Annotated in this window: 184 protein-coding genes, 1 tRNA gene and 14 pseudogenes (1 of these 199 cut by a window edge); 104 read left to right on the top strand and 95 right to left on the bottom strand. The window is 70.6% G+C overall.

Annotated elements, in window-relative coordinates; all coding sequences use genetic code 11:
- Nucleotides 1–678: 678 nt before the first annotated feature.
- The 9 genes from ACY0MR_RS36365 to ACY0MR_RS36325 form a co-directional block, all read right to left on the bottom strand.
- A complete protein-coding gene (locus ACY0MR_RS36365) occupies nucleotides 679–1,125 on the bottom strand; it encodes a hypothetical protein (RefSeq protein ID WP_473558059.1) in 447 nt (148 codons plus the stop codon).
- A gap of 894 nt (nucleotides 1,126–2,019) precedes the next feature.
- Nucleotides 2,020–2,889: an ATP/GTP-binding protein gene (locus tag ACY0MR_RS36360; RefSeq protein ID WP_473558058.1), complete on the bottom strand. Its 870-nt coding sequence runs from the start codon at nucleotides 2,887–2,889 to the stop codon at nucleotides 2,020–2,022.
- A complete protein-coding gene (locus tag ACY0MR_RS36355; protein WP_473558056.1) occupies nucleotides 2,883–3,476 on the bottom strand; it encodes a hypothetical protein in 594 nt (197 codons plus the stop codon). The genes ACY0MR_RS36360 and ACY0MR_RS36355 overlap by 7 nt, the downstream gene beginning before the upstream one ends.
- A gap of 502 nt (nucleotides 3,477–3,978) precedes the next feature.
- Nucleotides 3,979–4,167 carry a hypothetical protein gene (locus ACY0MR_RS36350; RefSeq protein ID WP_473558053.1) on the bottom strand — a complete coding sequence of 63 codons (189 nt, stop codon included), beginning with the start codon at nucleotides 4,165–4,167 and terminating at the stop codon, nucleotides 3,979–3,981.
- Nucleotides 4,168–4,470: 303 nt separating this feature from the next.
- The gene (locus ACY0MR_RS36345) at nucleotides 4,471–4,599 is read right to left on the bottom strand and encodes a hypothetical protein (RefSeq protein ID WP_473558050.1); all 129 of its coding nucleotides are present in this window, start codon (nucleotides 4,597–4,599) and stop codon (nucleotides 4,471–4,473) included.
- A gap of 523 nt (nucleotides 4,600–5,122) precedes the next feature.
- Complete coding sequence (locus ACY0MR_RS36340; protein WP_473558048.1) at nucleotides 5,123–5,722, bottom strand: hypothetical protein; 600 nt, start codon at nucleotides 5,720–5,722, stop codon at nucleotides 5,123–5,125.
- Nucleotides 5,722–7,443 (bottom strand): acyltransferase, encoded by a 1,722-nt coding sequence (locus tag ACY0MR_RS36335; RefSeq protein ID WP_473558045.1) that lies wholly within the window; start codon nucleotides 7,441–7,443, stop codon nucleotides 5,722–5,724. The genes ACY0MR_RS36340 and ACY0MR_RS36335 overlap by 1 nt, the downstream gene beginning before the upstream one ends.
- A 492-nt stretch (nucleotides 7,444–7,935) precedes the next feature.
- Nucleotides 7,936–8,601, bottom strand: coding sequence for a hypothetical protein (locus tag ACY0MR_RS36330; protein ID WP_451059959.1), 666 nt, complete (start codon nucleotides 8,599–8,601; stop codon nucleotides 7,936–7,938).
- A 146-nt stretch (nucleotides 8,602–8,747) separates the two neighbouring features.
- Nucleotides 8,748–9,128 carry a hypothetical protein gene (locus ACY0MR_RS36325; protein ID WP_473558042.1) on the bottom strand — a complete coding sequence of 127 codons (381 nt, stop codon included), beginning with the start codon at nucleotides 9,126–9,128 and terminating at the stop codon, nucleotides 8,748–8,750.
- Between the two features lie 197 nt (nucleotides 9,129–9,325).
- Here ACY0MR_RS36325 and ACY0MR_RS36320 point away from each other — a divergent pair, with 197 nt between their 5' ends.
- Together ACY0MR_RS36320 and ACY0MR_RS36315 are read left to right on the top strand one after the other, a co-directional pair.
- Nucleotides 9,326–9,478, top strand: coding sequence for a hypothetical protein (locus tag ACY0MR_RS36320; RefSeq protein ID WP_473558039.1), 153 nt, complete (start codon nucleotides 9,326–9,328; stop codon nucleotides 9,476–9,478).
- Complete coding sequence (locus ACY0MR_RS36315) at nucleotides 9,465–9,929, top strand: hypothetical protein (RefSeq protein ID WP_473558037.1); 465 nt, start codon at nucleotides 9,465–9,467, stop codon at nucleotides 9,927–9,929. Before ACY0MR_RS36320 ends, ACY0MR_RS36315 begins: the two co-directional genes overlap by 14 nt.
- 51 nt (nucleotides 9,930–9,980) lie before the next feature.
- On the opposite strand, the gene ACY0MR_RS36310 is transcribed toward ACY0MR_RS36315, so the two are convergent.
- The gene (locus ACY0MR_RS36310) at nucleotides 9,981–10,307 is read right to left on the bottom strand and encodes a hypothetical protein (protein WP_392864217.1); all 327 of its coding nucleotides are present in this window, start codon (nucleotides 10,305–10,307) and stop codon (nucleotides 9,981–9,983) included.
- A gap of 72 nt (nucleotides 10,308–10,379) precedes the next feature.
- Nucleotides 10,380–10,551: pseudogene (locus ACY0MR_RS36305) on the bottom strand (IS5 family transposase); the annotation flags it as partial.
- A 486-nt stretch (nucleotides 10,552–11,037) separates the two neighbouring features.
- Here ACY0MR_RS36305 and ACY0MR_RS36300 point away from each other — a divergent pair.
- The 4 genes and pseudogenes from ACY0MR_RS36300 to ACY0MR_RS36285 form a co-directional block, all read left to right on the top strand.
- Nucleotides 11,038–11,732: pseudogene (locus ACY0MR_RS36300) on the top strand (transposase); the annotation flags it as partial.
- 94 nt (nucleotides 11,733–11,826) lie between these two features.
- Nucleotides 11,827–12,033, top strand: coding sequence for a hypothetical protein (locus ACY0MR_RS36295; RefSeq protein ID WP_473562001.1), 207 nt, complete (start codon nucleotides 11,827–11,829; stop codon nucleotides 12,031–12,033).
- 51 nt (nucleotides 12,034–12,084) lie between these two features.
- Nucleotides 12,085–12,705, top strand: coding sequence for a hypothetical protein (locus tag ACY0MR_RS36290; RefSeq protein ID WP_473561991.1), 621 nt, complete (start codon nucleotides 12,085–12,087; stop codon nucleotides 12,703–12,705).
- Nucleotides 12,702–13,406 (top strand): hypothetical protein, encoded by a 705-nt coding sequence (locus ACY0MR_RS36285; RefSeq protein WP_473558034.1) that lies wholly within the window; start codon nucleotides 12,702–12,704, stop codon nucleotides 13,404–13,406. Before ACY0MR_RS36290 ends, ACY0MR_RS36285 begins: the two co-directional genes overlap by 4 nt.
- A gap of 526 nt (nucleotides 13,407–13,932) precedes the next feature.
- Here the strand turns inward: ACY0MR_RS36285 and ACY0MR_RS36280 are convergent.
- Nucleotides 13,933–15,012, bottom strand: coding sequence for a Fic family protein (locus ACY0MR_RS36280; RefSeq protein ID WP_473558031.1), 1,080 nt, complete (start codon nucleotides 15,010–15,012; stop codon nucleotides 13,933–13,935).
- Nucleotides 15,006–15,764, bottom strand: coding sequence for a DUF6426 family protein (locus tag ACY0MR_RS36275; protein WP_403319658.1), 759 nt, complete (start codon nucleotides 15,762–15,764; stop codon nucleotides 15,006–15,008). Before ACY0MR_RS36275 ends, ACY0MR_RS36280 begins: the two co-directional genes overlap by 7 nt.
- A 422-nt stretch (nucleotides 15,765–16,186) precedes the next feature.
- Between ACY0MR_RS36275 and ACY0MR_RS36270 the strand changes: the two genes are divergently transcribed.
- Both ACY0MR_RS36270 and ACY0MR_RS36265 read left to right on the top strand, forming a co-directional pair.
- Complete coding sequence (locus tag ACY0MR_RS36270; RefSeq protein WP_473558028.1) at nucleotides 16,187–16,585, top strand: hypothetical protein; 399 nt, start codon at nucleotides 16,187–16,189, stop codon at nucleotides 16,583–16,585.
- Nucleotides 16,586–17,130: 545 nt separating this feature from the next.
- Nucleotides 17,131–17,622, top strand: coding sequence for an NUDIX hydrolase (locus ACY0MR_RS36265; protein ID WP_473558026.1), 492 nt, complete (start codon nucleotides 17,131–17,133; stop codon nucleotides 17,620–17,622).
- Here the strand turns inward: ACY0MR_RS36265 and ACY0MR_RS36260 are convergent.
- From ACY0MR_RS36260 to ACY0MR_RS36240, 5 genes and pseudogenes are all read right to left on the bottom strand, one after another.
- On the bottom strand, nucleotides 17,605–18,105 hold the full coding sequence (locus ACY0MR_RS36260; RefSeq protein ID WP_473558023.1) for a hypothetical protein: 501 nt from the start codon (nucleotides 18,103–18,105) through the stop codon (nucleotides 17,605–17,607). The two genes, ACY0MR_RS36265 and ACY0MR_RS36260, sit on opposite strands and share 18 nt — an antisense overlap.
- 119 nt (nucleotides 18,106–18,224) lie before the next feature.
- On the bottom strand, nucleotides 18,225–18,533 hold the full coding sequence (locus ACY0MR_RS36255; protein WP_473561989.1) for an FG-GAP repeat domain-containing protein: 309 nt from the start codon (nucleotides 18,531–18,533) through the stop codon (nucleotides 18,225–18,227).
- Between the two features lie 1,068 nt (nucleotides 18,534–19,601).
- Nucleotides 19,602–20,050, bottom strand: a pseudogene (locus tag ACY0MR_RS36250) (zeta toxin family protein).
- Between the two features lie 67 nt (nucleotides 20,051–20,117).
- Complete coding sequence (locus ACY0MR_RS36245; RefSeq protein WP_451061770.1) at nucleotides 20,118–20,408, bottom strand: hypothetical protein; 291 nt, start codon at nucleotides 20,406–20,408, stop codon at nucleotides 20,118–20,120.
- Nucleotides 20,409–21,230: 822 nt separating this feature from the next.
- Entirely contained in the window at nucleotides 21,231–21,995 is a 765-nt protein-coding gene (locus ACY0MR_RS36240) for a transposase family protein (protein WP_473558021.1), read from the bottom strand.
- A gap of 235 nt (nucleotides 21,996–22,230) precedes the next feature.
- Between ACY0MR_RS36240 and ACY0MR_RS36235 the strand changes: the two genes are divergently transcribed.
- Nucleotides 22,231–23,037, top strand: coding sequence for a hypothetical protein (locus ACY0MR_RS36235; protein ID WP_473558019.1), 807 nt, complete (start codon nucleotides 22,231–22,233; stop codon nucleotides 23,035–23,037).
- A gap of 117 nt (nucleotides 23,038–23,154) precedes the next feature.
- Here ACY0MR_RS36235 and ACY0MR_RS36230 read toward each other — a convergent pair whose 3' ends face one another.
- Nucleotides 23,155–23,964: a hypothetical protein gene (locus tag ACY0MR_RS36230; RefSeq protein ID WP_473558017.1), complete on the bottom strand. Its 810-nt coding sequence runs from the start codon at nucleotides 23,962–23,964 to the stop codon at nucleotides 23,155–23,157.
- A 198-nt stretch (nucleotides 23,965–24,162) separates the two neighbouring features.
- Between ACY0MR_RS36230 and ACY0MR_RS36225 the strand changes: the two genes are divergently transcribed.
- The gene (locus ACY0MR_RS36225) at nucleotides 24,163–25,548 is read left to right on the top strand and encodes an FG-GAP repeat domain-containing protein (protein WP_473558014.1); all 1,386 of its coding nucleotides are present in this window, start codon (nucleotides 24,163–24,165) and stop codon (nucleotides 25,546–25,548) included.
- A 1,287-nt stretch (nucleotides 25,549–26,835) separates the two neighbouring features.
- Here the strand turns inward: ACY0MR_RS36225 and ACY0MR_RS36220 are convergent.
- The 6 genes and pseudogenes from ACY0MR_RS36220 to ACY0MR_RS36195 all read right to left on the bottom strand — a co-directional run bounded on the left by ACY0MR_RS36220 (nucleotide 26,836) and on the right by ACY0MR_RS36195 (nucleotide 31,844).
- Nucleotides 26,836–26,991: a hypothetical protein gene (locus tag ACY0MR_RS36220; protein WP_473558012.1), complete on the bottom strand. Its 156-nt coding sequence runs from the start codon at nucleotides 26,989–26,991 to the stop codon at nucleotides 26,836–26,838.
- Between the two features lie 297 nt (nucleotides 26,992–27,288).
- A pseudogene (locus tag ACY0MR_RS36215) lies at nucleotides 27,289–27,637 on the bottom strand (PadR family transcriptional regulator); the annotation flags it as partial.
- A gap of 80 nt (nucleotides 27,638–27,717) precedes the next feature.
- On the bottom strand, nucleotides 27,718–29,319 hold the full coding sequence (locus ACY0MR_RS36210; RefSeq protein WP_473558010.1) for a hypothetical protein: 1,602 nt from the start codon (nucleotides 29,317–29,319) through the stop codon (nucleotides 27,718–27,720).
- A 47-nt stretch (nucleotides 29,320–29,366) separates the two neighbouring features.
- Nucleotides 29,367–30,002, bottom strand: coding sequence for a hypothetical protein (locus ACY0MR_RS36205; RefSeq protein WP_473558007.1), 636 nt, complete (start codon nucleotides 30,000–30,002; stop codon nucleotides 29,367–29,369).
- On the bottom strand, nucleotides 29,999–30,370 hold the full coding sequence (locus tag ACY0MR_RS36200) for a hypothetical protein (protein ID WP_473558005.1): 372 nt from the start codon (nucleotides 30,368–30,370) through the stop codon (nucleotides 29,999–30,001). Before ACY0MR_RS36200 ends, ACY0MR_RS36205 begins: the two co-directional genes overlap by 4 nt.
- 49 nt (nucleotides 30,371–30,419) lie before the next feature.
- Nucleotides 30,420–31,844 (bottom strand): CHAT domain-containing protein, encoded by a 1,425-nt coding sequence (locus tag ACY0MR_RS36195; RefSeq protein ID WP_473558003.1) that lies wholly within the window; start codon nucleotides 31,842–31,844, stop codon nucleotides 30,420–30,422.
- A 237-nt stretch (nucleotides 31,845–32,081) separates the two neighbouring features.
- On the opposite strand from ACY0MR_RS36195, the gene ACY0MR_RS36190 reads away from it, so the two are divergent.
- Both ACY0MR_RS36190 and ACY0MR_RS36185 read left to right on the top strand, forming a co-directional pair.
- Nucleotides 32,082–32,321 carry a hypothetical protein gene (locus ACY0MR_RS36190; RefSeq protein WP_473558000.1) on the top strand — a complete coding sequence of 80 codons (240 nt, stop codon included), beginning with the start codon at nucleotides 32,082–32,084 and terminating at the stop codon, nucleotides 32,319–32,321.
- 475 nt (nucleotides 32,322–32,796) lie between these two features.
- Complete coding sequence (locus tag ACY0MR_RS36185; RefSeq protein WP_473557999.1) at nucleotides 32,797–33,090, top strand: hypothetical protein; 294 nt, start codon at nucleotides 32,797–32,799, stop codon at nucleotides 33,088–33,090.
- A gap of 816 nt (nucleotides 33,091–33,906) precedes the next feature.
- Here ACY0MR_RS36185 and ACY0MR_RS36180 read toward each other — a convergent pair.
- The gene (locus ACY0MR_RS36180) at nucleotides 33,907–34,518 is read right to left on the bottom strand and encodes an SMI1/KNR4 family protein (protein ID WP_473557996.1); all 612 of its coding nucleotides are present in this window, start codon (nucleotides 34,516–34,518) and stop codon (nucleotides 33,907–33,909) included.
- A gap of 531 nt (nucleotides 34,519–35,049) precedes the next feature.
- Nucleotides 35,050–38,538: an NB-ARC domain-containing protein gene (locus tag ACY0MR_RS36175; protein WP_473557994.1), complete on the bottom strand. Its 3,489-nt coding sequence runs from the start codon at nucleotides 38,536–38,538 to the stop codon at nucleotides 35,050–35,052.
- A gap of 212 nt (nucleotides 38,539–38,750) precedes the next feature.
- On the opposite strand from ACY0MR_RS36175, the pseudogene ACY0MR_RS36170 reads away from it, so the two are divergent.
- A pseudogene (locus tag ACY0MR_RS36170) lies at nucleotides 38,751–38,885 on the top strand (IS5 family transposase); the annotation flags it as partial.
- A 194-nt stretch (nucleotides 38,886–39,079) separates the two neighbouring features.
- Here the strand turns inward: ACY0MR_RS36170 and ACY0MR_RS36165 are convergent.
- Nucleotides 39,080–39,400: a hypothetical protein gene (locus ACY0MR_RS36165; RefSeq protein WP_473557991.1), complete on the bottom strand. Its 321-nt coding sequence runs from the start codon at nucleotides 39,398–39,400 to the stop codon at nucleotides 39,080–39,082.
- A gap of 712 nt (nucleotides 39,401–40,112) precedes the next feature.
- Here ACY0MR_RS36165 and ACY0MR_RS36160 point away from each other — a divergent pair.
- The 5 genes and pseudogenes from ACY0MR_RS36160 (at nucleotide 40,113) to ACY0MR_RS36140 (ending at nucleotide 44,154) form a co-directional block, all read left to right on the top strand.
- On the top strand, nucleotides 40,113–40,586 hold the full coding sequence (locus tag ACY0MR_RS36160; RefSeq protein ID WP_473557989.1) for a hypothetical protein: 474 nt from the start codon (nucleotides 40,113–40,115) through the stop codon (nucleotides 40,584–40,586).
- 322 nt (nucleotides 40,587–40,908) lie between these two features.
- Nucleotides 40,909–41,169 (top strand): annotated as a pseudogene (locus ACY0MR_RS36155) (IS5/IS1182 family transposase); the annotation flags it as partial.
- A 204-nt stretch (nucleotides 41,170–41,373) separates the two neighbouring features.
- Nucleotides 41,374–42,195, top strand: a complete 822-nt coding sequence (locus ACY0MR_RS36150) for a S8 family serine peptidase (protein WP_473557987.1) — start codon at nucleotides 41,374–41,376, stop codon at nucleotides 42,193–42,195.
- A gap of 186 nt (nucleotides 42,196–42,381) precedes the next feature.
- Nucleotides 42,382–43,227, top strand: a complete 846-nt coding sequence (locus ACY0MR_RS36145; protein ID WP_473557984.1) for a cyanobactin maturation protease PatG family protein — start codon at nucleotides 42,382–42,384, stop codon at nucleotides 43,225–43,227.
- Between the two features lie 777 nt (nucleotides 43,228–44,004).
- The gene (locus ACY0MR_RS36140) at nucleotides 44,005–44,154 is read left to right on the top strand and encodes a hypothetical protein (protein ID WP_473557982.1); all 150 of its coding nucleotides are present in this window, start codon (nucleotides 44,005–44,007) and stop codon (nucleotides 44,152–44,154) included.
- A 59-nt stretch (nucleotides 44,155–44,213) separates the two neighbouring features.
- On the opposite strand, the gene ACY0MR_RS36135 is transcribed toward ACY0MR_RS36140, so the two are convergent.
- Nucleotides 44,214–44,531, bottom strand: a complete 318-nt coding sequence (locus ACY0MR_RS36135) for a hypothetical protein (protein WP_473557980.1) — start codon at nucleotides 44,529–44,531, stop codon at nucleotides 44,214–44,216.
- 164 nt (nucleotides 44,532–44,695) lie between these two features.
- Between ACY0MR_RS36135 and ACY0MR_RS36130 the strand changes: the two genes are divergently transcribed.
- Both ACY0MR_RS36130 and ACY0MR_RS36125 read left to right on the top strand, forming a co-directional pair.
- Entirely contained in the window at nucleotides 44,696–44,908 is a 213-nt protein-coding gene (locus ACY0MR_RS36130) for a hypothetical protein (protein WP_473557978.1), read from the top strand.
- Nucleotides 44,909–45,933: 1,025 nt separating this feature from the next.
- Nucleotides 45,934–46,572, top strand: a complete 639-nt coding sequence (locus tag ACY0MR_RS36125) for a GNAT family N-acetyltransferase (RefSeq protein WP_473557976.1) — start codon at nucleotides 45,934–45,936, stop codon at nucleotides 46,570–46,572.
- A 214-nt stretch (nucleotides 46,573–46,786) separates the two neighbouring features.
- Here the strand turns inward: ACY0MR_RS36125 and ACY0MR_RS36120 are convergent, their stop codons facing one another.
- Nucleotides 46,787–47,377, bottom strand: coding sequence for a TetR/AcrR family transcriptional regulator (locus ACY0MR_RS36120; protein ID WP_473557974.1), 591 nt, complete (start codon nucleotides 47,375–47,377; stop codon nucleotides 46,787–46,789).
- Between the two features lie 85 nt (nucleotides 47,378–47,462).
- On the opposite strand from ACY0MR_RS36120, the gene ACY0MR_RS36115 reads away from it, so the two are divergent.
- Nucleotides 47,463–47,921, top strand: coding sequence for a DUF1707 SHOCT-like domain-containing protein (locus ACY0MR_RS36115; RefSeq protein WP_473557972.1), 459 nt, complete (start codon nucleotides 47,463–47,465; stop codon nucleotides 47,919–47,921).
- 629 nt (nucleotides 47,922–48,550) lie between these two features.
- Here ACY0MR_RS36115 and ACY0MR_RS36110 read toward each other — a convergent pair.
- Nucleotides 48,551–48,748: a hypothetical protein gene (locus ACY0MR_RS36110; protein ID WP_473557969.1), complete on the bottom strand. Its 198-nt coding sequence runs from the start codon at nucleotides 48,746–48,748 to the stop codon at nucleotides 48,551–48,553.
- A gap of 231 nt (nucleotides 48,749–48,979) precedes the next feature.
- On the bottom strand, nucleotides 48,980–49,561 hold the full coding sequence (locus ACY0MR_RS36105; RefSeq protein ID WP_403311654.1) for a Dps family protein: 582 nt from the start codon (nucleotides 49,559–49,561) through the stop codon (nucleotides 48,980–48,982).
- 404 nt (nucleotides 49,562–49,965) lie between these two features.
- On the opposite strand from ACY0MR_RS36105, the gene ACY0MR_RS36100 reads away from it, so the two are divergent.
- Nucleotides 49,966–50,565, top strand: coding sequence for a DUF6058 family natural product biosynthesis protein (locus ACY0MR_RS36100; protein WP_473557967.1), 600 nt, complete (start codon nucleotides 49,966–49,968; stop codon nucleotides 50,563–50,565).
- Here the strand turns inward: ACY0MR_RS36100 and ACY0MR_RS36095 are convergent.
- Nucleotides 50,484–50,930: pseudogene (locus tag ACY0MR_RS36095) on the bottom strand (DUF5954 family protein); the annotation flags it as partial. The gene ACY0MR_RS36100 and the pseudogene ACY0MR_RS36095 overlap by 82 nt on opposite strands.
- Nucleotides 50,931–51,225: 295 nt before the next feature.
- Between ACY0MR_RS36095 and ACY0MR_RS36090 the strand changes: the two are divergent.
- From ACY0MR_RS36090 to ACY0MR_RS36080, 3 genes and pseudogenes are all read left to right on the top strand, one after another.
- Nucleotides 51,226–51,849 carry a hypothetical protein gene (locus ACY0MR_RS36090; protein ID WP_473557965.1) on the top strand — a complete coding sequence of 208 codons (624 nt, stop codon included), beginning with the start codon at nucleotides 51,226–51,228 and terminating at the stop codon, nucleotides 51,847–51,849.
- A 42-nt stretch (nucleotides 51,850–51,891) separates the two neighbouring features.
- Nucleotides 51,892–52,009, top strand: a pseudogene (locus ACY0MR_RS36085) (IS5/IS1182 family transposase); the annotation flags it as partial.
- 705 nt (nucleotides 52,010–52,714) lie between these two features.
- Nucleotides 52,715–53,837 (top strand): annotated as a pseudogene (locus ACY0MR_RS36080) (IS630 family transposase).
- 28 nt (nucleotides 53,838–53,865) lie between these two features.
- Here ACY0MR_RS36080 and ACY0MR_RS36075 read toward each other — a convergent pair.
- Complete coding sequence (locus ACY0MR_RS36075; protein WP_473557963.1) at nucleotides 53,866–54,510, bottom strand: hypothetical protein; 645 nt, start codon at nucleotides 54,508–54,510, stop codon at nucleotides 53,866–53,868.
- Between the two features lie 299 nt (nucleotides 54,511–54,809).
- On the opposite strand from ACY0MR_RS36075, the gene ACY0MR_RS36070 reads away from it, so the two are divergent.
- Nucleotides 54,810–55,668 (top strand): IS5 family transposase gene (locus ACY0MR_RS36070; protein WP_473557961.1). Its coding sequence is split into 2 segments (ribosomal slippage): nucleotides 54,810–55,060 and nucleotides 55,059–55,668, totalling 861 coding nucleotides; the frame shifts between segments, so codons are not numbered across the junction.
- Nucleotides 55,669–55,740: 72 nt separating this feature from the next.
- Nucleotides 55,741–56,094, top strand: a complete 354-nt coding sequence (locus ACY0MR_RS36065) for a ribosomal protein L7/L12 (protein ID WP_473557959.1) — start codon at nucleotides 55,741–55,743, stop codon at nucleotides 56,092–56,094.
- A 432-nt stretch (nucleotides 56,095–56,526) separates the two neighbouring features.
- Here ACY0MR_RS36065 and ACY0MR_RS36060 read toward each other — a convergent pair whose 3' ends face one another.
- A complete protein-coding gene (locus tag ACY0MR_RS36060) occupies nucleotides 56,527–56,904 on the bottom strand; it encodes a VOC family protein (RefSeq protein WP_473557956.1) in 378 nt (125 codons plus the stop codon).
- Between the two features lie 274 nt (nucleotides 56,905–57,178).
- Here ACY0MR_RS36060 and ACY0MR_RS36055 point away from each other — a divergent pair, with 274 nt between their 5' ends.
- Nucleotides 57,179–58,057, top strand: a complete 879-nt coding sequence (locus tag ACY0MR_RS36055) for a sporulation protein (protein ID WP_473557954.1) — start codon at nucleotides 57,179–57,181, stop codon at nucleotides 58,055–58,057.
- 245 nt (nucleotides 58,058–58,302) lie between these two features.
- Here ACY0MR_RS36055 and ACY0MR_RS36050 read toward each other — a convergent pair whose 3' ends face one another.
- Nucleotides 58,303–58,800, bottom strand: coding sequence for a YfbM family protein (locus tag ACY0MR_RS36050; protein WP_473557951.1), 498 nt, complete (start codon nucleotides 58,798–58,800; stop codon nucleotides 58,303–58,305).
- Nucleotides 58,801–59,248: 448 nt separating this feature from the next.
- On the opposite strand from ACY0MR_RS36050, the gene ACY0MR_RS36045 reads away from it, so the two are divergent.
- Together ACY0MR_RS36045 and ACY0MR_RS36040 are read left to right on the top strand one after the other, a co-directional pair.
- Nucleotides 59,249–60,658: a hypothetical protein gene (locus ACY0MR_RS36045; protein WP_473557950.1), complete on the top strand. Its 1,410-nt coding sequence runs from the start codon at nucleotides 59,249–59,251 to the stop codon at nucleotides 60,656–60,658.
- A gap of 57 nt (nucleotides 60,659–60,715) precedes the next feature.
- On the top strand, nucleotides 60,716–61,204 hold the full coding sequence (locus ACY0MR_RS36040; protein ID WP_473557948.1) for a hypothetical protein: 489 nt from the start codon (nucleotides 60,716–60,718) through the stop codon (nucleotides 61,202–61,204).
- A gap of 63 nt (nucleotides 61,205–61,267) precedes the next feature.
- On the opposite strand, the gene ACY0MR_RS36035 is transcribed toward ACY0MR_RS36040, so the two are convergent.
- Both ACY0MR_RS36035 and ACY0MR_RS36030 read right to left on the bottom strand, forming a co-directional pair.
- Nucleotides 61,268–61,687 (bottom strand): VOC family protein, encoded by a 420-nt coding sequence (locus ACY0MR_RS36035; protein ID WP_473557946.1) that lies wholly within the window; start codon nucleotides 61,685–61,687, stop codon nucleotides 61,268–61,270.
- Nucleotides 61,684–62,058, bottom strand: coding sequence for a transposase (locus ACY0MR_RS36030; RefSeq protein ID WP_473557943.1), 375 nt, complete (start codon nucleotides 62,056–62,058; stop codon nucleotides 61,684–61,686). The genes ACY0MR_RS36035 and ACY0MR_RS36030 overlap by 4 nt, the downstream gene beginning before the upstream one ends.
- 414 nt (nucleotides 62,059–62,472) lie before the next feature.
- Here ACY0MR_RS36030 and ACY0MR_RS36025 point away from each other — a divergent pair, with 414 nt between their 5' ends.
- Complete coding sequence (locus ACY0MR_RS36025; protein ID WP_473557941.1) at nucleotides 62,473–63,180, top strand: hypothetical protein; 708 nt, start codon at nucleotides 62,473–62,475, stop codon at nucleotides 63,178–63,180.
- Nucleotides 63,181–63,309: 129 nt separating this feature from the next.
- On the opposite strand, the gene ACY0MR_RS36020 is transcribed toward ACY0MR_RS36025, so the two are convergent.
- Nucleotides 63,310–63,600, bottom strand: a complete 291-nt coding sequence (locus ACY0MR_RS36020; protein WP_473557939.1) for a DUF6191 domain-containing protein — start codon at nucleotides 63,598–63,600, stop codon at nucleotides 63,310–63,312.
- A gap of 241 nt (nucleotides 63,601–63,841) precedes the next feature.
- On the opposite strand from ACY0MR_RS36020, the gene ACY0MR_RS36015 reads away from it, so the two are divergent.
- On the top strand, nucleotides 63,842–64,405 hold the full coding sequence (locus ACY0MR_RS36015) for a CchlQ (protein ID WP_404086840.1): 564 nt from the start codon (nucleotides 63,842–63,844) through the stop codon (nucleotides 64,403–64,405).
- Between the two features lie 155 nt (nucleotides 64,406–64,560).
- Here ACY0MR_RS36015 and ACY0MR_RS36010 read toward each other — a convergent pair.
- The 4 genes and pseudogenes from ACY0MR_RS36010 to tal all read right to left on the bottom strand — a co-directional run.
- Nucleotides 64,561–64,761, bottom strand: a pseudogene (locus ACY0MR_RS36010) (cold-shock protein).
- 169 nt (nucleotides 64,762–64,930) lie between these two features.
- Nucleotides 64,931–65,212, bottom strand: a complete 282-nt coding sequence (locus ACY0MR_RS36005) for an HU family DNA-binding protein (RefSeq protein WP_473557936.1) — start codon at nucleotides 65,210–65,212, stop codon at nucleotides 64,931–64,933.
- A 392-nt stretch (nucleotides 65,213–65,604) separates the two neighbouring features.
- Nucleotides 65,605–67,818: a transketolase gene (tkt, locus tag ACY0MR_RS36000; protein ID WP_473557934.1), complete on the bottom strand. Its 2,214-nt coding sequence runs from the start codon at nucleotides 67,816–67,818 to the stop codon at nucleotides 65,605–65,607.
- A 637-nt stretch (nucleotides 67,819–68,455) separates the two neighbouring features.
- A pseudogene (tal, locus tag ACY0MR_RS35995) lies at nucleotides 68,456–69,574 on the bottom strand (transaldolase); the annotation flags it as partial.
- 814 nt (nucleotides 69,575–70,388) lie between these two features.
- On the opposite strand from tal, the gene ACY0MR_RS35990 reads away from it, so the two are divergent.
- Nucleotides 70,389–70,769 carry an STAS domain-containing protein gene (locus ACY0MR_RS35990; RefSeq protein ID WP_473557932.1) on the top strand — a complete coding sequence of 127 codons (381 nt, stop codon included), beginning with the start codon at nucleotides 70,389–70,391 and terminating at the stop codon, nucleotides 70,767–70,769.
- 344 nt (nucleotides 70,770–71,113) lie between these two features.
- Here ACY0MR_RS35990 and ACY0MR_RS35985 read toward each other — a convergent pair whose 3' ends face one another.
- Nucleotides 71,114–71,443, bottom strand: coding sequence for an STAS domain-containing protein (locus ACY0MR_RS35985; RefSeq protein ID WP_404086833.1), 330 nt, complete (start codon nucleotides 71,441–71,443; stop codon nucleotides 71,114–71,116).
- A 299-nt stretch (nucleotides 71,444–71,742) separates the two neighbouring features.
- A complete protein-coding gene (locus ACY0MR_RS35980; RefSeq protein WP_473557929.1) occupies nucleotides 71,743–72,870 on the bottom strand; it encodes an aromatic acid exporter family protein in 1,128 nt (375 codons plus the stop codon).
- 599 nt (nucleotides 72,871–73,469) lie between these two features.
- On the opposite strand from ACY0MR_RS35980, the gene ACY0MR_RS35975 reads away from it, so the two are divergent.
- From ACY0MR_RS35975 to ACY0MR_RS35965, 3 genes and pseudogenes are all read left to right on the top strand, one after another.
- Entirely contained in the window at nucleotides 73,470–73,808 is a 339-nt protein-coding gene (locus tag ACY0MR_RS35975) for a DUF3140 domain-containing protein (protein ID WP_473557927.1), read from the top strand.
- A gap of 274 nt (nucleotides 73,809–74,082) precedes the next feature.
- Nucleotides 74,083–75,550: pseudogene (locus ACY0MR_RS35970) on the top strand (aminotransferase class I/II-fold pyridoxal phosphate-dependent enzyme).
- A gap of 330 nt (nucleotides 75,551–75,880) precedes the next feature.
- Nucleotides 75,881–76,282, top strand: coding sequence for a cofilin family protein (locus ACY0MR_RS35965; protein WP_473557925.1), 402 nt, complete (start codon nucleotides 75,881–75,883; stop codon nucleotides 76,280–76,282).
- A gap of 288 nt (nucleotides 76,283–76,570) precedes the next feature.
- Here the strand turns inward: ACY0MR_RS35965 and ACY0MR_RS35960 are convergent, their stop codons facing one another.
- A complete protein-coding gene (locus ACY0MR_RS35960; protein WP_473557922.1) occupies nucleotides 76,571–77,020 on the bottom strand; it encodes an SRPBCC family protein in 450 nt (149 codons plus the stop codon).
- 680 nt (nucleotides 77,021–77,700) lie between these two features.
- Here ACY0MR_RS35960 and ACY0MR_RS35955 point away from each other — a divergent pair.
- The 6 genes from ACY0MR_RS35955 (at nucleotide 77,701) to ACY0MR_RS35930 (ending at nucleotide 83,555) form a co-directional block, all read left to right on the top strand.
- Complete coding sequence (locus ACY0MR_RS35955; RefSeq protein ID WP_473557920.1) at nucleotides 77,701–78,723, top strand: DNA topoisomerase IB; 1,023 nt, start codon at nucleotides 77,701–77,703, stop codon at nucleotides 78,721–78,723.
- 395 nt (nucleotides 78,724–79,118) lie between these two features.
- Nucleotides 79,119–80,018, top strand: a complete 900-nt coding sequence (locus ACY0MR_RS35950; RefSeq protein ID WP_473557917.1) for an SDR family oxidoreductase — start codon at nucleotides 79,119–79,121, stop codon at nucleotides 80,016–80,018.
- The gene (locus ACY0MR_RS35945; protein ID WP_473557916.1) at nucleotides 80,015–81,016 is read left to right on the top strand and encodes a PHP domain-containing protein; all 1,002 of its coding nucleotides are present in this window, start codon (nucleotides 80,015–80,017) and stop codon (nucleotides 81,014–81,016) included. The genes ACY0MR_RS35950 and ACY0MR_RS35945 overlap by 4 nt, the downstream gene beginning before the upstream one ends.
- A 116-nt stretch (nucleotides 81,017–81,132) precedes the next feature.
- A complete protein-coding gene (locus tag ACY0MR_RS35940; protein WP_473557913.1) occupies nucleotides 81,133–81,492 on the top strand; it encodes a plasmid stabilization protein in 360 nt (119 codons plus the stop codon).
- A 28-nt stretch (nucleotides 81,493–81,520) separates the two neighbouring features.
- Nucleotides 81,521–81,973 carry an SRPBCC family protein gene (locus ACY0MR_RS35935; RefSeq protein WP_473557911.1) on the top strand — a complete coding sequence of 151 codons (453 nt, stop codon included), beginning with the start codon at nucleotides 81,521–81,523 and terminating at the stop codon, nucleotides 81,971–81,973.
- A complete protein-coding gene (locus ACY0MR_RS35930) occupies nucleotides 81,966–83,555 on the top strand; it encodes a phytoene desaturase family protein (protein WP_473557909.1) in 1,590 nt (529 codons plus the stop codon). The genes ACY0MR_RS35935 and ACY0MR_RS35930 overlap by 8 nt, the downstream gene beginning before the upstream one ends.
- A 164-nt stretch (nucleotides 83,556–83,719) precedes the next feature.
- On the opposite strand, the gene ACY0MR_RS35925 is transcribed toward ACY0MR_RS35930, so the two are convergent.
- Complete coding sequence (locus tag ACY0MR_RS35925; protein ID WP_473557906.1) at nucleotides 83,720–84,130, bottom strand: RidA family protein; 411 nt, start codon at nucleotides 84,128–84,130, stop codon at nucleotides 83,720–83,722.
- Between the two features lie 80 nt (nucleotides 84,131–84,210).
- Between ACY0MR_RS35925 and ACY0MR_RS35920 the strand changes: the two genes are divergently transcribed.
- From ACY0MR_RS35920 to ACY0MR_RS35895, 6 genes are all read left to right on the top strand, one after another.
- Nucleotides 84,211–84,582, top strand: coding sequence for a winged helix-turn-helix transcriptional regulator (locus ACY0MR_RS35920; protein ID WP_473557904.1), 372 nt, complete (start codon nucleotides 84,211–84,213; stop codon nucleotides 84,580–84,582).
- A gap of 238 nt (nucleotides 84,583–84,820) precedes the next feature.
- Nucleotides 84,821–84,955 (top strand): hypothetical protein, encoded by a 135-nt coding sequence (locus tag ACY0MR_RS35915; RefSeq protein ID WP_473561999.1) that lies wholly within the window; start codon nucleotides 84,821–84,823, stop codon nucleotides 84,953–84,955.
- A 552-nt stretch (nucleotides 84,956–85,507) separates the two neighbouring features.
- A complete protein-coding gene (locus ACY0MR_RS35910; protein WP_473557902.1) occupies nucleotides 85,508–86,623 on the top strand; it encodes an LLM class flavin-dependent oxidoreductase in 1,116 nt (371 codons plus the stop codon).
- On the top strand, nucleotides 86,620–87,513 hold the full coding sequence (locus ACY0MR_RS35905; RefSeq protein ID WP_473557900.1) for an ABC transporter permease: 894 nt from the start codon (nucleotides 86,620–86,622) through the stop codon (nucleotides 87,511–87,513). The genes ACY0MR_RS35910 and ACY0MR_RS35905 overlap by 4 nt, the downstream gene beginning before the upstream one ends.
- Before the next feature lie 74 nt (nucleotides 87,514–87,587).
- Nucleotides 87,588–88,631, top strand: a complete 1,044-nt coding sequence (locus tag ACY0MR_RS35900; protein ID WP_473557898.1) for a taurine ABC transporter substrate-binding protein — start codon at nucleotides 87,588–87,590, stop codon at nucleotides 88,629–88,631.
- A complete protein-coding gene (locus ACY0MR_RS35895) occupies nucleotides 88,618–89,427 on the top strand; it encodes an ABC transporter ATP-binding protein (RefSeq protein ID WP_473557895.1) in 810 nt (269 codons plus the stop codon). The genes ACY0MR_RS35900 and ACY0MR_RS35895 overlap by 14 nt, the downstream gene beginning before the upstream one ends.
- A 265-nt stretch (nucleotides 89,428–89,692) precedes the next feature.
- Here ACY0MR_RS35895 and ACY0MR_RS35890 read toward each other — a convergent pair whose 3' ends face one another.
- The 3 genes from ACY0MR_RS35890 to ACY0MR_RS35880 all read right to left on the bottom strand — a co-directional run bounded on the left by ACY0MR_RS35890 (nucleotide 89,693) and on the right by ACY0MR_RS35880 (nucleotide 93,455).
- On the bottom strand, nucleotides 89,693–90,880 hold the full coding sequence (locus ACY0MR_RS35890) for a PP2C family protein-serine/threonine phosphatase (RefSeq protein WP_473557893.1): 1,188 nt from the start codon (nucleotides 90,878–90,880) through the stop codon (nucleotides 89,693–89,695).
- 625 nt (nucleotides 90,881–91,505) lie between these two features.
- Nucleotides 91,506–92,492 carry an alpha/beta fold hydrolase gene (locus ACY0MR_RS35885; RefSeq protein WP_473557891.1) on the bottom strand — a complete coding sequence of 329 codons (987 nt, stop codon included), beginning with the start codon at nucleotides 92,490–92,492 and terminating at the stop codon, nucleotides 91,506–91,508.
- A 615-nt stretch (nucleotides 92,493–93,107) separates the two neighbouring features.
- Entirely contained in the window at nucleotides 93,108–93,455 is a 348-nt protein-coding gene (locus ACY0MR_RS35880; RefSeq protein WP_451059529.1) for an STAS domain-containing protein, read from the bottom strand.
- 752 nt (nucleotides 93,456–94,207) lie between these two features.
- Here ACY0MR_RS35880 and ACY0MR_RS35875 point away from each other — a divergent pair.
- On the top strand, nucleotides 94,208–95,353 hold the full coding sequence (locus ACY0MR_RS35875) for an SMI1/KNR4 family protein (RefSeq protein ID WP_473557887.1): 1,146 nt from the start codon (nucleotides 94,208–94,210) through the stop codon (nucleotides 95,351–95,353).
- Between the two features lie 1,164 nt (nucleotides 95,354–96,517).
- Here the strand turns inward: ACY0MR_RS35875 and ACY0MR_RS35870 are convergent.
- Entirely contained in the window at nucleotides 96,518–97,306 is a 789-nt protein-coding gene (locus ACY0MR_RS35870) for a ribosome-inactivating family protein (RefSeq protein ID WP_392867311.1), read from the bottom strand.
- A gap of 610 nt (nucleotides 97,307–97,916) precedes the next feature.
- On the opposite strand from ACY0MR_RS35870, the gene ACY0MR_RS35865 reads away from it, so the two are divergent.
- A complete protein-coding gene (locus tag ACY0MR_RS35865; protein ID WP_473557884.1) occupies nucleotides 97,917–98,408 on the top strand; it encodes an RICIN domain-containing protein in 492 nt (163 codons plus the stop codon).
- 310 nt (nucleotides 98,409–98,718) lie between these two features.
- Nucleotides 98,719–99,455: pseudogene (locus tag ACY0MR_RS35860) on the top strand (IS5 family transposase); the annotation flags it as partial.
- Between the two features lie 14 nt (nucleotides 99,456–99,469).
- On the opposite strand, the gene ACY0MR_RS35855 reads toward ACY0MR_RS35860, so the two are convergent.
- Together ACY0MR_RS35855 and ACY0MR_RS35850 are read right to left on the bottom strand one after the other, a co-directional pair.
- On the bottom strand, nucleotides 99,470–99,826 hold the full coding sequence (locus ACY0MR_RS35855) for a hypothetical protein (protein WP_473557882.1): 357 nt from the start codon (nucleotides 99,824–99,826) through the stop codon (nucleotides 99,470–99,472).
- Between the two features lie 71 nt (nucleotides 99,827–99,897).
- On the bottom strand, nucleotides 99,898–100,275 hold the full coding sequence (locus ACY0MR_RS35850; RefSeq protein ID WP_473557881.1) for a hypothetical protein: 378 nt from the start codon (nucleotides 100,273–100,275) through the stop codon (nucleotides 99,898–99,900).
- Between the two features lie 139 nt (nucleotides 100,276–100,414).
- Between ACY0MR_RS35850 and ACY0MR_RS35845 the strand changes: the two genes are divergently transcribed.
- The 8 genes from ACY0MR_RS35845 (at nucleotide 100,415) to ACY0MR_RS35810 (ending at nucleotide 109,843) form a co-directional block, all read left to right on the top strand.
- The gene (locus ACY0MR_RS35845; protein WP_473557878.1) at nucleotides 100,415–100,864 is read left to right on the top strand and encodes a MarR family winged helix-turn-helix transcriptional regulator; all 450 of its coding nucleotides are present in this window, start codon (nucleotides 100,415–100,417) and stop codon (nucleotides 100,862–100,864) included.
- 341 nt (nucleotides 100,865–101,205) lie between these two features.
- A complete protein-coding gene (locus tag ACY0MR_RS35840) occupies nucleotides 101,206–102,357 on the top strand; it encodes a HEAT repeat domain-containing protein (protein WP_473557876.1) in 1,152 nt (383 codons plus the stop codon).
- 421 nt (nucleotides 102,358–102,778) lie between these two features.
- Nucleotides 102,779–103,774: a GNAT family N-acetyltransferase gene (locus ACY0MR_RS35835; protein WP_473561987.1), complete on the top strand. Its 996-nt coding sequence runs from the start codon at nucleotides 102,779–102,781 to the stop codon at nucleotides 103,772–103,774.
- A gap of 599 nt (nucleotides 103,775–104,373) precedes the next feature.
- The gene (locus ACY0MR_RS35830; RefSeq protein WP_473557873.1) at nucleotides 104,374–105,354 is read left to right on the top strand and encodes a 3-oxoacyl-ACP synthase III family protein; all 981 of its coding nucleotides are present in this window, start codon (nucleotides 104,374–104,376) and stop codon (nucleotides 105,352–105,354) included.
- Nucleotides 105,355–105,450: 96 nt separating this feature from the next.
- Nucleotides 105,451–106,731, top strand: a complete 1,281-nt coding sequence (locus ACY0MR_RS35825) for an aminotransferase class III-fold pyridoxal phosphate-dependent enzyme (RefSeq protein WP_473557870.1) — start codon at nucleotides 105,451–105,453, stop codon at nucleotides 106,729–106,731.
- A 51-nt stretch (nucleotides 106,732–106,782) separates the two neighbouring features.
- A complete protein-coding gene (locus tag ACY0MR_RS35820; RefSeq protein ID WP_392867291.1) occupies nucleotides 106,783–107,931 on the top strand; it encodes an acyl-CoA dehydrogenase family protein in 1,149 nt (382 codons plus the stop codon).
- Between the two features lie 65 nt (nucleotides 107,932–107,996).
- Nucleotides 107,997–108,413 (top strand): thioesterase family protein, encoded by a 417-nt coding sequence (locus ACY0MR_RS35815; RefSeq protein ID WP_361846301.1) that lies wholly within the window; start codon nucleotides 107,997–107,999, stop codon nucleotides 108,411–108,413.
- A 26-nt stretch (nucleotides 108,414–108,439) separates the two neighbouring features.
- Complete coding sequence (locus ACY0MR_RS35810; protein WP_473557868.1) at nucleotides 108,440–109,843, top strand: preATP grasp domain-containing protein; 1,404 nt, start codon at nucleotides 108,440–108,442, stop codon at nucleotides 109,841–109,843.
- 48 nt (nucleotides 109,844–109,891) lie between these two features.
- On the opposite strand, the gene ACY0MR_RS35805 is transcribed toward ACY0MR_RS35810, so the two are convergent.
- On the bottom strand, nucleotides 109,892–110,326 hold the full coding sequence (locus ACY0MR_RS35805) for a CGNR zinc finger domain-containing protein (protein WP_473557866.1): 435 nt from the start codon (nucleotides 110,324–110,326) through the stop codon (nucleotides 109,892–109,894).
- Nucleotides 110,327–110,504: 178 nt separating this feature from the next.
- Here ACY0MR_RS35805 and ACY0MR_RS35800 point away from each other — a divergent pair, with 178 nt between their 5' ends.
- A complete protein-coding gene (locus ACY0MR_RS35800) occupies nucleotides 110,505–111,701 on the top strand; it encodes an MFS transporter (protein ID WP_473557864.1) in 1,197 nt (398 codons plus the stop codon).
- A 239-nt stretch (nucleotides 111,702–111,940) separates the two neighbouring features.
- Here the strand turns inward: ACY0MR_RS35800 and ACY0MR_RS35795 are convergent, their stop codons facing one another.
- Entirely contained in the window at nucleotides 111,941–112,426 is a 486-nt protein-coding gene (locus ACY0MR_RS35795; protein ID WP_388803683.1) for a hypothetical protein, read from the bottom strand.
- A gap of 470 nt (nucleotides 112,427–112,896) precedes the next feature.
- Here ACY0MR_RS35795 and ACY0MR_RS35790 point away from each other — a divergent pair, with 470 nt between their 5' ends.
- Both ACY0MR_RS35790 and ACY0MR_RS35785 read left to right on the top strand, forming a co-directional pair.
- Nucleotides 112,897–114,087, top strand: a complete 1,191-nt coding sequence (locus ACY0MR_RS35790; RefSeq protein ID WP_473561985.1) for a M20 family metallopeptidase — start codon at nucleotides 112,897–112,899, stop codon at nucleotides 114,085–114,087.
- A gap of 504 nt (nucleotides 114,088–114,591) precedes the next feature.
- The gene (locus ACY0MR_RS35785; protein WP_388803689.1) at nucleotides 114,592–115,140 is read left to right on the top strand and encodes an EF-hand domain-containing protein; all 549 of its coding nucleotides are present in this window, start codon (nucleotides 114,592–114,594) and stop codon (nucleotides 115,138–115,140) included.
- Nucleotides 115,141–115,301: 161 nt separating this feature from the next.
- On the opposite strand, the gene ACY0MR_RS35780 is transcribed toward ACY0MR_RS35785, so the two are convergent.
- The 4 genes from ACY0MR_RS35780 to ACY0MR_RS35765 form a co-directional block, all read right to left on the bottom strand.
- Entirely contained in the window at nucleotides 115,302–115,655 is a 354-nt protein-coding gene (locus ACY0MR_RS35780) for a hypothetical protein (RefSeq protein WP_473557861.1), read from the bottom strand.
- Between the two features lie 261 nt (nucleotides 115,656–115,916).
- Nucleotides 115,917–116,198 (bottom strand): hypothetical protein, encoded by a 282-nt coding sequence (locus tag ACY0MR_RS35775; protein ID WP_473557860.1) that lies wholly within the window; start codon nucleotides 116,196–116,198, stop codon nucleotides 115,917–115,919.
- Nucleotides 116,199–116,444: 246 nt separating this feature from the next.
- Nucleotides 116,445–116,521, bottom strand: a tRNA-Met gene (locus ACY0MR_RS35770).
- Between the two features lie 470 nt (nucleotides 116,522–116,991).
- On the bottom strand, nucleotides 116,992–118,365 hold the full coding sequence (locus ACY0MR_RS35765) for a HEAT repeat domain-containing protein (protein ID WP_473557857.1): 1,374 nt from the start codon (nucleotides 118,363–118,365) through the stop codon (nucleotides 116,992–116,994).
- Nucleotides 118,366–119,117: 752 nt separating this feature from the next.
- Here ACY0MR_RS35765 and ACY0MR_RS35760 point away from each other — a divergent pair.
- The 8 genes from ACY0MR_RS35760 to ACY0MR_RS35725 all read left to right on the top strand — a co-directional run bounded on the left by ACY0MR_RS35760 (nucleotide 119,118) and on the right by ACY0MR_RS35725 (nucleotide 130,672).
- The gene (locus tag ACY0MR_RS35760) at nucleotides 119,118–119,414 is read left to right on the top strand and encodes an STAS domain-containing protein (RefSeq protein ID WP_473557855.1); all 297 of its coding nucleotides are present in this window, start codon (nucleotides 119,118–119,120) and stop codon (nucleotides 119,412–119,414) included.
- A 522-nt stretch (nucleotides 119,415–119,936) separates the two neighbouring features.
- Nucleotides 119,937–122,216: a PA14 domain-containing protein gene (locus tag ACY0MR_RS35755; protein ID WP_473557852.1), complete on the top strand. Its 2,280-nt coding sequence runs from the start codon at nucleotides 119,937–119,939 to the stop codon at nucleotides 122,214–122,216.
- 596 nt (nucleotides 122,217–122,812) lie between these two features.
- A complete protein-coding gene (locus ACY0MR_RS35750; RefSeq protein WP_473557850.1) occupies nucleotides 122,813–125,017 on the top strand; it encodes an FG-GAP repeat domain-containing protein in 2,205 nt (734 codons plus the stop codon).
- A 274-nt stretch (nucleotides 125,018–125,291) separates the two neighbouring features.
- Entirely contained in the window at nucleotides 125,292–125,747 is a 456-nt protein-coding gene (locus ACY0MR_RS35745) for a hypothetical protein (RefSeq protein ID WP_376308726.1), read from the top strand.
- A gap of 251 nt (nucleotides 125,748–125,998) precedes the next feature.
- Complete coding sequence (locus ACY0MR_RS35740) at nucleotides 125,999–126,574, top strand: RNA polymerase sigma factor (RefSeq protein ID WP_473557847.1); 576 nt, start codon at nucleotides 125,999–126,001, stop codon at nucleotides 126,572–126,574.
- Nucleotides 126,571–127,644: a CU044_5270 family protein gene (locus ACY0MR_RS35735; protein WP_473557845.1), complete on the top strand. Its 1,074-nt coding sequence runs from the start codon at nucleotides 126,571–126,573 to the stop codon at nucleotides 127,642–127,644. The genes ACY0MR_RS35740 and ACY0MR_RS35735 overlap by 4 nt, the downstream gene beginning before the upstream one ends.
- A gap of 300 nt (nucleotides 127,645–127,944) precedes the next feature.
- On the top strand, nucleotides 127,945–128,463 hold the full coding sequence (locus ACY0MR_RS35730) for a pyridoxamine 5'-phosphate oxidase family protein (protein ID WP_473557843.1): 519 nt from the start codon (nucleotides 127,945–127,947) through the stop codon (nucleotides 128,461–128,463).
- 919 nt (nucleotides 128,464–129,382) lie between these two features.
- Nucleotides 129,383–130,672, top strand: coding sequence for a hypothetical protein (locus tag ACY0MR_RS35725; protein ID WP_473557840.1), 1,290 nt, complete (start codon nucleotides 129,383–129,385; stop codon nucleotides 130,670–130,672).
- A 378-nt stretch (nucleotides 130,673–131,050) separates the two neighbouring features.
- Here the strand turns inward: ACY0MR_RS35725 and ACY0MR_RS35720 are convergent, their stop codons facing one another.
- Together ACY0MR_RS35720 and ACY0MR_RS35715 are read right to left on the bottom strand one after the other, a co-directional pair.
- Nucleotides 131,051–131,239, bottom strand: coding sequence for a hypothetical protein (locus ACY0MR_RS35720; RefSeq protein ID WP_388803732.1), 189 nt, complete (start codon nucleotides 131,237–131,239; stop codon nucleotides 131,051–131,053).
- Nucleotides 131,240–132,019: 780 nt separating this feature from the next.
- Nucleotides 132,020–132,475, bottom strand: coding sequence for a MarR family winged helix-turn-helix transcriptional regulator (locus ACY0MR_RS35715; RefSeq protein ID WP_473557838.1), 456 nt, complete (start codon nucleotides 132,473–132,475; stop codon nucleotides 132,020–132,022).
- Between the two features lie 77 nt (nucleotides 132,476–132,552).
- On the opposite strand from ACY0MR_RS35715, the gene ACY0MR_RS35710 reads away from it, so the two are divergent.
- The 4 genes from ACY0MR_RS35710 to ACY0MR_RS35695 all read left to right on the top strand — a co-directional run bounded on the left by ACY0MR_RS35710 (nucleotide 132,553) and on the right by ACY0MR_RS35695 (nucleotide 135,053).
- Nucleotides 132,553–133,380 carry an alpha/beta fold hydrolase gene (locus ACY0MR_RS35710; protein WP_403311569.1) on the top strand — a complete coding sequence of 276 codons (828 nt, stop codon included), beginning with the start codon at nucleotides 132,553–132,555 and terminating at the stop codon, nucleotides 133,378–133,380.
- Nucleotides 133,381–133,534: 154 nt separating this feature from the next.
- On the top strand, nucleotides 133,535–133,891 hold the full coding sequence (locus ACY0MR_RS35705) for a hypothetical protein (RefSeq protein ID WP_473557835.1): 357 nt from the start codon (nucleotides 133,535–133,537) through the stop codon (nucleotides 133,889–133,891).
- A gap of 142 nt (nucleotides 133,892–134,033) precedes the next feature.
- Nucleotides 134,034–134,396 carry an antibiotic biosynthesis monooxygenase family protein gene (locus ACY0MR_RS35700; RefSeq protein WP_473557833.1) on the top strand — a complete coding sequence of 121 codons (363 nt, stop codon included), beginning with the start codon at nucleotides 134,034–134,036 and terminating at the stop codon, nucleotides 134,394–134,396.
- Between the two features lie 87 nt (nucleotides 134,397–134,483).
- Nucleotides 134,484–135,053: a DUF3885 domain-containing protein gene (locus ACY0MR_RS35695; RefSeq protein WP_473557830.1), complete on the top strand. Its 570-nt coding sequence runs from the start codon at nucleotides 134,484–134,486 to the stop codon at nucleotides 135,051–135,053.
- Between the two features lie 273 nt (nucleotides 135,054–135,326).
- On the opposite strand, the gene ACY0MR_RS35690 is transcribed toward ACY0MR_RS35695, so the two are convergent.
- The 4 genes from ACY0MR_RS35690 to ACY0MR_RS35675 form a co-directional block, all read right to left on the bottom strand.
- Nucleotides 135,327–135,845 carry a HEAT repeat domain-containing protein gene (locus ACY0MR_RS35690; protein ID WP_473557828.1) on the bottom strand — a complete coding sequence of 173 codons (519 nt, stop codon included), beginning with the start codon at nucleotides 135,843–135,845 and terminating at the stop codon, nucleotides 135,327–135,329.
- A gap of 242 nt (nucleotides 135,846–136,087) precedes the next feature.
- Nucleotides 136,088–136,540, bottom strand: coding sequence for a hypothetical protein (locus tag ACY0MR_RS35685; RefSeq protein ID WP_473557826.1), 453 nt, complete (start codon nucleotides 136,538–136,540; stop codon nucleotides 136,088–136,090).
- 404 nt (nucleotides 136,541–136,944) lie between these two features.
- Entirely contained in the window at nucleotides 136,945–137,904 is a 960-nt protein-coding gene (locus ACY0MR_RS35680) for an NAD-dependent epimerase/dehydratase family protein (RefSeq protein ID WP_473557823.1), read from the bottom strand.
- A gap of 50 nt (nucleotides 137,905–137,954) precedes the next feature.
- Nucleotides 137,955–138,917 carry an alpha/beta hydrolase family protein gene (locus tag ACY0MR_RS35675; protein ID WP_473557821.1) on the bottom strand — a complete coding sequence of 321 codons (963 nt, stop codon included), beginning with the start codon at nucleotides 138,915–138,917 and terminating at the stop codon, nucleotides 137,955–137,957.
- 252 nt (nucleotides 138,918–139,169) lie between these two features.
- Here ACY0MR_RS35675 and ACY0MR_RS35670 point away from each other — a divergent pair, with 252 nt between their 5' ends.
- On the top strand, nucleotides 139,170–139,760 hold the full coding sequence (locus tag ACY0MR_RS35670) for a TetR/AcrR family transcriptional regulator (RefSeq protein WP_473557820.1): 591 nt from the start codon (nucleotides 139,170–139,172) through the stop codon (nucleotides 139,758–139,760).
- 139 nt (nucleotides 139,761–139,899) lie between these two features.
- On the opposite strand, the gene ACY0MR_RS35665 is transcribed toward ACY0MR_RS35670, so the two are convergent.
- Nucleotides 139,900–140,496 (bottom strand): NADPH-dependent F420 reductase, encoded by a 597-nt coding sequence (locus ACY0MR_RS35665; RefSeq protein ID WP_473557817.1) that lies wholly within the window; start codon nucleotides 140,494–140,496, stop codon nucleotides 139,900–139,902.
- Between the two features lie 45 nt (nucleotides 140,497–140,541).
- Complete coding sequence (locus tag ACY0MR_RS35660; protein WP_473557815.1) at nucleotides 140,542–141,390, bottom strand: inositol monophosphatase family protein; 849 nt, start codon at nucleotides 141,388–141,390, stop codon at nucleotides 140,542–140,544.
- 140 nt (nucleotides 141,391–141,530) lie between these two features.
- On the opposite strand from ACY0MR_RS35660, the gene ACY0MR_RS35655 reads away from it, so the two are divergent.
- Nucleotides 141,531–142,436, top strand: coding sequence for a LysR family transcriptional regulator (locus ACY0MR_RS35655; RefSeq protein WP_473557813.1), 906 nt, complete (start codon nucleotides 141,531–141,533; stop codon nucleotides 142,434–142,436).
- A 95-nt stretch (nucleotides 142,437–142,531) separates the two neighbouring features.
- Here ACY0MR_RS35655 and ACY0MR_RS35650 read toward each other — a convergent pair whose 3' ends face one another.
- Nucleotides 142,532–143,533: a TIGR00341 family protein gene (locus ACY0MR_RS35650; protein WP_473557811.1), complete on the bottom strand. Its 1,002-nt coding sequence runs from the start codon at nucleotides 143,531–143,533 to the stop codon at nucleotides 142,532–142,534.
- 407 nt (nucleotides 143,534–143,940) lie between these two features.
- On the bottom strand, nucleotides 143,941–145,803 hold the full coding sequence (locus tag ACY0MR_RS35645) for a glycosyl hydrolase family 18 protein (RefSeq protein WP_473557809.1): 1,863 nt from the start codon (nucleotides 145,801–145,803) through the stop codon (nucleotides 143,941–143,943).
- A gap of 418 nt (nucleotides 145,804–146,221) precedes the next feature.
- Between ACY0MR_RS35645 and ACY0MR_RS35640 the strand changes: the two genes are divergently transcribed.
- The 3 genes from ACY0MR_RS35640 (at nucleotide 146,222) to ACY0MR_RS35630 (ending at nucleotide 149,384) form a co-directional block, all read left to right on the top strand.
- A complete protein-coding gene (locus tag ACY0MR_RS35640) occupies nucleotides 146,222–147,388 on the top strand; it encodes a ThiF family adenylyltransferase (protein WP_473557807.1) in 1,167 nt (388 codons plus the stop codon).
- Nucleotides 147,385–147,990: a GNAT family N-acetyltransferase gene (locus ACY0MR_RS35635; protein WP_473557804.1), complete on the top strand. Its 606-nt coding sequence runs from the start codon at nucleotides 147,385–147,387 to the stop codon at nucleotides 147,988–147,990. The genes ACY0MR_RS35640 and ACY0MR_RS35635 overlap by 4 nt, the downstream gene beginning before the upstream one ends.
- Nucleotides 147,991–148,148: 158 nt before the next feature.
- Nucleotides 148,149–149,384 carry an outer membrane protein assembly factor BamB family protein gene (locus tag ACY0MR_RS35630; protein WP_392867201.1) on the top strand — a complete coding sequence of 412 codons (1,236 nt, stop codon included), beginning with the start codon at nucleotides 148,149–148,151 and terminating at the stop codon, nucleotides 149,382–149,384.
- A gap of 95 nt (nucleotides 149,385–149,479) precedes the next feature.
- On the opposite strand, the gene ACY0MR_RS35625 is transcribed toward ACY0MR_RS35630, so the two are convergent.
- The 5 genes from ACY0MR_RS35625 to ACY0MR_RS35605 all read right to left on the bottom strand — a co-directional run bounded on the left by ACY0MR_RS35625 (nucleotide 149,480) and on the right by ACY0MR_RS35605 (nucleotide 157,271).
- Entirely contained in the window at nucleotides 149,480–150,787 is a 1,308-nt protein-coding gene (locus tag ACY0MR_RS35625) for a PP2C family protein-serine/threonine phosphatase (RefSeq protein WP_473557801.1), read from the bottom strand.
- Between the two features lie 167 nt (nucleotides 150,788–150,954).
- Nucleotides 150,955–151,767 (bottom strand): xanthine dehydrogenase accessory protein XdhC, encoded by an 813-nt coding sequence (gene xdhC, locus ACY0MR_RS35620; protein WP_388804176.1) that lies wholly within the window; start codon nucleotides 151,765–151,767, stop codon nucleotides 150,955–150,957.
- A 1-nt stretch (nucleotide 151,768) separates the two neighbouring features.
- A complete protein-coding gene (gene xdhB, locus ACY0MR_RS35615; RefSeq protein WP_473557798.1) occupies nucleotides 151,769–154,306 on the bottom strand; it encodes a xanthine dehydrogenase molybdopterin binding subunit in 2,538 nt (845 codons plus the stop codon).
- Nucleotides 154,303–155,832, bottom strand: a complete 1,530-nt coding sequence (locus ACY0MR_RS35610) for a xanthine dehydrogenase small subunit (protein ID WP_392867193.1) — start codon at nucleotides 155,830–155,832, stop codon at nucleotides 154,303–154,305. The genes xdhB and ACY0MR_RS35610 overlap by 4 nt, the downstream gene beginning before the upstream one ends.
- A 572-nt stretch (nucleotides 155,833–156,404) precedes the next feature.
- Complete coding sequence (locus tag ACY0MR_RS35605; RefSeq protein WP_473557795.1) at nucleotides 156,405–157,271, bottom strand: class I SAM-dependent methyltransferase; 867 nt, start codon at nucleotides 157,269–157,271, stop codon at nucleotides 156,405–156,407.
- A gap of 163 nt (nucleotides 157,272–157,434) precedes the next feature.
- Here ACY0MR_RS35605 and ACY0MR_RS35600 point away from each other — a divergent pair, with 163 nt between their 5' ends.
- The 4 genes from ACY0MR_RS35600 to rpmF all read left to right on the top strand — a co-directional run bounded on the left by ACY0MR_RS35600 (nucleotide 157,435) and on the right by rpmF (nucleotide 160,627).
- Nucleotides 157,435–158,025, top strand: coding sequence for a TetR/AcrR family transcriptional regulator (locus tag ACY0MR_RS35600; RefSeq protein ID WP_473557792.1), 591 nt, complete (start codon nucleotides 157,435–157,437; stop codon nucleotides 158,023–158,025).
- A 182-nt stretch (nucleotides 158,026–158,207) separates the two neighbouring features.
- Nucleotides 158,208–158,489 carry a hypothetical protein gene (locus ACY0MR_RS35595; protein ID WP_473557790.1) on the top strand — a complete coding sequence of 94 codons (282 nt, stop codon included), beginning with the start codon at nucleotides 158,208–158,210 and terminating at the stop codon, nucleotides 158,487–158,489.
- A gap of 224 nt (nucleotides 158,490–158,713) precedes the next feature.
- Nucleotides 158,714–160,339 carry an alpha/beta fold hydrolase gene (locus tag ACY0MR_RS35590; RefSeq protein ID WP_473557788.1) on the top strand — a complete coding sequence of 542 codons (1,626 nt, stop codon included), beginning with the start codon at nucleotides 158,714–158,716 and terminating at the stop codon, nucleotides 160,337–160,339.
- A 117-nt stretch (nucleotides 160,340–160,456) separates the two neighbouring features.
- Nucleotides 160,457–160,627 carry a 50S ribosomal protein L32 gene (rpmF, locus tag ACY0MR_RS35585; protein ID WP_392867180.1) on the top strand — a complete coding sequence of 57 codons (171 nt, stop codon included), beginning with the start codon at nucleotides 160,457–160,459 and terminating at the stop codon, nucleotides 160,625–160,627.
- A 162-nt stretch (nucleotides 160,628–160,789) separates the two neighbouring features.
- Here the strand turns inward: rpmF and ACY0MR_RS35580 are convergent, their stop codons facing one another.
- Nucleotides 160,790–161,422, bottom strand: a complete 633-nt coding sequence (locus tag ACY0MR_RS35580) for a helix-turn-helix domain-containing protein (RefSeq protein WP_392867177.1) — start codon at nucleotides 161,420–161,422, stop codon at nucleotides 160,790–160,792.
- A gap of 97 nt (nucleotides 161,423–161,519) precedes the next feature.
- Here ACY0MR_RS35580 and ACY0MR_RS35575 point away from each other — a divergent pair, with 97 nt between their 5' ends.
- The 4 genes from ACY0MR_RS35575 (at nucleotide 161,520) to ACY0MR_RS35560 (ending at nucleotide 165,313) form a co-directional block, all read left to right on the top strand.
- Nucleotides 161,520–162,938: an MFS transporter gene (locus ACY0MR_RS35575; protein WP_473557783.1), complete on the top strand. Its 1,419-nt coding sequence runs from the start codon at nucleotides 161,520–161,522 to the stop codon at nucleotides 162,936–162,938.
- Between the two features lie 248 nt (nucleotides 162,939–163,186).
- Nucleotides 163,187–164,011: a helix-turn-helix domain-containing protein gene (locus ACY0MR_RS35570; RefSeq protein ID WP_473557780.1), complete on the top strand. Its 825-nt coding sequence runs from the start codon at nucleotides 163,187–163,189 to the stop codon at nucleotides 164,009–164,011.
- A 121-nt stretch (nucleotides 164,012–164,132) separates the two neighbouring features.
- Nucleotides 164,133–164,597: a cupin domain-containing protein gene (locus ACY0MR_RS35565; RefSeq protein ID WP_392867168.1), complete on the top strand. Its 465-nt coding sequence runs from the start codon at nucleotides 164,133–164,135 to the stop codon at nucleotides 164,595–164,597.
- Complete coding sequence (locus ACY0MR_RS35560; RefSeq protein WP_473557778.1) at nucleotides 164,594–165,313, top strand: SGNH/GDSL hydrolase family protein; 720 nt, start codon at nucleotides 164,594–164,596, stop codon at nucleotides 165,311–165,313. The genes ACY0MR_RS35565 and ACY0MR_RS35560 overlap by 4 nt, the downstream gene beginning before the upstream one ends.
- Nucleotides 165,314–165,526: 213 nt before the next feature.
- Here the strand turns inward: ACY0MR_RS35560 and ACY0MR_RS35555 are convergent, their stop codons facing one another.
- Together ACY0MR_RS35555 and ACY0MR_RS35550 are read right to left on the bottom strand one after the other, a co-directional pair.
- Nucleotides 165,527–166,318, bottom strand: a complete 792-nt coding sequence (locus ACY0MR_RS35555; RefSeq protein ID WP_473557776.1) for a hypothetical protein — start codon at nucleotides 166,316–166,318, stop codon at nucleotides 165,527–165,529.
- Between the two features lie 119 nt (nucleotides 166,319–166,437).
- A pseudogene (locus ACY0MR_RS35550) lies at nucleotides 166,438–166,629 on the bottom strand (TipAS antibiotic-recognition domain-containing protein); the annotation flags it as partial.
- A 108-nt stretch (nucleotides 166,630–166,737) separates the two neighbouring features.
- Here ACY0MR_RS35550 and ACY0MR_RS35545 point away from each other — a divergent pair.
- Entirely contained in the window at nucleotides 166,738–167,235 is a 498-nt protein-coding gene (locus ACY0MR_RS35545) for a GNAT family N-acetyltransferase (RefSeq protein ID WP_473557773.1), read from the top strand.
- Nucleotides 167,236–167,350: 115 nt separating this feature from the next.
- Here the strand turns inward: ACY0MR_RS35545 and ACY0MR_RS35540 are convergent, their stop codons facing one another.
- The gene (locus tag ACY0MR_RS35540) at nucleotides 167,351–167,716 is read right to left on the bottom strand and encodes a YybH family protein (protein ID WP_473557771.1); all 366 of its coding nucleotides are present in this window, start codon (nucleotides 167,714–167,716) and stop codon (nucleotides 167,351–167,353) included.
- 114 nt (nucleotides 167,717–167,830) lie between these two features.
- On the opposite strand from ACY0MR_RS35540, the gene ACY0MR_RS35535 reads away from it, so the two are divergent.
- Entirely contained in the window at nucleotides 167,831–168,721 is an 891-nt protein-coding gene (locus ACY0MR_RS35535; RefSeq protein WP_392867156.1) for a LysR family transcriptional regulator, read from the top strand.
- A 99-nt stretch (nucleotides 168,722–168,820) separates the two neighbouring features.
- On the opposite strand, the gene ACY0MR_RS35530 is transcribed toward ACY0MR_RS35535, so the two are convergent.
- Nucleotides 168,821–169,246, bottom strand: coding sequence for a VOC family protein (locus ACY0MR_RS35530; protein WP_473557769.1), 426 nt, complete (start codon nucleotides 169,244–169,246; stop codon nucleotides 168,821–168,823).
- Between the two features lie 160 nt (nucleotides 169,247–169,406).
- On the opposite strand from ACY0MR_RS35530, the gene ACY0MR_RS35525 reads away from it, so the two are divergent.
- On the top strand, nucleotides 169,407–169,769 hold the full coding sequence (locus ACY0MR_RS35525; protein ID WP_403311505.1) for a hypothetical protein: 363 nt from the start codon (nucleotides 169,407–169,409) through the stop codon (nucleotides 169,767–169,769).
- A gap of 51 nt (nucleotides 169,770–169,820) precedes the next feature.
- Here ACY0MR_RS35525 and ACY0MR_RS35520 read toward each other — a convergent pair whose 3' ends face one another.
- The 8 genes from ACY0MR_RS35520 to ACY0MR_RS35485 form a co-directional block, all read right to left on the bottom strand.
- Entirely contained in the window at nucleotides 169,821–170,114 is a 294-nt protein-coding gene (locus ACY0MR_RS35520; RefSeq protein ID WP_473561983.1) for a CocE/NonD family hydrolase, read from the bottom strand.
- Between the two features lie 57 nt (nucleotides 170,115–170,171).
- Entirely contained in the window at nucleotides 170,172–170,633 is a 462-nt protein-coding gene (locus ACY0MR_RS35515; RefSeq protein ID WP_473557766.1) for an ATP-binding protein, read from the bottom strand.
- 218 nt (nucleotides 170,634–170,851) lie between these two features.
- Nucleotides 170,852–171,367, bottom strand: coding sequence for a hypothetical protein (locus ACY0MR_RS35510; protein WP_473557764.1), 516 nt, complete (start codon nucleotides 171,365–171,367; stop codon nucleotides 170,852–170,854).
- Nucleotides 171,364–172,725: a molybdopterin-dependent oxidoreductase gene (locus ACY0MR_RS35505; RefSeq protein WP_392867146.1), complete on the bottom strand. Its 1,362-nt coding sequence runs from the start codon at nucleotides 172,723–172,725 to the stop codon at nucleotides 171,364–171,366. The genes ACY0MR_RS35510 and ACY0MR_RS35505 overlap by 4 nt, the downstream gene beginning before the upstream one ends.
- Nucleotides 172,722–174,173 carry a glycosyltransferase 87 family protein gene (locus ACY0MR_RS35500; RefSeq protein WP_473557762.1) on the bottom strand — a complete coding sequence of 484 codons (1,452 nt, stop codon included), beginning with the start codon at nucleotides 174,171–174,173 and terminating at the stop codon, nucleotides 172,722–172,724. The genes ACY0MR_RS35505 and ACY0MR_RS35500 overlap by 4 nt, the downstream gene beginning before the upstream one ends.
- Nucleotides 174,170–174,898, bottom strand: coding sequence for a methyltransferase domain-containing protein (locus tag ACY0MR_RS35495; RefSeq protein WP_473557760.1), 729 nt, complete (start codon nucleotides 174,896–174,898; stop codon nucleotides 174,170–174,172). Before ACY0MR_RS35495 ends, ACY0MR_RS35500 begins: the two co-directional genes overlap by 4 nt.
- Nucleotides 174,895–175,515: a TIGR04282 family arsenosugar biosynthesis glycosyltransferase gene (locus tag ACY0MR_RS35490; RefSeq protein WP_473561981.1), complete on the bottom strand. Its 621-nt coding sequence runs from the start codon at nucleotides 175,513–175,515 to the stop codon at nucleotides 174,895–174,897. The genes ACY0MR_RS35495 and ACY0MR_RS35490 overlap by 4 nt, the downstream gene beginning before the upstream one ends.
- Before the next feature lie 191 nt (nucleotides 175,516–175,706).
- Complete coding sequence (locus ACY0MR_RS35485; protein WP_473557759.1) at nucleotides 175,707–176,456, bottom strand: glycosyltransferase family 2 protein; 750 nt, start codon at nucleotides 176,454–176,456, stop codon at nucleotides 175,707–175,709.
- 125 nt (nucleotides 176,457–176,581) lie between these two features.
- Here ACY0MR_RS35485 and ACY0MR_RS35480 point away from each other — a divergent pair, with 125 nt between their 5' ends.
- Nucleotides 176,582–177,319 (top strand): response regulator transcription factor, encoded by a 738-nt coding sequence (locus tag ACY0MR_RS35480; RefSeq protein WP_473557757.1) that lies wholly within the window; start codon nucleotides 176,582–176,584, stop codon nucleotides 177,317–177,319.
- A complete protein-coding gene (locus tag ACY0MR_RS35475) occupies nucleotides 177,316–178,434 on the top strand; it encodes a sensor histidine kinase (protein WP_392867131.1) in 1,119 nt (372 codons plus the stop codon). Before ACY0MR_RS35480 ends, ACY0MR_RS35475 begins: the two co-directional genes overlap by 4 nt.
- Nucleotides 178,435–178,638: 204 nt before the next feature.
- Here ACY0MR_RS35475 and ACY0MR_RS35470 read toward each other — a convergent pair whose 3' ends face one another.
- Entirely contained in the window at nucleotides 178,639–179,700 is a 1,062-nt protein-coding gene (locus tag ACY0MR_RS35470) for an NAD-dependent epimerase/dehydratase family protein (protein WP_473557753.1), read from the bottom strand.
- A 327-nt stretch (nucleotides 179,701–180,027) separates the two neighbouring features.
- On the opposite strand from ACY0MR_RS35470, the gene ACY0MR_RS35465 reads away from it, so the two are divergent.
- Nucleotides 180,028–181,014 (top strand): sigma-70 family RNA polymerase sigma factor, encoded by a 987-nt coding sequence (locus tag ACY0MR_RS35465; protein ID WP_473557751.1) that lies wholly within the window; start codon nucleotides 180,028–180,030, stop codon nucleotides 181,012–181,014.
- A 166-nt stretch (nucleotides 181,015–181,180) separates the two neighbouring features.
- Here ACY0MR_RS35465 and ACY0MR_RS35460 read toward each other — a convergent pair whose 3' ends face one another.
- Nucleotides 181,181–181,849 (bottom strand): DUF998 domain-containing protein, encoded by a 669-nt coding sequence (locus ACY0MR_RS35460; RefSeq protein WP_473557749.1) that lies wholly within the window; start codon nucleotides 181,847–181,849, stop codon nucleotides 181,181–181,183.
- A 324-nt stretch (nucleotides 181,850–182,173) separates the two neighbouring features.
- On the opposite strand from ACY0MR_RS35460, the gene ACY0MR_RS35455 reads away from it, so the two are divergent.
- The 5 genes from ACY0MR_RS35455 (at nucleotide 182,174) to ACY0MR_RS35435 (ending at nucleotide 187,926) form a co-directional block, all read left to right on the top strand.
- Nucleotides 182,174–184,426: an ATP-binding protein gene (locus ACY0MR_RS35455; RefSeq protein ID WP_473557746.1), complete on the top strand. Its 2,253-nt coding sequence runs from the start codon at nucleotides 182,174–182,176 to the stop codon at nucleotides 184,424–184,426.
- Nucleotides 184,427–184,658: 232 nt separating this feature from the next.
- Nucleotides 184,659–185,321, top strand: a complete 663-nt coding sequence (locus tag ACY0MR_RS35450; protein ID WP_473557744.1) for a hydrolase — start codon at nucleotides 184,659–184,661, stop codon at nucleotides 185,319–185,321.
- A gap of 5 nt (nucleotides 185,322–185,326) precedes the next feature.
- Nucleotides 185,327–185,833, top strand: a complete 507-nt coding sequence (locus tag ACY0MR_RS35445; protein ID WP_361846696.1) for a DoxX family protein — start codon at nucleotides 185,327–185,329, stop codon at nucleotides 185,831–185,833.
- A 102-nt stretch (nucleotides 185,834–185,935) separates the two neighbouring features.
- The gene (locus tag ACY0MR_RS35440) at nucleotides 185,936–186,517 is read left to right on the top strand and encodes a Dps family protein (protein ID WP_473557741.1); all 582 of its coding nucleotides are present in this window, start codon (nucleotides 185,936–185,938) and stop codon (nucleotides 186,515–186,517) included.
- Nucleotides 186,518–187,161: 644 nt separating this feature from the next.
- Nucleotides 187,162–187,926, top strand: coding sequence for a nucleoside deaminase (locus ACY0MR_RS35435; protein ID WP_473557739.1), 765 nt, complete (start codon nucleotides 187,162–187,164; stop codon nucleotides 187,924–187,926).
- Nucleotides 187,927–187,940: 14 nt separating this feature from the next.
- On the opposite strand, the gene ACY0MR_RS35430 is transcribed toward ACY0MR_RS35435, so the two are convergent.
- Nucleotides 187,941–188,927, bottom strand: coding sequence for an AraC-like ligand-binding domain-containing protein (locus ACY0MR_RS35430; protein ID WP_473557737.1), 987 nt, complete (start codon nucleotides 188,925–188,927; stop codon nucleotides 187,941–187,943).
- A 330-nt stretch (nucleotides 188,928–189,257) separates the two neighbouring features.
- Here ACY0MR_RS35430 and ACY0MR_RS35425 point away from each other — a divergent pair, with 330 nt between their 5' ends.
- The 6 genes from ACY0MR_RS35425 (at nucleotide 189,258) to ACY0MR_RS35400 (ending at nucleotide 195,581) form a co-directional block, all read left to right on the top strand.
- Nucleotides 189,258–190,094 (top strand): alpha/beta fold hydrolase, encoded by an 837-nt coding sequence (locus ACY0MR_RS35425; protein WP_473557735.1) that lies wholly within the window; start codon nucleotides 189,258–189,260, stop codon nucleotides 190,092–190,094.
- A gap of 102 nt (nucleotides 190,095–190,196) precedes the next feature.
- Nucleotides 190,197–191,282 (top strand): LLM class flavin-dependent oxidoreductase, encoded by a 1,086-nt coding sequence (locus ACY0MR_RS35420; protein ID WP_388803902.1) that lies wholly within the window; start codon nucleotides 190,197–190,199, stop codon nucleotides 191,280–191,282.
- Entirely contained in the window at nucleotides 191,279–191,893 is a 615-nt protein-coding gene (locus tag ACY0MR_RS35415; protein ID WP_473557733.1) for an FMN reductase, read from the top strand. The genes ACY0MR_RS35420 and ACY0MR_RS35415 overlap by 4 nt, the downstream gene beginning before the upstream one ends.
- Nucleotides 191,894–191,960: 67 nt before the next feature.
- Nucleotides 191,961–192,914 (top strand): alpha/beta hydrolase, encoded by a 954-nt coding sequence (locus ACY0MR_RS35410; RefSeq protein WP_473557730.1) that lies wholly within the window; start codon nucleotides 191,961–191,963, stop codon nucleotides 192,912–192,914.
- Nucleotides 192,911–194,800 carry an amidohydrolase gene (locus ACY0MR_RS35405; protein WP_473557728.1) on the top strand — a complete coding sequence of 630 codons (1,890 nt, stop codon included), beginning with the start codon at nucleotides 192,911–192,913 and terminating at the stop codon, nucleotides 194,798–194,800. The genes ACY0MR_RS35410 and ACY0MR_RS35405 overlap by 4 nt, the downstream gene beginning before the upstream one ends.
- Nucleotides 194,801–194,819: 19 nt before the next feature.
- A complete protein-coding gene (locus tag ACY0MR_RS35400; protein ID WP_473557726.1) occupies nucleotides 194,820–195,581 on the top strand; it encodes a GPR1/FUN34/YaaH family transporter in 762 nt (253 codons plus the stop codon).
- Between the two features lie 20 nt (nucleotides 195,582–195,601).
- Here the strand turns inward: ACY0MR_RS35400 and ACY0MR_RS35395 are convergent, their stop codons facing one another.
- From ACY0MR_RS35395 to ACY0MR_RS35375, 5 genes are all read right to left on the bottom strand, one after another.
- Entirely contained in the window at nucleotides 195,602–196,429 is an 828-nt protein-coding gene (locus ACY0MR_RS35395; protein WP_473557723.1) for a carbohydrate ABC transporter permease, read from the bottom strand.
- Nucleotides 196,430–196,442: 13 nt separating this feature from the next.
- Complete coding sequence (locus ACY0MR_RS35390) at nucleotides 196,443–197,456, bottom strand: carbohydrate ABC transporter permease (protein WP_473557722.1); 1,014 nt, start codon at nucleotides 197,454–197,456, stop codon at nucleotides 196,443–196,445.
- Nucleotides 197,428–198,732 (bottom strand): sugar ABC transporter substrate-binding protein, encoded by a 1,305-nt coding sequence (locus tag ACY0MR_RS35385; protein WP_473557720.1) that lies wholly within the window; start codon nucleotides 198,730–198,732, stop codon nucleotides 197,428–197,430. Before ACY0MR_RS35385 ends, ACY0MR_RS35390 begins: the two co-directional genes overlap by 29 nt.
- Nucleotides 198,733–198,891: 159 nt before the next feature.
- Entirely contained in the window at nucleotides 198,892–201,780 is a 2,889-nt protein-coding gene (locus tag ACY0MR_RS35380) for a helix-turn-helix transcriptional regulator (protein WP_473557716.1), read from the bottom strand.
- Nucleotides 201,781–201,924: 144 nt separating this feature from the next.
- On the bottom strand, nucleotides 201,925–201,974 hold the 3' end of the coding sequence (locus ACY0MR_RS35375) for an AraC-like ligand-binding domain-containing protein (protein ID WP_473557714.1). The gene runs 997 nt beyond the window's last position; only the last 50 of its 1,047 coding nucleotides appear in the window; the start codon falls outside the window, past its right edge; its stop codon occupies nucleotides 201,925–201,927.

The following is a 201,974-nucleotide window of genomic DNA, read 5'->3' as shown; positions in this document are numbered from 1 at the left end:
CGGAGTGACTGCGTCACTCCCAAGGGGACTGCGCCGCTGCGCGACGCCGGGCGGAGTGAGCCCGGAGGCAGTCACCTTCGGTGACTACTGCGGGACGGTCCCGGCCGGACCGGGACTGTGGGCCCGCTGCGCGGGCCCGGGTGGTGCTCCATCCGCCTTCGGCGGATGTTTTGGCTGTTCAGAACCCTGACGGTGGGCGGTGGTTGAGGTGGGCGAGGGGTGGATCCTACCGGCCCCTGCGGGGCCGGCCGTTCCCTGCCCCGCTCCCGGGACCCTGCCTGCCGTCACAGTATGCATGTACCGGAGGGGCACTGTCCACCCTGGCAGAGGCTCAGGAAACGGTCACCCTGAGTGCCGCAACAGGAACATACCCGGCTCTAGGTGGTCTACACCTAAGGACAAGCCGCAGCAAGAGGGGTGGGGGTGCGGCGCCGTCCGGAAAGGCAACCCGGGACAGTGGCGACATGCGTAAAACGCAATACCAGAAACGCAACTGAGAACACATCAGGAAGTCATCGGAGGCCGGTCGGTGAGGGTGTTTCATAACAGGGGCCCGGCTACATTCTGGGAAACCACCACACACCCACCCCGCATACCAAAACCGAATACCACCAACCCCCCATACACAAAACGCATACGGCCCCGGAGACAACCCCCGAGGCCATATGCGAAATCCGACTAGCCGAGGAGAGAGTAGGCGGTCAGGTGCTCATCGGGCTGGTCCTGGAGAGCGGCTCCCAGGGCGCCTACGGAGACCGGGACGCGGTAGGCCGCTCGCGTGTCGGAGGCGGCCATGGGGACGGGGATGCCGTGGTCGAATCGCCATGCGCGGATCTGGTCTCCCCCGGCGGCCGTGGAGCGCATCACCATTCCTGCGGTCGGGTAGATCCCGGACACGGCGATCTTGAGCAGGTCGATGAAGTCCAGGGCTTCCTCGGTGTCGGAGCAGTACGGCCCGTCTCCGAAGATGAGGGTGCGGGTTGCTGCTCCGGAGGGGGCGGTGACCTGGAGGGTGACGCGGTGCTCGCCTGCTCCGGCGCGTGCGGCGAGGAGGTCGAGCATGGCGTAGGCGCGGGCCTCGTCGCGGTGCGTGGGCATGTGGGCGCGCATGGAGTTGTCTTCCACGGAGCTTTTCCTTTCGAGTGTTTCTCTTTCGGCTGCCGGTCGGGGTACCACGCCCTTCCGGCAAGAGAAACATTATCAAGGAATAGCCCTGGATTCCGAGATAAAGGCTCGTTTCGGGGAATATATTTTGTTGTTTCTTTTCCGCGCTGAATTAGTGGCGGAATGTCTTTTCGCGGGGTAAGCGGGGCGGGGAGACACCGGGCGCCGTGCGGCACGCGTCGGACGTGGGGCGCCCGGTCCTTGGGGGCCGCGCAGCGAGGGGGCCGCGCAGCGGTCTCCCGGGCCCCTGAGGGCCGGGGGGGCACGAGGGAGACCGCGCAGCGGGCTCCCGGTCCGAGGGGCCGTGGCGCGCCCGCAGGGCGCGGCGCGAGGGAGGCCCCGCAGGGGTCTCCCGTGCCCCGGGCGCGTGGCGGGCGGTGGCCGGTGTCTCCCCGCCCCGCCTACCCCGCGAAAGAAGGAGCTTGGCTGCGCCCTGCCGCACGCTGCGCCCGAGCTGCGCCCTGTTCTGGCCCTAGGGCGCGCCCACGGGTTGTGGTGGCTGTGGGAGCGCCCGTGCGGGGTGGCGCGGGGCTACGATGGAGGGGAAATCCTTTCGAGGCTTTCGGCTGGCCGGCACCCGTACCACCCGCTTCGGCGGCAAGGTGCCGGCCTCTTGCATGCCCGGATCCGCCGGTGAGCTGCGCCCGCCGAGGGCGCGGTGTGTCGGGGCGGGGCGGGGCATGATCGTTCTTGCCCAATTGGGCAAGAGGGCTGCTGCCCGTGCAGGGGTTGGGGGCGGCCCGACGGTACTGCTCCCAGAGCGCGTCTGGGCGCCGGGCCTCACCTGTGCACGCCATATCGGCACGGGCTAGGCCCGACCTTATGGGACAGGGCCCCCGCTGGGGCCGGGGGTGGTCAGTTGAGGACCTGGACCTCGACGACGTGGACGGTGAAGGTCGTCTCGCGGGTCTCGGTGAGGGTGCCGGCGTCGCCGAGAGCGGGCGCGGTCCATTCCACGGTCCATGTGGCGGTGGCGGTCCCGGCGTACTTCCCGCCCTTCTGAGCGGTCGAGGGGGCCTTGTAGCGGTGGCCGCAGTCCGGTGAGGGTGTCTTGCCCTGGGCTGGGTCATAGGGGGTGCCGGGCCCGGCGCAGGTGACGGTGGTGCCGTCGCCCATGTCCCACCGGATCGAGGACACCTTGGCGGTCGCGGTGACCGTGACGCCGCCCGCGGCCGCCGAAGCGCTGACGGGCCCGTACGTCGTCGGAGACTGGCTGACCCACACCCACATCGGCAGACCGACGACGTACCGCCCAGCGGCCCGCGGAGAGGCCACAGACGGGCCCTCCAGGCGCATCGAGTCGACCGCCCGGCGCGCCAGGACTTCCGGATCGATCCGGGGCGCAGGGGCGGCACCGCCGGATGGGATGAACAGCACGCCGATGCGCCCGGTGTCGGGGCAGTTCACTCGGTAGACCGCTCCGTCTGCGGCGGTCTTCCCCTCCCATGCCAGGTTCTCCGGCGGGGGTTGGGGGTCAAGCTTCTCGTACGTGCACGGCGGCGCGGAGCCGGCCGACGAGCCGGTGCCAGTGCCGGCCGGAGTGGTCGGGCCCGAAGGGCCCGACGAGCCGCCGCCGGAGCCACTGGAGAGCGTCCCGTCCTCGGCGCAGACGGTCACCTCCATGTCGCCGCCTTCGCAGACGCCGCCGTCGGGTCCGCTGGCGTGCGCGGCCGGGGCGAGCACGGCGGCCAGGAGCACTCCTGCGGCTGCCGCGTGGCTCAGCACGTGCGGGCCCCTTCCGGGGTGTAGTCGGTGACCATCCAGCCGGACGGCCACTTCTCCAGCGTGGTCGTTGCCAGGTAGCGCACGGGCTGGGACGAGGGCAGCGGAATCACGCGCTTCTCCTTCGTCTTGTAGCGCTCGTAGGTGGACAGGTCCACGCAGGTGGTCACGGTGGCCTTCGGGGTCTTGGGGGTCAGGTCGAGCGTCGCCACCTCAGTACCGCTGTGCCCCAGCTCGCCTCGGATGACGATTCCGGACTGCCGCATGCGGGCCAAGTTGTTCTCGATCTTCGACAGCGCGTCGAGGGTCGTGTACTTCCGCAGCGCCGTTCCCTTCGAGTCCGCCTTGGCAGTCGCCTTCGTCCTCTCGGCCCACATCCCCTCGAAGGCGGTCAGCACCGCGCGCTTCTCCGCCTCCTGCGGGCCGGCCGATGTCGTGGCAGGAGCGGGCGCGGCCGTGGTCGTCGTGGTGGCGGAGGTGGCCGGCCCTTTCGCCCCGTCGTCCCCGCCGGCGCATCCGGCAAGGGTGAGGGCGAGCGCCAGGGCGCCGCCGCCGAGTGCTGCAGCGCGGGTCTGTCGGGCCGTCACCATCAGTGGCTCCTGGGGCTGGTCGTGAGTGGATCACCAGCAACGTAACGGGGCGCGGCGGGGTTGGTCACAGTCGATTGGGTGAGTCCGTCATCAGCACGGGTCTGCCGCCCGGCTAGAACGACGGGACCTCTTCGTACGGCTATCGCGTACAAAGAGGTGTCGTCGTGGCGAGGGGGCTTGCCCACGGGCCCTGACCAGGCATAACGCTCAAGATCGTGAAAGTGGGGGTCCCACTCACGGTCCCACCTCCGGTGCAACTCCTAGTGCACCTCTGCAAGCAACCCTCCAGCCCCCCTCCGGTGCAACTCTCCGAGGCCTCCGCCCGGCAGGCTTGCCCGCCGACTGGTCTGTCACACAGACCCCCGCTCCGGTGTCCCGGGGCGGGGGTCTGGAGGGTGCCGCCCTGGTCGGCGCTCGGCGCGGATGTGACGGGCGGGTCTGTGTGACAGGCCGTGTGACGGGTCGTGTGACCCGGCAGGCGCCCGTGGCCCCGGGCCGGGGTTCAGGTACGGAGTGCGGCAACGCCGATGACCGCGGTGACGGTGGTGACGGCCAAGGCGCCGAACGCGGCGGCGACGGTCAGAGGGGTGCCGAGGCGGGGGTGGCGCCAGGCGAGGTAGCCGGGCACGGCCACCACGCACAGGCCGGTGACGACGAGGAGCAGCAGGACGAGGAGCGTGGTCGTGGACATGGGAGTCCCCCTGGGTGTGTGTGGGTTGCCGGTCGGGTGACGCGGCGGTCCGGACTCTGTGGGAGCGGTGGGTTAGCCGTGCAACTGCTGAGGACACTCACGCCTGGGCAAGCCGCATTCAAGGGAACTGGGTTGGTCTGACCTGGCCTTTCGCCTGTGTGGGCAAGCCTCGGGTGTCCTGGGCAAGCCTTGAATCCGGCGGCAGGCATAGGTATGGGCAAGCCCCGCAACCGGCACGGCGCGACCGGAAACGGCCCTGCTCCGCCCCGGGGTATCGGGGCGGAGCAGGGGGTGGCTGGCGTCTTACCGGCCGATGACCGTGCGCAGCACGGCGAACGAGGCGCCGCAGGCGGTGAGTCCCGCGAGGACGGCGCCGGGGAGGTTGAGTGTCGTCGCGTGGCTGAGGAAGCCGGCGATGCCGCCGAAGACCATCGCGTAGAGGAGGACCAGGGCACTTTGCGTGCTCAGGATGGGGCCGGGGTGCGCGGCCTGGAGGTGGAGGGGTCGGTCGTGGTGTGGGCGGGGTCGGGGTCGGGGGTGGGGTCGGGGGTGGGTATCGGGGTCGGGGTCGGGGTGGACATGGACGTCTCCTTGCGGTCTGGGCACCAGGGAGGTGCGGTCGGGGCGTACGAGAGCACCGCCTCAGCCCTTACGTCGCGCGCTGGGCGGCAGACAGGGAGAACCGGCAAAGAATCTGGGTGAGGACCTGTCGCCGGTCCGGAGGATGAGGAATGCGGGGGCTAGGTGCGCAACCCCCTCCCCCGGGCCCCAGGGGAGGCCTCGCCTGCCCTCCCCTGGATCCCGCCGATCGCGCTCTCCCCTTAGTTATGGGGAGGGGTAGAGCCGAAATGTTCGCCGGAAGTGCGCCGTGGACGCCCGAGGCCGTCTCCTCTGCGGGATCAGCTGCTCCGGCCGCGGGGCCAGTGGCGGCTACGGGTCGGGGCGGGAAGCTGGGTCAGGCGCCGATGCCGATCGAGGAGACGTGGGCGTAGGCGTTGTAGTCGGAGTCGAGGTCGCTGATGACGTCGTCCCAGATCTCGTCGACGGTGTCGGAGTCCTGGCTCGCCCAGGCGTCGACGAGGTCGCCCCAGATGTACCGGACCGTGATGGAGCGCTGCTGAAGGGTGGGGCGGAGCCGTTCGGCGGGTACGTGGCTTTGGTCGACGGGGTAGATCTCCATGCGGCGGCCGTGGCCGTCGTTGTCCAGGTGGCGCTTGAGCCAGCCGGAGCGGATCAGGTTCTCCCGGCGGCGGTGCCAGTAGGCGCTGTCGATGCGCTCGCGGTTTGCCGGGGTGGGGGTGGACTTGCCGCGCATCCAGGAGCGGATCGTGCGGGCGGTGACACCTTGCTCCCTCAGCGCCTCGCGGCCGGCCGGACTGTCGAGGTAGCGCAGACGGGCGTTGAGGCCTCGCTTGGAGGTGACGGGCGAGGCGATACCGGAGGAGTAGACGATCCGGTTCAGCTCCAGGATCAGAGCCTCTCCGCCCTTCATGCCCCGGGTGTTGAACTTGCCGAATTCTCCCCATCGGGACCACAGGTCGGGCGACCCTGCCATCAGCGCTTACCTCCCAGAACATAGGTGTTCTTTTCCTTGACCTGGTTCAGCTCTCGGCCCTCGGGAAATACAGGGCGCCAGTCTCCCACGACGTGGAGTTCGTCGGTGCCGGAAATCTCAACAACCTGAAGTCCCGCCTTGTGGGCCTTGTGGGCCTTCATCCACAGATTTGCGAAGGCCTTCGCTCGGATGATGTGCATCCAGTCCGGGCGGCGCAGTTCCCGGTTCGCACTGGACTCCCCGATGGTGGAGACGAATTTGGAGTACATGGCCTTCACGTAGGCGACGGTCAGATCGTCACCCGCGGCCAGAGCGGTCTTCCGGGACTCGGCCAGAGCCCGGCGGAGCTTTTCCAGCAATGCCTCCGAGGCGCCGGAGACGAGGGAGCGGTGGATCACCGGGGCGTCCGCGAGGCCCTGGCGGGCGCAGTCGAGGAGCAGGCGGAGCGTGGACTCGCTGACCCACAGCTCCCCGGGCTCCATGCGGTTGCCCAGCGGGTTGGGAAGGTCGGCGTGGTCCCAGTCGGCGGGGGTGATGAGGTGGACGCCGGCCTTCTTCGGGTCGTGGACGCCGCTGGTGTCCTCGCGCAGCTGGCCGATCGGCAGCCACGCCTTCATCGCGGACAGGTAGGCGGCGTTCATGTCGAGGGCGGTCACCTCGATCTCCTCGCCGCGCTTGGCCGCCGCGAAGAGCTCGGGGTTGCGCCACTTCGGACGGCCCTCCCAGATCTCGTCCGCGCCTTTCTGCGATTTCTTCTTCAGGATTTCCTGCGTCGGCGGGAATTCCGAATGCTCGTACCGGCCGCCGACCCGGGACGCTTTCAGGAGCGTCATCACGTCAGGAATGGCCATCTTGATCAGCTCGGCCCGCGCGGCCTCCATGTCACCGGAGCACGACGCCAGCACGTCGTGCACGCGGCCGGTGATCTGCTCCACCAGCGACCCGGAGGCATACCCAGGGGCACTCCGCCGCGGCGCCGACGACGCTGCCACCGCGGGCTCGGCGGGCGCGCCCGGGGCCGGTACGACGGGCTCGGCCGCAGCAACCGGAGCGGCCGGGGTCTCGACGACCGCCGGCGGCGGGCCGAAGGGAGCAGCGGGAGCCGGGACCTCCTCCGCGGCCGGGACCGCGGCCGGGACCGCGGCCGGGGCGGAGGTCTGCGGGGTGCTGGCGGCGGCGACGGCCGCCGCGCACTCCTCCGCGGTCAAGTGCTGTGGAAACCCGTCGAGTTCGTGCTGTGCGGGCTGCCCGCACAGCACGCACGGCCCGGCCGCCAGCACAGCGGCAGGGCGCTCCGGCGGCACGGGGGCGGAGGGCGTGCGGCCGGTGGTGCGGACGAGGGTGTCGGCCGATCCCGCGCGCTCGCGCTCCACGGCGGCAGCGGTGGAGGCGTCCTCGTCGAGGACGTTGGTCGCCGGCGGGGACGGGCGCTCGGCGGCCGCGGGGGGCGAAGGGGCCCCTGCCGGCTGGAGGCTGGAGAGCGAGCCGTGCAGCACGCCGGCCGCATGCGTGGGACCGGCCAACACATCGAGCGGATGCAGCCGGTAGTGCGCAGCGAGGAGGTCGACATCCTCCAGCGACCAGTGCGCCCGGCCCGACTGCTTCCGGGACACCTGCGCCTGCGACTGCCCAAGGCCGGCAGCCAAGTCATTCTGTCGCTCGCCCGTCCGCGCCATGAGCGCCGCGATCGTGAGCCTGAGGACTTCCTCGGTACCCATCATGATTGCGATCCTAGTATCCCGTATGCGATATCTGCATGGATTGGCGTCACGCGGCGGGCAGCTCGGCCCTTCGCCCGCCAGGCTGGCTGCCCCCGCGGCACAGCCCCGCGGACCCGACCCGATGCGGACCAAGAGCGGTCGGTGAGTATCCGCGCTCCACGCACCTGACGGATGTACACGCCGGGGCGAGCCACTCCCACCAGAGGAGGCCGGGCAGGCGACCGGCACGCTCAAAACCGGCAGCGCGAACTCCTCACCGACAAGCCCTTCGCCTGCCGCATCCGGGTCGGCACCGGTAGAACGTCTACGGCCGCATTGATGACGCCCAAGACCGATGCGTCGGCCTCCTCGCACAGAACATCGGCGACATGGCCGTCCCGTTCACCGGCCAGTCCCGAATCGGACCCGGGCTGGGCCCGCGGCCAATCCGGCGTCCTGTGGGCGACGGCACCAGCCCCACGCCACGCAGACCCGCAGGTACGGGCTGCGGGCTCACCAGTCGACGTGGGCGGTGATCCACCGGTTCAGTGTGTCGGTGTCGTCCGCTGCCGGCAGGTCCGGTGCACATGCCAGCGGTGTCAGTGACAGCTGAAGGTGAGTGAGGTAACCGTAGGGGCCGTTGTCGGCGTGTGGTCCAAGGACAAGGGCATGGGAGGGGGTACGCCACACGCGGTGGGTCAGGGCCGGGCCCACCACGGTGGCCGCGTCCGACACGATGGTGCGCTCCGGGGCGGAGCCCATGCATCGCGTCACAGACTGGGCCGCGCGCGTCAGGACGCTCTCGCAGTCCTCAACCGTGGCCGGTTGTTTCCCGGTCCAGCCCGGCTGCTTGCGCCAGTCCTCCAGCAGGGGGAACAGCCACGGGCCGTTGCACATCTCGTCATCGTGTTCGTCGACGGGGTAGACCTCACCGAAGACCAGCAGGTGGCGGGTGTCGGGCTGCCCGAAGGGCACGTAGCTCTCGCTGCACAGCACATGTCCATGATCGGTGACCATGGAATCGCAGACGAGGGAGTGTTCCCAGCTCCATCCCCGCCGTCGCACCACCTCCTCGACAACGTCCTCAGAAACCGGCGGTTCGGACGGGTAGCCGATGAAGTCAGCAACAGCTGCGACCGTCAGCGGTTTGTGGGCCAGGGCGTGGACACGAGCAGACACCCTCACACCCTAGACCTGCACGCAAGGCCCCCCGCACAGAGCGCCGTGCCGTCGCGCAGCCCCCGCTGTTCGTCACGACCGCAGCTTGCTGTGCCCAGGTTGCGCAGTCTCCGACGCCGGACTCGTCATCGCCGTCAAGGAACAGATCAGGCGATCTGGGTGGTGAGGTAGCGGGCGGCGGTGTCCACGAACTCGTCGTGCGCGGCCTCCGCCTCCTGCCGGGCGGCGGCCAGGGCTTGGGCGTTGTCGAGCGGCTCGCGGATCGCGTAGGTCAATGTGATCATGCGGCCGGCCGCCTCCCGTACGGCCGGGTCGGTGATCAGCACGCGCATCGTCACCAGCGGGCGAGCCACCGCATCCCGGGTTGCCTGGCTCTCGGCGTGCAGCGCCTGGACCAGGTCGACGTCGCCGCCTTCGAGGATGGCCTCGCCGCACTTCCACAGGGTCCGGCGGTGACCGCTGACGGCCACGGCCAGCGCGGTGACGGCCTCCAGGCGGTCACGCCGGGTCGCCTCACTGTGCCCCACCCGCACCGCCCGTTCGGCGGCCCACTCCTGAAACCGGCCGGCACCCGCTGGCCGAACACGGCGAACCTCCACCTGCTGATCAACAACCAGACCACGAACCGGACCATCCGGGCCAGCAACCACTGGATCAGCGCCTCAACGCGTAGCCGGGCCGCAGGCTGGAGCGGCTCCGCGTCGACCGACAACTCGAAGAAGCCATGGTCCACGGCCCCGACCCGCTCCACCTCGCCGAGGTCTTCGGGCTCGACGAGAAGACCGCCATGCGGTATGCGGACTCGGCCCGGCGCCTCCTGGAAACCAATGCCGAATCGTGGAGCGCCGTGACAGCATCGGCGGATGATCAACGCTGAGGACCTGGTCGACCGGCACCAGCTGAAGGTGACGACGTCCTGGCACCACTACCAGGAGACTGAGCCCTCCCTCCTGCACATGTGGCTGCACATGGACGGCCTGGGCCCCGTCCGGTTCCACACCCCGGGCGACGGGGTGGCCCTGGAGATTGATCAGCCCCACGGCCCATACAACATGAACGAATACGGCCACACCACGGTCGAGGACGACCTGCCCGACTTCCCGATGGCCCGGTTCGTCGGCCAGCGAGCCCTCGCCGTCCGGGAGATCCGCTACCAGCACGGCAACTACGACTTCGTCATCGGCATCACCGTCCAGTTTCCCGGTGGCGCCATCCGCGTCCTCAACCTCGCGGACGAGATCGTCCTGGCCTATGACAGGCATCTGGGTCCGGTTGAGGCGCATCTCCACGAGGCGACGACGCCCACGATCCAGGACGTCTCGCCCTGAGTCAGCGCGAACCCTGGGGTCGATCCCCCAAGGACGCGGCTAGGCGGTGTTCTAGAACGCGCTGACCTGCCTGTTTGGTCGTCCGGGGAAGTCTCGGGCGGCCATCCAGATGGTGAGGTCACGGGCGAGGTCGTTGATGCCGGTCGCCGTGGTGACCTCGTGCTCGTTGCGGGTGGTGTCACGGCGGACGATTTCGTAGCCGCCCTCGTCCAGGACGGCCACTGAAACGAACCAGAGGGGGTCGTCCTCGTCGGGCTGGACGACGACGAAGGTGTTGTCGGAGTTGAGGTCGCTGATCAGCATGAACAGCGCGTCCTCGGAGGGGTCGTCGATGCGGTCGCCGTTCTCGCTGTCGGCGCCGTAGTACTGAGCCCCCATCGCGGTCTCTCCCTCACCCTGTCGGCCCTGGTCTCGGTCAGCATGGCATGAGAACCCGACAGCGCAGGCCGGTCATAACCACTCGCCGATCGCGGCGATCAGGACGGTGGCCTCGAAGCGGACGGCGAGTTCGTCGAACCGGGTGGCGACCGCCCGGTTGCGCTTCAGCCGGTTGATCCCCGCACTCGACCGCGTGCCGGGCTTTGCAGTCCTCGCGGTCGAAGACCGGAGGCCGCCCGCCCGCGATGCGGGACGAGGCACAGAGCCGATTTCCAGAACACGGCCTAGCTTGATCTTTAACGTCTGGGCGGTAGGCCAGCCGCTGAAAGGGGGGCGAGGCGACCTCATACTGCGTGGGACCATTTCGGTATGCGCCTGGTAGCTGACGGAGCCACACCGACCCCACGGTTGGTACTGGTGAAGGACCTCGAGACTGACGACGGGTACGCCTTCGAGCTGGCGAGCCCGCTCTTCCTTGCTGCCGGGGACCGAATCGCTGTTGAAGACGACAGGCTTGTCGTCGTCCAGGCCAGTGGGGAGCGGCTGTCACCGGCCGGCGACTGGTCTACTCGTTGCGGGCCCGGGTCCTTGCAGCGCCGGTAGAAGCCCTCCTCGAACGGCGCGTCGTACTTGATCAGTCGGTTCGGTATCCGCCGGACGTAGAAGCGGCCTTCGTTTGAACATGTGCTCCGACCAAGGAACACACACGTCCAGCGCGAAGGCCGTGAGGATGAGTCTGCAGCATCACCATGCCCGGCGAGATCCGCTGGCGGAACTGTCACGCCTCCGAGGCGAGTTCTACTCCTGTCTGACCGATCATTCGGATGCCCTGTTCGAGCTGGCGGACCCGGTTTCGTGCGGTGACGGTCCGGTGAGGTCGCTGGCCGAGCTGTCGCTCGTGGGCGCATGCCGCCGCGGGCATGGCGGGCTCTACGCAGCCCTCACCCAGGGCCGGGTCGACGCCGACCGGATGCGGCGGGCCCCAGGCCTCGGTGCCGCTGCCACGAGCCGTCGACGGCCGGCTGGTCCTGGCCGTCGACGTCACATGCTGGCTACGGCCCGACGCCACCGCCACCGCCACCGCACGGCAGCTGCGCGACCTGGTCGAGCGGCTGGTCTCCGCAAGTCAGCGGCAGACCGGCGACCCCAATGTCCTCGTCATCGCGGACGCCGGATACGACGCGCCCCGCCTCGCCTTCCCACTGAGGGACCTGCCGGTGCAGATGCCGGCCCGGGTGCGCTCGGACCGCGTCCAGCGCCGGCCGACACCTCTGCGGGAGCCTCACACCAGGGGCCGCCCGCCCAGCACGGCGGCGAGGTCGTCTTCGCACAGCCCGACACCTGGGGCACCCTGGACACCGAAACCGTCGCAGGCACCCGCCTCTACGGCACCCCCTCGCACGCTCCCGGGAACGGCTCCACCCCAGCAACGTGGTCGTGCAGGACCAGGGCATCACGGTGTGGGTGAACGGAGGCCATGACGCCGAGGTCTTCGACAAGAACGGCGGACTGGTGCCGTGTGGGCACCAGCGGCGGACCGAAGACGTGCGCCCTGGACGGCGGTGACGGCCTGAGCCACCTGCTCCCCGCCGCCGCTTCTTTGCGACAGGAGATCCTGCCGATGTGGCAGTGGACCAACGAATCCGACATCGCCGGCGGCGACCGCACGGGCGAGATCCGCCTCGGCCAGCAGCACCTCCCCCTCGCCCAGGCCGATGCCGGCTGAAAGCCCGTGGCGGTGCAGCAGTGGGTCCGGCATCATCCTCACGTGATCGTGATGCAAGCCGTTCTGGAGATCTCCGCCGCCGCCGACTTCGCACTCTGGCCGGTTGGCGAGCACGGTTCATACGGCTACCTTGTGCTGAACGGGGAGCTCACTCCGGAAGAGGTCGGCACAGCGGTCAGGCAGATAGCAGCCTGCAACGACTTCGAGCCGGAGGAAGAACACGGACCGTGCCCGACCGACCCGCTCGGCACCTTCCTGCACGGGCTGCTCACCATGCCTGACTTGTTCGCCGCCGGCGGCTTCCGGGTGACCGACAGCGCCACCGGCATCGTCTTCGTCGACCCGGGCTGCTGCAACGGCCTGGAGACCTGGCGGGACTGGCTGGAGGTGCTCGACGGCACCGGCTGCTCCTCCTTCGGCCACGATCCGTCGTCGATGGCCGAACGCGTTGGCACCATGGTCCGGCTGACGTTCGACGCTTACGGCACGGACCACAGCCCGGTGATCGAGCTGCCGGTCGACCAGGCACGCAGGCTTGTCGCGGGCGTCCAGCAGGATCTGCAGGCCTTCCTCGCTCGTGCCGGGAACTGGGCTGAGCAACACCTGCCCGCACACGCCGCCGGCGTCACTGCCGCCCTGGCACGGGCACTGGACCTGGCGCCCGCACAATGACCAGCTTCCTGACCCACCGGGCGCACGTGCACGACGCCCGTCTCCCGCTCCGCCGCCGGCACAGCGCGCTGCGGACCTGCATCACCCTTTTCGCTCCGTACGGCTTCCGGGCGACGTACCACCACCTCACGCTCAGCGCTGCGATCCCCCGGCGGCTGGAAGCGGACCCGGCCGCGCTGGTGCGGGCGGTCGAGGAACTGCATGAGGCGCGGGTGCTGTGGCTCGCGCGAGTGCAGGAGTACGCCGCGCAACGCCGGGCGGAGAAGCGGGCGGGGCGGCGGGCTGTAGTGAACCCGCGACCGTGGTGGCTGCGGAGCCGGTGGGAGGGACCGAACCGCGCCTGGTACGAAGACCCGTTTCGCCATCCGCCGCTGCTGCTGCCTGAGTACGTCCGGCGACAGAATGCGATTCTGGACGGCGCCGACCTCCCGGGCTGCCCCGCCTGCGGGGACGAGAGACCGCCGGAGTCGAACTCGACAGGGCACGGCCGGGTGGAGCTGTGCCGTGGGTGCGCGTGGGTGCTGGCGCCATGCCCGTGCGGGCAGCGGCATCGGTTGGTCCCGGAGACCCCGTACAACTGGAACGGGATCTGGCAGCGGGCGCACATGAGCGATGACGGCACGCCGAACCCGCATTGGCCTGCGGGCCGGCCAGTCGGATACGGCGCGGCCAGCGCTCGCAACTCAGGTCCCGCCAGCTGAGCCGGAACCCGTGCGCGGGAACGCCGCAGCCACCACCTGGCACACAAGTTCCGGCCCAGCAACGTTCCGGAATCTAGGAACCTGCGCGCGCTTCCGGCCCGACCACTGCAGAGGGCTGAGCGACACCCACAGGCACGCCGCCGGCGACGCCGCGCTTGCCGCGACCAACGAGCCAACCCTCGCCCACTGGGGCCGGACACCACGGAGTCGTCGGCCGCCTGGGCACAGACGAGCTCGCCGTCCCTGCGCGCCGGGTCCGCTCGCTCCACCCTGCCGCCGCTGCCCCTGCAGGAACCCGAACCCGGCAACATCACCGGCACCCTGTCCGCCCCTGCCTTCGCCGAAGCCGTCGCCCAGGACGCCTTCGCCGTCAGCCGCTAGAAGGCGCTGCCGGCCCAGACCGGCGTCAGGCTCCGCCACGACCACGAGGCCGACAACCTGTCTGCCCCCGACCTTCTACCGCTACGCCGTCCGCACCCTGCCGCGAAAGGACACTCACCTCCTCGACTCCGGCAAGGCCGCCGTCCTAGGAGACAAGGGTCCAGGGCTCGTCGAGGACTGTGAGGGACGGGGGGTGTATCAGCGCTCCGGGGAGGCGGGGGTGAGGGCTGAGGATGCCCTTCGCCGTCAGCCGGGCCAGCGCCGGCTCCGGGGCGTGCGTGATCCGGTCGCGCAGCCAGCCGGCGGAGACGGCGGGCGTCGAGCGCAGATGGGTGAGGACGGCCGCAGTAACCGGGTCGTCGGGGAGAAGTGCGGCCGCCTCGGTGAGGAGGGTGCTGTAGCGGGTGATGGTGGCGGTGCGATGCCGGGCGGTCTCGGTGACCGCACGAGCGAAGAGGGAGCCCCACTGCGCCCACCATCCTTCGGCAGCCGCGGCGAGGGCCTCGTCGTGTGCACGGCGGTGGGTGTGGACCCAGCCGTCCAGGTCCAGCAGCAGCCCGGGCAGCAGTCGGGCCGCCAGCAAGTCGCACTGGGCGAGAAGGCGCGCGGTCCGGCCGTTGCCGTCGGCGAAGGGGTGGACGGTCAACAGCCGTGCCATGGACAGGGCGGCCGCGTCCAGGCTGGGGGCCGTGGTGTGTACGTTCCAGCGGTACCAGCGTTCTACGTGGTCTCGGAGTTCCCTGCCGGGTGCGACCGCGAGTGCGAAGACCTGGCCGTCGGCCCACGTGATCCTGGCCGTGGAGCGGCGCAGGCCGCCGGGGCCCGGGATGCTGGGGTCGCCGGCGACGATCAGGGTATGGAGTTCGCTCAGGGCGGCCGGGGTGAAGCAGGGCCTGCAGTCGGGCCGTTCCGCGATCTCGGCGCGGGTGGAGGCGGCGGCCAGCAGGCCGGCCTCGGCCCGTCGTTCGGCCGCCGCGGCGATGCGGCCGGTGACGAGAGGCTCGGGAGTGCGGGCCAGATGCCGGCTGTGCACGGCCGTGCGGAACCGGGGCCGGTGGAAGAGGTCCGGGTTGTCCAGGTGACGGCCGGTGGTGTCGGAGAGCTCGGCCAGCGCGGCGATCGCCTCCCGCCGTTCCGCCGGGGAGATCGCCTCCGCGTCCAGCGGTGGTACGACGGGGGCGATCCGTCGTACCGCCGTGCCCGAGGGGCGTGGGGCCTTCAGCACCACCGGCTGGTCACCTTCCCGGTGGGCCGCACCACGTCCACGTACTCGGTGGTGGTGTATCCCAGCCAGTTCGAGGAGGTGACGGAGTACCTGAAGGTCTGGTATTCGACGAACAAGGCCCAGGACTGGCCCGGTTGCAGCGTGACATCGACCGAGTACGACTGCTCGATCTGGGTGTTGAGCTGCGCACCGAGCGCGGAGGACAGCACCGTGGCCGCGTTGGCCGTGATGTTGGCGCTGACCTGGTAGGAAACCTGGTACTTGACGGTCCTGTTGACCCGTATGGGCATGGAGTTGGCGTTGCGGTGGCAGTCGGTCGGCACCTCGGTCTTGGCTCCGGCCTGGATCGGGCCCGCGCCATTGGCCGGCGCGCCGCTGTCCCAGCCCCAGGACATGGGCGGAAGCGCCGGGTCCATCGGGGTGGGCGGTCGGGTGGCGGTGCCGTCGACGACGACCTGGGGCAGTGTGCCGTTGACCGGCTGGCCGACGACGCCGTTGAACATGTCGATCTCGCCCCACGAGCCGCCGGTGCCGCCGCCGTCCCCTCCGCCGCCCCAGCCTCCGTCACCGGGGTCACCGCCGGGGAAGCCGCCCGGGTTGTCGTCCGGCCAGGGGTTCTCCTCGTCCTCGTGGTCACAGCTGGTCTGGTTGTCCTCGCAGGCGTATGCGGTGTACGAGGCGGTCACCGCCGGTACGGCGGTGAGCACGGTCGCGCCGAGGGTGGCGGCGACCATCATCCGTCGAAGTCTCACGGTTCCTCCGGTCTGCAGCGGATCGGATGGGGCGGACCACAGCCTCGCCGCCCGGCAGACCCGGTCACCTCCGTAGAAGTACGCAAGTCACTACCCAAACAGTGAGTGGTGATGGGTGGTGACAACCGGTCGGTCCATAACCTGGCGCCCCCGGCCACCGCACAAGCTGTTGCCCGGCCCAGGTTGAGGGAGCTTCCTCGGGCGTCTGGGACGGACCCGGCAGAGCCCGTAGACGTGGTCCGCGTTCTGTGTCTGGAGCATCCTGCGCCGCAACTCCGCGACGTCGGGTAGATGGTGCTCGGTTGTTGACGAAGGCTGGTCCGGCCCGGAACGCGGACGTGTGCGCCGGAAGCCGGGGCCGGATACCGTGACCATCCAGCGCGATGGCTCGACCAGAAGTTGGTGAGCTGAGAGGGGGCAAAGTGGCTGCCGTGAATCGTTTAGTCACATATGTCGATCTGGATGAGGCTGTCATCGGCGCTCAGCACACGTCGGTGACCGCGCGGCTTGCGGCTGTACTCGTAGATGACCGCCGCGTGGTGCTGCTGAACGACCGGGGGTGGAGCTGGACCTCATCGGCTCCCACAGCCACCCGGCCACAGATCTCGGCCGAGGACGTCGAGAAGGAGGCCCGGATGGTGGTTGGGCCGGACGAGCCGACCGGTAGCGAAACCCACGAGCAGATGGCCGCCGGCCACTGGAGCTTCCTGGCCCGCATCCTGGCCCGTCAGGGCGTGGATGCGGAAGCGCAGGAGCTGGCGGGGCTACCGCATGATGTTGTGCTGAGCGAAGACCTGAGAGCACGGATTCGGGGTCAGTAAGTATCGGCACTTCACTTCCGCGCCTGACAGCGACCATGAGTCATAGCCTCATGTAGACGGGTGATGGGTCGCGGCAGCAGTGCAGCAGAGCGAGCGGCTGGGACTTCCCAGCCGAACGTTTCGCGGGCGTCCGCTAAGTTCGGAAGCGACAGCGTTCAGGGGTTCTCCGCTGAACCGACAGGCCAGCACCCTTCGAGGGCACCACCCCAGCAGACCGTCTGTGTTCGTGAAAGCCCACCATGGCAGCCGGGCGAACCCCAAGGCCCCCGCAGAAAGCACCCCTACGAGAACGACCCCCGCCTCGAAACCGCCCGCGAAGCACTGACCACAGCCGACAGCACACCCAAAGGCCGGATCGCCGCCAACCTCGCCGAACAGCACGGAGGCACACCCCGCACCTGGGAACGCATCCTCTCACCACAGCAGCAACACTCCAGCACACCAGCGACGACGATCCGAGCTGACTGAAGTGTTCTGAAGCTTGGTGATCAACCAGCTTGGAGGGTGGGCAGCACGCCTAAGCGCCGGGTCGTTATCGTGACTTGATGGGAACACCAGATTTCATCCTCGCGCTGCGCAGGAAAGTTGGAAACGATCCGCTGTGGCTCTCAAGCGTCACCGCGGTCGTCGTCAGGGATGAACAGGTCCTTTTGGCGAAGCGCGCAGATAACGGCGAATGGACGCCAGTGACTGGAATCATCGATCCGGGGGAAGAACCGGCGGATGCCGCAGCCCGGGAGATCCTTGAGGAGACCGGCATCCTGGCAGTTCCGCAGCGGCTGGTGATGGTTCACGTCACGGACCTTGTCACCTATGACAACGGGGACCAGACGCAGTATCTCGACCTGGTGTTCCGCTGTGGCTGGCAGTCCGGGGTTCCGCATCCCGCCGACGGCGAGAACACAGCTGTCGATTGGTTCCCGCTGAACGCCCTGCCTCCGATGTCAGACGACATCCGCAAGCGAATCGCAGCCGCCCTGTCCAGCGAGCAGGCAGCCCAGTACGTCTTCTCTCCGCCGTCACCCGGCGGCACCTGAGAACCCCAGCTCCACCGGTGGCAGACGTCGTGAGAGCCCGCCGGAGACGGCGGGCTCTCCGCGTCTCCAGCACCTCGCCCCGGGACTCGACAGCCGACACGGGCACGGAACGCCGTCGGCAAGGAACTTGGTGGCGTCGTGGGTGACGCCCCCCCGGGCCGCGGCGGTCAGGCGAAGTGGTGGGCTGCGGCAGCCACGAAGGCTTTGGTGGCCGTCGGCGTCCTGCCGGAGTGCGGCGAGGGTGTCGGCGTCCGGAGCGCCGCGCAGGGCGTAGGAGGCCTGCGCGGCCGCGTCGGCGGCCGGGGCGAGGACGGGGACGAGGATCGCGACCAGGACGCGGGGGGTCTCGATCGCGGAGCGGGTGGCGTGCAGCTCGGCACGGGCCGCCTCGACGCGTGCCTCGTCTGCGCCGGCCAGGCGCAGCTCCTCGCGAACGAACCGGGCCCGACGGTGGGTGGCCAGCGCGGAGGCGAGCGCGGTCACCGCCTCCAGGGCCTGGTCCCGGCGCCGGTCGACGCGCTCGGCCCCCCGTGCTGGAGGCCGAGGGATCAGCTGGTGCCCCGGACGTCGGGGGAGCCGGCCGGGGCATCTGGGGGCAGGTCTCAGGCGACAATGCTGTGGCTGCTGCCCTTGTACTTGTACAGGTCCGTCATCCGGCGGGTAAACGGAGAGTTGACGACGCCCGTGGAGCGGTAGACGTACGCGCCGTAGGGGTTGCCGGGCCCGTATGCGATCAGGTCGGGGCGTCCGTCGTTGTCGAGGTCGCCTCCACCGACGAGCTGCCGGAAGCCGCCCCAGCCGCCCCCGATCTGCACGTGTCCGGAGAAGCCGCCGTCGCCGCGGCCCTGGTAGAGCCACAGGATGCCCGAGGCGTCGCGGGCGACGAGGTCGCCGTGCTTGGAGCCGGCGATGTTGCCGACGGCTTCGATTTACTTGTACACCCCCCAGCCCTAGCCGATCCGGGTGGTCTTGGCGATGCGGAACTCGTTGCAGTACGGGCGGTCCTGCATGTCGGTGCGCCACAGCACACCTGCGCTGTCGCGGGACAGGACGTCGGGTGGAACCGTTGTCGTTGAAATCGTGCGGGTTGAACGCGCGGACGATGCTCATCGGCGAGCTCTTCGAGGCAAAGGCGCCGACGCCGTCGTCCGGCGTCGCCTTCACCGCGATGGTGTAGGCGCCGTTCGGCGCGTCCACCTCCACCAGCTCGTCGGGGGTCTCTTCGTCGAACCTCGGTTTCCAGGTGAGGGAGAACACTGTGCCAGAGCTCGCGGCGGCCAGTCGCTGAGTGGCCTTCTTGCCGGTGGCGACGTGGGTGATCGTGACCTCCAGGTCCGCGGTGGCGCGCGACAGCGTCCACTCCATCGTCACCCGGCCGTTGGTCTTGTCGAGTTCCGCGACGGCGGGGACCTCGACCTGGTCTTTCGTGAGCGGGACCGCCGCGGTGGCCGCGAGCGCGCGGGAGGAGCGGTGGCCAGAGTGCCGGCGCCGAGAGCCGTGACGGAGGCGACGGCCGCGGCGGCCAGGGCGAGACGCCGGCCGGTGGCGCGGTGCTGCAGGGTGGAACCCCACGAGGAAGAGCGGACACGGGTGTGCCGCGGCAGGCCAGACTCACGACCTAGCCGAATGGTTGTACGAGATTTTCGGCTCGTCGCGCCGCTGCCCACGAGGGCGTGCGGCGGGCCCGGGTGGCGGCGTGCGCGGGGGCGGCCCTGCAGCACCAGCTCCTCGCCCGCTGCTAGCCGCTCGACGGCGGCCAGGGCGGCCCGGCTATTCCGGCCCAGTGCAAGGCCCGCCGCGAGTACGAGAACCGCGTCAGCACCCTCACCTCCCGAACCATGATCGTTCTCACCGATCACCGCTGTACCGATGTTCCCCGAGGCCGGTGGCAGGCCCCGGACCGATGTCCCGGGGCCCTGTTCCGTCAGGCCTCGCAGGCAGGCTCACAATGCCCGTTCCACTCGTGGAGGGTCAGCGGTTCAAGCCGCGCTTCCGCTGGGGTTGGGGACTGCTCGTCCGCGGCGCGTCCTCGCCCTGGACTCGTTGCACCGCGACCACAGGCACTTCCACCCGGAACCGGCCGCGCGCTGTCTCTCGGCCGGTTCCTCGAAGTCGCGGGGGTTGCGTATCGCGGACTCCAGGACGATGTCGAAGCTCTGCTCGATGGCGTAAGCCTCGGCCTTCTCCAACCACTTGTGGCCGTCGATCTGGTGTAGGAGCCGACGGTGGTGTCGTCCGCCGCCATGAGCTTGCCGAACTTCGGGTGGTACGGCTTGCAGGTGTCGGGGTTGATGTTGACCGGCTCGCCGCGGGCCGTCAGCGCCGCGGTGGCCAGCGAGGTGACCGCCGTCTTGCCCGCGCCGGTCTGCCCCGAGACGATGACCGCGATCGGCTGCTCCTGCGCTGTGCCGGCCAGTGTCCGCGGCACGATCCGCTCGCGGAAGATCCGCTCGTTCTCCGTCTCCGGCAGGGCCTCCGGGTCCGGTCGACCTCGGTCATGCCTCGGCCCGCAGTCGGTTCAGGGTTGCCGTGCATTCGGCAGTGAGCGTGTCGACGCCGGCGCGGTCCGCCGGGGTCAGCCCCTTCCTCATCGCCGCCCAGTCGCCCTGCTCGTCGAGAAGGGTCCGGGCACGCTCGGTGTCACCGGCTGCCTCGGCCTGAGCGATCAGGCCGGAGTAGGCGCCGACGACGTGGTTGATGCCTTCCAGAGCCACTTCGTAAGCGGTGCCGTCCTCCGCCGACCAGTTGGCCGCCCCCATGTTCCCCAGCACGGTGTTCTGCTCCATCGCGATGCTCCCCTGTCCCTGTCGGTCACGCACGATGCCGCGACAGCGGGGCCGCCGCGGGACGTGTACGCACGACTCTGCCAGAACCCGCCGACCGTGACCTCCACCGCCTCACGCAGGAGTCGGCCAGCATTCCCAGAAGCATGGGTCTGAGCGCGGTGCTGCTGTGCGTCGTGCCAGCGTCGGGCCGCTTCGACCGCTTGAACCAAAGCCAAGAGGAAGCCGAGCGCTGCGGCCGCATCCTGGCGTCCACGGGCCGCGGCACACTGGTCGAGGAGCTGGTTCGACTCGCAGTAGAGCCTGCGTGCCTGGCTCTCCAGTGCTCGATCTCCAGGCATCCGGGATGCCCGCTCGAACTCGAACGCCGCATCCTTGATCTGGCTGCGAACGATCCGAGGGGAAACGACGGCGTCGACCACGATGAGGTCCCCCAGGGCAGCCACCGAGTAATTGTCAAGACCTGTGGATCAGTGCGGCACCGAAGAAGTGGGCCTTACCGAGTGACGAAACGCAGGCAGGGGCCGGTCGGGCACCGTCAGGATGTGCCTACGTTCGTGTCCTACCGACCTTCGTGGAAAGGCATGCTGGCCCACCTGCGCGGGAACTCCATGCGTCAAAAGTCACGTTCCTCCAGGTCAACGGACTCCGTCGGTTGCTCGAAACCCTGCGCCTCGTGGCCACCGGGCGTCACGGCATGTCTGCACCGTGATGCCCCGGCTGCACACTGCGGACGGGCTACGTCATCAACTCGATGTGCGGATGCTCGGGCTCGGCTGGGCAGACGAACAGGTGCTGCCGGTAGCCACTGAGCCTTTTCCAACCTCAGTTTGAGCTTGTCAGATGAAGCGTGAGGACGGCTTGGACGAGGCGGGTGATGCGCGTGGTCGAGCAGCGGAGCTTGCGCAGGAGTCTCCAGGACTTGAGGGTGGCGACGGCGGGTTCGACCAAGGCCCGGATCTTCGCGTGCGACCGGTTCGCAGCCTTCTGGCCTGCTGAGAGGTTCTCCCACCGCCCCCAGCACGGGATGCGGACCGTTCCGCCGGCACCTCGGTAGCCCTTGTCGGCCCAGTACCGCATGCCGGCTTCGGCGAGCGCGTCGAGGATGCCGTGTTCGCGGGCCGCGCGGAGGTCGTGGACGGCTCCGGGCAGGGCCGGTGAGGCCCATAGCAGCCGGCCGAAGGGATCGGCGATGACCTGCACGTTCACCCCGTGCTTCTTGTGTTTCCCGGAGTAGAACGGCCGGTCCGCAGCAATGCGGTCGATGGGCAGGAGTGTGCCGTCCAGGATCAGATACGCCTTCACCGAAGCGGTCCGCACCGCCTCGGCCAGGCTCGGGGCGAGAGCGGCCAGGAGCTCGACCGCTTCGGAGACATAGCGGAAGGCCGTCGTGATGCCGACACCGAATCCGGCCGCGAGCTGGGCGTACGTGTGTCCCACCCGCAGATGGGCGAGGGTGAGCAGGGCCTGGCGGCCGGCGCTCAGGCGCCGCCACCGGGAGCCGATCGTGCGGCGGTGGCGCCGCAACTGCTGAGTGAGGAAGCGGAGGGCGGAACTGGACACGTCGACGCCCGATGGGTAGACAAGCACGTAAAGCCTTTGGTGGAGCCGGTTCTCTTGGTTGGAAAACCCATCTAGCAGGGGTTTTGCCCTGCTGTCAGCCCAACGGGGTACTGCTGATACAGGTCGAGAAGGCTCAATGTCATTGCTGTGCTGTTCACTTGGCCACATGGACGCCCCAGCTCTGCGCACCCGTCTGAACGACGCCTGGCGCGCGCCCGAATTGCGCTGCCCACTGCCCGCTCATGGGGCAGGGCATGTCTGTGTGCCCAGCGACGCGGAGGATCTGGCCGAGCTGGAGCGCGTCGCTGCGGACGTGATCGACGGGGCGGGTCTGCCCGTACGCGCGTGGGTCGTCGGGGGTAGGGCGGCAGGGGTGCCCGACGGTCCGCCGGTGGGCGGGCAGGGCGGACTCCCCATAGGCGGGGAGGGTGGGCTGCTGGAGCTGCGCGGGTGGGTGCTGGCCGAGCACTGGTTCGGATACGGCGTGACGGCCACCGCCGATGGCCCGCGCCGCATCGTGGTCCTCGCCCGGCGCGCGTTCACCCCTCCGTCCGGGGTCGGGTGGGTGGCGTTGCTGCGGGAGACCACCGGGTGGACGGAGCCCGATCGGCGCGGTGTCGACTGGGCCACGGCGGAGGCCGCGCTGGGCACCGCGCTGCCCGGTGACTACAAGGACATCGTCGACGCCTTCGGCCGGGGCAGCTTCGACGAGTACCTGGACCTGCTGGTGCCGGGTGCGCTGGGCACGGATCTGGTCTCCTGGGGCCAGAACATGGCGCGGTACGCCGACCTGTACCGACCGTACCCGGTCCACCCCGCGCCCGGCGGCGTGCTCACATGGGGGATCTCCGAGCAGGAGCTGACCTTCCACTGGCTGACCGGACCGGCCGATCCCGACGACTGGCCGGTTCTCGTGCAGTACGTGGGCGGTGAGTGGCAGCGCTTCGACTGCGGCACCGGTGAATTCGTGCTGCGCCTGCTCACCGACCGCACCCCGCCGTTCGGCTTCCCGCCCTCCGCCGGACCGTTCCCCCACTGGTTTGCCTCGTGGGAGCTGCCGGAGCGCTGAACCCTTTCTAACCCGGCTCTCAGCGCCGCTGACCATGCTCGGCGAACTGTCTGGGCCCCGAGGACCGGCTGCGGATCTGCTCGTCATGGCCTTGCTACACATCGGTGCGTTCAGTCGTCAGCAGGCCGATGAACAGCACAGACATGAGGTTGGAAAAGGCTCACTACCTATCTGGACGCCGGTCGCGTTGTAGCCGCGGTGGCCAGGGTACGGTCCAGCGCCTGGGTGGGGGTGCGGTGACCAGCTGTTCGCAACGTCGTCCCCTTCCTCGAACGTGGCGACGGTCATCAGAATCTCCATGCCGGTGCCGCACTCGGAGCAGTGCTGCGGGCTGGGGTCGGTAGAGCTCCAGCCGGCCCAGCCGCCCACCTTCCAGCCGGGCGCGTTGGACAGCACAAGGTCGTAGTACGTATCCGGGGTCAGGTCTTCCTCTGCTGCCTGCGGCACACTCCACTGCTCGATCTGCTTCCGCAGTTCTTCGCTCAGCTCCAGATGGTCGGGGTACTCGGTGATCTGCTCCGGTTCGAGTACGCACGGATCCGGTAGATAGCCGTCGAACTGCACTGCGGGCGGCTCGGGGGGCGCGTCGAGGACGTCGGTGACGGCGGCTGCCGAACGCCAGAAGAGCAGGGTCCTGGGCATGATCGGATGATCGAAAGGGCACCACAGAACCTGCAGCAGGTCCTTGCCCTCCGGCGGGCTCAGATCGGGCACATCCCGTACATACAGCTGCGCGACGGGCAGCATCGCTATGGGGCCCTCGTACGGCTGGATCGCCACCTTTACCGGATACGTTTGAGGGGGCCGGATCCGCGCCAGAGTCTCCCGCTCCTCCGAAGTCATTTCCCGGCCGTGGGAGGCGGCGAAGGTCCGTCGTTCCAGCCTCAGATCCGCCGGGGACAGAGCTGGGTTGACGCCATCCACCACATGCGGTTCCTCGCAGTGCGGCCACGGCTCCTCGGTGGGCCACAGCAGCGGCCCGCCGATCGAGCTGTCGTGCCACGTCGGCGCCCCGGGGCGGGGGTGCAGGCGGGTCGCCGTGCGGACCAGCGGGGCCAGTTGGGGAAAGACCGCGACAACGACCTGTGCGGGAACGGTGGCCTGTTCCCGCAGGTCACTTCACCTGTGAACGCTCCGAACCTGACTACCGTCCACTGGGGTTTCGCGTACGTCCCCCGGGGCGGGAGCCTGGCGGCGGGCATCGAGGCCGCGCGCACGGCGGGCGCGCGCCCCGCGGACGCGACTCACGGCACGGGCAAGGTGGTCGTCAAGACGGCCGCGCACGCTGCGCTCAACACCGTCGGCTACGAGCTGCCGGACCTCTCCCCGGGCAGAACGGTTCACCATCGGCTGCGGATTCACTCCAACGATGCCGGACGATTGCGTCTGGGATTCAGGTCGGCCGAAGGGCAGGAGTCAGGTCCCCTTGCGATCGGCGGTCCCGCGAACTTCGCCACCAGCTCAGGTCTGTCGTGCAGGCTGGACCACAACGACGTGGCCAAGAGCCTGCTGGGGACGTTCGTGTGGTGCGACGCGGAGGCGGGCGACCACACGATCGACTACGACGTGACAGCCCACGCGGACCTGCGAGCCCGGAAGGTCGATGTGTGGACCGCGTACGGCATCTACGACTGGGGCGGCTTGGAGTACGACGTGACCCGGACGGGGACGTTCGCGACCCTGGGACCCGCGGTGCGGCCCAGGCATTTCCTCCTCGCGCGTAACTCCTCCGGCAGCCTGTTCCGCTACTCCGGCACGGGCGTGGCCACCACCCCCTTCGTCTCGCGGGCCGAGACGGGCAACGGCTGGCAGGGCTACACCGCGATCACCGCCCTCTCCCCGCTCAAGAACGACCCCGTCTACCGTGACGTGAAGCCGTCCGCGGTCACGCGGGGCCGTGGCGACACCGTCGCCCGCGACTCGTCGGGAACCCTCTGGTACTACGACCGCCAGTTCGTATCCGACCAGTTCAACTACCCCTTCGCGTCTCGCGTCCGCGTCGGCACGGGCTGGAACGTCTACGACCGCATCGACGGTGCCGGTGACATCGACCAGGACGGGTACGTCGACCTCCTCGCCCGTGACAAGGCTGGTGTCCTGTGGCTGTACAAGGGCACGGGCCGGCTCGTCGACGGCAACCGGTTCCAGACCCGGGTGAGGATCGGGGCGGGCTGGGGCGCGTACGACCGCCTCGCCGGCGGCGCCGACCTGACCGGCGACGGCCGGGCCGACCTCCTCGCCCGCGACAAGGCCGGGGTTCTGTGGCTGTACAAGGGCACCGGCGGCGGCACGACCCCGTACACCACCCGCATCCGGATCGGCGCGGGATGGAACGGCTACGACCAGCTCGTCGTCGTCGGCGACCTCACCGACGACAGCCGCGCCGACGCGGTCGCCCGCGACCGGGCGGGCGTCCTGTGGCTGTACAACGGCACCGGCAAGACGACCGGTCCGTTCACCGGCCGGACCCGGATCGGTGCCGGCTGGGGCGCGTACGACCGCCTGTTCTGACCCCGCTCCAGCAACCACCAGGTAGTCATCGCTGCTGATAGCCGCCTGGTCGATTCCCCGGCCCGGGACGACAGGAAAGCCAGGAAACCTGAGGAACACCCCGGGATGGCAGGGCTCGATCGTGCGTGCGGAGCTGGCTGGGGTCGGCACGATGCCCCCGCGGGAGCGTGGGTGCCGGTTGAGCCACCAGGAGGCCGTCAGCATCTGGTGCATGTCCGCGGACCCGAACCGGCTCCAGTCCTGCGCAAGGTGGTCGAGTGTGCCGGCCACTGCCATGAGGTCGAACAGCCCGGCCGTGACCAGGGGACTGACAGTGAGGAGGTCGTCGCCCAGTCGTGCGTGGTTCCGCTGAAAGGCCATGACCCGCTGAGCGGTGAAAAAGCCCTTCGAGCGGCGTCCCGGCAACCAGGCGGGCAGCTTGGGCAAGGCCGCCGAGAGCGGCGGCTTGAAGGTGTACAGGCCGCGGCGCGCCGCAGGGGGCACGGCGAACTCGTCGCGGACCACGAAGTTGTCGAGTTATGGGTAGACGGGCGGCCGAGTGCGGCGGTCTGCCGAAGCCCCTTCCAGAACGGGCCGGGCGCTGCGTTCCGCGTGCTCGTGCGTAGCCGATGACCTGGCGGTGCGCGGCGCGGCGTTCACCCTCCTGAAGGTGCCGGAGCCACACCGAGGAGGTCGCGTCCAGGATGATGTCGCCGCCGTGGCCGGTCAGGTGGAGCGGCAGGCCGGCCACCGGGGCGAGGTAGACGCGGTCCATCTCGAACAGGGCTGCGCCCATGGCCGGTTCCAGGCCGGCGGGGAAGGAGAACGGCAAGTCCTGGGGGCGTCCTCGGCGCTGGTGTAGCCGTCGGTGTAGGTACTGCGTGCGCCAGGCCGACCCGGGAGGCGAGAACGACGGCCGCGGAAGAGTCGAGACCACCCGCAAGTCGGCGCCCACTGTCGTACCGGCGGCGCTGACCCGGTACTGAACGGGCTCGGTGAGAGTGGACCCGAACCGGCTTGCTCCGGACGGGAGGTCTTCGACCGGCCGGATCGCGGTAACGTCGACGAGCTGCGATGCATGCCCAGCTCGGAGCAGCAGGCCGTAGCCGCCCGGCACGACGCTGGTCCCCTCGTACGGGCTGCGGCCGATCCACCGCGTCGTCTCCCTCAGCGATGCGCGCGGCCGCCAGCCTCAGGTCGGCCCCGAGCGGCTTCCCGAGGCGGCGAAGGTCAGTCGCCCATGTTCCGTCGGCGGGGTAGTAGACCGGCCGGAGCCCGGCCAGGTCCCGGCAGACGAACCGCTCCCGCTCATTCCCGGCGAGCACCCAGTACGAGCCCGGCCAGCCCGTCAGCCTCCCACCGCCCCGCCCGTACGGCCGCGAGCGCGCCGTACAGCTCCTTCTCCCTCACCGGGCAGTCGCCGGCGACCACCACGGCGGCGCTGCCGTCGACCGCGTTGCGCACGCGGCTTCCAGCAGTGGTGCGCGCGCCGTCAACTCCGATGTCCGCTGTCGCCCGGTCTACCGGTCCGCCGGTCCGCCGGCAAGCCATTGCTCTGCTCGTCTCCGGAAGCGGGCCCGGGGGCCGCCGCAGTGCGACGAGCCCCGGGTTCGTGTCGTGCGAAGTGCCAACCTCGTCAGGGGGTGCGCCTCGGCTGCGCACACTGGTCAAGGAGTGCCGCACCGGTGCGATGCAAGCCGACGGTCTCGGGATTGGAGTCGCCCGGGTGCGGTGCCAGACAGCATGGTGTCCACCTCACCACTCGACCTCATGGACGAGCGCGGCCTGGTCGTCGAAGGCCAGGCCGCGGATCTTCACGGCAAGGTCGTGGTGCAGGCTCTCCGGTTCGATCGGCTCGTGCAGCCGGCCGGCGAGAAGGGCGCGGCCGAGCGCGGCCACTGAGTACTCCTTCTTGCCCGGCTGGCCCTGCTGCGGGACCTCGCGGGCGGCGCGCAGCCCGTCGCCCTCCCTGCGTCCCAGGACGCGGGGAGATCTCCTGGTAGATGGCGATCCAGAAGTAGCCGATAGACTGGTCAGAGCGCCGGGCCGGCTCATAGCTGGAGCCCGGCTTCTCCAGCAGGGAGACGAGGATCGCGTGGTCGAGCGCCATACCCCGATCCTTCTCTGCAACGAGTTGCAGAGAAGGATCGGGAGCGATCAGGTGAGACGCGGCTCACCCGCTCCGCCCGGTCACCGTGGCGGCAGCAGGCTCTGGCGTCCGGTGTGCGCCGACGGGTCCCGCGCCTCCTCTAGGAGGATCCGGACCCGTGTCAGGCTTTCGGCCAGCTCGGGCGAGACGTCCGAAAGCAGCTTCAGGTCGGTGCGGCCGTCCAGCTTCTGGGACCAGAGGACGCCGCGTCCCAGCTCCAGCAGTTCCAGGGCCTGCTCCGGGTCCCCCTGCTCGAGCTGGTCGGCGGCCGCGCCCGTGGCCAGACCGGAGCCGACCGCCTTCAGCTGGCTCTCCTGGCTGATGCGGTCCAGCCCGCGCCAGGCCGCGAGCGGCAGCAGCCGCACGGCCAGCGAACTCGCCTCCGCGACCTCGCCCGAACGGGGATCGAGCTGGATGGCCTGCGCGCACCAATAGCACGCCGCGTTCAGTCTGCTGAAGGCGGGGGCCGTTTCCCGGCTCGCGGCGAGCCGCCATGTGTCGGTGGACCTGCGCCAGAGCGAGGCTGCATCGCACTCCGCATCCGCCGTACCGGGCGCCGGCGGGTTGTCACTGATGTGGACGGCCCATTGACGGAGCGTCGACGCCAGCCAGATCAGTGCCCGGTGAGTGCCGGTTTCCCCCTGTACGGCGGCCTCCAGGATGTGTACGGCTTCCTCGAGGCCGTCGGTGGAGCCCTCGACCCCCGCCCGCCCGGTCAGGATCTGCACCTGCGGGAGCCAGTGCGGATCGTGCGGTGCGCGCCGCCGAAGCACGGAGGCCGCCTCGGTGAAGTCCTCGACCTGGTTCAGGGCGAGGCCCTGCGTGGTCAGGGCATGGACCCGGTTCAGGGCGAGCATGGGGCCCTCGTCGTCGCGGCGGGGCAGTAGCCTGTCGGCTTCCTTGAGCAACCCCACGGCCCGCACGATGTCCTCGGCCGCGCCGAAGAGTTCGTAGCGCTCGACCAGGAGGCTGGCGTACTGGCTCAGCGCGATCCCGCGTCCGTGACCGTAGCTCCCCTGCCCACTGGAGACCACCCAACCCCACGTACGGGTGTATGCCTCCGCTTCCTCGCTCACCCGCACGGCTGCATCGAAGTCGTCCAGAATGCGCAGGTACGTGAAGCGCGTGTGGAGCGCTTCCCCGAAACTCATCAGGGTGGAAACCTTCGCTCCCCTGTTCAGCGGCGGCCAGGGCCGGGCCCCCTCAGTGGTCCACAATTCCCGCCACGAACGCCACAGCCTTCGGCGCCACGGCATCCTGGGGGCCGCGTCTGCGGCCCTGCACAGGTCCCACGCCTGCCGGTAGGCGGTGATCGCATCGTCCACGTCCTGCTCGTCGCCGCGCTGCTCGAAGCGCGCCACGAGCGCCTCACCGAGCAGGCTGCGGTCCCAGGACTCTGCTTCCCAGGTGGTGGACGGTTCGCCGAGCGCGGCCCGGGCGAGGTCGATGGCCCGGTCCAGCACCGCGGGATCGTTGAGCACCTTGGCACACTCGATGAGGGCGATGACCCGCGTTCGCCCCATCACGTCACGCCCCCAACGCGGCAGGCGGCTGTCCCGCTCGGCAACGCCGTTCATCTCGCGGATCAGCTCCGGCAGTGCCTTCGCGTCGCGTCGAGCCGTAGCCCGGAACAGACGCACCATCAGGGGCCGCCACCTGAAATGGAACACGACCGCGTAGCGGAGATCGCTTACGAACACGCTTCCACCGTCCGGAGCTGGGTCAGGGCCGCCGTAGCCACCTCGACGGTCGTACCACCGGTCTTCAGCAGGATCTTCCCCTCGCCCACGCGGGTGACGGTGCCGCACAGCCGACCCGTGGCGGGCGTGGTGAGCTCCACCGCGGGAGGTTTGGCGCTCGGCCCGTACCAGGTAGCGGCGAGGGCGCCCACGAGGAACAGCGTGCAGGTCAGGGTCGCCGCGACGCCGAGCCTCAGGGCGCGCAGGGCGGCCCCGACCTCTAGGTGCTCCACCGCCGCACGGGTGGCCCGGGGTCCCAGCGGTTCCGACTTCAGCGGTCCGTGGGCCGCGCGGTTCAGCAGGTACGCGCCCCAGGCCCCGCACAGAAGGGCCACGAGCAGCAGGCACCCCACCGCGACGGCCCAGGTCTTGTCGAGCTGTCCCACGTCGGAACGGCCCTTGATCAGGCCGAAGCCGACGAGCCCGGCCATGAGGGCGCCGGCCGCGTTGCGCCAGCCCAGGGCGGCCGCCCGCAGTCTGGGCAGTGCCTCCCTGGCCTGTCGGTTGCGCTCTTGGGCGGCCAGGAGATCCAGGGCGCGGGCCGGCGGGCCGGCGCCGATCCGCGGGGGAACCCGGGGAGTGGTCATGACAGTGTCAGGGTCCAGAAGGCCCCGCAGCCCGTACGGTCCTCGGGACGGCCGTCGTGCGCGCCCAGGCAGTCGCAGCTGATCGGGAACGGCGGGGCCGCGGAGGTGGAGGCGGGCGCCTGGGCCGGGCCAGGCGCGGGCTGTGCTGCGGCGTGGCGGACGTTCTGCAGGGCGCGGTAGTCCGGTTCGAACAGCGGGACCGACAATGCCGCCCCGCAGCGCGGGCAGAGGCACGTGAGGGTGAAGTCGTTCTCCTTTACGTGCGCGAGGTCGTGGTTGGCTACCACTTCCTGTGCGTAGCGGGCGTCCGTCGTCTCCTCGTACGGAACGGACTGGTGGCCCTGCGGTGTCAACTGCGGTGTCGTCATGCCGCTTCCTCGCTGCCTCGTTGGTGCTCGGTCGGTCCGGTCGGTCGGGTCAGGGGCCGATGTGGACGAAGTGGACCCATCTGGTCAGGGTCGAAGGGTCGCGGTCGCGCATCGCGCGCACCGCACGGTGCAGGCGACGGGCCGCGTCGGCGGGGTCGAAGTCCGCAGGCCCGGCTTGAGGCACCGGCCCGTCCGCAGATGCGGGCTCGCCGTCCGGGGTGGCGCCGCACGCGTAGAAGTCCCGGGTGATGTCCGCGGTGGCCCCGTCGTGGACGGACCAGAGGGTGCCGATCACGTGCCGGAAGCCCGCGACGTGCAGGGCACTGGCCAGAGTGATCGCCTCGTCGATCAGGTCGATGCCCCCGACGGCCGTCTGGCAGGCCGACAGGAACGCGAACTCCCCGCTGTAACTGCGCTGCGCGAGGTCGTGCACGGAGAGGCCGTCCTCCCGCAGGGAGATCGTGCCCATCCCAGGATCGTTCATGTCCTGTCCGGCATGGCTGCTGAAGTGCACCCACGGATGACGCTCCAGTTCCGCGAGGACCGCCTCGGAGGTCGCGTCGGGTCCCTCCAGGCGGGTCAGTCGGGGACCGAAGCACCCGGCCAGCGCTTCGCGGTCCGCCGCGATCGACGGCAGGGCCGGCAGGCCGACCGGTTCCGGTGCGACGAACAGCATCCGGCCGGATCCGGCTCCATGTAGCGCCCCGGCCGCGGTTCCGGTCGTGGCAGGCGGGGCGGGCCGGGTGCGTGCCGTGAGCAGGGCGCGGACGGTCGGCGTGTAGGAGGACACGACCCGGTCGAGGACGGTGCTCGGCGGGCCGTCCGTGACCCGGCCGTGGTGCCCGGCGGCATGCAGGGGCAGCAGGTTGAGGAGGCCGGTCGGGCACCACCACAGTCTCGGGAGCGGAGCTCCGGCGGCCGGCGGCCCGGTGTGCCCCAGGGCGTCTAGCACGGGACCGGCGATCTCGTCCCAGAGCCACCCGGTGACGGCGCCCAGCTCGTTCTCCGCCGCCGCCCGCGCGGCCGCCAGCGCCACCCGTGCGGCGGAGATCCGGTAGAACACCTGCGGGGAGCGGCCGCCGAGGCCGAAGTCCCGCTGCGCCTCCTGGAGTTCCCAGCCCGCGGCCTCCATCGTGCGCAGAGCAGCCAGGTACGCGACGGCTCGTTCCTCCACCACGTCGGCGCTCGCCCCCGGCAGCGGCAGGCTCCGTACTCCGGTCTCCGTGACCAGCAGGGCGTCGCAGCGCAGGCCGCTGATGTTCACCACCACCACGGCACCCTCGCGGCCGGCGGCCGTCAGGGAGGCCGCACAAGGGGGTTGCAGGAAGTCGGCCAGTTCGGGGAGGCCCTGGGCCCGGCCCAGTTCGCGGACCTTGCCAACGAGCCCGTCCCACTGCCGGGACAGTGCCACCCGCCGATCCACCGGGTGCGCGTCCTGCCGGTCGTCGCCGTCCTCCACGTGTCCCTCCCCCACCCCAGAGCGAGGGTAGACAATCCGCCCGCCCGTGTCCCCCCCCTTCACAGGAATGGCAGGGGCGGTGAGGCAGGCACTCGGCGCCCCCTTCGGAAGACCCTGTTGGGGGTAGGGGCATGTGGTGGTCCTGCTTCACCTTTCATACGGCAGATCTCATTCCATACGCCGATTCTCTTTGCACATAGGCTCTCGCGATCTGGCTTCGACGGACGGCTGCTCCCCTCGCTGGAGAAGCGCATGACGCAGGACGAGAACCGCCGGATATCCGGCGTCCGGGCAGCGCGCCACGCAGCGTACGCATGTGCCGAAGCCCCCACCGCGCTGCTCATCACCTCCTGCGGCGCGGCCGACGATCCGAAGCGCGCGGCCGCACCGTCCCTGGCGGCATCGGCGCCCGCCTCCGCGCCGGCCTTCCCCAAGGCTTCCGCGGCCCCGATCCCGCCAGGCGAAACCAGCCATCTGTCTCACACCGCTTAGTCGGCGATTCTCGGGAACTTGGGCACCATCGGCTGACGGGCCCTCGCTTTACCCCGCCGCACGTGATGAAGCGTGCCGGGGGGAGTCCTTGCGGTCGCCGGGACCAGGCTTTAGGACGTCCTCAGCCCGGAGCGCGAGCTGATCGGCGGACTGTCTCTACTCACCGACGGTCAGTGGTTCTGCTACTCGGACCTTGCCCACTACGTCCAGCGGTACCACCTTGTACTAGAGCAGCGATTCGTCCAGCACGCCCGAAGCAGGAACTGGAGTTCCCCGCAGCTGACCGACGATGAACTCGTCGAAATCGGAGACGCCCTGTTCGACGAAGACGAGGCTTGTCCTCACCCCTCGGGCGGCCTGACTTGACGGCATAGCAGCGTGAGGTCTGCACGACGAAACCTTCTACGAACCCCAAGCCATCCGAGCGACTTGAGACCGGTTCGCCCTCCGCCCGAACTCATGCTCTGCTACAGCCATGGTGGACAAGAACACCGAGCAGTTGGCACTCATCCGTCGCTGGCTCGCGGGCGAAACCGTCCACAACACCGTCGGCATCAACGCCGTCAGTGGCCCCTTCCAGGGACGGACCAAAGTCGTCGAGCTCGACCAGCAAGGACTGCCGCCCGCCGGCTTCCAAGGTCGGTCCGGCCGAACGCCAGGCCCCTGGAATCCCGCCACCAAGCACATCCACCTCGCATTTCGGGCCCCCGGCACCCCTGCGGGCTGGATCTACGAGTACGCAGGCATCGACACAGCAACGGACGGCTGAACCACTCTCCGCCCCCACCACCGACACCCCAACAGCTTGACCGAAGAGAAGGGGCCGCCGCCCCCGGGCCCGCAATGTGTGGGGGCGACGGGGGCTACCGCCAACACCTCGTCGAACACGCCGCCACCCTAAGGGTCGTCCCGTAACTGCGATCGGGGGTCCGGGCGACGGTCTACGGACCGAGGCACCGCGCCAGCTCGCCGTACTTCATGCCGCCGGAGTAGAGAATCCCGTCGTGATTGCGACCCATTAACTTGATGCCCTGGGTACGCGCTCCACGTGAGTCAACCGGAGGACTTGGATGCCCGACGTGGTGGCGAACTCCAGGAGGTCGCCGGGCTAGAGGCCCTGGGCGAGGGCATCGACTGTCATGGCTGGGATGGTACGGCTTGACCGCGAGATGGATCAGCGAAGCATGCCTCCGAGGTGCCTGAGTAGACCGGTCGCAGTGACATGATCTCGCTGCGGCTGCTGTGATCATCATGGCGGCCGCACTGACTCCGAGCCGCATCCGGGAATTCGACGGCGGATGCGGCCTGGCCGAGGAGTTGACCTGAGGCCCACTGGGGCGGCGCTGCCGTCGAGCATGATCTGTGACGGCGACGGTGCCCGGTCCAATCAGCTGCCCGCGGTAGATGCGCTCGGCCGCGACGCTGCGAGCAAGCAGGCGCGCCTGTCTGATACAGAGCGGTGACCAGGGCGACAACGGGGAGGTAGACGTGGAGGCGGAGAGCGGAGGCAGCATGCTGGCCACCGAGTCCAGCACGGTGGCCGTGGCTGAGATCCCCTAAGAAGTCGTCTCACTTGGTGCGAACCTCACATGCCGCGCTCGGGCCCGTACGCCTCGCGGGTGCGCTCTCCCGTTCCCGTGGGCAGGTACTCGAGCCGGACGGGTCCGGGGCAGAACGTCGCGCTGTCCCAGCCGGCCATCTCCTCGCCGATCAGATAGCGGTACAGCCACTCGGCGAAGGCCATAGGGTGGCCGGTCCATTCGCCTTCTTCCCCCCGCACCACGACCCCGTCTGGAAATCCGTGGACCTCTGGTGCAAGGAAGATGGCGGCTCCTTGGTCCGTGCCGGCGAGTGGGATGAGTCCGTCGGGGGTGCCGAAGGCGATGTGTGGGCGGTTGCAGATCACACGGGGATCCTCGTCGGGCTCCAGGTCGTAGGACTCCCACAGGCTCTCCGTCCAGACTTTCGACGTCGACCGGATCTCCTCGCCCAGCTCCCGCCATGCGCAAGCCGGATGAGATGAGAGGTAGAGGTGGCCGTTGAGTTGGACGGGTGCGTAGGCGTCGACGATCGCCTTGTAGTCGGTGGGGAGCTTTCTCCCCAGTTCCTGCTCCAGACGAAGCCACGCGGCAGGATCGGCATATCGGCTCTCCGCCGGGCCGAGCATGTCGAAAACGGCCTGCAGGTAGTCGGTCATGGTTCCTCAAAGATGCTGTCGGGCAACGTCTCCGACAGCATCGACCACATCTCATGGCCCCGGTCAGCCGGGCCCTCGTTCTGGTGGCATGGAGATGGTGCAGCGGCTGGTGCCGGACAAGTTGTGCAACTCTTCCTGCGAGGGGTGCCTGAGGTACCGACCGTCCCAAAGGGGCGGACGTCGCGAAGCTGACGACGCGACGCAGCATCACGCGGACGGCGTCAGGGTTGTGGCGGAGGAGCGCACAGCCGACGATCAGCGAGCCGATGCGCTGTCGGAGGCCGCCTGGTGCGGGGCACGCCAGCTGCCGCGCGACTGTCTATCGCGCCCACGAGAGGCGGCGGCCGATTGCGGATACCTGGCAGAACTGCATTCGGGTAAAGCCATTGGAAGCCGGCCGGCCCGTGGCTCGTGAGCGGCTACTGACGCAGTTGTGTTCGTCGGGCGCCCATGTCGTTCTCGAGAGGGCGGGAGCTGGGAGCCGGATGGGGCCCAAGGAGTGAGGGCTGCCCCGGAACGGAGGAAGGAAGGTCAGGCGTGGAACGCGAAGGCGAACAGGCCGCCCGTACCCACAGCCGTCACACCCGTTCCGTCGGAGTGCCATCCGCAGGCACGCAAGGGCGCCTCCACACGGACGCAGGCGGCGCAGTCGCCGGTCGAGGCCTCCCAGATGCGGAGGGTGGCGTCACGGCCGGTGGTGGCGAGATGGCGGCCGTCCGGGGACGCGGCGAGGGAGGTCACGCCCCCGTCCGGGGGGAGGTCGAGGGAGTGGAGGCCGAGGCCCGATTCCGGGTCCCACAGGCGTACGGCGCCGTCGGCCGTGACGGAGGCGAGCCACCTGCCGTCGCCGCCGACGGCGACGGCCTCCACGGCCGGTCCGCGGCTGGAGAGGGTGCGGATGCGGGCGCCGGAGACCGGGTCCCAGAGGGTGAGGGCGCCGCGGTCCGTTCCGGTGATCACGCGCGGTGGAGCGGTGTGGCGTCCGTGGAGGACGGCGACGGCCGTCACTGTGCCCGGGGCGCCCGTGAAGGTCTGGGTGCGCCTGCCCGTGCAGACCTCCCAGAGTCCGGCGGTGCCGTCGTCGGCAGCGGCCGCGACGCAGAGGCCGTCCGGGGTCACGGCGGCGGGTCCACGGGAGCCGTAGAGGGTGCGGAGGTCGGCTCCGCTCCTCGTGTCCCACAGCCGCAGGGAGCCGCTCGCGCCCGAGGCGGCCCAGGCGCCGTCGTGGGCGACGACGAGAGAGGTGACAGGAGCGGTGTGTCCGGTCCGCATGCGCACAGGAGTGCCGGAGGCCGGGTCCCACACGATGGCGTCGGGTCCCGCCGCGGAGACCAGGAGGCTGTCGTCCCCGGCGATCGCCAGGACGGTGATATCCCGGGCGGCGTGTCCCGCGTCGGTGGCGTCGGCGCGCGGCGGCTCCCAGAGCCGCACAGCGTGTTCGCCGGCTACGGCGATCCACGCGCCGTCCGGGGCGATGGCGACAGACGTGGCCCGTCCGTCCAGGGCGCCGAGGAGAGTTCGGGACTCCACGTCCCACACCTCGGTCCGCCGGCCTGCGGTGACGATCCAGCGGCCGTCCGGGTCGGCGGCAAGCTGGGCGTCCATGCCCGCGGTGGATCCGATGGCCTGCGGAACGGCGCCGGGGCCGGTGCCCCAGATCCGCGGGCCGTCGCTGTGCTGCGTCACCAGCCAGGCGCCGGACGGGCCGACGACCACCGAGCCGTGCGCGCCGGTGTAGGCGGCGGAGAGCGTCCGTAGTCCCCGGCCGGTCGCGGTCTCGAACAGGCGGGTCGTGTCGCCGCTGCACGTGGCGAACCAGGAGCTGTCCGGGGCTATCGCCAGCGCCTCGACGGGGTAGGCGTGGGGCACCTCGCGCAGGCGGTGGCCCGAGGCGGTCTCCCACACGGCGACGACGTGGTCGACGGATGCCGTCACCACAAGGGTTCCGTCGGGCGAGAGCGCGAGGGCCGCGACGGTGTCCCTCAGCCAGGTGTCCGCCTCCACAGGGAACACGCGGAGTTCCGCGCCGGTGGCGGTGGCCCACATCCGTATCCGTCGCGCATCGGCCGCGAGGACCCAGGCTCCGTCGGGCGCCACGGCCACGCGCCCGACGACGGTGCCATCGACGGGGAGCACCAGAACGCAGGCACCGTCGTCGGGGTTCCAGAGGCGGACGGCGCCGGGCTCGGCCGTCGCCAGGACTCTCCCGCCGGTGGCGACGGCGGTGACAGGCCTCGCAAAGCCGGTGAGGCTGCGGAGGACGCGGTCGTCGGGGAGGTCGGGCAGGCGATGACGGTTGGCCAGGTACGGACGCAGGCCGGGGTCCCGTCGACGGGCGGCGATCTGGCCCTGCCAGTGCGGCAGGTCCTCCAGGCGGCTGTGGAGCACGTTCCGCACCAGGCGAGGGGCGTCCGCGGATCCCAGCAGGTGCGCGGCGCGGGTCAGGTCGCGGGCCAGGGCGGCGGGCGCGGGACCGGGGAGGCGGGCCAGGTCGCTCCAGGGCGCCGAGGGCCCACGTTGCAGCAGCCGGGTCTCGACCCAGCGGATGTCTCCGGCCAGCCGTTCAGCCTTGCCGGTCCGGTCTGCGGCGTGCAGGTGCTCGACCAGGTGGTCCAGGAGGTACCCGTCTACGAGCTCCCACCAGGACGGGTCCGCGGCCCCGCCGGGCACGGTGGCCGCCGCCGCGTCCACCAGCGCCCCGTGGAGGGCGGTGAGGCGGGTCGGTCCGAGTTCGCCGCGCAGGTAGTCGCGGAGGACGTCGTGGAGGGTGACGCGGCCGCCGTACGCGGCGGAGAGGCTGACGAGCGACAGGCTGCCGAGCCGTCCGCAGAGGGTCCGGGTCTCCGCCTCCGACAGCCCTGCGGTGGATTGCCAGAGGCGGGCGATCAGCTCGATCGGGACGGCCTCGTCCTCGACGAACACGCCCAGCTCGGCCAGTCGTTCCGCACCGCTGGGTGGCAGCAGCGTCGTCGCGGCCTCGACGGTGGCCCGCACGGCGCGGGCACGGCGCTGCGGATCGTCGAGGTTCAGTGGGGCGGCGGACGGGTCCGCCGCCGCAGGCCCTCGTGCCCTGAGGTTCGCGAGCACGTTCTCCGCGGCGTCGAGTACGGCCGACGGGTCGTCGGTGGAGGCGATCTGGTCGGCCATGAGGCGGTTGGCCAGACGGAGCAGGAGGGCCCACCGCCCGGTGGCCGCAAGCAGCTCCCGGACCGTCGCGGGAGGCAGCGGCGGAAGCTGCCAAGTGAGGACGCGGCGGGCCTGCTCGACGGTCATCTCGTCCACGGTGACTCGGGCGGTTCCCGGCGGCAGGAGTCTGGGCACGCGGGTCGTCACGAGCCGGACGCAGCGCGTGCCGCCCTGCAGGAACGGTGCCAGCTGGGCCGCCTCCCACACGTCGTCCAGGACCAGGAGCGTCCGGGGCCGCTGGTCGAGCAGCCGGCCTAGGTGCGCGCCGGCGAGGGCGGGGTCGTCGAACGCCGTCGTGTCGCCGGTGATGAACCGCGTGGCCTCGGCGACCTTGGCCGCGATCGCAGCCCTGCCCCGTACATCCCGCCCGACGGTGATGGTGAAGACCCGGCGCCGGAAGTGCCGGCGGACCTTTGGGTGCGCGCACACGACGCCGGCCAGCGTCGTCTTGCCGAATCCGCCGGCCCCTTCCAGCGAAGTCGTGATCGCGACGGCCCGACCGTTGGCCTTCGCCCGCACCGCGGCCACGGCGCGGTCGCCCTCTCCCCGGTCGACCACCCAGTCGGGCACCCGCGTCGCCGGCGGCGGGGGCGGATCGGCGATCGCGCCCCGAACGGTGGCCCAGCTCGCCACGAAGGCGAGAACGAAGGCTGCGCCGCCGAGGTACCCGACGGACTGCCAGGAGTGGGTCCGGATCCAGTCCAGGGGCCCGGGCCATCGCTCGTCCGACGTGGCGGCGTTGGCCGCCAGCGACGCGAGGACGCCGACAGCCACCGTCGCCAGCGATACGGCCGCAGCCCTCAGCAGGGCTACTACGAATCGGTGCGTCGGCATGCGTCCACCCCCCGGTCGAACGTCCGTCAGGGCTCCCGGGCCGGCGACCCGCGCCCGATTGCCTGCGGCGGTCCCCGACGGGAATCCCCTCCGATGCTTCCCGGAGATCGCCGCGGGACACCTCCCGGGCACCGGCGACGTGGACGAGGTAGGGGCACAGGGCGGGCATCTGCCGCGCGTACCTGTTCCGCCGGTGACAGCGGACCGGAACCTGGCACCGGGTGCTCACCCGGCTGCGGTCCCAGGCCGAGGCCGATGCCAAGGGTGCGATCGTGTGGGACCTGAGCGCCGACTCCACTGTGGGCCGCGCCCATCAGCATGCGGCCGGGGCCCGCAAGCATCAAGCGGAACCAAGCGGTCCCCACCCGATTCGACAAGCTAGACGGCCCGCCGCCGGATGGCCCGCTGACACCGGGCCGACAGTCGGTTCCGGCCCCGGCGCCGTTCGCTTCGAAGCCACCGTCCTTGTCGCCGCGATCTGAGAACGGCTGTGACGAACGGAGCTGTCGGTACTGCCTGTTCGCGTATACCCTCGAAGCGATCACAGCCAGCCGGCCCAGCCGAAAGTCAAGAGGTACGCGCGCTTGACTGCGGCCCACCCGCGGCGACCGCCACCGGCAACCGCGATAACGGCGGCGCCGAACCAGAGTGCAACCGCTCCACCGACAATCAGTGCCCACGCGGTGCCGCCAGTGGTAGCGAACAAGACCACGATGAAGACCGTTATGACGAACCCGGCATGGGCACCACCGATGCTCACGCGGAGCATCTCGCGCGCGACGCGGCGGTCCTCTGCGAGGACCCTCTCGTAAGCGTTCAGCTCTCGCCCCGGACCGTCCTGCTTCCCCTTGTCCTGCTCCACACGCCCCCCTCACCACCCAGGACCAAGCCGAGTCCGGCAATCCCATGGACGCTCCAGCCCGCCACAACGTTGCCTCTCAGCAACTTTCGACACAGGGCCTAGGGCAGTTGCGGACCGAGTCGCCCAGCGCCTCCACCCGGCTGCGCGTCTCGTCAGATCTCGGCATGCCGGATCCCGGCAACGTACGCGCTCACCGGATGCCGGTATGACGCCCACGCACCGAAGGGTTCAGCACTACCACCGACCACTCCCTCGACGACCAGTTACGCGGCGCGACCTGCCCCACGCGACGACATCGCGGGGCATGTGGTGGTCGCGGCGCAGCTTCACCGTCCGCGCAGTAAGCCACAGCACTCACGCAGGGGAAACCGAAAGGCCGACCGTCGAAGGGCGGCGCGCCGCCGCCGAGCCGGCCATACCGCCAGCGGTTCGCAGCCTGGTCGGCGGGCGACGCGCAACGGGCAACGGGCTCGACTGACGATCAGCTCATCTCATCTGAGAGAAACGCTCTAGACCGCGGGCGCGCGGCGGGGGCTCGACCGGATTTCCCGCGTAGGCGAGGTCGGAGAGCGCTTGTCGGCGGCCTCGTAGAGCGGTCCGGGTCTCCAACCGTCTGGAACGTTGCTGAGACCCGGCAGCGGGTAGCTGGGTCGGAATCTGAGTGACGTCAAACAACTGTTGACCGTAGGCTCTCCCCGAAAGGGCAGGTGCAGTGGACATCACAGTGCAGTGGATCAAGACGTCCTGGACGAAGCAGTCGCGGGGCGGGGAGGCAGCTGCCCACAGGAACGCGGCACCAGTCGGCTTCTCGCTGCCTCAGATTCCCTCCGATTCCGCCCACTTCGTCGCGATGTCCGAGCGTGACGGCTTCGAGCCGCGTTCGAGCCAGAAGGACCTTCGCCACATCGACGTCAGCCTGAGGGACGAAGGTGAGCGGCTCCGAGTGCTCGCTCGCGTGGAGCCGCTCTTCGGCTTGCCTCCTCGGCCGCGCAGGCCGCCGGCAATTCGACTGCTCCCCGGTCAGTGGGTCCGCTGGCAGTTGAACTACCGATTCACCAGCGCCATGGGCATCCGCGGCTGGTCGTACTGGCTCGACACATTCAACATCGCCTATGGCCCCGTCGACCGGGATGTCTTCCTGTCGGAGCCGACCATGATCGTCGATGAATGCGGGCCCGTTCGATAGAGCAGGCCGACTGCGCTCAGACGGCAGTTGGTGCGGACCGGCTACTACGAGATCTCGTCCGCACCATGCTCATCCAGCAGCCGCTCGAAGACTCCGGTTCGAATCCGGCCAGCCCCATCCGTCTCTGGTTCGCGGCAGCAGGACGCGCTTCCGTAGGAGCCGGAAGCCCGCGCGCCCGAACATCTGGCGCTTGAACATCTCGATCCTGTTGACGTGTCCCTCGACGGCGCCCGGCAGGGGCGAATCGCTGGAAGGCGCGATAGGTCATGCCGAGCTGCCGCTGGATCGAGCGCCGGCTGTGCCCGACCTCGATCACGGCACCGGCATCGCCTGCTGGGCCGACAAGGGCCACCAAGGCGCCGGGGACATGGTCCGTGTCCCCTGCCGCAATCGGTGGGAGAGGCTGTCCGCAGACCAGCAAGCCGTCAAGCGGTCCCACGCGAAGATCGGGGCCACGGTCGAGCAGCCAGTCGCCATCCTCGAGTCCTGCGGCTTCTCCGCAAGCTCCGCTGCTCGACCTACCGCATCATGGGCCTTTCCCAGGCTGCCCTCACCCCTGCATCAGGCCGACTCAGACCGATGATGGAAAAGGATCAGTGAATTCCCACCTATCAATTCCCCCGCCATCGCAGCTCTTTCTACGCCGCGCGGGCGATCTCCCTGCGGAGTAGTCTGAGGAGAGAGTCAGGCACGTGAGCGGGTGGTGAACCCTGTGATTCCTGACGCGCGCCCCTCCTCGCATTCTCCCTCGTCCTCCCCCCTTCTTCCGACGGGTCTTCCCGCCCTGATGGACCGGACTGCCGGAGCACCCGACCTCAGGGTCGGGCTGATCGACGGGCCGGTCATCGTGACGCACCGAGAGTTCTCCGGTGCGCGCATCGAGCCCCTCCGAGCGCGGGACGTGGCAGACGAGGCCGCGCGGGACGCGGTCGCGCTGCACGCCACCTCCACGGCCGGAGTCCTCGTCGCCCGCCGCGCCTCGCGCGCGCCGGGTATCTGTCCCGGCGTCATCCTCGTGACACGTTCGGTCTTCACCGCCCCCAAGGCCCGCAAATCCGGAACCGCGACCCAGGAGGAGCTGGCGGAGGCCCTCGTGGACGTCACGGACGCAGGCGCGCGCCTGGTGAACTTGAGCCTGTCCCTCGCGCCGGGCGGACGTGAGGGGCACCGGGCTGTGGAGCAGGCCCTGGACCACGCCGCCCGCAGGGGCGCGCTCGTGGTCGCCGCGGCCGGCAACGACCGGGCCGTGGGTGGCAGCCCCGTGACCCGTCACCCCGCGGTCGTCCCGGTGATCGCCTACGGCCGGAACGGGCGGCCCGGGCGGCTCTCCACCGTCGGCCCGTCGATCGGCAGACGAGGCGTGGGCGCCGTGACGGACGGCCTGGTCAGCCTGGGAGCCCACGGCGGGCTGCGGCCGTTCGGCGGTACCAGCGCCGCGGCGGCGGTCGTCACGGGAGCGGTCGCGCTCCTCTGGTCCGCGTTCCCGGACGCCACCCCCGGCGAACTGGCTCGCGCGGTGACGGGCTCCGCGCACCGCAGGACCTCCGTACTGCCCCCGGTGATGGACGCATCGCGGGCTCTCGACGCGCTATGGGCGGCGCGTCGCTGACGACGCGCGGCGCATGGTCAGGAAGGGAACAGTCATCTCATGGAAGATCACACGGTCTCCCCGCAGTCGCCGGACGGCGTCGCCGCCCGGGCACGGGACGGTGTCGCGGCCGCACCACCGGATGAGCCTCCCGCGCGCGGCGAGGTGGCCATGGCTTCGGCCCCTCCCCGGCAGTCGCCTCCCGAGGTGAAACCTTCCTGCGGCTGCGGCGGTGGCTGCGGGCAGGCCGTCTCCCCGGCCGACGGGGCCACGGGCCGCGGTCTCGCCTCGTACGTCTACGCGGTGGGCAGGATCGAACCCCGGCTGCCGAGCCTCGGCGTCGAGAAGGAGTTCGCCCAGGCGACGGGCCGCGCCGAGACGGCCAACCTGACCGACAGGCAGGCCCTGCACGCCGTGCTGTCGGAACCCCAGAACCGCTACCTGGCCCGCCACCTGTGCTTCGTGCTCGTGATCCAGGGGATCGAGACCTACATCCTGCGGCCGCGCGACCCGGTGGACTACGCCCTGATCGTGGACGCGCTGGGCGCCGCGCCACGGGCGAGTGACCTCCACGCGGTGATCGGCCTGCGCGGCGCCTTCGCCCCGCCCGACCTCTGCAACGGACTGATGCTCCCGGTGGTGGCCTTCGACCAGATCTACGCCTTCGACGAGGAGTCGCTGATCGCCGGGCTGCCCAAGCCGGACACCGTCGAGGACGAAGCGTTCAGCTCTGCGTCCCGGGAGCTCTTCGAGAGCGTCCTACAGATCGCCGACAACGCCGGCGCGTCCGACGAGCACCGCGCCCTCAACTACGTGGCCGTGCGGTATGCGGCGATCTACGCGAAGACCGCCGCCGCGTTCGCCTCGGGCCTGTCGCTCTCCGGCATCGAGACGCGCACTTCACGGCTCAGCGGCAGCCGGAACATCCAGGACGTGCTGTTCTCCTACACCAGCCGGACCACCGATGTGACGGAGAAGTACTTCGTGCGGGTCGACGTCACGGAGGAGTTCCCGTTCCTGGTGACCAAGCTTTCCCCGTACTACGACCGGTGACGAGCCCCGGGAGGAGTGGGCGTGATGTCAGCGCCGAGTGTCACGGCAGCGGCTTCGCTGTACCGGTCGAGCAGGTCCTACCGCACGGTCGTGCGCGGTGTGGGTCCGGCCGGGGACCTGGCCGTCGGCTTGGCCGACGACTGCGTCGACGGATGCGTGCGCGACTGTCTCGCGGAGGCGGAGGGCGGCTTCCCGGACGAGCGTGAGTGCACGACCATGTGCCGCAACGACTGCCACGGACCGGACCCGTGCGTGGGCGGGCAGGTCTGTCTCTTCGGGGCGCAACGCCGCTGCTGCCCATGGGACCACACCTGTTGCAAGGGCTACTCCTATCCGTCGTACAGCCAGATCCTCACCTGCTGTCCGCCCGGACTCGCGTGCTGCAATGGTCAGTGCTGCCCGGCTGGACAGGCCTGCTGCGACGGCGTCTGCTATACGCCCGTGGCGGGCGTGGAGTGCACCAGCGACGGCACCTGCCCCGCGGCCCGGGTTTGTGACGGCCGGTGCTGCCCGGCGGGGCAGGAGTGCGTCGGCGGCACGTGCTGCACTCCGGGAGCGATGTGCGGAGACCGGCGGTGCTGCGAGGGCCAGGTGTGTGTGCCGGGCATCGGCTGCTGCCCCGAGGGCCGTGCCACGACGACCGGTTGCTGCCCGCCGAACCAGACTGCCTGCCAGGTACGGACCGAGGGACCGTCGCTGGGCGAACCGGGTGGTGAGGGAGGAGGGGAGCCGACGTACGTTCTGGTCGAGAAGTGCTGCCCGCCGGGCTGGCTGTGCGTGGACGAGACGTGCTGCCCGCCGGGAGAGTGCTGCAAGGACAACGGCCACTGCGCGGCGCAGGGGAAGCACTGCGACAAGGGCATCTGCTGCGCGCACGGGAAGCGGGCCAGGTTCAACGCGCAGTCCGGGAAGTTCACCTGCGTCTGAGTCGGGCGACACGGACGGACGGCTCCGGCCACAGCCGGAGCCGTCCACGCTCCGTTCCGTCAGATGACTGTGTAGAAGACGTCGTAGCGCGAGCCGTCTCCCGTCAGGGCCTCGGCGTGCTGCCCCTCGCCGGCCTGGCTCGAATGGGCGTAGAAACTGCCGATGAGGTCATCGTCGGACACGTGGTCGTACTCCCACAGACTCACTTTCGCCTTCGTGGTGAAGTCCCGCGAGACGTTGATATCCGGGTCCTCACCCGAATCGATCTGCTGAACGCCGAAGATACGGTTCCCGTCGATGTTGATGTAGAGGTCGTCAGCGCCCGAGCCGGACGTCGTTTCGATGCAATGCACGTGATCGATGGTCAGCGTCGCCATGACTGCTGCCCTTCTTGCCTCGGATGACTGTCCCCTCTCCATGCTCCTGCTCGCGCAGATCCGACGCAACATCTCCCCATATCTCGAATGAAGCGTCAATCATTGACGTTTCAGCGGCAGTTAGTGAGCTCGACGGAGAATTCACGGAGCGATATTCTGGGACTATGACGGACGACGAAACGTCCTCGCGCGACGCGGCGCGGACACCGGTACGGGTACGCCTGCCGGGCTTCGTCGACGACGACGAGGTCGGCCTAGGCGATCTGGTCAAGCGGGTCACCCACGTGGCGATCCCGAGGCCCTGCCGTGGCTGTGAACGCCGCGCGGCCGCATTCAACCGCTGGCTGATCCTCACCGGCAGGCAGCGCCCGCACTGACCGGTCCCGGTATAACGGGCGCGCGGATGACCGATGCGGAGATGAGCGAGAGCGAGCAGGGCCCCTCCGCGGCGGCTTCGGAACGCCGAACGACAGCAACTTCGTGATCGAGTGGCGTGATCACGTAGCTTCCCGCCGGCATTCGGGATACCCGGCAGCTCAAGATGAAGAACTCGCGGAGGGAGAGAGGCCGTCCCGCGCGCTTGCCTGGATCTGGGGGTCGATGAGACCACCTGAAGCAGATCCGCGAAGGCATGGCTCTTGAGCGGGGCAGGTTCGCCGAGCGGATCGCCTGGGCTGCCAACCGATGACCCGTTGCCGTTGCGGCGATCACTTGGAACCCATCGTCATGCCCGTCGTCCGGCGGCCGAAGAGGCGGGTTCGGACGCGGTTTCGAGTCAGGCTTGTGCCGACCCTTGACCAGGCTGCCCGGCGGGCACCCCGCCCTGCTGGGAGGCGGGCGCGCAGTCTCGCGGCGTGCTTGCAGGAGGCGGCGGAGGCCGAGGCGGCGCCAGCGGTCAGCAGGACCAGCGCGACCGTCAGGGCCGCGGCGGATTCCAGGATCCGGTTCATGATCAGACAACCGGCCGGGGCCCGGGGCGGGGACGGCCTCAGAGCGCACACCACACGCCCGGCCGAGGGCGGGGACGTTCAGCACGTCGGTCTACATCGTTCGCGAGTTCGCGTCGGCACTCGTCACCAACGCGCCCGATTCGTCCGTAAGCCACTGCTGCGCCGATTCCTCAGTCCGGCGGGTCCAGACGTTCAGCAGCAGCGTGGCGACGGTGTTGGTCGCCGGCGCCGTCCAGGAGGGGCCCAGAGGCGGGCGCCAATCGGCATGTGCGTAACGCCGCCGCCATCACAGCCGACCTGTTCAACCCGGCCGTTGAGCGCTTGCGGAGGGATTCACGGATGGGGGCTCGTCGGCGCCGGAGCCGGCTGCGGTGCCGGGGGCGTCGGCGAGGCCGTCGAGCCTTTCGGGAAAGGCGTGCGGGAGCGCTCCCATCGTGGCATCGTCCCGGGGCATGCAGGGAGAACCGTTTGTTCGCCGCTATCGGGGTTCAGATCGGGCGCAGCTCGCAGAGATCTGTGTGAGGACGGCCCATGAGGGTGGGGACTCCTCCGGGATGTATCCGGATCCGGAGTTGATGCCGACGATCTTCGCGTATCCGTATGTGGAGTTGGAGCCGGAGTTCGCGCTCGTCCTGGACGACGGGACGGGCCGGGCTGTGGGGTACGTGCTCGGCGTGCCGGACACGGTGGCGTTCGTGCACCGGTTCCGCGACGAGTGGCTGCCGGTGGTCTCTGAGAGGTTTCCGGTTCCCGAGCCGGATGGCGGGACTGCGGCGGACATGATGGCGGGGCTCTTGCACTCGCCGGAGCGGATGGTGCTGTCGGAGCTGGCCGCGTACCCGGCTCATCTGCATACCGATGTGCTACCGGAGTGGCAGGGCCGGGGGTACGGGCGTGCCTTGATGGGGTCACTGTTGGCGGCGCTGCGTGAGCGCGGCGTGCCCGCAGTGCACCTGTGTATGGTGCAGGCGAATACGGGGGCGCGGGCGTTCTACGACCGGCTGGGATTCGAGCTGTTGGACGTGGTCGATCCTGGGCCGGTCTGGTACCTGGGACGGTCGACGGATACACAGGGAATGTCGGGGAGGTGAGCTGTGACCCCGGGGCCCAGACGTCAGGGGTCTGCCGGATGACGGCGAGGCCTGGACCGCCGGGCGGTCGCTCTGAGCCTGCGTGGCGGTGGATAGTCGTCGCCGGGGCGCCATGACTCGTTCTCCGAGCGCAGGTTTCCTCATCTCTGAGCGGTCAGTCTCCTGAGCTGCGAAAGCGTCTCCCCACCGACCCGGACCCGCTCGGCACCCACCGTTACAGGACCGTGGCTGCCCCATGGTCCGGGATCAGGGTGTCCAGCGCGTGGTCCAGGACGGTGAGCAGATGCTCTTGTTGTTGTGGGGTGTAGAGCATGCGCAGTGCCAGGCCGTCCGAAAGTGCGATGACGGCGCCAGCGACGGCCGGCGCGTGGGTTGCGTGCCCGGCTGACTCCAGCCAGATGGTCAGCGCCTGACTGATGTCCTGGTCGACCTGCTGCCGGATCGCGGCCAGGCGGGGGTGATGTGCGGCGTGGACGGCGAAGGCGAGTTGCGCGGCGGCCTCAGCGCGCCGCTCGGCGTCCATGGGGAGTGTGGCGAGGATCAGGTCGCGCAGGGCCTGGCGCAGCGGCAGCGCGGTGTCCACCTCGGCCATCCGGCGCTCTATGCGCTCGCCGGCCAGTTCGGCGGCGAACGTGAGCATCTCGTCCTTGGTGCGGAAGTACTTCTGAACGGCGCCGGGGGAACGGCCCGTAGCGGCAGCCACGGTGCGCACGCTGACCTCGTCGAGGCCGCGTTCGGCGACCAGCTGGAGCAGGGCCTCACCGATCTGCCGACGCTGTTCGTCTCTGTCGACTGTCTTGGGCATCGGTCGCACTCCCCTCTTTAAGATACAGTCGTATTCTAACCTGTCGTCAGGTGGGACGTTACACCGAGCCGCAAGGAGACTGGTGATGGATGACCGCAGTGAGCCTCCCCTGCCCGCACTGCGGGCTTCGGACCACGACCGCGACCGCACGCTCGGCGTGCTGGCCGCGGCGCTGGCAGAAGGGAGACTCGATCCGCACGAGCACGAGATCCGTATCGAACATGCCCTACGGGCGCGCACAGCAGAGGACCTCGCCGCACTGACCGCCGACTTACCCACGCCGGCGCCCACCCGCGCGGAGCAGGACCGTAAAGACCTCACAGACTGGCTGGCCGAGTGGCGCTACTGGCTCGGCGGGGCCGTGATCATGTCCGGCATCTGGGCCACACGCTGCGCACAGAAGGGAGAACTGACCTACTACTGGCCGGTCACCCCACTGGGCGTATGGGCGGCCGTACTGATCGCCATGGCCATCTGGCCACACGACCGCGACGACCGCGACGAAGACGACGAAGACGACGGTAGTCCTACCGCGCTCCGCTAAGAGATCCCACACGCTGACGTCGTCACGAGCACGCGACGCACCGGGACCTGCAGATCCCACAGCGCCAGGACGAAGCGCCTCTGCGATCCCACGACAGTCGCCATGATGAAGTTGGGTTGACAGGTGTGGACATCTGCGGTGACTACGCCGTGGCGCCCCCTGGCACGGGGAGAATTGCCGCAGATCAGCGATATCCAGCCCGACCAGGTCCCGCCCGCACCTGGGCCAGATAGCGAAGGCAGCGTCGTGCGGTGTGAGCGGGAGCCTGCTCAGGTGGCCGTTCCGCTTCAGACCATCGCGGACGACCGTGCGCTTTGAAACCCCAGTCCAGTCACCCACGGCCTGGTCGGCGTGGATCCGCGTCACGGCGGCGGGGTTCCGGCCAAGGAGGAAGGTGCCTTCATCGAAGACGAACAGTGAGGTGCTGGCGTCGAGCGGGCCGGTCACCTGCTACGGGGGGCCGCAGAAGCCCAGAAGAGCCAGATAAGGACGCGATGGCTGCTGCGCGGGGGGGTGCGGATGCCCTGCAGGTTGATCGCGGTCAGGAGCGCGCCCTCGACGAGCACACTGTGCCGGGCGGCGAAGGCGGCCACGTCGCCTAACGGGTGGCTTGAGAATGAAGCCACCCGTTAGGAGCTGTGCAAGCTGCGGGTGGCGACCGGCACGGTCGGTTCGGGCGCGGCGGGCGGCGCTATCGGCTCCCCCGTCAGCGTGGCTGACGGCGTCGCGCTCTCGTTCTGCGTGGTCGCCGTGCCATTGGCACCAGCCCAGGCCCCGCCCGCGGCCACCAGCATCGCGGCCGTGATGACCCCATACTTCACCTTCATCTGCTTCCCCTCTCGCACGAACTCATGATCAACGCCGTTCTAGCACGGCCGTCACAGCTGGGAGAAAGCAAACTGGCCCGGTCTGCGGGAGGGGGCGGGGCCCGGCTGTCCATCTTCTCCGGTCCCCGACTCAGGGAAGGACAGTGCTGAGGTCTTGCAGGAACCTGTCGTGCGTTCCCGCACGTCTTCCCACATTCCCGCGACCATACGTCCTCCCGGGCGGGGACGCGGTCATGCGCCCTCGGCCGATGCGCGGACGGCCTGACCGGCGGCTTCGCTGAGCGTGCGCGCGCCGGAGGTGCTGAGGCGGCCGCTGCCGCTCTCCAGGTGGGCGCGGACGAACCACTGGAACTGCTCCAGCTGCGCCAGCTGCCCGATCAGCATGTCCTCCGTCACCGGGTCGATGTCGCCGGCCGTCTTCATGGCGGCCCGGTGGTCCTCGATGACGCCGGTGTACACCAGGTCCAGTGCGCCGAGGTGTGCAACGGCGTCGGCGCGCCCCACTTCGTAGTCGTCCCAGGTGCGCCCCGCGACGAGGGCGCCCGGCGTGCCGATCGGGACCCCGCCGAGGGCCGCCATACGCTCCGCCATGGAGTCAGCCATCTCCCGGACGGCGTCCACTTGCGGGTCGATCATCTCGTGTACGGCGATGAAGTGAGGGCCGACGACGTTCCAGTGGACGTGCTTCAGAGTGAGGGCCAGATCGTTGAGAGCGTGCAACCGCCCCTGCAGGGCGTCCACGACCCGCTCGGCCTCCACCGGGTCCAGTCCGGGCACGGTGTGCGGTGCGGTGGCCTGAGTGGCATCAGTCATGAGCGGACTCCTCTTGATCACTGTCGTTCCGATACTGCGGCTCCCGGGCGGACCGTGCGGCCCTTCCCGTCGCCATCCCATCCCCTGCCCCACCAGACACGACGCACACCCCCCGGCTCCTCGCCACCACCCGGGATCGAGGTGCGCGATCACGTCGGCCCACAGGCCCGTGGTGATCGACCCGGCAGCCTTTCAACGGTCTACGAGGGATTCTCTGGCCAGCACACCTGGACGCTGGCTCTACTTCTCGACCTGCAGATCCGGGGCCTCCAGATCTGAACCGGTGTCGAGGCCAGGCCGCCGACGACTGAGACGGTTCGGTGAGTTCCGAATCATCCGGCCGGTAGCGTGCCGAGTCCCATGCGGGAGATGCCCGCGCCGACAATCGCCGGAGGCGACGCCCAATGCCGGAGACAGCCCTCAAGCAGCAGCTCGCCGAGCGTTATCGCGAAGTCAACGGCGATCACCCGATGACAGATGACGATGACGCGTACGTCAGCGCGCAGTTCGTCTCCCTGGAGGAACTGTGCGCAGCCCAAGGCCACGATCCCGATGCCGTCCGCCAGCTGATGCTGGGGCAACATCTGCCGCTTCCGGGATACCTGCGCTCCGACGGTGCGGAGATGGTGCCGGCCGATCTGTTCGCTCTCGCCGAGGAAGCCGGTGGCGTAGAGCTGCTGGAAGCGTGGTTCACCTCTCACTGGGCAGACCCGGTTACCGGCAAAGCAGAGTGGAATGCATATCTCAGCGGGCAGTACGTGTGCCTGCACTCGGTGACCCCCGCCGCCATCAAGCGCAAGGATTACCTGACAACCGCGATCAGCGCCGTAGTAAGCGAACCCAACGCCGCGCTAGAACAGTGGTCTGAGCGGCTGCACGCACTGATCGACGAACTCGACACATTGGAACCGGCGTTCACGGCCTACGACCGTCTTCGGTTCGGTGGACCCACATCCCGGGACACATGTATCGACGCAACGCGCGCCCGCTTCGCGCGCCCGTGAACTGGACCCCAGGGCGCGTCGCCCCGCGCCAGTACACTCCGCGTGGCGGCCTGCGCGACCAGCGAGTGCGTGTGCTCCAGCCAGGGCCGCAGCCACTCCCGTTCCTGCGCCCGCTCCCCCACGGCCAGCAGTTGGGACACGGGCGCCGAAGGATCGCCCTCCACGGCGGCCCGCCGCCGCAGCGCTTCGAGCGCGGCCGGGTCCGTGCAGCGGATCAAGCACAGGACCCAGGCCGCGCCGGTCCGTACACCAGGCGCCCGGTGCCCGGCCAGGGGCAGCATGGCCGCGTACTCCTCGGCCCGCACGACCCGGTAGCGGGTGGCGAGCACGGTGAGTTCGTCGCCTCGCTTTCGAGGCGCGCGACGGCCGCCAGCAGGGCGTCGTCTCGACCGCGTCGTCCTCCACCGGGTCTGCCAGAAGCCTCAGCACCACCGGCCGCTCCCCCCGCCCTCATCACTCATCGCCCCATCCTCGCGGGGCGGGCGCCTGCCTTCGGCCGCATCCCGAAGAAACGCCACCGCCGCAGGCTCCCCACGCGCTGCTGAGATCCCCGGCCGCCTTCGGGAACTCAACGGCGGATGGGCTGTCCCGTAGCTGGGCGGTGGCCCCCTAGCTGGTCCCGGATCGAACCGTGTCGGCGGCTGGTGACAGGATCAAAGGGTGCTGATCAAGGGATACGACGCCGGCCCTTTGGTGGCGGGCGAGTCACTGCTGGCCCGCCGGGGCTTCTGGTCGAACTACCTGCTGGCGATATGCAGCGACGGTGGGTGTGCTGAGTGCCCGGTTCCGGAGTGGTTCGGTGAGGACGGCGCCGATACCGATGCCCTGTCCGAGGTCCTCTTCGATCCCGAAAGCTGGCCGGTGTTCAGGGTGCCGGCAGAAGTTGGCCCCGGAGCGGTGGTGATCTATCGCAACCTGGACGGCGACTACGGCACCGACTACCTCCTCACCCATCCAGGCGGAAGCCACGCCGAGCAGATCGCCAGCTGGGACGGGGACTTCTCGGGCACTGGGTTGACATGGTGCGAACTGATTCGGATCGCCGACAGCCCGTCCCTTGCGGTAGAAGGCGTCCAGGACACGGCCAGTCGCTGCCTGCTCCTGCTTCCGCTCCTCACCGACCCGGACGTGCCCGAAGCAGCATCGGCAAGGCTCGTCACCGCCTTGGCCGAAATCGGCGCGCCACAAGACACCGTCTTCGTTACGGCGGAGCACCTGCTGGCCCACCTCACGAGGAGATCTCGACACGACCCCATGTGGGCCTCTCCGCTGAGCGGCAGCTGAGAGCCGGGGTGGTCGCCAGCCGCCCCATGGGATGATCTTGGGGTGGGTGGTGTGATCACCGCGTTGGATCCTGCCTTGATAGCCCCCTTCCGCCGGGCTGAATCCTCGCGCTTTCGGGAAGCTGGTGACGGTGCTGCGGCGGCGGGGGCCACGGGCCGTCCTCGGCGTGGAGTGAGCCGCGCCATCCAGCTGTCACAGACACCGCCCGTGAGCACCGGCACGCGCTCGATTGCCAAACGTCTGCGCCCGAAGGCCCCTTTCCTGAAGACTGTTATCCGCCTACATCCGCGGGAGGAGACTCTCCCGCACGATCCCTTTGCGGCCCCGGCGCCTGCCGTGGCCAGACTGCCGCCCCGCCCTGTTCATCCGTGTTGTCCGGCGGAGCGGTGCTCCCCCTCCAACCCATTCAGCAGACAGGACACTCCAATGAGCTGCGGAAACTGCGGAGCGCAGACGTCGATGCAGGGCGGGAAGTGGATCTGTCTCCAGTGTTACTGGTCTTCCGGGGTGCAGTATGTGGCGGTACGGTCGGTGGGTGATGTCACCCACCCCCGATGCTCCGAAGACAAGCCGCAGCCCGCTCGTGGCTGACAAGCGGCCCCCGCTGTCCCCGGCTCGCATCACCGAAATGCGATGCCCCAGCTGCGGATGCAAGATCAAGGGCGTCAATTCCCGATACTCGTGCACCCGATGTGGCTGGGTGAGCCGCTGGGAGGACGGCGACACAGAGCTCCCGACCGAGGCGGACGACCCATGGCCCCGGAAGCGCGAGCGCTAGCTAGTGCTCTGACCGCATAGGTTCGCCGGGTTGGTGGTCGGGGCGCTTGGATGTCGGTGACGTCCGATCCGACCCGCTGGAGGCGCGGTGGCCGAGCCTGTCCGTGTGCGCAGATTGACCGACCAGGAGGGGCAGAAGCTGCAGCAGATCGTGCGCTGGGGAAGCACCAGTTCGGTTCGCTACCGGCGCGCGATGATGCTGCTGGCCTCGGCTGGCGGAAACCACCGTCCCGGTGATCGCCCAGCTGGTGCAGGCCGACGAGGACACCGTCCGGGATGTGATCCATCGGTTCAACGAGATCGGCCTGGTCTGTCTGGACCCTCGATGGGCGGGAGGTCGTCCCCGCCTGCTCAGTCCTGACGACGAGGACTTCGTCGTCCAGACGGCCACCAACCGACCGACCAAATTCGGCCAGCCCTTCACCCGCTGGTCCATCCGTAAACTGGCCGCCTACCTGCGGAAAGTCCACGGCCGCGTCATCCGCATCGGCCGCGAGGCGTTACGCCGTTTGCTCGCCCGCCGCGGCGTCACCTTCCAACGCACCAAGACGTGGAAGGAATCCCCGGACCCCGACCGCGAGACGAAGCTGGACCGGATCGAGGAGGTCCTGGACCGGTTCCCGGACCGGGTCTTCGCCTTTGACGAGTTCGGACCGCTCGGCATCCGGCCCACCGGCGGTGCGGGTTGGGCCCCCGCCGGTCACCCCGAGCGGCACCCGGCGACCTACCACCGCACTCACGGCATCCGGTATTTCCGTGGCTGCTACTCGGTCGGCGACGACGCCCTGTGGGGCGTCAACCGCCGCAAGAAGGGAGCCGCGAACACCCTGGCCGCACTGAGGTCAATCCGAGCCGCCCGTCCGGACGGCACTCCTATCTACGTAATCCTGGACAACCTTTCCGCGCACAAGGGCGAGAAGATCCGTTGCTGGGCGAGGAAGAACCGCGTCGAGCTGTGTTTCACCCCGACTTACGCGTCCTGGGCCAACCCGATCGAGGCCCACTTCGGGCCGCTGCGGCAGTTCACCATCGCCAACTCCCACCACGGCAACCACACAGTCCAGACCCGAGCCCTGCACGCCTACCTGCGCTGGCGCAACAAGAACGCACGACATCCCGATGTCCTTGCAGCTCAACGGCGTGAGCGCGCCCGGGTCCGCAGCGAGAAGGGTGTCCGCTGGGGCGGACGACCTGCCGCTGCCGCAGCCTGATCAACCTGGTGAACCTTGCCGGCCGGCCTTAGCGGTAGCCGTCCACGCTGGCGCCTGCTGAAGGAGCGAGATCGGGCCAGGGATGCCCTGCCCTGTCGGAGGCAGCGGACCGAAGGTGGTCAAGCAAAGTAGACCCTGGGTAGCCCCGGAAACTCGAATAGGCGGAACGGTAGTAGCAGCTCCAGTAGCTCACGACCCGTCGCTGAGTACGGTCGAAGAAGGCCGGATTGTCCACGATGAACTGCCCATAGGCGACGTGGCCCCGGGCGCCCGGAACGGCAAGATCCCGAAGCCCGTCGCAGATGTCGACGAGGATCTCCAAGACGTACTCGCCGACCAGCTGCACGACGAACGGGACGACCCACGGGTCCGTGGAGTCAACGACCTTCGCCAGGTGGCGCTGCCTGACCATCCCGTCGCAGTGCCTTGAGTACAGGCAGCGCAGAAGTTGCCGTTGACGCGACGAGAGCGACGCCATCGCGTCGGGCGGCGGCTCGTCGTTGTAGAGACGGCCCGGGATGGACATCTGCTGGCCCTCTACAACGACCGAAAACGACGCTGCCGGCCGGAGGCGAGAAGCAGGCATGACCGCCAGAACTGCCTCAGCGTCTCCCGCGAGCTCCACTGGGAACGCCGTGATCAACGGATCGCTTGTATCGAGAGGCGGCTGCACGAGCTGAGCATAAGCGGACGCTCCCGCCGCGAGGTTGGCTCCCACCACCTCTCGGTCGCCCAACCCGGTCAACGTATGCGGTCACAGCACTAGTTCCTCAGAGGCCCCCACCGCTCTGTGAACCTGGCCCCACCGGTCTCAGGGGTCAGCTCAGATGATCACCGCCCCACTAAGTTGCGGCTCGTACGGGACGGCAAGCAGCCCCTCGAGAAGGCCCCCGTCCGGACGCCCTCCGCCCCGGCCTTCACCCGCCCCCGACTAGGGCGTGTCTCTTCGACGGGTTGGCCAGTTGATCGGATATGCCTATCCGATTAGTGATCACTGATGCGATGTGGGACCGGCTCGAGCCGTTGATGCCGGCCGATCCGGCCGGGGGGCAGCGGTGGGCCGATCACCCTCGAACTCTTGAGGCCATCGCGTGCAAGTACAGCACCTGCTCGCCTTGGCGAGGCTTGCCGGACGAACTGGACTCGTTCCAGACGGCTCATAAGCAGCTGATCAGGTGGGCCGTTGACGGCACCTGGGAACGGATCTTCACCGCCGTTCTGACGACGGCCGACTGGCGACGACATCGGCTGGACCGTGTCCGTCGACTCCACCGTCTGCCGGGCCCACCAGCATGCCGCCGGGGCCAGGAAAATGGGGTGCCCGGCCGGTTGGAACCCGGCCATCATGCACTCGGACGCTCCCCGCGGCGGCCTGAGTACGAATTTTCATTTGGCCAGCGACAGCCGTGCCCGGCCACTGGGCTTCTACGTCACCGCAGCTCAGGCAGGTGATGCGCAAGCCTTCGAGGCCGTGATGGCAACGATTCGGGTCCCGCGTAGCGGCATCGGGAGACCGAGAACCCGACCGGTCGATGTTCTTGCAGATCGCGCCTATTCGTCCCGCGCCATTCGCGGACACCTGCGTCGACGCGGCATCAAGGCGGTCATTCCCCAGCCCGCTGAACAGGTCGGTCACCGACTGAAGCGGGGCCGTGCCGGAGGCAAGCCACCCGGTTTCGATGGTGAGACCTACCAGCAGCGGAACGTTGTTGAACGATGCATCAACCGGCTCAAGCAGTGGCGAGGTCTGGCCATTCGAACAGACAAGCTCGCCATGGCCTACCAAGGCGCCCTCCACCTCGCCGCCATCCTGATCTGGGTCCGGCGCTAGCCTGCCGCGCATATCGTCCACCCGCCCACGCCACTCAGCAGTTGCCGTGATGGTTCACTTGCCGGACAGCTCGTGGTCGGCCGGGGAGGATGTGTGGAAGAGCCAGGATTCCGTGTGCTGCTGACAGAAGCAGGCGACCGGAGAATGGAGGCAGTCCATGCGATACGGACGGTCACCGGCCTCAGCCTGTGGAACAGCAAGCTTCTACTGGCCGCCGCACCCGTAGAGGTCGAGGCAGTCGACTGGTTCGAAGCCGCTGTCGAGGCGGCTCGGACTCTTGAGGACGCAGGCGCCCGCACCAGGCTGCTCTGTGATTGCTGCGGCCGCCCCATTAGACGGGGAGCCTTCCCGCTCACTTCGGCGCAGTGCACGGACCCGCGGCCCCTGGAGATCTGCTGGGCAAATGGCCTGCCCACAACGATCTGAAATCGGCCCCGTTCGGTCCGAGAGACAGGTCCTAAGCGTCGTGATCTCGCCGAGGCGGATAAGCGATCCCGGCGAACCCACGAGGTGACCGGGCTCGGGGAGACGATCAGCGCAGCCCGGGCCTTGGACCGCTACGGGGCCACACCTGAAACCAACCCCCCGGGGCGAGCACGAAGCAGCAGGGGACCGCCCGTCCGCGCCCGCACCACTGCCACCGCACGCCCGCGGCGCCGCAGCGGCCCTGGACGAGAAGCCCCGCGGCGGAATCCACGGCACGAAGCGACCCACAACCCGCCCGGCACTGGCACAGGCCCCCGGAACACGCACGCGCCATACACCTGCTGAGTGCGCTGCTGGTCCTGAGGAAGATCGAGGCCACCACCGGCAAATGATCTCCACCGCGGGTAGCCCACGACAGCGCATGTCCCCCGATCAGGCCCTGTGATCCGGGATCGGCTGGGTGAGGTTCACCGGGTTGCCGTCGGGGTCCTGGATGTGGGCGACGCGCTGGCCCCACGGCATGTCGTTGGGGCCGCCGCGGACCGAGCCGCCCAGCGCCTCCACGCGCCTGAGCGTCTGGTCGACGTCGTCGACGCCGATGGTGAGCAGGATCCGCGGCCCTGTCCCGGTCCCCGGGGGGTTCTCCTTGACCACGAGCCCGAGGTCGGTGTCGCCGATACGCAAGCCGACGTAGAAGGCCGGGCCCTCTGCCGGCACCCGGAAGATCTCCTCGGCGCCGAACAGTTGCGTATAGAAGCCGAACAGAACCTCATGGTCGGCAGTGAGGATCACTGGCTGGATGGTGGACATGGCACTCCTACCTCAGAACGGTCGCGTCGCAGGGCAGACCGTTCGAGGACGGTGAACTCATCGGCCCATCCACCCCGGCCGGACGATCCACCACACAGTCGGAGAAGGTGCCCACCCTCCTCGGCACTCAGCCCGTCCGGCGTGGGTGAGCCGGGCAGGGTGCCGAGGAGGGCGGGCGAGAAAAGACGCTTGCGGCGGTAGTACGGCATACGCGGTGCCCGGAACCGTCCGCCGGCGACCTCCTGGCGGCCCGGTTGCGGCTACTGTGCGGATCATGGTGTTCAAACGACTGCTCGGCAGTGGAAACGGTGGCAAGACGGCAGAAGGCATACCCCTGGAAGCCGACACACTCCTCCCGGACGAACCGGTGCGCCCCGGGGAGATCCTCCGCGGTGAGGTGGTACTTCGGGCGCTCGACCGGGACGTGCGGATCCGGACGGTCAACGCACGCCTGGTCGCCAACGCGGCCCCCGCTGCCGTCACCAAGAGCCCGACCGCGGACGCCAACACGGATACCGGCGTCACCCTCGCCCACTTCCAGGTGACGAGTCTCTTCACGATCCCGAAGGGCGAGGAACGCCGGGTGCCACTCCGGTACCGGCTGAAATGGGAGACCCCGGTCTCTGAGGTGCGCGGGTTGCCGCTGGCCGGGATGCGGATCGGTCTGTACACGGAGGTCGATGCCGACGGCATCGCGGACCGGACGGACGTCGACACGGTCCGCATCGAGACGACGCCCCTGCACGAGACGCTCCTCGACGCCTTTGCCGCCGCCGGTTACACCTGCCACAGCGCGTGGGTCGACCCCGAGTACATTCCGCGTACTGAGCGGGAGATCCTCTACAGCCGACAGGGGTTCCATCTCGCCGCGACCGACGCGAACCACCCGAGGAACATGGAGCTGTACCTCCACTCCAACGCGGTCGGCGCCGAGATCTACCTCCGAAGGGCCGCCTTGACGGAGAAGGACTGGTGGGACAAGCCCCCAGCTCTCCGATACGTCGCCGCCCACCACGAGATCGACCACGTAGATTTCGAGGCCAAGGCCCGGCAGTGGATCGACGATGTCGCCGCGCTGCCCGATACCGCTGTCGATGACCGCGAGCGAGTCGACTACCACCTGGACAGCCCCCGATGGTGGCGCGATACCTGAGCACCACGGAACCTCCCGGCTGCCGGCGCGGACGGCGGCCGGGTCGCCTCCGGCAGGCCAAGCCTCGTATCCGAGAGGAAGCTCAGGTCGATCTCCCGGCCAACCGGCGCGATCCGCGCCGGTTGGCCCCAGCCGCAGGACACTCCTGCACCGACGGCGAGAGATGCCGTGCGTCCCCCACCACATCCCTCACACGCCTGCACCGGCACAGAGCCGCACCGCGCCCCGCTGGACAGGAAATCGGCTCAGGAGATCCACAGCAGCATCGCGTCGCCCTCCCGCCCCGCTGCGCGCAGGTACTCCGCCAGGTCGGCCCAGTGTGCGGCGACCCAGTCCGGTTCCTCGCCGCGCTCCCAGACGATCTGCGGATAGATGTCCGCGGCGGCCAGATCGGCCGGGGTGACACCGTCGGCCAGGCTGTCGGGGACGTGGGCGTCCAGGGCGTCCACGGCGGCGCGTACCCGGTCGGCGGTGAGGAGTCGGGGCGGGCCGTATCCCCAGTCCTCGCCTTCCGGCCAGGGCATGTCCGCCTCCCCGAAGACCACGTCCACCGGGAAGCCGCGCCGGGCCAGCAGGAAGTCGAGGGCGTGCCACGCCTTGTCCGTCTCATGCACCCGCGCCTCGGCGGCCGTGTCGTCGCCGTCGTACTGCGCGTGCGCGTGCGCGGCGGCCCAGCCGGGATCCTTCAACGCGCGCTCGAGTTCGGCCGGGGTGAGGCGGAGGTAGTGCCCGATCATGCTCATAGACCACACCGTAGGGGAAGGCACTGACAAGACCCTTTGTGTCCAGCAAGGGGAAGGGCGTGGCCAGGGCCGCTGCCGGCCCCCGCCGCACGCGAAGTGGGCGGCCCGGGAAGGGGGCATCGGGCTGCGATGGGGTGTGCGCCGAGCCGGGGCACCATGGTTCTGCCGTACGGGGTCAGCCGTAGCCACGGTGACCACCGCCGTCGGCGTCGCGGTGCGTTCGCAGCAGGGTCGGCCGAGGCGCGCGGGGAAGATCGCTCTCAGCGCCAGGTGCCTCACGCCGCGCTGACACAGACGCGCAGACCGATCCACCGGCGCAAGTCGGCCAGGAGCCCTGTAGCAGACCCCTTCGGCGCGGAACGAAGGCATCCGCTGTAGACGTCGTGACAGGATGCCGACGTTTCGCCGAACGGCCGGATGCAGTCAACCCAAGAGGAACGTACGGAAGATGAAGATATTTCGGCGGCGCGGAGCCTCTCAGGACGGGGATCGTGCCCAGCAGGCGATCCGTGCGTACCGGACGGCCTACGAACGGGGGCTCGCCGCCGAGCAGAGCCAGGGGGCGGTACAGGCGCTGGCCGAGTTCGGGCGGGCGCAGCACGCTCTGGACCGTTTGGACGCCGTTTCCCCGGACCTGTCCGAGGTTCCCCAGGCCAGGGCGGGACTGTGCTACGCCATGGGGCGGGCCAGGACTGATGTCGGAGACGTAGCCGGTGCGGTCGCAGCCCTGGACCAGGCCGAGGAGCTGTACCAGCGTATGGAATCGGAGGAGCTCGCCACCCGAGAGGAGGGCGAGCCGCGGGGTGACCTGCAGGAGACGGGTCCCGTTCCCGCGGTCCTATTGGTGGCCGATGTCCGGCTGCGACGGGCTCGCGCCTATGCCGAGTGGGGCCGCCCGTTCAGTGCTCTCAGCGATCTGGACATGTCGTTCGGTGGGTACGTGCAAGCAGGGGCCTTCACTCCCTCCTCGGACCGGTCGGGGGACGTAGCGCGGATCCTCGCGGTCGGGGCGGTGATCCAACTACGGGTAGGGGACCATGAACTGGCTCTGGAATGCGGCCAGGAGTCCCTCGCTCGATACCGGGAGATGGGCAGCCTCGGCCCCGAGGCGCTCCCGTACGCGATCGGTTTCGCGGCTCCGGTCGTCTCCATGCTGGAAGCGGCGCGTGGGCGGTGGGACGCGGCGCTGGCCGTGGACGGCGTGATTCTGGAGGCCGCAGAGCTCGGCGGGGGCGGGAGTTCCCGGGCTCATGCTCGGATCGGTGTCCATCTGAGAGAGGCCGGGCGGGACGCGGAGGCGGCGGAGCATCTGGCCATGGCCGCCCGCGGGTCGCATGACCGGATTACGGAGATGGAGCGGGAGGTCGGGGCGGCCCTTGCGCCGAGTCTGCGGGAGGTACTTCTGGAAGCGGAGCGGGCGGAGTCCACGAGGCTCGCAGGCGGTGTGCGGGCCGGCGGCCTGGATCCGCTGGAGATCCGGACGCTGCGACTTTCCCTCTGCGGCGGTGACAGGCCCAGGTTCTCGGCCACCGGGCGGATGAACGTGGTCGACGCTGTGCCACGTCAGGTTGCTTCGCTCGCCCGGATCGGCCACCAGCTGATCGCATCCGACCGTCTTCCCGCGGCACTGTGCGTCCTCTGGGAGGCCTTGCTCCTCTGCGATGCCGCGCGCCGCTTGACGGCGTTCAACACCGGCGACTCCACCGCGACCGTGCCGCTGCGCGAGGCCGAGGAGAACGCCTTGGCCGAAGCCGCCGTTCTCGTCGACTCGCTGGAACGAGCCGACGATCCGGTGAGCGACGCGCTCACCGCCGACCTCAGCAACGCCCGGAGACGCCTGGGCCGGTCGGCGCACTGATCATGCTGCGCGCTGACGATCCCCGGTGAGGACGGCTGGGCGAAGGCGGTCATGCGGTTGGGCTACATCACCGTGCCAGTCGGTGAGCACACCAACAGTGATCCGTTCGCCGGCGTCGACATCGGCCTGCGTCTGGGATGCTCCGGTGCCTGGGTGTACGTCGCGTACGGCTGTTGGCCGGGCGAGTTCGGACCCCTGGAGGCGGTTTCGCGCGACGGTGCGCATGTCTTCCTGCTCGAGTACGAGGAGGCGAACGGCAAGCCGGTCCCTCCGCAGTTCGAGTACTTCCACGACGGCCGCCTGTTGAGCGCCTTCAACCTGCACCTGGACGGCTCGTGGGGCTACGAGGGAGTCCAAGGCGACCCCGCGACGGCCGACCGCTTGCAAGAACGACTGACCGCCGCCGGACTCCCGGACCCCGGGCGGGAGGGCAGAGAGGTCCACCTCACCACGCTGCGCATCGTGCAGGACTTCTTCGGACTCTCACTGCCGAGAGACCTGATCGTGAACGGCCCACTGCCCGCAGTCCTGCTGGAACCCGCGTAGACACCGGCACGGTACAGCGACTACATCCGAGTGGTCGTCAAGACCCGTAAGTCTCGGTTGCTCTCAGTTCCGCTCGGGTGCCTCGATCGCGACAAGTTCGACCTCGAAGCCGTCGTCGTTCTCCAGATAGGCGGCGTAGTGCTGTCGGCCGCCGGCGTAAGGATGTTGCTCGGGAAACAACAGGTCCCAGCCATGTCGAGTGGCGTTTGAAGTCAGCTCATCGACGGTGGCGGCATCTTCGACGTGGAAGGCGAGGTGGTTCAGTCCGGGGCGGCAGCGGTCGTGCTGATCGGCGGTGAGGGCAGGGGATTGCTCGATGACCAGGTAGGTCGGCCCGAGTCGCCAGCTGCGGCCGGACTCCCAGCTCTGGAACAGGGCGTAACCCAGCGTCTCCAGCAGCCAGCCGAGCGAGGCGAGCGCGCGGTCGAGGTCCGGCACCCACAGCTCGACGTGATGGAGCGTGCCGTGCGTCGGCCGCCTCATACAGCCACCGCCCCGGAACGCTCGGCGAGCTGAGACGCGCTGACCGCCCTCCATGGGGCCTGGGCGGCCCTCGCGGCGTGGTCGCCGTCCTCGACGTAGCAGATGTCCTGGATGGCCTTCTTCCCTGCGGGCTGGGCCGACTTCGGGAGGCAATCGAGCGCGTTGGCGGTCCTACGCGCCCAGCGGCGTTGGTGGCGGGTTGCAGGGAGGACCTGGCTCAGTGTGTTCGAGAACCCGAGAGCGCCGCCGCCGGCGGTCAGGAGGGGTGCGTGCGTGCCACGGCGGGCGCAATCACGCAGCAGGTTCGCCCAGGACACGGACGATTCGCCGTAGCCGTCGGTCATGGCGATCGGTTCCTCGATGCCGTCCATCCCTGCCCCCATCACCACTCGCGCAGCGATCTTCGCCTCGTAACATCGTATGCGCAGGTGAATGTCGGCCCAGACATAGACGCAGTCGCTGCCGAACAGGTCGTGCTCGCCTAACGCCTTGTGATCAGCCTGTACTGGGGGGGCAGTCGGGTGATCGTGACTCGAAGGTCGAACGAAGCCTCAAGGCCACGGCTCGCGAGCACCGCATAGAGCATCCCCGCCTGGAACGCATCGCGCGCAGCGCGACCAAGATCGGCACCCCAGCCACTCGAGCCACCCCAGCCAGACCCGCAGTACAGACCGACGCGGTGTTCAGCCGCATGGTGCGTCGTCGTCTGTTGCCTGCGACGGGACACTTTCGCAACGATGCGGGCGTTGTGGCTGCGGGCGGTGGTCAGGTGCAAGGATGCCGTCGTGGGGGATGCTATCGACGCGGTGGACTGGAGTGCCATACCGGGACACCCCGAATGGTATGAACCGGCTCGTGCCGCCCTGGGTCTGCGCGCGCTGGCGGATGCAACGAACCTGGTCCAGGCGGCTGCGGCCGGCTCGTTGCTCGGTGGAGGCGGAATCCTGCATGGTCACAGTGCCGCGGTGTTTCCGGCGGCAGCGGCCGCGGCCCCTCTGCTCCTGGACATCGCGCAGAAGGCGCACCCGGCGGCTCGGGACGTCGCGTTGGGGCTGATCGATGAGGCCCTGTCGTCCTATCCCCACGACGAGTACCGGCGGGTGACGACCTCCTACAGCAAAGCCGTACCGATCTGCTGCGCCATCGCCCAGCAGGTGCGGACCCGCTCATCGCTTCTTATCAGCATGGGGCGACGGGGCAAGACGCTCATCGACAGTGCGGCCGAGCACTGGCTTTTCGAGATCGCAGAGTGCGCCGCCGACAGCCAGGACACAGCAGCCTTCGGGACTCTGGCTGGCCGTCTTCCCAGCGGCGAGCACGCCGCGGAACTACACGCCGGCGGCACCGTCTCCCTGCTGGAGGAGGTCGTCCTGGAGTACCCGCCGGTGGACGGCTCTGCTGACGCATGCCTGCGGCTGAGGGGGCGGCATCCGGCGCAACTGCCGCCCGGCGCCGTCCTGCTCCCGGCAGAGTGCGGTGACCGCGTTCACTGACTACCCGCTCCATGGGGCATCTCGGTTAGCAGGCCCGGCCTTCGCCTGCGGAATCCGCTTCATGGTCCGAACGGGACAGCAACGTCGCCCCCGGCTGTTGCCGGAGAGGAACGACATGGGCCACGGGCGCTACGGCCGGCCGAGCCTGATGACGGCCCGTCCGCCCTTAAGGTCCACCGTGGAACGGTGCGGCGGGGCACCGTCCTCCTCGTCGTCCCGGATCACCAGCGCGCTCTGACGTTCCTTGAGCTCGTTCTGCTTGCCCTGTGAGAAGGTGGCGTGCAGCTGCTCGAAGCCGGTCGAGGAGACCTGGCCGGTGCGCCTGCCGCGCCCGCTCATGCGGAGCACCTGGTCGACGAAGGCAACCATGGTCAGCACGATCACCAGGCCAGGCAGTGTCACGAATACGGCGAACTCCATCCGGTCATCAGAGCACAGGACGGCGGGCCTGTCACCGGCCGCCGAGCCCCTGTCGCGAGCGGTTCGTCTTTCCCTCAGCACGCACCCCCGTCCTACTGGTCGCCAGGTCAAGTCCGGCAATTCGCGGGCGGAGCCGGCCCGGCCGAGCATCTGACCCGAGGCTTCCTCGGCCGGCCGGCCCCGCCGTCGGGCATGATCTGCGGGAGGGCACCACGGGGGCGCCCGCACCGGCTGGGGGCACATGGTGGAGTGGGCAACGCTGGTCGCCACGTTGGGCGGCGGTCTGATCGCGATAGCGGGCACGGTGTTGGCCGACCGTCTGCGTACCCGCCAGGAACACCGCCGCAGCCTTCAGTCGCGCCGCCGGGACGTGTACACGGAGTTCATCGCGGCGGCAGGCGCGGCGCACACCGAATTGCGCCGCCTCGCACAGAGCGGCGCCGGGACCACCGACCTGGAGGAAGCAACCCGCCTGGCGTTGACGGACGCGCGCATCTACGAGGTCCGCGAGCGCCTCTTCCTCGACGCCAGCGCCCGGATCGCGGGCGCAGGCCAGACCATGTTCGAAAGCCTCCGGGCCCTACGCAGGACCGTCGCCTCCGGCACCGGGATCTCCACCCCCGCGTTCCACGACATCTACCACCCCTACCTCGACGCCGTCTGGGCCTACCGCGAAGCCGTCCGCAACGAGCTCGAAGGCCACGCCCTCGCCCCGACCGACTTCGGCTGGTCCGCTTGGGACGGCCGTGAACGCTGCCCACACTGCAGACAGCAGCAGACGGGCACCGAGCCTGAACAGCACTGACCCGCCCCCGGCCACGACCACAGGCCAGTCAAAGGGAGACCACACTGCCGGGCCGTCTTCGGCTGAGTCACACCATGTGAGGACCGGGCGGCGGTGGGCGGGCACCGTACAGCGGCAAACGCGGAACAGCGAGCGTTCTCTGCGGATCCCAGCGGTCAGGCGCGGATGATGTTCTCGGCCTGCGGGCCCTTCTGGCCTTGCGTCACGTCGAACGTGACCTTCTCGCCTTCGGCAAGTTCGCGGTAGCCGGTTCAGGAGATGCTGGAGTAATGGGCGAAGACGTCCGGGCCGCCGTCCTGGGCGATGAACCCGAAGCCCTTCTCCGCGTTGCACCACTTCACGGTGCCGCTGGCCATGCTCATGTCCGTTCGATCTTGCCGGGAGCCCGGCTCTTGAGAAGAAGGGGCTCTTCCCTTTCTGGGAGGAGTCCCAGCGGTCGTCCCCTCACGCACGTGATCCAGCTGATGGGCCGGGTCACGCACGTGATCCAGCTGATGGGCCGGGCGAGCGATCGGGGCGGCGGTGTTACCTGCCCTTGGCGGCTTCCTTGAGCTTAGAGCCCGCGGAGACCTTCACGCTGTAGCCGGCCGGGATGTCGATCGGGTCGCCGGTCTGCGGGTTCCGAGCGGTGCGAGCGGCGCGGTGGGTGCGCTCGAAGGTCAGGAAGCCGGGGATGGTGACCTTCTCGTCGCCCTTGGCGACGACGTCGCCGACGGTCTCGGCAAGCGCCGTCAGGAGAGCGTCGGCGTCCTTGCGGGTCACCTCGGCGCGGTCGGCCAGGGCGGCGGTCAGTTCACTGCGGTTCATCGGTGAAGCACACTCCGTAACTTCGGGGCGCCCGGCGGTCTGATCGCGGGCGGGACATCTCCCCCGCTACCCTGCCATCCAGTCCTGACACTGGCCGGGAACCGTCCCTCTGCTTGGGCCGTACGGGTCATCGCGCCTGTGCCGCCACGGGACCACTGGGCCATCTGCGAGCGAGGCCGGGCACGTTCCGACGGATGTGCGGCCACAGGTAGCCGTCTCGCTGCCCACGACAGCCCGGAGCGGTGAGGAACGATATGCCGCACATGCAAATCTGGGACAGAGGGGCCGGCAGGGATCTCCGCCTTTCTGGATCGTCGCCGCCGTTCTGCTCGTCATCGTCACAGTGGCGTTCGCGGCCCCGCACCCGCCGGGAGCGGCGTCGCGGCAGTCGGTCAGAGGCGGTCGCCGGTGCCCCCAGTGGTGGGAGTGGATGACTGCTGTCGTCCGCCCGGCCGCGGCGCACGTCGGGTGTCGGTGATGCTGTCCCGGGCGGCCTGAGCGACGGCTGCGGCGGTGATGCCGAACTCGTCGTAGAGGCGCTGGTATGCGGCGGAGGCGCCGTAGTGTTCCAGGCTGACGATGCGGCCGGCATCGCCGACGATCTCGCGCCAGCTCTGCCCGACGGCCGCCTCGACGCTGACCCGGGCGCGCACGTCGGGCGGCAGGACATGGTCCCGGTAGTCCTCAGGCTGTTCGGCGAACCACTCACGGCACGGCATCGACACCACCCGCACCGACAGGCCGTCGTGCGTCAGCAGATCGGCCGCGTCCAGACAGATGTGCACTTCGGAGCCGGTGGCGATCAGGATGACCTCCGGTGTCGCGTGGTCGTCCGGGTCGGTCAGGACGTATGCGCCGCGGCGCGCCCCGGCGGCCGGTGCGTACCGGCCGCTTTCGCGGTGCAGGACGGGGAGGTTCTGTCGGGACAGGACCAGCCCGGCGGGGCGGTTCTGGTGTTCGAGGATGGTCTGCCAGCAGGCGGTGGTCTCGTTGGCGTCGGCGGGGCGTACGACGTCGAGACCGGGGATGGCGCGCAGGGCGGCGAGGTGTTCGACGGGCTGGTGGGTGGGTCCGTCCTCCCCCAGGCCGATGGAGTCGTGGGTCCAGATGTAGGTGGCGGGCAGCCGCATCAGCGCCGCCAGGCGGACCGCGGGGCGCATGTAGTCGGAGAACGTCAGGAAGGTGCCGCCGTAGGGGCGGGTCAAACTCTGCAGCGCGATGCCGTTGAGGATCGCGCCCATGGCGTGCTCGCGGATGCCGAAGTGCAGGGTTCGCCCGTGGGGTCCGCCCTTCCATGCGGTGGTCTGCCGGCCGACCGGAATGAAGGAGGGCTCGCCGTCCATGGTGGTGTTGTTGCTGCCTGCCAGGTCCGCCGAGCCGCCCCACGGCTCCGGTAGCACCGGGGCGAGTGCGCTGAGCACCGCTCCCGAGGCGGCGCGAGTGGCCATGCCCTTCTCTCCGCCGGCGGGGAAGGAGGGAAGTGCGTCGTGCCAGCCGTGGGGCAGTTCCTGCTTCTGCAGCCGGTCGAGCAGCGTGGCCCGGTCCGGATTCTCGCGTTGCCAGGCGGTGAACTGCTCGTCCCAGTCGGCGTGGGCCTGTCGCCCCCGGTCGACGGCCTGTCGGGTGTGGGCCAGTACGTGGTCCTCGACGGTGAAGTGTGCTTCGGGATCGAAGCCGAGCAGCCGTTTCGTGGCGGCTACCTCCTCCTCGCCCAGTGCGGCGCCGTGCGCCTTGCCGGTGTTCTGCTTGGTGGGGGCCGGCCAGCCGATCACGGTGCGCAGCATGATGAGCGACGGGCGTCCGGTCTCCTCCCGGGCCGTCCGGGTCGCCGCGAGGAGGGCGTCGACGTCTTCCACGTACGTGCCGTCGGCTGTCCAGTCCACGGTCTGTACGTGCCAGCCGTAGGCGGCGAAGCGTGCAGGGACGTCCTCGCTGAAGGAGACGTCGGTGTCGTCCTCGATCGAGATGTTGTTGGAGTCGTAGTAGACGATGAGGTCGCCCAGTTCCTGGTGGCCGGCCAGGGACGCGGCCTCCGCGGTGACGCCCTCCATGAGGTCGCCGTCGGACGCCACCACGTAGACGTGGTGGTCGAAGGGGCTGCTGCCCGGTGCGGCATCGGGGTCGAGCAGTCCGCGTTCGCGCCGTGCCGCCATGGCCATGCCGACCGCGCCGGCCAGGCCTTGGCCGAGCGGGCCGGTGGTGATCTCCACGCCGCGGGTGTGCCGGTGTTCCGGGTGGCCCGGTGTGGCCGAGCCCCAGGTGCGGTACGCCTCCAGGTCGGACTTCTCCAGTCCGTACCCGGCCAGGTACAGCTGGATGTACAGGGTGAGGCTGGAATGGCCGCAGGACAGCACGAAGCGGTCCCGGCCCAGCCACTGGTCGTCGGTCGGGTCGTGTCGCATGACATTCTGGAACAGCAGGTACGCCAGCGGGGCCAGGCTCATGGCGGTCCCGGGGTGCCCGTTGCCGGCCCGCTGGACCGCGTCCGCCGCCAACAGCCGTGTGGTGTCCACCGCGCGCACGTCCACTGTGTCCCACGCGGCGCTCTCGGCCACCGGATACGCCGGGGACCGCGCGCCCTGTGCTTCACCGGACTGCTCGCTCATCAGGCTGTCCCTTCGTCGTGCGGACGGACCGGGCCGACGGGGCGCCCGCGGTTGGTGGGTGATGCGCCCCCGCGGCTGAGAGCTGTGGCTCCGGCAGCCGCCCGCGTTCGCGCCATCACGCGGCGTTCTCCGCTGATCCCAGTGTCCGGGCTGCCGCTGCGGCGCGGACCTCTTCCAGCACGGCGCTCTGCCGCGCGGCACGGTCCAGCAGCGTGTCGAGGTCGCCGACGTGGAGCCGGCTGTCCGTCGGGGCCAAGGCGCGCAGCGTGCGCCAGCAGGCCGCCTTGCCGTGAACGCCGGTCAGCATCGCTTCCGCTTCCAGGACGTCGCTGAGCGGGGAGCGGGAGAACAGGTGTCCGTTGGTCTTCAGGCGGCCCGCCTTCTCCGCCAGCCAGCCCGCTGCCGTCCTGGACTGGCTGATGGAGACGCCCAGATCCGCCATGATCCGGGCCAGTGCGCTCCTGTCCTGGTCGATCTGGTCCGCGAGCCCGGCGAGCGTACGGCCGTCCTGCTCGCCCTTGCGGGCGTCCGCGGCCCGCTTGAACAGCTCCAGGCCGCCGGTGGCCGCGGCGTAGTGATCGCCCAGGTAGATCGCCAGCAGGTCAGCGCTCTCGGAACCGGCGACCGCAGTGTCGGGCTTCGCGCGCATCTCGCGGGACACGGACTCGCCCAGCTCGCCCCAGCTGGCCTCGAACTTGGCCAGTCCCTCGCGCTCCAAGGTGTCGGTGACGTCGCGGAAGTCGACGCCGACCCGCTCCAGTGCGGCAAGGTGGTCCTTGGCGGCTGTGAAGTCGTCGACGGTGGGCGGGTGCACAGGAACGGTTCCGTGGTCGGCGAACGCGGCCAGCGTGCCGCGGGGCATGGTGTTGACCGTGCCTGCGATCACGAGCTCGCTGACGTACATCGTGTCGGACCGGGCCGGGTCCTTGACGCCGGTGGACGCCCACAAGGGGCGCTGGGTGCGGGCACCCGCCGCGGCGAGGCGCTGCCACCTCGGGTCGACGAGGAGTTGTTCGTAGGCCTGGAACGCGAGGCGCGCGTTGGCGACTCCGGCCCTGCCCTTGAGCGCCAGGGCCTCCGGGGTACCGACGGCGTCGAGTCGGCGATCGACCTCGACGTCCACGCGGGAGACGAAGAACGAGGCCACCGAGTGGATGTCCGCCAGCTCGAGGCCGTTGGCCTGAGCCTGCTCCAGGCCCCGCAGGTAGGCGTGCACCACGTCGCGGTAGCGGTCCAGGGAGAAGATCAGCGTGACATTGACGCTGATGCCTTCGGCAGTGACCGCGGTGATCGCTTCCAGTCCCGCCCGTGTGGCGGGAATCTTGATGAACAGGTTCGGCTGGTCAACCGTCTCCCAGAGCCTGCGGGCCATGGCAACGGTGGAGTCGACGTCATGGGCGAGGCGGGGGTCGACCTCGATGGACACCCGGCCGTCGATACCCGCACTCCTTTCGTACACGGGGAGCAGTTCCTCACAGGCCTCGCGGACATCGTCGGTGGTCAGGGCGAAGACCGCGTCGTCGACGCTGTCTCCTGCCTGACCCAGGTTCCGCAGCTGCTCGTCGTAGCGGTCTCCCTTCGACAGAGCCGAGGCGAAGATCGTGGGATTCGTGGTGACTCCCACGACGTGCTGGTCCGCGATCAGCTCCCTCAGCTCCCCGCCGGCGAGAAGCTCCCGGGACAGATCGTCGAGCCAGACCGACACTCCGGCAGCGGACAGGGCGGCGAGCGGGCTGGTCTCAGCGGAGACAGACATACAGGACCTCCAAAGCGGTACGGCGCCGCACACGCTGGGGGGCGATGTCGCCTGATGGGCGGACTGCCGGCGGCGGCACTCGCACGGTGTCTCTGGTCGCCTGCCCGGATCGCCCGGTAACAAGCGCAATACCCCAAAGAGCCGAGCTTGGCCTGGGATGCTCCCGGCCTCCCGCCTTGGGGCGTAGGGCGCCGATCGGCTTCAGGAGCTCTGGGGGCGGTGGGGTGTGGGTTGACGTTCGGGGGCAGGGTCTGAGTGAAGGCGTATCGTGAGGAGTACCGAAGGCCGGTGGACGCGCAGGTGAAGCGCTTCATTCCAACCGTGGAGGGTTGGTGCTTCCGCTGGTCGAACGGCCGGGGGCTCCTCCCTGGCTCAGGTCGTTGACGTCCCTTGTGACGGCCCCCGTCACAACGTGAATCCGACCCGTTCCCGGCTGTGCTCCCCTACCCCTGTGGTGTGGCGGTGGTGCGCCGCCGGTCTGGTGAAAGCAGCCCTGCATGTCTGCGGAGCACGCCATCGAAGGCCGAGTCTTGGCCCTGCGCCTTCCCACGGATCTCGACGTCACCTGCCGAGCCGCCGCCGTACAGTACTCACAGCGTCTGCTGCTCTCCCACCGGCCACTGGGCGAGCGCCTGCATCTGGCGGCCGGTCCTGCCGACGGTGCCTCGCTCAGCGTGCTCGCGCGCATACGCCGGCTGTGCGCGGGGCTCGGGATCCCCCTCGCCGTCACCGACCGGCCTTGGAGCTCCCACGCCTCACCCACGAAAAGTGCCGGGGTTCTGGGTCCTGACGTGATACGAGGTGCGTCCACGTGATGAACGACGACCACACCCCCGTTGACGTGCTGCACGCCTCCTCCGGCGGAGGGCACATCTACAGCGCGCCGGGCGGAGCGAGCGTCTACCGGCGGGCCACCGGGCTCGACGGCACCGCGGAGCTGGTAGCGGCCGGCGAGTTCGACATGGACAGCGTCGGATGCCTGCACCGCGCCCTGGCCGACGCCGGCGCAGATGGCGCCACCAGCGTCCGGCTCGACGTGTCGGGTGTCGTCTTCGGCGACACCTCCGTCATCCACGCCCTCCTTCGCGCCCGACAGGGTCTGGGGCGACTCGCCCTCATCGGCCCCGTCCCGCCCCAGCTGCGCCAACTCTTCGACCTCACGGGCACCACGCCTCTGTTCCCCGTCGAGACCTGAAACGAACGCCCATCGGATCAGATGCGGGCTGCCGACCGTTCCCGGCGTTCGCGCTCACGCCTAGACCCGGCTAGAGGCGGCATCCCCGGCCGGCGCCTCACGACGTACAACCGGCTCCCTTCACCCTGGCCGCGCGCCCCCTCCGCTCGAGACCCGGACTTCGGGCAGGTGGGGGCGGGCTGCGCAGGGGACCACCCTCAGTGCATCGACACGCACCCGGCCCGGCCCGACAGAGGTGGGCCGGGCCGGTCGCGTGTGGTCGCCTTCACGGCTGCCCTCCGGGCCGGGTCCATCCGCCGCGGGCGTTCGGCACCCGGCCGTCCTCGGCTTCGTCCGTGGAGGCTCTACCCGCGTGCGAGCGTGCCTGCAGGCAGGAGAAGGGCGTCGGCGCCCGTCAGGGTGAGCACCCGCCTCGTTGCTTCCTGCACGCCGGTGAGCACGAGTCGGTTCCCGCCGTCAGCGAGGCGAAGGCTCAGCTGGAGCAGGAGGTTGAGGCCTGAGGAGTCCATGAAGGTCACCTGCGACATGTCGATGTAAAGCGGTGCTCCGTCGGCCAGGGAGGCCCGGCCTATGGCCTCCTCGAGGGCGGGGCAGGACGTGAGGTCCATCTCTCCGGCCACGGCGATGGTGGTGGCGTCGGAGTCTTCGTGGGTGATGAGGATCAGATCGCTCATGGTTCGCCCCTCTCATCAGGGTCGAGCCCGATGCACCCCGGCTGCGGGGTGCCAGGAGCGTGACGTGAGGTCACGCACAGACCAGCAAGACCACCCGAACCGCGTCCCGGCCCTCTGCTGAGAGCCTGCGCGAGCGGCTCGGGGTCTCCTACCAGACCAGGCTGGTGTCCTGCGACCGTCCCACACCGCCCCCTCGTGGTGAAAGTCCGCTGCCCACACCGCAGTCCACGACAGGGCATCGATACCGCCCACCTGTTGTCCGCTCCGACCCGGTCCCGCCGCGGGGAGGGCCGAGGCTGTCACGCGCTCACGGCGATGATGTGGAGATGGGAGCGGACGTCGGCGATGAGGCGAGCAGCATCCGTAAGCAACGTCCCCTGGATCGTGGGCGCGGCCTGATCCACATGCGGTTGCTGCAGGTGGCGCAGATGGCCGGCGACGACGTCGAACAGTTCCTCCAGGCGCCGGGCGTCGGTGCGCTCGGACTGCCCTATCTCTTCCAGGACGTCTGACACGTGGTGCAGGAACGCCGCGTACTCGGAGCGGAACGACGGCGGCACGGACTGGATGTGACCGTCGGCCAGAGCGTATTCCAGGGTGCGCGTCATGGACTGCAGATGGTCCAGTGAGCGTTGAACGATGGTCAGCGCCTCGCGGGCCCGAGGCATGGCCTCATCGCGGGGATCGACGGTGCGACGGGGATTGAGGAGGGAGTTCTCCGTCTCCGCGTCCACCTCACCGTGCAGGCGGTCGCACGTCGATGCAAGCCTCCGCCATTCTCCGCGCAAGCGTCCCACCGCGTCCACGTCTCCGTCTCCCGTGCCCGACGCGTCGGCAAGCAGGCGTATGTCGGCGGAGACGTCCTGGCACACGGCGGCGACCGACGCCTGATGGCGGCGGGTGTGCCGGGCTGGGGCAAGGAGAAGATGGGCGCCGATTCCACAGGCGACGCCGATCGCCACCGATGCGATGAGGTGGCCGATGTAGTCGAGGCGTCCTCCCCCGGTGGAGAAGGCGAAGAGCCCAACCACGGCGACCTGCGCGCCCTGGCTTCCGAAGGGGCGGAATCTGCCGACGGCCAGGCCCAGCAGCATCAGAGAGGCGAACGCCCACCAGTGGATCCCGGCCCAGGCCGCCAGGCCGGCGGCCAGCACGGCGCCCGCGGTCATGGCCATCAGGTACCGGGCACACTCGCGTACCGACCGGTAGACCGTTGCCTGCAGCACGACCAGAACGGTGAAGGGTGCGAAGGTCGTCACGGCCGCGGGCAGCAGATGCCGGGCGAGTATCCAGGCCAACGTGGCTGCTCCCACGCTCTTCGCACCCAGCACGAGATCGTCTCGCTCCGGCCCGGGAGAACGCAGTCCCCTGCCCACGCGCCCCACCACGGCGGCGATGGCGTTCCCCGCTCTGTGCAGCATCGTCATTCCCCTCTCTGCCACGCCCCCTGTCCCGCACCCACCACGCTCGCGTCCAGCTGGAAGGAATGGGGGTGGGTCGGCCGTCAGGGTTCCCGAACCGCAGGCCGAACGGCCCGCTCCCCGTTAGGTGCGGGCCGTTCCTCCACCCCAGAGGCTGCCGGAGGGGGCGGCCGGCAGGCTCTGCATCTCCAAGCGCCCCCAAGCGCTCGTGACCCGCATGCCCCAAGGCCTCACGCCCACACGCCGGTCCTGAGCGGTCGCTTCTCCGGCCGGAGAGCGGCCGGAGATACGCAGGCGTTCCTGAAGACAGGAGGATCTCCGACTCCGAAGGCAATCGCGGTTCGTCGTGTCGCGGGATGCAGACCGCGCGATGCAGACCGCGGCCCCAGGGGCCACATCACGAGTACGGACGGTCGCTTGGTCGCTTGGTCGCTTGATCCAGCGGCTCCGCCTTGCGCCAGTTGGTGTCCTTGCGGATGCGCTGAAGGGTTGTCGCCGACAGGGTGCGGACAAGGAGCGCGTCTACAGGTAGAGGGCAGGCCGGGGAAGGTCTCGCCCGCAGGTTTCGGGCCTGATGCGCTGAACGAGCACGTCGAGGAGGGTTCGTGGCACACGACAAGGACGAGGCCGAAACGTGGGATGCCTTCCGCACACTGGTCAACATGCCGCCGGCGGAGCTGGAACGATGGCTGGCGACCAGCACATCGAAGGACGCCGGCGAGCACAAGGGGGGTCATGAGTCAACCGGCCATGCCTCTGGCCGAAGGATCGTCGAGATCCTGCGCACATCGAGGAGCGACCTGACGGACGCGGACTACCAGCACATGACGAAGGTCAACGGCTACATCCGTCGTCATCAGGCGCAGCGGCCCTCCGGCGATGTGCGGGACACCACGTGGCGCCACTCCCTCATGAACTGGGGACACGACCCCCTGGCCGACTGACACATGACCCGTCGATCACGCGCGGGGCCGGATTCGGCACACCAGCATGGGCTCCTGTGGGTGACGACGAGCATTCCAGGACCGTGGACCATGCAGGCGGCATGCGCCACGCCGGGAGCGCTGCGGTGGAGGCCGCGCTCGCCTGCGGCGGCGTCTCCTGCACGAGAGCATCAGCGCTGCAAGAGACCTTTCGGCCCGACCTCCGGCGGCGCCGGCTTCACCACTCCCCCGGCGTTTCCCGCGTGGGACGGGGGATGCCGGGCAGCCGCTGGGTATGGACCAGTCGAAGACGCCCGTGCTCGATGCCCTCGCCGCCTACCACGCGACCGGACAGACTCCCTTCACCCCTCCCGGCCACAAGCAGGGCCGGGGAGCCGACCCGCGGGTGCGCGCGGTGCTGGGCGACGACGTGTTCAGGTCGGATGTTCTCGCCATCAGCGGCCTCGACGACCGCATGTCCTCCCGCGGGGTCCTCGAGGAGGCGCAGGCCTTGATGGCCGATGCCGTCGGCGCCGACCATGCCTTCTTCTCGACCTGCGGCAGCTCCCTGTCGGTGAAGTCCGCGATGCTGTCGGTCGCCGGCCCCCACGAGAAGCTTCTGGTGGGCCGCGACGCCCACAAGTCGGTGATCTCCGGGCTGATCCTGTGCGGGATCCGCCCGGTGTGGGTCGAGCCTGCATGGGATGCGGAGCGGCACCTGGCGCATGCCCCGTCCGCGGCTGCCTTTGAGGCGGCGTTCGCGGAGCACCCGGACGCCCAGGGTGCACTCGTGACCACCCCGACCCCCTACGGCACCTGCTCGGACCTCGCGGCGATCGCCGACGTCTGCCATCGGCGAGGCAAGCCGCTCGTCGTGGACGAGGCGTGGGGCGCGCACCTGCCCTTCCACCCCGACCTGCCCACCTGGGCGATGGACGCCGGCGCGGACGTCTGCGTCACCTCCGTCCACAAGATGGGCTCCGGACTGGAGCAGAGCTCGGTCTTCCATCTCCAGGGCGACCTCGTCAAACCGGAGGTCCTCAAGAGCCGCGAGGACCTGCTGGGCACCACCAGCCCCTCCGTCCTGGTCTACGCGGCCCTCGACGGCTGGCGTCGGCAGATGGTCGAACACGGCCGGAGCCTCTACGACCGCGCCCTGGCCCTCGCGGACGACGTCCGCTCCCGGATCGCGGACATCGGCGGCATCCGCGTTCACGGCCGCGACGACTTCTGCGGCCCCGGCAAGGCCAACGACCTCGACCCGCTCCAGATCATCATGGACATCAGCGCCTGGCAGGTCACCGGCTACCGGGCCGCCGACTGGCTGCGGACCCACCACCGCATCAACCTCCACATCGCCGACCACCGGCGCATCAGCGCTCAGCTCACCCACGCCGACGACAAGGAGACCGCCGACGTCCCTGCTGTCCGCCCTGAACGATCTGGCCGCCCACTCCCCCGCCCTGCGCACAGGCCAGCCCGTGGACGTCCCGTCGCCGGGCGGACTGCGCCTGGAGCAGGCGGTCCTCCCACGGGATGCGTTCTTCGGCCCGACCGAGCAGGTGGATTCCGCAGCTGCCGCAGGCCGGGTCGCCGCGGAAATGATCACGCCCTACCCGCCGGGGATCCCCGCCGTCCTGCCGGGTGAGCGCCTGACCAGCGAGGTCTTGGATTATCTGCGCACCGGTGTGCAGGCCGGGATGGTCGTTCCCGACGCCGTCGACCCGCAGGCCACGAGCGTCCGCGTCCTGCGCGAGGGCTGATACCGGGGGTTGCACGACGGCCCGGCGGGCAGAGGCCTGGACGGAGGCGATCACCATGGGCCGAACCACTTACCCCGTTCTCGGTATGCACCGCCACGAGCCCGAGGACATCGACGAACTCGTACCGCCCGTGGGAGACGCACTGCCGGGCGTCTCCCCACTGCTGAAGCAGGCCGGCGCCAGCAAGCAGGCCCGTGGGCTGAGGGCCTCGCCCCCGGGACAGTCCAGCGGAGGTCTGCATCCCCGCACAGCCGGCCCAGACGGAGATTCGGCGCCTGCAGCAGCTTCTAGCCGCGACCTGCTCCACATCTCACCGGCTGTGGAGCTCCCATGAACAGCCCAGTCATCCAGCCCGCGGACAGCTGCCCAGAGGCGTTTCGTCGTGTGAAGGAGCACCGGGACGTGAACACCGTGGTGCTTCGGCTCACCGGCAGCACGCTGGACGTGGAGGCCGAGGCCAACTGGACACCAGAAGAACTGATCGCAAGCCTCCCGCCCGACCAGGCGCGGCTGCTCGTCCACGAAGTCCCTTACGCCACGCATGCCGGCGCCCGCCGGCATGCGTATCTTCTGATCTGGTGGATGCCTGCCACCGCCGACGAGGACGAGGCCGCCTACGCCCCTGCTTACGACATCTTGAAAACGCAGTGCACCGACGTGCCTGTCCATCTGATCGCACGCATCTCCACACAGCTGGCCTACCCACGGCTCGTCGCACTCGCCGACAAGTGAGCACGGCTGAAGGGGCGCCTGTCGCGTACCGCATCGTTCGTCCCCTTCCGTGCTTACTTTCCAGCTGCGGTGTCGCCGGACGCTGCGTGTAGGCGGGGGCAGGCGCGTACTCACCGGGGGCCCTGGTAGCGGCGGTGCGGTAGCGGCATCCCGTGGTCCAGCAGTGTCGGCGTCCCGTGGCACCTGCCGGGGATTCTTGCACTCCTTGAGCGCTTCGCCTGCTGTCTGCGAAAGACGAGACGCCCAGACTGGGCCGCGGCGTCTTGCCGGGTCTGGCTCCTGGTCTCGTCAGACCTGTCCTCGCCATCCGCTGGCGGCCGCGGCCCGGTCTTCGATGAACTGCTTGAACCGCTTCAGGTCACCCTTGACCTGCCGGTCGACGAATCCGATTGTGTCGCCGATGGTTTCCGTCATCCCCTCAGGGTCGAAATCCATCATCAGTGTGATCTGCGTGCGGGAGGGGCCGATGGGCTGGAAGGTGACCAGGCCGGACTGCTCGATCTCGTCACCGACCGTGACCCAGGCGACCTTGGTGTCCGGGATCTGCTCAGTGATCTCCGCGTCGAACTCCCTGCGCACCCCGCCGATGCTTGTCACCCAGTGCGTCAGACTGTCCGCGCGCTGCTCGATCCGCTCCACTCCGTCCATGAACTGGGGGAACGTCTCGAACTGCGTCCACTGGTCGTACGCGGTACGAACCGGAACTTCGACTTCGATCGACTCCTTGACGTGCGACATGGGTGGGCTCCTCTGCTGGTGGGGGGCGACGCAGGGGCCGGGCCTGGCAGGAGCCCGCCCAGTTTCGCCGGGGTCTCTCATCCGTGCCCGCGCGCGCGTGCCCATGCCGGACTTCGCCGACGAACACCCCAGAGGGGTTCCATTTCGGGCCGAACGGACCTCTGGTGTCGCACTCGCAGACCGGGGCCGCCGTGACCTTCGATCGCGCAAGGAGCGAGTGTCGCTCCATGGCTTGCTTCCAGCCGTCAGGCCGTAGGCGGAGACACTGCTGCCCTCGACCCTCATGCCAAGGCAAGACGATCGCCGACCGTCTCGAACCTCACATGCCGAGCAAGACAGCACCACCGCAAGCACTTCCCCCGTGACCGCCTGTCTCCTCGCCGCATGGCTCCGCGGCCGACGATCAATGGCTCCGAGCCCCGGGGGCTTGATCCTTGAACTGGAAAGCAGTCGGGTGAAACGGCCATACCGGGGCAGAGGCCCACCATGAACGACAGGGAAGAGTGGAAGCCGGGCGAGATCGTGACCCAGAGCGGCATCTACGCATGCGACTGTGGCAGAGAGCACCTGTGGAGCAAGAGCACCGATGTGCGCGGGCATCGGTTCCCACCGCTCCCCTACGACTGCACGGGGCAAGCGTGGGTCCTTCGTACGCAGGCTCACCCTGACGAGGACTGAGGGTGCGGCTGCGGACCAGCGATCCGAGCACGCCGGGGTGGAGCCGTGTGCGTCACGGCCGCGGGTTTCGCTATCTGGACAAGGGCGGGAAGCCCCTGCCCCCGGACGATCGCGACCGGGTACGCGCCCTGGTGATTCCTCCGGCCTGGGAGGACGTCTGGGTCTGTCCCTGGCCGAACGGCCACATCCAGGCGGTGGGGACGGACGCGGCGGGCCGGCGCCAGTACCTCTACCACGCCGCATTCCGCGAGCGGCAGGACGCCGCCAAGCACGAGCACGTCCAGCGCGTCGCCCGTTCGCTGCCCCGCTTGAGGCAACAGGTGGACAGTGACATCGCCGGGCGCGGGTTGTCTCGGGCTCGTGTTCTGGCCTGCCTGACCCGCCTCCTGGATCTGGGATTCCTCCGTGTCGGCGGCGACGGTTACGCGCGCGACAACGGCAGCTTCGGCCTGACGACCCTGCTTCGGGAACACGCCGACTGCCGAGGCGGGGAGATCCGTCTGCACTTTCCGGCCAAGTCGGGCAAGGAGGTCACGCGCGCACTCGTGGACGATCAGGCGTACAAGGTGGTCCGTGCGCTGCTGCGGCGCGGCAACGCGGACTCGAGGCTCTTCGTGTACTGGGAGCACGCGGAGTGGCGCGTGCTCCACGGCGACGATCTCAACGCCTACCTGCGGGACGGGTCGGGGCAGGATGTGACGGCGAAGGACTTCAGGACCTGGTACGCGACCGTTCTGGCGGCGGTCGCTCTCGCCGTTTCCGACAACACCACCGATGGCTCCGCCGCCCGCCGCAGCAGGGTCGTAGCCCGTGCCGTGCGCGAGGTCAGCGGGTACTTGGGCAACACGCCGGCGGTGTGCAGGGCGTCCTACATCGATCCGCGCGTCATCGAGCTCTACGACCGGGGAGAGACCATCGCGGCGGCCCTGGGCGAGCTGGGCAGGGACGGCGTCTTCGGCCACCCCGCCACCCATGGCCGCGTCGAACGCGCCGTTCTGCGGCTTCTCGATTCGGCGGGTCCGTGACGACGGCTTGGATGCGGCACCGGGCGGGGCCGGAACCGTTCGGGCCGGGCTGCGGCAACGGTGGAATCACAGGCGGCCTGTACCCGGCGGTCGTGACCGATCAGGCCGGAAGAACTCCGCCACGGGGCCGCCCGCCGCCGCGGGATCCCCACACGTTCGCGTAGTCGGCAACGGACCGGTACTCGTGGTGGCAGCACGCATACGGCCGAACAGTTCCGGCTGCGCACACTGATCGGCCGGTATCGGGATCTTTCAGTGGATACAGGGCTGATGTCCGGGTAGCGGAAGCGCATGGGCACCACGCTCGCCGCGAACACCGCCCACCTCGCCCCGCGTCTCAAGGCGAGCCCGTACCCGCCCTCCTCCTGACCACAGTCGAACAGGACGGTCCTTCGATGACTTCCCCCTCCAGCCCCGGCCCGCGTCTCGTCGACCCCGTGGGGCTCCACCCCCGCCCGCCGTTTCCCGAGCAGGACCAGGACCACCCCGGCTCCACCGAGGCCATGCGTCCGCGCCCCGATCACGGAGAACAGAGTTACCGGGGCCACGACCTCCTGCTCGACCGCAGGGCGCTCGTCACCGGAGGGGACTCGGGAATCGGCCGGGCCGTCTGCCTGGCCTTCGCCCGGGAGGGAGCCGACATCGTCTTCACGCACCTTCCCGAAGAAGCCGCGGAGGCCAGGGAGACGGCGCGACTGATCCGAGAAGCAGGCCGCCGGGCGGTGCCCGTCGCCTGCGACATCCGGGACGAGGAGCAATGCACCGCTCTCGTCGAGCAGGCCGTCGGCGAGCTGGGCGGGATCGACCTCCTCGTCAACAACGCCGCCTACCAGATGTCCCAGCCGGACGGCATCGAGGCGATCACCACCGAGCAGTTCGACCGAGTGATGAAGACGAATCTGTACGGCATGTTCTGGCTCACCAAGAGCGCCCTGGCCCACATGCCGCGCGGAGGGTCGGTGATCAACACCGCCTCGGTACAGGGCTACCAGCCCAGCCCGCATCTCCTCGACTACGCGATGACCAAGTCGGCGATCGTCTCCTTCACCCACGGACTGGCGCAGATGCTCGCCGAGCGCGGCATCCGGGTCAACGCGGTGGCGCCGGGACCGGTGTGGACTCCGCTGATCCCGGCGACGATGCCCGATGCGACGAAGTTCGGAGAGCAGTCGCCGCTGGGCCGGCCCGCGCAGCCGGTGGAGATGGCACCTGCCTTCGTCTTCCTCGCCTCCGACCAGGCTTCCTACATCACCGGCGAGATCGTCAACGCCACCGGCGGAACACCACTGCCGTGACTCCGGACGAAGCCCTGCGCCGGATCGCCTTCCTCCTCGAATGGCGCGGAACCTCCCCGTACCGGGTGCGGGCCTTCCACACCGCGGCCGACGCCGTCCGCGAGCTGCCTCCCGGAGCGGTGGAGGCCGCCCAGGTCGTGCGGCTGCGCGGCGTCGGTCCCGTCACCGCCGAAGTGATCGCCCAGGCATCGACCGGAACCGTCCCGGACTACCTCGCGCGCCTGCAGGCCGAAGCCGGCCCGGAGGCGGCGGCCGCCTGGGATCTCTGGACCCGAAGCCGCGGGGACTGCCATCTGCACTCCGACTGGTCGGACGGCGGCAGCCCCATCGAGGACATGGCCGACGCGGCCCGCACCCTGGGCCACCGGTGGGCGGTTCTGACCGACCACTCGCCACGGCTCACCATCGCCCACGGTCTGAGCCCCGAGCGGCTGAGAAGCCAGCTGGAGGCGGTGGCGGCCGTGAACTCCGAGATGGGCTCCGGCTTCCGGCTGCTCACCGGCATCGAGTGCGACATCCTCGATGACGGTGCGCTCGACCAGGACGAGGACCTGCTGGGCCGGCTCGACATCGTCGTGGCATCCGTGCACTCCAAGCTCCGTTCGGAGCCCGAACCGATGACGGCCCGGATGCTGGCGGCGGTACGCAACCCGCTGGTCGACGTCCTGGGGCACTGCACGGGGCGGATCGTCACCGGCCGGGGGCGCCCGCAGTCCCGTTTCGACGCCGAGGCGGTGTTCGCCGCATGCGCGGAGACCGGTACCGCCGTGGAGATCAACTGCCGCCCCGAACGGCGCGACCCGCCCGACGACCTGCTGATGCCGGCCGCCGCGGCAGGATGCCGGTTCGCCGTGGACACCGACGCCCATGCTCCCGAGCAGCTGCACTGGCAGAGCACCGGCTACGCCCGGGCGGCGCGGATCGGAGTGGAGGCGGACCGGCTCATCACCACGTGGCCCCTCGAACGGCTGCTGGCCGGCAGAAGCAGGCACGCATGACGAGACCTGCGTGGTCCTGCGCCTTTGCAGAGTGGCAGTCGGATTCGCGTGGATTGCGGCGTCATGGGGGTAGCCGCACCGTGACCGCGGAATTGCACTGCCGAGGAAGGTTCGTCATGCCACGAGGATCCAGCCCCAAGCGTGAGCGCCAGTACGAGCACATCAAGGAGTCCGGGGAGAAGCGCGGCATGTCCGAGGGCCGCGCCAAGGAGATGGCCTCCCGGACGGTGAACAAGGAACGCGCGCGCTCGGGAGAGAGCAAGACCGCGAGCCGCAGTTCCACCCAGGGCAAGTCCGCCTCGCAGCGCGGCGGGGAGAAGTCCGGCGGCGGCACGTCGTCGCGCGGCGGGGAGAAGTCCGGCGGCTCCTCGTCGGAACGCACCAAGGACGACCTCTACCAGGAGGCCAGGAAGCGCGGCATCGAGGGACGCTCGACCATGACGAAGCAGCAGCTCAAGAACGCCCTCGGTCACTGACACCGCACGCAAGGGAAGAGGTGTTCCCGTGGCCGTCCGCCACCAGCTCGTCCGCCGGCCCCCGCACGCCGTGTGGGCCGTCCTCGCCGATCCGACCCGGTACGGGCAGTGGGTGGTGGGCCCTTCCCGGTCCACGCCACTCGACGCCCTCTGGCCCGCGCCCGGGGCCCGGCTGCGCTACACCATCCGGCTGGGCCCCTGGTCCACCGAGGGCACCACGACCGTGCGCCACCAGGAGGCCGTCAAGGAGCTGCAGCTCGAGGCGGCTTTCACATCCCTCGGCACCGCGAGGATCCTTCTTCAGCTGCGGCCATGGGGCAAGGAGACGCTCGTCGTCTGCGACGAACATCCCCTGCGCGGTCTGGGCGGCCGCTTGCACAACCCGCTGTCCGACGCGGTTCTCCAGCTCCGCCACCGCGGCATGCTGCCCCGCTTGGCGCGGCTCGTCGAACAGCAGCCGCAGGAGGTGCTCCGTGCCTGACGCGGTGATGATCGGCGCGGGCCCCAACGGTCTGGTGGCCGCGAACCTGCTCGTCGACGCGGGATGGAGCGTCGAGGTCCTCGAAGCCCAGCAGGAACCGGGCGGGGCCGTGCGCAGCGACCGCGGCGTGCACCCGGACTTCGTCTCCGACGTCTTCAGCGCCTTCTATCCGCTCGCCGCCGCCTCCCCCGTCCTGGCCCGCCTCGACCTGGCCGCCGAAGGCCTGCGCTGGAGCCACGCGCCCGCCGTTCTGGCCCACCCCCTGCCCGACGGGCGGTGCGCGGTTCTGGAACGCCACGTGGAGGACACCTGCGCGGGCCTCGCACGGTTCGCCGCAGCAGACGGGCCATCATGGCTGGACCTGTACCGGACGTGGAACCGGCTCGGGCCGGATCTCGTCCAGGCCCTGTTCACCCCCTTCCCGCCGCTCCGCTCCGGATGGCGGCTGGCCACGAGAGTCCGGGCTTCCGGAGGGCTGCGACTGGCCCGGAAACTGGCGCTCCCGGTCCGCCGGCTGGGCGAGGAAGAGTTCGCCGGAGAGGGCGGCCGCATCCTGCTGGCCGGGAACGCCCTGCACGCGGACCTGGCCCCCGAAGCGGCGGGCAGCGGCGGCTTCGGCTGGCTCATGTCCATGCTCGGGCAGAGCCACGGCTTCCCAGTCCCCGTCGGAGGCGCCGGCGCGCTCACCACGGCGCTGACGAACCGGCTGCAGCGCCGCGGCGGCGTGCTGCGCTGCGGCGAGCGGGTCGCCGCAGTCACCCTGCGATCCGGCACCGCGACCGGGGTCACCACCGCGAGCGGCGAGACCGTCGGCGCCCGCCGCGCCGTCCTGGCCGACACCTCGGCACCGGCCCTCTACCGGGACCTGGTCGGCGAGGAACACCTCCCTTCCCGCCTGGTGCGCGACCTGGAACGCTTCCAGTGGGACTTCGCGACCTTCAAGATCGACTGGGCTCTGACCGGCCCGGTCCCCTGGACGGCACCCGAGGCCGCCAGGGCGGGGACCGTGCACCTCGCCGCAGGCGTCGACGGACTCACCCGCTTCGCCGCCCAGATCGCCGCCGGGCAGATCCCCGACGAGCCGTTCACCCTGTTCGGCCAGATGACCACCGCCGATCCGACCCGGTCACCGACCGGCACCGAGTCGGCATGGGCCTACACCCATCTCCCCCAGCACATCACGGCCGACGCCGGACCGGACGGCATCACCGGCCGCTGGGACCGGCGTGAACAGCACGCCATGGCCGACCGCATCGAAGCACAGGTGGAACGCTTCGCACCCGGATTCCGCGACCGGATCGCCGCCCGCCGGATCCTGGCCCCCACCACCCTGCAGGCCATGAACGAGAACCTCCGCAACGGCGCCATCAACAACGGCACCACCGCCCTGCACCAACAGCTCGTCTTCCGGCCCACGCCCGGAACCGGACGACCCGAGACACCCGTCGAACGGCTCTACCTGGCCTCCGCGGCCGCCCACCCCGGCGGCGGCGTACACGGAGCGCCGGGCGCCAACGCCGCCCGCGCCGCCCTGCGCTCCCACACACCGTCCAGCCTGCTCCACCGGGCCCAACGCGTATGACGCGTGCCGCAGAACACGAAGAGACCCCTGCGCCTGCGCGCACACATGGGCTGTCCGAGGGGCCCGGTGTCCCCCGGCACTTCACAGCCGACCGGGACGAGGGAGGAGGCGGCGCCGACATGGGATGCCGAGAGGAGTCGCACCGCGTCGGCGCCGGGGCGGGCTCAATCGAGGATGGCGGTCGCCTCCACCTCGACCAGGACACCGGGCTCGAACAGGTAGTCCACGCCGATCAGCGAGGAGGGCGGAAGCGGCATCGTCAGCCCGATCTCGTCCGCCACCTGCCCGACCCCTTCCATGAACGCGTCGATCTTCTCGGGCGCCCAGTCCGTGACGTAGAACGTGAGCCTCAGGACGTCGTCGAACGACGCACCCGCCCCTGCGAGCCCCTTCCCGGTGTTCCGCAGCGCGTGGGCGACCTGTCCCGCGAGGTCCCCCGGGGCCAGGGGAGACCCGTCTGCCGACCGGGCGATCTGGCCGCTCACATGCACGTGACGCGTCCCTGTACCCACGGCCACATGCTCGTAGGGGGTGGGCTGCATCATGCCTTCGGGTGTGAAACGACGGACAGACACGGAGGTCTCCTCACTTCGAACGGACTCGGTATACCTTTGCTACCTGGTAGACGAAGGACACTTCAAGGAGACCAGGTATCGTGCCGGATACTGCGCACAGCCGCGATGGCGAACTCAGGATCGAGCACCCCCACCGGGAGCTCCTCGACCAGGTGCTCGACAAGTGGTCATTGAGCGTGCTCAACGAACTCTGCGAGCGTCCCTGCCGCTTCAACGACCTGCGCCGCGCGATCCCTGCGGTGACCCAGAAGTCGCTCACCGCCACCCTGCGTCGGCTCGAACGCAACGGCATCGTGGAACGCGTACTCCTCTCCTCCCGACCCGTCGCGGTCGAGTACCGGATCACTCCCCTGGGCAAGACCATGCGGCAGCCGGTCGACGTGCTTCTGGAGTGGGTCGCGACGCACATGCCGGAGGTGGAACGCGCCCGTCGCGCCTTCGACCGCGCATGAACCGGATCTCACTCCGACCGGGTAGGCCGTCGACCGGGTTCCGGCCGCGGCACGCGCACCGGACGACGATATGTGCGTCGATTCCTGTTTCGTTCAGCAGAACGGGGTAGAGGCGCCAGGAGACGCGACACTCCGCAGAGGCGGCAGGTCACGGCCGAACCGTCTCGGCTCCGCCACCCAGCAAGGCGCCGCCCTCGCCGTGCAGTTCGGCGCACCGGGACGCCGGTAGGGAGAGACCATGAAAGCGGCAGTCTACGAAGGCCCCCGGACGGTCACGGTCAAGGACGTACCCGACGCGAGGATCGAGCATCCGGCCGACATCCTGGTGAAGATCACCACCACCAACAGGGCATCGAGGGCCGCTCGCACATGAACAAGCGGCAGCTGCAGCAGGCGCTCGGGCAGTGAGCGCATGAGCGCTCGCCGGCGGGCACCTGCGCCACGGACAGCGTCCCGGCCACCCGTCGCTGGCCGGGACGCTGTCCGTGGCCCCGTAGGCCGCCCTCTGTCGCGACACCTCCCCCTGCTGGGCTCACTCCTTCCGCGTCCGGGCCCCTGCGGCGACTGTGCCGCCTCCGCGTCGGATCTCGGCATGCGGAACTATGGCGTCCAGCAATCGGACGTTGCTTGCACGCTCCGGATCCGTCCCGACAGGATGCGGCCATGGCCCCCGTACTCGTATCGCGTCGTCACGTAGATCTGCTGCGTGTTTCGACCATGCTGTGTCGGGCCGATTCCCCTCGTACGCACGGCTGTTGATCCGCGGGTCCACCGAGGGCCACGCGTCCGCCGCTCTTGATCCCGCTCGGAACAACCGCGCGCTCGCCTTCGCGCGCCCTTCCGCCTTCCCCCTCTGCTCGCGTACACGTGGCGCCTCCCTTCGGTGAGGGCACGTGCCGTGCTGCTGCTTCGACGAGGTCTCCTCATGCCGGAAAACCCCCTCCTGCTCCACTGGTTCCTGCCCACCGGCGGGGACGGCCGCGATCCCGGCGGTGTCACCGCCGTCCAGGGCCGTACCGGATCCGCCACCCGGCGGCCCGCGGACATCCCGTACCTGGCCCAGGTGGCCCGCGCCGCAGAACAGGCCGGGTTCCACTCGCTGCTCACACCCGTGGGGCTCGGTTGCGCGGACCCATGGATCCTCACCGCCGCGCTCGCGCAGCACACGACCCGGATCGGGTTCCTGGTGGCGTTCCGCGCAGGATTCGCCAGTCCGACACTGCTCGCGCAGCAGGCGGACGCCTTCCGCCGGTTCGCGGGAGGCAGGCTCGCGCTCAACGTGGTGACCGGGGGCGATCCCGCCGAACAGCGGGCGTACGGGGACTGGTTGGAGCACGACGCGCGGTACGCCCGGACCGAGGAGGTGATGGCGGTCCTGCGCACCCTGCTGGACGGCAGGACGGCCGACCACCACGGGGCCCACGTGCGGATCGCGGGCGCCCGGATCACCGACCCGGACCTGCGCCACCCCGTGCCCCTGTACTTCGGCGGGGCCTCCCCCGCCGCCGAGGAGGTCGCCGCGCGGCAGGCCGACGTACAACTGCTGTGGGGCGAGCCCCCCGCTGCCGTCGCCGCACGTATCACGCGACTGCGGGAGCTGGCCCGTGCGGCGGGCCGCACCGTCCGGTTCGGCCTGCGGCTGCACGTCATCAGCCGGGACACCGCCGCCGATGCCTGGTCGGAGGCGGACCGGATCCTCGCCGGATTCGACCCGGAGGCCGTGCGGGCGAGCCAGGAGCGCTTCGCCGGCATGGACTCCACCGGACAGGCCCGGATGACCGCGCTGCACGGCGGGGTCGTGGACGCCGCCCGGCTCACGGTGGCACCGAACCTGTGGGCGGGCATCGGCCTCGTCCGCGAGGGCGCCGGGACCGCGCTCGTCGGCTCGCACGACGAGGTGGCCGGACGGCTCGCCGAGTATCACGCCCTGGGCATCGACGAGTTCGTCCTCTCCGGCTATCCGCACCTCGAAGAGGCGTACCGGGTCGGCGAGGAAGTCGCCCCGCGGCTGCGCGCCCTGGCCGGGGCGGAAACGCCGTGAGCGCTCCCACGACGACGGCGGCGGCCCCCGGGCCGGACCGGCTCCGGCGCCCCGTCCCCAAATCGTCGGGCACCGGTGCCGGTGCCTCCCGGCGGGACCGCCTGCGCGACGCCTTCCGGTGGGGCGGGCTGCGACTCGTCGCCCTCGCCGTGCTCCTCGGCGCCTGGCAGGCGGTGGTCTCCGCCGAGGTGTGGCCGCGGGTCCTCGTTCCCTCGCCCGGCGATGTGTGGCGGCAGTTCGTCCTCGCCTCCACGGTGCACGACGGGGTCCGCGGCTACGGCGGCCATCTGCTGATCGAGCATCTGGGCGTCAGCCTGGGCAGGATCGGCACCGGCTCCGCGTACGCCGTGCTGGCCGGGGTGCCCCTGGGGCTGCTGATCGGTACGATCCGGCCGCTTGCCGTCGTGCTGGAGCCCGCGGTGACGTTCCTGAGGACGCTGCCGCCGCTGGCGTACCTCTCGCTGCTCGTCATCTGGTTCGGCATCGACGAGGCCCCGAAGATCTGGCTGCTGGTCATCGCCGCCCTGCCACCGATCGCCGCAGCCACCGCGGCGGCCGTGCGCACGGTGCCCGGGCAGCTCGTCGAGGCCGCCCGGGCGCTGGGATCGGGGCCGACGGCGCTGCTGCTGTCCGTGCGGCTGCCCTCCGCTCTGCCCGAGATCCTCACCGGTGTCCGAATCGCCGTCGGCGTCGCCTACACGTCCGTGGTCGCGGCGGAGACCATCAACGGCGTGCCCGGCATCGGCGGCATGATCCGCGATGCGCAGCGCTACAACCAGACAGCGCTGGTGATCGCGGGCATTCTCGCCATCGGCCTCTCCGGGATCCTGCTGGACGCGCTGCTGCGGCTCGTCGAGCGGATCGCCGTGCCATGGCGCGGCCGCGTCTGATCGCCGCCCGCTTCCTCTCGTTCCCTTCCTCCCTCGTTGCCACGTCGTCCGACCTCAGACCGGAGATGAGTCCCATGCCCGCACGTCCGTCCCGCCGTACCCTCCTGCTCACCGCGGTCGTCGCCCTGACGGCCTCCGTCACCACCGCCTGCGCAGGTGACGGCGACGCGGGCGGCGGATCGTCTGGGCGGACCACCGTACGGATCGCCTACCAGGCGATACCCAACGCCGACCTGGTGGTGAAGAACCAGCGGCTGCTGGAGAAGGCCCTTCCCGAAGTCGACGTGAAGTGGGTGAAGTTCGAGTCGGGTGGTGACGTGAACACGGCTGTCATCGCCGGGGCGGTCGACCTGGGTCTGGCCGGGTCGAGCCCCGTCACCAAGGGCCTCTCCGCTCCGCTGAACATCCCGTACAAGGTGGTGTGGATCCACGACCTGATCGGGGACAACGAGGCTCTCGTGGCCAAGCCCGGGATCGGTTCGGTGAGGGACCTGGTGGGCAAGAAGGTCGCCGCTCCCTTCGGGTCGACGGCCCACTATTCGCTGCTCGCCGCGCTGACGACGGCGGGTGTCGAGCCGTCGTCCGTACAGACCATCGACCTTCAGCCGCAGGACGCGCTCGCCGCCTGGAAGCGCGGGGACATCGACGCGGCCTACGTGTGGACGCCGACGCTGAGCGAACTGACCAAGGACGGCAAGGTGCTCGTGACCAGCCGTGAACTGGCCGAGCAGGGCAAGCCGACGGCCGACCTGGGAGTGGTGACGAACGCGTTCGCGGCCAAGCACCCTGACGTGGTGACGGCCTGGATCAAGGCGCAGGACACGGCCGTCGCTCAGGCGCGTACCGCACCGGACCGGGCCGCGAAGTCCATCGGGGCGGAGCTCGGGCTGCCGACGGAGGAGGCGAAGCGTCAGTTGTCCGAACTGGTGCTGCTCAGCGCGAAGGAGCAGACCGGACCCGACTACCTGGGCACGCCGGGCGCCCCTGGCAGGCTCGCGGCGAACCTGCATGACGCCGCCGTGTTCCTGAAGGGGCAGAAGGCGGTCGACTCCGTGCCGGACGAGGCGGTCTTCGGGCGGGCGCTCGCGGTGGAGGAGCTCGGCCGTGCCGCGAACTGACGGGCCTGACGATCGGACCGCGATCGTCGAACTGGCGGGCGTGTCGGTCCGGTACGGCTCGAAGGCACCGGTCACGGCGCTCGACGGCGTGGACGTACGGATCCACGCCGGCGAGTTCGTCGTCCTGGTCGGTCCCTCCGGCTGCGGCAAGACGAGCCTGCTGCGCGTGGTGGCGGGCTTCGAGCGGCCCGCCGAGGGCCATGCCCGGGTCCGGGGCGCGCTTCCACGGCCTGGCGCGGGGGCGGGGGTGGTGTTCCAGCAGCCCCGGCTCTTCCCCTGGCGCACGGTGGGCGGGAACCTCGCCTTCGCGCTGGCGCGGCTGGGCGTGCCGCGATCCGCCAGGCCCGGCCGGATCGCCGAGCTTCTGGAGCGGGTGGGACTGCCCGGGATGGCGGGCCGGCGCACGTGGGAGCTGTCGGGCGGTCAACAGCAGCGGGTGGCGCTGGCCAGGGCACTGGCGGCGGAGCCGGAACTCCTGCTCATGGACGAGCCGTTCGCCGCGCTCGACGCCTTGACTCGGGAGCGGCTTCAGGAGGAGGTGCGTACGTTGGCCGGGCGGCTCGGCACGACGGTGCTGTTCGTGACGCACTCGGCGGAGGAGGCGGTGCTGCTGGGCTCCCGGGTGCTGGTCATGGACGCGGGGCCCGGCCGGGTGGTGGCGGAGCTGCCGGTGGGCCTGGCGCGGGGACCCGGCACGGACGTGTCCGCGCTGCGGTCCTCCCCCGAGTTCGCCCGGCTGCGGGGCCGTCTCGCCGAGATCATGCGCGGCGGAGCCGTTCCGGCACGTGACGACTGATCTCGACACGGCGGAGGTCCAGCGCCCTCGCCGTGGGCCGGCCGTATGCAGGGGGAAGGTGACTGCGCGCGCAAGCTCCCGCATGCTGGGGGAACGTGCGCTGCGCGAACAAGCCGTGGTCCGCCTCCTCGGAAGGTTCCCCACCGCGGTGGCAGCGGAAGGCACGGGCCAGACGCGCTCCGCAATGGTCTGCTCGCACGCCTGGCCGCCCGCGGCGAGCCCGAAGACGAGGAACCGCGCACAGACAGGTGGACATGCCTCCGGCTCAGGTGGCCGTGAGAGTGGTGCGGGGGCCGTGCCAGTCCAGGCACAGCACGGTGGCGTCGTCCTTGGGCGGGCGGCCTTCGTAGGCGTCGGAGACGGCGCCGACCAGGGTGCGCACGACCTCGCGGGGGTGGTCGTCGGCGGTCTTGCGGAGGAGTCCGGGCAGGTCGACGGTTTCGGCGTCGCGTTCCTGCATGCCGTCGGTGTACAGGAGCAGGCGGTCGCCGGGACGCAGGTTGAGGTCTTGGGCCTGGTAGGCACCTTGGTCGGGGAGGCCGAAGGGCAGGTCGACGGCCAGGGGGAGTTCGCCGGCCGTGCCGTTGCGCAGCCGGTAGGGCCAGGGGTGGCCGGCGTTGATGAGCTGGGCGCTGGTGCCGTCGAGGGCGATGCGCAGGAGTTGGCCCGTGGCGATGCTGCGGTGGCCGTGGTCGAGGAGTGCCTGGTGGAGCTGGCGGGCCTGTTCGGCGAGGTCTTCTCCGGCGCGGCGGGCGCCGCGGGAGGCGTTGACCAGGAGGGTGGCCATCAGGGAGGCGCTGACGTCGTGGCCCATGGCGTCGGTGATGGACAGGTGCAGGGTGTGCTGGTCGAGGCTGTAGTCGTAGGTGTCGCCGGCGATGTCGGAGGCCGGGACGAGTGCGCCGGCGAGCGTGAACTGCGGCGCTTCGCAGGAGGAGGCGGAGGGCAGGAGCTGGCGCTGGATCTCGGCGGACAGGCTGACGATCGTGGTGCGATTGCCCCAGTGGTAGAGGTCGGTGAAGCGGCGGTCGGTGACGATGATGTAGGCCAGCGCGTGCGCGGCGTCCTGGATCTGCTCCAGCGTCTCGGGGCTGACGTCGGGGAGGAAGAGTTCCAGGACGCCTACGGCGTCCCCGCGGTTGGTGACCGGGGCAAGGACGCGTTGGCCGTTGTGGCCGTCCGGCGCGAGCAGGACGCGCTGTCGGCGCAGGACCTCGTCATAGATGCTGCTGCCGGCGAGCGGCACCTGCGCGGCGCGGTCCTCGTGTCGTGAGCCGGCGGTGTCGTGGACGCGCAGCAGGCGCCTGCCGACGACATCGACGAACAGGAACGACACGTACGCGGCACCGAACCGGTCCCGAAGGTTGCGTGCCACGATGTCGAGGGAGTCCACCGGTGGCGCGGCCTCCGCCGCCGCGAGCACCTGCGCCAGTCCGATCCGGTCATCCGCCACATCCGCCTCCAGTTCGCGAGCCCTCCTCCTTCTCCTGAACGACGGGTTCACGAAGGAGACATTCCCGCAGTCAACATGAACAGGGCAGGATGCGGGACGCGCCATGCCCGGGCCGTCTCCGCACTCGGCGTCCTCGACTGACCTGGCGGTGCCGCGCTCAGTCGGCGGAGAGCCACTGGGCCCGGTCTGCAGCGAGCCGGCCGGCGGCCTGCCCGCGACGAGTGAGGTCGAGGTCTCCGGCAGCCGCACGTACCCGACGGCGTCCCGGGCCTCCGCTGCCGTCAGCAGCGGCAGGCGGGGCTCGCCCTCGCCGGGGTGGTCGCCGGTCGCAGTCTGTTCGTCCATGTCAACGCAGGGACCGACCCCGGGCGGGGCCTCCAGGTCACGAGCCTCTCAGGTGAGGCATCTCTTGAACTCGGCCCCGATCGGCCTACAACCCACTGTGGACCGTCGTCCTGCCCTGACCGGGCGTGACTACGTGCAACAGCAGCCTGACGGCACGTTCGATCGACAGCAGTGTGCCGGATCCTTGCCCGAGGCAGGACGGGGCAGGGCACAGGAGCGAGGCGGGATGTCAGGGCAGCCGCGCGCCAAGGACTACGGCATCGAGTCCTTCGACGATCCCTCAAGCCGTGAGGGTGTTGAGCCAGCTGGTCAGAAGTTGGTTGACCTCTTCGGGGCGTTCCTGCTGGATCCAGTGGCCGGCGCCTTCGAGGAGGTGGGAGGAGGTCAGGCCGGGAAGGCTGGTGGGGAAGGCGTCGATGGCGTCGGACATCCAGGTGGTGGAGGCGTCCAGGGCGCCGCCGATGAACAGCGACGGCTGTGTGATCGCGGCTCCGCGGTGGGGGGCGAGGTCTTCCCAGTCGCGGTCCATGTTTCGGTAGCGATTGAGGGCGCCTGTCAGACCCGTGCGCTCGAACTCTCCGGCGTACACGTCGAGGTCTTCCTCTGGCAGCCAGGCCGGGAGGACGCCTGCGGGGAAGCGGTCACGCAGCCGACCGCTGCGGGTGCGGAAGAGCGGGTCGGGCTCGCCCTGGGCGGGCATGGTGTCGGCCGACAGAGCGGCGTAGAAGCCCGCGAGCCAGGCCCGGACATCGGGCTCGATCTCCGCCTCGGCCCGGCCGGGCTCCTGGAAGTAGGAGACGTAGAACTCCTGCTCAGGGCCGCCGATCCGGCCGAAGATGTCGGTGGGGCGGGGGCCGCCGGGCGGCGCGTACGGGACGCTCAGCATGCCGACGGCACGGAAGACCTCTGGGTGGAGAAGGGCCGAGGTGGCGGCGATGTTGGCTCCCCAGTCGTGGCCGACGACCACAGCGTTCGCCTCGCCGAGGGCGTGCACGACGGCGACGTTGTCCTCCACCAGATCCAGCATCCGGTAGGCATCGGTCTCCACAGGCTTGGAGGAGCGGCCGTAGCCGCGCACGTCGATCGCCACGGCCCGGTATCCCGCCGCGGCAAGGGCCGGGAGCTGGCGGCGCCATGAGTACCAGGACTCCGGGAAGCCGTGGACGAGCAGGACCAGCGGTCCGGTGCCCTGCTCGGCCAGGTGCAGGCGCCCGGCCGGGGCATCGACGGTGCGGTGGCGAAGTACAGCGGTCGGCTTGGGCTGCATGGGGTCTTCTCTCGATTCGCCGGTGGAGCAGGTACGCATCGATCATGCGGCGCGGTGACCGTCCACCGCGATTCTTCTTGCCGCTCTGGCAAGCCTGCAGGACAGGTGGCGCACCTCCCACCTGCCTGGTCATGCCCACCCCCGGCGTCAACCCCGCATTCACGCGATGTCCTCGCGCGGTGCAGCTCAGCTCCGAGCGACTGCCGTCCGAATGACTGGGGGGCTGAACGGTGACCGTTCGCACGTGGCACCGCGGAAAACCCCGGCCGAAACGTCAGGGCCAAGGCCGGACGAGACCGGACCGGGCCATCGTTGATGTCGACTTTGGCGAGGTTGGCTGCCCGAGCAGCGCCGCAGGCAGTCGCAAGCATCGGGTGCCGGTGGTCATCGAGCTGCTCCCCCGTCAGCGCCTCACCGCTGTCCGCTAGCGTCTGGGGCCTGCCTCAGCGTCGTCAGCCCCGAGAGCGGCGACTGGAAACCGATGAGTTCGCTCAGGCTTGGAGGGGTCGGCGTCGCCGACTGTGCGAAGGGCTCCCGGCCACGCTACGGACCCCCGCCCCGGTGCCCTCGTTCGTTCCGGCAGGCGCGGTCGGCGAGCAAGCCCGCCCGTGAGGTTCAGGTCCTGGGGGCTGCGAGGCCGGCAGGGGTGGAGGGGATCAGGCGGGAGACGTCATAGGCCGCGGGGAACAGTTCGGTGGCGGTGAGCAGGAGGCGTAGGGGCTGGTCGCGCAGGTTCGTCACGGTCGTCTGGTAGCGCGGGCAGCCGTGGGATGCGGTGCCGAACAGCAGCTGCAGTCCGGCTACATCGGTGAAGGTCAGATGTTCCAGGTCCCACAGCAGGTCGGTGACGTGCGAGGGCAGGCGGTCCACAGCCGAGTGCAGCGGGGGCAGGGTGTCGAAGTCCATCTCCCCGTGAGGGGTGAGACGGGCCGTGGTGCCGGTGATCGTGGTGGTGATGTTCATGCTGGGCGCGCCCCCTTCCGGGGGTTGATGAGCCCACAGACGCAACACCCCCGCCCGAGACGGAAGGGGGTGGACGACGATGGCGGGATACGGGTGCCCTGAGTGGGGGCAACTCCCACATCCCCGAGGCCGCCGAGATGATCGACAGCCGGTCTCTTGTCCTTGGAGCGTCCCACACTCACCCGCGCACGCCAAACAGTGAACAGGCCACAACGGTTGCCGGAGGACAAGAATCCAGCCAGCAGGTCCGGCTCACACCCTTGCCGCGCCTAGACGGGACACCGGCAGACGGTGCTAGGTGCGGGCTTGGTCAGGAGGCGGCGACGTGACGGCGGGCGGCCGCGATACAGCCTCCGCCGCCGTCGAGGGCGTAGCCGGTGCGCATCAGGGAGCCGACGGGGGAGGCTGGCCATCGCTGGCACTGCCGGTGTGGGATTTCACCGATTTCGTGCTCTTTTCCGTTCACGCGACGCGACTACCTGCACAGGTGATCCTTGAAGTGCCGCAGCCGCCCATCGAGCCGTCCGAGTACATCCGGAGGCCGCACAGGTGGGGCGGAGCCCTCCGCACACGCGTCTCACCGGGAAAACCCTGGGGGATTCGAGGAGACCATGACCAGCAACGGCACTGCAGACCGAGCCGCGCGCCTACCCGCCACGTCGCAGGGTCGGCTACGTTCGCATCGCGACCCTTCACGGGGAGATCGACCACACCACCACAGAATGTCAGTTGCTGGTTCTAGGGTCGGCCCTATGACATCAGACCTGGTCCAGGAGTCATGGACTCGCATCGACGCGTGGCTGCGCGAGCACGCGCCCCGCACGTTCGCCACGCTTCGGCCGCCCGCGCCCGGCGAGGAGATCGCAGCAGCGCAACAGGAACTTGGGGTCACCTTTCCTCCTGACCTGGTCGCTTCACTGCTCCGGCACAACGGGGCGCTGGAGGGGCCTGAGGCTTTCCGCTTCAGCACGGGCGACCGGCTGCTCGGAGTGAGCGGAATCCTCGGGGACACCGGGTTCATGCGTGGTATCGACCAGGGCCCCGACGGGGAGACCGAGAGCTACTGGCTCCACGACTACGTGAAGTTCGGTTCCTACGACGTGACGTCGGACGGTCTTCTGATGGATTGCCGCACTGGGCGGAACTCCTTCGGTGTGATCGGACGGTTCTTCGACGAGACCGGCACCAGTTTCGGACAGTCCGGGTCGCTGGGCGAGTACCTGGCCGAACTGGCCCGCACGCTCGAGCGCGGTCAGGAGGCCGGTGTCGTCACCTTCAACGGCCGACTGCTCTGGGAGGCGCGCCTCCCTGCCAGGCGGCAATACAGTGCCGACGAGCCCCTTCCCGCGCCGGATGAGAAGCTGCCGGAGCTGGACCTGTCCTCCAGCCCTACCGACCTCCTCCACGTGAGCTGCCTGGACGGGCATGAGGAACTCGGTGCGCTCATCGCGACCCTGCCGTATGAGCGGGTGGTCGAGGCAGCGCGCAAGCAGTTGCGCAGGCTGGCAATCGAAGCAGGGCTGAACAACTACCCGGAGGTCAAGGCAGCCCTTGACGCGTGGGAGTGCGGCGCGGTCCTGCCGCCACCCGATCAGACCGGCCCGCTCGCCTTGCGTCTGCGCGGGGTGCTCGCGCAGGCCGACGCCGGCCGAGACCACACGCGCAGGTGGGCCGCGGAGAAGGTGGCCCTCGGGATCTGGGGGTCCCCGTACAGGTCCGTGTGCGAGAGCGCGGAGATCCGGAGTCACTTCACTCTCGACTGGCGTCGTGATCTGCATGCGGACCTGGGCGATCAGCCCCTGCCACCGATACCTGACGACCGATTCTGGGGCGCGCTGCGTAACCCCGCCATCGACTCCAGTTGGTACGCGGCACAGTTCAGCCAAGATCAGGACTGAACCCACGGGCTCCGGGTTGGCGTAAGCGCTTCATGTCGCGGCTGTAGCCGGACGAAGTGCCCACTAGCCTCAATTCCCATGACGGCTGCCTGAGGGCCACTCGTAGGTTCGTGGGGCTGCCCGCCGACTGTGCGATTCGCGCTCTACCCGGGTATCGGCTTGATCATGGTGCGTGCACCCGTGGGGTGAAGTCCCATGTACCGAACGGAGTACCCGGCACGCTGTCTCCGTGGCTACGGAGGTGCTCAGCGCAATGACTACGAGTCGATACATCGGGCGAGCCGCAGGCTGGCCTCCCGGTACGGGGTGATGACGCTCAACGCCATGCTGGAGGCGTGGGAGGCGTTGGCGCAGGACGTTGGGGAGGGGTTCGACGCCGAATTCGGCTGGGAGTAGCCTCAGATGCTTCGCTGCCGGAACTGGGTGGCAGCGGCATGGCCCGCGCTCACCGTCAGAGTTCGGACCGAGCGGCAATCAGAACTGGACGCATTGGACGCCCGCTTCGAACTGGTTACGGTGCCACTTCACGGCCAAGCCGAAGACGCAAAGTGGCACTCCCGTCGACCGTTGCGGATCGCCAGCGACGGTTCGCTGGACCTGCCGGCGTCCTGGCGCGTACGAGGCATTTGACCTGGCGGTCCAGAACTCGGGCTCGCGAGGGGGCGTGAACCCACTCATCCGCTGAAGACAGCCGGCCAGGACAGCGACATTGCCTGCTGGAGCCCGGACATCCCAGCGGTCGGGACGACACCGATCGGCCATCGAGCGCACCATCGCCTGGCTCGTCGGCTGCCGCGGTACCGCAAACTCGCCACATGAGATGACGTCATTGGCGAGAACGTGTTCTGAGAACCGATCAGACCCTCGGTCGCCCCCGGTGACCGCTGCCGACCTTGCCCCCCCCGGAGAGGGTCCATTGCGGAAATCCGGCTGGCGTACTCCAGGTTGGCCACGATCCAGTCACGGATCGGCTTCCTTTCGTGGCTCGACCGGGACCAACATGTGCGCTGCACCTGACGGGCCCCTGCCAGATGCAGCGCGCTCGGTCATGACCACTGGCTCAAGGATCACCCTGCTGAGCCGACTCCGAAGCCATGCTCTCTCTGGTTCCCGACATCACAGGTCAGAATCTTGATGGCACCGCATGTTGTCTTCAGTAAGCCCTCATAGTGCCTGGCTGCCGAGTCCCAGCAGGTAGGAGAGCGCCGGGCGCGCCGGCGGATCCCCGCGCATCATGTCTGTCAGATTCTCGTAGCGCTGCCCATGGACGATTACCGGAGTTCCAGTGCCGCCATTTCGAGTCTGGAAGGCCAGCCTGCTCAGGGGCGACCAGCTGGTCTCCAGTGCCATTCCGAACGGTCCCAGGGTCGTCTGCCAGCCGAACCCGTCGTGTTCACCCCCGTCCCTGATGGTGTTCGATATGCGATTCCTGATCCATCCGAAACGAGCCGCCTCGGAAGTCGCCTGGACGATGTTCGCGAGGTGCAGAGTGTAGTTATTGCGGGTGCCATAGGTGAAACCCCTCAGCGCCACGAACTGGTTGCGCAGATTTCGCGCGTCGAACGAGGTGTCCCCTCGGCGACCGTTGGCATCCAAGCCACCATTTCCGTAGTGCCCACCATAAATAGTGGTGAAAATATTCCCATTGCCGTGGAAGTTCTGAACCAGCGCGGCCTGGGCGTTACTGAACCGATAGTTGTCGCCTCGGACGCTGAAGCCGTCCAGGTAGAGGTTGTCCGTTCGGTAGAACAGGCTGAGGAAGTGTTCACCGCTGTCGAAGACTCGGATCTCAACATATCGCCCCGTTCGCGCCTCTGTCTGGGCGAGCTGCCCTCCTTGCGCATTGCCGGGCCTGGAGTCCACATGCCTCCTGAGTTCTCCCAGCATGTCGTCGTACCGCAGGGCGGCCAGAGGCCCTCCTCCGTTCTGAAGGCTGGTGATGTCCCAATCCATCACAGTCCATATTTGAGACGTATTCGCTCGGGCCGGCGAGGCAACAGTCAGCTGAGCCAAGCCGAGTAAGGCGGCAATGATTGGAAGGGCCGCTCTCCACCTTCTCATGGACAACAGGTTCAACTCTGCCTCTCTCCCTGAAACCGGCCTGCAACACAGAAAGCCAGACGGCCGGACCGATAGGAAGGTCAATGCTGGGCCCAGCCGCTAACGTTTCGCCAACTCCCTGCTAACGCACCCATGTACAGCAGTTCGACATCCAGCAGCGAAGCACCGGGGGCAGAGTTACGTGGGCGTGCCTGCAGGAGGGTCGCGACTCCCAGAATGCGATCCTCCAGAGAGCCTCCAAGGCGCCCGCCCAGATGCCGAAAAGTACCTCGCGTTGCACGACGGGAGACGGGATTCCCAAGGCTGCAGAGGGAAGGGACAAGCCCTGCGCAGGAGGCTATAGTTTCGTCGCTGATCAGTAGCTGTGGAACGTTAGTGGGACGTTAGCGCAAGCAACGATACTGGCTCCACGAATGGCGCCGTCCAGGTTACGTGTCCGCGTTAACGGGCCGTACCGCTGTAAAGAATCCACATCCGACCATCACAGCCGAAGGGATTACGTGTGAGAACGAGAAGAACTGCCGCAGCCCTGACAACAGCAATGGGGGCAAGCGTCATCCTACTGGTTGGCACGACCGGCAACGCGAGCGCTGCCGAAGTAGGCACCATGGCCGTGGGACAGCAGATCAAGAACATACGTACCGGCCTGTGCCTGGATTCCGACTACAACGGCAACGCGTACACGAAGGGTTGCGCCGGCGATCACAGCAACCCCTATCAGCAGTGGATATTCCAGTGGACGAACTACGGAACCTTCAAGATCGAGAACGTGCAGACCCAACGCTGCCTCCAGCGCAGCGGGCCTAAAGGTGTCGTTACCGGGTCCTGCAACAGTGTCGATGCAGATTGGCGTGAAGAGTATCTCGGAAGCCAAAGATACAACTTGATCGCCACCAACGGCTTGGCCCTCGATTCGGACGCGAAAGGCAACGTCTATCTCAATCCGAAGAATGTGCCGTCGGACAATCCCTATCAGCAATGGTGGGTATGGTAGCTAGGACTCCACCAGAGTTGCCTTCTGATCTGAGAATTCCTGTGACCCGTCGGACTCGGGGCAAGGCGGGTTGAGATTCCGTCCCGTTGGCCCGTACCGTGCGAGTGAGGTTGTGCAGGCGGTCGATGCCGCGATGGCTTGGTCATCGCCGCCGTCGTGCGTGGGTCGGCCGTATGCCCTTCTCCTCCTGCCTTTGAAGGGCCATAATTCCTGGTCAGCTGGGGTGGTGACGTGGCAGAGCCCCCGGTCGTCGGCGGTGTTGATTCCACTCGACACTGCCGACAACCCGGGGACCCTGTTGGTCCCCTTTGGGGGCCGGCGCTGGGCGGGTGACCGTGAGGCTTTGGCGGCGATCATCTTCGTGGCGACGTCGGGGTGCGCGTGGCGGCAGTTGCCGCCGGTGTTCGGACCGGCCTGGCAGACGGTCTACCGCAGGTTCGCCCAGTGGAGCAGGGAGCGGGCCTGGGCCCCGCTCTACCGCGTGATCCTCGACGAGCCCGGGGCGCGGGGTGGGCTGGACTGGTCGCGGTGTGCGATCGACTCGGTCCGTCTGCGGGCAGCATAAGAGGGCCTTTGCCGGGACCGAATCCGACCGACCGCGGCACACTCGGATCGAAGATCCACCTGCTCTGCGACCGCAACGCACTGCCGCTTTCCCTGGGTGTCTCCGGCGCGAACATGCACGACAGTCAGGGCCTGGAGCCGCCTGTGCGCGGCATCCCACCCATCCGCTCCTGCCGAGGCCCCCGCCGCCGAAGGCAAGAGAAACGGCACGCCGACAAGGGCTGCGACTACAACCACCTGCGCCGATGACTCCGCAAACGCGGCATCCGCAACCGCATCGCCCGCAAAGGCATCGAATCCTCACAGCGACTGGGCCGGCACCGCTGGGCCGTGGAGAGAACCCCGTCCTGGCCGACCGGCTGCCGCAGGCTGCACCGACGCTACGAACGCAAGGCCGAACACTTCCTGGCCTTCGTCGGCAAAGCTGCGGCTCCTATCTGCCACCGCCGCCTCGAGGCAGTGAAATCGAGCGGCGCGGAGTGACACGTCGCCTGTGTTCAGGTAGGCAGGGCGGTCCTGCGTGCTGGGGGGCGCCAGATGAAGGCGTCGGCGATCTCGTCCGCGAACGAACGGTGCTGCCATGTGTCGGTGTCATCGGTCCAGTTGCGAAGGACGGCACTGTTCTCCGCCGTCGATGACTCTCGGTCGTAGACGAGGTCGAACGAGTAGACACGGCCGTCCTCATCTATGCACTGGCCGAACTCGTGGTCACCCCCGTCCGGGAAGAGGTTGACCAGCACGGTCGTCGCCGGGTCGAGTCCCTGGTCTTCGAGGAGGCTTCTGAGCCGCCTCCAGAGACCGAACGCGCTCGTGCGCAGGAGGTCTGTGTTCTGAACATATGCAGCCTGGGACATAGAACGGATCTTGTGTCACCAGCACCGAAACCGCCAGCCTTTACAGGTGGAGGCTCCAGAAGAAGCGATGTCTAAGGCGTTTCCTTCGGATCATCCGGTCGGCCCAGGGCCTCGGACGGGGGCTCGCACCGTGGGTGTTCGAGGAACGCGCGGGCGCGGGTCCAGAGGTCCTCCGGGTCGTACGTCTCCGATCGCCAAGCCATCGTGGCCACTTCCCCCCGCCCCCGGTACATGCGCATGATCTCGACGTGCGGCGGCCAGCCGATGAAGTCCCGGAGGGCGGCCTCGTCGCGCCAGACAGCGACCGACCCCACACGGCGGGACAGAGGAAGCGCCCAGAGCCACATGCCGTACGCGCCCTCCAGCTCGGTCCACCGCGCCGCCAGTGCGCGCGCCGCGCCGTAGATGCCCGGCATGTCCGCTATCCGGTGGGGCCTGAGGGCCGTCACGGTGACAGTGAGGGGTGCGGGAGCCGCGGTAGCGGGGTGCGGAAGCAGGCCCGGTGTCCAGGCAGACCTCAGCAGAATAGTAGGCATGCGCTTACGATCTGTGTCAGCGTATGTTTTGTCAACGGGTACTTTCGTGTCCATGTCCGAGAACGCAACTCCGAGCGAGGAGCCGCGACCCGATCTCGCGGCGATGGTCGTGCCGCTGGGCCGCGCCCTGATGGCCGCGGAGCGGCCGATCCTCGACACCCACGGCCTGACCATGTGGGCCTACGCCGTACTGCTCCACCTCGACGAAGCACCGATCCGCACGCAGGCCGCGCTGGCTGAGGCCATCGGCGCGGACAAGACCCGGATCATCGCCGTCCTGGACGCGCTCGCGGAGCGCGAACTGATCAGCCGCGTGCCCGACCCCAAGGACCGTCGTGCCCGGCTCCTCTCCCTCACCCCGGAAGGACGCCTACTGCGTGACACCGTCCAGTCCGCCATCCAGGAGAACGAGAACCGTCTACTCGCTCGACTGCCCGCAGGCGACCGTGAAGCCTTCCTGAGGGCTGTGCGCACGCTGACCGAGGCCGCCGGGGGACGCTGAGTACACGGTCCGCTGACCGAGACTGCGCCGGGCGATCGGCGGGGGCAGATGCGATGCTCGGGGCGAGCAGCCCGTGGTCGATGCCTTCGTGATGCGGGCGCGGTTGGTGTTCTCGGGTACGCGGCGGTCGGCGGGCCGGCCGGCGTTGCGGTCCAGGCAGACCCGGGGCGGTGGGGCAATCAGGGCAGCCACGGTGGGGATGCCATAGTGGCCGGCCTCTGTAGCAGTCCGGCACGGACGGCCTTCTCGCCGTTCGTCGCACTCCCTGTCTCGTTGCCGTGTGCAGCGATGCACGGGAAAATCCATTGGCTGCGGGTGTGCCCTGCTGGAACGATCCTGGAATGACCGACCACCGTGACGCCGTCCTCTGCCTGTGGGGTCGCCAGCTCTACGAGCGTCAGGGCGAGCCGCTCGCCTGGGCGGAGGCGGTCCTGGTGGCCACCGGCCGGCCGCCGACCGCCGTCACCGCGGCGATGTCCGGCCGACTCGACGCCCTTCCTGATGCTCCGTCGGACCCGGCGTGGCTCCTGTTCCGTACGGTCGGCAAGCTGGTCGCGAACCTGCGGGGCGACGGACTCTACGACGCGGATGTCGGTGCCCGAATCGGCCCACTGGCCCTGCGGTTGGGCGAGCTCGAACCACTGCTCGCCAGCCCGCTCGGGGACGCGCTCGGCCCCCCGCCGGACGGGCCCGCTTCCCTTGTCACCGTTCACGCGGCCGAGTTGAGCGGGCACCGCTCCATCCGGGTGCGCGCGATCGACGCCCTGCTGGAGTGGGCCGAACTCGACCATCCGCAGGCCCGGGAGGCCTTGTCCCAGGTCGTCTCCGACCACCGGACGCAGGACGTCACCGTCTGGACCAAGGCGCTCAACCGGATCGCCCTGTTCGGCCACGCGAGCCTCGAACCAGGTCTCCTGCGTGCGCTCGCCGACACCGGGCACCGCGGCGCGCGGTGGTCGGCGCTGGCCTGTGCCGAACTCGGCTTCCGCCGGGCCGTTCCGCTGATCACCGCGCTGCTGGAGCATCCCGATCCGATGGTCCGCGAGGGCGCCTGCCAGGCACTCGGCCTCTTCGCGGAACCGGCCGCAGTGCCTGCCCTGACAGCCCGGTTGAACGACGAGACCGACTGGGTCCGCAGCAGAGCCGCCCAGGCGCTCGGCCAGATCGGCGGCGACCAGGCACTCGCCGGGCTCTGGCAGGCCATGAGGGAACGCCGGGATCCGAAGGCCGGCCATCTCTCCTCGGCGATCGCCGCCTTCGGCCCGCCGGTGGTGGACGACCTGATCACCCTCACCACCGATCCGGACCCGGACCTCCGAGCCCTGGCATGCCGCGCTCTCGGCTCCACCGCCGACGACCGGGCCCTGCCGGCCCTGGAACGCCTCGCCGCCCACGACCTCGCCCGAACCAGCCTCGGCGGCCTCGTGGCAACCGTCGCCAGACAGGGGCTGCGGACCGCGCACCGCATGCGCGCGCGCACCGCATCGACCTGAGTTCGACGCCCGCGCGCACGATGGTGGAGTCCGCGGAAACGTCCCAGTCGAACTCACCGGCCGCATCGGCCGCGGCTTGGACCTGCGGCGGCAGCGCACGCTCCCCTGTCCCGTCAGCCGACCGCGGCCGGTGCCGTTCGTAGACCGTCTTCCACGGTTCTCCGCAGCCTTCCCGGCAGGTCATGCCAGCGCACCCCCGTCCGTACCCGATACAGGATGCCGTCGATAGCCTGACGGGCGCTCCCGTCACCAGCCGCACCGACCATTACTCGTGGGCGGGAACAAGCGCAGCCGTTCCCACACTCCTCTGTCAATCCCCGCGAACAGTCATGCTGCGGAAATCGCCTTATGCCGTCTGATCGCCACGGTCTACGCTTCCGTGACCGACGACACCGCACAGCCAACGCAACGGGGGCCTGATGTGAGCGTGAACGGCGGCAACGGGCGCGCAACGCTGGAACAGGCGCCTGGCTACGTCCTCCGGCCGTATCGCGGCCGCGAAGACCATCGCCCCATGGCCGCTGTGCGGCTCGGCTGTGCGGAGCGGGACCGGATCGACGCCCGCTCGGTGGTGGAAGGTCTCCCGACGGCAGCCGAAATCGCCGAAGCCTCCGCCAAGCTCGACGACCCATCCGAGTACCAGGCATTGGTGGAGCACGATGGTGCTGTCGTCGGCTACTCGACGATCAGGCGGTGGCAGGAGCGGGACGGGACGTGGTTGTACCTGCACCGCGGCTATCTCCTGCCCGAGCACCGCGGCCAGGGCATCGGCTCGGCCATGCTGCGCTGGGCAGAAGGCCGTATCCGCCGGCTCGTTCAACAGCATGGAACAGCACAGACGGCCGTGCTCGGCGCGAACGCCATGGCCTCTCAACAGGATGCGACGGCGCTTCTGCTCGATGCGGGCTACCGGCGTGTCTTCAGCCTGGTGGAGCTGGAGCTGGCCGATCTCCGGCAGCTCCCCGAGGCCGATCCGTTGCCAGCCGGCATCCGAGTCGGAGCCGTCGATCCGAGCAGCTACCGCGCGGCCTGGAAGACGGTCGTCGACTCGTATGCGGAGGGTTCCTTCACCCAGAGGTGGACGTTCGAGAGCTTCCTCGCCACGGCCGACCCGACCTGCTGGAGGGCTGCTTGGGATCGGGAAGACATGGCCGGTGTCGCCCTGTGCTCCGTCCGTCGGCAGGACGCCACCGTGGGCGAGGTCGAGGAGTTGAGCGTCCGGAGGGAGTCGAGGCGTCTGGGGGTGGGGCGAGCCCTGCTCCTGGGCGGGCTGCGATGCCTTCGCGAGCACGGTGCCGAGACTGCCCGGTTGTACACCGGCACCGCGAATCCGCACCGCTCCTACGACCTCTACGAGAGCGTGGGGTTCCGGCGCCAGAACGAGTACGTCCGGTACCGCAAGCCGGTCTCCGTCTGATCCGGCAGAGGCAACTCCGCGGCGCCGAGGTGGTCCGTGAACCGCCCACACCACCCCAGTGCGCCTGACGAGGCTGGGCAGCCGTCATCCGAACATGGGCCATGCCCGACCCCTCATGGACACAACCGACGGCCACTCTCGATCCCTCCCCGCACCGGTTGATCCGAGCCATCAGCCCCGGTGCCTGCCAGTGGTCCCCTCTCCGACGATCAGGGGGCAGGTTCCCTGATACGGCACTCGCCCTGCCCCGACGACCGCACGCGGATTACCAGACACGCGTTTCCAGCGTGTGAGTCGCGCATGGCCGGGATGTGTCGATTCGACGTCGTCCTTCGAGTTGAACGTCCGTCAGAGACGGCCGGTTTCCTCACAGGGTGTTTGTCACTTCCGTAGCGGCCCTTCTCGCCGCTTCTCGGACCAGGCATCGCACCCGCGCGCATTCGCACTGGTCGCGACACCTGTACGAGTGACCGCGCGTCAAACGTCGGTTTCATCACGTCAGACAGCAGGATTGTGTTTACCGGCGTTCGAGTACACGGGTAAACATCAGCGGCGCACCGGGGACCAGACGGTGCGTACGACGTCAGAGGGGAGCCCCGATGGGAATCGGAATCCTGTCCGTGGGCGGCTACGTGCCGCCCACGGTGGTGGACAACCAGCAGATCAGCGAATGGGCCGGAACGGACCCCGAATGGGTCGCCGCCCGCACCGGCATCTCGGAGCGGCACTACGCCCCGGCCGACATGGCGACCTCGGAGATGGCAGCGGAAGCCGCCGCTCCATTACTTGAGGACGCATCGCTCCGCACCCGTATCGGCCTGTTGATCACGGCGACCTCCACCCCCGACCAGCCGCAGCCGGCCACGGCCGTCATGGTGCAGCAGCGCCTGGACCTGCCCGTCCTCCCCGCATTCGACGTGAACGCCGTCTGCTCGGGCTTCCTCTACGCCCTGGCGACCGCCCGCGCCATGCTGGCCCAGCAGGATGGCGAGGAGTGCGCCCTGGTGGTGGGCGCCGACAAGTATTCGACCATCATGGACAGGACGGACCGCAAGACCGTCAGCCTCTTCGGCGACGGAGCGGGCGCCGTCGTTCTGGGGCCGGTGCCCGACGGGTTCGGCATCCACGCCGTCGCCCTGCTGGCGGATGGTCAGAGCACCTCCCTGGTACGGGTCGAGGCCGGCGGAACCCGTAAACCTCTGACCGTGCAGCGCGTGGCGGACGGCGAGCACCTGTTCCGGATGGACGGGCGCGCGGTCCGCGACTGGGGCCTGCAGTTCGTCCCCAAGGCCGTGCACGAAGCCCTCGACCACGCGGGGCTCACCGTCGGCGACATCGACCGGGTGGTCTTCCATCAGGGCAACACCCGGCTGGTCGAAGCTCTGGGCCGGGAACTGGGCATACCGCGGGAGAAGCTCGCGCTCACCGCTCCCGAATACGGGAACACCGCCGCGGCCTCCATTCCCCTCACGCTCTCCCACGAGCACACGCGCAGGCCTTTCGCCCGCGGCGAGCGGATCCTGCTGGCGTCCGTCGGAGGCGGCATGACCGCCGGCGCCGTCGTCCTCACCTGGTACTGACAGCGCCCGCCCCGCCCGGGGCCGAAGGCACCGCACCCGCGCCCGACCGGCGCACCTTCCTCCTTCACGTACCGCCACCCCATGTACGGAGAGACCATGCTTCCCACTGTCAGCAAGGCCCACGGCGTCTACCTCTACGACACCGAAGGCACCGCCTACCTGGACGGCTGCTCGGGTGCCATCAACGTCAACCTGGGCCACACCGTTCCCGAGGTCACCGAACGGATGCACCGGCAGATCGACGAGGTCTGCTTCACCTACCGCACCCAGTTCCGCTCCCCCGCGCTGGAGGAGCTGACCGCACACCTCGCCCGGCTGGCCCCCGGTGACCTCAACCAGGTGCAGTTCTGCAACTCCGGGTCGGAGGGCATCGAGACGGCCCTGCGCCTGGCGACGCTCTACCACGCCACCGCCTACCGGCCCTTCCAGTGCGTGGTGCTGACCGAGGAGCCGAGCTACCACGGCATGACCGCGGGCGCCCTGGCCGCCTCCGGCCACCCCCTGCGCCGTACGAACCTCACCCCGCTGCTGACCAACCAGACGGCGGTCGCCCGGGTGCGCCCCTCGCAGGGCGCGCTGCGCGCGGACGCCCAGGACTGGGAGGAGGCGATCATGGAGATCGGGCCGCACCGGATCGGCGCCGTGGTGATCGAGCCGGTGGGCGGGGCCTCCTCCGGTGCGGTGCCCACCGACCCCCGCACCCTGGTCAGGCTGCGGGAACTCGCCGACGAGCACGGGTTCCTGCTCGTCGCGGACGAGGTCATGACCGGTCTGGGCCGCACCGGGCGCTGGTTCGGCTGCGACCACGCGGGCATCGCCCCGGACGTCATGGTGCTGGGCAAGGGCCTGTCGGCGGGGTTCGTGCCGGTGGCCGCCGTGCTGGTGTCCGACCGGATCGCCGCCGCCTTCGACGCTCCCCTCGGCAGCGTGCTGTTCGGCCACACCATGGCCGGAGCGCCGCTGGCGGCCGCGACGTCCGCCGCCGTACTGGAGTACCTGGAACGCGAGGACATCCCCGCCAGGGCCGCCCGGACCGGTGCCCGGCTCCAGGAGCGGCTGGCGGAGCTGACCGGTCGCCACCGTCTGCTCACCGACGTGCGCGGCGCGGGCCTGCAGCTGGCCCTGGGCGTGCAGTCCGACCCCGACCGCTTCCCCGGCACGTCGCTCGACCTCGTGGAGAGCGCCCGTGCGGAGGGCCTGCTGCTCTACCCCGCCGGGGTCACTCCCGTCACCGAGTCGGTCATGGTCGCCCCGCCCCTGACCATCGGCGACGACGAAGTGGGCGATCTCCTGGCCCGGTTGGAGCGGGCCGTGGAGCGTACCGAGCTGGCACCGCCCGGCGCCAGGACGCCGCAGCTCGTGGCGCTGACCCACTGAAGTCCCTCACCCCTCATCTGTTCGAGCTGTTCGACCGGAAGGACCCCGCACGTGATCACGCACTTCTCCGACCCCGCGCTCCGCACCCGCTTTCACGACCTCGCGGCCACCACGGTCGCCAAGCGCGCCGACGACTGCACGACCGAGCACCGTCTCGACCTGGACTCCTGGCAGGAACTCAGCGCGGCCGGCATATGGAGGCTGCCGGTGGCCAAGGAGCTCGGCGGCACGGGCGGCACCTGGTGGGACTTCGCCGCGGCCTTCGAGGGCGTCGCCGCGGGCGGCCGGGACCTCGGCTTCTGCCTCTCGATGGTCGCCCAGGCCGGCCTCATCCGGTCCATCTCCACGTACGGCACGCCCGACCAGCAGCAGTACTGGATTCCGCGCCTGCTCGGCGGCGAGGTCGGGGCCACCGCGCTGACCGAGACCACGGGCGGCTCCGACGTCACCCGCATCAAGTCCGCCGCGACCTCCGCCCCCGACGGCACCTACCGGCTCACCGGCCACAAGGACCACATCACCAACGGTCCGGCGGCCGACCTCGCCCTGATCCTCGGCCGGGTCCCGGAGGCGGGCAAGCGGGACATCACCCTGTTCCTGGTGGACCTGCACGCCCAGGGCGTCACCCGCGGGGCCCCCGAGGACATGATGGGCAACCGCACCAGCCCCACCGGCCCCATCGCCCTGGACGACGTCCGGGTGGAGAGCCGCAACATCCTCGGGGAGATCGGCGGCGGCGTCGACCTCATCTACGACACCATCGCGCTGGACCGGCTGCTGTACGGCATCCTCGCGGCGTCCTACCTCGATCCGATGCTCGACGAGATCCTCGCCTACACCCAGCAGCGGCACGCCTTCCGCGTCCCCATCGGCGAGCACCAGTACGTCCAGGGGCGCGTCACCGACGCCAAGTTCGCCCTGGAGTCCACCCGTTGGGTCTCCTACGGGGCTCTCGACGCTCTCCTCCAGCAGCGCCCGGAAGCCTCGCTGATGTGCTCGGTCGCCAAGTACCACGCCGGCGAGACCCTCAAGCTCGGCACCGAGACCGCCCTGCGGGTCTACGGCCACCTCGGCTACATGGAGGGCCCGCACACCAAGGCGCTCAAGGACGCCCTGGGCGCCGTCATCGCCGGCGGCACCGCGGAGATGCAGCGCAAGAACGTGTTCAACCAGATGCGCTCCCTCCAGCACGCCGCGTGAACCCGCGTCCTCGTACCCCACAGCCCCGTACCGCCGACACCGACCGTTCCAGGAGGAAACCCGACATGACCGCCCCGACCACCGGGACCGATCTCACCGAACTGATCGGCACCACGGCCACCGTCACCCACACCGTCACCGCTGCGGAGGCCGCCAGCAACTGGGGCAACGGCCTCGACGTCCTGGCCACCCCCGTCCTGCTCTGGCTGGGCGAGATCACGGCCATGAAGGTGCTGGAGAACCACCTCCCCGACGGGTCCATGACGCTCGGCCTGACCCACGACTCCGCCCACCTGGCACCCACCCCCGTGGGGGAGACCGTCACCCTCACCGCGACCCTCACCGCGGTCGAGGGCTCCAAGCTCCGGTTCGACGTCGAAGGCCGCGACGACCAGGCCGTCGTCCTGCGCGGCACGCACGGCCGGGCCGTGGTGGACCGGGCCCGATTCACCGCCAGGCTCGCCGCCCGCCCCACGAGCTGACCCACCGCGCGCAAGGAGAACCCCCCATGCCCCGTCTGATCATCGGCAACGTGACCTCCGAGTACATGTTCGGCTGCGCCCTGGAGAGCTTCGGCGCCAAGGGAGCGGCCAAGCAGCACGCCATCTCGACCAGGACCGCCTGGCTGCTGCGCGACGGCGACGCGCTGCTCACCCACCGCCCGCTGACCGAGGAGTTCCGCGACTACCTGGCCGCCACCCTGGGCCTGGACCTGTCCACCGTCACCTTCCTGAGCGCGGGGGCGGGAGGGGGCACGGGTACGGGCGCGGGCGCGGGTACGGAGGAGGGTGCGGGTGCGGAAGAGGGCGCGTTCCTCGACCACGGCACCCTGCTCTCGCCCGGACTCCTGGGCAGGCTGCGCGACCTCACCGGTCCCGACTGGCAGCTGCTCCCCTATCTGTACGACCGGACCATCGCCGAACTGGCCCGCCGGCTGGACCTGTCCCCCGACGCGCACCCGGCCTTCTTCGACCAGGGCGGCGCGGACGTGTTCAACAGCAAGTCCTTCTTCCGCATCTGGGCGGAGGGGCTCGGCGTCCCCGTCGCTCCGGGGCGCGTGTGCCGCAACCGGGCGGCGACGGCACGTGCGGTGCTTGACCTGCTGCCCCACACCGGTGCGGTCATCGTCAAGGAGGACTTCAGCGCCAGCGGGTACGGCAACGTCCTGTTCACCCACGACCCGGACATCCCAGCCCTGGGGGCCTCGACCACCCACCAGGTGACCTCGGTCTCGACCGTGGAGGACATCGAGCGTCTGCTCGCCGGCACCTTCCCCGCCGTCGCCGCCACCCGCGACTTCCCGGCAGGACTGCGCCCCAGCGAGACGGTGGTGGAGGCCTACTTCCCGCACAGCCGCACGCTGTACAGCGAAGTCGACGTACCGGAGCCGCCCGCGGCGCCGACCGTGCTCAACCACGGGGACATGCGCATGGAACCGGTGTGGAACGGCTTCGCCATTCCACCGCTCGACCTGCCCGCCCCCGCCGAGAGCACCATGCTCCACTGGTCTCGGGAGATGGCCCGCTATCTGCAGACCACCGGCTACCGCGGCTACGTCAACTGCGACTCGATCCTCACCGCCGACGGCCGGCTGCTGTTCAACGAGGTCAACGCCCGGGTCGGCGGCTGCACCCACGTCGACGCCGCCGCCCGGCACCTGCTGGGAGACGGCTACATGGCACACCACACCGTGCTCACCCGCAACGACCTCCCGTGCACCGACTTCGGCAAGCTCGCCTGGGCGATGGGGCAGGATCGGCAGCTCTCCCCCGGCGTCGGCTCCACCGGTGCCCTGCTGCTGGTCGACGACGCGCCCTGGACCGGAACCGTGCAGTACCTGGTGCACGGCGACACCCCGGCCGCCGCGGCCCGTACGGAGGAACGACTGCGCAGTCTGGCCGAGAACCTCTGACGCCGGACACCCGGGGCGGGGCACCCTCGACGGTGCCCCGCCCCCCGCTCACGAGGTCTGCGGCTGCCCGGCCCTGCGGCCGCGCATCCGCTGCACCTTGGCGATACTGCCGCAGGCCCGGCCCGTCGCGCCGGCGGTCATGCTGCACCAGGTACGGGAGTTGTTCCGCGACTGGTCGAAGAAGACCCACCGGCAGTCGGGGCACATCCGCAGCCGTCGCCAGCGACCCTGGGCCACGACCCGTACGGCCAGCCGCAGCAGTTCCTCCACACAGCCCGACCGGCCGCGGAAGACGAGAGAGCCGTCCGAGGCGAGCCCCACCGCCTGGGGGCGGTCCGTCAGCCAGCCGTCCAGCCGCGCGCAGGAGCGGTCGGCGACATCAGCCCGCAGGTCGTCCCGCAGCCGCAGGAACTCCGTCCGCTCGCCCGCCCCGGGCACGGCCACCGAAGGAAAGGAGTCGACCCATCCCCGCGCATCACGCATGAGCTGCGGCAGCGTCTCCGTCGGCTGCCTCGTGTCGTTCGGAATGAGCCAGCTGTTCAGGAGGATCCGTAGCTCTTCACTCTCCGGGCTTACCGCAGTCACTGCCATACCACCAGCGTAGACCCGGCCAAACGAAGACCACATACATATGTTCCCGCAATGACTGGGCTGGTACTTCATGACCACCACCGAACCCGCACCCACCTACCGCGCCGTCCTCGCCGGCACCGGCAACCGCACCTGGTACACCGCTGCGGCCCTCGTCCGGGCGCCCGTCGTCATGGCCCCGCTGGCCCTCGTCCTGCTCGGACACGCCACCAGTTCCTTCGCCGCCGGTGGTCTCCTCGCCGCTGCCCACGCCCTGGGGGAGGCTGCGGGCGCGCCGCTGATGGGGCGCCGTTTCGACACCCGGCCGTTCGTCGGACAGCTGCGTCTGGCCCTCCTTCTGGAGGCGGCGGCGTTCGCCGCCCTGGCCGCACTGGCTTCGAGCGCGCCGATCCCCGTGCTCGCCGTGCTGGCCGCGCTGGCGGGGGCGGCCGCCGCCGGGGCTCCGGGCGGACTGCGCGCCCAGCTCGCGGCGACCGCCGCGCCGCATCTGCGGCGCACCGCGCTCAGTCTGGAAAGCTCCCTCAACCAGAGCGTGTGGGCGTTCGGACCGCCTCTGGTGTCCCTCCTGTACGTCCAGGTGTCCGCGGTGGGTGCCGTCGTCGTGCTCGCCGTGCTCTCCGGGCTCCCCGCCTTGTTCGCCTCCCGCATCCCGCACCGCCCGCTCCCGCAGCCCGGCCCCGGCGACGCTCCCGCTGAGAACCCGGTGAAGGTCCTCCGCCTGATGTGGCCCACGGCCGTGCTGTCCGCCGGGATCATGTTTCTCGTCGGCACCGTGGACGTCGTCCTCCCCGCCCGGCTGACCGACATCGGCTCCTCGGAAGCCCTGGCCGGGCCGGTGCTGACCGCCTTCGCCGTCGCCAGCGTGCTGTCCGGCCTCGTGTACGGCGGCCGCCGTTGGCCCGGCAGCGCGCAGACGCAGTCCCTGGTGCTGCTCCTGACGATGGCCGCGGTCCTCACGCTGCCCGCGTGGACCGGTACCCCGTGGAGCTACGCGGCGGCCTTCGCCGTGGCCGGTCTGCTCTACAGCCCCCTGCTGATCATCCGTAACCTCACACTGCAGGAGCAGCTGCCGGAACGTGTCTGGGCCACCGGCTTCTCCCTGCTGTACGCGGCGGCCGGCGCCGGCTACGGCGTGGCCAGTCTGCTGTCGGCGGCCGCACTGAAGTTCACCGACTCCAGCGTCGCCATCATGCTGTGCACGTCCCTCACCGCGGCCCTGGGAGTCATCTCACTACTGGCCGAGAAACGCCGCCGTGCCCGCGCGTGAGTCCTTCTGCGTGGATGGGGTGCGCGCTCCCGCTCCATCGGGCTGACCAGAGTGAGCCACGTGACTGCCCACCAGGGTGCCAGGCGCCTGGGCTCTGGCCCGGCGGGCACGCCGCGGGACGGCCGGTGCCCCGCTTGCCGCGCCTTCGCTCAGCCCCGAGGTGCGGCATCATCGCACCTTGCTGCATGCCTCGGGTTGCGCAGTCACCGACGGCGCACTCGCCTCCGTCGAGAACCGGATCAGGCGATCTGGGTGGTGAGGTAGCGGGCGGCGGTGTCCACGAACGCGTCGTGGGCCGCCACCGCCTCCTGCCGGGCGGAAGCCAGGGCTTGGGCGTTGTCGAGCGACTCGCGGATCGCGTAGGTCAACGTGATCATTCGGTCGGCCGCGTCTCGTACGGCCGGGTCGGTGATCAGCACACGCATCGTCACCAGCGGGCGGGCGACCGCGGCCCGGGTCGCCTGGCTCTCGGCACGCAGCGCCTGTACCAGGGCGTCGTCGTCGCCCTTGAGGACGGCCTCGCCGCGCCTCCACAGGGTCCGGCGGTGGTCGCTGACGGCCACGGCCAGCGCGGTGACGGCCTCCAGGCGGTCACGCCGGATCGTCTCAGTGTGCCCGACGCGTACGGCCCGCTCGGCGGCCCGCTCCTGAAACCGGCCGGAGACGATCGCGCCGAGGAGCGTACCGATGATGGCCAGGGCGGCGGTGACCAGGGTGACCAACACAATGGTCCTTCCGTGCTGTTGCGGGCAGGGTGTCACGGGCTGGAGGTCTGGGCAGATCGTCCGCATGAACAGTGCCCGGAAGCACTGTCTCCCGCACCGTCTTCCTGCCCTTGAGCGTCTTCTGGAACACCGAGGGCCGCATGCTCCGCAAGGTTCTCCCTACTGGGAAATGGCCTCCGTGCCCGCCGCGGCCGACGCCCGGCGCCTGATGCCGGCCCCGACCTGGCAGGAGAGGCTCGCACCGCATTGACGAAAGGGCATTCGCGCTGCCGGACGGAACACTCGTGCCCAGCGACCAGATCGTCGCGGACCGCTCCCCATCGGCGCGAACGCCCTCGGCGCTGCGGCCGCGGCCGGTCTCGTCCGTCAGGGGCGAGAAGAGTGCGCGCGGCGACGCGGCTGCTGGGCACGATACGGGACGTGCGGGATCTGCCCGTGCGCCGCAGATAGGAAGTTGGGGTGGGAAGGGCATGGCCAATAGCCCTTGGGAGCAGGACGAGACGGCACGGTCGGTGGTGAGGCTCGCGCATGACCTGATCCGCCGGCCGAGTCGTGGCGGGGTCGACGACTACGGTCCCGTCGTCGGTGTCCTGGAGGAGTGGCTGACCGCCCGCGCCGTGCCGCACCGGCGCCTGCGCGACAGTGCGGGCGCTCTGGTCGGGCTCTTGGTCGAGGTCGCCGGCGACCGGCCGGGGCCGTGGTGGACGCTCGACGCGTGCGTGGACACCGCCCCTTACGGTGACAGGACCCGCTGGTCGTTCCACCCCCACTGCGGTCATGTGAGGGACGGGTGGCTGCTGGGGCGCGGGGCGGCGGACTCGAAACTCGCTGCCGCGATGTACTGCCACCTCGCCGCGGACATCGCCGCCCGCGGGAGCGGCTTCGCGGGTGGCCTCGCGGTGCTCCTGGACGTCGACGAGCACACCGGCAACTTCGGCGGCGCCCGTGCCTATCTCGCCGACCCTGACGCCGTTCGCCCGGCCGGGGTGATCATCGGGTATCCCGGCATGGACGAGGTCGTCGTCGGCGGTCGAGGACTGTGGCGCGCCACGATCGCGGTGCACGCGCCGTCCGGGCACTCCGGATCCAGCCGCACCGTCACCGGCGCCATCATCCGCGCCGCGCGCCTGGTGGGCCTGCTCGACGCAGCCGAACTGCCCGGCCCTGACGATGCCTCCGGGTTCCCGCTCGGGCCGAAGCTCACCGTCACAGCCTTTCACGGTGGCGAGGGGTTCTCCGTGACCCCCGACCGGGTCGACATCAACGTCGATGTCCGCACCACCCCCTCTTTCGGCGCGCACGACGCCGAGAACCTGGTACGCAAAGCCGTCATCGAGCTCGACACCGAGCTGCCCGGCCCTTCCCCGACGAGGGTGACCGAGGTGGCGACCTGGCCTGCGTTCCGGCTGGAGGAGAACGAACAGCCGGCCGCCGCGCTGCTGTCCGCCGCCCGGGCCGCGGGGCTCGACGTCCGGGCCAAGACTGCGGGCCCGTCGAACATCGGCAATCTTCTCGCCGGGTACGGCATCCCCGCCACAGCCGGGTTCGGCGTCCCTTACGAAGGCCTCCACGGCCCGGACGAGCGCGCCTCGCTCGCCGAACTTCCCACTGTCTACGCCATCCACAAGCGGGCCGTGGAGACCCTGCTTGATCTGCGCTGACCGCCACGCCTCCGCCCGAGCACCAGAACCCGCCGTCGACTTCACGGCCGTGATCCGACGAGATCGACTTCTCATCGGAGGAGCCGAGCCCGCAATCCCACGAACCCGGGGGCCTCTCGCTGAAACGGCCTTTCGCCACTCGTCTACGGAAACGAGCAAGCGGCAGAGCGGTGTTGGGGAGCAATGGCGCGCCGGCGGGCCGGGGAATCAGCCTCGCCGACTGCGGTCCGCATGCCTGCGTAGGTCTTCAGCGGAACGCTCAGCGGGCGAAGGGACGTGTCGATCAGCGCCGAGCCGCAAGACGCGCGGGCTGCGGCAGCGGCGATGGGGGTGAGACTCGCGCGCGACGTCCACCCCCACGACGCGGAGGTGAGCTGGCACCCGAGGGGGGCGGGAAACCGGCGTGCGGGGGCGTGTTGTCGCAGCGCCGTGATCTAGTGCGCCGTTGGGGCGTGGACGGACGTGGGCAGTGTGGTGGCAGCACTGTCCATAGGGAGGTCTGTCGTGGCCAGCGGGTTTCAGTGGGCGAAGGTCCAGACGATGTTCAAGGCGTTCGACGCGGACGGGAACGGCTATCTGGAGGGATCGGACTTCGAGGCGCTCGCGGGACGGTGGGAACGGCTGCCGCGGGTGGCCGCCGAACCGGAACTCGCGGCGCGCGTGAACACGGTGGTCATGGGATGGTGGGACCTCCTGTCCACGAACGGCGACGGTCGTGTGGAGCGCATCGGCATGGCCGAGTTGATGGCGATGGTGGATCGCCTACCGGCGATGCAGCAGACGGTCGCGGCGACCGCGGACACCATCTTCGACGCGGTCGACGAGAACGAGGACGGCCGGATCTCCCGGGGCGAGCACGAGCAGCTGATCAACACCTGGCACGGCCGGTCCATCCCGACAGGGAATGTCTTTCACCGGCTCGACCAGGACGGCGATGGCTACCTCAGCAGGGCCGAGTTCGCCGCGCTGTGGACGGAGTTCTGGATCAGTGACGATCCGAGCGATCCCGGCAACCTCATGTGCGGACCCGTCACCGGGATCCCTACTACCTGAGGGCTGCGGCCTGTTGGAGGTGTCCGCTTCGCTCAGGCCCAGGCGTCGGCTCCGGCAGGGCTCTCAACGTCATCTTCTGACGTAACCGTGCTGATGCGCTCGAAGGCGCAAGGCGCAGCGCTCGGGCAACTGCCCGGGCAGCGAACGCATCGCCTGGACGCTCACGGCCTGGTGCGGTCAGTTCGGCGGGCGATCCGCAGATGCCTGAAAGCCTTCACGGTCGCGAAGACGATGAGGACGTTGAGGGCGGCACCGCCGACGAGGTAGAGCATCGATCCGTACGGGTTGACGGTTTCAGCACCGCTGCCGTCGGTGAGGGCACCAAGAGGCAGGATAAGAAAGGCGGTGACGAGGAGAGAGCCCGGAAAGGACAGAAAGAACAGGACAGCCTGTGTCTGGTCGCTGTGAGCTCCAGCCATCCCTCGGACCGCGGCCACCGCCGCGATGAACCCGACGTAGAGGTAGGCGATCACGGTGGCCTTCCGGCCGGCGCGGACAGTGCGCTGAGAGCTCATGACAGATGGCCACCATTCCTCGGAGAGCAGGGGGAAGGGGCCCGGCACACGCCATCCGCACGCTCGCCACGACACGGAGAACGGTCAGCCCGACCACCCTCAAGAGGAGATTATTGAACATGTTCAACGACAATGCCAGAGGGAGCGATCATGCCTGCTCACGCCGGGACTCTCGGAACCTTCCCGCGACGCAGGTGACGAGCCCGGCCATCTGACGGGTACCGCCCTCATCCCTGTGGCTGTTTTGATAGCGATTGGGCCTCAGGTGTCTCGCATGTACTCGGCGTGTCGATCGTTCCAGCACGCCACCCCCACGGCGCTCTCGGCTTCGTCCTGGTGGCCGACCCCCTCACCGGCAGCGGCCAGCGCCGCGATCAGTTCCTGGTTCCGGTGCGCTTCCAGGTCCGACGGTCCGTCGTAGCGCTCCCGGATCAGCTCGGCAGGGACGGAGGTGCACCCCGCCGCCGCACAGGCGTGGTCAAACCACGTCACGAACTCCTGGGTCAGCGCCGCCTCACTGCCGGGGGCACCCTCATCGACCACCGCCCTCGCGGTGCCGAAAGTAGGTGTCGAAGTCTCTCATCGCGTAACGCAGGGGCCGGGGCCGCGCAGACCCACCCACCGCGGTCGCCGGCAGCCCCGCCCGGCTTTCGCCGAATGCTGCCGGGACGCGCCTCGCGGCACCGTCAGCGTGTGGTCGGCGGACTTCCGGGCAGTGCGCCCTGGTTCGTGCCCCGCTCATCGCATGGGCGTGCGAGAGGGGCCCGGCAGTTGCCGGGCCCCTGTCTTTGGTAGCGGGGACAGGATTCGAACCTGCGACCTCTGGGTTATGAGCCCAGCGAGCTACCGAGCTGCTCCACCCCGCGTCGGTGACACCACTCTACACAGCGTTTGGGCGCGGAACCGACAGCATTTTTCGTGCGGGCTTGAGGGTCAGCGCGGACAAGGGAGCCGGGCAGGGATCTCCGCCCTTCTGGATCATCGCCATCGTTCTCCTCTTGATCGTCGCAGGGGCCTTCGTGGTGGCAAGGGCGCGCAGGAGATAAAGCACAGGCGTGGGCGAGGGACGTCCCCTGGCCCGGCTTGCTGGATCCCCTAGGCGTTCTTCACCCCTGAGCACGGCGCTGACGGTGGTGTCGGCGCCGCTCGGGTACTGGTGCGGCGTGCGGTCCAAGAACCCGGCGGATACCGCGGTGCGCTGCGCCGGCTGCTCAGTGGGGGGCATGGGGGTGGTGGCGAGTGCGGGCGTGTTCGTGGACGGGATCGGGATGCGGGGATGTTGCGGACCTGGGGATGGGCAGACCCCCTCTGTCAGAGGGCAGACCTGGCGACAGCGTCACACGGGCAGCGCCCCGGCGGGGTGGCCGTGTTCTCGGCCGCATGCGGTGAGCGCGACTACTCCATGGCCTGAGGTGCTGGTATGCGGCCCCAGCGCACCAGGATCGACCGACACCCGCGCTGCAATGTCGTTGGCATAGCAGGTGTCGGGGATCTGGAGGTCTTCCTTGACTTGGTGGTATCGGGCTGTGAACGCCTCAGAATCTGAAGGGTTCACGCCATCGAAGGCGTCGTCGGGAAAGCCGTCCTGATGCGGCAGCAGGTAGCCGGCTTCGGCCGGGTGTACGGGCTCCCCGCCGCCCTCTTCTTCCTCGGCGTCGTACGCATCGTAGTGACGCAAGATCTCACCGTCTTCGGCGATGCACCAGGCGGTCCAGTCGTCACCGCAGCTCATCCCGTACCAGTGGGCGGATCCGAACCGAGCGCTGAGGTCGGTGCACCGTTGGCTCACCACGAGGGAAAGGGCCTCGTCCCGGTCCTCCGCGTCCTCGATTTGGTGGGTGTCCTGGGAGGACTGGCCGAAGACCAGCGTCCAACCGTCCAGAGAGGGACTGACGAAGACGCGGGAACAGGTGCCATGCGGCCGGGTCCGGTCCCAACTGTGGTGGTCGTGGTTCCAGGCCGCAGCGCCCGTTCGAAGAGTGACCGGCTGCGGGCTGCCAAGGTCGAACGCATCGAGTACGGCGTCCTGGTCGTCGGTCGGCACCGCGTACCAGGAGCCGCACAGGTGCATGCCGTCCGGGACCTCGGACAGTAGCTTGATCTTCGTCAGACGGTGCCAGAGGCTCTGGTCCTCGACGCCGAGGCCGTCCGGGACCGCGATGGCAGCGAGCGCCTCCAAGGCGCCTGCCCGCACCCTGGGGCCGGGCGCCGGCAGGCGGCGCACCCGCTGCAGGGCGGGTACGGCAGCGGTACCGATCGCCTGGAATGCCCAGACCGCTCGCCGACGGACTTCGGGCTCCGGGTCCCCCAGCAACGGCACCAACCGGTCGACGAACCCTGTTGCCGCCTCGGCGCGGACCTGGAAGGCAAAGAGAGCGTCGCTCCGGACCCGCGGGTGCGCATGATTCAGCAGGGGCTCGTAGGCCCCCAGATCATTCACCTTCAGTCGTCCCAGCGCCCATCCGGCTCTTCTCGCGATCTCAGGGGAGTCCGCCACTGCGGACGCGTGCACCAGGGGCTGAAGAGAGGCTTCCCCGATCCTGCACAGCACGTCCGCCGAAACCGTCCACTCCACGGGCGACTGCTCGTCGCAGAGCACGTCCACCATTGCTTCGACAACAGTCGCTCCCTGTTCCACGAGCGCATCACGCGCCGGCCGAGTGTGCTCCCAGGAGCCGGAGAGCGATTCGGTCAGCAGTCCCATATCCATGGCAGGCACACTAATCAGGTGCACTGACAGGGACGCCTCCTCTTCAGCGGCGAAGGATGTCGAGGACACTCTTCGGTTCTGTGTCAGAGGTATCTCGCCACTGAGGAGGCACGACAGCTGCGCACTGCACGGTGGCGTGTTGACTGACCTGTGGGCACACACTCTTACCTGGGCGGACGCGGATCCGTAGTCAGAGATACACCGCACCTTGCCGAACAGCGCGGAGGACGTCTCTGGGCTCCCACGGCCGAGAGACACCATCGTGAACGGCACCCTGGCCGCGGTCCTGCTGGAACCCCCGTAAACGCCAACACGCTTGGCTATTCCGTGCCTCCCGAAGAGAACATGAGGTGTGTGGAGCCGGTCGCCAGGGACTGCGGCTGGGCGGTCGTCGCCATACTCCTGTGGTGGGTGGGTCCGTCCAACCTCAGCGGCACCGACCGTGTGCTCCGCCTCGCATCCTGAGGCAGAGGCCCGCAGGGTGGTGCGATGCGCCCCGCCCTGCCACGGTCGCCGCTCCCGGATGCACCAGCGGCGGGATTACCCTCGTACGTGCGACAACAGGGCCGCCATGGAGTGAGGCGACGTGTCCGGCACGGCGGCGCGTCGGTTGAGGGGGCGTGCATACCTCGATCACCCCTCCGATACTGTCCACCGCACCTGCTGCCCACTTCACCCCCTGTGAGGAGAGCGCGGATGCCGCCCCCTCCGGCATAAGCGTCCGCTCTTTCGCCGCCTCCGCCGGGGGCACCTTGCATGTCGCGCTGCACGGTGAGGTCGACCACCACAGCGCCGGTCCTCTTCGCCTCCTGCTGGGCACGGCCAGGACGATCGGCTATCGACGTCTCGTCCTGGACACCTCGCTCGTCACCTTCGCCGACTCCTCGCTGCTGCGGATCCTGCGCAGCTGGACCGAGCAAGGGGGCCGTCTGACGCTGACCGGAGTGACACCGGCGATGGAGCGCCTTCGGGCCGCGGCCTGGGGATCTCCGCCAAGCCTTCGCAGACGCGCAGACGTCGGAAAGGGGCCGGCCGGGGAGCAGGCATGACCTTCTGCCTGCTGGTCCTCGTCCCCAGCGTCCTTGCGCTCTCCCTCCTCCACGCCCGCTCTCCCACCACCCGGCGACGGCATCGCCGCGGCGCGCGGTGGGCCTAGACACTGTGGCTCTGTCGGCGACCTCAAGTCGTCGGGTCGTCGACAGAGCCACTCGGGGCCATGGGTAGGGCGTGCGGCAGCGCGGGCGGGTTGTGTGACACCGCCCCCTGGCCGAGGGGGCTCAAGGGGGACGCTCCCGCTGTTGCCGGTGATCGAGGGAAGTCGAGAGAAGCCGCGAGAGGGCCGACCGTCCGGGAGATCTCATGGGCGAGGCCCCTCCCCCACCCCGAGCACATCCAGCCGGGTGCCGGATGACGAGGCGTCACCTATCGCCCAAGTCCCTTTGACGTCAACGGCAAAGCGGATGACTTGCCTCCAAACAACCCCCTTTCGAACGAGGTCTCGAAATGGCACGATCACGTCGACATGAGCCATCCCCCGCACCGCCTTCGATCGAAAGTGTGACCGTCAGCAGATGCGCATATCCCTCGGCGTGGCACGCCGCACCGCCGGTGCCGCCATGCTCTCCTTCGCCACCGCCCTTACCGGACTCGTCTTCCCCGGCACCGCTCAGGCCGCCGTGACGTGCGCGTCCGGCGTGTGGAAGGCCGAGTACTTCGCCAACACCACCCTCACGGGCACCCCGAAAGCCACCGTCTGCGACACCTCCGTCGCCGAGAACTACGGCCTCGGCGACCCCGCCGGCGTCACCCTGCCGACGGACAACTTCGGCGTCCGGTGGAGCACCACACGCAACTTCGGTTCCGGTGGTCCCTTCGACCTCAACCTCGCCGCCCAGGACGGCGCCCGCGTCTACCTCGACGGTGTGCGCAAGATCGACCTGTGGCGCAACGTCACCTCGACGCAGAAGAAGACACTGCGGCTGACCATCCCCCGCGGAAGCCACACCCTGCGTGTGGACTTCGCCGCCTTCACCGGTACCGCCAACGTCTCCTTCGGCTACGCCCCGGTCATCGGCGCGGCCTACGACAGGGTCGTGCCCCTGGCCCCGGCCGGCCTGAAGGCCGCCTACACGGCGTCCACTCTCAAGTCGGCGCTCAGCTGGTCGCGCAACTACGAGATGGACCTGTCCGGCTACCGCCTCTACCGCCGTACGGGCAGCACCGGCACCTGGAGCCAGCTGAACACCACCACCCTCACCGGCGCCACGTACACGGACACGCCGCCGGCCACCGGCGCCACGTACGAGTACGCGCTCCGCGCCCTCGACCGCTCCGGCAACCTGTCCCCGCTGTCCGCCCTGGCCAGGGTCGTCAGTGCCGACAAGACGCCTCCCGGCGTGCCCGGCGGCCTCAAGGCCACGCACGACCCCTACGGCGCAGGCGCCCGGATCTCCTGGTCCCCGGTGAGTGGGGCGAGCGCCTACGAGGTGCAGCGGTCCCTCGCCTCCGCCGGCCCGTACGCCTCCGTCGGCGTGCCCGCGACCGGCACCGAGACGACGGACCCGAGCGTCGCCCCGGCCACGACCTACCACTTCCGCGTGCGCGCCCGCGACGCCGCGGGCAACACCTCCGCGTACTCCGCCCCGGTCCGGCTCGACGTGCCCGAGGCCAAGCCCCTGGCGCCGACCGGCGTCTTCGCCAGCGGCCGGCTCGACGGCAACAGCATCGGATGGACGTACACCGCGGACGCGTCCCACCGGTTCCACGTCTACGCCGCCGACACGGCCACCGGCCCGTGGACCCGCCTGACCGAGAGCCCGGCGCCCAACGCCCTGTACGACGACGTCACGGCCATCGCCGGCCAGGTGCGCTACTACCAGGTCCGGACGGTCACGCCGCTCGGCACGGAGTCGGACCCCTCGGCGACGGCCTCGGCCACCCGCGTCCGCGACACCACCGCGCCGTCCATGCCGCGCGACCTGAGGGCGTACAGCGAGACGGACGGGGTGCACCTGTCCTGGACACCGAACACCGGCGACGACACGAACCACTACGTCGTCATGCGCAAGCAGTCGTTTGCCGGATGGGAGCAGATCGCCAGTGTGTGGGGCGATGCGTACGTGGACACCAGCACCCCGGCAGACGTGCAGTACGGCTACACCGTCCTCGCCGTCGACGAGGCCGGCAACGTCTCGCGCCTGCCCGAGCCCGGCTACGGCACCGTGTACGGCAAGCGCCTGCCGGTCCATCCTGTCCCGGACGCGCCTGCCTCGCTGACCGCCACCTTGGACAACGGCAAGGTCAAGCTGGAGTGGACCGCGAGCACGGCGGCCGACCTGCGGGGCTACTACGTGTACCGCACGACCGGCACGGACCCCGCGACGGCCTACGACATCTCGCCCATCCTCACCGGGACGACCTTCACCGACGAGAACCCGCCCGGCGGCAGGACCTGGCGTTACGTGGTCCGCGCCGTCAGCACGCAGGGCAAGTGGTCCGGCTTCTCTCCGATGGCCGAGGCCGTCGTCCCCTGCCCGGTCCTGAGCGCACCTCCCACTCCCCGCATCACCGGGACCGCCGTCGACGCCGGCCCCGCCGTCCGGATCGCCTGGGAGCCCGGCACGTGCGACCAGGGCATGACCGTCTCGTACAACGTGTACCGGTCCATGTCCCACTCGGGCGTCTTCGCCCCGGCGAACCGCATCGCCTCGGGCCTCACGGAACCGATGTACACGGATGTCGGTCCCTTGACGCCACTGCGGTACTACTACTACCTGATCACCGCCGTGGCCGCCGACGGCACCGAGTCGGCGCCGCAGGCCAGCCCCCTCAACATCTCGATCCCGGGCTGACGCCCCCTGGCATCTCCTCCATCCACTGAGGCCCCCGCCGCCCGGACAGCGCAGCTCCGGAACCGGCGGGGGCCTCCTCGTGGGCCGGTCATCGGCCATCGGTCGTCGGCCCCGCCCCGATCGCGGGTCCGATTCCGATCCCGGGTCCGGGTCCGGGTCCAATCCCGGGTCCGGGTCCGGGTCCAATCCCGGGTCCGGGTCCGGGTCCAATCCCGGGTCCGGGTCCGGGTCCAGTCCCGGGTCCGGGTCCGGGTCCGGGGCCGGAACGACAGCGATCTCGCGTGCGTTCTTGCGTTCCGGGGGGTGCCGAGGGCGGCCGGCCGGCTCCTCCCCAGCAGGCCGGTCCTGATCCGCCGTCGGCTTCGCCCGGCGAGAGCCTGGTCCTGCGGCGCCGCGCACGGGCCGGCTTCCTTGCAGACGCGCTTGTCGTACTGGTTGCCGATGGCCGCTCCCCCGTACAACCTTTCCGGACTTTCCAGAGTCTTGTGGGTGGGGCGTGGAACTGCTGCGTCTCTGAAACCAGGGGCGAGGTTCCTCGGACGTGTTCTCCGATCTCTCTCTGGCTTCCCCTTGAGACTCTCGGAGAGCATCAACCCGTGAAGCACTACAGAGGCAGTGCCCCGCGTGTTCTGAGCGCGGCCGTCACCGTCGTCCTCGCCGTGACCGCCGGGGCCCTGACGCCCCCTGCCCTCGCCGCCGACCTCCCGGTGAGCGCGCCTGCCGGGACGCTGCAGGAGCCGCCTCTCCTCAAGGACGGCAGCCGCCTGGCGGGGGCAGGACCGTCAGGCTTCCTGAGCTGGTACGGGGACCGCCTGCCGGCCACGTACTCCTGGACGCGGTACGCGGACGGTTCCACGAGGGAACTGCCGACCCAGGTCGGGTTCCTGCAGACCGCGGGAACCGACCTGCTCACCGAGGCGGAGCCGGGGGCGACCCACACCGTCTTCGACATGGCCACCGGTGCCCCGCCCGTGGTCCTGGACATCGCCACGCTCGGCGAGGGCTACCAGCGGGGGCGTGCCGTCGGGCCGTCCTCGATCTTGGTGCAGCGAGCCGACCCGGCCGGCGGCGACTCCCTGCACGTCGTCAGCACGACGGACGACGGGCTCAGGGACGAGGTGATCGCGGGGATACCCGCCGGCGCAGACATCACCTCCGTCGGGGACGTGACCGCCGACACCGCCGTCGTGACGTACACCGATCCCGCCGCGACCGCGGGAAGCGGAGCCCGCCTCGCCGTCGTCGACGTCCCCCGGCGCACGGTGGTGCAGGAGGTGACGCCCTCCCACCCCATCGGCGACGTCACGCTCTCGCCCACGCATCTCGCCTGGGTCGAGCGGCCCACGAGCACCACCGCCACCGTCGTCGTCACCCGCCGCGGATCGGCGGCCGACCCACTGCGCATCCCGCTGACCAAGGCGGGGAACGTGCAGGTCGAGCTGGTCGGCGGATGGGTGCTCTACGGTCAGGCCGGTCACGACGCCCCGTACGCCGGCCGAAACCCGCTGTACGCCGTCACCGCGCGCTCCCTGACGGACGAGCGGTCTGTCACGGTCCTCGACGCCTACACGCGGTCGGTGGTGGGCCCGGACGGCACCGTGCTCGTGCAGGGCGGCACGATCGCCGCGGGCGAGGGCATGTACCGGATCGCTCCGGCGGCGGACGGCGTGCCCGTGGCCGGTCAGGTGGCGAGCACCGGCCGGTCCACGGCACTGGCGCTGCTGGGAAGCGACGTCCCGGCCGTCCTGGACTTCGACAAGCAGAGTTGGACGACCCTGTCCTGGCGTCTGAGCAGTACGAACGCCTCCGCGACCGCCACCCTCACCCACGTGGCGAGCGGGCGGTCCGTCCGCCTGGACCTCTTCTCCAACGAGGGCGCGAAGGAGGAGATCTGGGACGGCGAGTTCGACGACGATGTGCCCGTCCCCAAGGGGAACTGGACCTGGAAGCTGAGCGCCAAGCCGGGCAACGGCATCGGACCGGACCTGAACGAGACCGGTGCCTTCCGCGTGCAACGCGCCGCCGTCAGCCACGACTTCGACGACAATGGCCTCCCCGACGTTCTGAGTCTCTCCGAGAGCGGCACGTTCGCGCGCAACACCGTCGTCGGCGCCGGCCGCGACTGGATCGCCCGCTCCACCTCCAGCACCGTGCTGGGCACCGGCTGGAACGTGTACGACCGGATCGTCCCCACCGCGGATGTCGGGGGCACGCCCCACGCCGACATCCTGACGCGCGACCGCACCGGCGTCCTCTGGCTCCACCAGGGCAACGGCACCGGCCTGGCCCACCGGGTCAGGGTCGGCGGCGGCTGGAACATCTACGACCAGATCACCTCCGCCGCCGATCTCACCGGCGACGGACGCACCGACCTGGTCGCCACCGACAGCAGCGGCGTTCTGTGGCTGTACAAGGGCACCGAAAAGGCCGGTACCCCCTTCACCGCACGCAGCCGTGTCGGCGGTGGCTGGAACACCTACAACAAGATCGCGGCAGTCGGGAACCTCGCCGGCGCCCCCGCCGGCGACCTCGTCGCCCGTGACCGCGACGGCGTCCTGTGGCTCTACCTCGGCAAGGGAGACGGCACCTTCGCCTCACGCACCCGCATCGGTGGCGGCTGGCAGGACTTCACCCAGATCATCGGCGTCGGCGACCAGGACCGCGACGGCCGCGGGGACCTCATGGCAGTGGACGGCCAGTCCCACCCCCATCTGTACCGCGGCACCGGCAGCTGGACGAGACCGCTGGCCACACCCCAGCGCATGTACGACCACTACCTTCCGCAGGGCATCTACTACTAGACGCCCCCTCAACCGAGCCCGGAAAACGGAGCACGGCATCGCGACACCTCACCATGAGCTGTCGCGATGCCGGATCGACTCCGAACTCGGCCTCGTCTGCTGCGCGGATGCTTGGGCGGGGGTAGAGGCACCTGGGCTCAGAGGCGAGAGGGGATCCCGATGGCGGTCCCGAGGCCTGACCGGACCGAAGGGAAGGCGCCCTCGGACCGTCCCTTCGGGGGCCGCCGGGCAAATTCGGTTGCGGCGGATCAAGCGCGTCCGGTGATACTCCGGCATGAGTAGAGACGCCGAGGCCATCGTGCTCGCCCGCTGGTCGGACGAAGTGATGCAACCGCTGACCCAGGACGACCCAGAACGCACGTGGCGGGGCCGCTTCGTCCCCATCGAGGGGCACCACGGCTATGAGTTCGGGTGGGCCCTGGAGCTCGACAAGTGGCACCACCGCAGGGGCCTGCTCAAGCATCTCGAATCGCTGGCGTGGCCGAACCCGCATACGGTGCAAGTCCTGCTCCGAGACCAGGACGACGACTGCTTCGGGCTATGGATGTTCCAGGAGGGCAGGCTGGTGGAAGTCACCATCCCGCGCACCGAGCGATTCCACCAGCCGGCACCGCCCGCGAGCGACTACGACCCCGACCCGGACCCCGGCGTGCTGCTGCGCACCGATCAAGGCCGCCCCCTGCCCGTGCAGACCCCGGAAGCACTCCGCGACACTCGCCCACCCTGGTAGACCGCATTCGACACCGGGGACGACCTCCATCCGGACCTCACCCGTGGGGAGCGTCGGGCCGAGGCCGCGGGAAGGTCCGGCAGGCGGCCTGTCCCCCCGCACTTCGAGGAGTACGCGCCGCTGCCCTGCCTTCATGCGGTCACAGCTCGATCGCGCGCGGATGCAGGCCGCTGACCTGCGCGAAGTAACGCATCACGGTCCCCGAGCCAAGTGAGGAGTGACAGACTGCAGAACCTTTGGGGAGGGCCCAGGTGCACAGATCCGGTCACGACCCTGGACGGAGCCGTGCTCCGTTCAGCGACGTCTACGAGGAACACTTCGACACGATCCTCGGGTACGTCACCCGCAGAACCACCGACCGGCATACCGCCGCCGATCTGACCGCGGACGTGTTCGTGGCGGCGTTGGAGGCCTTCGACAGCTACGACGCCGGCCGCGGCACGCATCGTGTCTGGTTGCACGGGATCGCCCGCAACACCCTGGCCGCGCACGCGCGTCACACCGCGCGTGAACGGGAGGCGGTGACCGCGCTCAACGGGCGCCGACTGCTCGACGAGGAGGACATGGTCCGCTTCGAGGAGCGGATCGACGCCGAGCGGGAGGCACGGACGCTCCTGGCCCGGCATGCCGTGCTGTCCCCGCCGCTGCGGGCCGTAATCGACCTGGTCGCCGTGGACGGGTTGACCACGAAGGAGGCCGCGAAGGTGTTGCGGATCTCCCAGGCGACCGCACGTGTCCGTCTGCACCGTGCCCGGGCCGCCTTGCGGTCCGGGCCCACGACCCCGTCCGACGCTTTCAGCAGCCCTCTCGCGGAGGCCACCCGATGAACACCCCGACCGGATTCAAGGAGCGGCTCGGTGCGGAGCTGGCGATCCTGGAGAAGGCGCGGGCCGAACGCGCCGCCCATGAGGCGTCCCGGAACGGTCAGGAGGCTGCCGCCCGCAGGATCTTCCGGCGGACCGGCGTACGCCGGGGGATCGCGTTCGCTGGGCTGACGGCCGCAGTCGCCACCACCTTCGTCGCCGCCTCGGGCGGCCCGGGAGGGCAGAGCGGTCCGGTGCGCGCGGTGACGGTCGCGCAGGTCCTGGACGCCGCAGCGCTCGGCGCGGCGAAGGGGTCGGGCCGTGAGCCCGGACCGCGCCAATGGGTGTACACGAAGACCGTGGTCTGCGAGTCGACCTGCGGTCCTCGCACGTCCTGGGCGCGGTACGACGGGGCCCAGGATGCGTCTGTCGGAAAGGCGCCCGAGAGCCAGGGACGCACCGCCGTTCTCGTGTCGGAGAACATCGAGTTCCTGCGCCTGGGAAAGATCGGAGAAGACCCGCAGAAGACATGGCGGGTTCTCTCCCAGTTGCCGACCGAGCCGGGTGAGCTCCTGGCACGGGTGAGCAAGGACCCGTACTTCGCCGCCGGCTACGCCCCCCACACACGTCCCGACCCCGGCCCGAACAAGATGCACGACTTCGGGGACGAGCTACCCGAGGCTGCCGCCCCCGGGGCCCGGTTCGCCAGGATCCTCTACATCCTGCGGGTCGCGCCGAACATTCCCCCCGAGATCAATGCCGCCCTCTACCGCGCGCTCGCCCTGATCCCCGGGGCCGAACTGGTCGACACACTGATGAAGGACGCGGCCGGCCGGCCGAGCCTCACGATCTCGTTCGCCTTCCACGACCACAACAACACCGTCGAGTACCTCCACCTGAACCCCGAGACGTACGCGTACCGCGGCTTGCGCAGGGAGTCGCACGGCCCAGGCGGCTACACCGAGTCCTACGCCCGCACGGCGACCGGCATCGTCGACCACCCCGGCCAGGTACCCGGGGGCCCCGTGCCCGACCCCTCCGACATCGTGATGATCGAACCGCCGATCGTGCATACCCGACCCGTAGGTCCCTGATCGCGGCGTGGCGGCCGGACCGACAAGGACGGCCGCCACGCACGACGATCAGCCCACTCCCCGACCAGGTGCCGCTAGCGGCGCCGGGGGGGAGCTCGGGGCCGCACCCCGCGAGTGCAGTGGTCGCAGAGGAGTCGGCCATGGGCGGCAGACTCCGTCCGACGTCTGCCGGGCGCGTGACGGACGTCTTGCTGTGACCTCAGGCGCAGGCCGCTGCAGCGCCGGCGCGTGCACCGCACTTCCTGGTCTGCCTCAACAATGGCGACAGAGGATGTCGGGTTTACGGCCGACCCTGGACCTATGCGTGAAACCCCTGAAGAACTCGACAACCTCCAGTCCCTCCTCAGCTCCTCCTTCTCCGGCTCGACCGCACACCTTCGCTCGATCGTCGAGGGCCGCACCATCACAGCGGCGCAGCTCACCGGAGTCCTCACCGGCATGTGCACGCTCGCCCTGTCCACGGTCACAGCACAGGGTGAACCGCGCATCAGCGGGGCCGACGGGCACTTCCTGCACGGGCGGTGGCACTTCGGCACGGCGCGCACCGCCGCCAAAGCCCGTCATCTCAGCGCCCGTCCGGCCGCCAGCGTCGCGCACATGCGCGGCGAGGACCTCGGCGTGTTCACCCACGGCACGGTGGAGGAGATGAACCCCGAGGGCCCCGAACCCACGGCCGACTGGCAGGAACTCCTCGCCTACCTGCAAGACCTCTACGGCGACGACGCCTTCGACTGGAACCACGAGGTCGTCTACTACCGGCTGAACCCTCACTGGATGACCGTCTACGCCCCCGACCTCGACAAACTCACCCGCACCTGACACCGTCCCCGGCCAGCAGACCGGCAGCTACGTGGCTGACCGGTCCGTCACCCGTTCAGGAAGCCGACGCGGGCTCCTCACCGGTTCACCGGCCGGGCACGCCAGGCCTACGGGACACCGGGACGGACCGCGCGAGCCGCGCTCACGTACGTCAGGGTCGGAGGTCACCCCCGGACGACGGGTGCGCCGCGGCGGGCCTGCCCGCGCACGCTGGGCGCAGTGGCTCTCGTACCGCTGGTCGATGCCTCCGAAGGCATGTCCCGACACCTCCATGCCTCACCCAACCGGTGACCGACACACGATGCCGTCACAGATCCTAGCCGCAGCCGTCTGGGGTGCCCCCTCGTTCAGCTGGGGCATGGTCCACGGCGAACACGGGCCGAACGCCCGATCGGTCGAGTAACGAGGCGGATCTACGATGTACCCCTGCCGGGCGGCTGGCCTGAATCGATCAGGTCAGTCGGCCCTTCGAGTGCCCGTACACCCACCAGATAGGCGGCTAAGCGCTGCGAGTCAGACTCTCCCCCGCGCAGCAGGTTCGTCCAAAATGACTTGGCAGAGACGCGCCAGGGTCCCGGCCCGCGCTCCCGGGCGCGGAGTGCCTGCGGCCGACCGGGCCGGTCTCGCACCGGCGGCACCTGGCGCCGCGCGCAGCCCGACGCAGCCGCGAATTCGATGAAGCCCGCACACCAACGATCACTGCCGCCTCAAGAGCCACCTCCTGGCGAGAACCACCGCCGTCCACGGCATCTCACGCCGCGCCGCCGGCCGGCCGACCTCCCTGGAACTCTACGTCTTCAGGGAGCGCCGGGTGTGAAGCGGGAACCCAACCGGTCTTATTCTTCGCATGGTTGGCACGTTGCCCGTAGGGTCTGCTCCCGAGGGGGTGTCCCTCGCTGGGCAGGGGGACGGGGGAACCATGGAGATCTATGCCCACTGGCTTGACGGTGAGCATCTGCGCGTGTCCGGGTGGAGTCCGCAGGACACGTCGTTGGCCGTGATGCTGAAGATCCAGGCGCTGTTAGGGCACACCGTGGTGCTCAGCGACGTACAGCTCATCGACAGCCACGCCGTACAGGCCCTGTTCGAGACGGAGGACTTCCGGTCCTTCGTGCGCGGCTGCCCCTCGTTCCTGCGCTGTACCACCGCCGCTCCGGCCGGCAGTGACCCCTTCGCCCTGGTCACCACCGGCCTGAAGCGTGCTCTGGAGCCCGGCTGGCTCTCGTCGTCGTTCGACACCGCGGAGCCTCTGGTCCGACTGTCCGAGGCGGTGCTGGAGCGCGGGGACGCGAATCCCGGGCCGCTGTTCGCGCGGGGCACCGCGCTGGGCTCACGGTACGAGGAGGGCGGGGCGATCCGGCGCAGGCTGGAGGCCGTGGCCTGGACCCTGCACCACTTCTCCCGTGAGGCGGGAGTGCCTCTGGGCACGAGCGTCGTGACACGCCCCAGCTCTTACCACGACGTGCTGGAGGAAGTAGCGGCGCTGCCCGGGCTTCCCGCCCGCGACTACGCCCCGGTGGAACACACTCTCGCCTTTCTCGACGCTCACGTGGAGCCGGCGGACCGGCACCGCAGGTCCGTGCTCTTCGCGCGGCTTGAGGCGATGGACTCGCCCCACGCGACAGCGATATGGAACACCGCCACGCAGGCCTGGAACGCGGCGGTGCAGCGGACCTTGGGCACCGACGGGGCATCCCCACGCTCACTGCCGCAAGCCGCCGACATCGGCCTGTACCTCGGCCACCCCACAGACGCCCTCTTCGAGCCCGCAGGCCCCGAAGCGACAGGCGCGGGAGCACACACGATGGCGCCCGATCGCCTCGCGGCCGTCGCCGGACTGAGCTGGCAGGACATCGCGAAGATCCACCAGGACGAGACCGTGACCCGGCAGCGCGATGCCTTCCAAACCGCGCTCCGCTCCGGCGAAACGGCGGCAGCGGACGACGCCCTGCCCGCACTCCTGCGAGCGATCCGCCGCAAACTACCGGCCACCGCAGAACGACCCGGCTCCCTGGCCTGGGCCGCCGCCGAGACCGGCCTCGGCCTCGCCGGCGCCTCACTCGCCCTGGCCAGCGGCGAAACCCTCGGCCTCCTCGGCCCTGCACTCGCCTTCGGCCTCGCTGCCGAACGACTCCTCAAGGGCCGCCGCAGCCGCACACACATCGTCAACACCCTTATGACAAGCGGCAGGAAGGCCACCCGTACCTGACACGACCACACCTGACCAGGACACCAAGACACCGCCTCGGCAGCACCGCCCCGACGAAGGGCTCGGGGGCGTCCCGGGGCCGCCTGCCACGCCTGATCCACTCCCCGGCTGACGCGGCCACCCCGGCGGGCGCGCACCGCGAGCAGATACGGGCAGGTGCACAATGCCGGGCGGCGACGTCGGGGGGGGCGGGCGTCGGTTTGGTGTCAACGCAGGCCACCGGCCCGAGTGGAGGCGGCGAGGCTGTCGCGATGAGCAGAACAGGCCTCGACGGCCCGACCGCTATCGAAACGATCACTTGCCAACTTCACGGATGACGAGGCGGAACACCGCAGCAACGTCAAGGTCGGCGTTCGTCCGCGGAGTCCGGCGCCGGTGTCAGGAGACGACGGGGCCACTCGCCGCGGCAGACTGCGCCGGCAGGACGACCAGGAAGCAGTCCGACTCCAGGTCCATGACCACGGTGGCCGGTACGCCCTCGCGCTGCTGGGCGGCGGCGTACTCCTCGGCGGGCCAGGCGCCGCGGGGTGCTCCGGCCGGGAAGGACTTCAGAACTCTCGCGTGCATGACACTCACCCCGCGCCCTCGTGAAGCTCTCGTCTTCAACTCCGTCTGCCCCGCGAAAGGCGCTGCACACCCACGCATCCAGGGCCCAGGCCGCGCTGCACTGCGACTGCCGAGTGCTGTCTCCGCCCCGGCTGGGTTCCTACTGGCTCCAGTTACGGAAACGCGGCCGCCAGGGACCGCACGCGCCATCGGCAAGGGCCTTGTCGCGAGCCCGGTGCATCATGGCGTCTCTGTCGGTCTTCGGCGCGTCCAGGGGTGCGTAGCTCCCGTAGTAGACGACACAGGAAGAATCATGGACCGGCCAGAGCGTCCACGCCCCGAACCCGACGACGGCCACAACCGCTGTGAGCAGAGCCGTAACGCGAAGGCGCGGCGCGGAGAGAAGACGGGGCATCATCACCCGATCATATGAATCACCTAACGGGAATCCGATGCCCAGATTCTCGTGCTGGCTGCTACCGATCGGTCCGGCAGCGCTTGGTGTGGCCCGTAGCCCACCCACACCGTCCGGCCTTCTACGCGGCGGGGCTGGGCCGCGGCAGTGGCGCCATCATCGGGGACCCGTCCCCGCTCCGGGAACTTCCACCCCTCCCAGGGGTGTCAGCAGGATCCGGGGCCCGAGCGGCTGTTGCGCAGTGGCCAGGCTTCCGCTTCCTCCGCAAGCGCGCGCTGCTCGTGTGCAAGGTCGTGCACGGGGTGCCGGTCCGGGGCTTCCGTGACCGGACCGGCAGACAGACAGACAGACAGACAGACAGACAGAGGTACAGGCAAACCGCTGCGTCACGGATTCGGCGCCTGCCCGGTCGCCTGCACTACGCCGGCCAGGAATCGGCGCACTGTCTCCAACTCGGCCTCATCGAAGCCTTCGGCGGCTCTCACCACGTCGTCGATCACCGGCCCGAAGAAGGTCCAGCCGAGATCCATGGCCTTGTCCTCCACTGTCAGCAGCACGCGCCGTCGATCCGCCGTGTCCCTGTCGCGGCGGACCAGACCGAGTCGCTCCAGTCGATCCACCAGGGCCGTGGTCCCCGCAGAGTTCAGCCTCAGCTGCTCCCCCAGCCATCCGGGAGTCGCCCGCGTTCCGGCGCGGGCGGCGTCCAGAAGATGGATCAGGGCCCGTACATCGGTGGGATGGAGCCCGTTGCGTGCGGCGAACTCCGCCCCGAGCAGGTCGAACTCGACCGTTACCGCACGCAGCAGGTGCACGAGCCGCATCTGCAGACTTCGATCGTCCATGAGTACCCCTCGCCCGCTCCTCCGACCGGCTCTACTCTCTCGCTGAACGAGATACTCGTCCAGCGAGAGGAATCATCGTGCCTTCGGACACCTTCGACCTTGCCTACGACGCGCTCCGCGCCCGCTGGCCCGCATCCACGCAGGGGCTTGACGTCGCAACGCCGTACGGAGGCACCCGTGTTCACGTGTACGGTCCGGCGGACGGTGAACCGCTGGTCCTGCTGCCGGGCGGCTCGGCCACGGGCCTTTCCTGGTTCGCCAACGCCGCCGCCCTCGGGACGCGCTACCGGCTCTACGCCGTTGACCTGCTGGGAGACGCCGGCCGAACCCAACGCAAGGGCACGGCACTCAAGAACACCGCCGACCTGACAGCCTGGCTGGACGCGGTCCTCGACGGCCTCCAGCTTGCCCGGACTCGTCTGTGCGGACACTCCTACGGCGCCTGGTTGGCCGCCACGTACGCCCTGCACGCACCCCAGCGCGTGGACCGCCTTGCCCTCGTCGACCCCACCCGGGTCTTCAGCGGATTCCGCCCGAGCTACCTTCTCCGCGCCCTGCCCTCGCTGGCCTTCCCGAGCCAGAGCCGGGCCCGTGCCTTCTTGGCCTGGGAAACCGAAGGAACCCACCCCGACGAAACCTGGCAGCGCCTCTACGCCCTGGCCTCCACCACGCCCGGCCGCAAGCTCGTCAACGGACCCGTCCCCGACACCAGCGCCCTCGGCGTGCCCGTTCTCGTTCTCCTCGCCCAACACAGCCGTGCCCACGACACCGCCAAAGCCGCAGCCCGAGCCCGCCGAACGCTCGCACAGGGCGAAGTGGTCGTACTGCCGCAAGCCACCCACCACTCCCTCCCGCACACCGCGCCGGAGGAGCTCAACAACCGGCTCCTCGCGTTCCTGAACTGACCACACCCCACCCCGGCCGAACGCCACGGCGCCACTGCCCCCACCGTGTGCGATCGATCGCCGAGCCTTGCCCGCCCAAGATCTCGCTTCCCTTGTCTGGTGGTCCTGGTGACTCGCCCAAGCGTCTGTCAGTGCGGTCTGAGAGCCTCCGGGCATGAGCTACGACCTTGCGGTCTGGGAAGGCGAGCGGCCGGAGAACGACAAGGCTGCCGGTCGAGTAATGACCGACTTGTACGACCACTACTTCGAGGGTGAGGAACTGGAGCCTCCGTCCGAGCTCATCGCGGCCTATGTGACAGCGCTTCTTGAGCGGTGGTGCGATGTGACCGGCGACGAGGAGGGGACGTCCCCCTGGTCGGTCGGTCCTCTGATCGGGGGTGCAAGCGGTCCTCTCCTCTACTTCGGGATGGGTTGGCACAGGGCCGAGGAGGCGTCCGCCTACGCGGCAGATCTGGCGAACGAGATGGGGCTGAACTGTTTCGACGTCCAGAAGGACTGCCTCAGGACCTGAGTGGTGTCGCCAATCACCGTCGGTCGATCAGGTCCGCCGCTATGCCCACGGCGGTGAGGAAGTTTCCGGCCTTGCTTTAGGGCGAATCCTGTGGATCAGGGGCGCCCAAAGCCCAGTTGGGACCCGACGTTAGGCTGCCGACATGACCTTAGAAGCCCAGCGTACCGAGGCGCCCGACTCATCAGAATCGTCCGTCACATTCATCAACGTCTTCGAGATCGATGCTGCCGAGCTCGACGAGTTCGTCGTGAAGTGGGAGCAGCGGGCCCTGCTCATGCGGGACAAGCCCGGCTTCATCGACTCCCGTATGCACAGGGCCCGTTCGTCCAGTTCCCGCTTCCAGCTCGTCAACGTCTCCCACTGGGAAAGCCAGGAGGCGTGGGAGGCCGCCACCGCCGACCCCGACTTCGCGTCGCGCACGCAGGCCGCACGAGAGCAGACCAGGCAGCCGATCACACCGAACCCCGCGGTGTACGACGTCGTCGTCGAACTCACCGCTCCTTAGTCGTCGTTTCAGTTGGTGCGTGGCGCGTGGTGCCGGTCATCATGGTCGTCGGCGGAAGAGCCGCTGCTGAGAGGACGGGTGCGGCAAGTGTCCGGAAGCGCGCAAACGGCTTTGACCGAGCTGTGGCAGCAGCACTGGCCCAACTGTCCTCCGGTCGGGTACAAGCTCCGCAATCCGTACCGGGATCTCTGGGTACGTTTCCACAGCCTGCCGGAGTCGAAGCGATACGCAGAGGACGAGAGCGAATACGCCGTCGTCCTGGAGCGGTACAACACTGTCCTCGATGAGTTGTTCGCCGGTGAGGACGTCTACGTGATCACCCCGGTCTGGGCGACCGAAGCCGAGGTTCCGCCGTTCCAGCCAGACGCCGGCTACTGGCAGACCCTGCTCGTGGAAGACGATCCAGACCCGGAGTTCCGCACCTACTGCCACCTTCTCGCCGCGCGCCGGCCCTGGCGATACGGCTGCCTCGACGAGCTGCTCCGTGACATCGCGGACGACAAGGTGGCGGGAGTCCTCGTCACCGACACCCAGATGCGACGCGTCTACCACCCCTACGACGGCGGCGCCGATGTCTTCCTCACCACGCCCGAGGAACGGGACCGGACGCGCGATCGGCATGCCGGCTGGCTTTCCAGCCACCCGTTGGGTCTCTGACGGGACGGGCTCACCACCACGCCAACAATCCGGATTCAGGTAGTCAGCCGACGGAAACAGATGCGCAGGGCCGCTATGCCGACGAAGGCGAAGAAGTGTTCGGCCTTGCGCTCATGGCGCTGGTGTAGTCGTCGGCAGCCGGCCAGCCAGGACGCGGCCTTCCAGCGCTTCTCCGCTCCCCGGTTTCAAAGCGCATCCGGCCATACCGTTCCTGCACGGAGTGTTCGCCTGCGAGACTGGGTCGCACGGGTGCGGCCGAAGGGTTGCAGCCGGTCAGTGCTCGTCCCGGCGTGCGAGCTGCCGCACCGCGTTCTCGCGCACGATCTCACTGTCGTCGTCGCACAACTTCTTGAGCGCTTCCTGGGCCTCTGAGCCTGGAATTGCGCCCAGTGCCCAGATCGCCTTCACCGCGAGCGCCCGGTTCTCGTCCCAGTCCAGGTGCTCGGGGACCCAGTGAGCCGCCAGAACCAGCGTCGGCACCGTTCTGGGCGAGCGGAGCCTGCCCAGCGTGGACACGATGTCCTCGTGCTCCCTGTGCCACGGGGCGGGGAACAGCTCGGTCAACGGCTCCAGGAGGCCCTCGGCCGAAGCGCCGGCGGCGCTGTGGACGATCAGCGCCCTCTCGACGTCGTCAGCGTCCCGGCGGTCCATGGCATCTGTCAGCAGCCGGACCGCCAAGGCCCCAGCGTCGGACTCGCCGAAGTGAGCGAGTACCTCGTGGATCGTGTGCGTCCGGCCTCTGCCCGGCACGAACACCAGGCCCGTGATCAGTGCCTGCTCCTCAGGTGTCACTCGCTGACCACCTCCCGTGTGAATGCCTCAGGTCTCGGGCGGAACCTAGCAAGGTCATGCAGCACACAGTGCGGCCGGCTTCGGCATTCCCTCACGCAGATGCGTCCCCTGCCTGGCCGGGCGTGAGGACGAATCACTACAAAGCCTGAAGTCCTGCCCAGGTCGAGTGCTGGTGACGGTCTACGGTCGACATCACAGATCTCCATGCGGGCGAAGGAGGAATCTTGGTCCAAAGTCGGGCCCTAGACATGCCTCCCGGAACTTGCGCGAGCGATATCCCAGGCCTGGTGGCCGCGTCGTGCGGCGTGGGTGCGGAAGTCGAAGAAGGCCAGGCCATCGACCGTGCACTCGGTGTCGATCTCCTGAAGCATCCAGCAGTGGTCGGAGTAGTCGTCGATGGCGACGCCGCCGGTTTCGAGGACGTGCGACAAGAGAGCACGGATCTCGGCCGTGCCATCGATATGGGTGGAGACGCCGACCAGAAGGCCCCAGGTCGGGCGATGGCCGAGCGCGGCGTCCACCAGGCGCACGTCCTCGCGAGTCCAGCTGGCGAACAGGTGACCGTCCGGCTCGTCCATGAGGTCGATGAAGAGCTTCCCGTCCGACCAGTAGCCGTCTTTGCCGGGCATCAGCCGGTCGAGCCGTGTGGCTGTCGCGCTCCAGTCTCCTGCTGGGAACACGTGGACGGTGCGCATGGGCGGAGCGTAGATGGTGGTGCAGGGCTGCGGCCAAGGAGTTTCGCCTCACCCGTGGGTGGACTCGCCCTCGACGGCAGAACGAGCGGCGAGTGCGCTCCGGAGAGGAAGCTGAGACTCACCACCGAGGTACCGCGTCGCTGCTGCCCTCGGCTCCACTGACGCTGCGGGGTGAGCAGCGGGAGCTGGGGCCGGAGAATAGGCGCGGACTGCTCGCCCAGTACCCGGATCCGTGCATGGGGCGATGCTGACCGCAGCCCTGTACGCCCAGCACGCCGGGCCGACGTCGGGAGGAGCGGCGGCGCTCCGTGGCGGTTGCGGGCCGCCCCGATGTCGTGGACCGCACCCGGCAGCGCGAGCGTGGCCGCTCCCCGTCGGCGGCGCCGTACTCGGCGCGAGCGTGCTCAGTTCTCGTGGCCCGCGCGCAGCCAGGCGATGTAGTCGGCTGCCGCGCGGTCGGTGTCGTACTCGGGGCGGTAGCCGGTGTCCGCCATGAGGCGGCCGATGTCGAGTACCAGGTGGGGTGCGCCGCCTCCTGTTTCGAGGTCGACCTGGGCGTCGGGGACCGTCTTCCTGATGGCCTGGCCGATCCGGGCGTTGGTGGTGGCCTGGCCGGAGCCGATGTTGTAGGTCCGGTGGCTGAGGGTGGGGGCGAGTTGGAGGAGGGCGATCGCCCGTCCGGTGTCCTTGACGTAGGTGAGGTCGAGTCCGTCTTCGGCGTACGCCGGGTGGAGCAGGTGGCCGAGGTCCGCGGTGGTGCCGCGGGCCGCGGCGTGGATCAGGGCGGGGGCGGCGAAGAAGGGGTCCAGGTGCCCGAGCGGACCCCAGGTGCCGGAGATGCGGTAGTTGACGATGTCGAGGACCGTGGTGTCGGCGAGGAAGCCGCCGAGCATCTCTCCGACCTTCTTGAAGGTGGGGATGGAGACGGCCGCGGTCATCGACAGCGGGGTGTCCTCGCGCAGCGGTGCGTCGTTCGTGGCGCCGACGTTCGTGGCGCCGAAGTAGACGCCGATCGTGCTCGCGATGCCGAGACGCCTGACGCCCCACTCCTGGGCGGCCTCGGCGATGTTCAGGAAGCCGCCGAGGGCGTTTCGGGTCGCCTGGACGGGCGCGTCGGGGACGGGCGGCCAGGGGTAGGAGCCGGCGAGGTGCACGATGCCGGTGATGTCGTGGCGTCGGCCGACGGCCAGAAGGGCCTCGCGGTCGGTGATGTCCGCCTGCTCGACCGGCACGGATGCTCCGGCCAGCACGGGCGGGAGCGCGCGGGCGCGGCGTTGGACGACGACGCAGTCCTCACCCAGGTCGAGCAGGGCGCGCACGGTGTGGGATCCGATGAAGCCGAGGCCTCCGGTGACGAGGATCATCAGGTGTCCTTGGGTCCAGGGGTGTCGATCGCCGGTGGTGGAGCGGTTGCTCACTTGCTCGTCAGCTCGCCCGGCGGGGCGGGCTCTGCCTCCAGCGCGGCGCCCGCCGTCTTCCAGGCGTCGTCGTCGCCCAGCAGCGCCTTGCGCAGGAACGCCGTGGTGAGGTGCTGGACGAGGGCGACACGCGCCGGGTTCTCGTCGGTGGTCTCGGCGATCTCGTATCCGGCGATGCCGCCGAGGGAATGCTCCGCGCCGTAGAGGGTGAGCAGGCTCTTGTCGGCGGGGCTGTGGGTGTACGGGTCGGTGAACCAGTCGGGTCCGCGCGTGGACAGGTGGGACTGGTCCCGGTCTCCGGCGACGATGAGGGCCGGGGCGGTCATCGTGTCGAACGACGGCCTCATGAAGGGGAAGTGCTCGGCGGCGAAGGGCGTCAGGTCGTCGCCCAGGCCCGTCAGCGCGAGGAGCACTCCTGCCGTGACCCGGGGGTCGGACAGGTCCTCGCCGGGTGCGCCGTCGGCGTTCAGGACGCGGGCGCCGAGCAGGGTGCTGACGGTCTGCGCTCCCCAGGAATGACCCGCGACGGCGATGCGGCTCGGGTCGACTCGCCCGGCAAGGCCGGGGACGGACGCCTCCAGGAGGTCGAGGTGGTCCAGTACGGACGTGATGTCCTCGATGCGATGGCGCCAGATGCGCGGGGTTCGCGGGTCCTGGGCCGGGATCCCGAGCCTCCGGGAGTCCAGGTGGGTGGGCTGGACGACCACGAAGCCGTGGGCTGCCCAGTGGTCGGCCAGCGGGGCGTAACCGTCCATCGACCAGCCGAAGCCGTGCGAGAAGACCACCACGGGCAGGTCTCCGCCCGTCGCGGGTGCGGACACGCGTACCTGGAGGTCTGCTCCCCGGCTGTCGGCGGCGGTGAGGCCGACCGGTTTCACGGAGACCACCGCGGCGGTCGCCTCCACGGGAGTCGGGGCGGCGGAGGCGGTCGGGGCGGTCGAGGCGTTCGGGTGGGACATGGGAGTGCCTTCCGATCGGAGTTCTCGCTCATCGGCGCCCCGGCGGCCGGAGATGTGCTGCGTCGCGGGGCCCGGGTGTGGCGGGAGCGGGTGGTGCTCAAGCGTTTCCGCGCCCGCATGAGGGGACGCGGACACGTCGAGCTGGCGGTCGGTTCGTCGGTCTGACATCATCAGATGAAACGGAACCTTGTTCCACTTACGATACGGAACAGCGTTCCGTTTTGCAAGGACATCACGAGAGGGAGTGCCGCGGTGAATGAGAGCAGTCCGCGCCAGGCGGGTTCGGCCGCGTCCAGGCGAAAGGACGCCCGCCGCAATCAGCAGACGCTGCTGGACGCGGCCGCCGCGGTCTTCGTGACCTCGGGCGTGGACGCGCCGGTACGCGAGATCGCCGCGAAGGCCGGGGTCGGACTCGGCACGTTCTACCGTCACTTCCCCAGCCGGGCCGACCTCGTCATCGCCGTCTACCGTCACCAGGTCGACACCTGCGCCGAAGCCGGACCGGCCCTGCTCGCGTCCGCCCCGACCCCGTTCGCCGCGCTCGAAGGCTGGGTCGACCTCTTCGTCGACTTCCTGGTCACGAAGCACGGCCTGGCGGCGGCGATGCAGGCCGACAGCGCCGGCTTCGAGACGCTGCACGCCTACTTCCTCGAACGCCTGCTGCCCGTGTGCACCGAACTCCTCCACGCCACGGTCGCCGCCGGCGAGACCAGCCCCGACCTCGACGCCTACACCCTCATGCGCGGCATCGGGAACCTCTGCATCGGTTCCGACACCGACCCCCGCTACGACCCGCGGCGTCTGGTCGCCCTCCTCCTCGCAGGGCTGCGCCGGTCCCGCTGACCTCGGTCGTGCGCGTCGGCGGAGGGCGTCCGCCGTACGCCTGTGAACGGGCTGGTCCAAGATCGCCGACGCGTGGCCTCCGGATCGCGAATCGGCGGGTCAGCGGGTCAGGAGGTCAGCGGGTCAGTGGGTCAACGGGTCAGCGGGCGATCGAGACCGCGAAGGGGACGAATCCGTTGGAGCGGATCACGTGGGGTACGAACAGGATCGCGGCCTCCGTCGCGCGGGCGGTCCCGATCCCGCCCAGGTCGGTGATCCACTCGTCGTGCCACCCGAGGTCGGTGAGGAGTTCCCGCACGGTCTGCTTGGCCCTGGCGTCGTCACCGGAGAGGAACACCGTGGGCGCCTGGGTGAGCATGGCCGGGGCGGTCATCACCGGGAAGAGCATGGTGTTGAGCGTCTTCACCACGTGCGTTTCGGGCAGCGCTTCCTGGAGCTGCTCCGCGAGGCTCGAGCCGGGGTAGAGCAGCTCGGCGGGCAGGCCGTCCGGCCCGTCGGTGGTGGCGTTGGCCACATCGAGGAGGAGGGTGCCGCGCAGTTCGTCGCGCAGAGCGGCGAGCCGCTCCAGGGAGCCGGCACCCGGGGTGGCGTTGATGACGATCCGGGCGCGTCGGGCGGCTTCGGCCGCGGCGCCCGGTGTGCTGTCCGCGACGGTCACGTCGTGCCCCGCACGGGTGAGAGCGGCGGCCAGGTTGCCGCCCACGCGGCCGTTTCCGAGTACGGCGATCGTGGTCATGAGGGTGCGACTCCTTGTCGTAGGTGCGGGCGAGGTACTGGATGGTCAGCGGGAGAGGGTGCTGACGGCCTGTGCGTGGACGCCGGGCGCGGCAGCCAGGAATCCGGCGCTCTGCGGGGTCCAGGGACGGCCGTCGGCGTCGGAGATCCGTCCGCCGGCCTCGGCGACGAGCAGTGCGCCGGGCAGAAGGTCCGCGCGGGCGCCGGCGAACTGCCAGAAGGCGTCGACCCGGCCGGCGGCCACGTCCAGCAGGTGCAGGGTCGCGGGGACGGCGACCCGGACGACGAGCGCGTCCGAGAGCATCGCAGTGATCGAGGAGCCGACGCGCCTCACCACGCCCTCGTCCTCGTCGGGCCGCGCCTGGCTGGTGGCCACGATCCCCAGGCCGAGGTCCGCGGTCCGGGAGACACGCAGCCGGCGGCCGTCGAGGTGGGCGCCCTCGCCGGCGAGCGCGGTGTAGGTCTGGCCGGTCAACGGCAGGTGGACCGCGGTGAGCACGGGCCGGTTGTCGCGTACGAGGGTGGCGGTGACCGCCCATTCGGGGAGCGCGTGCAGGTGGTTGACGTTGCCCTCGGCCGGGTCGACGACCCACCACTCGCCGGACGGCAGCGCACCGCCGACCAACTCGTCCTCCACCCAGCCGGCGCCGGGGCGCAGGCCGGTGAGGCGGGGGCGCAGGATGCGCAGGGCCGTGTCGTCGTTGGCGGCGAGCGCGTCCATCAGCTCGTCGCGGGACCGGTACGGAGCCACCTCGCCGAACCGCTCGCGCAGCGCCGCACCCGCCTCGCGCACGGCGTTCGCGGTCTCGGCGAGCAGCCCGGCGTCGGATGCGGAGACAGGGGCGGGGGCGGAGCCGGGCACGGCGGGGGCGGTGGTCTGGAGGGTTTCGGACATGGGTGTGCTCCCGTCTGAGCAGGGGTGGTTGAAGAGGCTCTCGGGCCAGGCCTTGTGGTGCGTCCTGCGCCGTGGTGACGACGCTACGCAGCCCCGGCATTAGCATCAAGTGCATGTCAAACACGGCTGGGATGACTGCCATGCAACTGGATCTGAACCTGCTCACCGCGCTCGACGCGCTGCTGGAGGAGGGCAGTGTGGCCGGGGCCGCCGCGCGTCTGCACGTCACCGCCCCCGCGATGAGCCGGAGCCTGGGGCGTATCCGGCGCACCACCGGGGACCAGATCCTGGTGCGCACCGGCCGCACCATGACGCCCACGCCCTACGCCGTCGCCATCCGCGCACAGGTCCACGACGTGCTCCGCCAGGTCCAGGGCCTCCTCGCCCCGAGCCGCGAGCTCGACCCGGCGACGCTGGAGCGCACCTTCACCCTCCGCTGGCACGACTCCCTGGTCGCCCTCCACGGCCCCGCGCTCCTCGGGGCCGTACGCGCCCAGGCTCCCGGCGTACGGTTGCGCTTCGTCACGGAGTCCAGCACCGACACCCCTGCGCTACGACGCGGCGAGGTCGACCTGGAGGCGAACGCGAACCGCCCCGGGGGATCGGACCTCCGTGCGGAGCAGGTGGGCGAGACCCGCCTGGTCGCCGTCGTGAGACAGGCGCACCCCCTCACCCGGCATCGGATCCTCACGGCGGATCACTACGCCGCCGCCGAACACGCGACCGTCTCCCGACGCGGGAACCTCAGCAACGCGATCGACGACGCCCTGGCCGCCATCGGGCTCACCCGCCGGGTGGTGGCGGCCGTCCCCACCGAGGCAGCCGCGTTGGCGTTCGCGCGCGTCACCGACCTGGTGATCAGCGTTCCCGAGATCACCACACGTACCGTTGCCACCGGCCTCGGCCTGGCCGTACTCCCCCTGCCGCTCGAACTGCCCTCGGCGCCGGTGTACCTGTCATGGCATCAGCGCCACGACACCGACCCCGCCCACGCCTGGCTGCGCGGACTCGCACGAGCCGCGCTGACCACTGACGCGACGCCGTAGCGGGTATGGCGCGGAGCAGGACGTACCGGCTCCGGGGTGCCCGGATGCCGGCGGTGAGACCTGCTGGTGGTGCAGACGGCGGTCGAGGAGCGTGATCAGCCCCCTACGCGTCCGGCCTGCACCTGACGGCCCTCGTTGGTGACGACCACGACGGGCACCCCTTCGGGGATTCGTCCCGCGAGATCGGCGAGGAGTGTCTCGACCGGAGGCAGGTCCCCCGGTGTTCGGACCTGGATGTAGAGGGTCCGCGACTGCGCGGTGACGTCGACGACGGATGCGCCGGGCGTCGCGGCGAGCCATTCCGTGGCGCTGTTCGATGCTCGCGTGGTCCACAGCTGGACGAGAACGTTGGCCGCGGTGTTCGCGACCAGCAGCACCCCCACCGCCGTGAACAGCAGGGCGAGCGCGATGTACGTCCTGCGCGCGGCGCCCGCCTCCTTCGCGTGGTCGGCCTTCGCGTAGCCCAGGCCGCCGAAGACCACCATGCCCGCGAAGACCAGCGCCAGCAGGTTGGACACGAACAGGACGAAGGACCCCAGGGCCAGCCACCAGGCCGTCTGCCCCAGGCAGACGCCGGTCACCACCAGCGGTGGTACGAGCGAGATGGCGATCGCTACTCCGGGGAGGACCGCGGCGACGTCCCGGCGGGACAGAGCCAGGGCCCCCGCGAAACCGGTGGCGAGCGCGGCCACGAGATCCATCAGGTCGGGTGAGGTGCGGCTGGAGATCTGGCTGTTCGACAGCAGGTCGTAGGAGGCGGGCAGCACCAGTGAGAACAGCGCTCCCAGGACGACGACCAGCAGCCCTCCGGCGGACACGAACAGGGTCGCTGTCGACCGCCGTCGCTGAACGGCGCCGAGGGCGATTCCCATGATCGGCGTCGACAGGGGTGCGATGATCATGGCCCCGATCACCGTGGCCGTCGAGTCCGTGAGCACTCCGCCGGCCGCGATGACGGCCGACAGGGACAGCATGGACCAGAACGCCGACTGCTTCGCACGGGTGTCCCCGGCCGACAGGTCCAGGTCCTCCTTCAGTTCCTCCAGCGTCCTTCGCTGGTGGTCGGGGAGCACACGGTCGCGGAGGCTGCTGAGCATTCCCACAGTCTTGCCCCCTGCGTCGCGGAGATCGTGAGAGGCACCCCGGCCGTCCCTCCAAGGGAGCACACGGTGCAGCGCGACCTCGGGATGCCCGTGGACCGGGGTCCGACCGTCTGACGGGTGCGTCACGGCCGTGCGGCCCGTGCGCGTCGCGGCGAGCGTCGCCCCAGGTGTCCCGTGCCTGCGGCAGCCTGGGCGGGCGAAGTCGTGCCCGCCGCCGCGGCCGGTGCTCGGGGCGCGCGGCAAGGTCCCGGAGGGGACGGCGGCGTCCGTCGTGGTCGTGACCGCGGGCGGCGCCGAACGCCCGTGCGGCGACGTCAACCGCCTGCGTACCGATCGTGGCCCGTCCGCCCCGGGCGGGGGCGAACGGGCCACGTGGTCGTACGCGTGGTCGTACCGGGTGGTTACTTCAGGCCGTTGCTGATCGCGTTCACGAGTTCACCGTCGACGGTGTCGCCGTTGAACTCCCAGAAGAACGCGCCGCCCAGACCCTGGCTCTTGGCCCAGGCCATCTTGGTGCCGACGGTCGCGGGGGTGTCGTAGCTCCACCAGTCGGTGCCGCAGTGCGCGTACGCGGTGCCGCCGACGGTGCCGGTGGCCGGGCAGCTGGTCTTCAGGACCTTGTAGTACTGGTTGCCCGGCTCGACGCCTGCCGCCGGGCCGGTCGCGGTGCCGCCGGGCGCGGACTGGGTGACGCCGGTCCAGCCGCGTCCGTAGAAGCCGATGCCGAGCAGCAGCTTGGAGGCGGGGACGCCCTTGGCCTTCAGCTTCGCGATCGCGTCGGCGGAGTTGAAGCCCTGCGCGGGGATGCCGGGGTAGGAGGTGAGCGGGGAGTGCGGGGCGGTCGGCCCCTGCGCGGCCCAGGTGCCGAAGTAGTCGTACGTCATCACGTCATACCAGTCGATGTACTGGGCGGCGCCGCCGTAGTCGGCCGCGTCGAGCCGGCCGCCGTTGGAGCCGTCGGCCGTGATGGCCGCGGTGAGCAGGCTGTTCGGGCCGAACGCGGTGCGCATGGCCTGCATCATGTTCTTGATCGAGGCCGGTCCGCTGGTGTCGCAGGTGAGACCGCAGGAGTTGGGGTACTCCCAGTCGAGGTCGATGCCGTCGAAGACGTCGGCCCAGCGCGGGTCCTCGACCAGGTCGTGGCAGGACTGGGCGAAGGCGGCGGGGTTCTGGACGGCCTGGCCGAAGCCGCCGGACCAGGTCCAGCCGCCGAACGACCACAGGACCTTGATGTGGGGGTACTGCGCCTTGAGCTTGCGCAGCTGGTTGAAGTGGCCCTTCAGCGGCTGGTCCCAGGTGTCGGCGACGCCGTCGACGGACTGGGCGGCGGTGTAGGCCTTCTGGTAGTCCTCGTACGGGTCGCCGATGGTGCACTTGCCGTTCTGCACGTTGCCGAAGGCGTAGTTGATGTGGGTGATCTTCGGGGCGGAGCCCGAGGCCACCAGGTTCTTCACCGTGTAGGAGCCCCAGTTGGTGAAGTAGCCCAGGTTGATCTTGCCGCTGCCGCCGGGGTTCTCACCGCCGCCGCCGCCGGTGGTGCGGACGGGCGTGGCGGCGGAGGCGGGGCCCGTCTGGTCGGCGGTGTCGCGGGCGATGACCGTGTAGCTGTAGTCGGTGCCGGCGCTCAGCCCCGTGTCGGTGTACGTGAGGCCGGCGACGGTGGCGACGGTGGTGCCGTTCCGCTTGACGTCGTAGTTCTTGACGCCCTTGTCGTCCGTGGCCGCGGCCCAGGACAGCTTCACCGAGGTGTCGGTGAGACCGCTCGCGGTGGGCGCTCCGGGGGCGGAGGGGACGCTGTCGCCGGGGGTGGTCGTCCCGTCGCAGGCGCCGCCGTTGAGCTTGCAGCCGGTGGGGGCTCCGGTGCCGCTGCCGTTGAAGCCGAAGGAGACCGAGGCGCCGGGGGCGAGGGTGCCGTTCCAGCCGAGGTTCTTGGCGGTGACGTGGTTCGCGGAGCTGGTGACGGTGGCGTCCCAGGCCGAGGTGACCTTGGTGCTCGCGGGGAAGTCCCACTCGACGGTCCAGGAGGTGAGCGTCGTGGTGCCGGTGTTCTTCACCGTCCACTTGCCCTCGAAGCCCGAACCCCAGTCCGAGGCCTTGGTGTAGACGGCGGTGGCGGAGGCCGCGGCCTCCGCCGGGGCGGCGAGGCCGACCATGGCCGCCAGCGGGAGGAGCAGCGCGGTGGCACCCGCGAAGGTCCTGGACCGCAGGTTCGGGAGGATGCTCGAAGCCGATCGGGTGCGGCGCCGCCGCGTGGGGGTACTCAAGGAATCTCCTCGTGTGAGGTCCGGCAGGCAGGGCTGTCCCCTGGCCTGTCAACGCCACGTGTCCCTGAGTGCGTGGTGTCTCTGCTCGGCACCCACCGCAGCGTCCCCGCGACCCTAGAAAGGACTAGACCAACCGTCAAGAGGTCCAGACCAAACTGCCCTCGATCGCCACCCGACCGCACCTACCGCTCCGCCCCCGACTCGCGGCCACCCGGGCCTGCTCCGCAACTACCGCGGATCAGCAGCTCGTTGACTGCCGACGCGCCGCCACTCGGGGGTGCCCACACCCGACACCTTCCTGCGCGCCGGGGGGCGCAAGGAAGCGTGGGGGGCGTATTCAGGTAGAAGATCAATTCGAGTGCGCCCCTCCGGGTGACGGGTCCTGGTTCAAGATCTTCTGGTTGTTAGCGTCCTTGTCATGACGCACCCCCTGCCGTCCGGCCTGCCGGACCGCCTCTCCCTGCCCGGCCCCCGTCAGGCCGGGGAATCGTTTCGTCCGGTGCTCCTGGACGCGTCGCTGCCGGCCGACGCAGCGGCCCTGGCCGAACTGCGGGACTCCAACCGTCTGCGCGAGCTGCACGACCGCATCGAGGATCAGATCGAAGAACTCCTGGGCTGCCTGAGGCCCCATGACCCCTTCGGCGGCCGCTCCCGCGCCCGCGCGGTCGCCGACGTCCTCGGTTCCCGTCCCGACATCTACGGCAGGTGGGCCTGGTACCCGTGGTCCGGGCGCCTGGTCCACGTTCTGCCGGAATCCGCGTTCCGGCTGGTACGCACCGACCGCAACAGGGACAAGATCACGCGCGAGGAGCAGCAGGGACTGCTGCTGCGGCGGATCGGCGTCATCGGGTTGTCGGTCGGCAGCAGCGCGGCCCTGACCTGCGCCATGGAAGGTGTCGGCGGAGCCTTCAGGCTGGCGGACTTCGACCGGCTCGGCCTGTCGAACCTCAACCGGCTGCGCGCCGGGGTCCACGACGTCGGTGTGGAGAAGAGCGTGCTCTGCGCGCGCCGCATGTACGAACTCGACCCCTACCTGGACATCGAGGTCCTCCGCGGCGGCATCACCGAGGACACCCTCGGCGACTTCTTCGGCGACGGGCGGGACGAACAGGGGCTGGACCTGCTCATCGAGGAGTGCGACACCCCCTGGGTGAAGGTCGCCGCCCGCGAGCAGGCGCGCGCACGCAGGATCCCCGTCCTCATGGACACCAACGACCGGGGTGTGCTGGACGTCGAGCGGTTCGACCTCGAACCAGGACGTCCGCTCTTCCACGGCCGTACCGGAGCCGTCACCGCCGCCGACGTACGGGATCTGGACCGCGACGCGGCCCTGCGCCTCCTCCTCGACATCGTCGACGAGAGCACGCTGAGTCCCGCGATGAGCGACGCCCTGACTCGCGTCGGCCGCACGCTCTCCAGCTGGCCGCAGCTCGCCAGCGGGGTCATGCTCGGCGCCGCCCTCGTCACCGACGCCGCCCGCCGCATCCTCCTCGGCCGAGCGCTCCCCTCGGGCCGCCACTGCCTCGACCTCCAGGAACTCGTCGCCGCCCCCGCCGAACCCGTCTCCCACGGAGCAGGTCGGTGAACCGGGTCCCCGAACTCCGCGGCGAGCATCTGTGGCTGCGGGAGCTGCGCGCCGGCGACCACGACCCGTTCGCGCGGATCCTCACCCACCGCGTCCTCACGCGCTACCTGGGCATCGAGCGGATGGATCCCGGGCAGGCGCACGACGCCTTCGCCCAAGCCCTGGCCCAGCCCCACACCCACCCGCGCCGCACGTACACCCTGGCGGTCTGCGCCCCCGGCGACGACACCCTGGTCGGGACCATGGGACTCCTCGTCGAGGACTACGGCAGCAACGCGATGCTCACCAGCCTGGTCCTGCTGCCCGGCGCCCCGGTACGCGGCCACGGGCACGAAGCCGGCCGGCTCCTCATGGCCTACGGCTTCGGCCACCTGGGTCTGCACCGCATCTGGGCCGGCCACCGCAGCGACCACCACCACATGCCGAAGCTGATGCACGCCGCGGGCCTGCGCCCCGAAGCCACGCTGCGCGAACTCTTCCGCACCCAGGGCTGCTGGCACGACGTCACCACGTACGCCGCCGTCGCCCCCGAGTGGAAACGCCAGGCCGGCAGCAGGGAACTGGCCGTCCTCGACGGCAGCCCCCGGCTCGACCGGGTCTGATCCCCCGGCGAGCGCTGTTCCGTCACAGCTGGGGCGTATCTGTCACGGCCGACGCATGGGCGGGCCGATGGAGGGCAGCCGGGCCTGGACCGTTCATGTGCGTCGACTCGACGCCTCTCGCTGGGGGTTGTGCTGTGAGGATGTTGCTGCCCGGTTCGATGAGAGATGCGGCCGTCGTCGCCGCGGCGGGCGCCCTGCTGGTCACCGGGGCCGCGTCGCCGGCCTCGTCCGTCACGACGCCTCCTTCGTCGGCGGCTGCCATGTACTCGGACGCGACGTTCGGCTACCGAGCCACTCCGGGCTACGACAGCTTCGTGCCGACCGCCACGGCCAGGCCACCGTACAAGAAGCTGTGGTCGCGCGACTTCGGCTCGGTGGTGTCCGCACCCGTGGCGGTGGGAGGCCGGGTGTTCGCGGTCGTCAACGCCGACCCGGCGGACCCGGGAGATGCGGGTGGTCCCCGGATGGAGCTGGTCGGGCTCGACGCGGCCACGGGCAAGGCCCTGTGGCCGCAGAGGTTCCTGACCCGCCTGCCCGGCGCGACCGTGACCTTCGGCGGCGGGCTCCTCTACACCCAGACGCTCAGTGGCCAGGTGCGCGCCTGGGATCCGGCCAGTGGGACCCTGAAGTGGACCGTCGACCTCGGCAACGGCTTCTGCCAGTACCCGCCGACCTGGTACCGCGGCGTCCTCTACACGCAGGACGGGCGCGGCAGGGCCGTGGCCCTGACCGGCGAGAACGGCCGGCGGCTGTGGGAGACACCGCTGGTGGAGAACGGCTGGGCTCCCGTCGTCGTCGACGAGGTGGGGGTCTGGATCGGGTTCGACAACCTCGCCTACCAGCTCCTGGACCGGGCCACCGGCAAGGAGCTGCGCCGGTTCGACGTTCCCGACATGTCGGGAGGGGGCAAGAACCCCGTCGCGCTGGGAGCCGGGGCCCTGTGGCTGCGCAACGATCTCGGCGACGACTCCGACGCCGTGGCCTACGACCGCCGGACGGGAGACGTCCTGCGCCGCCTGCCCGCCGACGCCACGCCCGCCTTCGGCGCGAACCGCGTGTACATCGCCAACCGTGGGGTCGTACGGGCCCTCGACACCACGGCCGGATACGCCACACGATGGACCTACACCAGCCCCCGGCAGGCGGCCACCGTCCGTCTGGTCGCCGGCGGCCACGTCTACGTACAGGACGGCACCGGAGAACTCGTCGTCCTCGACGAGAAGACCGGAGCCAAGGTGTGGTCCTACCGCCTCAGCGCCGAGCCGCACCCGACGGCGAACGTCGTCGCGGAGACGGACTGGCAAGGCTGGACGGTCCCCGGCCTCGCCACGGCCCAGGGCCGGCTCTTCGCCCCCGCCCAGAACGGCACCCTGATCGCTTTCGGCCCTGCCTGACCGGCCCGCCCGCGGGGAGGCACCGGACCGTCGCGGACCGAAACCCGGCGTGAGGGCCGCGGCGGCATCCGCACCGCTTCCCCATGGGCGGAGTGTCAGGTCAGCGGGGGGACACGGACGAGCAGCAGGGCCGTGTCGTCGACCGCGTGGCCTCCCGCGTGCTCGGCGACCTCCCGCCACAGGCGGTCGAGGGTTTCGGAGGCGGTGGCACCACGGGTCGCGGCCAAGGACGCGGCGAGGCGCTCGTCTCCGAAGAACGGCCCCTTGTCGCGGTCGCGGGCCTCGGTGACGCCGTCGGTGTAGAGCAGCAGGGCGTCGCCCGGCTCCAGGCGGAAGGAGGTGACGGCGTGCTGGTCGCGGGACGCGGGCAGCAGCGGGCTGAGGAGCCTTCCGGCCGCGTGGAGTTCCTCCACCCGGCCGTCCGCCCGGCGGATGAGGGCCGGGAGATGGCCGGCGCTGGCGTAGCGGCCGGCGAGCCCTTCGGAGTCGGGACGGAAGACGGCCAGGGCGGCGGTGAGGAACCGATCGCTGATCTGCTGGTCGACCATCGCCTCGTGCAGGCGGTGCAGCACCGTGGCGGGATCGCTGTGCTGGGTGGCCTCGGTGCGCACGGTGTAGCGGGCCAGCGCGGTGACCTTCGCGGCCTCGATGCCCTTGCCGCTGACGTCTCCCATCACCGCGCACCAGTCGAGGCCGCGCGTGTGGAACAGGTCGTAGAAGTCGCCGACCACCTCGACCCCGGCCGCACCGGTGGCGTCGGCCGGCAGATGCACCGCGGCCACGTCCATGCCGGGCGCCTTCGGCAGCCGGGGCGGCAGAAGGCTGTCCTGCAAGGTGCGGGCGAGCGCCGCCGACGCCTCACCGCGGGCGCGGGCCTGGCGCAGGGCATGGCGCAGGGCGATCTCGGACGACACCGACCTCGCCAGGGTCCGCAGGGCCTGCGACTGGACGGGCGTGAAGGGGCGGGCGTTCCGGTCGACCACGCAGAACCCGCCGAGCACGTGCCCGTCCGGTGAGAACACCGGGTACCCCGCCCACGCCCCGATGCCCAGGGAGCCGACGGCGCCGAGGTCCCTGATCCGGGGGTCATCGGCGGCGTCCTCGGCGATCAGCTCCCGGCCGGTGCCGATCAGGATGTGGCAGGGGCTGTCCCGTATGTCGTTCTCCCGTCCGGCCGCGGGGTCCATGCCCAAGGCCGTCTTCCAGAACGAGCGCCGGCCGTCGGCGACGGTGAAGAACGCCTTCTGCGCTCCGGTGATCGCGAGAGCGAGCTGCGCGAGGTCGTCGAACGTGCCTTCCGGCGCGGTGTCCAGCAGGCCGGTGTCCGCGACCGCGGCCAGCCGCGCCGGATCGAACACGGCCGGCGGCAGCTCACCGGCCGGGCGGGAGGTCTCTGTTGCCATCACGGGGTCATCCGTCCCAAGGCCGTCTGCCCCGGACCGGATGCCCTGGTGTCAAGTGACCTGACAGTGAGAGTACGTGGTCCCCCGCCGCCCGCCGAGCGCGGTCGCGTCCGCGGCCTTCCGCCAGCGCCCGGCCCGGCAGGACCACGGCGTCGTACGGGAGACGGCTAACCTCCGTCGGTCTTCTGGAAGGTCAGCAGGAGGTCCGCCGCCACGCTGACGGCGATCGTCGCGGGTTCCTTTCCGGTGATGTCGGGGAGGCCGATCGGCGTTTTGATCCGGTCGATCACGGCCTCGTCGTGACCGCCCTCCTTCGCCAGGCGCTGCCGGAAGCGGGCCCACTTGGCCGCGGAGCCGATCAGGCCGATCGAGCCGAGGTCGGGGGTCCGCAGGGCCGCGTCGCACAGGGCGGCGTCCTCGGCGTGGTCGTGCGTCGCGATCAGCACGTGCGTACCGGGGGCGAGTTCTTCGAGCACCTCCTCGGGCAGCAGCGGGGTGTGGTGGACGTGGACCTGTGCCACGGCGTCGTCGAGGACGGCGAGCCGTTCCGCGAGGAGCATGTCGGGACGGGTGTCGACCAGGTGCAGGTCCAGGTCGTGCCGGGCCAGGATGCGGGCGAGCTCGAGGCCGACGTGGCCGACGCCGAAGACGGCCACCGCGGGCCGTACGGGCAGCGGTTCCAGGAGGACGGTGACCGTGCCGCCGCAGCACTGGACCCCGTGGCGGCCGGTGACCTTGTCGTTGAGGGCGAACTCCATCAGCTCCGGCTCCGCCCACGGCGTGTCGATCAGTTCGCGGGCCCGGTCGATGGCGACGGCCTCGATGTTGCCACCGCCGATGGAGCCCCAGGCGTCCGTCCGGCCGACCACGAGTTTGGCGCCGGCCTTGCGGGGGGCGTGGCCGCGCACGGTCGCGACGGTCACGAGGACGCCGGCCTCCCGGCGCCCCCGCAACCGCGCGACCGCGGCGATCCAGGTCATGTCAGGCATGACTCAGGGGGTTCGCTTCCGCGGCACCCTCGGCTTCCGGCGCGCCCGTCACGCCCGGTACGGACTCCGAAGCGCCCGCCACGGTATCCGGCCCGCCCGACGCCGCCGCTCCCGGTGCTCCCGAGGCCTCGGGGGCCTTCGCCGTTCCCGTATCCCCCGGCGTCTCGATGACGCGTACGCCGCCCTGCCCGTCGCCGTCCTGCCCGCCCTCACGGGCCGACTCGACGGCCCAGTAGACCGCCTCCGGGGTCGCCGGGCTGGCGAGGTGGACGCTGATGCCGGCCGGGCCGAACGCCGCGGCGGCCTGGCGCAGCGCCTCGCGGACCGAGAAGGCCAGCATGAGCGGAGGCTCGCCCACGGCCTTGGAGCCGTACACGGCGCCTTCCTCGGTGGCGTTCTCCAGCAGCCTGACGTGGAACTCCTCCGGCATCTCCGAGAAGCTCGGCAGCTTGTACGTGCTCGCGGCCTGGGTCAGCAGCCGGCCGCGGTGCGGGCCGTCGCCGGTGTCCCAGCGGAGGTCCTCCAGCGTCAGCCAGCCGGCGCCCTGCACGAAGCCGCCCTCGATCTGTCCGATGTCGATCATCGGGGAGAGGCTCTCGCCGACGTCGTGGACGATGTCCACGCGCCGGATGCGGTACGCGCCGGTGAAGCCGTCCACCTCGGTCGCGGCCGCGCCGTGGGCGAAGTACTTGAACGGGGAGCCGCGGAAGGAGGCGGCGTCCCAGTGCAGGCCCTCGGTCCGGTAGTAGCCGGCCGCCGACAGCTGCACCCGCTGGAAGTAGGCCGTGCGCACCAGGTCGTCCCAGGCGAGTTCCTCCTCGCCGCCCAGGGCGCGCGCGACGCCGTCGACGAGACGCACGTCGGAGTCGTGGACGCCGAGCCGGGTGGCCGCCACGCGCAGCAGCCGCGCGCGCAGCTGCTCGCAGGCGTTCTTGATCGCCCCGCCGTTGAGGTCGGTGCCGGCGCTGGCCGCGGTCGCCGAGGTGTTGGGCACCTTGTCGGTACGCGTGGGGGCCAGCCGGACCTTGTGCAGCGGAATGCCCAGTGTGGTCGCGGCGACCTGGAGCATCTTGGTGTGCAGGCCCTGACCCATCTCCGTGCCGCCGTGGTTGATCAGGACGGAGCCGTCCTTGTAGATCAACACCAGCGCGCCGCCCTGGTTGAAGGCGGTGAGGTTGAACGAGATGCCGAACTTGATGCCGGTGATCGCGAGGGCCCGCTTGGTGTGCGGGTGCGTGGCGTTGAAGGCCTCGATCGCGCGCCTGCGGTCGGCGAAGCGGGCGTCTTCCCGCACCTGCCGCCAGACTTCGGCGATGCGCTCGGCCTGGGTGACCGGCTGGCCGTACGGGGTCGTCTGCCCCTGGCCCGGCCGGTAGAAGTTGCGTTCCCGGAGCTCCGCCGGGTCGAGGCCGAGGAGCGGGGCGCAGCGGCCGAGGATGTCCTCGATCACCAGCATGCCCTGGGGGCCTCCGAAGCCGCGGAAGGCGGTGTTGGAGACCGTGTTGGTCCTGGCCACGCGACCGGCGACGCGGGCGTGGGGGATCCAGTAGGTGTTGTCGATGTGGCACAGCGCGCGGGCCAGGACCGGTTCGGACAGGTCCAGGCTCCAGCCGCCGTCCGCCACCAGGGTGGCGTCCAGGGCCTGGATGCGGCCCTCGGCATCGAAGCCGATCTTCCAGGTGGCGTGGAAGCCGTGGCGCTTGCCGGACATGGTGAGGTCCTGGGTCCGGTTGAGCCGGAAGCGGACGGGCCGGCCGGTCAGCTTGGCGCCGAGCGCGGCCACGGCCGCGAAGCCGTGCGGCTGCATCTCCTTGCCGCCGAAGCCGCCGCCCATGCGCAGGCACTGCACGGTGACCTCGTGGGCGGGTACGCCGAGCACGTGCGAGACGATCTCCTGCGTCTCCGAGGGGTGCTGGGTGCTGCTCTGGACGAAGACCTGCTCGTTCTCGTCGATGAGCGCCAGCGCCGCGTGGGTCTCCAGGTAGAAGTGCTCCTGTCCGGCGAACTGGAACTCTCCGCTGAAGACGTGTGCGGAGTCCGCGAAGCCGGCGTCGATGTCGCCGGTCTCCATGAGCGGCCGGGCTCCGTGGTAGCTGTCGGCCTCGATGGCCTCCCGCAGGGTGATCAGGGCGGGCTTCTCGTCGAGTTCCACCTCGACGGCCGCGGCTCCGAGCCGGGCCGCCTCCAGGGTCTCGCCGAGCACCCAGGCCACGGCGTGGCCGTGGAACATGACCTCGTCGGGGAAGAGCGGCTCGTCGTGCTTCATGCCGGCGTCGTTGACTCCGGGGACGTCGGCGCCGGTGAGGACGCGGACGACGCCGGGGACGGCGAGGGCGGGCCCGGTCCTGAGCGCGGTGATCCGGCCGCGGGCCTTCATGACCTGGACGGGGTAGGCGTGCAGGACGTCCTTGGTGCGGTGCACCAGGTCGTCGGTGTAGAGCGCCGTGCCGGTGACGTGCTGGTGGGCGCTCTCGTGGGGCATGGAGACGCCGACCAGCGCCTTCTCGGGACGCTCGGAGAGATGACTCATGACGACACCGCCTCGGTGGTCTGGGCGTACAGCTTGGACAGGCTCCGGCCGAGCATCGCGGAGCGGTAGAGGGCGCTGGCCCGGTGGTCGTCCATCGGCGTCCCCTCCCCGCGCAGCACGCGGGCGGCGGCCTCGACGGTCTCCGGAGTCCAGGGCCGGCCCTCCAGGGCGGCCTCGGTCGCGAGGGCGCGGATCGGGGTGGCGGCGACGCCGCCGAGGCCGATCCTGGCCTTACGGACGACGCCTTCCGCGGCGTCGATGTCGAGCGCGAAGGCGACGGCGACGCTGGAGATGTCGTCGAAGCGGCGCTTGGCGATCTTGTGGAAGGCCGTGACGGGCGCGAGCGGCAGCGGGACGCGCACCGCGCGGATCAGCTCGTCGGGGCGGCGCACGCTCCGGCGGTATCCGGTGAAGTACTCCCCCAGCGGGACCTCGCGTTCGCCGTCGGCGTCGGCGAGGACCAGGGACGCCTCCAGCGCGAGCAGCACCGGCGGGCTGTCGCCGATCGGGGAGCCGGTGCCCAGGTTGCCGCCGAGGGTGGCGCCGTTGCGGATCAGTCGGGAGGCGAACTGCGGGAAGAGCGCTGCCAGCAGGGGCACTTCGCCGTCCAGGCGACGCTCGATCTCGGTGAGCGTGAGTCCGGCACCGATCTCGATGTGGTCGGACGCGAGGCGCAGGGAGCGCAGTTCGGGCAGGCGGTCGACGGCGACGACGCAACGCTCGCGGCGGGAGCGGATGTTCACCTCCACGCCGAAGTCGGTGCTGCCGGCGACCGGTACGGCATCGGGGCGCTCCCGCAGGAGGCGGAGCGCCTCGGCGAGGGTCGCCGGCCGCAGGAAGGTGCTGTCGTCCGTGGTGTAGCGGGTGACGGCGGGCTCCGGCGGGGCCTGGTCGCGGCGCCGCGCCAGCGGGTCCTCCGGGGCGGGCTCCCCGACGGCGAACGCGGCGTCGCGGATCGGGCGGTAGCCGGTGCAGCGACAGAGGTTGCCGCTGAGCGCGTGCAGGTCGAAGCCGTTGGGGCCGTGCTCGGCGTCGGTGCCGGAGCCGGGGCAGCGGGCGTCCGTGTCGGTGCCGAGGCCGGTGCCCTGGGCGGCGTCCGCGGCCTCCGGCCCGTCGTGCGGGCCTCGGCCGGGGCGGTAGTACTCGGCCGCCATGCTGCACACGAATCCCGGGGTGCAGTAGCCGCACTGGGAGCCGCCGCGGACCGCCATCTCCTCCTGCACCGGGTGCAGCGTGGGCGGCGTGCCGGGCTCTCCGGGGGTGGCGAGGCCTTCGGCGGTGACGACCTCCTGGCCGTCGAGCGCCGCGACCGGGACGAGACAGGCGTTGACGGCGACCCAGTCGGTGGGCTTGTGGACGCCGGGCCGGGCCACCAGGACCGAACAGGCGCCGCACTCGCCTTCGGCGCAGCCCTCCTTGGTGCCGGTGAGGCCGCGCTCACGGAGGAAGTCGAGGACCGTGGTGTGGGCCGGGGCCGGAGCGATCGGCGTCTGGAGCCCGTTGACGGTGATCCGCGCCTCGGTCACGACGGCTCCTCGCTTCGGTGCAGGGGTGTGGGCAGGGGAAGGGTCACCATGTCTGGCCTTCTGTCGCGGTGCGCGGCGGGAGACGGCGCGCAGTGGGAGAACCGTCCCGGGCGCGCGTCGGATGCACACGACGACACGCCGCGGGGAACGGTGAAGTCACAGGGAAGTCGGAGGGGAAGGGGTCGGCGGCGCCACGACGGGGCCGCCGGAACGGCGGCGCGTCAGCAGCCGTGCGCCACCCGACCCGGGACCCAGGCGGCCCGGTGAGCGAGGCGATTCAGGTCGGAGAAGATCGACATCCGCCCTCGCCCCCTTTCCGTACTCACGAGTCGGTGCGCACGAAACTATGGCTCCGCGGCGCATCGGTCAAGGAGCGTTTCCCGCAGCCCCTACCGGTCGCGGCTCACGTCCCCACGGCGTCTGCCAGGCGGTTCGGGACTCGATCCGGGCAGACGCCAGGGCAGGCGGGCGAAGTCGACGCAGCAGCGTGGCAGTGGATCGGCCACGCCCGGCCTGACACCAGGCGCCGGTCGCCCTCGCGTCGGGAGTGGCGCGAGGGCGACCGCGGCGGGCTAGGGCCGCTCCGCCGTCACCAGCCACGCCGTGCTCACCAGGCGGACCGTGCCGTCGTCCGTCTCGTGAGCACGGAGGTGGTCGGTGAGGGCGGCACGGGCGCGCACGCGCGCGGGCTCGTCGACGTCGTCCATCAGGTGGCGGCCCGGGCCGGTGGCCAGCAGGAAGTCCGCCGCGTCGACGGCGTCGACGCCCCATGTGCCGTACGCCTGGCTCTCCTCGATCGCGATGCCGGTGAAGCCGGCGGCGGCGAGGACCGTGCGGACGCGGTCGGGGGCGGCGAGGGAGAACATGCCCGGGAGGCCGGGGCGCCCGAAGTCGCCGACGGGCAGGATGCCGCGCAGCGAGGTCATGGCGGTCACCCAGTCGTTGCGCTCGGGGTCGGCGGGACAGACGAGGGCGAGTCGTCCGCCGGTCCGCAGGGCGCGGCCGATGTTGGTGAAGGCGGCCTCGGGGTCGGTGAAGAACATGGTGCCGTAGCGGCTGATCGCCGCGTCGAACGGGCCTTGTGTGCTGCGCTCGAAGGAGTGAGTCTGGGCGTCGCCGCGGGTGAAGGCGACGTTGCGGATGCCGTCGTGGGCGGCGCGGGCGCGCGCCTGGGCGAGCATCGGAGCGGAGAGGTCGAGGCCGAGGGCGTGGCCGTGCGGGGCTCGGAGGGCGGCGAGGCGGGTGGTGCGGCCGGCTCCGCAGCCGACGTCGAGGATGCGGTGGTCGCCGGTGATGCGCGCGGCGTCGAGCAGAGGCGTGTTGAAGCCGTCGTTGACGGCGTTCCAGCGGTCCTTGTGGCGAGCCCAGTGGGCACCCTCGGGGCCGTTCCATGCCTGGTCCTGCTCGGTGTTGGCGAGGGTGGTCACGGTTTCCTCCATGGGTGATGCGCGGCCGGCGCAGGGCGGACGAGAAGGGGTGTCGACAAGAACGGGCACGCGCCCATTCTTGCCGCGCCACAGTATGGGCGTGTGCCCATATGGGCAATCCCGTTTACGATCGGCCTGTCGGACAAGCTGGGTACGAGGAGAGGACGGCCAGCCGATGTCACCGCGTGGAGTGGCGACGCCGGACGTGCGCGAGCGGTTGTTCGCGGCGGCCGAGCGGGTCGTGGACCGAGAGGGACCGGGTGCGCTGACCAGCCGTTCCGTGACGACCGAGGCGGGCTGCGCGAAAGGGCTGCTGCACACCCACTTCGCGGGGTTCGACCCGTTCGTGGCCGAGCTGTGCCTCGACCGCTTCGCCCGCACGGCCGCCACGGCCCAGCACCTGGCCGGGCAGGCCGGCCACGGCACGGTCACGGGGAACCTCGACATCGTCGTACGCGCGCTCTTCGACTCCGGCGGCCCGGCCCTCTCGGGCCTCGCCATGGCCCGTCCGGCCGCCGCGCTCCAGGTCCGCGAGGCGCTGGAGGGCGGCGCGCCCGGCTTCACGGCGATCCAGGAGGCCGTGGCCGACTACCTGGAAGCCGAGCGCCGGCTCGGCCGCGTCCCGGCCACCGTCGACCCGCCCATCGCGGCCCTCGCCCTGATCGGCACGAGCCACCACCTCCTGATGACGACCTGGCCGGACTCCCCCGACCCGCGCCCGGCCGTACGGAGACTGATGACCGCGCTGATCGGACAGAACGACTGAGGCCGACGCGGCAGAAGCCCAGGACACCGCGGTCCGACGCGCGCGGATCGGACCGACCGACTTGGCCGCGTTCGGAGAGCCGCTCCCCCGACCCGGATCCAGCGGGGCAGGCCGTCCGGTTGAATGGCGGGGTGGGCAGACGACGCGGAACGAAGAACGAGCGGGCTCCTTTCGGCATACCCGTGGAGATCGTCCTGATCCCCGGCCAGGACGCGTGGGCCTACAGGTTCATCGCCGACGACGGGGGCGGCGGGTGCGGCAAAGTCCGCGTGCCCGCCGACACAGCCCCCGACGCCGTGCAGGACGCGGTCGTCACCCCGCTGGCAGACCTCACTCGCACCTGGCACGGCGTGGAGATCGAGGTCGCCTGGTCGCCCCTCGCGACAGGCGCATGGGCCGGCCGGATCCGCCCCGCAGCGACCGCCGAATCCGTGAGAGCCGATGGCGGCCCCGGGATTTCCTGACGTCGGCTCCGAGAGGAGCCTGCGCCTGCCGGCGGCGCCGTCCACCCTGACAGGCAGGGGGAAGCCGCAGTTCTGCACACGTGGGCCGCGAAGCGCTCCCGCGTGCGTCGGAATCGTCGCCCGCCGCACCGGACGACCGGTGTGGGCTCAGCGCCGGCGAACACCGGGCCCTCGAAGGCGCCATTCCCGAAAGGGAAAGATCACGGCGTGAGTGAATGGGGTGCATGCTCTTCGACTTCACGCACGACCACGACGGTGAACGACTCCGCGGCGTATGCGGCGGCGGTGAGCCACCCGAGGTGACCGCCGTCGTGCTGCACGGCGCCGGCGACAGCAGCGTGGAGCGACTGCTCCCGGTGGTACGGGAGTTCGTGGCCCGCGGCTGCCGAGGCGTCGCCTTCGACTTCTCCGGGCACGGCGGCAGCACCGGAAAGCTCAGCGAGTCAAGCCTGCGGCGACGGTTCGAGCAGGCCGTCGCGGTGATCGACGCGTACGCCGGGGCAGAGGGGCCGCTGGTCCTCGTGGGCTTCAGCATGAGCGGGCAGACGGTCGCGGACCTCGTCGCCCACTACGGGGATCGGGTGGTGGCGCTGGGGCTGTGCGCGCCCGCCGTGTATGCCGCCGACGCCTGGGACGTTCACTTCGGCGAAGGCAACGGGCAGTTCAGCCGGACCATCCGGCGCCCGGACAGTTGGCGGGACGCGCCCGCGCTGCGGGCACTGCGGGCGTACGAGGGCCGGGCGGTGCTCGCCGTACCCGGTACGGACGCGGTGATCCCCGCAGCCGTGACCGAGTCCGTGCAGGACGCGCTGACCGCCCGATCCCAGTACACGCGGTTCGATCTTCCCGATGCGCAGCACCAGTTGGGGACGTGGTTCCGCGATCACGGCGAAGACCGGCAGGGGTTCACGGAGGCGGTTCTGACCGGCCTCGACGGACGGGGCTGGTCGGCTACGCATGCATGGGTCGCCCAGCAGGTCGGCAGCGGCCGCACCGTCGCGCACGCACGCTTCCTGTCCGGTGGCTGGAGTTCCCAGATGCGCCGGCTCACGCTCGACGACGGGGCCGAGCTGGTGCAACGGACCCTCGTCAAACCGTTCTTCCGCCGCCACGGGCCCGGGCTCCTCGCCCGCGAAGCGTCCGTCCTGACGCAGCTCGCCGGTCAGGAGGGCATCCCGGCGCCCGCTCTCGTCGCCGTGGATGCCACCGCCGAGCACTGCGACCACCCCACCCTGTTGATGTCGGCGCTGCCCGGCCGCGTCCGCGTGGACGAGGACGACCTCGACCGGCGCCTCGACCTGCTCGCCGCCCAGCTCGTGCGCATCCACGGCGTCGCTCCGGACGAAAGGCCGCGCACCTACCAGGCGTGGACCTCTCCTGAACACGTCCGCGCCCCTGAAGGCGCCCTGTGGGAGCGAGCCGTCGACGTGATCCGCCGCGACCCTCCGCCGTACGCCGGCCGCTTCCTGCACCGCGACTTCCACCCCGGGAACGTCCTCTTCACGGGAGCCGGTCCCGAGCTGCGGATCGCCGGGGTCGTGGACTGGGTCGAGACCTCGTGGGGACCTGCCGACCTGGACGTGGCGCACTGCTCGACCGCGCTCGCGCTGCTGCACGGGCCCGCGTACGGGTGGGACTTCCGCAGGCGGTACGAGGCACAGGGCGGCTACGGCCTCGCCGACCACCCCGACCACCTGTACTGGCGGCTGCTCGACGCCCTGCACTACTGCCCCGACGCGGCGAAGTTGGCCGGGCCGTGGCGTGAACTGGGCCGGGACGATCTGGCGTCCGACGTGCTCGCAGGACGGCTGGAGGCGTACGTGGACGGACTCCTGCGGGAGTGCGACTGACCGGCCTCGGGCAAGGCGCCTGGCGCGGGCCGGGGTAGAGGCGGAGCACATTATTGCTAACGGTAACCATTTTCATATACCGTTTGCCGTCCACGCACGACCGAGCAGGAGAGCACCATGGCCGTACCCAAGCGCAAGATGTCCCGCAGCAACACGCGCCACCGGCGGGCCCAGTGGAAGGCCACGACGCCGCAGCTCGTGCCGATCACCCTCGACGGGGTGACCTACTCCGTGCCGCAGCGGCTCGCCAAGGCGTACCGGCGTGGGCTGCTGAGCCCCGAGGGGTGAGCGGCGTCAGCGCGGCGCCGTCGGGCGGGTGCTGCGCTCGACGGGTTTCTCTCCGGGTCGAGCGGTGGTCGCAGCCACGGCACCGCTCGACCCGGTACGCCCCGGATGACGCGGGGGCGGATGTGCCGTGGCTGCGACTCGGCGCCCTCTGCTGGTGCGGGGTCAGGACGTGACCGGCTGGGGATGCGGCGCCGTCGTCGGGGCGGCGTCGGCGGACGGGCCGGCGCGGACGACGGCCTGGTCCCCTCGGGGACCGAAGAGGTGCAGGATCTCCACGGCGCTCGTGTCGGCGGGTCCGAACCAGTGCGGCTCCGTCGTGTCGAACTCCGCCACTTCGCCGGGCCCCAGCGTGAAGTCCTTCTCCCCGAGGATGAGGCGTAGCCGCCCGGCGAGGACGTAGAGCCACTCGTAGCCCTCGTGGGTGACCGGTTCCGGTCGGCGGGGCGCCAGTACCTGCTTGAAGACCTGCACGCGCCCGGGGTACTGCGTCAGGGGTACGAGGATGCTTCCGCGCTCCTTGCGCAGGGGCTGAAGGTGTACCCGAGGGTCTCCGCTGGCGGGCGCGGCCACCAGCTGGTCGAGCGCGACGCGGTGGGCTCGTGCCAGCGGGATGAGCAGGTCGAGAGTGGGGCGCCGTCTCCCGGACTCGACCCGGGACAGCGTGCTGACCGAGATCCCGGTCGTCGCCGCCAGCGCTTCGAGCGTGAGTCCCCGGTCCTGGCGCAGTCGGCGCAGCCGGGGCCCGATGTCATCGAGTATCCGCTCGAGCTCCGGGTCCGTGGATCCTGTGTTCATGGATCCAGTTTTGCAGTGTTCGCAAAACTGATGGGCTGCGCCGGTCGCCCGGGACGAGCCTTGCCCGGACATTACATCCGGACGTCAGAGGTGGACCATGACCACGACGACACACCCCGTTCAACCCGTACTGAGTGCGCGCAGACGCTGGACGGTGCTGGCCGTCTGCTGCCTGAGCATGTTCCTGGTGGGCCTGGACACCACCATCGTCAACGTGGGCCTGCCGGCCATCGGGAGCGGCCTCGGCGTCGACACCCGCGGTCTCGAATGGATCGTGGACGCCTACACCCTCGTCCTGGCCAGTCTGCTGATCTCCGCCGGCGCGCTCGCGGACCGCTTCGGACGCCGACGGGTGTTCCAGGTCGGGCTGGCCGTGTTCGGCGCCGCCTCACTGCTCTGCGCGCTCGCTCCCTCGGCGGGCGTACTCGTCGCGGCCAGGGCCCTCCAGGGTGTCGGCGCGTCGATGCTCAGCCCCGTGGCGCTCGCGATCGTGGTGAACACGATGCCGGACCCCAGGGAGCGGGCACAGGCCATCGGCATCTGGGCGTCGGTGTTCGGGCTGAGCATGGCCGCCGGACCCGTCACGGGCGGCGCGCTGCTCGCCTGGCTCGACTGGCGGGCCTTGTTCTGGGTCAACGCGCCCGTGATCGGGGCCGCTCTGCTGCTCAGCGCGGTGTTCGTACCGGAGTCCCGGGCCCCGCGGGCACGGCGGCTCGACCTGCCCGGTCAGGTCCTGCTGACCCTGCTGCTCGCCGTCGTGGTCGGTGTCCTGATCGAAGGGCCGCGCATCGGCTGGACGTCGCCTGCGGCATGGGTCGGATACGTGGGGGCCGCCGTGGCGGCAGCCGCATTCGTGCGGGTCGAGACGCGCCGGGCCGAGCCCCTGATGGATCCGCGGCTCTTCGGCCGCCCGGTCTTCAGCGGTGCCGTCGTCGGCGCGGTGGCGGTCTTCATCGCCCTGAACATGACGCTGCTCCTCAACACCCTCTATCTGCAGCACACCCGGCATTGGACACCGCTGGCCGCGGGCGTGGCCACCTTGCCGCTGGCCGTCGGCGCGACCGTCTGCGCACCCTGGTCCGGCCGCATGGTCGGACGCACCGGGCCTCGGCTGCCCTTGCTCCTTGCCGGTGGGTTCGTCACGGCGGGCGGGCTGTGCCTGGTCCGGCTCACGCCGCAGACGAACGTCCTGCTGCTTCTGGCCGCCTACGCGTTCACCGGGATCGGGTTCGGCTTCGCCAACGCCCCGATCACCAACACCGCGGTCGACGGACTGCCACCCGCCCGGGCCGGCGTGGCCGGGGCGATCACCTCCACCGCACGGCAACTCGGCTCCGCCATCGGCATCGCTCTCGCCGGCGGCCTGGTCACGTCCACCGACCCGACGGACCTCGCCCACGCGTCCCGCCCGGGTTGGACCGTGGTCGCCGCCTGTGGCGTCTTGCTCCTCCTCGTGGCTCACCTATCGCAGCCGAAGGCAGCCGCCGCCGGTCGGTCCTTGGCGAAGGCTCGGTGACCCCTGCGCCGCGGGGGTCGGCGTCCGTGACTCGCTCGCCGGACCCAGCCCCCTAGGTAGCGCTCACCAGGCGTGCGCCGGGTCCTGGTTCCAGGCGCCGCTCCGACTCGCCTGCGTGGCATGCTGGGGCCGACCGAGGACGTGCCGTACGGGGACATGGCGGGACAGGGACCGGGAGCGGCGCGGCCGGCTGGTCGATGATCTTGCGGGGCTCGTCGGCTCGTACGCCGAGCAGGGAGGAAGGTCCCATGACCACCGGGATCGGTGCGCGTCCCGCGGCCGTCTTACGGCCGTACGTCGACTCGTACGTCGGTTTCGACCTCCGAGGGCTCGCCGCGGGGGTGCACTGCGGCCCGCCGAGCGGTCAACTCACCGCGGTGATCAGCCTGTCAGAACCCTTGGAGATGGCGGCGGGCGTCGGCGACGGGTCACCTGTCACCCGCTTCGGCGGCGTGGCCGGTGGCCTGATGGGCAGGTCGGTCGCCATCCATCACGACGGGCGCCAGCAAGGTGTGAAGGTGGCGCTGACGCCCCTCGGGGCTCGGGCCGTCTACGGCATGCCCGCCGCCGTGCTCGCCCACCGGCTGGTCCCCCTGGACGAGCTTCTCGGATCGCTGGGCGTCGAACTGACCGACCGGCTCCGAGCGGCATCGACGTGGCCGGCGCGATTCGCCGTCCTGGACGAGTTGCTCCTGCGCGCGGTCGCTCGTGGCACCGACCGCGCCCCTGCGCGCCGGATGCGCCCCGAGGTGGCCGAGGCCTGGCGCCTACTCGTCGCGGCACGGGGCGGGCTCCAGGTGGGTGACGTCGCCGCCGGACTGGGTTGGAGCCGCCGGCACCTCACCGAACGCTTCCGTGGCGAGCTGGGGCTGACGCCGAAGGTCTTCGCCCGCGTCCTACGCTTCGAGTATGCCCACGACCTGGCGACGGCGCGGGGCCGGCTGCCGTGGCCCGAGGTGGCGACCCTCTCCGGCTACGCGGACCAGGCCCACCTCGTACGGGACTGGAAGGAGTTCACGGGCCGAACGCCGACGGCGTGGCGCCACGGCGAGGTCCTCCTGGGGTCGGGGTAGCCGCGGGCCGGCATCCAGGCGCCGCGGTACGCCGGAGGGAACCGGCCGCTCGTCGCATCGGCCTTCGTTCGTTCCCATTCCTTCAAGACCATCCGGCCGCCGCGGTGTGACGATCACCGGCATGAGACTCGTCAACGCACCCCACGCCATCCCCCTGCGGACCACCCCCGTGCACCTCGGACTCGGATCGACGGCGAAGCTCGTCGAGGGCTTCTCCTGGGCCCCGGAGGCGCTCCAGGCCTACGGCGCCGCGGCCGCGGCGGACGGCGCCGAGGGCCGGATGGTGATGATCTTCGACGGCGACGGCCCCGGCGACCACTGGGAACGCCACCCCGCCGGTGACGAGCTGATCGTCTGCCTGAACGGGTCGGTGACGGTGAGCCGTGACCTGGACGGAGTCACCGACCGCGTTCTGCTGGGCCCCGGAGAGGCCACCGTGAACCCGGCCGGCGCCTGGCATGCGGTCGACATGACCGGGCCGTCGACCATCCTGAGCATCACCGCGGGCCTCGGCACCGACCACCGGCCTCGGACCGGGACCCACCCGACCGAAGGCGACAGCGTGCCGGGGCCGGAAGCGTCATGACGACGCGCATCGCCTGCCTCGGCGACAGCCTCACCCGCGCGCTGATCAGCGTCGACTACCTGGACGCCCTCGCACGGCGCCATCCACCCGGTGACCTGCGGCTCGCCCGCCACGGCGCCAACGGCGACTTCGCCTACAACCTCCTGCGGGGCCTCGACGCCGTGGTCGCGGACCCACCCGACGTCGTCACCGTGCTGATCGGCACCAACGACGCCCGGGCCGGCCTCACCGGCTACCGCACCGACAAGGCCATGCAACGCAAGCAACTCCCCCAACGCCCCTCTGCCGACTGGTTCCAGCACTGCCTGGGCGGCATCGTCGAACGACTGCGAGCGGAGACCGACGCGACGATCGGTCTGCTGTCGCTCCCGGTTCTCGGCCAGCGACTCGACGGACCGGCGGCGCGGGCATCGGAGCAGTACAGCCGGATGATCGCCGGGGTCGCGACCGCCAACGAGGTCACGTACCTTCCGCTCCACGAACGCCAGGTCGAGGAGCTTCGCCGAGCAGATCCGCCACCGATTCCCTACCGGGACGCGCCTCCGCGAGCGGGTCTGGGCGTGCTCCTCCAACACCATCTGCTTAGCCGCAGTTTCGACGCGATCTCACGGCGTCGAAGCCTCGTGCTCACGACGGACCACATCCACCAGAACAGCCGCGGCGCGGCTCTGATCGCCGAGGTCATCGACGTCGGTCTCCTGACGCAGAGGGTGTAGCCCCGGTTGACGGAGTCGCGGCGCGAGGGTCCGACTGCCGTGGAGACGGCGTGTGATCGAGATGCCGGTGAAGGCGCTGTCGCCCCGACACCGGCGCGCCGCCGACGGCGCACCTGCTCTTCACATCAACACGGTGGGGCCAACCTCGCGACAGACGGCTGCGTCCCTGATGCCTGACGCGCTGCACACTCGTCCAGGCCTGGCCCATGCCGGTCAGACTGAGCCCGTCGACCCCGCTTCCGAAGGATCCGGCTCGCCGGTCCACGTGAAGCGGACCCAGCGGCAGCTCCAGTCCTCGTCCGCGTAGGACTGGAGCGGCCCGTACATCTCTTCCTCGGGCATGTACCGTCCCCGCTTGCCTTCGTGCCATCCGCAGGTGACGCGATAGGTGCCGGGTTTGACCCAGAGCACCGTCCCGAGACCCTGTTGGCCGTCCAGGTTGAGCTGGACCGGTGGGTTGAGTCGGCCCAGGGCCCGGATCGACGCTTCCCTCTCCTGAGGTGTGGCGTACGAGCCGGTCTCGTCGGCGTCTACTCCCGTCGCGACGACGACCACCCTCCCGCTCCGCACCGTCAACTGCCCCACGGCCCGCTCCTCGCTCTCCGCCCGGGCAGCGTGCCGGCGCGGCGCATCTGTCCTGCCCGCGGGAATCCACGACCGCATGATCAGAAAGTTGTCGTCACCGCCGGCGGCGCCTCTCCGGCTCCGAGCATGGGCGACCTCCGCAGCCCCGTCGCCGTCCATCTCCCAGACGAGGCCAACCTGCTCCTCGTGGTCTCCGAAGCGCACGAACGCGGCTTCGAGGTCATCGTCGTCCGGGTGAACCGCCGACCAGGCCCGGGCGTGGTCGCAGGCCGGATCCAGTTCGTAGTCGGCGCCGTACGCCGCCCCGCCCCAGTGGGAGAAGGCTTCGAGGTCGCAGACGAGCAGCGGACCACCGAGGGAACCGACCCTGGCGGCCTCCCATGTGTAGGGGGCCTGCGGCCTGGAATCTTCAGTACGCACGGAAGCTGCTGCCGATCGGTGAGGGGTTCGACACAGGGACAGCTCCAGTGTGAACCATGGGAGTCGGCACCTGCGGCCGGACGCCCGAACAGGTGTGCCGTCGGACACCGGCGCAGGGTTCAGCCTTCCGGACTCGCGCTCTCCTGCCAGGTCGCGGTGTCCGGGTCGATGCCGTGGGCGCGTGCGCCGGCGTCGATGACGCGACGGAACCACGTGGCGAGGCCGGGGCGGATGCCGTCGTAGTGGGCAGCGAATCCGGGATCCGTCTCGCACGTGCGGCCGAGACAGACCTGCATCTGCCGGGTGAGGGGAATCCCGGCGGAGGGTTGCGTTCCCGGCGCGACGGACAAGCAGCGCACACTGTCCGGCAGTTGCCCACGACCTGGCCACGGAGCGAGCTCCACGGATACGGTGATCCGATGTTCGACGTCCGTCACGCCGGCCCGCACGACGGGGACGCCCTCGGTGAGATCCACGCTGCGGCCTGGGAGGCGGCCTACGCGCCCTTCTTCGCACCGGAGTTCGCCGCGACCGCGGTCCAGGACAGGCGGGGGCGATGGCACGCGAGGATCGGGCAGGGAGCAGCGACCATCCTGCTGGCGGAACGCGACAGTCGGCCTCTGGCTCTGTCGTCCTTCGGCCCGTCCGCGACCCGGCCGGGTCTTGCCGAGATCCACAGCTTCTACAGCCACCCCGACAGCTGGGGCAGCGGCATGGCAGCCGTCTTGATGACGGAGACACTGCGCCGAGTACGCGAGGACGGGTTCACCCGGGTGCACCTGTGGACCCTGCGCGACACCACCCAGTCCCGCCGCTTCTACAGCAAGTGCGGCTTCGCCGAATGCGGCACGACACGCCCCTACGACTTCGGCGACGGGAACCCGCTGGAGCAGATCGAATACGAGCGGGCCCGCTGAGGTCGTCGCGTCGGTCCACCGGCCGGCCGATGCGTTCGCAGCGGGGCTTCCCGCCGGTTCCATGAGCCGAGGTCCTGTGCCGGCACGGTTCATGCCGCAGGGTTCCGGATCGCCTTCAGTGCGTCGGCGGGGTGAACTCGGGCTGGTCCAGCAGGCGCAGCCAGCTTCCGTCCGGTTGGCGGCGGACGACCTGTGCCCTCGCACCGGATCCGTCCCTCGGCGGGGTCGACGTGAGGGCGATGCCGTCGCTGACCAGCGTGGGAAGCGGCTGCTCCGGTTCGAAGCGGGGGCGGTTCGCCAGGACCTTCGCCCACAGTTCGCCGATCGCCACCCGCCCGACCGTCAGTTCGCCGGGGGGATAGGCCATCACCGCCCCCTCCTCGTAGAGCGCGGCCACTCCCGCCGCGTCGCCGGCGTTGGACCGCTCGACGAACAGACGGGTGATGTCCTCGGGTCGCATGGCCTTCTCGTACGTGCTCACGGCGTTCCTCCTGCTTTCGGGATTCGGTGGCTGCTCCGTTCCGTGATTCCAGCCTGGCGCCCGCCTGTACAGAAGTCCAACAGATGGTTCTGCTGGTCACTAGAATTCACAGTCATGGAACTGAGGCAGTTGGAGTACTTCGTCGCCGTCGCCGAGGAGCGGAACTTCACCCGGGCCGCCGAGCGGGTCCACATCAGCCAGTCCGGGGTCAGCGCCCAGATCCGTCAGCTGGAGCGCGAGCTCGGCGCCGCGTTGTTCGACCGGTCGACGCGTACCGCCACCCTCACCGTCGCGGGCAAGGCCGCACTCGATCACGCCCGTGCCGCCCTGGACGCCGCCCGTGCCGTCGGCCAGGCCGTGGACGAGGTGACCGGCCTGTTCCGGGGACGTCTCGCCATCGGCATGGTCATCGGCTGCACGGTCACTCCCCTGTTCGAGGCCCTCGCCGCCTTCCACCAGGCACATCCGGGGGTCGAACTCGCCCTCTTGGAGGACCAGTCCGACCGTCTCGTCGAGGACGTCCGTTCCGGCGCCGTCGACCTGGCCCTCGTCGGGACGGCGACCGCCGCGTCCGAGGGGCTGGAGACACTGACCCTCATCAGCGAGCGGCTCGTCGCGTTGGCTCCGACCGGACATCCCCTGACGGAGCGGGACCGCGTCTCCCTGCGCGATCTCTCCGCGCACCCTCTCGTGTGCATGCCCGCCGGCACCGGCCTGCGTACGGTCTTCGACAACGCCTGCGCCGCACAGGGCCTGCGCCCCGACGTCGCCCTTCAGGCCAGCGCCCCGGACGCCGTCGCCGACCTCGCCGCCCGCGGGCTCGGGATCGCGGTCCTCAGCGAGTCGATGGCCGCGAGCTACCGCGACCGCCTCGTCGCCGTCCCACTCGACGACGTGGACACCCCGGCCCTGCTCGCCCTGGTCTGGAAGGACCGCCCCGACCCGGCTCTCCGCGCGCTCCTCACGCACTGCCGGCGCTCCTTCGGCCTCGCGTCCGCGCTCTGACCGACGTCACGATCGTCTCCTGGTCCCACGGGGGTGGACGGCCGGGAGGCGGGATCCCCGGGCCGACCGCCGTACCCGGGGTGGCACCGACAGGTCACCTCACCGGACCGGTTCCCCGATGCCCAGCAGGTTCCCCTCGCTGTCGCGGAACCAGGCACCGCGTTCGCCCCGGGCGCCCTTGCTCGGGTAGTTCCCGTCGATCTCGGCGATCCCGTCCCGGGTCCGGAACCCGGGCAGGTCCACGTCCTCGAAGTCCACACCGCGCCGCCTCAGTTCCGCGACGACCGCGTCGAGGTCGCGCACCTCGACCGCCATCTGCGTGAACGTACCGGGAGAGGTCCCCGCGGACGCGAACAGGACGAACTCCGTGTCCCCGCACCGGTACAGCAGGCCGCCGGGCCGTTCGTCGACGGGCACCAGACCGAGGCGGTCGGCGTAGAACCGCCGTGCGCGTTCGAGGTCCTGGGCCGGGAGCCGGGTCGCCACCCGGGCCCCGGCGAGGGGGCCGTCGTCACTCATGTTCATTCCCCCACTGTGCCGTCTCCCCCACTGCCGGCCGCACCGACACGGCGGTCCGTGTGCGGGCACATCGGACACCGCCCCCGAGGACGGCCAGGAGCGCCAGGACCGCGTCCTCCGTCACCGCAGGCCCGCCGGCGAGCGCCACGGCAGGTAGTTTGGCGGCGTGTGCCTCTACGCCGAGAAGCCCTACAAGCTGCACTTCGTGTGCACCGCGTGCCGTGTCGCGTTCAAGCGGCACCCGGAAGCCGTCGGGCATCGGTGCCCGCGCTGCTCGGAGCCGATGCGCTGCGCCGGTCATGACTTCGCCGCGCCTCGGCGTCGGGACGTCAAGGCGTGGACGGTCGTGGCGGCCGTGCTCGACGCCGGGCTGCGCTACGAGGGCCGTGGTTCCTGCGGTTGCGCCAGGGAGCCCGAGTTCCGTCCGCGCACGCGGGCCCAGGTACGAGCCCGGCGCATCGCGGCGACGCGGACGGGGACGTCCCTCGCCGAGACGCTCGGACGCGTGGATCCCCACACTCCCGTCTGAGATTCGCCGGCGGGTGGCCGACCCCGCCGCGCCGTTCCCCTCGGGACGGGCTCACCAGCGGGCGCCCTGCCTCATGCCCGCGTGGGGATGACGGGCACCAGGAGGCGAGTACGTCTGCCGGACCTTCCTCAACCCCAGCTCCCAGAGCCTGAGGAATCCGTTCTCCCGCACGCCACCGGGGCGTACGAGGACCCGGTAGGCGTCGGTGAACCCTTCCCACGGCACGATCGCCCTCAACGACGGCGGCCGGGTGGGCGCGGCCCGCCACTGCGTGAGCGCCAGGTACGACACCCCCGGCATTCCGACGGCCCCGCCGCTCCACGGCTGGTCTCCGGCCCCTCCCAGGTGGTGAGCGAGGAGAAGACCAGGCCTCGGTCCAGCGGAGCCGGGCCGGGCAGGTGGTCAGAGCCAGCCGCCGGCACCCGTCTCGTCGGCCAGTGCCAGGACCGTGGTGATGCGCTTGCCGACCGGTTCGCGGTGGATGGAGAAGCTCTGCCCGAGCGCCGTCACGATCTCCAGACCGTGCCGGCCGATGCGGGTCGGATCGGGGCCGAGGAGGACCGGGAGGGCGGGGCTGCTGTCCCAGACCGTCACCTCGACCGTGCCCCCGGCGATCTCCAGGGTCAGCAGACAGGGGCCCGGTGCGTACTTGCGGGCGTTGGTGACCAGCTCGCTCACCACCAGCTCCACCGCGCCTCGGGCCCGCTCGGACACGCACACGCCGTGCACCGTCTGCGCCTCGTCCAGGAACGCACCTGCCAGCTGCCGCGCGCCGGCGATGTCCTCGTTGCCCTCGAAGAGACCGGACACCGACATGACCTCGTCCCCCAGCTGCCGCTCCGCAGCCCCGGCCACCAGCTCCATGCGGTCCCCCTCGTTCTGATCTGTTGTCGTCCGGGCAGCCGTCTACCCCGGTCTCGACCCGGTACACCGCGATCCTGTCCACGAGCTTTCCGTGCTGGTCCGAGCACGGAGCGAAGCCGGGGCGTCGGTCGTCCGCCGCGCACGCGAGACCGCCGAAGCCGCGCACCGGCGCTGGACACGGCCTCCCCCTTCTCCTCGCCGTCACCGCGTCCCCCGCGTCAGTCGCCGCCTCCCCGTACCCGCCGACCACCTCTGCTCCTCCGCCACACCCGTACACCGAGTACGGCCGCGGAGGCGGCGAACAGGGAGGCGGTGATCAGCAGCCAGCGCCGGAGGAAGACGTCGGCGGGGAGCGCCGTGCTGCTCGTGTAGTGGCCGACCCGGCCGAGGACCAGGGGCCAGTACACGAGCAGCAGCATGCCGGAGACGAATGCGGGGACCCGGACGTGGTTGATCCCCACCAGCGGCGGGCGGCTTCCCGCTGCCGGTCCGCCGCCGAGGAGCCTCTGGGCGGCCAGGTCGGTGAGCGTGTACAGCGGCAGGAGGACCAGGTCGTGCAGGAGCGCGGCCCCGACGAACCACAGGGTCACCCCGAGGGCGTCCCCGTCGAGGAGGCGCAACCCCGCGTAGCAGGTCAGGGCGAAGGAGACGAGGACCAGGAGCAGGTGGAGCGGCGAGGCGCCGTAGCGGCGGCGGAGCGAGGGGGACACGGAGCCGGTGGTCGGCGCTTTCATGACGGCTCCCCGAAGGTGAGGCGGGTGACCCATTTCGTGTTGTGGACGCCGGGTGCTCCGGGGACGATCACGCGGGCCGGGTACCCGTGGTCGGTGGAGAGGACCGCTCCGTTGACCCGTACGGCCAGCAGGGAGCGCTCGTCGCGGACCTGCCCCCGGCTCAGGACGACGGAGCTGAACGATCCGCCCCGCTGGACGGACTGCACGAGAACCGGTGGGATGTCCGTCTCCAGGCCCACGAGCGCGGCCAGGTCGGTGAGGCGGACTCCTCTCCAGTGCTGATCGGCGGTCGACCAGCCCTCCACGCAGGCGATGGGGAGCAGGGCCGCGTTCTGCGGCAGGTCGAGCAGCTGGGCGTAGGTGAGGTCGATCTGGCGGCCCGGTCCGCGCACGGTCAGGCGCCAGCCCGGCCCGATGTCGCTGGGCCGGATGCCGACGGACGCGGCGGTCTTGTTGATCTGGAAGCCGTTCGGACCGGTTCCCGGCTCCTGGCCGTGGGGGGCGAGGAGGGCCGTGCGGCGCCACCAGCCGCCGATGCTCTGGCCGGCGGTCACGGCGAACAGCGCGAGCGAGCCCAGCCCCACCATTCCCAGGGCGCCTCGGCGGGAGATGGTGGGGGCGGCCGGGTTCGGCGAGACGAGCCCGGCCGCCTCCTCGCTGTCCGGGGCGGGCTGTCTGGGCCCGGCGCGCAGGGCCCGCACGGCCCGCTTCAGCCGGAGGGCGACGTGGACGACGAAGGCGGCGATGAACACCCAGGCGCCGTAGAAGTGCAGCGTGTAGAAGGAGCCCGGAAAGATGTAGTGGAGCTGCACGTTGAGGATGCCGGTGGCGAACTCGAATCCGGCGCCGCCGACCAGCAGGAGCAGGGAGAGGCGTTCGAGGGTGTCGGCGACGGACCGCACCGGCGGCCAGGCGAAGAGTTTCGGGATCACCGACCAGAGCTTGGCCAGCAGTACGGGGACGAGGACGACTCCGAGCGTGACGTGGACGCCCTGGGTGACCCGGTAGAGCCAGTACGGCGAGGTGGGCCAGGTGAAGAGGGAGAACCCGAGCCATCCCCTGCCCGGGGTCTGGTCGTTGACCGCGGCGAGGTCCGGTTCGTAGGCGGCGTACGACAGCAGGCCCGTGACGAAGAGGATCGTGACGCCGAAGAGGAGCACGATCCCGAACACCGCGGTCAGCCACGGGCCGCGCAGCGGGCTGCGCCAGAACTCCGGTCGGGACGGGCCCCTCGGCGGCCCGGCGGCCCAGCCGGAGGCGAGGGCCGTTCGCAGCCGCCGGGTCGGTGCGGGGCCGGCCTCGGGTTCCGCTCCCCCGCGGGCGGCCCGCGGGGTCGGTCCGTCGTCGTGCGCGTTCATGAGGTGCCTCCGTGGATCGCGCGTGCGTGGTCCGGCAAGGGCTCGCGAGCGGAGGCTTGCGCGTCCGGTCCTGCCGTACGGTCGGGGGCCGGGCCCGCTCCGCGGGTTCGACGGCGGGCGGCCCACCCGCACAGGACGGCCACGGCGGCGGCGGTGTACAGGACGGTGCCGGCGGCCGGGACGACTCGCCCCGTCAGGTACGCGGCCGCGCCGGCGACCGCGACGCCCAGCCATTCCCAGCGGCCGTCGAGGGCCACGAGGGCGATCAGGAGCAGGGCGTACCAGGAGTAGCCGGGGGTGGTCAGGAGGAACGCGGTGCCGGTGACCTGGAGGGCGCCGCTCCAGGGGCGCTCCGGGTCTCCCCTGAGGATCACGTGGGCGCTGACGGCGAGCATGCCGACCGCGACGGCGGGCAGCGCCCAGGAGTCGGGGAGCACCAGGCGGAGGAGGGCGTAGCGGTTGCCGGCGGCGGCGTCCTGGTAGCCCTCCTCGTCGGCGTACCCGGCGAGGTAGCCGAGGACGGAGGAGTCGGAGAGCAGCACGTACGGCACGTACAGGGCGGTGAGGACCGCGGCGGTCGGGAGGAGGACGGCGGCGGCGTCGCGGGCTCGGCGTACTCCGGACAGGGCTCCGGGGATCAGGACGGCGGGCAGGAGCTTGGCTCCGACGGCGAGGCCGAGCAGTGCGCCGCCCCGGGCCCGGTGGCGGACCGCCAGGCCGAGGGCGAGGACGGACAGCAGGACGGCGAGCACGTCGGCGTGGGCGTTGTTGACGGCTTCGACGGCGACGGCGGGGCACCACGCCCAGTAGGCGGCGGTGCGGGGGTCGCCGCGTCGGCGGAGGACACGGAGCAGTGCCAGGGTCGTGGCGACGGCCAGTGCCGCGCCGCTCGCCTGCAGGGCCTTGTGGCGTACGTCGTCGGGTGAGAGGGCGTGGACGAGAAGGAAGTACAGCTCGCCGGCCGGTGGATAGACGGTGTGCACCTGCGGGCGGTTGATACGGGTGCAGACGCCCTGCGTGACCGGCGCGAGGTCGGGTGCAGCGCACGCCTCCCCGGCGGGGAACAGCCAGGTGTCGCGGTACGGAAGGAGGGCGGCGTCGGCCGGGGCGTGGTCGTAGGGGGAGATGCCCGCCGCCTGCACGCGGCCGTCCCAGGCGTAGCGGTACGCGTCGGTACTGGTGCGGGGCGGGCCGACCAGCCCGGTCAGGGCGACGGCGACGCCTCCGGCGAGGACCAGGGCCGCGGCGTGCCGGGCCGGTGCCCGGCGCAGGGACCACGCGGCCGCCGCGAAGAGGATCCAGCAGGCGGCGTACCGCCAGGACAGGGCGGCCGGATCGGCGGCGAAGTCGTCCCGGCGGAGCGTGAGGACGAGCGTGGCGACCAGTGCGGCCACGAGGACGACGGTGGTGACGGTGGCCCACCGGCCGGCGGTGGGAGGCTTGGTCACGAGGAGGCTCCCGACGGAGCGGCGGCGGCCTGCGCCGGGGACTCCCGCTGCGTCCCGAGGCCGAGTTCGGCGAACTGCCGACCGGCGGCCGTCCAGCTGTCCACGGTGCGCAACCCGGCCGCCTCGGCGTGCCGCAGCAGAGCCGGGAGGCCGAGCCGGGCCCACGGGAAGGGCGTGCCGAGGCCGCCACGGCCGTCGTCGAGACGTACCTCGCACCGTTCGTCCACCTCGCCGGGGGCGGCCTCGGCGACCAGGCGCCCACCGCGGGCGAGGAGCTCGGCGGTGCGTTCCAGGAGGGCCCGGGGGTCGCCGCCGATGCCGATGTTCCCGTCGATCAGGAGCGCGGTGTTCCAGCGTCGCTCGCCGGGCAGGGGGTCGAACACGGAGCGGCAGAGGGCGGTGCCGCCGCGGCGCACCGTCCGCGCCACGGCGGCCGGCGTCACGTCGATGCCGAGTGCGGGACGGCCGCGTTCGGCCAGCGCCGCGACGAGCCGGCCGGGTCCGCAGCCGATGTCGAGGACGGCGCCGCGGCAGCGGGCGAGCACGCTCTCGTCGCCGGCATCGGTCCCCGCGCACCAGCGCTCCACGTCCAGCGGCAGCAGCCATCCGTCCGTGCGACGCAGGAACAGCGGGCCGCGTCCGGCGCGCAGGGCCACCGCGTACGGGTCGGCCCGCCAGGCCGGGCCGGGACTCGTCCGCGGCCTGGGGGCCGCGGGGGCGGTCATCGGGTCACCGCCGACCGCACGTCGAACTCGCGGTGCCGGGCGGCGAACCGGCCGGCCGGTGCGAGCGCGGCCACCTCGTCGGCGTCGGCGGCGGTGTCGACGTCCCGCAGCAGGGGCAGCGTCCCGGTGCGGAGGCCCGCCGCGCGGAGCCGCGCGTACTGCACCGCACCGGTCTCGGGTACGGACATGGGGACGCCGAGGAGCAGCGTCGGGTCCGGCGCGGCCAGGCCCAGTGCCCAGAACCCGCCGTCGACGGCCGGGCCGAACCAGGCGTCGTGGGCGTCGAAGACGAGCGCGCGGGACAGGACGTCCGGAGTGATCTGCGGCGTGTCCATGCCGATGAGGAGCGCGGGCCCAGGGCAGGTGGCGAAGGCGGCCGCGAGTCGCTCGTCGAGCCCTCCGCCGCTCTGCGGCACGACCTCGAAGCCGGGTGGGACCCATGGCCCCGGGGTGCCGTCGAGGACCAGCAGATGCCGGTCGGCCGGGGTGGCGGCCGCGACGGCCAGCGTGTCGAGGAGCGCGGCTTCGGCCAGAGCCGCCGCCTGTTCGGGGGTGAACGGTGGGGTGAGCCGGGTCTTGACGCGGCCGGGCACGGGCTCCTTGGCGATCACGAGCAACGTCGTCGCGGGGGACGCAGTCGTCGTGGTCGACGCGGTGGCCGCAGTCGTCGTGGTCGTCGCGGTCGTCGCAGTCGTCGTGGTCGTCGCGGTGGTCGCGGTGGTCGCGGTCGTCGTGGTCGACGCGGGGGCCACAGTCGTCGCGATCGTCGCGGTCGTCAGGGTCGACGTCGCCGCCGTGGTCAGCGCGGTCATCGTGCTCCTCCGGTCGGCTCGGTGTGACCGGGGATGGCAGGGGCGTACGGCGGCTCGGTGTGGCCGACGACGGCAGGGGCGTACGGCGGCTCGGCGAGGACGGTGCGCATGTCGCGCACGGCCTGCCAGGTGCCCCGCCATGTGCCGGTGACCTTGGATCTGCCGGTGCGCGGCAGGTAGGGCACGTCCTCCTCGCGGACCCGCAGACCCGTGTCCGCCGCCCGGACGACCATCTGCAGCGGGTAGCCCGAGCGGCGGTCGGTCAACCCCAGGCCCAGGAGCTCCTCCCGGCGCATCACGCGGAGGGGGCCGAGGTCGTGGAGCCGGAGGCCGGTGCGCCGGCGCAGCATCCGGGACAGGGCGAGGTTGCCCGCGCGCGCGTGCGCGGGCCACGCGCCGCGTCCCCGGGGGCGACGGCGGCCGAGCACGAGGTCGGCTTCTCCCGCGGCGACCGCCCGGACGAACCCGCTCAGCAGGCCCGGGTCGAGGGAGGCGTCGCAGTCGCAGAAGCAGACGTACTCGGCGTCGGCGGCCATGAGTCCGGCGTGGCAGGCGGCGCCGAAGCCCCGGCGGGCCTCCGGTACGACGGTGGCGCCCAGGGAGCGGGCGATGTCGGCGGATCCGTCGGTGGACCCGTTGTCCACCACCAGGGGCCGCCAGCCGGAGGGAATGCGGGCGAGTACCCAGGGCAGTGCCTCGGCCTCGTTCAGACAGGGCAGGACGACGTCCACGGAATGTTCGGTCACGGATGCCACCGTAGGAACTCTCCCGGGACATAGCGGACATCGACTCCTTACGAAACGCGGACGTCCGCCATCCGGGGGCGGACCGCCGGGGACGGGGAAGGCCGGTCGGTGCCAGGCTTGCCCCCATGAGTACGGCCACCAGCACGTCCCCGTCCGGCCCGCCCGCGCGGGTCCTCGTCGTCGACGACGACCCCACCGTCGCCGAGGTCGTCACCGGCTACCTCCGCCGGGCCGGTCACGATGTCCACCACGCCGCCGACGGTCCGACCGCCCTGGAGGCCGCGCGGCGACTCGACCCGGACCTGGTCGTCCTCGACCTGATGCTGCCGGGCATCGACGGTCTGGAGGTGTGCCGGCGGCTGCGTGCCGACCGCCCCGTCCCGGTGATCATGCTGACCGCCCGCGGCGACGAGGACGACAGGATCTCCGGTCTGGAGCTCGGTGCGGACGACTACGTCACCAAACCCTTCAGTCCTCGCGAGCTCGTCCTGCGGGTGGAGTGCGTTCTGCGCCGGAGCCGGACCGCGGCGACGGAGCCGGGACCGCTGCGGCTGGCCGGGGCGGGGATCCAGCTCGATCCGCGGACGCGACGAGCCGCGAAGAACGGTCGGGAGCTCACGCTCACGCTGCGGGAGTTCGACCTCCTCGCGTACTTCCTCACCCGTCCCGGCCGGGCCCACGGGCGCGAGGAACTGATGCGGGACGTGTGGGGGTGGGACTTCGGCGACCTGTCGACGGTCACCGTCCACGTCCGGCGCCTCCGCGCCAAGATCGAGGACGACCCGGCGGCTCCCCGGCTGATCCAGACGGTGTGGGGCGTCGGGTACCGCTTCGAGGCGGCCGGAGACGGGGTACCGCGGTGAAGGACGTCCTGCTGATCGCGGTGTACGCGTTCGGCGGCGCCGCCTGCGCGGGCCTGCTCGGCGCGGTCGCGCTGCGCCTGTTGCGGCACCGCTCGGCAGCCGTGTCGTTGGCCGTCGTCGCCGTGGTCACCGTCGGCGCCATGCTCTCCGGGACCCTCGCCGTCGCGCGGGCCATGTTCCTCTCCCCGCACGACCTGAACGTGGTCACCCTCGTGGCCGGGATGGCCGCGGTCGTCTCCCTGGCCACCGCCGTGCTCCTCGGGCGCTGGGTCGTGGCCCGCGGCCGTGACCTGGCCCGTGCGGCCCGGGACTTCGGAGCGGACGGCAGGTTCGCGCCGCCGCCCGGCCAGGCCACCGCGGAACTGGCCGCCGTCACCCGCGAGCTGGCCGCCACCAGCGCCCGGCTCGCCGCGTCCCGGGAGCGCGAACGCGCCCTGGACGCCTCCCGCCGCGAACTCGTCGCGTGGATCTCCCACGACCTGAGGACTCCGCTCGCGGGGCTGCGGGCCATGGCCGAGGCGCTGGAGGACGGGGTCGCGGACGAACCCGCCCGCTACCACCGGCAGATCCGCACCGAGGTCGAGCGCCTGGGCACCATGGTCGGCGACCTCTTCGAGCTGTCCCGCATCCACGCGGGCGCCCTCGAACTGACGCCCAGCCGGGTCTCCCTCCGGGACCTCGCGGCGGACGCCCTGCTCGGGGCCGATCCGCTCGCCCGCGAGAGCGGCGTCCGGCTGTGCGGCGACGGCCTCGTTCACGTACCGGTCGACGTGGACGGCAAGGAGATGACCCGCGTCCTGTCCAACCTCCTGGGCAACGCCATCCGGCACACCCCTTCCGACGGCACCGTCGCCGTACGGGTCGACCGGACCCCGTCGACCGCGGTCCTGTCCGTCACCGACGGGTGCGGCGGCATCCCCGAGGAGGACCTGCGGAAGGTGTTCGACACCGGCTGGCGCGGCAACCCCGCCCGTACTCCCCCGGCCGGAGCGGGACTGGGGCTGGCCATCGTCCGGGGCATCGTCGAGGCCCACGCGGGGCAGGCACGGGTGCGGAACGTGCCCGGCGGCTGCCGCTTCGAGGTCACCCTTCCGCTGGCCGACGCGACCGGCTGACCCGGCACGGGGCACGCGTCCTGGGGGCGCTGTCGCGGGCGCGCCGTCCTGGGGCGCGCCCTTGAGGGCCGCGCCGTCGCGCAGGTCGTGCCGTCGCGGGGCGCGCGCCGTCACTGGCGGCACCGTCACGGACCGGGCCGTGGCCGAGCGCGCCGCCGCGGACCGGCCCGTCGCGGCGCCGCAAGGTGATCGCTGGGAAACGGCCTATCCGACCCCGGCCGAGGCCCGCTGTCCGGCGCGGGCGAACTCCGACATGCCCTGGTCGAACCCCACCTCGGGACACCAGCCCAGATCACGCCGCAGGCGCGACGAGTCCGCCGTGATGTGCCGGACGTCGCCCAGCCGGAACTCGCCCGTGACCAGCGGCGCCGGGCCGCCGTGAGCCGCGGCGAGCGCGGCGGCCATCTCCCCCACGGTGTGCGGGGCGCCGCTCCCCACGTTGTAGGCCGTGTGGCCCCCCTCCCCCACGGTGTCGAGGCCCGTGAGGACGGCGACGTTCGCCCGCGCCACGTCGCGGACGTGGACGAAGTCCCGCCGCTGCGCGCCGTCCTCGAACACCCGCGGGGCCTCTCCCCGGGCGAGCGCCGACCGGAAGAACGAGGCGACACCCGCGTACGGCGTGTCCCGGGGCATCCCCGGTCCGTACACGTTGTGGTAGCGCAGGGAGACGGCCCGACCGCCGACGGCGCGCGCCCAGGCCGCGGCCAGGTGCTCCTGCGCGAGTTTCGTCGTGGCGTACACGTTCCTCGGGTCCACCGGGGCGTCCTCCCCCACCAGCCCGGGAAGCAGAGCGGCGCCGCAGTCGGGGCAGCACGGCTCGAAGCGGCCGGCCTCCAGGTCGGCCACCGCCCGCGGGCCCGGCCGCACGACGCCGTGCTCCGGGCAGGCGTACCGTCCCTCGCCGTACACGACCATCGAGCCCGCCTGGACCAACCGGTGAACACCTGCCTCGGCCATCGCCGCCAGCAGTACGGCCGTGCCGAGGTCGTTGCAGGCGACGTACTCCGGCGCGTCCGCGAAGTCCTTCCCCAGACCGACCATCGCCGCCTGGTGGCACACGGCGTCCACGCCGCGCAGCACACGCCGTACGACGGACGCGTCCCTGACGTCTCCGCGGACGAACTCGGCGTCCGGCAGGTCGGGAGCTTGGGGGTGGGCGGCCGGCAACAGCGTGTCCAGCACGACCGGCTCGTGTCCCCCGGCCGTCAGGACGTCCACCACGTGCGAGCCGATGAACCCGGCTCCTCCTGTCACGAGTACGCGCATGCGGGGAACGGTACGGAACGCCGACCGTCGGCGGCGGCTCCCGCACCGCGCCGTAAGAGTTCCGTCACTCCTCGCGGCCCTCCGTCGTCCCGCGCCGCCCGACGGCGGGAGGTATCGCGGGAGTCCGACCCGGCCGTCCGCGCGCCGCTCGCGTCCGGCCGACGCACCGTCGATCTCCCCTCCGTGCCCCGCCCCGTACACCCCCGTGCCCGTGGATCTCGTCGAGCGGCCGAGGCCTCGGACGATCGGGGCCTATCGTTGCGGCAGCCCGGGCGGACACCTGTCCGCACGCGGCCGTCGGCGGGTACGAGAACGAAGAGGTACATCATGGGGGACGCCGCGACTCTCGCGACGGTGGCGGAGCTGGAGACGTACCGGGGCGAACTGACCCGGTACTGCTATCGGATGCTGGGGTCCTACGCGGAGGCCCAGGACGCGGTGCAGGAAGGGCTCGTCCGTGCCTGGCGGAACGCCGAGCGGTTCGAGGGCAGGTCGTCCCTGCGGTCGTGGGTGTACCGCATCGTCACCAACGTGTGCCTGGACGCCCTCGCCTCGGGGAAGCGACGAGCGCTGCCGATGGACCTGTCGGCGCCGGCGGACGGCACGACGCCACCGGGAGGACCGGCGGACACCGTGCTGTGGGTCGACCCCCTGCCCCACGGTGAGCCCGAGATCGCGGTGGCGGCCGCCGAGTCGGTGCGCCTGGCGTTCGTCGCCGCGCTTCAGCACCTGCCGGCCAAGCAGCGTGCCACCCTTGTCCTCAGGGACGTTCTGGGCTTCTCGGCCCGTGAGGTGGCCGACCTCCACGGCTCCACCGTCGCCGCGGTCAACAGCGCCCTCCAGCGGGCCCGTGCCACGCTCGCCGATCGTCGCGACCAGCTCGGCGGCGCGGACACCCCGGCAGCCGGCGGCGCTCGACGCGTCCTCGCCGAGCGGTACGCGGCAGCGTTCTCCCGGTACGACATGGAGGAGCTGAGCATGCTGCTCCACGTCGATGCCACCTTGGCCCTGCCGCCGTACGCGACGTGGATGCACGGGGTGACGGACATCCAGGCGTGGCTCACCGGCCCGGCCGTCGGCTGCCGCGGCTCGCGGCTCGTCCCCACCGCCGCGAACGGCTCCCCCGCCTTCGGCCAGTACCGTCCCCGCGCGGACGGCGCGGGCTACGAGCCCTGGGCTCTGCAGGTCGTCGAGTTCTCCGGCGACCGCATCTCGAACATCACGGCCTTCCGCGACACCCCGCGGATCTTCCCGCTCTTCGGCCTGCCGGACCGCCTGGGCGAGGGCGACGACGACCTGGGCGTTCCGGCCTGATTCCTGCCCGCCGTGGTGCTCCGTCAGCGGTCGACCACAGGCCGGCCGAGTCGGGCCGGTCAGCGGGCGGCCGCGGGGGGCGCCCCCTCCAGCCGGTTCAGCGGTCGACCGCGGGCGCGCGAAGCCGGGCCGGTTCAGTGCTCGGCTGCGGGCGCGCGAAGCCGGTTCAGTGGTCGGCCTCGGTCCAGCCCAGCCGGGCCGTCACCGCGCCCAGCCACAGCAGGCCGAGGCCCGCGCCGACGGTGAAGGACAGGACGGAGACCGCCGAGGCCGTGAACCCGGCGAGGACGACCACCGGCACGACACGGGAGGCGACGGCCCAGCCCCGCAGGCCACGTGCGGCCAGCGGCCGCGCCAGGACGACGAACGCGCCGCACAGGGCCAGGTATCCGACCATCCCCCCGAGCATGTGCGCGGTCCCGTGTCCGCTCATCACGGTCGTCTCCGGGGCGCCGGCGGGGAAACTCGCCCCGGCGTCGGCCGGGAAGGCCGCGGCGAGCCAGAAGGAGGCGCCGAAGACACCCACCAGACCCGGCCCCCACGTCCCGCCGGGTGCGCCGCGCAGCACCAGCCGCAGTCCCGTGGCACCCGCGAGCAGCAGCGCGCCGGTGAGCACGAAGTTCACGGTCTGGATCCAGCCCGGCTCACCCAGGGCGAGCTGACTGATCGCGTTCCGGGTGAAGTCGAACCCCTCCCGTCCGAAGCCCTGGGCGATTCCGCCCGCCAGGAACAGCGGGCCCGCCACGGCACCGCAGAGCACACCCCACCCCGCCGCGGAACGCGACGTGGGCGAAGGGGAGTCGGTGGGGCGGTGCACATCGAGTACGTCGGTCATGGCGAGCCTTTCCTGGTGCCGGTGTCGTCACTCGTACGACGGAGGACGCGGCGCCGAGTCATCGGCCCGGATCATGTGGGCCCGATCACATGTGGTCTCAAGCGGCCCGGCCCGGGGCGTACTCGCCGCCGGCCGGTGCGTACCCCTGCGGCGTACGGATACGGGATGGGCAGTCACCGGGCCGAGCGACGCCACCCACTGCGGCAGTCCGAGTCCTGCCAGGTCAGGCGCCCTCGGGCGGCACCCCCGCCCGGACGAGCAGGGGTCGAACCTCGGGCAGAATAGTCACTTCATGTGATCTTTTGTGGCGGGAGGAACGAACAGGTGACCGGCGCTGACTCGGAGTTCGCGGCACTGTTGCGGCGGTTGCGCCTGGAGGCCTCGCTCACGCTCGAGGCGCTTGCGGAGGCGTCGGGAGTGAGCGTCCGCGGGATCGGCGACCTGGAGAGGGGCCGGGTCGCCACTCCCCAGCGCAGGACCGTGGCAGCACTCGCCGACGGGCTGCGGTTGACCACGACCGAGCGGGAGCGGCTGCTCACCACCGCACGGACCGGGCGCATGCCCCGCCCGCAGTCGACAGGCCTGCGCGCCTTCCCCCGCGGCATCGACGACTTCGTGGGGCGCGCGTCGGAACTGGCACGTCTGACGGCCTTGGCCGAGCAGGAGTCCCCGGGGATACCGGTGGTCGTGGCCGTGTCCGGGCAGCCCGGCACGGGGAAGACCACCCTGGCGCTGCGTGCCGCCCAGGACCTGGCCCCGCGCTTCCCGGACGGGCAGTTGCTGTTCGACCTCCGGGGAACGGACGAGGATCCGCCGGACGCGGCGGAGCTCCTGCTGCGCGTCCTGAAGGCGCTCGGGGTGGCCGACCGCGACCTGGCCATGGCCGGCGCGCAGGGGCATCCGGAGCTGTGTCGGCGGGTGTTGGCCGAGCGGCGCTGTCTGCTGGTCCTGGACAACGTTCATGACGAGTCCCAGGTCCGTCCGCTGCTTCCGGGCTCGGGCGCGAGCATGGTGGTGGTGACGAGCCGGCGCATGCTCGCGGGCCTGGAGAGCGTGCACCGCCTCGCTCTCGGCGAGCTGTCGCCGACGGAGGCGGACACCCTGCTGACCGGTCTGGTGGGACGGGAGCGCGCCGAGTCGGATCCGGGAGCCCTGGCCGAGGTGGCCCGGCACTGCGGAAACCTTCCGCTGGCCCTGCGGGTGGCCGGGAACTGGCTGGCCACGCGCACCGGATGGAGCGTGCGCCGCCTCGCCGACCGGTTGTCCATGGAGGAGCACCGCCTGGACACGCTGACGGCCGGCGACGTCCACGTGTCGACCGCCTTCCATCTGTCGTACCGCCAGCTCACCCCCACCGCGGCCCGCATGTTCCGGCTGCTGTCGCTCGTCGACGGGCCCGATGCGGGGGCTGCGGGAGCCGCGCAGCTGACCGGGCAGTCGCTGTTCGACGCCGAGGACACGCTGGAGGAGCTCGTCGAGACCGGTCTCCTGAACACGGACCGGGACCGCTACCGCTTCCACGATCTGCTGCGGCTGTACGCCCGCGGCCGTCTGCGGGCCGAGGAGTCCACGGGCGTGGCGGAGGCCGCGCGGTCGGCGCTGCACCGCTGGCTGCTGGAGAACACGGTGATGGCGGGCCGCTGGTACGAGCCCGACCACGGTGCCCCGCCCGCCACGTGGCGGGGCACGATCGACCTGTCCACCGCGGACAAGGCCCGCCACTGGCTCCAGGCCGAGGGCCCCAACTGGCTGGCCGCCCTGCGCGCGGCTGCCGCCGGGGGCGACCACGCCCGTGTCGTCGAGGTCGCCGAGGCGCTGCACTGGTTCTCCGACCAGTGGATCTTCTGGGGGCACTGGCCCGAGGTGTTCGCCACCGCGGCCCGCAGCGCCGAGGCCCTGGGCGATCCCCTCCTCCAGTCCACCCACCTCAACTACCACGCCTGGGCGCTGCTCGTCTGCGAAGGCCGGCACCAGGACAGTCTCGACCGCTCCGCGCAGGCGCTCACGGCCGCGAAGCGCGCAGGCGACCTCCCTCAGCAGGGCTGGGCCCACAAGTACGCCGCCTGGGCCTTCAGGCTGCTCGGCGACTACGCGGAGGCGGCACGTCACAACCGCGAGGCGGCCGCGTTCTTCGAGACCGCCGGTGACCTCCACGGCGCTCTCCAGTGCCGGGTGGAACACGGTCAGATCCTCGTGGACGGAGGACTGCACGAGGAGTCGATCAAGGAGATCCTGGACACCCTTTCGTTCCTGGACCACGTCGGCGAGCGGATCGAACCCCACATCGCCGCGTTCACCCGGACGAACCTGCAGGTGACCATCGGTGGGGCCCACGCGAGCCTGGGGAACTGGTCCGACGCGGCGGATCACCTGCGTCGTGCCGTGGAACTCTGCCGCGGCAGCGGCAACACGGCCATGGAGAGCCGGGCTCTGGTCCACCTGGGGAACTGCCTGCTGAGCGCCGGCCACCGTGACGAGGCCCGCGACGCCTTCTCCCGATGCCTCGCCCTCGGCACCACCGCCGATCCCACCCGCGTCACGGAGGCCCGCGAGCGGCTCGCCGAGTTGGACGGGTGACTCGGTCCGTGCCTGGTCTCCCGCGGCGAAACGGAGCAGCCCCGGCGGCCTGACGTGCGCCCCGCCGCGACGTCGTTCGCGGCGGCGCGGGGTCCTCGACCGGTTGTGCGCTGACGTGCCAGCCCCTGTGCGCAGGAGGGCAACGCGACCGCTCCGGCCGCTCGTAGCGTGCGGGAGTGCCGCGTCGCGCCACGCGACGGGCACGCTCCCGCCGACTTCGAAAGGACCCCTCATGTTCGACATCGCCCAGGTGCAGGCCGCCCCGAGCGAGGACCTGCTCACGCCCGACAACGCGGTCATGCTCTTCGTGGACCACCAGCCGCAGATGTTCTTCGGCACCGGCAGCGGCGACCGGGCCTCGATCATCAACAGCACCGTCGGGCTCGCCAAGGCGGCACGGGCCTTCGGCGTACCGGCCGTCCTGACCACGGTGGCCGCCGAGTCCTTCTCCGGTCCCCTGCTGCCCCAGCTCGCCGAGGTCTTCCCCGAGAACGAGATCATCGACCGCACCACCATAAACGCCTGGGAGGACGAGGCGCTGGTGGCGGCGGTGAGGGCGACCGGGCGCAGGAAGATCGTCCTGTCGGGTCTGTGGACCGAGGTCTGCCTGGTGCTGCCCGCCCTCTCGGCCCTCGGCCAGGGATACGAGGTGTACGTCGTCGCCGACGCCTCCGGCGGCGTCACCCCGGCCGCCCACGAGCACGCGCTGCAGCGCATGATCGCCGCCGGCGCCGTCCCCGTGACCTGGGTGCAGGTCCTCCTCGAGCTGCAGCGCGACTGGGCGCGCCAGGAGACGTACGGGGCGGTCATGGAGATCGTCAAGGCCCACGCGGGCGCGTACGGCCTGGGTGTCGTCTACGCGCAGGCCGTCATCGGCGCGCACGCGGCCGGCTGACCTCCGTGGACACCGGCATTCTGATCCTGCGTCTGCTGGTGGGACTGCTCGTCGCCGGCCACGGTGTGCAGAAGGTCAGCTCGCACCTGGGAGGCGACGGCCTCGACGGCGGCGCCGAGGAGTTCCGCGCGGACGGCTTCCGCGGCGGTGTCCTCACCGCCCTGGCGGCGGGCGGCGGCCAGATCGGCTCCGGCCTGCTGCTGGCCGTCGGTCTCCTCACGCCGCTCGCCGCGGCGGGAACCGTCGGGGTCATGACGGTGGCGCTCACCGTGAAGTGGCACAACGGCCTGTGGGTGCAGCACGACGGGTACGAGTACCCGCTCGTCCTCATCGGCACCGCCGCCGCGCTCGCCGCCCTCGGTCCCGGGGCCTGGTCCCTCGACGCGGCCCTCGGCCTCACGCCGTACCCCGCGTGGTGGGCCGCCGTCGTCCTCGCGGCCGGTGTCGGCTCCGGCCTGCTCGCACGGCTCGTCCTGCACCGTCCCGCCGCCCCGGCGCCCGCCGAACACTGACGGGCCCGGCGCGGCCCCCCTCGGACCGGGGACGGCCGCCCGCGTACCCCCGACCGGGCGGCCGTCCCCTCCCCTCTCCCCTCCGTACGAAATGGAGCACCCATGGACACCCTCACGACGACGCAGGCCGGTGGCGGTCAGCCGCTGTTGCATCAGAAGGGCGCAGAGATCCAGGCGTTCGGCACGCTCAAGCAGCTGCCGATCGGCCTCGGCCATGACACACGTATGTACGCCTGCCAGCGGCTCAACCGTGTTCTCGCCGACACCCAGATCCTCTTCTCCCTCTACAAGAAGCACCATTGGCTCATGCGCGGAGCGACCTTCTACTCTCTGCACCTGATGCTGGACAAGCACGCGGAGGCCCAGCTGGCCATCGTGGACGCGCTCGCCGAGCGGGTGCAGAGCCTCGGCGGCGTGGCCGTCGGGGACCCGCGGCACGTCGCGGAACTGACGGCGATCCCCCGGCCGCCGGACGGCGTGGAACCGGTGCCCGTCATGCTGTCGCGGCTGCTCGACGCACACGAACGGATCCTGGTCGACGCCCGGGACGCGGCCGCCAGGCTCTCCGGCGAGGGCGACGAGGGCAGCGCCGACCTACTGGTCTCCGACGTGATCCGCACGGGCGAGGCCCAGGTCTGGTTCCTGGCCGAACACCTGGTGGACACTCCGCTGGTCCGCAGCTGACGGACGCGGACGAGGCCGTCGTGCTCGGGGCCGGCGGGGCGGTGGGGCAGTGGGGCGGCCTGCACTAGTCTGCGCGGGGGTGGACGACGGCACAGGTAGGAGGATCCGTGACGCTGCCGAGCAAGGGGACCAGCCGCATCACGGTCGACGCAGTCCGCTACAGGTGGGCCGTCCGGCGCAAGCCGACCTACAGCCAGGGGATCGGGCTGTCTCCACTGACTGTCGCCGTCGAGCATGACGAGCCGTCAGGGTCCGTGCTGGTCATCCGGTTCTCCCAGGCGCATCCGGGTAACTGGCTCGGTTCGCCTTCGGAGGGCGTCACTCCCGGAGACGTGGCCTTCGCCATCCGAGAAGCCAGGGGCCGGGGCTGGCAGCCGGAGACACCAGCCGGCCCCTTCCACCTGCACTTCCCTCGACCTACCGAACTCGTCTCCGGAACCCCGACGGACGACGGCCCTGCGGCGGAGCACCGGGGGTAGACCGGATCGGCGCCCGACCAACCGCGGCCGACGCCGTTGCCCTCCCTGTCTCACCGGGAGACACCCGCGGCACGGTGCTGCTCCCGGAGGGGCGCGGCAGCGCCTGCTGCGGCTTCGCCCGCAGGCGACGGACCCACCATGGCCCGCGCAGGGTGCCGTGTTCTCGTGGCGACCTGGACCGACGACCCGTGCCAGAGCACGTTTCTCAGCCTGTGGATCGACTTCTGCCGATGGGCCCCCTGCGAGGCGTGGGCCCTCCGGCGGCATGAGATCTTTACTCCCGTGGGGAACTTCTATGCGGAGTGGGCAGCGGCACCAGCGGCGGTGAAGCGCTGCTTGGCGTTGGCGTACGAGGCACTGGTCGCCGGCGGTCTGGCGGTGGGATCAGTACTCACCGACCCCACCGGCATGGTGCGAGCCGAAGGGCGTAACCATGCCTATGACGACGGCCCCGGAGGCGGCCCGCTGCGCGGTACGCCGCTTGCGCACGCCGAGATGAACGCTCTGGGCGCGGCACGCACCGAGTGGGATCTCAGCGTCCTCACCTTGTGGAGCACGCAGGAACCCTGCTCCATGTGCACCGCAGCTGCGGCCTTCACGGGCGTGGGAACGGTGCGCTACCTGGCGCCGGACCCATGGGCCCTGGCCAGTGGGAACGACGGTTCCTCGGGTGTGGCGGGCATGGAGCAGCAGCCTTGGCTCGTGGCAGCCAACGTCATGTTCCTCCGGAGCGTGTCGGCAGCCGCACGGGGGCCGGAGGAACCGGCAACCGTGGCCCGCTGCCGAGCAATGGAGCCGGAGACGGTCGCCGTGCATGACGCCCTGCCGCCAGGTCTCCCTGCGGCGCGGAGTGCCGAAGCCTGGCTGGAGAGCCTGTGGCCCGCGATCGGTGACGCCGCGACCGCCCGCCGGTTGCGGATGGACGGCTGAGAGGTCCCTCGTATCTACCCGGCAGCCGGCTCCAGGTCGGCCTCCGGCCGTGCCCTGCCCGCGGCGCGCCATTCGCTGGGCGTCACCCCGTAGGCCGCGCGGAAGGCGCGGCTGAAGTGTGCCGGGCTGACGAAGCCCCATCTCTGGGCCACGGCGGACACCGTCGGAGCCGTTCTGCCGCGGCCCGCCAGTTCGCGGCCGCATTCCTCCAGGCGGCGTTGCCTGATCAGCCGGCTGACCGTGATCCCCTCGGCCTCGAACAGCCGGTGCAGGTAGCGGACGGAGATCCCGTGCGCCGCGGCGAGGCGCTCCGGGCACAGGTCCGGGTCGACCAGGTTCCGGTCGACGTGGTCGCGGACGCGCTGCACCAGGTGGCCCGGTGTGTCCGGGTTCCCGCCGTCGGAACGGGCCGCCTGCTCGGCGATCAAGGTCTCGAGGAGTTCCACCACCATGCCGGCCAGCCGGTGTGCGACGGCCGGCGGGTGGTCGGCGGCCGAGGAGGCGAGGTTGGTCAGGAACGGGAGGAGTATCGCGCCGAAGCCGTCCCCGGTTCCGATGGTGTGGCCCGTGGCCTGGCGGATCGCGATGTCCTGGACACCCAGTGCGCGGCGCGGAAGGTGGAAGACGCGGCTGGCGAACTGCTGTGGGTAGTCGAAGGAGAAGGGCCGGGTCGTGTCGTACAGCACCATGTCCCCCTCACCCGTCTCGGCGAGTCGGCCGTCCTGGATGAAGGCGGCGGTGCCGGAGATCTGGACGGCGACCCCCACCCGCGCCTGCGGCGACCTGGCGATCAGTGCCCGTGTGCGGCGGATCCGCTGTGCGTCGGCCTCCACCGTGGAGACCTGGAGGCATCCGAGGCGGTCGGTCGCGATCCGGCCGTCGAGCGGTCCGTCGCCCCGGGGCGAGACCTCGACCGGGACCAGCGTCCTGCTCACCGCGTCGTTCCAGTACGCGGCCCTGTCCGGGGCCGGCACCGTCGCGGTCGTCACCACCACGTTCACGTCATGTCCGTTCAAGAGAAGTCGTCAAGGGAGTCGTGCAGGAGTTCGTTCAGGAAGTCGTTCAGGGACGTCGGAGTCGGGGAACCGGGCGCCGCATCTGCCTGGAAGGCCGCGATCCGCCGGTTCCCTCCCGTTCCTCACAGCCAAGCAGCGGCCCGAGCCCCTCTCCAGGCAGAACCGCAGGCAGAAGTGGGCGCGCCCGAACACTGCGCTCACGGACAAGACCCAGTGCGTGACGCGACAAGAGGCACCCTCTCCCCGCTCGTAGCGTGACGGTCATCCGCACCGCACAGAGGCGCGGACCAGCCACGACGCACCGAGGAGACCTTCATGCCGTACATCACCGTGGGCCAGGAGAACACCGCCCCGATCGAGCTGTACTACGAGGACCAGGGCGCGGGTCGGCCGGTCGTCCTCATCCACGGATTCCCGCTCGACGGCCACTCCTGGGAGCGGCAGACCGCGGCGCTGCTCGATGCCGGACACCGCGTGATCACGTACGACCGCCGCGGCTTCGGGCAGTCCTCCCAGCCGAGCACCGGTTACGACTACGACACCTTCGCCGCCGACCTGAACACCGTGCTGGAGACCCTCGACCTGAACGACGCCGTTCTCGTCGGCTTCTCGATGGGCACGGGCGAGGTGGCCCGTTACGTCTCCACGTACGGCTCCGGGCGCGTCGCGAAGGTCGCCTTCCTGGCCTCCCTGGAGCCCTGCCTGCTCAAGAGCGACGACAACCCGGACGGCGTCGCCCCCCAGGAGTTCTTCGACGGGGTCGTCGCCTCCGTCAAGGCCGACCGCTACGCCTACTACACGGCCTTCTTCAACGACTTCTACAACCTCGACGAGAACCTGGGCACCCGCATCGGCGAGGAGGCCCTCCGCAACAGCTGGGACACCGCTGCCCGCGGCGGCTCCTTCGCCGCGTCCGCCGCGCCGGCGACCTGGTACACCGACTTCCGCGCCGACATCCCGGCGATCGACGTGCCGGCCCTGATCCTGCACGGCACCGCCGACCGCATCCTGCCGGCCGACGGCACCGCGCGCCCCTTCCACAAGGCGCTTCCCTCGGCCGACTACGTCGAGATCGAGGGCGCCCCGCACGGTCTGCTGTGGACGCACGCCGAGGAGGTCAACAGCGCCCTCCTCGCCTTCCTGGCGAAGTGACGTCCCACCGCTGATCCGCCGGGGCGACGCGCGGGTTCCGCCGCCGCCCCGGCCCCACGGTTCCCCGCGGGGAACCGGACGAGTCCAGAGAGCGAACCACCCATGCAGTTCGGCATCTTCACCGTCGGGGACGTGACCCCCGATCCCACCACCGGGCGCACCCCGACCGAACGCGAGCGCATCAAGGCGATGATCGCCATCGCGGTCAAGGCCGAGGAGGTCGGCCTCGACGTCTTCGCGACCGGCGAGCACCACAACCCGCCGTTCGTCCCGTCGTCGCCCACCACCCTGCTCGGCTACATCGCCGCACGCACCGAGCGGCTGATCCTCTCCACCGCCACCACGCTGATCACCACCAACGACCCGGTGAAGATCGCCGAGGACTACGCGACGCTCCAGCACCTCGCCGACGGCCGGGTCGACCTCATGCTGGGACGCGGCAACACCGGCCCGGTCTATCCGTGGTTCGGGCAGGACGTCCGGCGGGGCATCGAGCTCGCCCAGGAGAACTACACCCTGCTGCGCCGGCTGTGGCGCGAGGACGTCGTGGACTGGGAGGGCACCTTCCGTACGCCGCTCCAGGCCTTCACCTCGACACCGCGGCCACTGGACGGCGTCCCGCCGTTCGTCTGGCACGGATCCATCCGGTCCCCCGAGATCGCGGAGCAGGCCGCCTTCCACGGCGACGGCTTCTTCCACAACAACATCTTCTGGCCCGCCCACCACACCCGGCGCATGGTGCAGCTGTACCGCCGCCGGTTCGCCCACCACGGTCACGGCCGTCCGGAGGACGCCGTCGTCGGCCTCGGCGGGCAGGCGTTCATGCGCAGAAACTCCCAGGACGCCGTACGGGAGTTCCGCCCGTACTTCGACAACGCTCCCGTCTACGGCCACGGCCCCTCCCTGGAGGACTTCACCGAGCAGACCCCGCTCACGGTGGGCTCTCCCCAGCAGGTCGTCGAACGGACCCTGGCCTTCCGGGAGACCGTCGGCGACTACCAGCGCCAGCTCTTCCTGATGGACCACGCCGGGCTGCCCCTGAAGACCGTCCTGGAACAGCTCGACCTCCTCGGCGAGGAGGTCGTGCCCGTGCTGCGGAAGGAGTTCGCCAAGGGGCGCCCGGCCGGTGTGCCGGAGGCGCCCACGCACGCGTCCCTCCGCGCCGTCCGGGAGGTGACCGCCGCGTGAAGCTGACCATCGTCTCCGCGGGCCTGAGCACGCCCTCCTCCAGCCGGCTGCTCGCGGACCGGCTGGCGGAGGCAACCCGAAACGCGCTCACCGGAAGGGACCACGAGGCGACCACGGAGATCGTGGAGCTGCGCGAGCTGGCCGGTGACATCGCCCACCACCTCCTCACCGGCTTTCCCGCGCCCCGGCTGGGAGCCGCGATCGACGCGACGACGGCGGCCGACGGCCTGATCGTGGTGACTCCCGTGTTCGCGGCCTCGTACAGCGGTCTCTTCAAGTCCTTCTTCGACGTGATCGATCCGGACGCCCTGACCGGGACGCCTGTCCTGACGGGAGCCACGGGCGGCACCGCCCGCCACTCCCTGGTCCTCGAACACGCCGTGCGACCCCTCTTCTCCTACCTCCGCGCCGTCGTCGTCCCCACCACCGTCTTCGCGGCCTCCGAGGACTGGGGCGCCGGCGGGACCGCGCACCACGACGGTCTGTCCGGCCGCGTCCACCGGGCGGGCACCGAACTCGCCGCACTCATGACGGCCCGGCCGCCCCGGGACGAGCCCACGGACGACATCACCGCCTACGAGCAGCAGCTCGCCGACCTGCGCTTCGTCTGAAGCCCCGACCACAAGCCCACGTCGTGCGCGGCGGAGCGCCGCGCACACCCTTCGCCAGGAGAACCCCATGACCGACCAGCCCGTACTCGAGCCCGCCGCCCGGGCGTTCGCGGACGCCACCGCCCGGCCGCCGTTCCTCTACCAGATACCCGTCGCCGAAGGCCGCAAGGCGGTGGACGACGTGCAGAGCGGTGAGGGCGTCGCGATGCCCGCCGTCGACGAGGAGTGGGTGACCGTGCACGGCGGCCCCACCGGCGAGGTCCGGGCCCGGATCGTCCGCCCCCACGGCAGCACCGGCGTCCTCCCCGTCGTCCTCTACCTGCACGGAGCCGGCTGGGTCTTCGGCAACGCCCACACCCACGACCGGCTCGTCCGCGAACTCGCGGTCGGTGCGGGAGCGGCCGTCGTGTTCCCCGAGTACGACCTGTCGCCCGAGAACCGCTACCCCGTGGCGATCGAGCAGAACTACACCGTCGCCCGGTGGGTCGCCCGCGAGGGGCACCACAAGGGTCTCGACGGCACCCGGGTCGCCGTCGCGGGCGACTCCGTCGGCGGCAACATGACCGCCGCCCTCACCCTCATGGCCAAGCGGCGCGGCGACGTGACGTTCGTCCAGCAGGTCCTGTTCTACCCGGTCACCGACGCCTCGTTCGACACCGGCTCGTACCACGCGTTCGGCGAGGGGTACTTCCTGCGCCGCGACGCGATGAAGTGGTTCTGGGACCAGTACACGACCGACGAGGCGGAGCGCGCGCAGATCACCGCCTCCCCGCTGCGTGCCACCCTCGACCAGCTGGCGGACCTCCCGCCGGCGCTGGTGGTGACCGCCGAGGCCGACGTCCTGCGCGACGAGGGCGAGGAGTACGCGGCGAAGCTCCGTGCGGCGGGCGTCCCCGTCACCGCCCTGCGCGTCCAGGGCGTCATCCACGACTTCGTCATGCTGAACGCCCTGCGCGAGACCCGGGGCGCCGAACTCGCCATCGGCGTCGCCACCGACGTCCTCCGCAAGGCGCTCGCATGACCGGGCCCTCGACCAGCATGCCCGTGGCGGGCCTCGTCCCCGCCCCGCGGCGCGAGCCCGCGCACGCCGACCTGCTGGTGCGCAACGCCAAGGTGTTCACCGGCGACGTCCACCGCCCGCACGCCCGGGCCGTCGCGATCCGCGACGGCCGGGTGGCGGCGCTGGGCGACGACCACGAGCTCGCGCCCCTCGTCGGGTCGGGGACCCGGGTCGTCGACGCCCTCGGCCGCCGCGTGGTCCCGGGCCTCAACGACTCGCACCTGCACGTCATCCGGGGCGGTCTGAACTACGTGCTCGAACTGCGCTGGGACGGTGTGCGCAGTCTCCGGCAGGCGCTGGCCATGCTGCGCGACCAGGCCGGTCGCACGCCGAAGGGACAGTGGATCCGGGTCGTCGGAGGCTGGACCGCCGAGCAGTTCGCCGAGCGCCGGATGCCCACGGTCGCCGAGCTGAACGCCGCCGCCCCCGACACTCCGGTCTTCGTCCTGCACCTCTACCAGGCGGTGCTGATGAACCGGGCGGGCGTCCGCGCCGCCGGCTTCACCCGTGACACGCCCGACCCGCGCGGCGGGCAGGTCGTCCGCGACCGCGACGGCGAGCCGAACGGCGTGCTGCTCGCCGCGCCCGGCGCGCTCGTCCTGTACTCGACACTGGCCAAGGCGCCCACCCTGGACGCGGCCGACAGACGCACCTCGACCCGGCACTTCCTGCGCGAGCTCAACCGGTTCGGACTGACCTCGGCGGTCGACGCCGCCGGCGGCTTCCAGAGCTTCCCCGAGGACTACGGCACCGTCGCCGACCTCGCGGCGGCCGGCGAGCTCTCGCTGCGGATCGCCTACCACCTCTTCCCCCAGACGGCCGGGCAGGAGCTCGCCGACCTGAAGCGCTGGACCGAGACCGTCAGGCCCGGCGACGGCGACGCGTGGCTGCGGCTCAACGGCGCCGGGGAGAACCTGACCTGGGCGGCGGCCGACTTCGAGAACTTCTCGGAACCGCGGCCCGAACTCGCGGCGGGCTACGAGACGGAGTTCGAGCAGGCCGTGCGCCTCCTGGTCGAGAACGGCTGGGGCTTCCGGCTGCACGCCACCTACGACGAGACCATCCGCCGCGACCTGGCCGTGTTCGAGAAGCTCGCGGCCGAGGGGCTCTTCCCCGGCGACGGACGCTGGCTGTTCGACCACGCCGAGACCGTCTCGGCCGGCAGCCTGGACCGGATCGCGGCCCTCGGCGGCGCGGTGTCGGTGCAGAACCGCATGTCGTTCCAGGGTCTCGCGTTCCGTGACCGGTACGGCTCCGAGGCCGCCGCCCACACCCCGCCGGTCCGGGCCATGCTCGACCGGGGCCTCACCGTCGCCGCGGGCACGGACGCGACACGCGTGTCGTCGTACAACCCGTGGGTGGCGCTGCACTGGCTGATCACCGGCCGGACCGTCGGCGGCACACCGCTCCGCGGCCCCGCGAACCTCCTCGGCAGGGACACCGCGCTGGGCCTCTACACCCGGGGCGGGGCGCGGCTCACCGGCGAGGAGGACGTCAAGGGCGTGCTCCGGGAGGGGTACTACGGGGACCTGGCGGTCCTCTCGGAGGACTACTTCACCGTGCCCGAGCACACGATCCCCGACATCGAGGCCGTGCTGACCGTGGTCGGCGGCCGGATCGTGTACGCCTCCGCCGAGTACGAGGGCCTCGACGAGGCGTTGCCCCCGATCGCCCCGGAGTGGTCGCCGGTGGCCCGCTTCGGCGGCTACCAGGCGGGCGGCGCACGGCAGGCCGCGCTGGTGGCGGAGGCCGCGGCGGAGTCCGCGGAGCACCGCCGGTGGCGTACGGCGCGGGGCGCGGGTCCCGGCACGCCGCCGTCGTTCGTCGACCCCTGCTTCACCCACTGATCCCCGGAGGGACACACGTATGAACACCGAGTCCGACACCGAGCCCGGCCCGGACACCGGCCCAGGCGCCGGCACCGGCGCCGATCCCGAGTCCGCGCCCGTGGTCGCCGGTCGCCGCTTCGAGCCCGATCTGCGGTCCATGACCCGGATCACCCTGCGGCCCATCGCCTCGCCCATGCCGCTGGGCTTCTTCACGATCGCGCTGGCGTCCGTGATGACGGGCTGCCTCCAGCTCGGGGTCTTCGACGAGGCCGCCCGCGGCGCCGTCGCGTTCACCGTGCTGCCGGCCTTCGTCCTCCAGCTGCTGGTGAGCCACCTGGCCTTCGGGGCGCGCGACGTCATCGCGGCGACGCTGATGGCGGTGTTCGCCGGCAGCTGGCTGCCGTACGCGCTCGTCATGCTCACCGAGGCCCCGGGCGGCCCGGAGGTGCTCGGCGTGTTCAACCTGGCGCTGCTCGTCTTCGGAGCGCTGATGATCGCCGTGACCCGGCCCAAGCGGGCGCTGTGGCTCGTCCTGGTGGTGTCCGCTCCTCGCTGGGCGGCCACCGGCCTCGCCGGGATCACCGGTGCCGAATGGCTGACGCGCACGTCCGGTGCGCTGGGCCTCGCGGTGGCGCTGGTCGCGCTGTACGCGGCGTTCGCCCTGATGCTGGAGGACATGCGCAGCGAGGAGGTGCTGCCCATCGGCCGCAGCGGCCCCGCGCACCTGGCCGTCGAGGGCGACCTGTCCGTCCAGCTGCGCAATCTCGAGCGCCAGGCGGGTGTGCGCCGCACACTCTGACGGGACTGCCGACGCCGTCCTCAGTGCGTCGCTCCGGCGGCGGGTGCCGTGGTGATGTGGCGCTGTGCCACCACGACGAGGACCGCCGCGGGGAGTGACGCCAGGACCGCGGTGGCCATGGTCGCGTTCCACCGGGTGGTGTGCGCGCCGAGGTAGTCGTAGAGGCCGAGCGTGATCGGGCGGACGGTGTCGGTGGTGGTCAGGGTGAGGGCGAACAGGGTGTCGCCCCAGGCGAAGAGAAAGGCGAAAAGGCCGGCTGTGACCAGGGCGTTCCTGCTCAGGGGCAGGACCACGGAACGGAACACGCGCCAGGCGCCGGCGCCGTCGAGACGGGCCGCCTCCACGATCTCGCGGGGAATCGCCGCCATGGCCGTGCGCAGCACCAGGATCGCCAGGGGGACGCCGGCGGTCGAGTCGGCGAGGACCAGGCCGAGACGCGAGTCGAGGAGTCCGGTGTCGGCGTAGAGGCCGTGGAGCGCGTTGGCCACGCTGATGCCGGGAACTGCCTGGACGAGCAGCACGGCGAAGAGGAACGGGCCGGCGCCGGGCAGCGGTGACAGGGTCAGCGCGTGGGCCGCGGGAGCGGCGAGCGCGAGGCTGAGCGCGGCCGTGCCGAGCGAGACGGCCAGGCTGGTGACGAGGGCGCCGCCCTGATCGTGGAAGGCCGTGAGGTATCCGCTCGGATCGGGGTCCGTCGGGAACCACACCCCGTGAGCCGGGCGGCCGTCAGGCAGCAGGGAGGCGTTCACCATCCAGAAGAGGGGAGACAGCATCAGGGCCAGCAGGACGATCGCGCCGAGCGAGCGGACGAGGCCGCCCTGTCGCCGCGACGACGTGGCGAGGGACATGGGTTCCCCTTCCTCAGGGGGTGCGGGCGCGCCGGACGGCGCGGAGATGGAGCAGGGCGAGGCCGAGCGAGACCAGGACGAGGACGTTGCCGGTGGCGGCGGCGCGCCCGAAGTCGAACCGGGCGTACGCCTGCTCGTGGGCCAGGGCCGCCAGGGTCCGTGTCGCCCCGGCGGGTCCGCCGCCGGTGAGCGCCAGGACGACGTCCGGCGCCCTGAGCGTGTAGACGGCTCCCAGGACGAGGACGACGCCGGCCGTGGGCCGCAGCAGCGGCCACGTGACGGAGCGGAAGAGCCGGACGGGTCCGGCTCCGTCCACCCGGGCCGCCTCGTGGACCTGGGGCGGGATCGCCTGGAGACCTGCGTACAGGAGGGCGGTGTTGAAAGGGATGCCCACCCAGGTGTTGACGAGGATCACGGACCACAGTGCCTCGTGGGTGCCGGTGAGCCAGGGGACGCCGGAGGGTACGGCGTGCAGCGCGCGCAGTGCCCCGTTCACGACGCCGTCGTCGGTGTCGAGCATCCACCGCCAGACCGTTCCGGTGGCGACCAGCGGCATCAGCCAGGGCAGCAGCATCAGCGAACGGACGATCCGGCCGAGCGGGAAGCGGCGCTGGAAGAACAGGGCGAGCGCCAGGCCTACGGTGAACTGCGCGGCCAGCGAACCGGCCGTGTACAGGACGGTCGTGGCGGCCGCCTGCCGGAACTCCTCCGAGGCGAGCAGGCGGATGTGGTTGTCGGGTCCGGTGAACGGCGCCGTGCCGCCGAGGAGGGTCGCGGCCGTGGAGTCGCGGAGGCTGGTCGTGATGTTGTCCAGGAGCGGCCGGCCGAGGAACAGCAGGAGGAACGCGGCGGCCGGTGCGAGGAACGCCGCCCGGACCGCGGCCTCCCGCCGCCGGACCCGAGCTGCCGCATCGGAGCGGCCGCCGATGCCGTCGGTGCGGCCTCGGACGCTGCCGTCCCGGCGGTTTCGGGTGCTGCCGTCGACGCGGCCTCCGGGGTCAGGGGCTCGTCGCCATGCGCTGCGCACGCCGGAGCGCCTCCTCGGGAGTCTGCTGTCCGGACACCGCGGCCTGGACGGCGGTGTGGATCGCGGTGGCCGTCTTCGGCCAGGCGGGACCGAGCTGCCGGGTGCGGGCCCGCGCGCCCCTGACGCTCTCGACGAAGGCGGCCATGGAGGGGACCTGTCTCGCGTACCGGGCGGCCACGTCCGTGCGGGTCGGCACCGTGTGGTGCCAGGTCGCCAGCTTCTGCTGGTGGGCCGGCTCGTTGAGGCAGTCGAGGACCTGGGCCGCCTTCCTCATGCGGGCCTCGGAGCCGCTGCGCGGCACGGTCCAGACCTCGCCGCCCAGCGGGGTGACCGGTTCCGCGCCGGCCCGGGGCACGGGGAGCGGTGCGACGCCCCAGCGCAGGTCCTTCGCCTTCGCGAGTTCGGTCATTCGCCAGGGACCGTTGACCATCATGGCCGCGTCGCCGCCGAGGAACTGCTCGTGCACGTCGGCCTGGTTCCAGGTGAGGACGGACCGGGACATGGCTCCGTCCCGTACGAGGTCGCTCCACAGGCGGAGTGCCTCGGCGGCCTGCGGGGTGTCGAGGCGTCGTTCGTCGCCGCCGTTGGACCACAGGAAGGGAAGGAACTGGAAGGTGCTTTCGAAGGACGCGTCGGCGTCGACCGCCAGGCCGTGGCGGCCGGGCCGGGTCGTGGCCCGGGCGGCCGTCCGCAGCTCGTCCCAGGTGCGGGGGACGCCCAGGCCCGCCTCGGCGAGCATGTCCTGGTTGTAGTAGAGGGCGAGGGTGCTGACGGTCGGCGCCAGCCCGTACACCTCGCCGCGGTAGGTGCCGGCGGACAGGATGCCCGGGCCGAAGCCTTCGGTCCGGACGCCGTACGGACGGAGCGGGGCGAGCGCGCCGGACCGCGCGATCTGCTGGAGGTCGGGGTTGTCGAGCATCAGCAGGTCGGGCATGGTCCGTGCGGCGGCCTGCCGCAGGACCGTGGGCACGAGCGAGGGCGCGGGAACGCTCCGGTGCTCGATCGTCACCCCGGCCTGCCTGCCGCAGGCGGCGAGCAGTTCGCCCCAGTGGGCGTGCTCGGTGCCGTCGGTGTAGTAGTCGAGCACGGTGAGGGACGCCACCCGTTCGGTACGGGAGGAGCCGGCCGGGTCGCCGGTTCCGCAGCCGGCGGTGACCAGGACCAGCGCGACGGCCGCCGCGAGGGCGGCGAGGGGCCGTCTGCGAGGTCCCGTGGGTGCCTTCACCAGGGTGCCCTGCCAGCAGACGCGTCTCATCGTACGGATGCGTCTTCTCATGCGAATGCTTCTCTTCATACGGGTGCGGATGTGGGTGCGAAGGTAGATGCGGGTGTGGGTGCGGCCGTGGCCACGGTGGATACGGAGGCGGGGGATACGGACGTGCGTACCGCGATCGAAAGTGTCGCCGATCGAGAGGGCCCGACATGAGGGAGGGTCCTATTCCCCATCGCTTCGCGCGAGCACCACATGGGTGAGCTGCACCCGCGACCTCACGGTGAGCTTCCGGAAGACCGCCGTCAGATGGGTGTTGACGGTGTGGGGCGAGACGACGAGGACCTCGGCGGCGGACCTGTTGGTGTGACCCCCTGCGATCAGCCGCGCCACCTTCCGTTCCGAGGCGGTGAGCGCCTCCCAGCCCTGGACCGGCCGGTCGCGCACGGCGCCCGTCCGCCCTGGACCGGCCCCCGGCGTGGACCCTGCATCGGCGCCCGGAGCGCCGGCGACGCCGTCGAGCAGCCGGCGTACGTCGGCCGCCGCCGCGTCGGCGCCCGACGCGGCGAAGGCGTCCCGGGCCGCCGCGAGCACCGCCGCCGCCTCTGCCGTCCTTCCCGCCGCGAGCAGCGCCCGTCCGAGGTCCACCCTGGCGTCGGCCAGGACCAGCGGGCGGGGTCCGGCCGCGAGGAGGGACACCGACCGCTCCAGCGCCCCGATGTCGCCCGTGGCGAGACCGGCGGCGTGGGCGGCGATCCCCGTCGCCGTCGGCACCGCGGGGTTGCGTTCGGCGTGCGCCGCCGCCTGCGCGACCAGGTCCTCGGCCAGCGCGCGGTCCCCTGCCGACAGGGCCGTCCGGACCGCCGTGCCGACCCAGGTGCGCAGCAGCCGCCAGCGCATGAACGGCCCGATCTCCTGTAGCCGTCGCAGCGGGTCCGCGGCCGACCGGGCGTCTCCGTCATGGCCCGCGACGAGGGCCTCCAGAAAGCGGACCGCGGCCCGGTTCCCCGGGTTCGGCTTGACCGCCAGCCGCTCCCGCGCGGCGAGCAGCTGCTCGCCTGCCTCCGCGCGCTTGCCGCGGAGCAGCGCGATCCAGGCGCGGATCACCCGTGAGTTCACCTGCTGCACCGGGATCCGTACGGCGTCCTCCAAGTCCTCCATCGTCACGAAGTGCGCTTCGGCGTCGTCGAGCCGGCCCCGGCCGAGGTGCTGCTGTCCCTGCGCCCACAGGAACATGGCCTGTCGATGCGAACCGGCGTCCGCCTCCGCCCGCCGCAGCAACTCCTCGGCGCTGTCGAACCGGTCCGTGTGCTGGTGGGCGACGACCTCCTCGGGCCGGAAGGCGCTGTCCACGACGCTCAGCGCGGTGAACCGCGCCAACGCCCCGGCGCCGTCCCCCGCGTTGAGGGCGATCTCGCCGAGTGCGGACAGGGCCTGGACGTGCGCCGGACGGTCTCCGGTGGCGATCGCCGCCGCCAGCGCCTCCTCCCCCGCGGCCCGCGCGACGCCCAGGTCGCGGCCACGGGACAGGGCGAGCGCCCGCAGCGCGGCGAGCCGGGCTCCGACGTCGGGCGGGAGCCCTCCGACGGCCAGGGCCGCCTCGGCACGCCGGCGGAGCTCCTCCGCCAGGTCGAGGCTCCACAGGGCTCCGCCGAGGGTCGCCTGGAGCCGCCCGAACACCGCGAGCGGCGGTTGCGCGGCGAGCAGGTCGTCACAGGTCGTCAGCGCCTCCCGGTCCCGCCCCGCGCGGATGAGGCAGACGATGGCCTGCTCGCCGACGTCGAACCGCGCCGCCTCCGAGGGCCGTACCAGCTCCAGGGCACGCGTCATGAGATCGGCCGCGAGGCCCGGCGTGACCGGCAGGACGTCTTCCGCCGCCTGCCGGAGCAGCGCGACGGCTTCCTCGTCACCGGGCTCGGCCCCGCGCAGCACGTGGGACGCCGCGTCGATCGGGCGGTGCCCGGAGGCGACGAGGCGGTGCGCGGCCGCCCGGTGCAGTGCGTTCCGCGCCGATCCGGGGATGTCGGCGTACACCGCCTGGCGCAGCAGGTCGTGCCGGAAGGCGAGGAGCTCGCCGTCGTCGTCGAGGAGCCCGGCACGGAGGGCCTCGTCGAGGGCCGGGACCAGGGTGGCGGGAGGGCGCTCGCACAGTGCTGCCGCGTCGGCGAAGGCGAACCGGCGGCCGAGGACGGCCCCCATCCGCAGGAGGGTGAGGGTGTCGGGGCCGAGGGATTCGATCCGTCCGCGCACACCGGAGACGAGCCCGGTCGGCACGGACGGGGACGTGTCCTCCGCCGGGTGCGCGGTGCTCCGTGCACCGGGTCCGGGTTCCGTGCCCGCGTCGGCCGTTCGGACGGAGGTCGGGTCTCCGGCAGGCTCCGTGGCATGGCGGGCGGGCTCTGCGGTGTGTCCTTCGGTGCGCAGTCCGCGGAGCAGTTCCACGGCGAGGAAGGGGTTCCCGCCCGTGCCGTCGAGGAGGCTCCGCGTCCGCTCGTCGACGTCCTCGCCCAGGGTGTCGTCGGCGAGTCGGCCGATCGCGGCGGCGGACAGGGGCCCCAGGAGGAAGCGTGCCACCGGCAGCCGGTCTCCCGCGGCCGCCAGGATCTCCTCGCCGGCGGCGGTGGGCCCCGTACGCCCGGTCAGCAGCCACAGGACCGGGGAGCTCCGCAGCCGGCCGGGCAGCTGCCGCAGGGCGAACCGGCTCAGCGGATCCGCCCACTGCACGTCGTCCAGCGCGACGAGGACGGGTGTCTCGGCCGCACGGGCCTCGATCACCCCGGCGAGCCGCTCCACGAGCCGGATTCGCTGGTCGTGGCGGCGGGCGAGGTCGGCGAACGCGTCACCCGACAGCAGCGGGCGCACGCCGTCGAGGAGGCAGCCCGCCAGGGAGGACAGCGGCACGAGGTGATGCAGTTCGTCGGCTCTGCCGATGCCGGTGGAGTATCCGTGTCCCTCGGCCAGCTCGACGGCCTCCGTGAGGAGGGTGCTCTTCCCGATGCCGGCCTCGCCGCGCAGGAGGGCGAGCGCGCCGCTGCCGCTCCGGGCGACGGATGCGACGAGGGTACGCAGCTCCGCGAGCTCGGCCTCCCGCCCGCGCAGCCCACGACGGGACAACGGCCCGCCCGACCCCGCCACCTTGCCCCTCCCCCGCGACACACGGATCGCCCCCGGCCGCCGTAACCGGCGCCGAAGCGTTCCCAGGAGGGTCACTATGGCAAGAACTGCAGCTCAACGCACATCTGACGGGTGAGTATCCGGTCACACGACCAGGCTGCGGGGGCTCCCGTGCGGCTCCGTCGGGCGGGATC

The sequence above is a fragment of the Streptomyces sp. JN8 genome (assembly GCF_055808075.1).
Note: the sequence above shows the minus strand (reverse complement) of the source record. Positions and strands in the feature narration are given on the sequence as shown.

Excerpts from the sequence above, each read along its gene's own strand:
- ACY0MR_RS36355 (WP_473558056.1), bottom strand. The coding sequence starts at position 3,476 with ATGGTGACGGCCCGACAGACCCGCGCTGCAGCACTCGGCGGCGGCGCC.
- ACY0MR_RS36350 (WP_473558053.1), bottom strand. The coding sequence starts at position 4,167 with ATGTCCACGACCACGCTCCTCGTCCTGCTGCTCCTCGTCGTCACCGGC.
- ACY0MR_RS36345 (WP_473558050.1), bottom strand. The coding sequence starts at position 4,599 with ATGGTCTTCGGCGGCATCGCCGGCTTCCTCAGCCACGCGACGACACTC.
- ACY0MR_RS36340 (WP_473558048.1), bottom strand. The coding sequence starts at position 5,722 with ATGGCAGGGTCGCCCGACCTGTGGTCCCGATGGGGAGAATTCGGCAAG.
- ACY0MR_RS36335 (WP_473558045.1), bottom strand. The coding sequence starts at position 7,443 with ATGATGGGTACCGAGGAAGTCCTCAGGCTCACGATCGCGGCGCTCATG.
- ACY0MR_RS36320 (WP_473558039.1), top strand. The coding sequence starts at position 9,326 with ATGGTCCACGGCCCCGACCCGCTCCACCTCGCCGAGGTCTTCGGGCTC.
- ACY0MR_RS36315 (WP_473558037.1), top strand. The coding sequence starts at position 9,465 with ATGATCAACGCTGAGGACCTGGTCGACCGGCACCAGCTGAAGGTGACG.
- ACY0MR_RS36310 (WP_392864217.1), bottom strand. The coding sequence starts at position 10,307 with ATGGGGGCTCAGTACTACGGCGCCGACAGCGAGAACGGCGACCGCATC.
- ACY0MR_RS36290 (WP_473561991.1), top strand. The coding sequence starts at position 12,085 with ATGCAAGCCGTTCTGGAGATCTCCGCCGCCGCCGACTTCGCACTCTGG.
- ACY0MR_RS36285 (WP_473558034.1), top strand. The coding sequence starts at position 12,702 with ATGACCAGCTTCCTGACCCACCGGGCGCACGTGCACGACGCCCGTCTC.
- ACY0MR_RS36265 (WP_473558026.1), top strand. The coding sequence starts at position 17,131 with ATGGGAACACCAGATTTCATCCTCGCGCTGCGCAGGAAAGTTGGAAAC.
- ACY0MR_RS36245 (WP_451061770.1), bottom strand. The coding sequence starts at position 20,408 with ATGGAGCAGAACACCGTGCTGGGGAACATGGGGGCGGCCAACTGGTCG.
- ACY0MR_RS36210 (WP_473558010.1), bottom strand. The coding sequence starts at position 29,319 with ATGGTGCGTCTGTTCCGGGCTACGGCTCGACGCGACGCGAAGGCACTG.
- ACY0MR_RS36205 (WP_473558007.1), bottom strand. The coding sequence starts at position 30,002 with ATGACCACTCCCCGGGTTCCCCCGCGGATCGGCGCCGGCCCGCCGGCC.
- ACY0MR_RS36200 (WP_473558005.1), bottom strand. The coding sequence starts at position 30,370 with ATGACGACACCGCAGTTGACACCGCAGGGCCACCAGTCCGTTCCGTAC.
- ACY0MR_RS36190 (WP_473558000.1), top strand. The coding sequence starts at position 32,082 with ATGACGCAGGACGAGAACCGCCGGATATCCGGCGTCCGGGCAGCGCGC.
- ACY0MR_RS36185 (WP_473557999.1), top strand. The coding sequence starts at position 32,797 with ATGGTGGACAAGAACACCGAGCAGTTGGCACTCATCCGTCGCTGGCTC.
- ACY0MR_RS36180 (WP_473557996.1), bottom strand. The coding sequence starts at position 34,518 with ATGACCGACTACCTGCAGGCCGTTTTCGACATGCTCGGCCCGGCGGAG.
- ACY0MR_RS36175 (WP_473557994.1), bottom strand. The coding sequence starts at position 38,538 with ATGCCGACGCACCGATTCGTAGTAGCCCTGCTGAGGGCTGCGGCCGTA.
- ACY0MR_RS36150 (WP_473557987.1), top strand. The coding sequence starts at position 41,374 with ATGGACCGGACTGCCGGAGCACCCGACCTCAGGGTCGGGCTGATCGAC.
- ACY0MR_RS36135 (WP_473557980.1), bottom strand. The coding sequence starts at position 44,531 with ATGGCGACGCTGACCATCGATCACGTGCATTGCATCGAAACGACGTCC.
- ACY0MR_RS36130 (WP_473557978.1), top strand. The coding sequence starts at position 44,696 with ATGACGGACGACGAAACGTCCTCGCGCGACGCGGCGCGGACACCGGTA.
- ACY0MR_RS36125 (WP_473557976.1), top strand. The coding sequence starts at position 45,934 with ATGCAGGGAGAACCGTTTGTTCGCCGCTATCGGGGTTCAGATCGGGCG.
- ACY0MR_RS36120 (WP_473557974.1), bottom strand. The coding sequence starts at position 47,377 with ATGCCCAAGACAGTCGACAGAGACGAACAGCGTCGGCAGATCGGTGAG.
- ACY0MR_RS36115 (WP_473557972.1), top strand. The coding sequence starts at position 47,463 with ATGGATGACCGCAGTGAGCCTCCCCTGCCCGCACTGCGGGCTTCGGAC.
- ACY0MR_RS36110 (WP_473557969.1), bottom strand. The coding sequence starts at position 48,748 with ATGAAGGTGAAGTATGGGGTCATCACGGCCGCGATGCTGGTGGCCGCG.
- ACY0MR_RS36105 (WP_403311654.1), bottom strand. The coding sequence starts at position 49,561 with ATGACTGATGCCACTCAGGCCACCGCACCGCACACCGTGCCCGGACTG.
- ACY0MR_RS36100 (WP_473557967.1), top strand. The coding sequence starts at position 49,966 with ATGCCGGAGACAGCCCTCAAGCAGCAGCTCGCCGAGCGTTATCGCGAA.
- ACY0MR_RS36060 (WP_473557956.1), bottom strand. The coding sequence starts at position 56,904 with ATGTCCACCATCCAGCCAGTGATCCTCACTGCCGACCATGAGGTTCTG.
- ACY0MR_RS36055 (WP_473557954.1), top strand. The coding sequence starts at position 57,179 with ATGGTGTTCAAACGACTGCTCGGCAGTGGAAACGGTGGCAAGACGGCA.
- ACY0MR_RS36050 (WP_473557951.1), bottom strand. The coding sequence starts at position 58,800 with ATGAGCATGATCGGGCACTACCTCCGCCTCACCCCGGCCGAACTCGAG.
- ACY0MR_RS36045 (WP_473557950.1), top strand. The coding sequence starts at position 59,249 with ATGAAGATATTTCGGCGGCGCGGAGCCTCTCAGGACGGGGATCGTGCC.
- ACY0MR_RS36035 (WP_473557946.1), bottom strand. The coding sequence starts at position 61,687 with ATGAGGCGGCCGACGCACGGCACGCTCCATCACGTCGAGCTGTGGGTG.
- ACY0MR_RS36030 (WP_473557943.1), bottom strand. The coding sequence starts at position 62,058 with ATGGACGGCATCGAGGAACCGATCGCCATGACCGACGGCTACGGCGAA.
- ACY0MR_RS36020 (WP_473557939.1), bottom strand. The coding sequence starts at position 63,600 with ATGGAGTTCGCCGTATTCGTGACACTGCCTGGCCTGGTGATCGTGCTG.
- ACY0MR_RS36015 (WP_404086840.1), top strand. The coding sequence starts at position 63,842 with ATGGTGGAGTGGGCAACGCTGGTCGCCACGTTGGGCGGCGGTCTGATC.
- ACY0MR_RS36005 (WP_473557936.1), bottom strand. The coding sequence starts at position 65,212 with ATGAACCGCAGTGAACTGACCGCCGCCCTGGCCGACCGCGCCGAGGTG.
- tkt (WP_473557934.1), bottom strand. The coding sequence starts at position 67,818 with ATGAGCGAGCAGTCCGGTGAAGCACAGGGCGCGCGGTCCCCGGCGTAT.
- ACY0MR_RS35990 (WP_473557932.1), top strand. The coding sequence starts at position 70,389 with ATGAACGACGACCACACCCCCGTTGACGTGCTGCACGCCTCCTCCGGC.
- ACY0MR_RS35985 (WP_404086833.1), bottom strand. The coding sequence starts at position 71,443 with ATGAGCGATCTGATCCTCATCACCCACGAAGACTCCGACGCCACCACC.
- ACY0MR_RS35980 (WP_473557929.1), bottom strand. The coding sequence starts at position 72,870 with ATGACGATGCTGCACAGAGCGGGGAACGCCATCGCCGCCGTGGTGGGG.
- ACY0MR_RS35965 (WP_473557925.1), top strand. The coding sequence starts at position 75,881 with ATGAACAGCCCAGTCATCCAGCCCGCGGACAGCTGCCCAGAGGCGTTT.
- ACY0MR_RS35960 (WP_473557922.1), bottom strand. The coding sequence starts at position 77,020 with ATGTCGCACGTCAAGGAGTCGATCGAAGTCGAAGTTCCGGTTCGTACC.
- ACY0MR_RS35950 (WP_473557917.1), top strand. The coding sequence starts at position 79,119 with ATGACTTCCCCCTCCAGCCCCGGCCCGCGTCTCGTCGACCCCGTGGGG.
- ACY0MR_RS35940 (WP_473557913.1), top strand. The coding sequence starts at position 81,133 with ATGCCACGAGGATCCAGCCCCAAGCGTGAGCGCCAGTACGAGCACATC.
- ACY0MR_RS35915 (WP_473561999.1), top strand. The coding sequence starts at position 84,821 with ATGAAAGCGGCAGTCTACGAAGGCCCCCGGACGGTCACGGTCAAGGAC.
- ACY0MR_RS35910 (WP_473557902.1), top strand. The coding sequence starts at position 85,508 with ATGCCGGAAAACCCCCTCCTGCTCCACTGGTTCCTGCCCACCGGCGGG.
- ACY0MR_RS35900 (WP_473557898.1), top strand. The coding sequence starts at position 87,588 with ATGCCCGCACGTCCGTCCCGCCGTACCCTCCTGCTCACCGCGGTCGTC.
- ACY0MR_RS35885 (WP_473557891.1), bottom strand. The coding sequence starts at position 92,492 with ATGCAGCCCAAGCCGACCGCTGTACTTCGCCACCGCACCGTCGATGCC.
- ACY0MR_RS35880 (WP_451059529.1), bottom strand. The coding sequence starts at position 93,455 with ATGAACATCACCACCACGATCACCGGCACCACGGCCCGTCTCACCCCT.
- ACY0MR_RS35875 (WP_473557887.1), top strand. The coding sequence starts at position 94,208 with ATGACATCAGACCTGGTCCAGGAGTCATGGACTCGCATCGACGCGTGG.
- ACY0MR_RS35870 (WP_392867311.1), bottom strand. The coding sequence starts at position 97,306 with ATGGATTGGGACATCACCAGCCTTCAGAACGGAGGAGGGCCTCTGGCC.
- ACY0MR_RS35855 (WP_473557882.1), bottom strand. The coding sequence starts at position 99,826 with ATGTCCCAGGCTGCATATGTTCAGAACACAGACCTCCTGCGCACGAGC.
- ACY0MR_RS35845 (WP_473557878.1), top strand. The coding sequence starts at position 100,415 with ATGTCCGAGAACGCAACTCCGAGCGAGGAGCCGCGACCCGATCTCGCG.
- ACY0MR_RS35840 (WP_473557876.1), top strand. The coding sequence starts at position 101,206 with ATGACCGACCACCGTGACGCCGTCCTCTGCCTGTGGGGTCGCCAGCTC.
- ACY0MR_RS35830 (WP_473557873.1), top strand. The coding sequence starts at position 104,374 with ATGGGAATCGGAATCCTGTCCGTGGGCGGCTACGTGCCGCCCACGGTG.
- ACY0MR_RS35825 (WP_473557870.1), top strand. The coding sequence starts at position 105,451 with ATGCTTCCCACTGTCAGCAAGGCCCACGGCGTCTACCTCTACGACACC.
- ACY0MR_RS35815 (WP_361846301.1), top strand. The coding sequence starts at position 107,997 with ATGACCGCCCCGACCACCGGGACCGATCTCACCGAACTGATCGGCACC.
- ACY0MR_RS35810 (WP_473557868.1), top strand. The coding sequence starts at position 108,440 with ATGCCCCGTCTGATCATCGGCAACGTGACCTCCGAGTACATGTTCGGC.
- ACY0MR_RS35805 (WP_473557866.1), bottom strand. The coding sequence starts at position 110,326 with ATGCGTGATGCGCGGGGATGGGTCGACTCCTTTCCTTCGGTGGCCGTG.
- ACY0MR_RS35800 (WP_473557864.1), top strand. The coding sequence starts at position 110,505 with ATGACCACCACCGAACCCGCACCCACCTACCGCGCCGTCCTCGCCGGC.
- ACY0MR_RS35790 (WP_473561985.1), top strand. The coding sequence starts at position 112,897 with ATGGCCAATAGCCCTTGGGAGCAGGACGAGACGGCACGGTCGGTGGTG.
- ACY0MR_RS35780 (WP_473557861.1), bottom strand. The coding sequence starts at position 115,655 with ATGAGCTCTCAGCGCACTGTCCGCGCCGGCCGGAAGGCCACCGTGATC.
- ACY0MR_RS35765 (WP_473557857.1), bottom strand. The coding sequence starts at position 118,365 with ATGGATATGGGACTGCTGACCGAATCGCTCTCCGGCTCCTGGGAGCAC.
- ACY0MR_RS35755 (WP_473557852.1), top strand. The coding sequence starts at position 119,937 with ATGCGCATATCCCTCGGCGTGGCACGCCGCACCGCCGGTGCCGCCATG.
- ACY0MR_RS35745 (WP_376308726.1), top strand. The coding sequence starts at position 125,292 with ATGAGTAGAGACGCCGAGGCCATCGTGCTCGCCCGCTGGTCGGACGAA.
- ACY0MR_RS35735 (WP_473557845.1), top strand. The coding sequence starts at position 126,571 with ATGAACACCCCGACCGGATTCAAGGAGCGGCTCGGTGCGGAGCTGGCG.
- ACY0MR_RS35730 (WP_473557843.1), top strand. The coding sequence starts at position 127,945 with ATGCGTGAAACCCCTGAAGAACTCGACAACCTCCAGTCCCTCCTCAGC.
- ACY0MR_RS35725 (WP_473557840.1), top strand. The coding sequence starts at position 129,383 with ATGGAGATCTATGCCCACTGGCTTGACGGTGAGCATCTGCGCGTGTCC.
- ACY0MR_RS35720 (WP_388803732.1), bottom strand. The coding sequence starts at position 131,239 with ATGCACGCGAGAGTTCTGAAGTCCTTCCCGGCCGGAGCACCCCGCGGC.
- ACY0MR_RS35715 (WP_473557838.1), bottom strand. The coding sequence starts at position 132,475 with ATGGACGATCGAAGTCTGCAGATGCGGCTCGTGCACCTGCTGCGTGCG.
- ACY0MR_RS35705 (WP_473557835.1), top strand. The coding sequence starts at position 133,535 with ATGAGCTACGACCTTGCGGTCTGGGAAGGCGAGCGGCCGGAGAACGAC.
- ACY0MR_RS35700 (WP_473557833.1), top strand. The coding sequence starts at position 134,034 with ATGACCTTAGAAGCCCAGCGTACCGAGGCGCCCGACTCATCAGAATCG.
- ACY0MR_RS35685 (WP_473557826.1), bottom strand. The coding sequence starts at position 136,540 with ATGCGCACCGTCCACGTGTTCCCAGCAGGAGACTGGAGCGCGACAGCC.
- ACY0MR_RS35680 (WP_473557823.1), bottom strand. The coding sequence starts at position 137,904 with ATGATCCTCGTCACCGGAGGCCTCGGCTTCATCGGATCCCACACCGTG.
- ACY0MR_RS35675 (WP_473557821.1), bottom strand. The coding sequence starts at position 138,917 with ATGTCCCACCCGAACGCCTCGACCGCCCCGACCGCCTCCGCCGCCCCG.
- ACY0MR_RS35665 (WP_473557817.1), bottom strand. The coding sequence starts at position 140,496 with ATGACCACGATCGCCGTACTCGGAAACGGCCGCGTGGGCGGCAACCTG.
- ACY0MR_RS35660 (WP_473557815.1), bottom strand. The coding sequence starts at position 141,390 with ATGTCCGAAACCCTCCAGACCACCGCCCCCGCCGTGCCCGGCTCCGCC.
- ACY0MR_RS35655 (WP_473557813.1), top strand. The coding sequence starts at position 141,531 with ATGCAACTGGATCTGAACCTGCTCACCGCGCTCGACGCGCTGCTGGAG.
- ACY0MR_RS35650 (WP_473557811.1), bottom strand. The coding sequence starts at position 143,533 with ATGCTCAGCAGCCTCCGCGACCGTGTGCTCCCCGACCACCAGCGAAGG.
- ACY0MR_RS35640 (WP_473557807.1), top strand. The coding sequence starts at position 146,222 with ATGACGCACCCCCTGCCGTCCGGCCTGCCGGACCGCCTCTCCCTGCCC.
- ACY0MR_RS35630 (WP_392867201.1), top strand. The coding sequence starts at position 148,149 with ATGAGAGATGCGGCCGTCGTCGCCGCGGCGGGCGCCCTGCTGGTCACC.
- ACY0MR_RS35625 (WP_473557801.1), bottom strand. The coding sequence starts at position 150,787 with ATGGCAACAGAGACCTCCCGCCCGGCCGGTGAGCTGCCGCCGGCCGTG.
- xdhC (WP_388804176.1), bottom strand. The coding sequence starts at position 151,767 with ATGACCTGGATCGCCGCGGTCGCGCGGTTGCGGGGGCGCCGGGAGGCC.
- xdhB (WP_473557798.1), bottom strand. The coding sequence starts at position 154,306 with ATGAGTCATCTCTCCGAGCGTCCCGAGAAGGCGCTGGTCGGCGTCTCC.
- ACY0MR_RS35605 (WP_473557795.1), bottom strand. The coding sequence starts at position 157,271 with ATGGAGGAAACCGTGACCACCCTCGCCAACACCGAGCAGGACCAGGCA.
- ACY0MR_RS35600 (WP_473557792.1), top strand. The coding sequence starts at position 157,435 with ATGTCACCGCGTGGAGTGGCGACGCCGGACGTGCGCGAGCGGTTGTTC.
- ACY0MR_RS35590 (WP_473557788.1), top strand. The coding sequence starts at position 158,714 with ATGCTCTTCGACTTCACGCACGACCACGACGGTGAACGACTCCGCGGC.
- rpmF (WP_392867180.1), top strand. The coding sequence starts at position 160,457 with ATGGCCGTACCCAAGCGCAAGATGTCCCGCAGCAACACGCGCCACCGG.
- ACY0MR_RS35580 (WP_392867177.1), bottom strand. The coding sequence starts at position 161,422 with ATGAACACAGGATCCACGGACCCGGAGCTCGAGCGGATACTCGATGAC.
- ACY0MR_RS35575 (WP_473557783.1), top strand. The coding sequence starts at position 161,520 with ATGACCACGACGACACACCCCGTTCAACCCGTACTGAGTGCGCGCAGA.
- ACY0MR_RS35570 (WP_473557780.1), top strand. The coding sequence starts at position 163,187 with ATGACCACCGGGATCGGTGCGCGTCCCGCGGCCGTCTTACGGCCGTAC.
- ACY0MR_RS35565 (WP_392867168.1), top strand. The coding sequence starts at position 164,133 with ATGAGACTCGTCAACGCACCCCACGCCATCCCCCTGCGGACCACCCCC.
- ACY0MR_RS35560 (WP_473557778.1), top strand. The coding sequence starts at position 164,594 with ATGACGACGCGCATCGCCTGCCTCGGCGACAGCCTCACCCGCGCGCTG.
- ACY0MR_RS35545 (WP_473557773.1), top strand. The coding sequence starts at position 166,738 with ATGTTCGACGTCCGTCACGCCGGCCCGCACGACGGGGACGCCCTCGGT.
- ACY0MR_RS35535 (WP_392867156.1), top strand. The coding sequence starts at position 167,831 with ATGGAACTGAGGCAGTTGGAGTACTTCGTCGCCGTCGCCGAGGAGCGG.
- ACY0MR_RS35530 (WP_473557769.1), bottom strand. The coding sequence starts at position 169,246 with ATGAACATGAGTGACGACGGCCCCCTCGCCGGGGCCCGGGTGGCGACC.
- ACY0MR_RS35515 (WP_473557766.1), bottom strand. The coding sequence starts at position 170,633 with ATGGAGCTGGTGGCCGGGGCTGCGGAGCGGCAGCTGGGGGACGAGGTC.
- ACY0MR_RS35510 (WP_473557764.1), bottom strand. The coding sequence starts at position 171,367 with ATGAAAGCGCCGACCACCGGCTCCGTGTCCCCCTCGCTCCGCCGCCGC.
- ACY0MR_RS35505 (WP_392867146.1), bottom strand. The coding sequence starts at position 172,725 with ATGAACGCGCACGACGACGGACCGACCCCGCGGGCCGCCCGCGGGGGA.
- ACY0MR_RS35495 (WP_473557760.1), bottom strand. The coding sequence starts at position 174,898 with ATGACCGCCCCCGCGGCCCCCAGGCCGCGGACGAGTCCCGGCCCGGCC.
- ACY0MR_RS35480 (WP_473557757.1), top strand. The coding sequence starts at position 176,582 with ATGAGTACGGCCACCAGCACGTCCCCGTCCGGCCCGCCCGCGCGGGTC.
- ACY0MR_RS35470 (WP_473557753.1), bottom strand. The coding sequence starts at position 179,700 with ATGCGCGTACTCGTGACAGGAGGAGCCGGGTTCATCGGCTCGCACGTG.
- ACY0MR_RS35465 (WP_473557751.1), top strand. The coding sequence starts at position 180,028 with ATGGGGGACGCCGCGACTCTCGCGACGGTGGCGGAGCTGGAGACGTAC.
- ACY0MR_RS35460 (WP_473557749.1), bottom strand. The coding sequence starts at position 181,849 with ATGACCGACGTACTCGATGTGCACCGCCCCACCGACTCCCCTTCGCCC.
- ACY0MR_RS35450 (WP_473557744.1), top strand. The coding sequence starts at position 184,659 with ATGTTCGACATCGCCCAGGTGCAGGCCGCCCCGAGCGAGGACCTGCTC.
- ACY0MR_RS35440 (WP_473557741.1), top strand. The coding sequence starts at position 185,936 with ATGGACACCCTCACGACGACGCAGGCCGGTGGCGGTCAGCCGCTGTTG.
- ACY0MR_RS35425 (WP_473557735.1), top strand. The coding sequence starts at position 189,258 with ATGCCGTACATCACCGTGGGCCAGGAGAACACCGCCCCGATCGAGCTG.
- ACY0MR_RS35420 (WP_388803902.1), top strand. The coding sequence starts at position 190,197 with ATGCAGTTCGGCATCTTCACCGTCGGGGACGTGACCCCCGATCCCACC.
- ACY0MR_RS35410 (WP_473557730.1), top strand. The coding sequence starts at position 191,961 with ATGACCGACCAGCCCGTACTCGAGCCCGCCGCCCGGGCGTTCGCGGAC.
- ACY0MR_RS35405 (WP_473557728.1), top strand. The coding sequence starts at position 192,911 with ATGACCGGGCCCTCGACCAGCATGCCCGTGGCGGGCCTCGTCCCCGCC.
- ACY0MR_RS35400 (WP_473557726.1), top strand. The coding sequence starts at position 194,820 with ATGAACACCGAGTCCGACACCGAGCCCGGCCCGGACACCGGCCCAGGC.
- ACY0MR_RS35395 (WP_473557723.1), bottom strand. The coding sequence starts at position 196,429 with ATGTCCCTCGCCACGTCGTCGCGGCGACAGGGCGGCCTCGTCCGCTCG.
- ACY0MR_RS35385 (WP_473557720.1), bottom strand. The coding sequence starts at position 198,732 with ATGAGAAGACGCATCCGTACGATGAGACGCGTCTGCTGGCAGGGCACC.